193 protein-coding genes, 14 pseudogenes and 4 riboswitches (1 of these 211 only partly in view) are annotated in these 227409 nt (G+C 71.6%); of the genes and pseudogenes, 103 read left to right on the forward strand and 104 right to left on the reverse strand.

The genetic code is table 11. The annotated features are described in order from the left end of the window. Positions 1-474: 474 nt before the first annotated feature. On the forward strand, positions 475-1377 hold the full coding sequence (locus ABZS71_RS04505; protein WP_356207557.1) for an ABC transporter transmembrane domain-containing protein: 903 nt from the start codon (positions 475-477) through the stop codon (positions 1375-1377). After that, a pseudogene (locus ABZS71_RS04510) lies at positions 1362-1814 on the forward strand (ABC transporter ATP-binding protein); the annotation flags it as partial. The gene ABZS71_RS04505 and the pseudogene ABZS71_RS04510, both read left to right, overlap by 16 nt. Before the next feature lie 482 nt (positions 1815-2296). On the opposite strand, the pseudogene ABZS71_RS04515 reads toward ABZS71_RS04510, so the two are convergent. Next, positions 2297-2617 (reverse strand): annotated as a pseudogene (locus tag ABZS71_RS04515) (4-hydroxythreonine-4-phosphate dehydrogenase PdxA); the annotation flags it as partial. Positions 2618-2696: 79 nt separating this feature from the next. Here ABZS71_RS04515 and ABZS71_RS04520 point away from each other — a divergent pair. Continuing rightward, positions 2697-3365: an exo-alpha-sialidase gene (locus tag ABZS71_RS04520; protein ID WP_356207865.1), complete on the forward strand. Its 669-nt coding sequence runs from the start codon at positions 2697-2699 to the stop codon at positions 3363-3365. After that, on the forward strand, positions 3358-4041 hold the full coding sequence (locus ABZS71_RS04525; protein ID WP_356207559.1) for an SDR family oxidoreductase: 684 nt from the start codon (positions 3358-3360) through the stop codon (positions 4039-4041). The genes ABZS71_RS04520 and ABZS71_RS04525 overlap by 8 nt, the downstream gene beginning before the upstream one ends. Positions 4042-4075: 34 nt before the next feature. Here the strand turns inward: ABZS71_RS04525 and ABZS71_RS04530 are convergent, their stop codons facing one another. Beyond that, positions 4076-4729 carry a ScbR family autoregulator-binding transcription factor gene (locus tag ABZS71_RS04530; protein WP_356207560.1) on the reverse strand — a complete coding sequence of 218 codons (654 nt, stop codon included), beginning with the start codon at positions 4727-4729 and terminating at the stop codon, positions 4076-4078. Positions 4730-4818: 89 nt separating this feature from the next. Here ABZS71_RS04530 and ABZS71_RS04535 point away from each other — a divergent pair, with 89 nt between their 5' ends. Then, entirely contained in the window at positions 4819-5754 is a 936-nt protein-coding gene (locus ABZS71_RS04535) for a ScbA/BarX family gamma-butyrolactone biosynthesis protein (protein ID WP_355842477.1), read from the forward strand. A 334-nt stretch (positions 5755-6088) separates the two neighbouring features. Further along, the gene (locus ABZS71_RS04540) at positions 6089-6766 is read left to right on the forward strand and encodes an HAD family phosphatase (RefSeq protein WP_356207562.1); all 678 of its coding nucleotides are present in this window, start codon (positions 6089-6091) and stop codon (positions 6764-6766) included. 41 nt (positions 6767-6807) lie between these two features. On the opposite strand, the gene ABZS71_RS04545 is transcribed toward ABZS71_RS04540, so the two are convergent. From ABZS71_RS04545 to ABZS71_RS04560, 4 genes are all read right to left on the reverse strand, one after another. After that, positions 6808-7299: a hypothetical protein gene (locus tag ABZS71_RS04545; RefSeq protein ID WP_355842483.1), complete on the reverse strand. Its 492-nt coding sequence runs from the start codon at positions 7297-7299 to the stop codon at positions 6808-6810. A gap of 84 nt (positions 7300-7383) precedes the next feature. Continuing rightward, positions 7384-8382, reverse strand: a complete 999-nt coding sequence (locus ABZS71_RS04550; protein WP_356207564.1) for an SCO0930 family lipoprotein — start codon at positions 8380-8382, stop codon at positions 7384-7386. Between the two features lie 191 nt (positions 8383-8573). Next, positions 8574-10088, reverse strand: a complete 1515-nt coding sequence (locus ABZS71_RS04555) for an NADH-ubiquinone oxidoreductase-F iron-sulfur binding region domain-containing protein (RefSeq protein ID WP_356207566.1) — start codon at positions 10086-10088, stop codon at positions 8574-8576. Further along, positions 10085-10981 carry a hypothetical protein gene (locus ABZS71_RS04560; RefSeq protein ID WP_355842492.1) on the reverse strand — a complete coding sequence of 299 codons (897 nt, stop codon included), beginning with the start codon at positions 10979-10981 and terminating at the stop codon, positions 10085-10087. Before ABZS71_RS04560 ends, ABZS71_RS04555 begins: the two co-directional genes overlap by 4 nt. Positions 10982-11329: 348 nt before the next feature. Between ABZS71_RS04560 and ABZS71_RS04565 the strand changes: the two genes are divergently transcribed. Then, positions 11330-12496, forward strand: a complete 1167-nt coding sequence (locus ABZS71_RS04565) for a helix-turn-helix domain-containing protein (protein ID WP_356207568.1) — start codon at positions 11330-11332, stop codon at positions 12494-12496. A 95-nt stretch (positions 12497-12591) separates the two neighbouring features. On the opposite strand, the gene ABZS71_RS04570 is transcribed toward ABZS71_RS04565, so the two are convergent. The 4 genes from ABZS71_RS04570 to ABZS71_RS04585 all read right to left on the reverse strand — a co-directional run bounded on the left by ABZS71_RS04570 (position 12592) and on the right by ABZS71_RS04585 (position 19065). Next, complete coding sequence (locus tag ABZS71_RS04570) at positions 12592-13470, reverse strand: sigma-70 family RNA polymerase sigma factor (protein ID WP_356207570.1); 879 nt, start codon at positions 13468-13470, stop codon at positions 12592-12594. Positions 13471-13504: 34 nt separating this feature from the next. Next, positions 13505-15037, reverse strand: coding sequence for a DUF1996 domain-containing protein (locus ABZS71_RS04575; RefSeq protein WP_356207571.1), 1533 nt, complete (start codon positions 15035-15037; stop codon positions 13505-13507). Between the two features lie 20 nt (positions 15038-15057). After that, positions 15058-15699 (reverse strand): DUF4142 domain-containing protein, encoded by a 642-nt coding sequence (locus ABZS71_RS04580; protein WP_356207573.1) that lies wholly within the window; start codon positions 15697-15699, stop codon positions 15058-15060. 384 nt (positions 15700-16083) lie between these two features. Next, positions 16084-19065, reverse strand: coding sequence for a tetratricopeptide repeat protein (locus ABZS71_RS04585; RefSeq protein WP_356207575.1), 2982 nt, complete (start codon positions 19063-19065; stop codon positions 16084-16086). A 271-nt stretch (positions 19066-19336) separates the two neighbouring features. Between ABZS71_RS04585 and ABZS71_RS04590 the strand changes: the two genes are divergently transcribed. Further along, positions 19337-19873 carry a sigma-70 family RNA polymerase sigma factor gene (locus ABZS71_RS04590; RefSeq protein ID WP_356207576.1) on the forward strand — a complete coding sequence of 179 codons (537 nt, stop codon included), beginning with the start codon at positions 19337-19339 and terminating at the stop codon, positions 19871-19873. Positions 19874-19962: 89 nt separating this feature from the next. Next, positions 19963-20103, forward strand: coding sequence for a hypothetical protein (locus tag ABZS71_RS04595; protein ID WP_356207578.1), 141 nt, complete (start codon positions 19963-19965; stop codon positions 20101-20103). On the opposite strand, the gene ABZS71_RS04600 is transcribed toward ABZS71_RS04595, so the two are convergent. After that, entirely contained in the window at positions 20104-20607 is a 504-nt protein-coding gene (locus tag ABZS71_RS04600; RefSeq protein ID WP_356207579.1) for a hypothetical protein, read from the reverse strand. It lies immediately after the preceding gene. 321 nt (positions 20608-20928) lie between these two features. Between ABZS71_RS04600 and paaI the strand changes: the two genes are divergently transcribed. The 5 genes from paaI (at position 20929) to ABZS71_RS04625 (ending at position 24792) form a co-directional block, all read left to right on the forward strand. Beyond that, a complete protein-coding gene (gene paaI, locus ABZS71_RS04605) occupies positions 20929-21366 on the forward strand; it encodes a hydroxyphenylacetyl-CoA thioesterase PaaI (RefSeq protein WP_355842769.1) in 438 nt (145 codons plus the stop codon). Next, positions 21363-22679, forward strand: coding sequence for a phenylacetate--CoA ligase PaaK (gene paaK, locus ABZS71_RS04610; RefSeq protein ID WP_356207580.1), 1317 nt, complete (start codon positions 21363-21365; stop codon positions 22677-22679). Before paaI ends, paaK begins: the two co-directional genes overlap by 4 nt. A gap of 81 nt (positions 22680-22760) precedes the next feature. Beyond that, positions 22761-23348 carry a TetR/AcrR family transcriptional regulator gene (locus ABZS71_RS04615; RefSeq protein ID WP_356207581.1) on the forward strand — a complete coding sequence of 196 codons (588 nt, stop codon included), beginning with the start codon at positions 22761-22763 and terminating at the stop codon, positions 23346-23348. Positions 23349-23443: 95 nt separating this feature from the next. Next, the gene (locus tag ABZS71_RS04620; RefSeq protein ID WP_356207582.1) at positions 23444-24433 is read left to right on the forward strand and encodes a pirin family protein; all 990 of its coding nucleotides are present in this window, start codon (positions 23444-23446) and stop codon (positions 24431-24433) included. Then, positions 24430-24792, forward strand: coding sequence for a tetratricopeptide repeat protein (locus tag ABZS71_RS04625; protein ID WP_356207583.1), 363 nt, complete (start codon positions 24430-24432; stop codon positions 24790-24792). The genes ABZS71_RS04620 and ABZS71_RS04625 overlap by 4 nt, the downstream gene beginning before the upstream one ends. A 54-nt stretch (positions 24793-24846) precedes the next feature. On the opposite strand, the gene ABZS71_RS04630 is transcribed toward ABZS71_RS04625, so the two are convergent. From ABZS71_RS04630 to def, 3 genes are all read right to left on the reverse strand, one after another. Further along, positions 24847-25677 (reverse strand): lysophospholipid acyltransferase family protein, encoded by an 831-nt coding sequence (locus ABZS71_RS04630; RefSeq protein ID WP_356207584.1) that lies wholly within the window; start codon positions 25675-25677, stop codon positions 24847-24849. Then, on the reverse strand, positions 25674-26432 hold the full coding sequence (locus tag ABZS71_RS04635; RefSeq protein WP_356207585.1) for a GNAT family N-acyltransferase: 759 nt from the start codon (positions 26430-26432) through the stop codon (positions 25674-25676). The genes ABZS71_RS04630 and ABZS71_RS04635 overlap by 4 nt, the downstream gene beginning before the upstream one ends. Before the next feature lie 204 nt (positions 26433-26636). Beyond that, positions 26637-27308: a peptide deformylase gene (gene def, locus ABZS71_RS04640; protein ID WP_355842535.1), complete on the reverse strand. Its 672-nt coding sequence runs from the start codon at positions 27306-27308 to the stop codon at positions 26637-26639. Positions 27309-27607: 299 nt separating this feature from the next. On the opposite strand from def, the gene ABZS71_RS04645 reads away from it, so the two are divergent. Both ABZS71_RS04645 and ABZS71_RS04650 read left to right on the forward strand, forming a co-directional pair. Continuing rightward, positions 27608-28018 carry a ChaB family protein gene (locus ABZS71_RS04645; RefSeq protein WP_356207586.1) on the forward strand — a complete coding sequence of 137 codons (411 nt, stop codon included), beginning with the start codon at positions 27608-27610 and terminating at the stop codon, positions 28016-28018. Beyond that, positions 28015-28353 (forward strand): hypothetical protein, encoded by a 339-nt coding sequence (locus tag ABZS71_RS04650; RefSeq protein WP_355842539.1) that lies wholly within the window; start codon positions 28015-28017, stop codon positions 28351-28353. Before ABZS71_RS04645 ends, ABZS71_RS04650 begins: the two co-directional genes overlap by 4 nt. Before the next feature lie 52 nt (positions 28354-28405). On the opposite strand, the gene ABZS71_RS04655 is transcribed toward ABZS71_RS04650, so the two are convergent. Next, positions 28406-28879 (reverse strand): DUF2267 domain-containing protein, encoded by a 474-nt coding sequence (locus ABZS71_RS04655; RefSeq protein ID WP_355842541.1) that lies wholly within the window; start codon positions 28877-28879, stop codon positions 28406-28408. A gap of 287 nt (positions 28880-29166) precedes the next feature. Here ABZS71_RS04655 and ABZS71_RS04660 point away from each other — a divergent pair, with 287 nt between their 5' ends. Both ABZS71_RS04660 and ABZS71_RS04665 read left to right on the forward strand, forming a co-directional pair. Beyond that, complete coding sequence (locus ABZS71_RS04660; protein WP_356207587.1) at positions 29167-29646, forward strand: NUDIX domain-containing protein; 480 nt, start codon at positions 29167-29169, stop codon at positions 29644-29646. 113 nt (positions 29647-29759) lie between these two features. Next, a complete protein-coding gene (locus ABZS71_RS04665) occupies positions 29760-31472 on the forward strand; it encodes a GAF domain-containing protein (RefSeq protein WP_356207588.1) in 1713 nt (570 codons plus the stop codon). 216 nt (positions 31473-31688) lie between these two features. On the opposite strand, the gene ABZS71_RS04670 is transcribed toward ABZS71_RS04665, so the two are convergent. Together ABZS71_RS04670 and ABZS71_RS04675 are read right to left on the reverse strand one after the other, a co-directional pair. Continuing rightward, positions 31689-32690, reverse strand: coding sequence for a hypothetical protein (locus ABZS71_RS04670; protein ID WP_356207589.1), 1002 nt, complete (start codon positions 32688-32690; stop codon positions 31689-31691). Positions 32691-32824: 134 nt separating this feature from the next. Further along, complete coding sequence (locus ABZS71_RS04675; RefSeq protein ID WP_356207590.1) at positions 32825-33544, reverse strand: response regulator transcription factor; 720 nt, start codon at positions 33542-33544, stop codon at positions 32825-32827. Positions 33545-33737: 193 nt separating this feature from the next. Between ABZS71_RS04675 and ABZS71_RS04680 the strand changes: the two genes are divergently transcribed. Next, entirely contained in the window at positions 33738-34322 is a 585-nt protein-coding gene (locus ABZS71_RS04680; protein ID WP_355842555.1) for a hypothetical protein, read from the forward strand. Positions 34323-34598: 276 nt separating this feature from the next. On the opposite strand, the gene ABZS71_RS04685 is transcribed toward ABZS71_RS04680, so the two are convergent. The 9 genes from ABZS71_RS04685 to ABZS71_RS04725 form a co-directional block, all read right to left on the reverse strand. After that, positions 34599-35264 carry a CBS domain-containing protein gene (locus ABZS71_RS04685; RefSeq protein ID WP_356207592.1) on the reverse strand — a complete coding sequence of 222 codons (666 nt, stop codon included), beginning with the start codon at positions 35262-35264 and terminating at the stop codon, positions 34599-34601. A 22-nt stretch (positions 35265-35286) separates the two neighbouring features. After that, positions 35287-35745: a cyclic nucleotide-binding domain-containing protein gene (locus ABZS71_RS04690; protein ID WP_355842561.1), complete on the reverse strand. Its 459-nt coding sequence runs from the start codon at positions 35743-35745 to the stop codon at positions 35287-35289. A gap of 35 nt (positions 35746-35780) precedes the next feature. Then, positions 35781-37187, reverse strand: a complete 1407-nt coding sequence (locus ABZS71_RS04695; protein WP_356207593.1) for a nicotinate phosphoribosyltransferase — start codon at positions 37185-37187, stop codon at positions 35781-35783. A 27-nt stretch (positions 37188-37214) separates the two neighbouring features. Beyond that, a complete protein-coding gene (locus ABZS71_RS04700; RefSeq protein WP_356207595.1) occupies positions 37215-38009 on the reverse strand; it encodes a universal stress protein in 795 nt (264 codons plus the stop codon). Positions 38010-38083: 74 nt separating this feature from the next. After that, a complete protein-coding gene (locus ABZS71_RS04705) occupies positions 38084-38767 on the reverse strand; it encodes a pyridoxamine 5'-phosphate oxidase family protein (protein ID WP_355842570.1) in 684 nt (227 codons plus the stop codon). Further along, positions 38767-39840 carry an alcohol dehydrogenase catalytic domain-containing protein gene (locus ABZS71_RS04710; protein ID WP_356207596.1) on the reverse strand — a complete coding sequence of 358 codons (1074 nt, stop codon included), beginning with the start codon at positions 39838-39840 and terminating at the stop codon, positions 38767-38769. Before ABZS71_RS04710 ends, ABZS71_RS04705 begins: the two co-directional genes overlap by 1 nt. 114 nt (positions 39841-39954) lie before the next feature. Continuing rightward, positions 39955-40809 (reverse strand): universal stress protein, encoded by an 855-nt coding sequence (locus tag ABZS71_RS04715; RefSeq protein ID WP_356207598.1) that lies wholly within the window; start codon positions 40807-40809, stop codon positions 39955-39957. 262 nt (positions 40810-41071) lie between these two features. Next, the gene (locus ABZS71_RS04720; RefSeq protein ID WP_355842579.1) at positions 41072-41977 is read right to left on the reverse strand and encodes a universal stress protein; all 906 of its coding nucleotides are present in this window, start codon (positions 41975-41977) and stop codon (positions 41072-41074) included. Then, on the reverse strand, positions 41974-42576 hold the full coding sequence (locus ABZS71_RS04725; RefSeq protein ID WP_355842582.1) for a CBS domain-containing protein: 603 nt from the start codon (positions 42574-42576) through the stop codon (positions 41974-41976). The genes ABZS71_RS04720 and ABZS71_RS04725 overlap by 4 nt, the downstream gene beginning before the upstream one ends. A gap of 223 nt (positions 42577-42799) precedes the next feature. Here ABZS71_RS04725 and ABZS71_RS04730 point away from each other — a divergent pair, with 223 nt between their 5' ends. Then, positions 42800-43678, forward strand: a complete 879-nt coding sequence (locus tag ABZS71_RS04730; protein ID WP_356207600.1) for a universal stress protein — start codon at positions 42800-42802, stop codon at positions 43676-43678. A 61-nt stretch (positions 43679-43739) separates the two neighbouring features. Continuing rightward, on the forward strand, positions 43740-46124 hold the full coding sequence (locus ABZS71_RS04735) for a phosphoketolase family protein (protein WP_355842588.1): 2385 nt from the start codon (positions 43740-43742) through the stop codon (positions 46122-46124). Positions 46125-46139: 15 nt separating this feature from the next. On the opposite strand, the gene ABZS71_RS04740 is transcribed toward ABZS71_RS04735, so the two are convergent. Next, positions 46140-47411, reverse strand: a complete 1272-nt coding sequence (locus ABZS71_RS04740) for an FAD-binding protein (RefSeq protein ID WP_356207602.1) — start codon at positions 47409-47411, stop codon at positions 46140-46142. A 176-nt stretch (positions 47412-47587) separates the two neighbouring features. Here ABZS71_RS04740 and ABZS71_RS04745 point away from each other — a divergent pair, with 176 nt between their 5' ends. Further along, a complete protein-coding gene (locus ABZS71_RS04745) occupies positions 47588-48436 on the forward strand; it encodes an MIP/aquaporin family protein (protein ID WP_356207603.1) in 849 nt (282 codons plus the stop codon). Positions 48437-48469: 33 nt separating this feature from the next. Beyond that, positions 48470-49987: a glycerol kinase GlpK gene (gene glpK, locus ABZS71_RS04750; RefSeq protein WP_356207605.1), complete on the forward strand. Its 1518-nt coding sequence runs from the start codon at positions 48470-48472 to the stop codon at positions 49985-49987. 129 nt (positions 49988-50116) lie between these two features. On the opposite strand, the pseudogene ABZS71_RS04755 reads toward glpK, so the two are convergent. Beyond that, positions 50117-50343: pseudogene (locus tag ABZS71_RS04755) on the reverse strand (alcohol dehydrogenase catalytic domain-containing protein); the annotation flags it as partial. On the opposite strand from ABZS71_RS04755, the pseudogene ABZS71_RS04760 reads away from it, so the two are divergent. The 4 genes and pseudogenes from ABZS71_RS04760 to ABZS71_RS04775 form a co-directional block, all read left to right on the forward strand. Further along, a pseudogene (locus ABZS71_RS04760) lies at positions 50344-50894 on the forward strand (helix-turn-helix transcriptional regulator); the annotation flags it as partial. A 254-nt stretch (positions 50895-51148) separates the two neighbouring features. Further along, positions 51149-51703, forward strand: a complete 555-nt coding sequence (locus ABZS71_RS04765; protein ID WP_356207606.1) for a hypothetical protein — start codon at positions 51149-51151, stop codon at positions 51701-51703. After that, on the forward strand, positions 51703-52734 hold the full coding sequence (locus ABZS71_RS04770) for an SRPBCC family protein (RefSeq protein WP_356207608.1): 1032 nt from the start codon (positions 51703-51705) through the stop codon (positions 52732-52734). Before ABZS71_RS04765 ends, ABZS71_RS04770 begins: the two co-directional genes overlap by 1 nt. 36 nt (positions 52735-52770) lie before the next feature. Then, positions 52771-53097 (forward strand): DUF5937 family protein, encoded by a 327-nt coding sequence (locus ABZS71_RS04775; RefSeq protein ID WP_356207610.1) that lies wholly within the window; start codon positions 52771-52773, stop codon positions 53095-53097. Here ABZS71_RS04775 and ABZS71_RS04780 read toward each other — a convergent pair. After that, positions 53058-54659 carry a fatty acyl-CoA synthetase gene (locus ABZS71_RS04780; protein WP_356207612.1) on the reverse strand — a complete coding sequence of 534 codons (1602 nt, stop codon included), beginning with the start codon at positions 54657-54659 and terminating at the stop codon, positions 53058-53060. The two genes, ABZS71_RS04775 and ABZS71_RS04780, sit on opposite strands and share 40 nt — an antisense overlap. 559 nt (positions 54660-55218) lie before the next feature. Then, a complete protein-coding gene (locus ABZS71_RS04785; protein WP_356207613.1) occupies positions 55219-57795 on the reverse strand; it encodes a PA14 domain-containing protein in 2577 nt (858 codons plus the stop codon). 497 nt (positions 57796-58292) lie between these two features. Here ABZS71_RS04785 and ABZS71_RS04790 point away from each other — a divergent pair, with 497 nt between their 5' ends. From ABZS71_RS04790 to ABZS71_RS04800, 3 genes are all read left to right on the forward strand, one after another. Further along, positions 58293-58748 (forward strand): lamin tail domain-containing protein, encoded by a 456-nt coding sequence (locus ABZS71_RS04790; RefSeq protein WP_356207615.1) that lies wholly within the window; start codon positions 58293-58295, stop codon positions 58746-58748. A gap of 61 nt (positions 58749-58809) precedes the next feature. Continuing rightward, a complete protein-coding gene (locus ABZS71_RS04795) occupies positions 58810-58935 on the forward strand; it encodes a hypothetical protein (RefSeq protein WP_356207617.1) in 126 nt (41 codons plus the stop codon). A 306-nt stretch (positions 58936-59241) separates the two neighbouring features. Further along, positions 59242-60459, forward strand: coding sequence for a S1 family peptidase (locus ABZS71_RS04800; RefSeq protein WP_356207619.1), 1218 nt, complete (start codon positions 59242-59244; stop codon positions 60457-60459). A 65-nt stretch (positions 60460-60524) separates the two neighbouring features. On the opposite strand, the gene ABZS71_RS04805 is transcribed toward ABZS71_RS04800, so the two are convergent. After that, the gene (locus tag ABZS71_RS04805; RefSeq protein WP_356207866.1) at positions 60525-61499 is read right to left on the reverse strand and encodes a multicopper oxidase domain-containing protein; all 975 of its coding nucleotides are present in this window, start codon (positions 61497-61499) and stop codon (positions 60525-60527) included. Positions 61500-61839: 340 nt separating this feature from the next. Here ABZS71_RS04805 and ABZS71_RS04810 point away from each other — a divergent pair, with 340 nt between their 5' ends. Beyond that, a complete protein-coding gene (locus ABZS71_RS04810; RefSeq protein WP_356207867.1) occupies positions 61840-64224 on the forward strand; it encodes a ThuA domain-containing protein in 2385 nt (794 codons plus the stop codon). Continuing rightward, on the forward strand, positions 64224-66440 hold the full coding sequence (locus ABZS71_RS04815) for a family 16 glycoside hydrolase (RefSeq protein ID WP_356207620.1): 2217 nt from the start codon (positions 64224-64226) through the stop codon (positions 66438-66440). Before ABZS71_RS04810 ends, ABZS71_RS04815 begins: the two co-directional genes overlap by 1 nt. A gap of 51 nt (positions 66441-66491) precedes the next feature. On the opposite strand, the gene recQ is transcribed toward ABZS71_RS04815, so the two are convergent. The 5 genes and pseudogenes from recQ to gcvP all read right to left on the reverse strand — a co-directional run bounded on the left by recQ (position 66492) and on the right by gcvP (position 73306). Further along, positions 66492-68351, reverse strand: a complete 1860-nt coding sequence (gene recQ / locus ABZS71_RS04820; protein ID WP_356207621.1) for a DNA helicase RecQ — start codon at positions 68349-68351, stop codon at positions 66492-66494. A 313-nt stretch (positions 68352-68664) separates the two neighbouring features. Continuing rightward, positions 68665-68922, reverse strand: a pseudogene (locus ABZS71_RS04825) (serine hydroxymethyltransferase); the annotation flags it as partial. A gap of 1 nt (position 68923) precedes the next feature. Further along, positions 68924-69298 carry a glycine cleavage system protein GcvH gene (gcvH, locus tag ABZS71_RS04830; protein ID WP_355842620.1) on the reverse strand — a complete coding sequence of 125 codons (375 nt, stop codon included), beginning with the start codon at positions 69296-69298 and terminating at the stop codon, positions 68924-68926. Positions 69299-69321: 23 nt separating this feature from the next. After that, complete coding sequence (gcvT, locus tag ABZS71_RS04835) at positions 69322-70422, reverse strand: glycine cleavage system aminomethyltransferase GcvT (protein ID WP_356207622.1); 1101 nt, start codon at positions 70420-70422, stop codon at positions 69322-69324. A 31-nt stretch (positions 70423-70453) separates the two neighbouring features. Continuing rightward, positions 70454-73306, reverse strand: a complete 2853-nt coding sequence (gene gcvP, locus ABZS71_RS04840; protein ID WP_356207624.1) for an aminomethyl-transferring glycine dehydrogenase — start codon at positions 73304-73306, stop codon at positions 70454-70456. Between the two features lie 151 nt (positions 73307-73457). Next, a riboswitch (glycine riboswitch) is annotated at positions 73458-73553 on the reverse strand. Positions 73554-73884: 331 nt separating this feature from the next. Next, positions 73885-73981: riboswitch (glycine riboswitch) on the reverse strand. A gap of 376 nt (positions 73982-74357) precedes the next feature. Here gcvP and ABZS71_RS04845 point away from each other — a divergent pair. Next, positions 74358-75731: a dipeptidase gene (locus tag ABZS71_RS04845; protein ID WP_356207625.1), complete on the forward strand. Its 1374-nt coding sequence runs from the start codon at positions 74358-74360 to the stop codon at positions 75729-75731. A gap of 84 nt (positions 75732-75815) precedes the next feature. Here ABZS71_RS04845 and ABZS71_RS04850 read toward each other — a convergent pair whose 3' ends face one another. The 4 genes from ABZS71_RS04850 to ABZS71_RS04865 are packed head-to-tail and all read right to left on the reverse strand — an operon-like array spanning position 75816 to position 78981. Beyond that, entirely contained in the window at positions 75816-76529 is a 714-nt protein-coding gene (locus tag ABZS71_RS04850; RefSeq protein WP_356207626.1) for an SRPBCC family protein, read from the reverse strand. Between the two features lie 3 nt (positions 76530-76532). Further along, complete coding sequence (locus ABZS71_RS04855) at positions 76533-77669, reverse strand: XdhC/CoxI family protein (RefSeq protein WP_356207628.1); 1137 nt, start codon at positions 77667-77669, stop codon at positions 76533-76535. 42 nt (positions 77670-77711) lie between these two features. Continuing rightward, positions 77712-78023, reverse strand: coding sequence for a hypothetical protein (locus tag ABZS71_RS04860; RefSeq protein ID WP_355842635.1), 312 nt, complete (start codon positions 78021-78023; stop codon positions 77712-77714). A 13-nt stretch (positions 78024-78036) separates the two neighbouring features. Continuing rightward, positions 78037-78981, reverse strand: a complete 945-nt coding sequence (locus ABZS71_RS04865) for an LLM class flavin-dependent oxidoreductase (RefSeq protein ID WP_355842638.1) — start codon at positions 78979-78981, stop codon at positions 78037-78039. Positions 78982-79512: 531 nt separating this feature from the next. On the opposite strand from ABZS71_RS04865, the gene ABZS71_RS04870 reads away from it, so the two are divergent. From ABZS71_RS04870 to ABZS71_RS04915, 10 genes are all read left to right on the forward strand, one after another. Beyond that, a complete protein-coding gene (locus ABZS71_RS04870; protein ID WP_356207630.1) occupies positions 79513-81057 on the forward strand; it encodes a hydantoinase/oxoprolinase family protein in 1545 nt (514 codons plus the stop codon). Positions 81058-81096: 39 nt separating this feature from the next. After that, the gene (locus ABZS71_RS04875; RefSeq protein ID WP_356207631.1) at positions 81097-82197 is read left to right on the forward strand and encodes a DUF917 domain-containing protein; all 1101 of its coding nucleotides are present in this window, start codon (positions 81097-81099) and stop codon (positions 82195-82197) included. A gap of 27 nt (positions 82198-82224) precedes the next feature. Further along, positions 82225-82905 carry an NADPH-dependent F420 reductase gene (npdG, locus tag ABZS71_RS04880; RefSeq protein WP_356207632.1) on the forward strand — a complete coding sequence of 227 codons (681 nt, stop codon included), beginning with the start codon at positions 82225-82227 and terminating at the stop codon, positions 82903-82905. Between the two features lie 14 nt (positions 82906-82919). Next, positions 82920-84458: an aldehyde dehydrogenase family protein gene (locus tag ABZS71_RS04885; RefSeq protein WP_356207633.1), complete on the forward strand. Its 1539-nt coding sequence runs from the start codon at positions 82920-82922 to the stop codon at positions 84456-84458. 40 nt (positions 84459-84498) lie between these two features. Continuing rightward, positions 84499-85488: a GTP 3',8-cyclase MoaA gene (moaA, locus tag ABZS71_RS04890; protein ID WP_356207868.1), complete on the forward strand. Its 990-nt coding sequence runs from the start codon at positions 84499-84501 to the stop codon at positions 85486-85488. Positions 85489-85520: 32 nt separating this feature from the next. Next, positions 85521-86186, forward strand: a complete 666-nt coding sequence (gene moaD / locus ABZS71_RS04895) for a molybdopterin converting factor subunit 1 (RefSeq protein ID WP_355842653.1) — start codon at positions 85521-85523, stop codon at positions 86184-86186. Positions 86187-86319: 133 nt separating this feature from the next. Continuing rightward, positions 86320-87174 (forward strand): FAD binding domain-containing protein, encoded by an 855-nt coding sequence (locus ABZS71_RS04900; protein ID WP_356207634.1) that lies wholly within the window; start codon positions 86320-86322, stop codon positions 87172-87174. Between the two features lie 9 nt (positions 87175-87183). Beyond that, the gene (locus ABZS71_RS04905; RefSeq protein ID WP_356207635.1) at positions 87184-87657 is read left to right on the forward strand and encodes a (2Fe-2S)-binding protein; all 474 of its coding nucleotides are present in this window, start codon (positions 87184-87186) and stop codon (positions 87655-87657) included. After that, entirely contained in the window at positions 87654-89951 is a 2298-nt protein-coding gene (locus tag ABZS71_RS04910) for a xanthine dehydrogenase family protein molybdopterin-binding subunit (protein ID WP_356207637.1), read from the forward strand. The genes ABZS71_RS04905 and ABZS71_RS04910 overlap by 4 nt, the downstream gene beginning before the upstream one ends. An 88-nt stretch (positions 89952-90039) precedes the next feature. Further along, entirely contained in the window at positions 90040-91641 is a 1602-nt protein-coding gene (locus ABZS71_RS04915) for a helix-turn-helix domain-containing protein (RefSeq protein WP_356207639.1), read from the forward strand. 125 nt (positions 91642-91766) lie between these two features. On the opposite strand, the gene ABZS71_RS04920 is transcribed toward ABZS71_RS04915, so the two are convergent. Continuing rightward, a complete protein-coding gene (locus tag ABZS71_RS04920; RefSeq protein ID WP_355842672.1) occupies positions 91767-92762 on the reverse strand; it encodes an LLM class flavin-dependent oxidoreductase in 996 nt (331 codons plus the stop codon). A 337-nt stretch (positions 92763-93099) separates the two neighbouring features. On the opposite strand from ABZS71_RS04920, the gene ABZS71_RS04925 reads away from it, so the two are divergent. Then, positions 93100-94716: a hypothetical protein gene (locus tag ABZS71_RS04925; protein WP_355842675.1), complete on the forward strand. Its 1617-nt coding sequence runs from the start codon at positions 93100-93102 to the stop codon at positions 94714-94716. A gap of 112 nt (positions 94717-94828) precedes the next feature. On the opposite strand, the gene ABZS71_RS04930 is transcribed toward ABZS71_RS04925, so the two are convergent. Next, positions 94829-96310 carry a helix-turn-helix domain-containing protein gene (locus ABZS71_RS04930; protein ID WP_356207641.1) on the reverse strand — a complete coding sequence of 494 codons (1482 nt, stop codon included), beginning with the start codon at positions 96308-96310 and terminating at the stop codon, positions 94829-94831. Between the two features lie 94 nt (positions 96311-96404). Between ABZS71_RS04930 and ABZS71_RS04935 the strand changes: the two genes are divergently transcribed. The 10 genes from ABZS71_RS04935 (at position 96405) to ABZS71_RS04980 (ending at position 109056) form a co-directional block, all read left to right on the forward strand. Beyond that, complete coding sequence (locus tag ABZS71_RS04935; RefSeq protein WP_356207642.1) at positions 96405-97475, forward strand: DUF917 domain-containing protein; 1071 nt, start codon at positions 96405-96407, stop codon at positions 97473-97475. After that, positions 97462-99072: a hydantoinase/oxoprolinase N-terminal domain-containing protein gene (locus tag ABZS71_RS04940; protein ID WP_356207643.1), complete on the forward strand. Its 1611-nt coding sequence runs from the start codon at positions 97462-97464 to the stop codon at positions 99070-99072. Before ABZS71_RS04935 ends, ABZS71_RS04940 begins: the two co-directional genes overlap by 14 nt. Beyond that, positions 99069-101357 (forward strand): xanthine dehydrogenase family protein molybdopterin-binding subunit, encoded by a 2289-nt coding sequence (locus ABZS71_RS04945; RefSeq protein ID WP_356207645.1) that lies wholly within the window; start codon positions 99069-99071, stop codon positions 101355-101357. The genes ABZS71_RS04940 and ABZS71_RS04945 overlap by 4 nt, the downstream gene beginning before the upstream one ends. After that, the gene (locus ABZS71_RS04950; RefSeq protein ID WP_355842690.1) at positions 101354-102274 is read left to right on the forward strand and encodes an FAD binding domain-containing protein; all 921 of its coding nucleotides are present in this window, start codon (positions 101354-101356) and stop codon (positions 102272-102274) included. The genes ABZS71_RS04945 and ABZS71_RS04950 overlap by 4 nt, the downstream gene beginning before the upstream one ends. Further along, positions 102271-102762, forward strand: coding sequence for a (2Fe-2S)-binding protein (locus ABZS71_RS04955; protein ID WP_356207646.1), 492 nt, complete (start codon positions 102271-102273; stop codon positions 102760-102762). The genes ABZS71_RS04950 and ABZS71_RS04955 overlap by 4 nt, the downstream gene beginning before the upstream one ends. 303 nt (positions 102763-103065) lie before the next feature. After that, positions 103066-103947, forward strand: coding sequence for a xanthine dehydrogenase family protein subunit M (locus ABZS71_RS04960; RefSeq protein ID WP_356207648.1), 882 nt, complete (start codon positions 103066-103068; stop codon positions 103945-103947). 61 nt (positions 103948-104008) lie between these two features. Further along, complete coding sequence (locus ABZS71_RS04965) at positions 104009-104515, forward strand: (2Fe-2S)-binding protein (protein WP_355842698.1); 507 nt, start codon at positions 104009-104011, stop codon at positions 104513-104515. Between the two features lie 63 nt (positions 104516-104578). Further along, the gene (locus tag ABZS71_RS04970; RefSeq protein WP_356207649.1) at positions 104579-106981 is read left to right on the forward strand and encodes a xanthine dehydrogenase family protein molybdopterin-binding subunit; all 2403 of its coding nucleotides are present in this window, start codon (positions 104579-104581) and stop codon (positions 106979-106981) included. Positions 106982-107141: 160 nt separating this feature from the next. Continuing rightward, complete coding sequence (locus ABZS71_RS04975; RefSeq protein ID WP_356207651.1) at positions 107142-107987, forward strand: MoxR family ATPase; 846 nt, start codon at positions 107142-107144, stop codon at positions 107985-107987. After that, positions 107980-109056: a VWA domain-containing protein gene (locus ABZS71_RS04980; RefSeq protein ID WP_356207653.1), complete on the forward strand. Its 1077-nt coding sequence runs from the start codon at positions 107980-107982 to the stop codon at positions 109054-109056. Before ABZS71_RS04975 ends, ABZS71_RS04980 begins: the two co-directional genes overlap by 8 nt. A 173-nt stretch (positions 109057-109229) precedes the next feature. Here ABZS71_RS04980 and ABZS71_RS04985 read toward each other — a convergent pair whose 3' ends face one another. The 8 genes from ABZS71_RS04985 to ABZS71_RS05020 all read right to left on the reverse strand — a co-directional run bounded on the left by ABZS71_RS04985 (position 109230) and on the right by ABZS71_RS05020 (position 118122). Continuing rightward, the gene (locus ABZS71_RS04985) at positions 109230-110606 is read right to left on the reverse strand and encodes a hydroxylase (protein WP_356207655.1); all 1377 of its coding nucleotides are present in this window, start codon (positions 110604-110606) and stop codon (positions 109230-109232) included. A 125-nt stretch (positions 110607-110731) separates the two neighbouring features. Continuing rightward, on the reverse strand, positions 110732-111721 hold the full coding sequence (locus ABZS71_RS04990) for a zinc-dependent alcohol dehydrogenase family protein (RefSeq protein WP_356207657.1): 990 nt from the start codon (positions 111719-111721) through the stop codon (positions 110732-110734). Continuing rightward, entirely contained in the window at positions 111718-112596 is an 879-nt protein-coding gene (locus ABZS71_RS04995; RefSeq protein ID WP_355842717.1) for a carbohydrate ABC transporter permease, read from the reverse strand. Before ABZS71_RS04995 ends, ABZS71_RS04990 begins: the two co-directional genes overlap by 4 nt. Next, the gene (locus ABZS71_RS05000) at positions 112593-113558 is read right to left on the reverse strand and encodes a sugar ABC transporter permease (RefSeq protein ID WP_356207658.1); all 966 of its coding nucleotides are present in this window, start codon (positions 113556-113558) and stop codon (positions 112593-112595) included. Before ABZS71_RS05000 ends, ABZS71_RS04995 begins: the two co-directional genes overlap by 4 nt. Beyond that, on the reverse strand, positions 113551-114861 hold the full coding sequence (locus ABZS71_RS05005) for a sugar ABC transporter substrate-binding protein (protein ID WP_356207659.1): 1311 nt from the start codon (positions 114859-114861) through the stop codon (positions 113551-113553). Before ABZS71_RS05005 ends, ABZS71_RS05000 begins: the two co-directional genes overlap by 8 nt. A gap of 108 nt (positions 114862-114969) precedes the next feature. Continuing rightward, on the reverse strand, positions 114970-115731 hold the full coding sequence (locus ABZS71_RS05010; RefSeq protein ID WP_355842726.1) for a DeoR/GlpR family DNA-binding transcription regulator: 762 nt from the start codon (positions 115729-115731) through the stop codon (positions 114970-114972). A gap of 280 nt (positions 115732-116011) precedes the next feature. Beyond that, the gene (locus ABZS71_RS05015) at positions 116012-117364 is read right to left on the reverse strand and encodes a 6-phospho-beta-glucosidase (RefSeq protein WP_356207661.1); all 1353 of its coding nucleotides are present in this window, start codon (positions 117362-117364) and stop codon (positions 116012-116014) included. Then, a complete protein-coding gene (locus ABZS71_RS05020) occupies positions 117361-118122 on the reverse strand; it encodes a DeoR/GlpR family DNA-binding transcription regulator (RefSeq protein ID WP_356207663.1) in 762 nt (253 codons plus the stop codon). Before ABZS71_RS05020 ends, ABZS71_RS05015 begins: the two co-directional genes overlap by 4 nt. Positions 118123-118345: 223 nt before the next feature. Between ABZS71_RS05020 and ABZS71_RS05025 the strand changes: the two are divergent. The 4 genes and pseudogenes from ABZS71_RS05025 to ABZS71_RS05040 all read left to right on the forward strand — a co-directional run. Beyond that, positions 118346-118612, forward strand: a pseudogene (locus tag ABZS71_RS05025) (carbohydrate kinase family protein); the annotation flags it as partial. Between the two features lie 40 nt (positions 118613-118652). Further along, complete coding sequence (locus ABZS71_RS05030) at positions 118653-120083, forward strand: extracellular solute-binding protein (RefSeq protein ID WP_356207665.1); 1431 nt, start codon at positions 118653-118655, stop codon at positions 120081-120083. Beyond that, a complete protein-coding gene (locus tag ABZS71_RS05035) occupies positions 120080-120994 on the forward strand; it encodes a sugar ABC transporter permease (protein WP_356207666.1) in 915 nt (304 codons plus the stop codon). Before ABZS71_RS05030 ends, ABZS71_RS05035 begins: the two co-directional genes overlap by 4 nt. After that, on the forward strand, positions 120991-121815 hold the full coding sequence (locus tag ABZS71_RS05040) for a carbohydrate ABC transporter permease (protein ID WP_356207668.1): 825 nt from the start codon (positions 120991-120993) through the stop codon (positions 121813-121815). Before ABZS71_RS05035 ends, ABZS71_RS05040 begins: the two co-directional genes overlap by 4 nt. 6 nt (positions 121816-121821) lie before the next feature. Here the strand turns inward: ABZS71_RS05040 and ABZS71_RS05045 are convergent, their stop codons facing one another. After that, complete coding sequence (locus ABZS71_RS05045) at positions 121822-122580, reverse strand: DUF72 domain-containing protein (protein ID WP_356207670.1); 759 nt, start codon at positions 122578-122580, stop codon at positions 121822-121824. Further along, complete coding sequence (locus ABZS71_RS05050) at positions 122577-122816, reverse strand: hypothetical protein (RefSeq protein WP_355858917.1); 240 nt, start codon at positions 122814-122816, stop codon at positions 122577-122579. The genes ABZS71_RS05045 and ABZS71_RS05050 overlap by 4 nt, the downstream gene beginning before the upstream one ends. A gap of 152 nt (positions 122817-122968) precedes the next feature. On the opposite strand from ABZS71_RS05050, the pseudogene ABZS71_RS05055 reads away from it, so the two are divergent. Both ABZS71_RS05055 and ABZS71_RS05060 read left to right on the forward strand, forming a co-directional pair. Continuing rightward, positions 122969-123595 (forward strand): annotated as a pseudogene (locus ABZS71_RS05055) (phosphoribosyltransferase family protein); the annotation flags it as partial. A gap of 53 nt (positions 123596-123648) precedes the next feature. Beyond that, the gene (locus ABZS71_RS05060) at positions 123649-123918 is read left to right on the forward strand and encodes a DUF1876 domain-containing protein (RefSeq protein WP_355858920.1); all 270 of its coding nucleotides are present in this window, start codon (positions 123649-123651) and stop codon (positions 123916-123918) included. 71 nt (positions 123919-123989) lie between these two features. On the opposite strand, the gene ABZS71_RS05065 is transcribed toward ABZS71_RS05060, so the two are convergent. Next, complete coding sequence (locus ABZS71_RS05065) at positions 123990-125255, reverse strand: transglycosylase family protein (RefSeq protein WP_356207671.1); 1266 nt, start codon at positions 125253-125255, stop codon at positions 123990-123992. A 5-nt stretch (positions 125256-125260) separates the two neighbouring features. Next, a riboswitch (cyclic di-AMP (ydaO/yuaA leader) is annotated at positions 125261-125437 on the reverse strand. A gap of 287 nt (positions 125438-125724) precedes the next feature. On the opposite strand from ABZS71_RS05065, the gene ABZS71_RS05070 reads away from it, so the two are divergent. From ABZS71_RS05070 to ABZS71_RS05080, 3 genes are all read left to right on the forward strand, one after another. Continuing rightward, on the forward strand, positions 125725-126456 hold the full coding sequence (locus tag ABZS71_RS05070) for a DUF4232 domain-containing protein (RefSeq protein WP_356207673.1): 732 nt from the start codon (positions 125725-125727) through the stop codon (positions 126454-126456). A gap of 160 nt (positions 126457-126616) precedes the next feature. Continuing rightward, positions 126617-126790: a hypothetical protein gene (locus ABZS71_RS05075; RefSeq protein WP_356207882.1), complete on the forward strand. Its 174-nt coding sequence runs from the start codon at positions 126617-126619 to the stop codon at positions 126788-126790. Positions 126791-126861: 71 nt separating this feature from the next. Further along, positions 126862-128670: an HEXXH motif domain-containing protein gene (locus tag ABZS71_RS05080; RefSeq protein WP_356207674.1), complete on the forward strand. Its 1809-nt coding sequence runs from the start codon at positions 126862-126864 to the stop codon at positions 128668-128670. A 16-nt stretch (positions 128671-128686) separates the two neighbouring features. Here ABZS71_RS05080 and fxsT read toward each other — a convergent pair whose 3' ends face one another. The 6 genes and pseudogenes from fxsT to ABZS71_RS05110 all read right to left on the reverse strand — a co-directional run. Further along, a complete protein-coding gene (gene fxsT, locus ABZS71_RS05085; protein WP_356207676.1) occupies positions 128687-133045 on the reverse strand; it encodes an FxSxx-COOH system tetratricopeptide repeat protein in 4359 nt (1452 codons plus the stop codon). Next, positions 133042-134214 (reverse strand): MoxR family ATPase, encoded by a 1173-nt coding sequence (locus tag ABZS71_RS05090; protein ID WP_356207677.1) that lies wholly within the window; start codon positions 134212-134214, stop codon positions 133042-133044. Before ABZS71_RS05090 ends, fxsT begins: the two co-directional genes overlap by 4 nt. Continuing rightward, positions 134211-135704, reverse strand: a complete 1494-nt coding sequence (locus ABZS71_RS05095; RefSeq protein ID WP_356207679.1) for a hypothetical protein — start codon at positions 135702-135704, stop codon at positions 134211-134213. The genes ABZS71_RS05090 and ABZS71_RS05095 overlap by 4 nt, the downstream gene beginning before the upstream one ends. A gap of 172 nt (positions 135705-135876) precedes the next feature. After that, entirely contained in the window at positions 135877-137019 is a 1143-nt protein-coding gene (locus tag ABZS71_RS05100; protein ID WP_356207681.1) for a hypothetical protein, read from the reverse strand. A 34-nt stretch (positions 137020-137053) separates the two neighbouring features. After that, complete coding sequence (locus tag ABZS71_RS05105; protein ID WP_356207869.1) at positions 137054-137611, reverse strand: hypothetical protein; 558 nt, start codon at positions 137609-137611, stop codon at positions 137054-137056. A gap of 87 nt (positions 137612-137698) precedes the next feature. Then, positions 137699-137812, reverse strand: a pseudogene (locus ABZS71_RS05110) (helix-turn-helix domain-containing protein); the annotation flags it as partial. Positions 137813-138376: 564 nt separating this feature from the next. Between ABZS71_RS05110 and ABZS71_RS05115 the strand changes: the two are divergent. Then, positions 138377-139291 (forward strand): YceI family protein, encoded by a 915-nt coding sequence (locus ABZS71_RS05115; protein ID WP_356207683.1) that lies wholly within the window; start codon positions 138377-138379, stop codon positions 139289-139291. A 46-nt stretch (positions 139292-139337) separates the two neighbouring features. Further along, entirely contained in the window at positions 139338-139826 is a 489-nt protein-coding gene (locus ABZS71_RS05120) for a glutathione peroxidase (protein WP_356207685.1), read from the forward strand. 139 nt (positions 139827-139965) lie between these two features. On the opposite strand, the pseudogene ABZS71_RS05125 reads toward ABZS71_RS05120, so the two are convergent. From ABZS71_RS05125 to ABZS71_RS05150, 6 genes and pseudogenes are all read right to left on the reverse strand, one after another. Further along, positions 139966-140295: pseudogene (locus tag ABZS71_RS05125) on the reverse strand (hypothetical protein); the annotation flags it as partial. Positions 140296-140322: 27 nt separating this feature from the next. Continuing rightward, positions 140323-141387 (reverse strand): zinc-dependent alcohol dehydrogenase family protein, encoded by a 1065-nt coding sequence (locus ABZS71_RS05130; protein WP_355858950.1) that lies wholly within the window; start codon positions 141385-141387, stop codon positions 140323-140325. 64 nt (positions 141388-141451) lie between these two features. After that, positions 141452-141799, reverse strand: a complete 348-nt coding sequence (locus ABZS71_RS05135; protein ID WP_356207687.1) for a glycoside hydrolase domain-containing protein — start codon at positions 141797-141799, stop codon at positions 141452-141454. A gap of 207 nt (positions 141800-142006) precedes the next feature. After that, complete coding sequence (locus tag ABZS71_RS05140; RefSeq protein WP_356207688.1) at positions 142007-142798, reverse strand: SDR family NAD(P)-dependent oxidoreductase; 792 nt, start codon at positions 142796-142798, stop codon at positions 142007-142009. A gap of 528 nt (positions 142799-143326) precedes the next feature. Then, positions 143327-144475 (reverse strand): amidohydrolase family protein, encoded by a 1149-nt coding sequence (locus tag ABZS71_RS05145; protein ID WP_355858959.1) that lies wholly within the window; start codon positions 144473-144475, stop codon positions 143327-143329. Positions 144476-144478: 3 nt separating this feature from the next. Further along, on the reverse strand, positions 144479-145837 hold the full coding sequence (locus ABZS71_RS05150; protein WP_356207690.1) for a glutamine synthetase family protein: 1359 nt from the start codon (positions 145835-145837) through the stop codon (positions 144479-144481). 543 nt (positions 145838-146380) lie between these two features. Between ABZS71_RS05150 and ABZS71_RS05155 the strand changes: the two genes are divergently transcribed. Continuing rightward, complete coding sequence (locus ABZS71_RS05155; RefSeq protein WP_355858965.1) at positions 146381-147853, forward strand: SDR family NAD(P)-dependent oxidoreductase; 1473 nt, start codon at positions 146381-146383, stop codon at positions 147851-147853. Between the two features lie 36 nt (positions 147854-147889). Here the strand turns inward: ABZS71_RS05155 and ABZS71_RS05160 are convergent, their stop codons facing one another. Together ABZS71_RS05160 and ABZS71_RS05165 are read right to left on the reverse strand one after the other, a co-directional pair. Beyond that, positions 147890-149398 (reverse strand): hypothetical protein, encoded by a 1509-nt coding sequence (locus tag ABZS71_RS05160; protein WP_356207692.1) that lies wholly within the window; start codon positions 149396-149398, stop codon positions 147890-147892. Between the two features lie 262 nt (positions 149399-149660). Then, complete coding sequence (locus tag ABZS71_RS05165; RefSeq protein WP_356207694.1) at positions 149661-150926, reverse strand: glycosyltransferase family 4 protein; 1266 nt, start codon at positions 150924-150926, stop codon at positions 149661-149663. 175 nt (positions 150927-151101) lie between these two features. Here ABZS71_RS05165 and ABZS71_RS05170 point away from each other — a divergent pair, with 175 nt between their 5' ends. Next, complete coding sequence (locus ABZS71_RS05170; RefSeq protein ID WP_355857492.1) at positions 151102-151803, forward strand: response regulator transcription factor; 702 nt, start codon at positions 151102-151104, stop codon at positions 151801-151803. Beyond that, positions 151803-153224 carry a HAMP domain-containing sensor histidine kinase gene (locus tag ABZS71_RS05175; RefSeq protein ID WP_356207696.1) on the forward strand — a complete coding sequence of 474 codons (1422 nt, stop codon included), beginning with the start codon at positions 151803-151805 and terminating at the stop codon, positions 153222-153224. The genes ABZS71_RS05170 and ABZS71_RS05175 overlap by 1 nt, the downstream gene beginning before the upstream one ends. 190 nt (positions 153225-153414) lie before the next feature. Here the strand turns inward: ABZS71_RS05175 and ABZS71_RS05180 are convergent, their stop codons facing one another. The 3 genes from ABZS71_RS05180 to ABZS71_RS05190 are packed head-to-tail and all read right to left on the reverse strand — an operon-like array spanning position 153415 to position 155392. Beyond that, positions 153415-154233, reverse strand: a complete 819-nt coding sequence (locus tag ABZS71_RS05180; protein ID WP_356207698.1) for an SAM-dependent methyltransferase — start codon at positions 154231-154233, stop codon at positions 153415-153417. After that, positions 154230-154502, reverse strand: coding sequence for a DUF397 domain-containing protein (locus tag ABZS71_RS05185; RefSeq protein WP_356207870.1), 273 nt, complete (start codon positions 154500-154502; stop codon positions 154230-154232). Before ABZS71_RS05185 ends, ABZS71_RS05180 begins: the two co-directional genes overlap by 4 nt. A gap of 32 nt (positions 154503-154534) precedes the next feature. Next, on the reverse strand, positions 154535-155392 hold the full coding sequence (locus tag ABZS71_RS05190) for a helix-turn-helix transcriptional regulator (RefSeq protein ID WP_356207699.1): 858 nt from the start codon (positions 155390-155392) through the stop codon (positions 154535-154537). A gap of 260 nt (positions 155393-155652) precedes the next feature. On the opposite strand from ABZS71_RS05190, the gene ABZS71_RS05195 reads away from it, so the two are divergent. Further along, the gene (locus ABZS71_RS05195; protein WP_355857503.1) at positions 155653-156075 is read left to right on the forward strand and encodes an ATP-binding protein; all 423 of its coding nucleotides are present in this window, start codon (positions 155653-155655) and stop codon (positions 156073-156075) included. Positions 156076-156241: 166 nt separating this feature from the next. On the opposite strand, the gene ABZS71_RS05200 is transcribed toward ABZS71_RS05195, so the two are convergent. From ABZS71_RS05200 to ABZS71_RS05220, 5 genes are all read right to left on the reverse strand, one after another. Continuing rightward, positions 156242-156766 (reverse strand): hypothetical protein, encoded by a 525-nt coding sequence (locus tag ABZS71_RS05200; RefSeq protein ID WP_356207701.1) that lies wholly within the window; start codon positions 156764-156766, stop codon positions 156242-156244. Then, complete coding sequence (locus ABZS71_RS05205; RefSeq protein ID WP_356207703.1) at positions 156757-157428, reverse strand: response regulator transcription factor; 672 nt, start codon at positions 157426-157428, stop codon at positions 156757-156759. Before ABZS71_RS05205 ends, ABZS71_RS05200 begins: the two co-directional genes overlap by 10 nt. Before the next feature lie 30 nt (positions 157429-157458). Beyond that, complete coding sequence (locus ABZS71_RS05210; RefSeq protein ID WP_356207705.1) at positions 157459-158799, reverse strand: MFS transporter; 1341 nt, start codon at positions 158797-158799, stop codon at positions 157459-157461. Positions 158800-159292: 493 nt separating this feature from the next. Continuing rightward, positions 159293-160387 carry a DMT family transporter gene (locus ABZS71_RS05215; protein ID WP_356207706.1) on the reverse strand — a complete coding sequence of 365 codons (1095 nt, stop codon included), beginning with the start codon at positions 160385-160387 and terminating at the stop codon, positions 159293-159295. A gap of 97 nt (positions 160388-160484) precedes the next feature. Next, on the reverse strand, positions 160485-162056 hold the full coding sequence (locus ABZS71_RS05220; RefSeq protein WP_356207707.1) for a phosphatase PAP2 family protein: 1572 nt from the start codon (positions 162054-162056) through the stop codon (positions 160485-160487). Positions 162057-162506: 450 nt separating this feature from the next. Here ABZS71_RS05220 and ABZS71_RS05225 point away from each other — a divergent pair, with 450 nt between their 5' ends. The 11 genes from ABZS71_RS05225 to ABZS71_RS05275 all read left to right on the forward strand — a co-directional run bounded on the left by ABZS71_RS05225 (position 162507) and on the right by ABZS71_RS05275 (position 174532). Continuing rightward, positions 162507-162677, forward strand: a complete 171-nt coding sequence (locus ABZS71_RS05225; protein ID WP_355857519.1) for a hypothetical protein — start codon at positions 162507-162509, stop codon at positions 162675-162677. Between the two features lie 252 nt (positions 162678-162929). Next, positions 162930-163082 (forward strand): hypothetical protein, encoded by a 153-nt coding sequence (locus ABZS71_RS05230; RefSeq protein ID WP_355857522.1) that lies wholly within the window; start codon positions 162930-162932, stop codon positions 163080-163082. Positions 163083-163548: 466 nt separating this feature from the next. Next, the gene (locus ABZS71_RS05235) at positions 163549-164778 is read left to right on the forward strand and encodes a cytochrome P450 (RefSeq protein ID WP_356207709.1); all 1230 of its coding nucleotides are present in this window, start codon (positions 163549-163551) and stop codon (positions 164776-164778) included. 270 nt (positions 164779-165048) lie between these two features. Then, entirely contained in the window at positions 165049-166938 is a 1890-nt protein-coding gene (mutA, locus tag ABZS71_RS05240) for a methylmalonyl-CoA mutase small subunit (RefSeq protein WP_356207710.1), read from the forward strand. Next, positions 166938-169169, forward strand: a complete 2232-nt coding sequence (scpA, locus tag ABZS71_RS05245) for a methylmalonyl-CoA mutase (RefSeq protein ID WP_356207712.1) — start codon at positions 166938-166940, stop codon at positions 169167-169169. Before mutA ends, scpA begins: the two co-directional genes overlap by 1 nt. A 3-nt stretch (positions 169170-169172) precedes the next feature. Continuing rightward, positions 169173-170165 (forward strand): methylmalonyl Co-A mutase-associated GTPase MeaB, encoded by a 993-nt coding sequence (gene meaB, locus ABZS71_RS05250; protein WP_356207714.1) that lies wholly within the window; start codon positions 169173-169175, stop codon positions 170163-170165. Between the two features lie 5 nt (positions 170166-170170). Then, entirely contained in the window at positions 170171-170956 is a 786-nt protein-coding gene (locus ABZS71_RS05255; RefSeq protein ID WP_356207716.1) for a (2Fe-2S)-binding protein, read from the forward strand. Positions 170957-170988: 32 nt separating this feature from the next. Beyond that, positions 170989-171768 (forward strand): acyltransferase, encoded by a 780-nt coding sequence (locus tag ABZS71_RS05260; protein WP_356207717.1) that lies wholly within the window; start codon positions 170989-170991, stop codon positions 171766-171768. A 94-nt stretch (positions 171769-171862) separates the two neighbouring features. After that, complete coding sequence (gene cbiE / locus ABZS71_RS05265; RefSeq protein ID WP_356207719.1) at positions 171863-173164, forward strand: precorrin-6y C5,15-methyltransferase (decarboxylating) subunit CbiE; 1302 nt, start codon at positions 171863-171865, stop codon at positions 173162-173164. Continuing rightward, entirely contained in the window at positions 173161-173949 is a 789-nt protein-coding gene (cobM, locus tag ABZS71_RS05270; RefSeq protein ID WP_356207720.1) for a precorrin-4 C(11)-methyltransferase, read from the forward strand. Before cbiE ends, cobM begins: the two co-directional genes overlap by 4 nt. 184 nt (positions 173950-174133) lie before the next feature. Further along, on the forward strand, positions 174134-174532 hold the full coding sequence (locus tag ABZS71_RS05275; protein WP_356207722.1) for a hypothetical protein: 399 nt from the start codon (positions 174134-174136) through the stop codon (positions 174530-174532). 65 nt (positions 174533-174597) lie between these two features. On the opposite strand, the gene ABZS71_RS05280 is transcribed toward ABZS71_RS05275, so the two are convergent. Beyond that, complete coding sequence (locus ABZS71_RS05280) at positions 174598-175755, reverse strand: cobalt-precorrin-5B (C(1))-methyltransferase (RefSeq protein WP_356207723.1); 1158 nt, start codon at positions 175753-175755, stop codon at positions 174598-174600. Between the two features lie 53 nt (positions 175756-175808). Here ABZS71_RS05280 and ABZS71_RS05285 point away from each other — a divergent pair, with 53 nt between their 5' ends. Continuing rightward, the gene (locus ABZS71_RS05285) at positions 175809-176567 is read left to right on the forward strand and encodes a cobalt-precorrin-6A reductase (protein WP_356207725.1); all 759 of its coding nucleotides are present in this window, start codon (positions 175809-175811) and stop codon (positions 176565-176567) included. Between the two features lie 7 nt (positions 176568-176574). Here the strand turns inward: ABZS71_RS05285 and ABZS71_RS05290 are convergent, their stop codons facing one another. Beyond that, complete coding sequence (locus ABZS71_RS05290) at positions 176575-176997, reverse strand: PIN domain nuclease (RefSeq protein WP_355857550.1); 423 nt, start codon at positions 176995-176997, stop codon at positions 176575-176577. Next, positions 176994-177209: a type II toxin-antitoxin system VapB family antitoxin gene (locus ABZS71_RS05295; protein ID WP_356207726.1), complete on the reverse strand. Its 216-nt coding sequence runs from the start codon at positions 177207-177209 to the stop codon at positions 176994-176996. The genes ABZS71_RS05290 and ABZS71_RS05295 overlap by 4 nt, the downstream gene beginning before the upstream one ends. Positions 177210-177397: 188 nt before the next feature. Here ABZS71_RS05295 and ABZS71_RS05300 point away from each other — a divergent pair. Beyond that, positions 177398-178343, forward strand: a pseudogene (locus ABZS71_RS05300) (DUF5996 family protein). A 107-nt stretch (positions 178344-178450) separates the two neighbouring features. Here the strand turns inward: ABZS71_RS05300 and ABZS71_RS05305 are convergent. From ABZS71_RS05305 to cobG, 4 genes are all read right to left on the reverse strand, one after another. Continuing rightward, entirely contained in the window at positions 178451-178966 is a 516-nt protein-coding gene (locus ABZS71_RS05305) for a hypothetical protein (RefSeq protein ID WP_356207728.1), read from the reverse strand. 442 nt (positions 178967-179408) lie between these two features. Further along, positions 179409-180914 carry a precorrin-2 C(20)-methyltransferase gene (locus ABZS71_RS05310; protein ID WP_356207730.1) on the reverse strand — a complete coding sequence of 502 codons (1506 nt, stop codon included), beginning with the start codon at positions 180912-180914 and terminating at the stop codon, positions 179409-179411. Then, the gene (locus ABZS71_RS05315; protein WP_356207732.1) at positions 180911-181552 is read right to left on the reverse strand and encodes a precorrin-8X methylmutase; all 642 of its coding nucleotides are present in this window, start codon (positions 181550-181552) and stop codon (positions 180911-180913) included. The genes ABZS71_RS05310 and ABZS71_RS05315 overlap by 4 nt, the downstream gene beginning before the upstream one ends. Further along, on the reverse strand, positions 181549-182946 hold the full coding sequence (gene cobG, locus ABZS71_RS05320) for a precorrin-3B synthase (RefSeq protein WP_356207734.1): 1398 nt from the start codon (positions 182944-182946) through the stop codon (positions 181549-181551). Before cobG ends, ABZS71_RS05315 begins: the two co-directional genes overlap by 4 nt. A gap of 58 nt (positions 182947-183004) precedes the next feature. Next, positions 183005-183171, forward strand: a riboswitch (cobalamin riboswitch). Positions 183172-183204: 33 nt separating this feature from the next. Between cobG and cobN the strand changes: the two genes are divergently transcribed. Further along, positions 183205-186831, forward strand: coding sequence for a cobaltochelatase subunit CobN (gene cobN / locus ABZS71_RS05325; RefSeq protein WP_356207735.1), 3627 nt, complete (start codon positions 183205-183207; stop codon positions 186829-186831). Positions 186832-186868: 37 nt separating this feature from the next. Here the strand turns inward: cobN and ABZS71_RS05330 are convergent, their stop codons facing one another. After that, positions 186869-187111, reverse strand: coding sequence for a hypothetical protein (locus tag ABZS71_RS05330; protein ID WP_355845855.1), 243 nt, complete (start codon positions 187109-187111; stop codon positions 186869-186871). Between the two features lie 292 nt (positions 187112-187403). On the opposite strand from ABZS71_RS05330, the gene ABZS71_RS05335 reads away from it, so the two are divergent. Further along, positions 187404-188417: a cation diffusion facilitator family transporter gene (locus tag ABZS71_RS05335; RefSeq protein ID WP_356207737.1), complete on the forward strand. Its 1014-nt coding sequence runs from the start codon at positions 187404-187406 to the stop codon at positions 188415-188417. Between the two features lie 43 nt (positions 188418-188460). Here ABZS71_RS05335 and ABZS71_RS05340 read toward each other — a convergent pair whose 3' ends face one another. The 3 genes from ABZS71_RS05340 to ABZS71_RS05350 all read right to left on the reverse strand — a co-directional run bounded on the left by ABZS71_RS05340 (position 188461) and on the right by ABZS71_RS05350 (position 193241). Next, entirely contained in the window at positions 188461-188589 is a 129-nt protein-coding gene (locus ABZS71_RS05340; protein WP_356207739.1) for a hypothetical protein, read from the reverse strand. 149 nt (positions 188590-188738) lie between these two features. Then, entirely contained in the window at positions 188739-190193 is a 1455-nt protein-coding gene (locus ABZS71_RS05345) for a lipase maturation factor family protein (protein WP_356207741.1), read from the reverse strand. A 159-nt stretch (positions 190194-190352) separates the two neighbouring features. Beyond that, positions 190353-193241 carry a peroxidase family protein gene (locus ABZS71_RS05350; protein ID WP_356207743.1) on the reverse strand — a complete coding sequence of 963 codons (2889 nt, stop codon included), beginning with the start codon at positions 193239-193241 and terminating at the stop codon, positions 190353-190355. A 146-nt stretch (positions 193242-193387) separates the two neighbouring features. On the opposite strand from ABZS71_RS05350, the gene ABZS71_RS05355 reads away from it, so the two are divergent. The 6 genes from ABZS71_RS05355 (at position 193388) to ABZS71_RS05380 (ending at position 200497) form a co-directional block, all read left to right on the forward strand. Then, positions 193388-194263, forward strand: coding sequence for a DNA-formamidopyrimidine glycosylase family protein (locus tag ABZS71_RS05355; protein WP_356207745.1), 876 nt, complete (start codon positions 193388-193390; stop codon positions 194261-194263). Positions 194264-194382: 119 nt separating this feature from the next. Further along, on the forward strand, positions 194383-195597 hold the full coding sequence (locus ABZS71_RS05360; RefSeq protein WP_356207747.1) for an NAD(P)/FAD-dependent oxidoreductase: 1215 nt from the start codon (positions 194383-194385) through the stop codon (positions 195595-195597). Between the two features lie 121 nt (positions 195598-195718). Further along, the gene (locus ABZS71_RS05365) at positions 195719-197035 is read left to right on the forward strand and encodes an NAD(P)/FAD-dependent oxidoreductase (RefSeq protein WP_356207749.1); all 1317 of its coding nucleotides are present in this window, start codon (positions 195719-195721) and stop codon (positions 197033-197035) included. Positions 197036-197062: 27 nt separating this feature from the next. Beyond that, positions 197063-198904, forward strand: coding sequence for a transketolase (locus ABZS71_RS05370; RefSeq protein ID WP_356207750.1), 1842 nt, complete (start codon positions 197063-197065; stop codon positions 198902-198904). Between the two features lie 29 nt (positions 198905-198933). After that, the gene (locus ABZS71_RS05375; RefSeq protein WP_356207752.1) at positions 198934-200022 is read left to right on the forward strand and encodes an SDR family oxidoreductase; all 1089 of its coding nucleotides are present in this window, start codon (positions 198934-198936) and stop codon (positions 200020-200022) included. A gap of 211 nt (positions 200023-200233) precedes the next feature. After that, positions 200234-200497 carry a hypothetical protein gene (locus tag ABZS71_RS05380; protein WP_356207753.1) on the forward strand — a complete coding sequence of 88 codons (264 nt, stop codon included), beginning with the start codon at positions 200234-200236 and terminating at the stop codon, positions 200495-200497. 137 nt (positions 200498-200634) lie between these two features. Here the strand turns inward: ABZS71_RS05380 and ABZS71_RS05385 are convergent, their stop codons facing one another. Both ABZS71_RS05385 and ABZS71_RS05390 read right to left on the reverse strand, forming a co-directional pair. Beyond that, positions 200635-200871, reverse strand: coding sequence for a dodecin (locus tag ABZS71_RS05385; RefSeq protein ID WP_355845796.1), 237 nt, complete (start codon positions 200869-200871; stop codon positions 200635-200637). A gap of 105 nt (positions 200872-200976) precedes the next feature. Continuing rightward, a complete protein-coding gene (locus ABZS71_RS05390; RefSeq protein ID WP_355845791.1) occupies positions 200977-201438 on the reverse strand; it encodes a universal stress protein in 462 nt (153 codons plus the stop codon). 106 nt (positions 201439-201544) lie between these two features. On the opposite strand from ABZS71_RS05390, the gene ABZS71_RS05395 reads away from it, so the two are divergent. Next, the gene (locus ABZS71_RS05395) at positions 201545-202396 is read left to right on the forward strand and encodes a metallophosphoesterase (RefSeq protein ID WP_356207754.1); all 852 of its coding nucleotides are present in this window, start codon (positions 201545-201547) and stop codon (positions 202394-202396) included. Between the two features lie 17 nt (positions 202397-202413). Then, positions 202414-202551 (forward strand): hypothetical protein, encoded by a 138-nt coding sequence (locus tag ABZS71_RS05400; RefSeq protein ID WP_356207756.1) that lies wholly within the window; start codon positions 202414-202416, stop codon positions 202549-202551. Here ABZS71_RS05400 and ABZS71_RS05405 read toward each other — a convergent pair. The 4 genes from ABZS71_RS05405 to ABZS71_RS05420 all read right to left on the reverse strand — a co-directional run bounded on the left by ABZS71_RS05405 (position 202514) and on the right by ABZS71_RS05420 (position 206775). Next, entirely contained in the window at positions 202514-203284 is a 771-nt protein-coding gene (locus tag ABZS71_RS05405) for a hypothetical protein (RefSeq protein ID WP_356207758.1), read from the reverse strand. The genes ABZS71_RS05400 and ABZS71_RS05405 overlap by 38 nt on opposite strands. A 33-nt stretch (positions 203285-203317) precedes the next feature. Next, positions 203318-203581: a hypothetical protein gene (locus ABZS71_RS05410; RefSeq protein WP_356207760.1), complete on the reverse strand. Its 264-nt coding sequence runs from the start codon at positions 203579-203581 to the stop codon at positions 203318-203320. Positions 203582-204313: 732 nt separating this feature from the next. Continuing rightward, positions 204314-205132, reverse strand: a complete 819-nt coding sequence (locus tag ABZS71_RS05415; RefSeq protein WP_356207761.1) for a crotonase/enoyl-CoA hydratase family protein — start codon at positions 205130-205132, stop codon at positions 204314-204316. Next, positions 205129-206775, reverse strand: a complete 1647-nt coding sequence (locus tag ABZS71_RS05420) for an acyl-CoA dehydrogenase family protein (RefSeq protein ID WP_355845779.1) — start codon at positions 206773-206775, stop codon at positions 205129-205131. Before ABZS71_RS05420 ends, ABZS71_RS05415 begins: the two co-directional genes overlap by 4 nt. Positions 206776-206870: 95 nt before the next feature. On the opposite strand from ABZS71_RS05420, the gene ABZS71_RS05425 reads away from it, so the two are divergent. Next, positions 206871-207614, forward strand: coding sequence for a PaaX family transcriptional regulator C-terminal domain-containing protein (locus tag ABZS71_RS05425; protein ID WP_356207763.1), 744 nt, complete (start codon positions 206871-206873; stop codon positions 207612-207614). 29 nt (positions 207615-207643) lie between these two features. On the opposite strand, the gene ABZS71_RS05430 is transcribed toward ABZS71_RS05425, so the two are convergent. Together ABZS71_RS05430 and ABZS71_RS05435 are read right to left on the reverse strand one after the other, a co-directional pair. Further along, positions 207644-208648 (reverse strand): LacI family DNA-binding transcriptional regulator, encoded by a 1005-nt coding sequence (locus ABZS71_RS05430; protein WP_355845773.1) that lies wholly within the window; start codon positions 208646-208648, stop codon positions 207644-207646. Between the two features lie 102 nt (positions 208649-208750). After that, positions 208751-208933: pseudogene (locus ABZS71_RS05435) on the reverse strand (acyl-CoA dehydrogenase family protein); the annotation flags it as partial. Here ABZS71_RS05435 and ABZS71_RS05440 point away from each other — a divergent pair. From ABZS71_RS05440 to ABZS71_RS05455, 4 genes and pseudogenes are all read left to right on the forward strand, one after another. Beyond that, positions 208932-209304 (forward strand): annotated as a pseudogene (locus tag ABZS71_RS05440) (acetyl-CoA C-acetyltransferase); the annotation flags it as partial. The pseudogenes ABZS71_RS05435 and ABZS71_RS05440 overlap by 2 nt on opposite strands. Before the next feature lie 191 nt (positions 209305-209495). Then, positions 209496-209918, forward strand: coding sequence for a septal ring lytic transglycosylase RlpA family protein (locus ABZS71_RS05445; protein WP_355845770.1), 423 nt, complete (start codon positions 209496-209498; stop codon positions 209916-209918). 11 nt (positions 209919-209929) lie between these two features. Further along, positions 209930-210607, forward strand: a complete 678-nt coding sequence (locus ABZS71_RS05450; protein ID WP_356207765.1) for a cell wall protein — start codon at positions 209930-209932, stop codon at positions 210605-210607. Then, a complete protein-coding gene (locus ABZS71_RS05455; protein ID WP_355845764.1) occupies positions 210604-211461 on the forward strand; it encodes a MauE/DoxX family redox-associated membrane protein in 858 nt (285 codons plus the stop codon). The genes ABZS71_RS05450 and ABZS71_RS05455 overlap by 4 nt, the downstream gene beginning before the upstream one ends. Here ABZS71_RS05455 and ABZS71_RS05460 read toward each other — a convergent pair. Then, positions 211430-211636 (reverse strand): hypothetical protein, encoded by a 207-nt coding sequence (locus ABZS71_RS05460; RefSeq protein ID WP_356207766.1) that lies wholly within the window; start codon positions 211634-211636, stop codon positions 211430-211432. The two genes, ABZS71_RS05455 and ABZS71_RS05460, sit on opposite strands and share 32 nt — an antisense overlap. 140 nt (positions 211637-211776) lie before the next feature. On the opposite strand from ABZS71_RS05460, the gene ABZS71_RS05465 reads away from it, so the two are divergent. Together ABZS71_RS05465 and ABZS71_RS05470 are read left to right on the forward strand one after the other, a co-directional pair. After that, positions 211777-212340 carry a nucleoside deaminase gene (locus ABZS71_RS05465; RefSeq protein WP_356207768.1) on the forward strand — a complete coding sequence of 188 codons (564 nt, stop codon included), beginning with the start codon at positions 211777-211779 and terminating at the stop codon, positions 212338-212340. Positions 212341-212424: 84 nt separating this feature from the next. Then, positions 212425-213276: a ribonuclease BN gene (locus ABZS71_RS05470; RefSeq protein ID WP_355845758.1), complete on the forward strand. Its 852-nt coding sequence runs from the start codon at positions 212425-212427 to the stop codon at positions 213274-213276. 12 nt (positions 213277-213288) lie between these two features. On the opposite strand, the gene ABZS71_RS05475 is transcribed toward ABZS71_RS05470, so the two are convergent. Next, positions 213289-213435, reverse strand: coding sequence for a hypothetical protein (locus tag ABZS71_RS05475; protein ID WP_355845755.1), 147 nt, complete (start codon positions 213433-213435; stop codon positions 213289-213291). Positions 213436-213538: 103 nt separating this feature from the next. Between ABZS71_RS05475 and ABZS71_RS05480 the strand changes: the two genes are divergently transcribed. Next, positions 213539-214282, forward strand: coding sequence for a Mut7-C RNAse domain-containing protein (locus ABZS71_RS05480; RefSeq protein ID WP_356207770.1), 744 nt, complete (start codon positions 213539-213541; stop codon positions 214280-214282). 117 nt (positions 214283-214399) lie between these two features. Here ABZS71_RS05480 and ABZS71_RS05485 read toward each other — a convergent pair. Further along, a pseudogene (locus ABZS71_RS05485) lies at positions 214400-214615 on the reverse strand (SpoIIE family protein phosphatase); the annotation flags it as partial. Positions 214616-214652: 37 nt separating this feature from the next. Between ABZS71_RS05485 and ABZS71_RS05490 the strand changes: the two are divergent. Together ABZS71_RS05490 and ABZS71_RS05495 are read left to right on the forward strand one after the other, a co-directional pair. Then, positions 214653-215441, forward strand: coding sequence for a DNA-formamidopyrimidine glycosylase family protein (locus ABZS71_RS05490; protein ID WP_356207771.1), 789 nt, complete (start codon positions 214653-214655; stop codon positions 215439-215441). A gap of 292 nt (positions 215442-215733) precedes the next feature. Further along, a pseudogene (locus tag ABZS71_RS05495) lies at positions 215734-215829 on the forward strand (cbb3-type cytochrome c oxidase subunit I); the annotation flags it as partial. Here ABZS71_RS05495 and ABZS71_RS05500 read toward each other — a convergent pair. The 6 genes from ABZS71_RS05500 to ABZS71_RS05525 form a co-directional block, all read right to left on the reverse strand. Then, complete coding sequence (locus tag ABZS71_RS05500; RefSeq protein WP_356207772.1) at positions 215825-217762, reverse strand: transglycosylase domain-containing protein; 1938 nt, start codon at positions 217760-217762, stop codon at positions 215825-215827. The pseudogene ABZS71_RS05495 and the gene ABZS71_RS05500 sit on opposite strands and share 5 nt — an antisense overlap. Before the next feature lie 128 nt (positions 217763-217890). After that, complete coding sequence (locus ABZS71_RS05505; protein ID WP_356207773.1) at positions 217891-219150, reverse strand: HAMP domain-containing sensor histidine kinase; 1260 nt, start codon at positions 219148-219150, stop codon at positions 217891-217893. Between the two features lie 2 nt (positions 219151-219152). Further along, entirely contained in the window at positions 219153-219911 is a 759-nt protein-coding gene (cseB, locus tag ABZS71_RS05510; protein ID WP_355845741.1) for a two-component system response regulator CseB, read from the reverse strand. Beyond that, positions 219908-220564: a hypothetical protein gene (locus ABZS71_RS05515; protein ID WP_356207775.1), complete on the reverse strand. Its 657-nt coding sequence runs from the start codon at positions 220562-220564 to the stop codon at positions 219908-219910. The genes cseB and ABZS71_RS05515 overlap by 4 nt, the downstream gene beginning before the upstream one ends. A 203-nt stretch (positions 220565-220767) precedes the next feature. Next, on the reverse strand, positions 220768-221343 hold the full coding sequence (locus tag ABZS71_RS05520; protein ID WP_355845735.1) for a LuxR C-terminal-related transcriptional regulator: 576 nt from the start codon (positions 221341-221343) through the stop codon (positions 220768-220770). A gap of 427 nt (positions 221344-221770) precedes the next feature. Further along, entirely contained in the window at positions 221771-222427 is a 657-nt protein-coding gene (locus ABZS71_RS05525) for a hypothetical protein (protein WP_356207776.1), read from the reverse strand. A gap of 100 nt (positions 222428-222527) precedes the next feature. Between ABZS71_RS05525 and ABZS71_RS05530 the strand changes: the two genes are divergently transcribed. Then, positions 222528-227102: a cation-transporting P-type ATPase gene (locus ABZS71_RS05530; RefSeq protein ID WP_356207778.1), complete on the forward strand. Its 4575-nt coding sequence runs from the start codon at positions 222528-222530 to the stop codon at positions 227100-227102. Here the strand turns inward: ABZS71_RS05530 and ABZS71_RS05535 are convergent. Continuing rightward, on the reverse strand, positions 227017-227409 hold the end of the coding sequence (locus tag ABZS71_RS05535) for an FAD-binding protein (RefSeq protein ID WP_356207779.1). 1599 nt of this gene lie beyond the right edge of the window; 393 of the gene's 1992 nt are visible here — the last part of the coding sequence; its start codon lies beyond the right edge, outside the window; it ends in the stop codon at positions 227017-227019. The genes ABZS71_RS05530 and ABZS71_RS05535 overlap by 86 nt on opposite strands.

Below are 227409 nucleotides of genomic sequence, written 5' to 3' on the forward strand. Positions count from 1 at the left end.
TGATGTTGTGGCGACCCCACCCCCCCCCCGTAGTCGTTTGTGCCCCCCCGCCCCCAACGACCCCGGCCGCCCCCCCCCGGGGGGGGGGGGCCCGGGGGGGCGCGGCGCGAGGGTGGTTTCGGGGGTTACCTCAGCGGACCCGGGTCCGGGACCGGGTCGGGCCCCGGCGGGCTGGGCACCGGGTCAGGGGAGGGGCCCGGTACTGGGCCCGGCGTGGGGCTCGGCGGCTCGGGCGGGGGGCTGGGCACCGGGTCGGGCGGCGGGCCCGGCGGCGGTCCGGGCACGGGTCCCGGAGCGGGACCCGGTTCCGGGCCACCCGGACCGGGCGAGGGGGTCGGTGACTGCGGCCCGGGTTCTCGCAGCGTCGGATGAATGAGGGTCGGGTCGGTCTGCCGTGCCACGGTGTCCTCCAAAAGCTCGCGACGGTGGCCACGTCATAAGGGGAGCGGGTGCCCCGTCCCCCTTTGTCCACGCATGGTCTCCGCGCCGAACGCGGAAAAATTCACCCGCCCGGCGGATACGGCGCCGTTAGCGTCGCCGTCGCCATGCGACGCTTTCCTGATCCGGATCCCGGACATCCAGACCATCACTCACCCACATCCTATCTGTTATGGCTTGCCAATAATCAGCGCAATTCCATATTCCTGGGCGTTATATACGGAATTCTCGGTGCTGGCCCAGGCCCTGGTGCCCGCTGCGGTCGGCAGGGCCATCGACGCCGGAATCATCGCCCGTGACCAGCGGGCGCTCACGCTGTGGGGCGGTGCGGTGGTGGCCCTCGGGGTGCTCCAGGCCGCCGCCGGCAATCTGCGCGACCGCGCCGCCCTCCTCGGCGACGCACTCGCCGAGACCGCCCGGGGCAGCGGCGCGATCGTCGCCATCACCGTCGTCGCCGTGATCCGGCTGCACACCTCCTGGCAGCTCGGCATCGTCGTCCTCCTCGGCGTACCGCTCATGGCGGGGGCGATCGCCCTGCTGATCCGCCCGCTCCACCGCCGCCAGCGGCGCCTGCGCGAGCAGCAGGCCGAGCTGACCGGCCGGCCGTCGACATCGTCAGCCGGGCTGCGGGTGCTGCGCGGCATCGGCGGCGAGGACGTCTTCGCGGGGCGCTATCGCGCGGACTCCCAGCGGGTGCGCGCCGCCGGAGTGGCGGTCGCCCGCGTGGAGGCCCTGTTGGACGGCGCCAAGCTGCTGCTGCCGGGGCTGCTCACCACCGTCGTCGTCTGGCTCGGGGCGCACTACGTCGTGACCGGCCGGATCGGCGCCGGACAGCTCGTCGCCTTCTACGTCGAGAGCGCGAAGGCCGTCGCCCAGGGTGCCCACGGCGAACTCCTCACGGACGTCCGCTACCGGGCCGTCGTGGCACGCTCCGGGTGAATCTGCTCATCGCCCGGCCCGATGCCACCGATGGCGAGCTGGAGCGGGCGCTGGGCGCGGTCGGGGCCCGGGAGTGGGCGGCGGAGCTGGGACTTCAGGCACGGGTGGGGACGGGCGGCGCGGCCCTGCCGCCCGACCGCGTACAGCAGCTGTCCCTCGCCCGGCTGGTGCTGGCCGATCCGCACACCCTGGTGCTGGACGAGGCCACCTCGCTGCTCGACCCCCGCGCCGCCCGCCGCCTCGAACGCTCCCTCGCCGCCGTCCTCGAAGGGCGCACCGTCATCGCGATCGCGCACCGGCTGCACACCGCGCACGACGCCAACCGGGTGGCGGTCATGGAGGACGGGAGGATCAGCGAACTCGGCTCGCACGGGGAGCTGGTGCGGCGCGAGGGCGCGTACGCCGCGCTCTGGGAGTCCTGGCACGGCCGCTCATGACCCGGAGCGCCTACCGGGGCAGTACGCGGACCGGGCCCGGCGCCGCGAACGGCGCGCCCGCCCTTGTCAACGCCGTCGGGTGGAGCGGCTCTGCCGTCTGCGGGCTTCGTCTTGGTTGGGGTGCTTGGAGCATCGGGCGGGGTGGGGGCCACTGGCGCGCCATCGCCGGATGACGGGCCGGTGGGGCTACGGCCCGGTAGCGGCGGCGCCGGTGGGGTGGGGTGCCCCCTGCGAAGTTGCTTGACAAAGTAGTTGCGCCAGATCAAGCATTTTTCGGAGGGGGTACCGCAGCCGCGAGACGAAGGCCGCACCCGGGGGAGCCGCGTCCCGTCCCGCGGCGCTCGGCCGCACCACCCGCACTCCCACCGGCCCGTCATCCGGCGACGGCGTGGACCGCCCCCACCCCAGGCGAGACGAGACCCGCACTCGGGCGAGCCGCGTTCCGTCCCGCGGCCCCCGTCGACGACCACGACGTCGACGCCCTCGGCGCGCAGCGCCCGGATCTCCTCCGCGTCGGCGCCGCTGTCGGTCACCAGCGTCCGCCTCTCACCCGCGTGCGGGTTGATGCCGCACACCCCGATCACCGGATTCGGCGTTCCGGCACGCACCATCGCCTCATGGCCACGGCGCACGGTGCGCTCGACCAGCCCCGGCTCGATCTTCCGCACCGCGTCGATGAGGCCGATGTGGGTGGTCACGTGAATGGTGCCCGGCCGTCGAACGGGTCCGGGTGCGGTTCGTCCCCGAGGAGTCCAGTCGTGTCGTCGCCGTAAGCAGCGGTGAGCTGGACGCATCGACACCATTACCCCCGACTCCGCCGAGCAGCTCCGGGGCCTGCCGGGCGTCCGTTTCGACCGCGCCTCGGGCACCCGCGTCAACCAGCTGTTCTTCAACTTCCGCAAGCCCCGCGGCCATCCGCTCAACCAGGGGAAGAGCTGGCGCGAGCGGCCGGTGCCGGGCTCGACCGGCTGTGTGCACGTGAACGTCCACCCGCCGCCGGACACCACCCTGCTGGCCCTCTTCCGCAGCCGGTGGGCGGACGCGATCCACGCCTCGCGCTCGCACGACGGGGGAGAGACCTGGAGCGCGCCCGAGCCGATCGGGCTTCCCAACAACAACTCCTCCGTCCAGTACGTCCCGCTCGCCGACGGCCGGCTCGCGCTGGTCCACAACCACAGCAGCGCGGCGGACGCGACGGCCCGCCGCGTCTCGCGCTACGACGAGATCGACGACGGGGGCCGGCCGGACGGAACCCCGGCCCCCGCCCAGCCCGCCCCGGCCAGTGGCCGAGGCGCCTTCTGGGGCGCGCCCCGGGCGCCGATGACCCTCGCGCTCTCGGCCGGCGGCGGCCGCACCTGGCCCGAGCGGCGCGACCTCGATGTCGGCGACGGACACTGTCTGACCAACAATTCCCGCGACCGGCTCAACCGCGAGCTGTCGTACCCGACGATCCAGCAGTCCCCCGACGGTGCGCTGCATATCGCGTACACCTACCACCGGCAGGCCATCAAGTACGTCCGGGTGGCCCCGGATTGGGCGCGCGGTGGCTGAGCGGCACGCGGTGGTCACCGGTGTCAGCTCCGGTATCGGCGCCGCCATCGCCACCCGGCTGCTGGCGGAGGGATGGCGGATCACCGGGATCAGCCGCACCGCACCGCCGCACGAGTCCGGGCGGCTGCGCTGGATCCCGGCGGATCTGGCCCGGCCGGAGACGCTGTCGGCCGGGCTGGCCCCCGTGGCCGGCGGGGTCGACGCCGTCGTGCGCGCGGCGGGCGTCCAGCGCTCCGCGCGGCTGGGGGAGCTCAGCGAGGAGGACGGGTCCCTCATGTGGCGGATCCATGTCCAGACGGCGAGCGTCCTGGCCGACACACTGGTGGACCGGGTCCGGGACGGCGGCCGGGTGGTGCTGGTGGGCAGCCGGACGATGACCGGCGTCCCGGGCAAGAGCCAGTACGCGGCCACCAAGGCGGCGCTGGCCGCCCTGGCCCGGTCCTGGGCGGCGGAGCCGGCGCCCCGCGCGGTCACCGTCAATGTGGTGGCCCCGGGCCCGACGGACACCCCCATGCTGCGGGACCCCGGCCGCAGCCGCACCCCGCCCGTCGTGCCGCCGCTGGGCCGGCTCGTACGCCCGGAGGAGGTGGCCGGGCTGACGTCGTTCCTGCTGGGCCCCGAGGGCGGGTCCCTCACCGGTCAGACGCTGGTGATGTGCGGGGGCGCCTCGCTGTGACGCGGCCGTCGACGGCCACCGAGGTGATACGGGGTCAGCCCTGGGCCCGTGGCACCCGGGCCGCCGCGAGCAGTCCGGCGGTGTCGCCGGGCCGGGCGCGCAGCGAGGGCAGCAGCAGCGTCCACAGATCGGTCAGATGGTCCTCGACGAGCCGTCGTCCGTCGAGGGCCTCGGACACAGTGTGCAGACCGAAGAAGGCGCAGACGACGGTCCGGGCGGCGGGCAGGGGATCGACATGCGCGGCCAGGTCGCCCTCCGCCCGCGCCTTCTCCATCATCTGCCCCACGGCGTCCATCCACCCCACGAAGGGCGGCGGCAGCGGCGCCTCGATCAGGGTGCGCTCGGTCCACAGCCGGGCCCCCGCCCGGACCACGATGTCGTCGCGGAAGGCGCGGGCCACCGCGAAGCTGAGCCGGACGAGCTGGTCCAGGGGCGCGGCCTCGGTGGAGGCATATCGCTCGATCAGGGGCGGCCAGGTGGCGAAGTGTTCCTCCACCACAGCGAGTGCGAGTCTTTCCTTGCTCGTGTAGTGGAAATAAATGGCGCCGCTGGTGTGACCGGACCGGGCGGTGATGTCGCTGATGCTCGTACCGGCGTAGCCCCGTTCGTCGAATAGCGACGCGGCGGCCTCCAGAAGAGATCGGCGTGTCTGCTCGGCCCGCTCTTGCACGTGTTCGCCGTCCTTCATCAGCCGGTCGGAGGTGTGGGAGAGAACTTAGCGAACTTTCTTCCCACGATGGTGGTGAGGCAAGACAGGTCAAACATTATTAGTATTTTATGGTGATCGTTCGTGAGGCTCACGGCCTTTCGGAGCCGTCCGGTCCCACCGGCCGGCCGCTCAGCTGGTCCCGCACGGTGGAGCGGGAGGCGGTGCACCGGGTCTCGGTGGCCGAGGTGCTGCTCACCGACGTACGCACGCAGGGTGACGACCGCTTCGAGGCCGCCGCCCAGTGGCCCCGGTCCCATCCGACCTTCCCGCACGGCGGGGACGGCAGGCACCATCCGCTGATGATCGCCGAAACCCTGCGCGAACTGGGGATCTACATTCCCACGCGGTACTACGCCGTGTCCGCGGGGGCGCATTTCCTGATCCGTGACCTCTTCTTCCGGCTCGATCCCGAGGCCGAGCCCCGGGCGCCGCACGGCGCCACCGACATCACCTGCCGGGCGGCCGTCACGGACATCCGCACCACACCCTGCGGACGCTTTGTCTCCGGGATGCGGCTGGACGTCGGTCTGGCGGCGGGCGGCAAGCGCTTCGCGTGGGCCGGGGGGACCGCGCGGTTCCTCGACGGCACGGCGTACGCGGAGACCCGGGCCGCCGCGTCGGGGCACACCGCGCGGCGCCGGCTGCGCGCCGCCGTACGGCCGTCACCTGGGCAACTGGCCGTCCCCGCCGCCCGGGATGTGCTGGTGGTGCGGGACGGGGGAGTGGTCTACCTGGATCCCGCCGACCCCCGCCACCCCTTCTTCTTCGACCACTGGAGCGACCATGTGCCGGGTCTGGTGCTGCTGGAAGGCGCCCGTCAGGCCGCGGCGCTGGCCACCGGCGGGGCGCTGACCCGGCCCGTCGCCTGCCGGATGAAGGCCATCCGCTTCACCGAGTCCTTTCCGCCCGCCGTGGTCGAGTGCACCTCCCACGGCAGAACCTGCGTCTTCCGGCTGCGCCAGGCGGACATGTGCACGGCGGTCGGCGTGCTCCAGTACCTCTGATACCGGTCGGCGACGAACACCCGTACGGCGAACGTCTGGGCGACGAACGCACTGAACGATGAACATCCTGAGCGACGAACAAATCGCCGACGCTCGGTAGTCCCTTGCTTGCTGCGGGTCACCTGACTACCGTAGTGATCGTTATGTTTCGGGCAGGCGATTCTCCGCCTGTACGGCCCTCCCATGTCGCGTACGCGGAAAGGCGCTCGCGCATCGGAACGCAGCGGTCAGCGCATCTCGCGCACTGAGCCGCCAGGAAATTCACTGAGCTGCTCCCCGCAGGTACAGGTACCTCCTGCGCCGATTCCTCCACCTCCCATGGAACGGCAGGCAGATGACAGCCGAAAAGCTTCTCGCATGGACCCCAGCCGCCATTGTCTTCGACTGCGACGGTACCCTGATGGATTCCGAACGACACTGGGTGGAGGCGCGCGAAGTGGTGCTCAGAGCCCACGGAACCGCCCCCGACGAGGAGTTCGCCCAGCGCACCAAGGGGCTCCACTACAGCGAATGCGGCCGCATGATGGCCGAATTCGCCGGACTCCCCGAACTCGCCGAGCAGATGACCGAACAACTGCTGGACGCCTTCCGGAGTCTGGTGGCCGAGGACCCGGTCACCATGCCCGGGGCGCCCCAACTGGTCGAGAAGGCGGCGGCGTTCGCCCCGCTGGCCGTGGCCAGCAACTGCCCGCGCGACGTGGTCGAGGACGGGCTCTCCAAGGCCGGGCTGCTGCGCTACTTCAACCATGTGCTGGTCCCCGAGGGGGAGGTGCGGCCCAAACCGTACCCCGACGTCTATCTGGCGGCCGCCCGCCTGTGCGGTGCGGCCCCCGGCGACGCTCTCGCGGTGGAGGACTCCCACTGCGGTTTTCTGTCCGCCTCGCGCGCGGGGCTGAGGGTTCTCGGCGTCGGGCCACGGAAGCCGGTGGACGAGCGTCCGCCGGTGGATCTGTGGGTCTCCACCCTCGCCGACCCCGAGCTGCTCAAGTGGGCCGACTCCCGGGCGGCATGACGGGCTGAGCCCACTCACCGCCTGGTCGGCGGCGGCGGAGGTCACTTCCCGTCGTGTCCCGAGTGGTTCATGGAGTCGTCCTTACCGTCCCCCATCTCCATACCGCCGTGGGACATGGACATCCCCTTCTCCAGGGACCCGCCGATCTTGTCGCGCAGGGGCTCCAGCGAGCCCATGGACTGGCCGGTCACCGACCAGCGCTTGCCGACCAGGTAGGTGCCCCCGTAGTCCTTCGACTCCGACAGCCAGTCGTGCTGGCCCTTGTCGGTGGCGAAGGTGAGCATCGTGAACCGGTTCTTGCCGGCCCCGCACGCCCCCTGGCGCAGCTCCTCCGCCTCGGTGATGACCTTGGCCTTGCAGCCGATGGCATCGGCGATCTTCGTCAGCGGCGCGGGCTTCCCGGCCTCGCCGAACGCCTTGGCCGCGGGTGCCTTCTTCCCATGCTTGGCGTCATGCGCCGTGCTGCTTCCGCCGCAGCCGCTCAACAGCAACAAAGCCGCGCAGAGCGCGGTGGCACGGAGTGCGGGTGACACATCAACCTCCCGATAGGTCCAGCGGGCAGGCCCAGGCGCCTTCGGCCTCGGGCCTCCCGCTGGGGTGGACCATCATCTCGTCCCTTACTGGCCCGCCTTCTTGCCCTTGTCGGTGACCGCGAACCATGTCCCCTTCACGCCCTGGCCGTTGGTGTCACCGGGCTTGGTGTCCCCGGTGAAGGTGTAGAGCAGCCAGCAGTCGAACGCCGCCTGCTTGGAGCCGTCGGGGCGGGTGAAGGAGGTGACCTTCGAGGCGTTGATCCCGGCGACCTTGGTGGTGTCGACGGCCTTGACGGGCTTCCAGGTGTCCAGGCAGGCACCCAGGCAGGCGGTCTTCATCGGCCAGGCGCTGTCCTTGTTGAACCGGTAGACGGTCATGCCCTTGCCGTCCACGACGATCTTACCGAGCTTGGCGTTGTTGTTGACCATCAGCTCCAGGCTGTCGTCCGCGGCGGCCGTCTTGCCGGCCGGCTTGCCGTCGGGCGCGATGGCCTTCCAGGTGCCGCCCACGCCCTGGCCCTTGGTGTCGCCCGCCTTGGTGTCGCCCGCGTAGCGGTAGACCGGCCACCCCGCCAGCGTCAGCTGCTTGGTGCCGTCGGTGCGGGTGACCGAACCGAGCTTGTCGGCGTCGATCCCGCTGGCGGCCTTGACGTCGTCCGCGGGCACCGGCGGCCACTTGGTGGCGCACGCGTCGTTGCAGTTGGACTTGGCCGGCTTGGGCGTGTCCTCGTCGAAGCGGTACAGCGTCCAGCCCTTGCTGTCGGTCACGAAGGAGCCGAGCTTGGCGGTCTCCTTGACCGCGAGCTCCTTCGCCGGGCCCGTCCTGGCCGATTCGCTGCCCGCGGCCGCACCCGTGTCGCCGCCCGCCTCGTTCCCGCCGCTCGTACCGTAACCCGAGTCCGCCGCACCGGCACCGGCGCCCGCCGTCGCACCCGCACCGACCGTCTGACTGCCCCCCGCCGGCTGGACATTGGCGCCCTGGCCCGCGGAGTTGTCCTTGCTGGCCCCGCACGCCGCCGTCAGCATAACCATCGCTACGGACACGCCAGCGAATGCGATTTGACGCCGCTTCTCCATGACCATTCCTCTGCAATCTCAATCGGTCCGGCGGTGTTTGCGCCGACGCCATGTGCATACGGAGCCCGCACCGGCCGACGTTCAGCGGGTTCGGAATTTGTCACCAGGCGCAAAAATCTCCGGATCCTTGAACGCACAGCAGTCGACGGCCGTATCTGACGGCCGTCGCGAGAGGTGAAGCGTGATCTCGTGGTGCCTTACTCCTCGATGCGCAGCGCCAGGGCGGGGCAGCGACGGACCGCGCGGACGGCCTGCGCACGCAGATGACGAGGGACTTCCATCTTGGCCGAGGCCGGATAGCCGTCGATGCCGAGCGTCAGCACATCGGGCGGGAGGATGTCCGCGCACAGCCCGTGGCCCTGGCACAGCGACCAGTCCACGAGGAGATTCTCCATCGGCCCCCGCTGGCCGCGGTCTCCCCGCGGCGCCTCGGCCGACGGGCCGGGAGGCAGTGCCAGGGGCAGAGAATCCTCCGGCAGCGGCAGCACACCCATCGTGGGCCGCCCGCACCCGGCGCCCAGCGCATGGGCCTCGATCTCCTCCGGGAACGCGTCCAGCGCGGTGGTCACGAAACCGGCCGTGCCATCGGGGTGGCTGCAGGCCCCGCGCTTCTTCACCGAGTTGATGTAGGCGCGCACATTGTCGATCGAGGACTGGCCGCCGCCGCGCTCCACCTGGCCGATCGCGTCCGCGAGGGCGGGGAGCCCGATGAAGCAGGGTCCGCACTGGCCGGCCGTCTCGGCGGCCAGCCAGCGGGCCACCCGCGCGGTCTCGCCGAGCGGGCAGGTGTCCTCGGGAATGGGCAGCACCGCCCCGGCGCCCAGCCGCGCGCCGTACTTCTTCATCGATTCACGGGAGATCGTGGTGGCGTAGATGCTCTTCGGATCCAGCCACTTGCCGTGGTAGCCGCCGACCAGCACCCCCTGGCCGGGGGTGAGACCGCACAGCTCCAGGATGTAGGTCAGCGGCACCCCGGTCGGCGTCTCCATGACGTACTTGCCACCGACCGTCAGCAGGGTCGTGCCCGGTTCGGTGGGCAGCCCCACCGAGCGGTACGGCAGGGCGCCCATCCGCGCCGCGACGGCGAGCTGGGCGAAGGTCTCGGTGTTGGACAGCAGGGTGGGCAGACCGCTCAGCCCGCTGTCGCTGGTCCGGATCTTCCGGCCGTTGGGGATGGCCGGGGCGCCGCTGATGCCGTTGATGACCGCGCCGCCCTCACCGGCGACGAACCGGTCGGGGGTACGGCTCACCCGCACCGGGACCCCGCTGGGGCCGCGCTCGGCCACGGCGGCGTTCAGCGACTCCTGGACATCCTGCCGGTGCACCGCGATGGCGACCTCCTCGGCGCCGAGCGCCTCGGCGGCCAGGGTGGCGCCGTCGATCACCAGATGCGGGGTGTGCAGCAGCAGCGCGGTGTCCTTGAGGCAGCTCGGTTCTCCCTCACTGCCGTTGACGACGACGGCGCAGCGGCCGTCCCGCCGGCCGGCCGATTCGACGACGGCCTGGACCTTTTTGGCGAACGGGAAACCGGCTCCGCCGCGGCCTCGGAGATCGATGTTCTCCGCGAGGGCGACGAGTTCATCCGCCCGCAGAGCGGGCATCGTGCCATGCACGGTCAGATGGCCGACACGGTCGAGCCGGTACACCTCGTCGAGCCCGGCCAGCAGCCGGGGCGGGTCGACACAGGCGAGCCGGGGTTTTGTCGTGATCAACGCTCCCACCCACGGGAGGCGCCGAGCGGTGCGCTGTCACGCCGGCCGGAGTCGGCCGCGCGGGGCCGGGGCACGGTGGGAGTGGCGCGCCGGGTACGGCCTTGCTGCATGCTGCGGGCGGGCGGATTCCTGACCTCGATGCCGTCGCCGCGGCCGTCGTCCTGGCGCCGCCGGGCGACGAGCCGCAGCCACAGCGCGATGGCGACACCGGCCAGCGCCGCGATGTAGCCGTACGTCGCCCAGACCTTGGCGGCACGTCCTGCCTTCAGACCGTGGATCAGCGCGGCGCACCAGGCCGGGTAGGCCCCCACATGCAGCGCCCGCCACCAGCGGTACCGCCAGCGTGAGTTGCCCGCCGAGGCGAACGAGCTGCGCACCGCGCCGGTCACCGCCGCGATGACGAAGAGGTATCCGGCGATGGTGCCGAGCCCGATCAGCAACGGCTGATTTGCGTCAGCGAACGGTACAACGACGGCCGCTGCGCTGGTGTGGCTCTCCGCGACCTTGACCCAGATGTGGACGGCCAGGAAGAGCAGACCACCGACCGCGGCGGCCCGGTGGATGGCCTGGGCGACCAGTCGATGGTGGGTGTGGAGAATCAGCTGGTCGGTCGCGGCGAGCCCCCACAGCACCGCCGAGGTGAGACAGACCAGCGCGAGAACGCCCGCACCGAAGTCGAGGAACGCGAAGGTCTTGGTGAAAGCACCGGCGTTGTTCGCGACGATGAGGGACAGTATGACGGTTCCGGCGATAGCGTAGAGCCTGAGGTTGCGTGGCGAGCCGATGCCGGGCTGGTCGCGCTGCCGAGTCCGGCGAGCGGCTCGTCGTCCTCCACGTGCTTGGCGTCCCCCGTGGCGCCCCTGGGAGGGAGTCGGCGTTTGGGACATGGACATTGGAGCCTCCCGATCGCGCGGGATTCGCGCGGGTGACGAGATACGTCAAAGTCGTCTTGGGGGCAGCAGCTTCTCGGAAGTACACCTGATCTCCATAAGATTTGTCGTAACGTGACAACTTCTGGTGGACCAACGGTGCCCCCACCGCCTCCGGCTGATCCAGTGTCATTCCCATGGCAAAGACCTGGCAAAATACCGGGACCGGGAGGGGGCAGGGTCCTCTATGACGTAGCGGAGGACCCTCGACTCCCTCTCCCGGAGCGGACGAATCCGGAGACGGAGGCAACCTCCACGGGCCTGACCGACCCCCCAACGGCCAGGCCTCCCCCCGGCAAGAACGAGGTAATGATGGGCGAACTCGTGAACCGCATCTGGTCCCGCCCCCGTGGCGAGTGGACCCGGGTGCTGCGCAATGAACTCCCCTCCGTGGCCGATGAGGTGCTGGAGAACCTCCGGCACAGAATTCCGGGATTCGCCGACCTTCTGGAGGACTCTGAGCGTGACAAGGTCCGATGGGGAGTCGAACAGGCTCTCCTGACGGCACTGGGCTACCGCAAGCCGGGTGAGGAAGGCGTCGGCGAGCCGGCCGCCACCCCCGGCGAGGAGCTGCCCACCGAAGTACCGCCCGAGCGGGCCCGGCGCGAGCTGTTCGAGGCCCTCATCGGTGAAGTGGTGGTCTCCGAGCGGACCCTGGCCGAGCTGTCCCGGGCCGCCCGGTGGCCTCTTCCCGAGACGGTCCAGGCCATCGCCCTGCCCACCCCGGGCGAGGCACCGCAGCTGGCCGCCGTGCTGGGAGACACCCTCATCGGCGCGGTCGGCGACGAGCTGTGCCTGCTGCTCCCCGACCCGGACGCGGACACGGACCCCGCCCCGGACTCCGCCGCCGCCCAGACCCAGGACGGCGAGCGGGACCCGGACCGGGAGGTTCCGGTGGAACCCGGCACCCGCGGCGCGCTGGAAACCGCGCTGCGCGGCCGCACGGCCGCGGTCGGCCATGTGGTGCCGCTGAACGACGCGACGTCCTCCGTGCGTTGGGCGCGGCGCCTGCTGACCTTGGCGCCGGCGCGCAGCGGCCCCGAGGCCCGGGTGCTCTTCGTCGACGACCATCTGTCGATGCTGCTGCTTCTGCAGGACGAGTCCCTGGTCCGGGCGCTGGCCTCCCGGTGGCTCAAGCCGCTGGTCGGGCTGACCCCCCGGCAGAGCGAGCGCCTGCAGATGACGCTGCTGGCCTGGCTGGAGGGCGGTGGCGCGCCCGAGGCGGCGAAGGCCCTCAAAGTGCATCCGCAGACCGTGCGGTACCGACTGCGCCAGATAGAGAAGCTCTTCGGGCCCGGCCTGCGGGACCCGCGCATCCGCTTCGAGCTGGAGATGGCGCTGCGCGGCCGCCGGCTGTTGGCGCAGATGGACCGAATACGGCGCCAGGCGTCGCGGGTGGGCCGCAGGACCCGTACCGGGGCGCCCCCCGGCATCCGGCCCCTGGGAATCGCCCGGGAGGCCCGCGTCAACGGACTGTGAGCCGGGCACAGTGAACCGCCGACCGCGTGTGTCGCGGTCGGCGGTTCCTCATGAGACGGAGAAGGCGCCCGTCGGGGCGGCCGGAGCGGATCGATTCAGCTCCTGGCCCCGGCGGGCGCCGCCGTACGGGAGGCCGTGCGCATCGCGGCGTTGAGCCCCAGTAACTCGTTGTACGCACGGGCGCAGAAAGCACACTCGGCCAGATGGCGCGCGAGCGCGTGGCCGCGGCCCCCGCCGCGCCGTACGGAGGCGCCGATCATGGCGCTGAAGTGGCGGCACCGGTCATTGCGCGCGGATTCCAGATGGGCCTGCAGATACGATTCCCGCAGCCCTTCCCGGGCCCGGAAGGCCAGTGATGTCACACCGCTGGGGGAGATGCCCAGCACGGCGGCCACCCGATGCGGGGAGTCGTCCTCGACGAGGGTGAGCCACAGCACGGTCTGCCAGCGCTCGGGCAGCCTTCTGAAGCTGCGGATCAGCATCCGGCGGTCCTCTCCGGCCACCAGATGCTGCTGGGGATCGGCCGTGGGCGCGTGCTGCCGCCAGGACTCGAAGTCGGGCGTGAGCAGGATCTGACGCTCCCCGGCGCTCCATTCGACCGCGGTGTGGCGCACCACGGTCAGCAGATACGGGCGCCAGGAGCCGCGCGGACCGCCACCGGCCCGTACGGCCTGGAAGGTGCGGAAGAACGCCTCGGAGGCCAGGTCCTCGGCATCATGCGGGGCCCGGCAGCAGGTCCGGGCGTAGGCGAGCGTCGCCCGGTGGTGGCGGCGGAACAGGATGTCGCCCGCGGCCGGGCTGTTGGTGCCCGACGCGTGGCCCGCCACCAGCTGTTGGGTCAGCTCCTGGTCCGAGAGCGGGCCGCCGGTGCCGGGACGGACCGGTCGGCCGGTATGTGCCGGGTATGCGGCGCGGTCCGGATGTTCCGCGGCGGGATGGTGGGCGGCCGCGTCGTCCGCGGCCTTGTGGTGCACGGCAGCGCGGCGCGCGCCGGGTGGTTTTCCTCCATCAGCTGCACTTCTTGCCGCTGTTGATGCAGTCCACCGCCTTGTTCATCAGGTCGTCCGACATCACGTTGATGAAGTCGTCGTGGTCGGTGATGGGCTTGTGCAACTGCTCCGGGAAGCCGTCCACCGCGAACGGGGTGTTGGCCGGCACATCGTAGGTGAGGGTGTTCACCAGCTGGGGGATGGCCTGGAAGCCGTTGGGGCAGGAGCCGTCCTCATTGGCGAAGGCGACATGGTCCCGGTGGTTGGCGCTGTCGATGTTCTTGCCGTCCCAGCAGCTCTGGAAGTCGAAGGTACGCGTCACCGAGCTGCCCTGGGGGCAGAGCGGGTACTTGTCCGTCAGCTGCCGGTCCTCGAAGCCGGTGCAGCTCCAGGAGGCGTTGGCGTTCTTGTCGCCGTTGGTGAGGGCCTTGGCGTCACCGGTGATGACCCGCAGGAACTTCGGCATGGCCGTGACCTTGCTCTGCGCGTTGCCCTTGAACTCGATCGTGGAGCTCTTGGGGGTCAGGATGGTGCCGACGTTGCCCTCCTGGCCACCGCCGAGCTCATTGGCGTCCTGCTCGTCCTTGCCGTCCTGGGCGCGGACCACGGGCCAGTAGTAGGTCGACTTGTCGCCGTTGGTGCAGGAGGTGCCCGCCTGCTCGAAGGTCTGGTTGTTGGCGAAGGCGTCGTTGCTGTCGTTGCCCACGTAGTCGTGGGTGTGGTGGGCGCCGTTGCCCACACCGGGGGCGACGATGACGTTGTCGCTGTTGCGGAGGCCCGCGTCGCCGACGCCGCACTCCGAGCTGAAGGTACCGGTGGAGCCGTTGCCCTGTGCCTGCGGAGGCTGCTTGACGTTCGGCTGCACCTTGGTGATGTCGACGAAGTCGTCGGGCGAGGGTCCGTTGCCCGCCTGGCCGCCGGCGTTGCCGGGCACGTCGTTGGCGCCCTCGCCGCCTTGCTGCTGGCCGCCTTGTTGCTGGCCGCCTTGCTGGTCGCCACCTTGCTGCTGGTCGCCTTGCTGGTCACCGCCTTGCTGCTGGTCGCCTTGCTGGTCACCGCCTTGCTGCTGGCTGCCTTGCTGCTGGCCGCCCTGCTGCTGGTCGCCGCCCGCGGAGGTGGCGACCCCCTGCCACTTGCAGTCGGTCATCCCCTGCAGCTGGGAGTTGTCGCCGCCCATGGCCGTGCCGATGTCGTCGAGCGTCTGGGAGCGCTGCTCGTTGAGCTTGGAGAGCACCGCGTCGCTCGAGCCCTGCTGCTGCGAGTTCATCTGCTGGTAGGCCTTGGCCACCTGGTTGTCCAGCTCGGCCAGGCTCTTGTCGACCTCGGGCCTGGCCCTGGACGGCACGTCGCTCAGGTTCTGGCCCACATCGGGGCACTGGATCGTCCCCGCCTTCGCGGCCACGGTGTTGTTCTGGTTGGAGTCGCTCTTGTCACCATGGGCGGATGCGTTCGCGGCGATGATCGCGGCCCCGCCACCGCCGAGCGCGAGCGCGGCGACGATGGCGACGGTTTTGTTGGTGAACCGCCCGCGTTTGTGGGTCTGTTGCCTCATAAGATCACTTCACTTAGTCGTTAGAGGGCGTCGTAGTCGACAAGCCCGGTGTCCTCGAGGACCGTGATGTGGTCGAGAACGACGGCATTGGCCCTGGTGGCCAGTGATCTGACCATGGAGTTACGGCTCTCCGCCCGTACCTGTGCCACGAGATTGAACACCTTCCCGTGCGCAGCGCGCAGCCGGTTCGCGAACACGCGCTCGAAATCGGCGTTGCTCTGTGCGCTGTTCATCTCGTTGAGCCAGCCCTGCTGCTGTGCGTTGGGCTGGGTGGGCAGCTGGATCCCGAGCGCCCGGCCGACCTCCTCGGACCGCCGGTTGAGCTCGGTGTGCCCCTCGATGAGGTGCTCACCGGCGGTCTTCACGGCGTCCCGGCTGTCGCGCTCCTGAGCCATGCGCCCCGCGGGAAGCTCCCACGTTCCGGCGAGCCTCACTTTGCGGACGAAGTCCCGGTCAGTGGCTGTGAGCGGCCCGTACTGGGTGCTGACCGTCCCGCCACCGTCGTCCGTGACGCCGTTGCGCGGCGCCGCGGCGCTGCTCCCACCGAACAGTGACACGGGGATGAGGATGGCCGCGAGTGTCACGGCGAGCGCACCAATGATGAGCCCGGTGCCGATGGTACGGCTGGATGCATTGGATCTGCTGAGGATTGCTGATCGCACAGCGCCCTCCTTGGTTCGGAGTGACACCGGACGCTAGTACCTCGTGTAGCTCGGTCGTGGAGACCTCATCACTAGTGAATAAAGTCGGGACAGAGATCATTACGGGCTGGTACCCTGCCCGCCCGCACATCGGCGGCCTCTCAAAAAGTTTTTTCCTGCCCGTTGAGCAACTCGCCGCGCCCGTACGTATGGCAGGGAGAACCCGGTGTGCGGGCGGGCCGTTCGACGGCCCCCGGCCGCCGGCGACCCGCGAGACGAAAGGGCGCCCGCCATGGCGGTGAGAGCGAGGAACACCAGGTCGACGCCTGGCCTTCGGCAGGCCGGTACGGGCCGGCAGGCCGGTACGGGCCGGGGTCCTTGACCATCGACCGCGGTCCGCCGCCGTCATCCGCTGAGCGTCGGCGTCAGAGGTGACGGCTGCTCGTACCACCGCAGCTTGCCGCTGAGGACCCGGGTGTCGGGGTGGTTGAGCCCCTTGAGAATGGCCAGGGCCTGCCGCCAGACGGTGAGCGCGGTGCCGATGTCGCCCTGGGCGAGATGCGTGTCCCCTATATGGGTCAGCGTGTCGGCCTCCAGATAGCCGTCGTGGATCTCGCGGTAGATGCCGAGCGCGTGCCGGTAACAGCTGAGGGCGGGCTCGTACCGGCCGAGGTGGTGGTACGCGAACCCCAGGCTGTCCAGCGCGGCGGCCTCGCCGTTGGAATCGCCGATCCGCCGGTGCAGCTCGACCGCCTGCCCGCACTGGGCCAGGGCGTGCTCGTACTCGCCGAGAAGGACGTGGGTCCAGCCGATCTCGTTCAGCACGCTGGCCTGTCCGCTGAGGTTGGCGGAGGAGCGATAGTGCTCGAGCGCGGGCTGGTAGTGCTCCAGCGCCTGCTGGTGGTGGCCCTCGGTGTTGGCGAGAAACGCCAGGCTGCGCACGGTACGGGCATGGCCGTCGAACTCACCGAGCTCGGCGAACAGCTCCAGGGCGCGCCCCAGATGGCGGTACGCCTCCTCGTACCGGCTCAGCCGGCCCTCGGCGAAACCCAGCGTGCGGTGGGCGTGCGCCTGCCCGAGCCGGTCGGACAGACGCAGGGCCGCGTCCAGCGCGGTGCGCTGGATGGTGGTCTGCTCCTGCCAGTGGCCCCGCCGGTCCAGGAAGAGCTCCAGGGTCACGGCCAACTGCCACGCGTGGGCGGGGAATCCGGTCTGGGTGGCGTGGTCGATGACCGACAGCAGTACGGGCCGCTCGGCCGCGAGCCATGCCTCGGCCCGCTCCTGGCCGGTGAGGTGCTCGGGCGAGGCGTCGGGCCGGGGCGGGGACAGCGGGATGCGCTCGGTGCGGTGCGGGGCGAGCAGGGTGGCGGCGGTGCGCGCGGTCCGCAGATAGTGGTCGAACATGCGGTGGCGGGCGTCCCGATGGGCCTCGGCCGGGTCGTGGTCCTGGACGAGCTCCACCCCGTAGGCATGCAGCAGATCGTGGAAGGTGTAGCGGCCCGGAGCGTGCTCGATCAGCAAATGGGCACGGGCCAGACCGGCCAGCAGCGCACGGGTCCTGCGGACCGGGAGCCCGGCCAGACTCGCGGCCACCGCCGTGGAGATCTCGGGGCCCGGATGCAGAGCGAGCAGCCGGAACAGCCGTGCGGCCTCGGGGTGCAGGGCGCGGTAGGACCAGGAGAAGACGGTCCGCGCGTCGGTGCTGGGATCGGCGCCCGCGAACGCGTCGAGATTGCCGTGGCTCTCCCGCAGCTCCGCGGCGACAGAAGAGAGGGGAAAAGCCGGCCGGGTGGCGGCGCGGGCGGCCACCACGGCCAGCGCGAGCGGCAGATGTCCGCACAGCCGGACGATGGTCGCCACGGCCTCCGGCTCCGCGGCGACCCGGTCGGCCCCGAGCCGGCGGACCAGCGCCTCACGGGAATCGGCCGGGGACAGCGGGCCGAGGGTGAGCGGACGGGCCCCCTCGGTGGCGATCAGACCATGGAGCTGATTGCGGCTGGTGACGATGGTCAGACAGCCGGGGGAGCCGGGCAGCAGCGGCCGGACATGCTGGGAGTCCACCACATTGTCCAGCAGGATCAGCACCCGCCGCCCCGCCAGCAGACTGCGGTACAGCGCGGTCTGGGCGTCCAGACCGGCCGGTACCCGGCTCGGCGGAACCCCGAGCGCGTGCAGAAACGTCCGGAGCGCCTCGTCCGGGGGCATCACCGAACCGGTCGGGTCGAAGCCGCGAAGATTGGCGTAGAGCTGACCATCGGGGAAGCGGTGGGCGATCCGATGGGCCCAGTGCACGGCCAGCGTCGTCTTGCCGATCCCGGCCATCCCGTCGATCGCGCTGATCACCACGGGGGCCGGCGACCCGGCCTCGGCGCCCTCGGGAAGCAGGGCCCGGGTGCGGGCGAGCTCCACGTGCCGGCCGCTGAACGTGGGCAGATCGGGAGGAAGCTGGGCGGGCCGTACGGCCGGGGCGGGCGGCTCCTGCGGCGGCGGGGGCGGCGGGGACGGGGGCGGAGGCGGCGGGGACGGCGGACCGTGCGCGGGCTCCGCGCCCAGCGGGGCGCCCCCGGCGGAGCTCCCGGTGGGCCGGGCGCCGCCGCCCGTACGGGCCTTCGGCGTGGTGGTGGCCGGGGCCGGGGCGGGCTGGGGGAGCACCTGGAGGTGGGCGGCGCGCAGTTCGGGACCGGGGTCGATGCCCAACTGCTCCGTCAGCCGGTCCCGCACCGTGCCGTAGAGCTCCAGCGCCTCGGCCCGCCGGCCGGTGCCGGCGAGCACCAGGATCAGCCTCGCCTGCAGCGTCTCGTCCAGTGGATGGTGGGCGGCGAACTGCTGAAGGATCGTCAGCAGCCGTTCGGGGACCCCGGACTCCAGGGCCATCTCCGCGGCCACCTTGGCGGCGGCCAGCAACTCGCCGTCCACCCCGGAGAACACCGGATGCGCCCGGATGTCCGCCGGTATCCCGGCGGCGGTCGGCCCCTGCCACAGGGCGAGGGCCTGGGCGAAGAGCTCCGCGGCCTCGTCCGGCGCGTCCATCCCCGCGGCCTGGCGGGCCCGTTCGCTCAGCTGCCGGAAGCGCAGCAGATCCAGCGCCTCGGCGTCGGCGTTCAGCCGGTAGCCGCCCGAGCTGCGCACCAGCCGGCTGCCCGCCGCCTTCGCCGGCAGGCCCGGCTCCAGCAGCCGGCGCACCGCCCCGACATGCCGGTGCACCACATTCACCGCGCTGCTCGGCGGATCCTGCGCCCACAGCACGTCGACGATCTCGCTGAGCGCCACGGGCTGCCCCGCCCGCACGAGCAACAGCGCCATCAGCGCACGCTGTTTGGGCGGCCCGAGCTCCAGCTCGGCCTCGTCCCGCCACGCTCTGACCGGGCCTAACACCGTAAATCGCACAAGTGCGGAGTGTAGTCGAGCGGCCTCCGGCGGCAGCGCTCTTCCAGCCGCCGCCACCGTCAGTCTTTCGGCACTGATTCGGTGTCGGGGTCCCTCTACGCTCGCGCCACCGATTTCAGACCGCATTCGCCGCACCGGCCCGCCATGACCGCTCGCACACCCGGCGCCGGTGCGATCGCAGACCCGGGGGGACCGGACGATGCATACCTGCGCAGCAGCCGTGGTGACCGAGGTGGCCCCGAGGCCGACACGCACTCGTCTTTTACGTGCCGTGGCCGACCGGGGGGCGCCGCGGCCCGACGAGGCCGAGACCTTTCTGCGGGTGCTGTACGAACGGCACGGCTCCGCGCTGCTCCGCTACGCGGCCCGGATGCTGGGCGGGGACTGGCACCGTGCCGAGGACGTCGTGCAGGAGGTGGCGATCCGCGCCTGGCAGCACTCCGCCGACATCGACCCCGCGGACGACAGCGCGCGTCCCTGGCTGTTCACCGTGGTCCGCAATCTGGTGATCGACTGCCGTCGGGCCCAGGCGGCGCGGCCCCTGGAGCTCGGCGACGCGGATCTGACCCACCTGGCCGCGCCGGACGCGGTCGACCAGGCGCTCACCGCGCAGGTGGTGATCGAGGCGATGGCGGATCTCGCCCCCTTCCAGCGGGAGGTCCTGCTGCACGTGTACTACCTGGGCCGCAGCGTCAACCAGGCGGCGAAGGTGCTGGGGGTGCCGCCCGGAACCGTCAAGTCGCGGACGTACTACGCGATGCGCGCGCTGCGCAGGGCCCTGGCGGCGCGCGGCGTCACCGCCTGCTGATCCCGCTGATCATCACCGCGCGCGGGGCGGTCGTGGACCAGACCGCCCTGACGGAGGAAGGAGCTGCGCAACCTGAACGGCGTCGACGCATGGACGGCCGGCTGCATCCGGATGCGCGCCCTGGCGACCCCGATGTGCTCCTGGAGGGCGACGGCACCGGGCGCGCGGACGCCGGCTGGCGCCCCTGGCGCTCGTACGCCACCCACCATCTGTGGAGCGCCGCGCGCTGATCAGCGCGAACTGGGGGAGGCGCCGTACGAGGTGCCCTCCTCGATGGTGCCGCCGAACTCGCGGCGGAGGGTGTCCATGTTCTTCCTCGGCGACGACGACAGCACCCAGCGATCGCCGACCAGATAGACCCCGCCGTACATCTGCGCGGTGTCCAGCCAGTCCCGCTGGCCCTTGTCGCTGACGAAGTCGAGGAAGAGGAACTTGCCCTTGCCGGTCTTGCAGACGGCCTGCCGGTAGTCGTCGACCCTCGTGGTGAAGTCGGGCTTGCAGCCGGCGGCCGAGGCCAGTTGGTCCACCCGTGCCGGCTTGGCGCCGGGGCTCGCCCTCGCGCTCGGGCGGGCGGTGTGCCGTCCGGTCTCCGCCTTGGCGTCCGCCTTCCCGCCCCCACCGCATCCGGCGGTGACCAGCACCGCGCACACCGCCGCCACCACCGGAACCAGGCGCGGGCCGCGGCGGCGCGTGCTGAGGTCGGCGGACGGGGCCGGGTGCGGTGCGTCGTCCATGAGGGCCCTCCCGTGGCGGATCCGGCTGCGGCTGGGTACATCACACCTACGGATACGCAGTTGCGGAGCTGATCGTTCACCGCCGGCCCACCTCGGCGGCGCAGCCGCGATGCCCCGGACACCCCGTCAATGGCGCGTCGGTATCCGGGAGGTGCCGAGGACGGGGAGGGAAGGCGCGCCGACGGGCCGCGGCACGGGGAAGCGGCAGGCGTCCATACTCTTGACAGCCCAGGTCGGATGCTGGATTACTGGACCGCGTCCACAGGTAAACCGAATGTTCGGTCGGTTCTGGGAGGCGGTGGAAACCACGTGGCAGACTCCATGAACGCGGCGGCCGGCCCCGCGGAGGAGATGTTCGCCGCGGACGAGGCGTCGCGCGGTCTGGGCATCGAGCTGCTGGAGACCGGGGACGGCTCGGCGGTGCTCCGGATGGGCGTGACCGCCTCGATGGTGAACGGGCACGGCATCGCCCACGGCGGCTATGTCTTTCTGCTCGCGGACACGGCCTTCGCCTGCGCGTGCAACAGCCATGGCCCGATGACCGTCGCCGCCGGAGCCGACATCACCTTCGTCGCCCCCGCCCGGGAGGGCGATGTGCTGGTGGCGACGGCGCGGGAGCGGACCCGGTTCGGGCGCAGCGGCATCTCTGACGTGACCGTGGTCCGCGGTGACGAGGTGATAGCGGAGTTCCGCGGCCGCAGCCGGACCACGCGGGGCCCTCGCGCCGTGGAGACCGCGGTGTCCGTGGAGGCGTCATGACCACCGAGCCGACGCCCCCGCCCGCGGAGCTGCTCGACGACGCCGAGCGGATGAGCCGCGAGGAGCTGAGGGCGCTTCAGCTGATCCGGCTGCGGGCCACCTTGCGCCATGCGTACGACCATGTGGAGCTGTACCGCAAGAAGTTCCGCGAGGCCGGGGTCGGGCCCGGGGACTGCCGCACCCTGGAGGACCTGGCCCGGTTCCCCTTCACCACCAAGGCCGATCTGCGTGACACCTATCCCTTCGGGATGTTCGCGGTGGAGCAGAGCCAGGTGCGGCGCGTCCATGCCTCCAGCGGCACCACCGGCCGTCCCACCGTCGTCGGCTACACCGAGCACGACCTGTCGGTGTGGGCCGATGTGGTCGCGCGCTCGCTCCGCGCGGCGGGCGGGCGGCCCGGCCACAAGGTGCATGTCTCCTACGGATATGGCCTGTTCACCGGCGGCCTCGGCGCCCACTACGGCGCCGAGCGCCTCGGCTGCACGGTCATCCCCGCCTCCGGCGGCATGACCGCCCGGCAGGTGCAGATCATCCAGGACTTCAGGCCCGAGATCATCATGATCACGCCCTCCTATCTGCTCACGCTGCTCGATGAGTTCGAGCGCCAGGGCGTCGATCCGCGCTCCACCTCGCTCCAGGTCGGCATCTTCGGCGCCGAGCCCTGGACGGAGGAGATGCGCCGGGAGATCGAGGACCGCATGGACATCCACGCGGTGGACATATACGGGCTCTCCGAGGTGATGGGCCCGGGGGTGGCGCAGGAGTGCGTGGAGACCAAGGACGGTCTGCATGTGTGGGAGGACCACTTCTACCCGGAGATCGTCGACCCGGTCACCGACGCGGTGCTGCCCGACGGCGAGGAGGGCGAGCTGGCCTTCACCACGCTCACCAAGGAGGCGCTGCCCGTCATCCGCTATCGCACCCGCGATCTGACCCGGCTGCTGCCCGGCACCGCCCGGCCCGCCTTCCGGCGCATCCAGAAGATCACCGGCCGCTGTGACGACATGCTCATCGTGCGCGGGGTGAATGTCTTCCCCAGCCAGATCGAGGAGATCGTGCTGCGGGTCCCGGCCGTGGCCCCGCACTTCCGGCTGGAGCTGACCCGGCGCGCCCGGATGGACCATATGGCCGTACGGGTCGAGGCGCGCCCCGGGGCGACCCCCGTACAGCGCGAGGCCGCCGCGGCGGCGATCGCCAGGGGCATCAAGGACGGGGTGGGGCTGACGGTCGAGGTGGCGGTGGTGGACCCGGAGACGCTGGAGCGCTCCGTCGGCAAGATCCGCCGGGTGAGGGACCTGCGCGACGCGAAGTGAGGGGGCCGCGGGGAGCCGCGCCCGGGCCGTGCCGCGCGGTACGGTGGGAGAACGTTAGTTCTCAGGCGAGGGTGGCCCCTGATGGATCAGGAACCGATCAGGACCCGGGTGCTCGACGCGGCGGAGGAGCTGTTCTACGGCCGCGGGGTGCAGTCCGTGGGCATGGATGAGATCCGCACCGCCTCCGGGGTCTCCCTCAAACGCCTCTACCAGCTCTTTCCGTCCAAGGGTGAGCTGGTCCAGGTGTATCTGGCGCGGCGCGACACCCGCTGGCGCCAGGCGCTGGCGTGCCAAGTCGAGACCCATGAGGGCCCCGAGGAGCGGATCCTGGCCGTCTTCGACTGGCTCCACCGGTGGTTCGGCGATCCCGGCTTCCGGGGCTGCGGCTTCATCAACTCCTTCGGCGAGCTCGGGGCCACCACTCCGGCGGTGGCCGACGCCGCCCGTGCGCACAAGGAAGCGTTCCGGGCGTATCTGGGCGGTCTGGTGGCCGCCGCCGGCCGCTCCGAAGCGCTCGCCGGCCAGCTGGCGCTGCTCGCGGAGGGCGCCATGACCTCGGCCGCCATCTCCGGTTCCGCCGAGCCCGCGCGACAGGCCCAGGCCGCCGCCCGTGTGCTGCTGGGGGCGGCGGCCGGTGCGTCCGTGCCCGCCGGGGCGCCTGCGCGGTAGATCCGCGGCCGGGGCGGGAATGGAGGGAGATGGTTCACGGTTCAACCAAACGTGTGGCCGACCGACCGCCGAGCCCTCGCAAGGAGGAGAGTGCCATGCCCGCCGTGACCGTCGAGAGCACGCTGCAACTGCCCCGCGTCCCCACCCCCGATCCGCAGACCGCGCCGCCGCGGCCGGTCCGCTCGGTGACCAGCGCCCCGCAGGGATTCGAGGGCGAGGGCTTCCCGGTCTACCGGGCCTTCGCCGGTGTCTCGCTGCGCGACCTCGACCCGTTCATCCATATGGACCAGATGGGCGAGGTCGAGTACGGGCCGGGCGAACCCAAGGGCACCCCCTGGCATCCGCACCGCGGCTTCGAAACCGTCACCTACATCATCGACGGCCAGATGGAACACCAGGACTCGAACGGCGGCGGAGGGCTGATCGCCGACGGCGCCACCCAGTGGATGACCGCCGGTGGCGGCATCCTCCACATCGAGACGCCCCCGGAGCATCTGGTGGTCTCCGGCGGACTCTTCCACGGCATCCAGCTGTGGGTGAACCTGCCGCGCGCCAACAAGTGGAACCCGCCGAAGTACCAGAGCATCGAGGGCCCGCAGGCCGCGCTGCTCTCCACGCCCGACGGCGGCGCGCTGGTGCGCGTCATCGCCGGGGAGCTCGCCGGGCACCAGGGGCCCGGTGGCACCTTCACCCCGATCACCATGATCCACGCCACCGTGAGTCCGGGCGCCCGGCTGGACCTGCCCTGGCGCCCCGACTTCAACGCGCTCGTCTACGCCCTGTCCGGACGCGGCACGGTCGGCGCCGGGCAGCGTCCGCTGGACGCCCATGAGCTCGCCGTCCTCGGACAGGGCGGCGCCCTGAGCGTGGCCGCCACCGAGCGGCCGGACGCCCGGACCCCGAACCTCGATGTGCTGATCCTCGGCGGACGGCCGATCCGCGAGCCCGTCGCGCACTACGGCCCCTTCGTGATGAACACGAAGGCCGAGATCGCGCAGGCCATCGAGGACTTCCGGAGCGGCCGCCTCGGCGTCATCCCCGCCGAGCGGATCCCGCACACCGCACCCGGAGAGGAGCTGCCGTGACCGCGTACCAACCGACCGCGTCCCTCCCGGAGGAGACCACGGCGGAGCGCTGGGAGCGCGCCGGGCTCTTCTTCGAGGCGAAGGAGTACACCGAGGCCGCCCGCATCCTCACCACCGTGGTCGAGGACGTGCCCGCAAAGATCTCCCCGCGGCTGCTGCTGGCCCGCGCCTATTACCACTCGGCCCAGCTGAGGCGCGCCGAGGAGCAGCTGCGCGAAGTGCTCGACCGCGATCCGGTCGAGACGTACGCCCATCTCATGCTGGGCCGCACCCTCCAGCGCCAGGGGCGGCACGCGGAGGCGGCCAGGTCGCTGCGGATAGCGGGCGCGCTCACCGGCGACTTCTCCGCGCGGGGCTGAGCAACGCCGCGCCCACCCCGGGCCTCGGGGGCGGGCGCCGCGGTCCGCTGGCACTCAGCAGTGGGCGGACAGCCGCGCCCCGCACACGGTCGCCTGCGCCCGCGCGGCGACGGTGCGCCGGTCGTCGACGCCCGCCACGGGCAGCAGCGGCCGATGCGCGGTCACCCGCACGGTGAGCCCGCGGGCGCTGATCACCCGGCGCAGCGAGGTGCCGAAGTCGTCCTCGCCGACGAAGGCGGCCACGGTGGTCGGGGCGCCGTGCTGGACGTAGTCCAGGGTCACCGGCCGGATGGGCGCGCCCGCGTCGATCGCCGCCTGGAAGGTCGCCCGCCGGAAACTGCCTCCCGTACCGGCGCACCAGGTGACGCCCTGCGGGAAGACCATCACCGAGCGCCCGTCGCGCAGCCGGTCGGCCATCTCGCCCACGGTCCGCGGCAGTTCGCGCAGACTGCCGCGGTCGATGAACATGGTCCCCGCGCGCTTGGTCAGCGGGCCGACCATCGGCCAGCCCCCGACCTCCCGCTTGGCCAGCATGATCACCGGCTCGACGGCGAGCAGCGCGATGATGTCGAGCCAGGAGATGTGGTTCGCGACGACGAGCGTGCCGGTTCCACCCGGGGCGCTCAGCAGTCCGTCGCCTGCCGGCTCCAGCCGGATGCCCAGCGCGTCCAGCATCGCCGCGGCCCGCGAACGCAGCGTCTCGGGCTCGGCGATCCGCTCCCCGCTCCTCAGCGCGCCCACGATCGCCCGGCCGAACGACGCGTAGCGCCGGGCGATGGTGGTGGCCGGGACACGGGCGGCGGCATGGGTGACACAGCTGGGGCCGCAGGGGGACCAGGCGGCCCAGGCGTGCGCCGGCAGGTTCGCGTTCACCGGCACGGTCACCGGGATTCACCCAGGAAATAGCGGCGGTAGCGGTCGTTCATCCGCTCGGTGTCCAGCAGCACGAAGAAGTCGGCGTCGTCGAAGTCCTGGTCGTGCTGCGGGGACCCGCACATCCAGGCGCCGACTCGCAGATAGCCGCGGAGCAGCGGCGGCAGCTTCGCGTAGTTCGGCTCGGCGTCCAGCGTCCGGGTCGGTATCCAGGGGTCGTGCGGGTGGACCCGCAGCTCGGGCGGGGCGGCGTGCTTGGTGGTGCCGAGCAGCCAGGCGTTGGCCGCGGCCTGTCCGCCGTCGGCCAGCGGCACCGAGGCGCAGCCCGCGAGATAGCGGTGGCCGGAGAGCAGGACGTAGCGCGCCAGACCGGCCCACATGAGGTTGATGACCGCGCCCGAGCGGTGGTCGGCGTGCACACAGGCCCGGCCCGCCTCGACCATCGACGAGCGGACCTCCGTCGGAAGGCCGCGCAGATCGAACTCGGTGTCCGAGTAGAGCCGCTCGCTGCGCCCCGGGGGGAGCAGCCGGTAGGTGCCGACCACCGTTCCCGTCGCCGTGTCCGTGACGATCAGGTGGTCCATGACATCGTCGAACTCGTCCACGTCACGGTCGGAGACGGCCGAGGCCAGCCGGCCTCCCCGCTCCTCGCCGAACACCTGGTAGCGCAGCCGCTGCGCGGCGTGGATCTGCTCCTCGGTGTCGGCGATGGAGGTGACGTAGGAACTGGTGGACGCCGATACCGTGGACGTCGTGAGCACGGGCATTCCTGTTCTCCGTTCGGGGGAAGTCAGGAGCGGTGGGGACTGGGAACAGCGGAGGAAACGCCTCACTCGCCAAGGCGATGCGTGGAGGCGGCGCGCATGCTTGGCTTTCACCAGTCTTGCCGTGGCGACGAACGTCGCAGTGTCCGCGTGGTGATTCGGCGACTGCCAGCCGATGACGAACACATGCCGCCGGTCAGCGAGCTGTTACGGAGCGCCCGTGCCGGTGTCCGTGGCCGAGCCGGTGCCGGGGAGCGGAAAACCCAGGGACCGGGCCGCGGCGGCGGGGGTGGGCTGGGACCAGTAGTCGGTGACGGCCTGCGCGGAGGAGAGGGAGCGGGTCTCGGCCAGATCGAGATAGAGGACGCCGTCAAGATGGTCGGTCTCGTGCTGAACGATCCGGGCCGGCCACCCCGTGAACTCCTCGTCCAGCTCCCGCCCCGTCTCGTCCTGTCCGCGCAGCCGGATCCGCTCCGGGCGGCTGACCACCGCCTGCCAGCCGGGGATGCTCAGGCACCCCTCGAAGAACGCCGCCCGGTCCTCGCCGACCGGTTCGTAGGACGGGTTGACCAGCACCCGGTAGGGGAGGGGCACCCGGCCGCGCGCCTCGCGCACCTCGGCCGCCACCTCGGCCGGATCCTCGATCACGGCGAGCCGTAGCTCCACCCCGATCTGCGGGGCGGCCAGGCCCACTCCTGGGGCGGAGTGCATCGTCTCCCGCATCGCCCCCAGCAGCCGGTCCAGCTGATCCGCGGTCAGCTGACCCTCGTACGGCAGGGCCGGCCGGCGCAGGACGGGGACGCCCGCGGAGATGATCGGCAGCGGGCGGGTGCCGGAGAGCAGTTCCTCGACGAGCTCGGACAAGGTGGTGGTCGGCATGGGGACAGCGTGGCAAGTCGATCAGGCCGGGGCAATCCGCGGGGGACGGGCGGTCTGGGCGGTCCGTGCTCACGATCGGACAAATGGTGAACCGGATGCGGATGTGGTCCGTAGAGGGTGGTGAGTCGCCGGGGAATCCCACGCCCCCGTGGCTCGATCCGGGTATTCCCGACCCGGCACGCTGCCGCTCCGCGGTGCTCTCCCCGTTGGGCCCGGCGGAGCGGCAGTCTTTATCCTTCCGCCGTTTTCGTCCTATATGGGTGGGTACCCGCTCGGCTCTGACAGCGGAGGTGTCCCCTATGCCTGGACGTGAAGAGCTTCCTTCCACGCTGGAGCGTTCGCCCGAGGACGCCCAGCGCACCTGGATCAAGGCCCATGACTCGGCCGTCGACCAGTACGGCGAGGGCGAACGAGCCCACCGGGTGGCCTATGGAGCTCTCAAGCACACGTACGAGAAGGTCGGCGACCACTGGGAGCGCAAGGAGAAGGGGCGCAAAGGGCCCTCCGACCCCCGGTCGGCGCGTCCGCGGCAGCTGGGCGGCCGCACCGGCGAGGGCGTCGACGAGCAGGCGAGCAAGCAGCATCTGTACGACGTCGCGAAACGGCTGGGCGTCGAGGGCCGCTCGGGGATGAGCCGGCCGGAGCTGCTGGACGCCATCCGGAGGCACAACCGCAGACACACCCGGCGGGCCCGGGAGGAGGACGGATGAGTACACACGACGAATTGCCGCTGCCCGACTACGACCATCTTCCGCTCAGCGCACTGCAGCACCGTATCCGCCCGCTCACCGCCGATCAGCTGCGGCAGCTGCTGGAGTACGAGCGCGCGCACGCCGACCGGCTCCCGGTCATCGAGGTGCTCACGGCACGTCTGCGCCAGCTGGAGAGCGGCGCCACTCCCTCGCCGGGCGAGCCGGATGCCGGGCCGGTCCCCGAGCGGCCTCCGCCCCCGAGGGGCGGTTCGCCGGTGACGCCGCAGACATCGGCCGAGCCGAGTCCTCCTCCGCACCACGGCCATCCCGACCGCCCGGGGCAGTCGAAGTGAACCGACCCCAGGGGGCCGGGGCCCGGGCGAGCCGAGGGGGTGCCGGGCGGGTTCAGCCGGTGGCCCGGCCGCCTCTGCCGCCGCGCCCGCCCTCGCCCTGGACGGCCCGCGTCTCCGGCAGCAGCTCCCGGATGTCGCTCGGCAGCACCCCGTACACCTTCTCCATCAGCTCCGGGTCCACGGCGGAGTCCAGCACCTCGAAGAAGGCGCTCGCCTCCCGCAGCGCCTCCTCCTCGGAGCTCTCGATGCGCCAGGCGATCCGGCCCGCGAAGCCGGTGAGGTCGAACCGCTCACCGTGGTCGCGCCGGTACGCCCGCTCCTCGGGCGAGCCCTCGTGGGACGCGGCGACCCGGCGGAGGGGCTCCGCCGCCTCGGTCGGCAGCTGGGCCGCCATATGGACCGCCAGTCCGTCCGGAATCCGCTCGGCGAGGGTTTCGAGCGTCGCGCGCACGGTCCGCTCGGCGGACTGCCGGTCCGGCAGCTGTGCGAGGGCCTGGACCTGACCCGTCAGTTCTTCGTAGCGCATGATCGGCGCCCCCTTGGTTGAGTGCCCGGCTCACCGCCGGGTGCCCAGCGCCGCCGCCCCGAACCGCCGGCCCGAGTCACTGTCCGGGGGTGCGGGAAGCCGGCGGCGGCCCCAGGACCCGGGTGCCCGGACCGACGTGGCCGCCGGGGCCCGGGAGCTGCTGGGTGGTGCTGTGCACCGTGAGGGGGTCGCCGCAGGACGCCAAGCCGCGGGTCACCTCTCTCGGATACGCCCGCGGGGGTGAGCCCCGGGCGCCGGTCCGGCCGCCCCGGAGCACACTGGGCACTGTGACGGAGAAGCGCAGCGCCGGAATCCTGCTGTTCCGCGGTACGGGCCCCGACCTTGAGGTGCTGCTCGGCCATATGGGAGGCCCCTTCTGGGCCGCGAAGGACGAGCGCGCGTGGACGGTGCCGAAGGGCGAGTACGAGCCGGACGAGACCCCGGTGGCCGCGGCCCGCCGGGAGTTCCAGGAGGAGCTCGGGCTGCCGCCGCCCGACGGTGAGCTCCTTCCGCTCGGCTCCGTACGGCAGAGCGGCGGCAAGCTCGTCACCGTCTGGGCGCTAGCGGGCGACCTCGACCCCGAGCGGGTCACTCCGGGCACCTTCACGATGGAGTGGCCCAAGGGGTCCGGCCGGATCCAGGAGTTTCCCGAGCTGGACCGGGCCGCCTGGTTCGATCTCGACACCGCCCGTCGGAAGATCGTCGCGACCCAGGAGCCCTTCCTCGACGGGCTCGAGGAGCTGGTGAACGGAGCGGAGCGCTCGTAGAACGGGGCGGATCGCCCATGGCCCTCACCGCGCGCGGTGCGCGGCTACCGTGAAGAGGGGGCCGTGCGGGATGCCGCGCTGAAGGCGCTGAAGCCGACGGAGGCACGGTGGGCATGGAGAGCGCGAGGAGTTCCGAGGACCTGCCCCGGCTGCGGCTGGACGAGCTGCTGGAGGAGCTGCGGGTACGCATCGACGTGGTGCGCGGTACCCAGGACCGGGTGCACAGCCTGCTGGAAGCGGTGTTCTCGGTCGGCCGGGAGCTGGATCTGTCGCATGTGCTGCGGCGGATCGTGGAGGCCGCCGTGGTGCTCGTGGACGCCGAGTACGGGGCCCTGGGGGTCATCGGCGACGATCAGCGGCTGGCCGAGTTCCCGCCGGTGGGCGTCGGCAAGGAGCAGACCGAGGCGATCGGCTCGCTGCCGTCCGGCCACGGCATCCTCGGCGAGTTGATCCGCCGCCCCGAGCCGCTGCGCCTGGCCGAGCTCTCGGAACATCCGGCGTCCTACGGCTTTCGGCCGAACCATCCGCCGATGCACTCGTTCCTCAGGGTGCCCATCCGGGTGCGGGAAGAGGTGTTCGGCAATCTCCATCTGACCGGGAAGCGCGGCGGTAAGGAGTTCGACGGCGAGGACGAGACGGTACTGTCCACCCTGGCCGTGGCCGCCGGGGTGGCCATCGAGAACGCCCGGCTGTACGAGGAGGCCCGGCACCGCCAGCGCTGGCTGGAGGCGAATGCCGAGGTCACCAAGAGCCTGCTGTCCGGCGTGGACGAGACGAGGGTGCTCGAGCTGATCGTCGAGCACGCCCGCCGGATCCTCTCCGCCGATCTGGGCGTGCTGATGCTGCCCGTCACCGGCTCCGACGCACTGGAGGTCCGGCTTGCGGCGGGGACCGACGCCGAGGCCCACCGGGGTCTGGTGCTGCCCTGCCGGGGCACGTTCGCCGGAGCCGCCTTCACCGCCTCCGAGCCGGTCACCAGCACCGATGTCGAGAACGATCCGCGGATCACCGTCGGGCCCCCGCGCTGGGGCGGACTCGGCCCGGCCGTCGCGGTGCCGATGCGCACCAGCGACGGGGTGGGCGGGGTGCTGTCGCTGGCCCGCGCCGTGCGCAGCCCCGCCTTCACCCAGATGGAGACCGACACCCTGCTCGGCTTCGCGGGCCAGGCGGCGATCGCGATGAAGCTGGCCGAGCGGCGGCGCGACGCCGAGCAGCTCGCGCTGCTCGAGGACCGCGACCGGATCGCCCGCGATCTGCACGATCTGGCCATCCAGCGGCTCTTCGCCGCCGGGATGACGCTGCAGAGCACCGTGCGCTTCGTCCAGCATCCGGAGGGCTCCGAGCGGCTGCTGCGGGTGGTGGACGACCTGGACGACACCATCAAGATCATCCGCTCGACGATCTTCGGGCTGCGATCGCATGAGGCGGGCCCCGCCGTCCAGGGCCTGCGCGTCCGCACGGCCAAGACCATCGAGGAGGTCGTGCCCGCGCTCGGCTTCACCCCCTCGCTGCGCACCGAGGGGCTGGTCGACACCGATGTGCCACGCCCTGTCGCGGACGACATGGTCGCGGTCCTGGCGGAGGCGCTGTCGAACGTCGCCCGGCACGCCCATGCCGGCGCCGCGGAGATCTCCCTGGTCGTGGCCTCCGGCCGGCTGACGCTCACCGTCACCGACGACGGGGTGGGCATCCCGGAGGGCGGCCGGCGCAGCGGGCTGCGGAATCTGGCCGAGCGCGCCGGGAAGCTCGGCGGTGAGCTGGTGCTCGGGGCACCGGCGGGCGGCGGCACCCGTCTGGTGTGGGACGTACCGCTGCCGGAGCGGTAGCGCGCCACCGGCACCCCTGCCGCGCGCCGCGGCCAGGGCGGGCTCCCGTCGCGGCTCGCCTTGTCTGCCGGGTCACGCCGCCCCTGTCCGAGTGCCGATCGGCGCCGGGCATCTCCTGGCCCCGCCTCACCCCGTGTGCCGCGTCCGGGCCCGGTGCCGCCGCCCTCCAGCCCGGAGTGGCCCTCTGCGCCGGGTGCCGCGCGGCTGTCCGCCTCCTCAGGTGGCCGGGCCGCGCGCCGCGTCGTCCGCCAGCACCTCGTGCGCGCCGCCGCGCGGGGTGGCCGGCCCCGTGGGCCCGTAGCCGAGCCGGATCAGCATCTGCACATGGCCGGGTGCCCGGGGGCCGTCGCTCAGCGCCCACCGCAGATCGGACCACTCCAGCGCCTGGTGCAGCAGCGAGGCCCGTACCGCGTGTGAGGTGGCCAGCAGCAGCACGTGCTCCAGCGCCTGTCCGGCCCGCAGCCAGTCGGCGCGCCGGTCGTGGCTCGTGGTCAGCACGGCGATGGTCGGGCGGCTCTCGAACACCGCGGCCGGCGGATGGCCGCCGGGGCGCCCGTCCGGCCCGTGGTAGTCGCGCAGCGGCAGCTGCCCGTCGGCGTCGCGCGGGCCGAGGGCGGCGCTGGGAATCCCGTACGGACCGGTCTCGCGGATCCAGCCGCGGGTCTCCGCGACCCGGCCCGGATCGTGGGCGTTGCGCTCCTCCGCCTCGGCGGTCAGCCGCAGCAGCCGCGAGGTCTCCTCGGGGCCCGCCGGATACAGCGTCGCCCCGTCCGCCCGTGCGGCGTCGGCCAGTTCGCACATCACCCTCGGCGGCAGCCGGCGCCCCGAGAAGGGGAAGCGGTTGCTGTGCCGTCGCCAGATCACGTCGTACAGGTCCTCGTGGTGCATGGCGCCGCCGCGGGGCGCGGCGGCCAGCCGCACCGTGGCCAGCAGATCCGGCTGGGAGCGGTACGGCAGCAGCCGGACCACCGGGTCCCAGCCGAAGTGGGCCACGGCGACCCGCAGATTGAACACGGCGGCCCCGGCGGACACGCTCAGCGCCCGCCCCATGGGGTCGGCCTGCCGCAGGCCGCGCTCCGGGGCGGCCCGGACCTCCAGGGTGAGGGTGTCGGGGTTCAGCCGGTACCGCCAGGGCTGGGTGTTGTGCATCGACGGAGCGGCCACGGCCGCGGAGATCAGTTTCTCCAGGATCGCCGCGTCGAGTGCTGCGGGCTGCATGGTCTTCTCCTCGCCGGTGGGCGCGGGCGGTTCCTCGCGCACTCAGCGTGCGGCGCGGGACGCCGGGACGGGCAGGGGCCGTTGGTCCCGGGGGAGGGTCCGGACGGTACGTGCGTATGCGTGGGCGGATGCCGTCAGGGGCGCGGGGCGGGTCTCGCCACGCGCTCGTCCGCGGTGCGCGGGTCCGAGTGGGTCGCCAGCACCGCCGCCTGGATGCGGCGCTCGACGCCGAGCTTGGCCAGCAGCCGGGAGATATGGTTCTTGACCGTCTTCTCGGACAGATAGAGCCGCTTGCCGATCTCCCGGTTGGTCAGCCCCTCGCCGATCAGCGCCAGGATCTCCCGCTCGCGCGGGGACAGCCCGGCCAGCACCTCGTCCCTGGGCTCCTGCGGGATGGTGTCACCGCGCAGGGTGCTCATCAGCCGGGTGGTGGTGGCCGGGTCGAGCATCGACTGGCCGGACGCGACGGTGCGCACCGCGGAGACGAGGTCGGACCCCTTGATCTGTTTGAGGACATAGCCGGCCGCCCCGGCCATGATCGCGTCCAGCAGGGCATCGTCGTCGTCGAACGAGGTGAGCATCAGACAGGCGAGACGGGGCAGCCGGGAGCGCAGCTCGCGGCAGACCGTGATGCCGTCCCCGTCCGGCAGCCGGACGTCCAGGATGGCGACGTCGGGCCGCAGCGCGGGGCCTCGGGCCAGTGCGTGGTCGACCGTTCCGGCGTCGCCGACCACCTCGATGTCCGGTTCGGCGTCCAGGAGATCGTGCAGTCCGCGCCGGACGATCTCGTGGTCGTCGAGCAGGAACACTCTGATCGGTGTCGGTGTCGCCGGTGTTTCCCGTGTCTCGGTCATGGCGCCCCTCGCACCGTCGTCGGCTGTCCTCGCCGCCTGTCGCCCGGCCCCCGCACAGGATCGTGGCGCACCCGCCGACACCGCACCAGGGCCGAACGGGCCCCTACGGCGCGGCGAGGGGACCGAAAGACCCCCGGCACAGGGGGCTGCCCGGCCCTCGTTTCCCGGCTCCCGCACATGCGACGGTCGCGGCATGGGCACGGAAGTGCGGGGGCCGCGGATGTGGCGGTGGCGGCGCAATCCGCTCAGACGCCGCTCGGATGTGATCGAGGCGTGGGTCGTGCTGGTCACGGGCCTCGTGATGGCGGTCGGCGGCCCGGCGGCGGGGGTGGCCGCGGGCAGCGCCGTGGACGAGGCCCTGCGCCAGGAGCGCGCCGACCGGCACCGGGTGCCCGCGGTGCTGAAGGAGGACGCCCCCACCGCGACGCCCGCCGCCGACGGTACGGGCACCTCCCGGGTCCGCGCGGTCGTCCGCTGGACCGGCCCCGACGGCGCCGTCCACACCGGAACGGCGCGGGTCCACGAGGGGCGGAAGGCCGGTGACGCGACGGCGGTCTGGACCGACGGACGGGGCCGTCTCGTCCAGCAGCCGCCCACCCCGGAGCAGATCGCGACCCGGTCCGTGCTGGCCGGTGCGTCGGCGGCGGCCGGCGTGGGCGCGGTGTCGCTGGCCGGGCGCGGGGTCGTGCGGTGGCGGCTGGACCGCAACCGCACGCAGGAGTGGGGGCGGGCCTGGGCCGAGGTCGGACCGCGCTGGAGCCGCCGGCACAACACCTGAGCCGCCGTAGGGCCTGTCCGGCTTTGAGAGTGCCGATCTTCTCGGCCGCGGGCCCCGGTGCTAGTCGGATGCTGACGTCCTGGAAATCGTTCGACCCCCAGCCCTTGTCCTGGGCGCCGTACGCTATCGCCGGCCGGTCGGAGGCTGTCGCCGCGGAAGGCATCACGCTGACGTCGGCGAACGCGACAACCGTAGGCCCCTTGACGCCCCTCGATGGCGTATTCGACGCGCGGCTCGCCGAGGTCGACGGGAGCGGGGGGGACGGTGACGTGGGGGCTACGGCCGCTGCGCGGCGGGCGGCGTGGCCGTCAGCTGGTTCTCGAAGTCCACGACGCCCTCGATCGCGCGGATGAGACGGGCCGCCGCCGGGATGAGGACGGCCTCCCTGACCTGCCCGGTGAGGGTGACCACGCCCTCGTTCACGCTCACCCGGACGGTCTGCCCCGCGGCCGGGAAGAGATGGGCCACCACCTCGTCGCGCACCTCCTCCTCGATCTCCTCGTCCGGCCGCAGAAAGACCTTCAGCAGATCGGCGCGGCTGACGATGCCCTCCAGACGGCCCTCCTGGTCGACCACCGGAAGCCGCTTGACCCGCCTATGGGTCATGATGCGGGCGGCCTCGGCGAGCGTCGCGCTCGCGTGCACGGTGATGGCGGGGGAGGTCATCAGCTGATCGGCGGTCACCGCGCCCGCCTTGACGGCGTCCGGGAGTTCGCGCGGCTGGGCCACGCGCGCCGGATCGCTGTCCCGGAACTCCTCCTTGGGCAGCAGGTCCGCCTCGGAGACCACGCCGATGACCCGGCCCTCGCCCGCCAGCACCGGCAGCGCGCTCACCTTCCACTGCTCCAGCGTTCTGACGATCTCCTTGAACGGCGCTTCGCCGCCGACGGCGACGACGGTATGGGTCATCACATCGCTCACGATGTGCGAGGTCCGGTGCACGGGGTCCTCCTTGCCTTGGGTATCAGCGGGCCGAGCCGCTGCCGTAGGGCCCGTAGAGGTCCAGCAGCCGGTTACGGGTCGAGCGCAGCCGCCGCCCGACCACGCCCGCGACATAGGCGGCCAGCGCATGGCCCAGCACCGGGTCCTCGTCGCAGAGGGCACGCACCGCCGCCGCGTCGAACTCCTCGGCGCGCACCGGGGTGACGGCCTCCGCCCCCAGATGCCAGCGGCACGGCGGGACGATCCATGACCAGCCGAGCAGATCGCCGGTGCCCAGGGTGTCCACGGTCGGCGCCTGCCGGCCCGGGACATGCACATCGAGGGCGACCCCGCCGCTGCTGATGATCCAGAAGCGGTCGGCCGGACCGCCCTCCTCGAAAACGCGGGTGCCGATGGGGAAGCAGACCTCTCGGGCGAGGCGTATCAGCTGCTCGCGGTGGTCCGTCGGCACGGCGGCCACCACCCCGTTCCTGGTGATCATCGAGGCCCCTTCTCCAGATGTCCGCAGATGTTCCGTCATGACCATCGTGGAAGCGCGCCACCCCTCCCAGGCAGGGGCCGAGCGGCCCCTGAGCCGGTCCGCTCGGCCTCGCCGTCCGCGGCCAGCCGGTGCTCGATCCGATGGCGCACCTGGCCCGCCAGCCGGGCCAGCGAGGGGGAGGTCGCCGGCCGGGGCGCGACGGGATCACGGATCCGCCGGGCTTTCGGCGGCAACACCGCCAGATCGGCGGTGAACCGCTCCCGCGCGCGCTCGAGCGTGTCGGTTGCCGTGGTCCGCCGGCCGGCCCGCATCACGGTCTCCAGCAGCGGGGCGGCGCCGTGCGGCTGGGGCTCGTCCCGTTCGCCGATCACATCGGCATAGCCGGGGCGGCGCCACACCTGCTTGGCGCCCGGGGCCGTGGCCTTCGCCGAGGACAGCTTCATCACCGGCTCGCCGTCGTAGGCGACCAGCTTGTACGCGCTGTCGAGATACGGGACGTCGGCCGAGACCCCGACGCGGGTGCCGACGGCGAAGGTGTCGATCGGCGCCCCGGACCGGACCAGGTCCTTGACGGCGTACTCGTCGAGCCCGCCGCTCGCGACGATCCGGACCTCGGGCAGCCCCGCGTCGTCGAGGATCCGCCGCGCCAGCACCGCCAGCGCGCCGAGGTCGCCGCTGTCCAGCCGGACCGCACAGCCGGGGCCGAGGCCCAGATCGCGCAGCACCCGCGCGGCGGTGGCCACGCCGGTCGCGGTGTCGTACGTGTCGACCAGGAAGGTCACCGGACCGGGGTGGGTGCGCACGAACGCCCGGAACGCCGTCTCCTCGTCCGGGAACGCCTCGATGTACGAGTGGGCCATGGTGCCGATGGCGGGAATCCCGTAGGCGGTGGCCGCCGCGACATTGCTCGTGCCCGCGAACCCGGTCATGGCGCCCAGCCGGGCCGCCTGCATTCCGGCCTGCGGACCGTGGGCGCGGCGCAGCGAGAAGTCCACGACCGGGCGCCCGTCCGCCGCGAGCACGCACCGGGCCGCTTTGGAGGCGACGGTGGTCTGGTGGCTGAGCTGGTTCAGCAGATACGTCTCGACCAGCTGGGCCTGCGGCAGCGGCGCGGTCAGCTCCAGCAGCGGCTCCCCGGCGAGCACGATCCGGCCCTCGGGCACCGCCCGCACCTCGCCGTCGAAGCCGAGCCCCAGCAGGGGGGCGAGGTCTTTGTACGGACGGTGGAGCGCCGCCGCGAACGCCTCGACGTCATCCGGCCCCACCCGGAAGCGGGACAGATAGTCCAGCGCCGGTTCGAGCCCCGCCGCGACCAGGAAGCCCCGCTCGGGCGGGAGTCCACGGACGTACAGATCGAAGGTGGCCGGGGCGGTCATGCCCTCCCGCAGATACGACAGGGCCATCGTCGCCTCGTAGAGATCGGTGGTCATCGCGTCCGACATCGTGGTCTCCTCGCCGCCCGCCGCCCCTTACGGGACGACCGCCACCGGACACGGCGCGTGGTGCACGGCGGCGTGGGCCACGGGGCCCAGCCGCGGGACGGCGGTGGACTCCGACCCGTCCCGGCCGAGGACCAGCAGTCCGGAGCCCGCCGCGGCGTTCACCACGGCGCGCGGGGCGCGCTCCGAGGTGACGTCCTCGGCCACCCGGACGCCCGGGTACCTCTCGCGCCAGGGGCGCACCGCCGCGCTCAGCGCCCTGGTCTCCTCGTCCGTCCGCCGGGCGCCCGCGTGCACCGCGCGCAGCCCGCCGCCGCGCCGGGCGGCGGCGTCGAAGGCGAACTCCAGCACCGCGTCGCCCGGCCGTCGCAGGCCCAGCGCCACGGTCACATCCGGGCTCGGCTCCTGGTCGTCCGCGTGCACCAGGACCATCGGCCGGACGCCCCGCGCGAGGACATACCGGCCGGTCGAGCCGAGGAGGAACCCGCCCACGGTGCCGTGCCCGCGCGAGCCGAGCACCAGCATCTCGGCGTCCCGGGCCGCCGCCAGCAGCGCGGGAGCGGTCTCCCGCGGCACCAGCTCGGCCGTCACCCGCAGCCCAGGGTGGGCCTCGCGCAACTCGGCGACCGTGTCGGTCAGCAGCCGCCGCGCCCAGTAGTTCCGGTCGTGCTCCCGGGGGACGTCCGGGACCGCGGGCGCGAGCAGCACCCAGGCGTGGACGAGGCGCAGCGGCAGATCGCGCAGCAGCGCCTCGCGCGCGGCCCAGTGCGCGGCGTGCGGGCTTTCGGGAAAGCCGTCGATGCCGACGGTGATGGTTGGTCGCATGTCCCTCTCCGCTGGCTGTCTCCCTGCCTCTCTGTCCTCTCCGTCCGGACTCCTGCCTCCTGTGGCGGTCCGGTTCAGGTCGCCTGGATCCGGCGGCCGGTGATGCTGTGGGGATCGATGCGCAGCCACATATCGCGGCTGCCCCCGGGCCAGGGGGTGCTGTACGCCTGCTCCGTCAGCCGCTGTACGGCCGCCGGCTCGGTGATCTGCCGGGCCCGTCCGATGACGAGCACGCTCCAGCCCTGGCTGAGCGCCGGGTCGATGTGGTCCACCTCGAAGGCGATCTCGGCGCCCGCGGCCGCCGCGGGGGAGGCGTCGGGCGCGGTCCGGAAGACCACGGCGTCGTCGATCATGCTGTAGTTGACCGGGATGATGGCGGGCCCCCGCGAGGTGGTCACCGAGACCCGGCCCACCCCATGGGTGGAGAGCCGGTCCCGGCACTCCTGGGGGCTCAGCTCCACCAGTTCGGGGTGGTACCCGGCCCGGCCGAGGCTGGGCGGCAGGTCCACCCCGCCGCCGAGCAGTTCGGCCGGGGTGAGGTCCACCGCCGCGGCGATCCGCAGCAGGGATCCGGCGCTCGGTTCGGCCGGATACTCCTCCAGGTACCGCACATAGCCGGGCGAGGTGCCCGCCCGTTCCGCCACATCGTCCCGGGAGATACCGAGCTCTCCGCGCCGCAGCGCCAGCCGCCGTCCGATGTCGCCCGGGCCCCCGATGGGCCGGATGGCCGCCGTGCCGGGCCGCGACGGTGTGGTCACTACCGCTCACCTCCCCGGGTCATCAGCGGCCGGTTGGTGCCGCCGAGTGCGATCTTGATGGCGCCGGTGTCGGCCGCGCGGGAGAAGACGTCGTACGCCTCCTCCATCCGGTCCAGCTCGAAGAGATGGGTGATGAGCGTGGACGCGGGCAGCCGCCCGGCGGCCAGCATGGACAGCAGCGTGGGGATGGAGTACGTGTCGACCAGCCCGGTGGTGATCGTCACGTTCTTGTTCCACAGCTTTTCCAGATGCAGGGTCGCGGGCCTGGTGTGCACCCCGACATTGGCGAGCCGGCCGCCCGGCCGCACCATGCGGGTGCAGGTCTCGAAGCTCCGCGGGGTGCCCACGGCCTCGATCACCACATCGGCGCCGAGCCCGTCGGTGAGGTCGTCGACCAGGCGCTCCGGGTCCTCGGTGGCGTCGGCCACCGCGTCGGCGCCGACCCGCTTGGCCGCGTCCAGCCGGGCGGGCGCCAGATCGACGGCGATGATCCGGCCGGGGGAGAAGAACTCCGCCGTGGCGATCGCGGCGAGCCCGACGGGCCCGGCGCCCACCACCGCGACCGTATCGCCCGGCCCTACCCGGCCGTTGAGTACGCCCACCTCGTAGGCGGTGGGGAAGATGTCCGCCAGGAGCACGGCGTCACGGTCCTCGGCCGAGCCGGGCAGCGGATGGACCGAGAGATCGGTGAAGGGCACCCGGACGTACTCGGCCTGGGTGCCGTTGATCGAACGCCCCAGGATCCAGCCCCCGCCGCCCCGGCACTGCCCGTACGCGCGCTCCCGGCAGAACCGGCAGTGGCCGCAGGCCGAGATGCAGGAGATCAGCACCCGGTCGCCGGGGCGCACGCTCCGTACCTCGGCGCCCGTCTCGACCACCTCGCCGACGGCCTCGTGGCCGAGGACCGTACCGGGCCTGACGTCCGGCACCTCGCCGCGGAGGATATGCAGATCGGTGCCGCAGATGGTGACGGTCTCGATCCGCACGATCGCGTCGGTGGGGTTCTCCAGATCGGGGTCGGGCACCTCCTGCCAGGAGGCCGACTCCGGTCCGTGGAAGACGAGTGCTTTCATGGCCTTGCCTCTTCTCCGCTTCTTCCTCGTCTCGTCGGCTTGTCTTCTCGTCGTCTCGTCGTCTCGTCGTCTTGCTCGTCCCGCCGTCTCGTCCGCCGCCTCCGCCGGGCGGCCTCAGCGCTGGGGGACCACCGCGACCGGGCAGGCGGCGTGGTGTGCCACCGCCTGGGCGACCGGCCCGAGCCGGGGGCCGAGGCCGGAGCGGCGTGGAGCGCGGCCCACGACCAGCAGTGCCGTCCCCGCCGCCGCGCCCACCAGCCGGCGGGCCGGGCTGTCGGACGCGATCTCCGCGAAGACCCGCACGTCGGGGAAATTGTCCCGCCACGGCGCCAGCACCTCCTCCAGTGCGTGCGCCGCCTCATCGCGGGCGTCGCTCAGGCCCACATCGACGACCCAGGGCGCGGAGCCCCGGATCGCGGGGACCCGGCCGGCGTGGACGGACCGCAGCGCGGCGCCGCGCCGGGCGGCGGCGTCGAAGGCGAACTCCAGCACGTCCTCGCACGGACCCCGCGGCTCCACGCCCACCACCACATCGCCGTGCCGGGCGTCGGGCCTGTCCGCCCGCACCAGGGCCACGGGGGTGACGGCGCGGGCGGCGAGCTCCACGCCGACGGAGCCGAGGAAGAAGCCCGCCACCGGTCCGATCGAGCGCGATCCCACGACCAGCAGCTGGGCCCGCTCCGCCTCGGCCAGCAGGACGGGCGCGGGGTAGCCGGGAATCTGGGCGGTTGTGAGCTCCATGTCCGCGTGGTCCGCGCCCAGCTCGGCCAACGCCGAGCTCAGGGCCTGTTCGGCCCAGTAGCGCCAGGCCGTCTCCCGGCCCGGGGTCAGCGCCGGCTGATCGGGTCCCGGCCAGGCGTTCACCAGCCGCAGCGACGCGTCGCGCAGCAGGGCCTCATGGCCGGCCCAGCCGGCGGCGGCCAGGCTCTCGGGAGAACCGTCCAGTCCGACGGTGACGGGGCGCGCCATGGCTGCTGCCTCCTCTCCGGGCGGGGCGCCGGGCGCGGCGCCGGGGGCCGCCCGCTTCTCGCGGGCCCTGATTGCGCGGTGCGCGGTAACCCATCGGGTCCGCTTCTCCGCGTCTGCTGGACGCCCCCGGTGCCACTTCCACGGCACCACGGCGGGCGCCGTGTACGACAGGGCCGACCGGTCCCGGACGGCCCTGTCGTACGAGGTCATCCGGCCCTTTCGGGCCCAGGGGGTGTCTCGTGGATCAACCAGGGGACAACCCCTACTCGCCGACCGGGATCAGCACCACCGGGCAGTGCGCGTGGTGCAGCACCGCGTGGGTGACCGGGCCGAGCTGCATCCCGAGCCGGGCCGTGCGCCGGTGCACGGCCAGCACCAGGACGTCCGCCGCCCGCGAGGCCTCCACCAGCGCCTGGGCCGGGGCGCTGTGGACCGTGTGCTCCCGGACCCGCACCTGCTCGAACTCCTCGCGCAAGCCGGCCACCACGCGATACGTCACCGCCTGCTCGTGCTCGGCGCGCAGCGCCACGACCTCCCGTGAGGGCAGCGTGTGATCGCCGCCGAAGACCCGGGGATGCGTCCACGCGTACAGCACACGCAGCCGCGCCCCGCGCCGGATCGCCTCCTCGAACGCGAACCGGGCCGCCGACTCGTCCGCCCCGCTCTCGATCCCGACCAGGACCTTGCCATGGCCCTCGGGCCCGTACGCGGCCGGGATGTCGCCGCGCACCACCAGCAGTGGGCGGCGGGTGTGGGCGGCCAGCCGCAGCCCGACCGAGCCGAGCAGCAGCCCGGTGAAGCCGCCGAGGCCCCGGGTGCCGATGACGATGAGCGAGGCGTCCTGACCGATCCGCAGCAGCTCCGGCACCGCGTCCTGCGCGGTGAGGGTGGGCACGATCCGCAAGCCCGGGTCCTTCTCGGAGGCCCGTGCCACGGCCAGCCGCAGTACGGTCCTGGCGACCTCGACCGGGGGCCGCTGCGGCTCGGTCTCCGCGTCGAAGGCGAGCGGGTCGGCCCGGGCCCACGGCCAGGCGTGCACGATCTCCAGCGTGGCGTCGCGCCGCCGCGCCTCGGCGACCGCCCGGTCCAGCGCGTTCCACGCGCTGTCGGAGCCGTCGAGGCCCACCACGACCCGGCCGTCCTGCGCCGGCCTGCCGGGAGCCGTCATCGCACCGCACCTCCCCGGCCGGCGGAGTCGTCGACGCGGTAGGTGAGGCGGTCCACGACGGCCACCACCCCGTCCACCTGGCCAGCCATCCGGACCGCGATGGGGATCTCGCTGTGCCGGTCCAGCTCTCCCTCCAGCCGTACGACCCCGTCGGTCACCGTGACCGTGACGGTCTGCGGCACGAGCCACAGCGAGCGCACCAGCACCTCGTCGATCACCTCCTCGCGGATCTCGTCGTCCGGGCGCAGGAAGACCCGCAGCAGATCGCGGCGGGTGACGATGCCGATCAGCCGGTCCTCCTCGTCGATGACCGGAAGCCGTTCGATCCGATGGCGGGCCATGGAGCGCGCGGCGTCCACGATGGTGTCCTGGGGGCGCACGGTGACGGCGGGCCGCGACATCAGCTGTCCGGCGGTCCGGGCGGGTTCGCTCAGATCGGTCCCGGTGATCACGCCGACCACCTTGTCGTCCTCGTCCACCACGGGCAGCCCGTTGATGCGGTGCCGCGCGAGCAGCGCGCTCACCTCCTCGAACGAGGCTCCGTAGCCGACCCGGACGACATCGTCGGTCATCACGTTGCCGATCTTGCGGTGCTTCATCCATGCCTCCCCAATCCCGCTCCCAGCCTCCAATGGCGCCCCCGCCGGCCTCTTGGGCTGCCCGGGGTCCTGTCGGGGCCGTTCGGCCCGCGCCGAGCGCCCTGGGCCGAACGACCCCGGGCGGGGCCGAATCGCCCCTCGCGCCGGGACCCCGGGGGCGCGAGGGTGAAAGACACCGGAGGCACCGGACCGAGCGGACGGTGCGCGGAAGGCGGTGGGAACGGTGGAGCTCCCCCTGGTCGTGGGCGTCGACGGATCGCACTCCAGCCTCCAGGCGGTGGACTGGGCGGCGGACGAGGCGGCCCGGCACGGGTTGCCGCTGCGCCTGGTCTACGCCTCGCTGTGGGAGCGGTACGAGGGCATCAGACCCGCCACCGACCCCGAGCGCCCCTGGGAGCAGGTCATGGCCGACCGGATCGCCGCCTCCGCCGCGGAGCGCGCCGCACGGCGCCGGCCCGATGTGAGGATCTCCACCGAGGTCCTGCCCGAGGACCCCGTCTCCGCGCTCCTGAGCGCGGGCCAGGATGCCTCCGGCGTCGTCACCGGCTCGCGCGGCCGGGGCGAACTCGCCGGACTGCTCCTCGGATCGGTGAGCCTCACGGTCGCCGCCCGCGCCCCCTGCCCGGTCACCGTCGTCCGGGGCGGAGAGCCCAACCGGCGCGGCGCCTTCGGCCGGATCGTGCTCGGTGTGGGCGAGGGGGCCGGGCCGGCGGCCGCGATGCGGTTCGCCTTCCGCGAGGCCGAGGCGCGCGGCTGCGAACTCACCGCCGTACGGGCCTGGCGCTGCCCGGCGGGGGAGGTGACGGACGATCTGATGATCTACGGGGACCCCGTCCGCGCCCACTGGGACCGGGCGGAGCGGATGCTGGAGGACGCGCTGCGGGGGCCCGAACGCGACCACCCCAAAGTCACCGTCCGCCGCGAGACCGTCGAGGGATCGGCCCGCAAGGTGCTGCTCCACGCGGCGGCCACCGCCGATCTGCTGATCCTCGGTGCCCGCCGGCGGCACGGCCACGCCGTCGGCCTCCAGCTCGGCCGCGTCGCCCATACGGCGCTGCACCACGCACCCTGCCCGGTGGCCATCGTGCCGGAGCCCGGCTGATGGGACCGCTGCGCGCCACACCGGGTACGTATCCCGGAGACCCAATGAGGGAGAGAGGTCCATGCCAGACGCACCGACCACCGCGACGAGCGGGCTCGCCGACGACGAACTCCACGCCCTGGACGCCCACTGGCGCGCCGCGAACTACCTCGCGGCGGGCCAGATCTATCTGCTGGCGAACCCGCTCCTGACCGAGCCGCTGCGCCCCGACCACATCAAGCCCCGGCTGCTGGGCCACTGGGGCACCTCACCCGGACTCAACCTCGTCCACACCCATCTGAACCGCGTCATCAAGGCCCGTGACCTGGACGCGATCTGTATCTGGGGCCCCGGCCACGGCGGCCCCGCCGTGCTCGCCGGCTCCTGGCTGGACGGCAGCTACTCCGCGATCTACCCGGACGTCAGCCGGGACGCGACCGGTATGGCCCGGCTCTTCCGCCAGTTCTCCTTCCCCGGCGGCGTGCCCAGCCATGTCGCCCCCCAGATCCCCGGCTCCATCCACGAGGGCGGCGAGCTCGGCTACTCCCTCGCCCACGCCTACGGCGCGGCGCTGGACAATCCCGATCTGCTCGTCGCCTGCGTCATCGGCGACGGCGAGGCCGAGACCGGGCCGCTGGCCACCTCCTGGCACGCCAACAAGTTCCTCGACCCGGTCCACGACGGCGCCGTCCTGCCGATCCTCCATCTCAACGGTTACAAGATCGCCAATCCGACGGTGCTCGCCCGCCTCCCCGAGCCCGAACTCGACGATCTGCTGCGGGGATACGGCCATGAGCCCATCCATGTCGCGGGCGACGACCCGACCGCGGTGCACCGGGCCCTGGCGCGCGCCATGGACCAGGCCCTGGACCGGATCGCCCTGCTCCAGGGCACGGCCCGCGAGGAGGGCGTCGCCGAGCGCCCGCGCTGGCCGGTGATCGTGCTCCGTACGCCCAAGGGCTGGACCGGCCCGGCGGAGGTCGACGGGCTCCCCGTCGAGGGCACCTGGCGCGCCCACCAGGTGCCGCTGCCGGGCGTCCGGGAGAACCCGGAGCATCTGCGGCTCCTGGAGCGCTGGCTGCGCTCGTACCGGCCCGAGGAGCTCTTCGACACCGACGGCAGGCCCCGGCCGGAGGTCCTCGCCTGCGTCCCGGACGGCGACCGCCGCCTCGGCGCCAATCCGCACGCCAACGGCGGGCTGCTGCTGCGTGATCTGCCGCTTCCCGCCCTGGAGTCGTACGCGGTCCCCGTCGACAAGCCCGGCGCGACCCTCCACGAGCCGACCCGCGTCCTCGGCGATCTGCTGGAGAAGGTCATGGAGGACAGCGCCGCCCGCCGCGACTTCCGGGTCGTCGGCCCCGACGAGACCGCCTCCAACCGGCTCGATGCCCTCTTCGCGGCCACCGGCAAGGCGTGGCAGGAGCGCATGCTCCCCACCGATGAGCATCTGAGCCGGCACGGACGGGTCATGGAGATCCTCTCCGAGCATCTCTGCCAGGGGTGGCTGGAGGGCTATCTGCTGACCGGCCGGCACGGCCTGTTCTCCTGCTACGAGGCGTTCGTGCACATCGTCGACTCCATGGTCAACCAGCACATCAAATGGCTGAAGGTCGCCCGCTCACTGCCCTGGCGGCGCCCCGTCGCCTCCCTCAACTACCTGCTGACCTCGCATGTGTGGCGCCAGGACCACAACGGCTTCTCGCACCAGGACCCCGGCTTCGTCGACCATGTGCTCAACAAGAGCCCCCAGGTCGTACGGGTCTATCTGCCGCCGGACGCCAACACCCTGCTCTCCGTCACCGACCACATCCTGCGCAGCCGCGACTACGTCAACGTCGTCGTCGCGGGCAAACAGCCCTGCTTCGACTGGCTCGACCTCGACCAGGCGCGCGCCCACTGCGCCCGCGGCGCCGGGAGCTGGGACTGGGCCGGCACCGAGAGCGGCTCGGGCGAGCCCGATGTGGTGCTCGCCGCCGCGGGCGATGTGCCGACCCAGGAGGTGCTCGCGGCCGCCGGGATCCTCCGCCGCCATCTGCCGGACGTGGCCGTACGCGTCGTCAACGTCGTCGACATGACCCGGCTACTGCCCCAGGGCGTGCATCCGCACGGGATGCCGGACGCCGAGTTCGACGCCCTGTTCACCCGCGACAAGCCCGTCATCTTCGCTTACCACGGCTATCCCTGGCTGGTGCACCGGCTGGCCTACCGCCGGGCGGTCCACCCGCACCTGCATGTGCGCGGCTATGTGGAGTCGGGCACCACGACCACGCCCTTCGACATGGTCGTCCGCAACGACCTGGACCGCTACCGCCTGGTCATGGACGTCATCGACCGGACCCCGGGGCTCGCGGTGCGCGCCGCGGCCGTGCGGCAGCGGATGCAGGACGCCCGCACCCGCCACCACGCGTGGATCCGCGAACACGGCACCGATATGCCCGAGGTCGCCGAATGGTCCTGGACGGGGTAGCCCGTCCGGTGTGGCTCAGCCGGCCGGGAAGTGGCGCTCCAGATACCGGTTCCGGAACGTGCCCTTGGGGTCGTGCTCCGCCAGCAGCCGCCCGAAGTCGGCGGCCCGCTCGTACGAGGCGGTGATCCGCTCCGGCGCGGCCGCGGTCAGTTTGCCCCAGTGCGGCCGCGCCCCGAGCGGCAGCAGCAGTTCCTCCATCGCGGCCACCACACCGATCACCGCCTCGTGGTCGGGGACCCAGGTGAAGTGGAAGGCGACGCTGTCCCGGCCGTACGCGGGGCTCAGCCACAGCTCGTCCGCCGCGACCGTACGGACCTCGGAGACCTGTACGACGGGGGCGATCCGGTCGCCGAGGCCGCGCAGCGCGGCGAAGGCGTCCCGCGCCGCCTCGCGCGGCAGCAGCAGCTCCGACTGGAGCTCATCGCCGTTGCTGGGCGTGAAGTCCGGCCGGAAGTGCGGCAGCCGCTCATGCCAGGGCCCCGGCGCGCCCAGCTGCTCGGTGCAGTGCAGCGGCGGCATGGCGGGGACGGGATGGTGGTGGCGGTCGGCCGGGCGGGCGCCCAGCCACGGCTGTCCCGGCTCCGGCGGGCCGGGCCGGTCCGTACGGCATTTCAGCCACACCACCCCGTCGCCCGCCTGCCAGTCGGTGAAGACGCTGACGCTGTACGCGGCGCCGAAGATCTCCTCGAAGCTGTCGTCCAGCCGGTCCAGCGGGAGCCCGGTCCACACCCACTGGGCCACCTCGTACGCCGGCTCGATGTCCAGCGTCATCCCGGTGACGACGCCGAGCCCGCCGAGCCCCACCACCGCCCCGTTCAGGCGGTCCGCCGCGGTGTCCCGGCGCAGCTCGGTGATCTCGCCCCCCGGGCCGACGATCTCCAGCCCCGCCACCGCCGCCGCCAGACAGCGCTGGGTGTTCCCGGAGCCATGGGTGGCGGTGGCGCAGGCCCCGGCGACCGTGATGTGCGGCAGCGAGGCGAGGTTCGCCAGCGCGTAGCCCTTCGCGTGCAGGGGCGCGGCGACATGGGCGTAGCGCATGCCCGCGGCGATGGTCACCGTCGAGCCGTCGGGGGCGATCTCGATCCGGTGCGGCAGCCGGTCCAGGCTCACCAGATCGCCGTCGGTGTCGGCTATGCGGTTGAAGGAGTGCCCGGTGCCCAGGGCGCGGACCCGGTCGGCGGAGGCGACGATCCGCCGCAGCTCGGCGAGCGTTTCCGGGCGGTGCAGCCGGGCCGCTGTGAAGGTGATGTTCCCTGCCCAGTTCGTCGGGGCTCCGGTGGTCGGCATCCGCGTGGTCCTGATTCTGCTGGAGGGTCGCGGCCCTGTCCGGGGCCCTGGGCGACATGGCAATGACCTTGGTACAGGGCCGCACCCCGATCCGTACAGACCCGGGTGCCGCCCGCCGTGCCCCGGACGGTCCAGCAGAACGGGCCACCGCGCCGCCGCCCGCCCACCATGGGCCCATGACTGAGCCAAAGCGGATCCGCCCGAGGTCGGGCCTGGTCGGCGAACTCTGCGCGGAGTTCGCCGGAACCATGATCCTCATTCTCTTCGGCTGCGGTGTCGTCGCTCAGGTCGTGGCCGGCGGCGCCCTCACCAAGCCCCCGGGCGGGCTCGGCGACCACGACTCCATCGCCTGGGGCTGGGGGCTCGGCGTCACGCTCGGCGTCTATGTCGCGGCGCGGCTCAGCGGCGCGCACATCAACCCCGCGGTCACCCTCTCCCTGGCGGCCTTCAAGGGCTTCCCCTGGAGCAAGGTCCTGCCGTACACGCTGGCCCAGACGTTCGGCGCGTTCGTCGCCGCCCTGCTGGTGCGCTGGAACTACACCGAAGTCCTGGCGGGCGCCGACCCCGGGCACACCTTCAAGACCCAGTTCGTCTTCTCGACCCTGCCCGGCAACGGCGCGCTCCCGGTCAGCGAATGGGGCGCGCTGCGCGACCAGATCATCGGCACCGCGATCCTCGTGCTGCTCATCTTCGCCGTCACCGATGTGCTGAACTCGGCTCCGAAGGCCAATCTGGGGCCGTTCATCACCGGCCTCATCGTGGTCGCGATCGGCATGGCGTGGGGCGCCGACGCCGGATACGCCATCAACCCGGCCCGTGACTTCGGCCCCCGGCTCGCGAGCTTCATCACCGGCTACCACAGCGCCTGGCGCGACCAGTACGGGAATCTCTACTTCTGGGTGCCCATCGTCGGCCCGCTCGTCGGCGGGCTGGCCGGCGCCGCCCTCTACAAGGTCCTGATCAGTCGCTACCTCCCGATGCCCGCACCGCCGGAGCCGGGCCGCACCCCCGTCCCCGAGACCTGAGCCGGCCGAGAACCCGCCACGAAAGGAGGCAGCATGCCGGAATTCGTCGGTGCGGTGGATCAGGGAACCACCAGCTCCCGCTTCATGATCTTCGATCACGACGGCAACGAGGTGGCGAAGTACCAGCTCGAACACCACCAGATCCTGCCGCGCGCGGGGTGGGTCGAGCACGATCCGGTGGAGATCTGGGAGCGCACCAACTCCGTGATGCAAAACGCCCTCCGCAGCGGCGGGCTCTCACCCGACGACCTGACCACGATCGGCATCACCAACCAGCGCGAGACCACCGTCATCTGGGATCCCCGCAATGGGCAGCCGTACTACAACGCCATCGTCTGGCAGGACACCCGCACCGACACCATCGCCGCCGCTCTCGAACGCGACGGTCATGGGGAGGTCATCCGCCGCAAGGCCGGGCTGCCGCCCGCCACCTACTTCTCCGGCGGCAAGATCAAGTGGATTCTGGAGAACGTCGACGGCGTCCGCGAGGCCGCCGAGCGCGGTCACGCCCTCTTCGGCAACACCGACGCCTGGGTGCTGTGGAACCTCACCGGCGGCCCCAACGGTGGCATCCACGCCACCGACGTCACCAACGCCAGCCGCACCATGCTGATGAACCTGGAGACCCTGGACTGGGACGACGAGCTGCTGGAGATCTTCGGCATCCCGCGCGCGATGCTGCCGACGATCAACCCCTCCTCCCACCCGGAGGCCTACGGCACGGCCCGCACCTCCCGCCCGCTGCGCACCGCGACCCCCATCACCGGAGTCCTCGGCGACCAGCAGGCGGCCACCGTGGGTCAGGTGTGCTTCGCGCCCGGCGAGGCCAAGAACACCTACGGCACCGGCAACTTCCTGGTGCTCAACACCGGCGCTGAGCTGGTCCGCTCGCGCAGCGGGCTGCTCTCCACCGTGGCGTACCAGTTCGGCGACAGCCCCGTCGTCTACGCCCTGGAGGGCTCCATCGCCGTGACCGGCGCGGCCGTCCAGTGGCTGCGGGACCAGTTGAAAATCATCAACGACGCCTCCGAGAGCGAGCGGCTCGCCCGCACCGTCGAGGACAACGGCGGGGTCTACTTCGTCCCCGCCTTCTCCGGGCTGTTCGCCCCGTACTGGCGCTCCGACGCCCGCGGCGCGATCGTGGGCCTCACCCGCTACAACAACAACGGTCATCTGGCGCGGGCCACCCTGGAGGCCATCTGCTACCAGAGCCGGGACGTCGTGGAGGCCATGGAGAAGGACTCCGGCATCCACCTCGATGTGCTCAAGGCCGACGGCGGCGTCACCGACAACGAGCTGTGCATGCAGATCCAGGCGGATGTGCTGGGCGTGCCGGTCAGCCGCCCCGCCATCGCCGAGACCACGGCCCTGGGCGCCGCCTACGCCGCGGGGCTGGCCACCGGCTTCTGGCGCGACACCGATGAGCTGCGCACCCACTGGAGCGAGTCCAAGCGCTGGGAGCCCCAGTGGAGCGAGGAGGCGCGGGAGGAGGGCTACGCGGGCTGGAAGAAGGCCGTCCAGCGCACCCTGGACTGGGTGGAGGTCCGCTAGCGGGTGTCGTGCGGGTCGCGGTTGCGGCGGCAGCCGGACGGCCGTTACCTGAGAACGTACCCGTGGAGGTGATCGAGGTGAAAGCCGTCGTCTACGAGAAGCCCTATTCGGTAGCCGTGAAGAACGTCGACGATACGGGCCCATGGACACATAGCCGTAGGCGCCCCCGGCGAAGCCGGGGTTGACGGTGAGACAGAACCCGGTATGGCCCTCGATGCAGTTCTTGCAGAAGCCGCACGCCACGTTGAACGCCATGACGACGCGGTAGCCCTTGGACAGCGAGGTGACGCCGGAGCCGGTCTCCTCGATGATGCCCAGGTTCTCGTGCCCGAGACGATGCCCGGCTCGGCTGCCGTGCCCATCGCGCCCACGGCCACCTCGATCTGCACCTGGTCGGCCTGCCCGCCGGCGACAACCCGCTCGGCCTGGACGCCCCCACCGTCCTCGCCGTCAGCCCGCTGCTGCGCGAGCTGATCCTCGCCTACACCCGCGCCCCCGACGACACCGCTGCCGAACGCCGACGGCTGCTCGCCGTCCTGCGTGACCAGTCGCGCGCCTCGCCCCAGCAGCCCATCCAGCTGCCCACCCGCACCGACTCCCGGCTGGCGGCCGTTTGCGCCATCCTCCACGACAACCCGGCGGACCCCCCGCACCCTCGCCGCCCTCGGCGCCGCGACCGGAGCCGGCGAACGCACCCTCAGCCGCCTCTTCCGCTCCGAACTCGGCATGACCTTCCCCCAATGGCGCACCCAGTCGCGCCTCTACCGCGCCCTGCGCATGCCGGCCGACAACACCTCCGTCACCACTGTCGCCCACCGCTGCGGATGGTCCTCCACCAGCGCCTTCATCGACGTCATCCGCCGCTCCTTTCGGCTACACCCCCGGAACCCACAACCGCCGTCCCTGACTTACGTGAGACCATCCGACCGGCAAGCCCGGGAGCTGGAAGGATCGGCGAACTCCCGGTACACCAGGAGTTTTTGAAGCTCGCACGCGCGAATGGGCCCTCGGCCCTCACACAGGGCTCACCCTCGAACATCCTCCGTAGTCGAGTCGGCGTCCACCGCGCCGTAAAAGGTCACTGGATCGGGTGAAGTGCACCATAATTGGTGATATGCCCTGTACGGCTACCTCGCTTCGACGGCGGGAGGAGGAGCGATCATGAAGAACGGCCGGGTGGCGCTGGTCTTCACCAGCGGTTACCTCTTCGGGCGTGGCCACAAGAGGACGGCCCTCATGCTCGCCGGTCTGGCAGCGGGCAAGCAGCTCGGATCCTGCCGCGCCCCAGGGGGCGTGGGCCGGCTGAAGTCCTCCGAACTCGGCAAGCTGGGCAACAAGGTCGGACGTCAGCTGGTGTCCGCGGGACGGTCGGCGGCCATGTCGGCGGCCAGTCACCGCATCGACGCTCTCAGCGACCGGATGGAGCGCCGTGCCTCGATGCTGCGCTCCGGTTCGGAGGGGCGGGAGCGCGAGGAGCCGGCGGCAGAGGACGAAGAGCGCGAGGAGAGCGAAGAGGACGAAGAGCGCGAGGAGGAGGCCGCCTCGCGGCGGTCCGGCGGCGACGAGCGGCGCGGCGGCGAGCGGCGCGGCGGCGAACGCCGCGGTGGTGAACGGCGCGGCAGCAAGCCGCCGCAGAAGCCAGCCGACCGTCCGGCGAAGGGTCAGAAGAAGACCACCGCCGGTGGGTCCGAGCGACGAGCCAAGGGTGACGAGTGATGGCTGAGGAAACCGGCGACCGGCGTTCGGGCGGGCTTGGCGCTGTCGCCAAGCAGCTGCCGACCGGACGTCTGAAGAAGGAAGCACGAGGCCTGCTGACCGCCCTGGGCGAGAAGGCCCTGTCCTCGGTGACCAATCTGGGCAAGGGCGGGGACGGAGGCGGGCTCGACATACCGGCGAAGCCGATGGTGAAGGCCGGGTTGGAAGAGGTCAAGGAGAAGGCCGTCGACAAGGTCAAGGAGAAGGCCGTCGACAAGGTCAAGGAGAAGACCGTCGACAAGGCCAAGGAGCTCATCCCGGGCCTCGGCGGCGGCGACAAGGGCGGCAAGAGGCTCAAGGTCACCAACATCGTCGAACAGATCGATGTGGGTGCGCCCCTCTCCCTCACCTACAACCTCTGGACCGAGTGGGAGAACTTCCCCTCGTACATGAAGAAGGTCGAGGACGTCCGGAACGAGGAAGAGACGGAGTCGGAGTGGAAGGCCCAGATCTGGTGGTCGCACCGCAAGTGGCGGGCCGAGGTCATCGAGCAGGTGCCGGATAAGCGGATCATCTGGAAGTCACGGGCCGACAAAGGCCATGTGGACGGCACGGTCACCTTCCATGAGCTGGGTCCCGAGCTCACCAGGATCCTGTTCGTCCTGGAGTACTGGCCCCAAGGCTTCTTCGAGCAGACCGGCAACCTCTGGCGCGCCCAGGGCCGCCGGGTGCGGCTGGAGATCAAGCACTTCCGCCGTCACCTCATGCGCGAGGTGCTGCTGAACCCCGACGAGGTCATGGGCTGGCGCGGTGTGGTGCACGACGGCGAAGTCGTGGAGGAGGACGAGCGAGAGGGGGGTGAGCCCGAGGAGGGCGAGGAGGAAGAGCCCGAGGGTGAGGAAGAAGAGCCCGAGGAGCCCGAAGAGTACGAAGGGGACGAGGAGCCCGAGGACGAGTACGACGAGGAGGAGCCCGAGGAGCCCGAGGAGCCCGAGGAGCCCGAGGAATACGAGGAGGACGAGGAGCCGAGTCGGCGGCGCTCCCGCCGTTGAGAGACCGAACGGGAGCCTGCCGCGTAGGCTGCGTCCGTGGGGATCACGCTCGGTCTCCGGTGCGCACGGGCCGCCGACGTGCATGTCGGCCGCTCACCACTGGCTGAACTCATGTCGGTGCCGCACATCCTGGCCGAGCCGGACCACCACCCCGAGGCCCAGTGCTGGACGCGACAGCTCGGGGTCACCATCGCCCCCTCGCTCGCGGACGAGACATTGGTCATTGCGGCCCTCGTGCGGTCGTGGTCGCGGCAGGGAATGTCGCATCCTAAACATGGTGCGGATCGCGGACACCGTCGGCCGCCCGCGTGTGCCCGCGTACGTCACATCCCGCGCTCGGAGTCCTCGCCCAAGTGTGCGTAATCATCGCGGAGTTGGCGCTTGAGGATCTTGCCGCTGGGGTTCTTCGGCAGGGACTCGGCAAGCGCCACGTACTTGGGCACCTTGAACCCCGCCAGCCGCTCACGGCAGTGCGCGACGATGTCCTCGGCGCCCACCCGCCGCCCCGGCTCGACCACGACCACCGCCGTCACCGCCTCGATCCAGTACGGGTGCGGCACACCGAACACGGCCGCCTCTGTGACCGCCGGATGGGCGTGGATGACCTCCTCCACCTCGCGCCCCGACACGTTCTCCCCACCGCTGTTGACCATGTCCTTCTTGCGGTCGACGACCGTCAGATACCCCTCCTCGTCCATGACCCCCAGATCGCCGCTGTGGAACCAGCCGCCCCGGAACGCCTCCGCGGTGCGCTCGGGATCCCGCCAGTAGCCGAACAGGGTGTGCGGACCCCGGTGCGTGATCTCACCGACCGTGCCCGGCGGGACGGGGCGGTCGTCCTCGTCCACCACCCGGGTCTCCACATTGAGCGCCGCCCGCCCCGCCGACCCCGCCTTCCGCTCCTGATCGGCCGGGCCCAGCACCGTCGCGATCGGCGACATCTCGGTCTGCCCGTAGAAGTTGTACAACGCGAGCCCCTGCAGCCGCCGGCGCAACTCGGCCAGTACCGGGACCGGCATGGCGGCCGCCCCGTAATACCCCTTCCGCAGCGATGACAGATCCCGCTCGGTGAATTCCGGATGGTGGAGCAGCGAGATCCATACGGTCGGCGGCGCGAACAGCTTGGTCACCCGCTCCGCCTCGATCGTCGCCAGCAGCGCCGCCGGGTCCGGGGCCGGCAGAATGACGGAGGTCGCGCCCAGATAGATGTCCGGCGTGAGGAAGGCGTGCAACTGGGCGCAGTGGTACAGCGGCAGCGCGTGAATCTCGACGTCGTCCGCCGACATCCCGCCGTCCACGATCGCCGTCAGATACTGCGCGACGAGATTGCGGCTCGTCATGACGGCCCCCTTGGGCCGCGACTCGGTCCCCGACGTGTACAACAGCTGGACCGGGTCGTCGTCGTGGAGGGCGGGCTCGGGGACAGGGTGGCCGCGCTCCTCGCCCAGCGCGGCCAACTCCTCCCACCCTGTCTTCTGCGCGCCGCCGATCGCCGCGCGGAGCACAAGGCGCGGGGGTGCGGCCTGCGTCAGCGCGGCCTCGGTGGTGTCGAGGAGGTCGGCGCCCGCGATGACGCCGACGGCGCCCGAGTGGTCCAGGACGTAGGCCACTTCCGGTGGTGTCAGCATGAAGTTGACCGGCACCGATACCGCGCCCAGCCGGGCGAGGGCGAAGTACGCGACCACATAACCGTGCGAGTTGCGGGCGAACAGCACCACACGATCGCCCTTCGCGACACCTCGCGCCGCCAGCGCCCCCGCGGTACGGCTCACCACCGCGTCGAGCTCGGCGTACGTCTGGCGCAGACCGCCGTGGACGACCGCCGTCCTGTCGGGCAGCCGAGCCGCGGTGCGCGACAGCAGATCGGCGATGCCGTGGCGGCGGGCGCGCACGATGTCCACGGCGGGCAGGGAGGATGCGGTCACCGGAGGTCTCCCGAGGAGGCGGGGCGGGTGGGGCGGACCGCCACGCTGGCATGGCGGGCGCCGGCCTTCAAGACCGACGGCACGAGTGTGAGGTGGCACTGGGGTGCGGGTGCCGGTGGTGGGTGCCGGGCGCGGGGCCTCCGGGGGCGCCGAGTCGCGACTCCCCGCCGGTGGCCCGGTCCCCGCCCGGTCCGGGTTCGGCCCGTGGGTGATGGCGGGGGTGGGATCACCCCCGCCCCCTCCCGAGCGTCCCCAGGCGCCTGTTCGGCCGCGGGTTCGCCCGAAAAACCAGCCCGTCCGGCGCTTGAGGACACGCCCGAAGGGCGTTCCGGGGGCCGGGCCGAGCCCGGCACTCAGCCCCCTCCGGGCACCCGGCCCCTCCGGTGGGCCCCATACCCAGCCCCTCCGGCGTTTGAGGAGCGGGGTGCGGGGGCGCACCGAACGGGGTCCGGGGCGGAGCCCCGTGGTTTCGGGAAGGGGGGACATTCCCGCCGTAGCGCCCACGGCCCGCACCCGGCAGCCGGGCCCAGCCAGGACGGGAAGCCCCCCGCGGCAACACCTAGCCGGCACAGTCCAGCGTCGCCGGATCCTCCGCCGCCCGGATCAGCGACTGATGCGCCCGCCGCAGGCGGTCGACATCGGGTTTGGTCCCCTTACGGTCATACGTGAGGAGCCCGTTCAGCTCGCCCTCCACATCCGTGATCTGGGTGTAGACCGCCCCACTGCTGCCATGGCACGCGACCTGCTGCCGCACCTTGTCCAGCAGCTTCAGATACTCATCCGTGTAGTCCTTCTTGTCGACGCCGACATAGGTGTGCTGGACAGGCCACGCATGCCCCGGCATGGCAAGGCCAAGGCCGCCGTACTCGCCGGTGACACCGGCCCGGCCCGCGTCGGGGCGGGGGTCGCCCGGGCCCGGGTAGGCGTGGATGTCGGCGATGTCGCCGTTGCCGGTGTCGTTCCATCCGCTGGCGCCGTTGATGAGCCGGGTCGGGTCCCAGCCCTTGGCGAGGGCGGGGACCTTGGGGCCGCCGTACTGGCCCCAGCCCTCGTTGAAGGTGACCCACATGACGACCGACGGGCTGCTGACGTGCTGGTCGATCATGCGTTTCATCTCGTGCTCGTACTCCCGCCGCGCCTGCTCGGAGGGCGTGACGGTGTTCATGGCGGGCATGTCCTGCCACACCATCAGACCGAGCCGGTCGGCCCAGTAGTACCAGCGGTCGGGTTCGACCTTTATATGCTTGCGGACGGCGTTGAAACCCATCCGCTTGTGCATCTTCAGGTCGTACGCGAGCGCCTCGTCCGTCGGGGCGGTGTGCAGCCCGTCGGGCCAGAAGCCCTGGTCGAGGGTGGCCATGGAGAAGACGGGCTTGCCGTTGAGGACCGTGCGCCGCTTTCCGGCGACCTCCTTGACCGCGACGCTGCGCATCCCGAAGTAGCTCTCCACGCGGTCCCGCCCGACCGTGACCTTCAGCCGGTACAGATGGGGGTCGTCGGGGGACCACAGATGCGGGGAGGGCACGGGGACGGACAGCGGCGCGCCGGTGCGCCCGCTCGCCGTGCCGACCGCGCGCTTTCCGTCGTACGCGGTCGCCGTGACCGGTACGCCGTCCCGGACGCCGCGGACTTCGGCGGAGAGGGTCTGTCCGGGGACGTCGGGCGTCAGCTTGAGGGTGTCGACGTGGTCGGTGGCGACCGGCTCCATCCAGACGGTCTGCCAGATTCCGGAGGAGGCGGTATAGAAGATGCCGCTGGGGTCGAGGCGCTGCTTGCCCATGGGCGGGTTCTCACCGCTCGGGGCGTCGGTCGGGTCGTAGACGCCGACGATCAACTCCTGGGTGCGGCCGGGCCGCAGGGCGTCGGTGACATCCGCGCTGAACCGGTCGTAGCCGCCCCGGTGGTCGGCGACGCGCTTGCCGTTGACGTACACCTGGGCCTGCCAGTCCACGGCGTCGAAGTTCAGCCGCAACCGCTTTCCCTCGCCGACCTTCCAATCGGCGGGGACGGTGAAGGTCCGCCGGTACCACATGCGGTCCTCATGGCGCTCCAGCCCGGACAGCTTGGACTCCACCGGGTACGGCACCAGGATCCGTTCCGCCAGCCGCTGTCCGAACGGGGGCGACTGACCGTCCTCGGCGGCGGCGAACTGCCAGGTTCCGTTGAGGTTGCGCCACTGATCGCGGGTCAGCTGCGGGCGTGGATATTCGGGGTGGGCGTTGTCCGCGCTGACGTCATCGGCCCACGGGGTGGTCAGTTGGTAGGTCGAGTGGTTGGCGCCGATGGCCAGGTACGGGCTGATGGCGCCGTGGTCGTTCTCGAGTCCGCCCTTGCCGTCGTAGCGCACGACCGCCTCGCCGCCCCGGCCGACCACCGGCTCCTTGAGCGCGAGCAGCAGCCGGGACGGGTCGCCGGGGTCCAGCCGGGCGGGGCCCAGCGGCCAGGCGGCGCCACCGATGACGGCGGTGAGATGGGTGGGCAGATCGGCCGGGGGAGCGGTGAGGGGCCGGGCGAAGTCCATCAGGAGCGTACGTCCGTCGGGCTGGACGGCGCTGCTGAGGGGGCCGTCGTAGTCGAAGTCCGCGGGCAGCCGGAACGCCGAGGCGGGCACCGGCGCCTTCGCCGCGCCCGGCGGGGTCCAGGACAGATGGAGGTTGGAGCCGCCGTAGTGCTCGAAGTACTCGACCTTGATGTCGTAGGCGCGGCCCGCGGTGAGCTCGACCGGTGCGGAGGTCTGCTCCTTGTCCCAGTCGTCGACCCAGTGGTCGATGACGGGACGGCCGTCGATCCACAGCCGGAAGCCGTTGTCGCCGATGATCGAGAAGGTGTGCGCACCGGTGCGCTCGGGGGTGATCTGACCGGTCCACCGGACGCTGACGTCGTCGGACCGGCCGGTGGCGCTCTGCAGCCTCGGCTCAAGGTTGTCGATGTCGAGGGAGGTATCGAGGCTGGTCGCCGTGAGTTCGTGGAAGTCGAAGGCCCCCGGGGCGGATTGGAGGTAGTAGTCGCCACGGAGGCCGTGGATGACCGGATCGTCGGAGGGGGTGTCGGCCGCGGCGGGAAGTAACCCGAGGGCGCCGAGTGCCAGGGCCAGGGCTGCGATGACGGATCTGGTGAGAGCTGAACGGAATCGCACATGTCCTCCTTGCTGGAACAGCTGTTGGGACAAGTGGGGCGCCGCCATTGCGCCATCTCCAACAGAACCTGTCAATAGTGAACGCAAGGCAACAGTGCCCGTCGGGTGAATCCGGCCATTGACGCGAATGCGCTTTCTTCCTGGCGTCGGTTCATGAATGTGACTGCTTCGCGGCCAATGTGCTGACCGCCGTCCTCCTGACCGAGGCCCTGCTGCCGCGTCTGCACCGGCCCGGCGGTCGGATCGTGTTCGGCCGCTGATCGCGCCTCACTCCGCCGCACAAGGGCCGTACGGCCCTGGACCAAGGGCCGCGCAGCCCTGCCGCCACGGCGGAGTGTCGTCCACTCTGGTTCCCCACACAGGTGGGGGGGGAGAAGGACGGACGGCCGCACCGAAGGAGTCAGCTCGCTGACTCCCAACCATCTTCGTGCGCGGCCGCCCGTCCGTCTGTGTGTGCCATCGGCTCCCCACCGGTTCACGATGCAAGGGGAGACGTCATGTTCCGACCGACCGCACTGTCCGGCGTGGTCATCGCCGCGGGCTGTGCCGCCGCGCTGCTGTACCCTGCGGGGCCCGCCGGGGCCTCGGGCTCCGTCCATCTGTCGAAGATCTATTACGACTCTCCCGGCACGGACAACCGCAGCGACGCCAGCCTCAACGCCGAGTACGTACAGATCAAGAACTCCACCTCACGCGGGGTGAGCCTCAAGGGCTGGGTGCTCGTCGACGCCAGTCGCCACGCGTACACCTTTCCCGGCTACACCCTCGGCGCGGGCAAGACCGTGACCGTACGGACCGGGCCCGGCTCGGACACCTCCGCCACCAAGTACCAGGACCGCCGGGCGTACGTCTGGAACAACACCAGCGACAAGGCCACCCTGCGGAAGAGCAGTGGATCCACGGTCGACACCTGCTCGTACAACAGCAGCCGCGTCGACTACAAGATCTGCTGAGCGCACGCCGCGCGGAGGCGCGGCGCGCTGCGCGAGTCGCCGTGCGCCCTGGGCAACGGCTATGTCGCCCCCCGGGGCGCATCAGCGTGCCGGACTCGGAGTGTCGCCGATCGAGGTACGGCTCGCCGACCGCGCCCTGACCGTCGCCCCCGGCGAGTCCCTCTGGCTTCCGCTGCCGCCCGGCTGACGCGCCGACGCGCCGTGCGCCCCGGTCAGCCGAGACCGGGGACCGCCACCGTCAGCGGACGAGGGCGGGGACCGCGACCACCATGATGCCGCCGTAGACCATCAGCTGACGGAAGAACCGGTCCCGGTCGACGTCCGGCGCGGTGGCCGGCACGCGCCGCGGCCATGCGCCGCCATGTCCGTACCGTCGCCCAGGTCCGCCTGCTGAACTGGCGCCGCTGGTATGGACTTTTCCCCGTGGGTCGCTAGGCTCCTCCGCGATCAGAACCTGAGAGCGCTCTCAGACTGCGACCGAAGGGGAACTGCCATGAGACGTAAGCCCGTTGTCCGTGCCGGTCTGTCCGCACTTCTCGTTCTGGGCGCCCTGTCGGGCGCCGGCGGCGCGCTCTCGTCCGCCGCGGCGGCTCCCGGCTCCGCCGCGCCCGCATCGAAGGCCGCTGCCGAGCCCGCCTCCGCCTCCGCGTCCGCGCCGTCCGCGGGGCTCGTCCGCGCCCTTGGCGAGGAGCTCGGTCTCACCACGGACCAGACGCGGCAGCGGCTGAGCCAGGAGTCCGCGGCCATGAAGCTGGAGCCGAGGGCGACGCGCGCCGCGGGGACGTCCTTCGGCGGCTCCTGGTTCGACGCGGACAGCGGGCGGCTGGTCGTCGGGGTCACCAGCGCGAAGAAGGCCACGGCCGTACGGGCCGCCGGCGCCTCGACCCGCATGGTCGCCCACAGCGCCGCCGAGCTCGACGCGGCGAAGGCGCGCCTCGACAAGAAGGCCGCGAAGAAGGCGGCCCCGGCCGGGGTGAGCAGTTGGAGCGTCGATCCCAGAGCGGGCAGCGTCGTGATCCACGTCCGCCGGGGGACGGAACACGACGCTGCCGTACGTGCGTTCATCGACGACGTGAAGCGCTCGGGCCCGACCCCGGTCCCGGTCATCGTCGAGCAGGCCACCGCCCAGGTGCCGACCACCTTCGCGGCGGGCACGGTCGGCGGCGATCCGTACTACACCGGCAATGTCCGCTGTTCCATAGGCTTCTCGGTGCAGGGCGGCTTTGTCACCGCCGGGCACTGCGGTCAGGCCGGCGCCTCGGTCAGCGGCTGGGACGGTTCGTATATCGGCGCCTTCCAGGGCTCCTCCTTCCCCGGCAACGACTACGCGTACGTCAGCGTCGGCAGCGGCTGGTGGACCGTCCCGGTGGTACTCGGCTGGGGCACCGTCCCGGACGCGCTGGTCCGCGGCTCCGTCGAGGCGCCGATCGGCGCCTCGATCTGCCGCTCCGGCTCCACCTCGCACTGGCACTGCGGCACGGTCCTGGCCAAGAACGAGACGGTGAACTACAGCCAGGGCGCGGTGTACCAGATGACCAAGACCAATGTGTGCGCCGAGCCCGGGGACTCCGGCGGTTCGTTCATCAGCGGTGACCAGGCCCAGGGCGTGACCTCGGGCGGTTGGGGCAACTGCTCGAGCGGTGGCGAGACCTGGTACCAGCCGGTCAACGAGATTCTGTCCGTGTACGGCCTGCGGCTGCACACCGCGTAACACCGCGACACCCGCCTGGGGCAACGCCGGCGCGACAGAGGGGGCGGGGCCGATGTCCCGCCCCCTCAGCCGTGAGTTCGGCTCGCCTTCAGATGGTGCGGGTCGTAGCCCGGGATGGTGCCGTCTGCCTTGGCGACCAGGAAGAGTCCGGCCATGCCCATGTCGGAGTGGCTCTGGACATGGCAGTGGTACATCCAGGCGCCCGCGCCGACGTTCTCCCCGGCGATCACCTGGAAGCCGAAGGAGTCGGCCGGGCCGGTGATCTTGTTGTCGATGACCCGGCTCGGATCGTCCGGCCCTTCGAGGAGCCCCGTGCGGTTGTCCGCCCAGCGATGTCCGTGCATATGGAAGGTGTGGTAGTACTCACCGTGCGTGATCATGATGATCTCGACCCGGTCGCCCACCGTGGCCCGGAACTCGGGCGCCTCGTGCCCGGACGTGTTGTTGATCGTCATGTCGTTGAAGACGATGGTGAACTGCTTCTGCGGCAGGATGTCGCCCGCCCGTCGCACCACCACAGGACCGTACAGCCCCTTGCGGATGCCGCCGGTGCCGTGCGGCGTGCCGACCGCGTGGTCGTGGTAGTGCCAGTAGCCCGCGCTGCCGGGCCGCCAGGTGCCGTCCGCGCGTGTCCCCGGGGTGTGGGTGCGCCAGGTGTAGGTGCGGGTGCCGCCCGGCTCCACGGCGCTGTGGTTGAGCTGGGTGCCGTCGCTGGCGGTGTCGTAGTCGAGTCCGTGCACATGGAGGCCGGCCGTGACATCCATGGTGTTCTCGAACTCGATGTGGAGGGTGTCGCCCTCGGTCAGCTCGATCAGGGGGCCGGGGACGGACGCCTTGCCCTTCTCGAGGCCGTAGCCCATCTGGCCGTCCGGAAGCTTCTCGGCGTAGAGCTTCAGATGGCGGACCGCGCCGCCCGCCGCTGCCGTACGGACCTTGGCGGACGGCGCCTTCGCGGCGGCGGGGGAGGCGAGGGCCGAGGAGCCGATGGCCGCCGCCGCACCGCCGGCGAGCAGCCGTCGGCTGAATCCGCGTCTGGGCATGGTGCCGGGTGCGTCGCTCATTGATCTCCCAACTCGCTGTGGTTCCACTGTCATTGATGCTGCGTACATGCCCGGGGGGATGCGCCTTACGGTATCCGGAGGATCTTCGTTCATCCACACTCAGGACAAAGTTCGTTGAATCGCGGTCATAGCTATTGGCGGGTTGCGAAAAGGGGTCTAGCTTCCTTCAACGGTGTTTCCGGTACGTGAGAGGGATGGGTGACCAATGCGGGACATACCGTACCAAATGCCCTCGGAAAGGCGAGGGCTGACGGCGCGTCGGCTGCGCGGAAGACGCGCGGGGGTGGCGGCGCTGCTCTTCGGCGCCCTGACCGCGACCATGCTGGGCGGCACCCCGGCCGCCGCCCGGCCCGAGGATCGTGCGCCGCTCGCACTGCCGTCCCCGCCGGGCGGTGACAACGTACGGGTGCTGGTCTTCCACGCCTCGGCCGGGGACGAGCCGCCGACCGTGGACGCGGGCATCGAGGCCATCGAGAAGATCGGCGGTCAGGGCCCGGCGGCCGAGCGGTTCACGGTCGACGCCACCGCCGACGCCTCCGTCTTCACCGCGCCGAAGCTCGGCACCTACAACGCGGTCGTCTTTCTGACGGGCGCCGGCGATGTGCTCGACCCGGAGCAGGAAGCGGGTCTCGAAACGTACATGGAGGCGGGCGGCGGCTTCCTCGGCATCCATGACGCGGCCCGCAACGAGCCGTACTCGGACTGGTACACCGGGCTCGTCGGCGCCCGCCCCGCCGCCACCAGCCCCGCCACCGCCCAGCGGGCCGTGGTGGAGGTGGGCGACCGCGTCCACCCGGCCACCAAGGACCTGCCGCTGGAGTGGAAGCGCCCGGACAAGTGGCTCAACTGGTCGGCCAACCCGTCCGGCCAGGTCCACACCGTCGCACGGGTCCGGGAGAGGAGCTATCAGCCGGGCGCGGGCGCGAACGGCTGGGACCACCCCATCTCCTGGTGCCGTGACTACGACGGCGGCCGGTCCTTCTACACCGGCATGGGCGGGACCGCGGCAAGCTTCCAGGAGGCCGACTTCCGCGCCCATCTGCGCGGCGCGCTGCTGTGGACCACCCGGCTCGCCCCCGCCGACTGCCAGGCCACCATCACCGCCAACTACAAGGCCGAGCGCGTTACCAAGCCCAACCAGCCCGGCCAGTCCGACCAGATCGGCGAGCCGCACGGCCTGGTCACCGCCAAGGACGGCCGGGTGCTGTACATCGGGCGCGGCGGCGGCGACAACAGCGCGCCCGTGGTCACCGACTGGAACGACCCCGACATCGGCAAGGGCCAGGGCCAGATCCACGTCTACGACCCCGCCACCGGCAAGGTGACCCTCGCGGGCGCCCTCACCGTCTTCGGCAACAAGGGCGGTGGCGACGAGCTCATCAAGAACGAGGAGGGACTGCTCGGCATCGAGCTCGATCCGAACTTCCTCAGCAACGGCTGGGTCTATCTCCACTACACCCCGCACTCCCGGATCAACCGGGACACCCAGATGGCCGAGCGCCGCGTCTCCCGCTTCACCCTGAACCTGAGGACCAACAAGCTCGACCTCTCCTCGGAGAAGGTCCTGCTCTCCTGGCCGGTGCAGATCCACAGCTGCTGCCACGCGGGCGGGGGGATGGCCTGGGACTCCAAGGGCAATCTCTACATCGCCACCGGCGACAACAACTCCTCGCAGTTCAGCGGCGGTTACTCCGGCAACAACCCGCAGCCGAACCACAAGGGCGTGTCCTTCGCCGACGCCCGCCGCACCGCCGGAAACACCCACAACCTCAACGGCAAGATCCTGCGCATCCACCCCGAGGACGACGGCACCTACACCCTCCCCGAGGGCAATCTCTTCACCGGCAAGGAGCCCGACGAGGGCGGTGGCAAGACCCGTGGCGAGATCTATGTGATGGGTGTGCGCAACCCGGCCCGGATCTTCGTCGACCAGAAGACCGACATCCTCTACGCCGGCTGGGTCGGCCCCGACGCGAGCGACCCCAGCACCACCTGGGGCCCGGCCAAGTACGACACGTTCGCCGCCATCACCAAGGCGGGCAACCACGGCTGGCCGTACTGCATGGGCAACAAGCAGCCCTACCGGGACCGCAATCTGCCCGACCCCAGCAAGCCGCTGGGCTGGTACGACTGCGACCACCCCAAGAACGAGTCGCCCAACAACGACGGACTGGTGAACCTGCCGCCGATCACCGCGAACACCATCTGGTACTCGCCCCAGGGCGGCGGACCCGACTATCCGCGCGACGCCAATGGCATCCCCAGCTACAAGGTGACCGAGCAGAAGTTCCTGCTGCCGTGGCTCAAGGGCGGCGGCCAGGCCACCATGAACGGCCCGGTCTACCGGTACGACGCCACGAGCGACAGCACCACCAAATGGCCCGCGTACTGGGACGGCAAGTGGTTCGTCGGCGACTTCTACGACGGCGACCAGCCGCGCCACGCGGTGCTGACCGACCCCAGGACCGTCGGCAAGGGCGGGCTGCCAGTGCACGCCGAATCCCTCAAGAAGATCATCCCCGTGGGCGCCGACGGCATCCGCAACCTCATGGACTGGAAGTTCGCCCCGGACGGCTCCCTCTATGTCCTCGACTACGGGCGTGGCTTCTTCACCTCCGACGCCAAGTCGGCGCTGTGGCACATCACCTACCAGGGCGGCGAGCCCACTCCGCTCGCCAAGGACCTGGCCAGGAAGGCGGAGTAATGGTGAAACGAAGGCGCCAGAAACCGTACAGACCATGGACGGCACTGCTCGCCGCGCTGCTCATGATCCTCGGACTGAGCTCGGCGACGGCGACCGCGGCCTATGGACAGAACGACACCCGGCAGGCCGCACAGCAGACCCTCACCTGGACCGCCGGCGACGACATCACCACATACGCCTCGGCGCCCACCACCGCGGTCGCCGGGAAGACCACCATTGTCTTCGAGAACAGCGCCGCCACCGGTAACACCATGGGGATGCCGCACACCCTGACCTTCGACGTCTCCGACCCCGAGTACAACAACGACGTCCCGCTGAACATCCTCGCCAACCCCTCGGACGACAGCGGCGGCAAGCACACCGCCGAGGTCACCCTCACCCCGGGCCGCTACCGCTACCACTGCTCCATCCCGGGCCACGGCCAGATGCAGGGCATTCTCGTCGTCACCGACGGCGGCGGGGGCGAGGACACCACGGCGCCCGAGACCTCCGCGAAGGTCGAGGGCGAGAAGAACGCGGACGGCGCGTACATCGGCATGGCCACGGTCACGGTGTCCGCCACCGACGCGGGCTCGGGCGTGGGCACCGTCGAGTACGCGCTGGGGGACGGGGCTTTCCAGCCGTACACCGCGCCGGTGATGGTGCACGAGGTCGGCGCGCATACGGTCCGCTACCGGGCCACCGACAAGGCCGGGAACGCGTCGGAGGTGAAGTCGGTCGACTTCACGGTGGTGGCGCCGCCCACGGACGACACGACTCCGCCCGACACGTCGGCGACCGTGTCCGGAGAGAAGGACCCGTCCGGTGCGTACCTCGGCATGGCCACCGTCACCGTCACCGCCTCCGACACCGGATCCGGTGTCAACCGGATCGAATACGCCCTCGGCCAGGGGGAGTTCCAGCCGTACACCGCCCCGGTGATGGTCCATGACACGGGGGCGCACACGGTGCGGTACCGGGCATCGGACAAGGCGGGCAATGTGTCGGCGGTGGAGTCGGTGGACTTCACGGTGGTCGCCCCGCCCACCCAGGACAAGACGCCCCCGGTGACGTCGGCCAAGGTGGACGGGACGAAGAACTCCGACGGCAACTACATCGGCACCGCCAAGGTGACCGTCACCGCCACCGACGCCGAATCCGGTGTGGAGAAGACCGAGTACTCCCTCGATGGCGGCCCCTATCTCGCCTACACCACCCCCGTCGTGGTCGACCGCGTGGGCCGGCACACCCTCGCCCACCGCGCCACCGACAAGGCGGGCAACACCTCACAGGCGGGGCAGGTCTCGTTCACCGTGGCCGAGGGCGGCGGCGTGCCCGCGCCCGCGTGCCCGGAGTGGGACGAGCGGCTCACCGTGATCGTCGGTACGGTCGACACCGGCGTTCCCAACCGCATCACCCGCAGCCGCTGCACCATCAATGAGCTGATCGAGGACGAGAAGGACTGGTCCTCCCACGCCCTCTTCCTCAAGCATGTCACCGCGGTCACGGACAAGCTGCTCGCCGACGGCGTCATCGACCAGCGTGAATACGGCCTGATCAATGAGGCGGCCGAGCAGTCCGGGATCGGCAGACCCGGGCAGAGCGAGGGCTACCGCCCCCTCTTCGACGGGACGAAGAAGTCCTTCGACACGTGGCAGCATGTGGGCGGCGGGGCCTTCGGTCTCAACGACGACGGGACCATCACCAGCAGCTCCACGGTCGACGGCATGGGCATGCTGTGGTTCCCGCAGCGGACGTACGACGACTTCTCCCTGAAGTTGCAGTTCCGCGATGACGCACCGGGGACCGGCAACGCCAACAGTGGTGTCTTCGTCCGCTTCCCGAATGTGCACGACCACTCCGAGGAGTCCCGCCCCGAATGGGTCGCGATCAAGTACGGACACGAGGTGCAGATTCTCGACCGTCCCGACGGCGATATGTACAAGACGGGGTCGATCTACGGCTTCGACCGCGTCGGGCTCGGCGGTGCGGGGGTCACCCCCAAGGGGAGCTGGAACGACTACGAGATCCGGGTGGTCGGCCAGCACTACTCGGTCTACCGCAACGGTGTGCTGATCAATGAGTTCGAGAACACCGGCGGTCAGGAGTTCACCCCGCCGCGCGCCGACGACCCGGGCACGGACGGCCGCCGCTACGCCTCCGGATACATCGGCCTGCAGAACCACAGCACCAGCGATGTGATCTCGTTCCGCGATATCCGCGTCAAGGAGCTGTGAGGCGGTGCCGGACGGACCGGGTCTCCCGGCCCGTCCGGCGCACCCCTCGCGCTACTCCGCCGCCAGCGTGTCCAGGATCTGCTGCCCGTACTTCGCGAGCTTGTTCTCGCCGACACCGCTCACCGTGCCGAGCTCGTCGAGCGTGGCGGGGGCCAGGATGGCGATCTCGCGCAGTGTGGCGTCGTGGAAGATCACATACGCGGGGACCCCCTGCTCCTTCGCGGTGGCGCCACGCCAGGTCCGCAGCGCCTCGAAGACCGGTACGGCCTCCTCCGGCAGATCCACCGGGGCCTTCTTGGACTTCCCGGCCGATCCCGGCGCCCCGGACTTCCCCTTTCCGGCGCGCGCCGCCTGCTCCGGCTCGCGCCGCAGCCTGACCTCGCGCTGCCGGTTCAACACCTCGGCGCTCCCGTCGGTGAGCACCAGCGTGCCGTAGTCGCCCTCGACGCCGATCAGCCCCTGGGCCAGCAACTGCCGTACCACACCACGCCATTCGGCCTCGCGCAGCTCCGTGCCGATGCCGAAGACCGACAGCGTGTCATGGTCGAACTGGATGACCTTGGCGGTCTTCTTGCCGAGCAGGATGTCGATGATCTGCCCCGCACCGAACTTCTGGTTCCGCTCCCGCTTCAGCCGGACGATCGTCGACAGCAGCTTCTGCGCGACGATCGTGCCGTCCCAGGACTCCGGGGGCGTGAGGCACGTATCGCAGTTGCCGCACGCGGTGCTCTGCTGGTCGAAGTAGGCGAGCAGCTGGACCCGGCGGCATTCGACGGTCTCGCACAGCGACAGCATCGCGTCGAGATGGGCCCCGAGGCGGCGCCGGTGGGCGTCGTCGCCCTCGGAGGTGTCGATCATCTTCCGCTGCTGGACGACGTCCTGGAGCCCGTACGCCAGCCATGCGGTGGAGGGCAGACCGTCGCGCCCGGCGCGCCCCGTCTCCTGGTAGTAGCCCTCGACGGACTTGGGCAGATCCAGATGGGCCACAAACCGCACATCGGGCTTGTCGATGCCCATGCCGAACGCGATCGTCGCCACCACGACCAGACCGTCCTCCCGCAGGAAGCGCGCCTGGTGCTCGGCGCGGGTCCGGGCGTCGAGACCCGCGTGGTAGGGCACCGCCTCGATCCCGTTGCTCACCAGGAACTGGGCGGTCTTCTCCACCGAGGAGCGGGACAGGCAGTAGACGATGCCCGCGTCGCCCGCGTGCTCGGTGCGCAGCAGCTCCAGCAGCTGCCGCTTGGGTTCGTTCTTCGGGGCGATCCGGTACTGGATGTTCGGGCGGTCGAAGCTCGCCACGAAGTGGTGGGCGTCCTGCAGCTTCAGCCGGGACGCGATCTCCGCGTGGGTGGCCTCGGTCGCGGTCGCGGTCAGCGCGATCCGAGGCACCGTGGGCCAGCGCTCATGCAGCTCGGACAGGGCCAGATAGTCGGGCCGGAAGTCGTGCCCCCACTGCGCCACACAGTGCGCCTCGTCGATGGCGAACAGCGAGACCGTGCCCCGCTCCAGCAGCCGCAGCGTCGACTCGACCCGCAGCCGCTCGGGAGCGAGATAGAGCAGGTCCAGCTCGCCCGCGAGAAACTCGGCCTCGACCAGCCTCCGCTCGTCCAGATCCTGGGTGGAGTTGAGGAACCCGGCCCGCACCCCGAGGTTCCGCAGCGCGTCGACCTGGTCCTGCATGAGCGCGATCAGCGGCGAGACGACGACGCCGACGCCCTTCCGTACGAGCGCGGGGATCTGGTAGCACAGCGACTTGCCGCCGCCGGTCGGCATGAGGACCAGCGCGTCACCACCGGCTATGACATGCTCGATGATCTCCTGCTGGCCTCCCCTGAACGCGTCGTAGCCGAAGACGCGGTGCAGAACACGCAGGGCCTCACTGACATCGGGACCGTTTTCGGGGAAAGCCATCCGGCGATTCTAGAGGCCCGCGCGGGCCGGCGTGGGCCGGCACCGCCCCGGTCGCCCCTTACCGCCGCCGGGCTAACGGCGGGTGGAACGGGCGGTGACGCTCACCTTGGTCAGGCCGCCCATCAGGTTGGCCTTGTTCAACGACATACCGAAGTCATCACGGTCGATCTCGAGGTCGGCGGCCAGGGTGGGCCGCACCGGCGGTGGCCTCGGTGAGCCGCGCGGTGAAGGCCACCGGCCGGCTCCGGACGAGGACGGTGAGCTCGCCGCCGACCTCGACCGGCGCGCCGTCGGGGACCGCGCCGCCCACGGTGAACAATGCCTTCACCCGTTCGATGGCGAGCTGCTCGACGACATCGACGTGCTCACAACCGCCGTGGTAGCGACGCCCCGGGTAGCCCTCGGCGTACTTGTTCGTCAAGACGGAGCCCTGCGCCTCCATCACCGAGACCGGTGCGAAGTTCTCGCTCGCGATCATCTCCAGCGTGCGCTGCTGACGCTCCGACTCGGCACGTACATTGGCGTGCACCTCTGGGTCGAAGTCGGCGAGCCGACGGTCCAGCACAGACATCTCAGGCTCCTTCTGTGAGAGCCGCGTAGGCGGTGGCGTCCAGCAGATCCGGCGTACCGGTGATCCGCATCCGGAACAGCCAGCCCGCTCCGAACGGGTCGGTGTTGACCAGGCTGGGGTCGGCCACTGCGGCTTCGTTGACATCGACGACCTCGCCGTCCGCAGGAGCGAACAGGTCGCTCACGGACTTGGTCGACTCGATCTCTCCGCACGCGTCGCCGGCCTTGATCGTCGCGCCAACGGCAGGCAGGTCGAGGTAGACGACGTCGCCGAGCGCGTCTGCTGCGTGGGCGGTGACACCGACGGTCGACAGGTCCCCCTCACTGGCGATCCACTCGTGGTCGTCGGTGTACTTCAGGCCGGTGGGCAGGCTCATGATCTGTTCTCCTCGGGAAGTGGTCAGGCTGGGCGGCGGTAGAAGGGCAGCGGGACGACCTCGGCGTACTCCCGACTGTTCCGGATGTCGACGAGCACCTTCGTGCCGGGTTCGCTCCAGTCGGTCGGCAGGTAGGCCATTGCCACGGGGTGGCCGAGGGTGGGCGACAAGGCGCCCGAGGTGACCTCGCCGATGCGCTGGCCGGTATCCGGGTCGAGTACGGCGTAGCCGGTGCGCGGAGCTCGTCGACAGGTCGAGGCCAGCCCGACCAGCACGCGGGTCGGCCCCTCGTCACGGCGGGCGGCCAGGGCCGCCTCGCCGACGAACCCGCCGGGCTTCCCGAACGCCACGACTCGGCCCAGTCCCGCGTCGAACGGCGTGGTGCGGACGGTGAGCTCCTGGCCGTACAAGGGCATGCCGGCCTCGAGGCGCAGCGTGTCACGACAGGCCAGGCCGCACGGGACCAGGCCGTGCTCCGCGCCCGCTGCGCTGACGGACCGCCAGAGGGCCACCGCGTCCTCGGGGCGGCAGTAGATCTCGAACCCGTCCTCGCCGGTGTAGCCGGTGCGCGCGAGCAGCACCTCGCGGTCCGCCAGCCGCGCCCGGTCGATCGCGTAGTACTTCAGCGACGGCACGTCGACGTCGGCCAGTTGGCCGACGATCGACGGCGACTTCGGGCCCTGGACCGCGACCAGCGCCCACTCGCTGGACGCGTCCCGGATCGTGGCGACGTAGCCGTCGATCCGGTCACGCAGGCAGGAGAGCACGACCAGCGCGTTGCCGGCGTTGGCCACGACGAGGTACCTCTCCTCGGCCAGGCGGTAGACGACGAGGTCGTCGAGCACTCCGCCGGTCTCGTGGACCAGCATGGAATAGCGCGCGCGGCCGACGGCGATCTTCGACGGCTCCCCGACCAGGGCGTGGTCGAGGGCCCGGCCCACCTCGGGACCGGACAGTTCGATCTCACCCATGTGGGTGAGGTCGAAGACTCCGGCGGCGGTCCGTACGGCGTGATGCTCGGCCAGCTCGGAGGTGTAGCGCAGTGGCATGGCCCAGCCGGCGAAGTCGGTGAACGACGCACCGAGTTCCACGTGGATGTCGTGCAGGGGTGTCTTCCTCGACATGGTGGTCCCTCTCGGACAGTGACCGGTCGGGTCAGGACTCGAACGACTCGGGAGGCGGGCAAGCGCAGACCAGGTTCCGGTCGCCGTGCGCCTGGTCAATCCGGCCAACCGGCGGCCAGTACTTGTCCGGCGTGACGCCCGCCGGGAAGGCGGCCCGCTCGCGGGAGTAGGCTCGGGTCCACTCGCCGGCGATCGCGGCGGCGGTGTGCGGTGCCCGTCGCAGCGGGCTCTCCTCGAGGGTCCAGACGGCCTTGGCCACCAGGTCGATCTCCGCGCGGATCGCGATCATGGCCTCGCAGAAGCGGTCCAGCTCCTGCAGGCTCTCGCTCTCCGTCGGCTCGACCATCAGCGTCCCGGCGACCGGGAAGCTCATCGTCGGTGCGTGGAAGCCGTAGTCGATGAGCCGCTTGGCGATGTCGTCGACCGTCACACCCGTGGCGGCGGTGATCGGGCGTACGTCGAGGATGGACTCGTGCGCGACGAGGTCGTCCTCCCCGGCGTACAGGACCGGGAAGTGCGGCGCGAGCCGACGGGCGACGTAGTTGGCGCTCAGCACGGCAGTTTGGGTCGCCTCGGTCAGCCCCTCGGCGCCCATCATCCGGATGTAGGCCCACGGGATCGGCAGGATGCCGGCGCTGCCGAACGGTGCGGCGCTCACCGCCCCGATCCCGTCGCGGCGCTCCGTGTCGGGGTGCAGCGGGTGGGTGGGCAGGTACGGCGCGAGGTGCGCGCGCACGGCGACCGGGCCGACGCCCGGCCCGCCGCCGCCGTGCGGGATGCAGAACGTCTTGTGGAGGTTGAGGTGTGACACGTCGCCGCCGAATTCACCGGGCTTGGCGACCCCGAGCAGCGCGTTGAGGTTGGCGCCGTCGACGTACACCTGTCCGCCGTACTCGTGCACCAGCTCGCACAGCCGGGTGATGCTCTCCTCGTAGACGCCGTGCGTCGAGGGGTAGGTCACCATGATCGCGGCCAGGTCGTCGGCGTGCTTCGCGCACTTGGCCTCGAGGTCGTCGAGGTCGACCGTGCCGTCGGGCCGTGACGCCACCACGGCGACGCGCATGCCGGCCAGGGCGGCCGAGGCGGCGTTGGTGCCGTGCGCGCTTGCCGGGATCAGGCATACGTCGCGTCCGGCCTGGCCGTTGCTCCGGTGGTAGGCGCGGATCGCCAGCAGGCCCGCGAGCTCGCCCTGCGATCCGGCGTTGGGCTGGATGGAGACCTTGGCGTAGCCGGTGACCTCGGCCAGCCAGGTCTCGAGCTGCTCCGTCAGGGCCATGTACCCGGCCGCGTCCGTGATGGCCGCGAACGGGTGCAGGTCGGCGAACCCGGGCCAGCTGACCGGCTCCATCTCTGTGGTCGCGTTGAGCTTCATCGTGCAGGACCCGAGCGGGATCATGCCGCGGTCCAGCGCGAAGTCCCGGTCGGCGAGCTTGCGCAGGTAGCGCAGCATCGAGGTCTCGGAGCGGTGCTGGTGGAAGACCGGGTGGGTGAGGAAGGGGGAGGTGCGGCGCAGCCCCGACGGCAGCGCCGCCGGGGCGCCGGCCGCCAGCCCGTCCAGGCCGTCGCCGGCCCAGCCGAAGGCGTCGAGTACGAGGCGGACGTGGTCCTCCGTGGTGGCCTCGGAGCAGGAGACGCCGACGTGGTCGCCGTCCACCAGCCGCACCCGCAGGCCCTTGTCGTGCGCGGCCGCGACGACCTCCTCGGCACGGCCGGGGACCCGCACCAGCAGGGTGTCGAAGAACTCGCGGTGCACCACCGTGATCCCGCTCGCCCGCAGGCCCGCGGCGATGAGCGTGGCGTACCGGTGCGTCCGCCGGGCGATCTCGGTCAGACCGTCGGGGCCGTGGTAGACGGCGTACATCGACGCGACCACGGCGAGCAGCACCTGCGCCGTGCAGATGTTGGAGGTCGCCTTGTCGCGCCGGATGTGCTGCTCGCGGGTCTGCAGGGCGAGGCGGTACGCCGGCCGGCCGGCGTCGTCCACGGACACGCCCACGAGCCTGCCGGGCAGGTGACGTTCGAGCCCTGCGCGGACCGCGATGTAGCCGGCGTGCGGCCCGCCGTAGAACAGGGGGACACCGAACCGCTGGGACGATCCCACGACGATGTCGGCGCCGTACTCCCCCGGTGGCACGAGCAGGGTGAGCGCCAGCAGGTCGGCGGTCACGGTGACCAGCGCCCCGCGTGCCCGTGCCGCAGCGGTCACCTCGCGCAGGTCGCGGATCGCGCCCGAGCACCCGGGGTAGGACAGCACCATCCCGAAGAAGTCGTCCTCAGGCAGCGGCTTGGCGAGGTCGATCTCGATGATCTCGATGCCGACCGCGGCTGCACGCGTGCGCAGGACGTCGAGGGTCTGCGGCAGGGTGTCGCGGTCGACCAGGACGCGGGGGGAGCTCTTCTTGCCTGCGACGCGGCGCATGACCGTGACGGCCTCGGCGACCGCCGTACCCTCGTCCAGCAGCGATGCGTTGGCAGTCGGCAGCCCGGTGAGGTCGCCGACCATGGTCTGGAAATTGATCAGCGCCTCGAGTCGGCCCTGGCTGATCTCCGGCTGGTACGGCGTGTAGGCGGTGTACCACGCCGGGTCTTCCAGCACGTTGCGCCGGATCACTGCGGGCGTGGTGGTCGCGTGGTAGCCGAGGCCGATCATCGGGACGGCCGCAGTGTTCCTGCTCGCGATCTCCTGCAGCTCGGCGCGCACCTCGGCCTCGGTGGCGGCGGGGGGCAGGTTCAGGTCGGAGGTGCTCCGGATGCCGCTCGGAACGGCGGCGTCAATGAGCGCGGCCAGCGTCGGGTAGCCGACTTCGGCCAGCATCTTGGCGCGGTCGGCATCGCTGACGCCGATGTGACGGGTGGCGAACGCGCCGGACGCGGATGAGGTCATGGCGGGAGGCTCCCTGTTGGAGGCACCGCGGACGCGGCACCGTGGACGGGTGACCTCCCCGCTCTGTCATCGGTACCTGAGAGCTTCACCACCGGATCCGGCGGTTTGCACCGTGGGCGCAGGACGTGACGTCCTGTCTTTCCAGAGGAGCCTCGCCGAAGCGGTAGTTGGGCCTGAGAGATTCTGGGGAGAGTTGCTCCTTCGGCGCCTCGCCAAGGGTGGGCGAGGACTCTCCCGCCTCGGTTCGAACAGCTCGATGTTCAGTTGTCGGGCCTGGCCGAAAGGTCAGGTGGGCGTGATCAGGTCGAACACCACGGTGGCGGCAGCGACGCAGGTGATCTCGACGCAGTCATGGGCCGGGGCGGCGAGGTGTTCCGGGCTCCGAGAGACCATGCGCGAAGGTTGAACGTAGACGGGGTACAGCGAACCATGGAGACCTCCTCGAGTGTCGAGCACAGGCAGGAGCCCGTGCGGCCGAGTGAGCCTCCCCCTCTGTCATTGGCCTGAGAGCTTCGCCGCGGGAATCCGCGGCTTGCACCGTGGGCGAGGCGCGTGAGCGCCTGCTTTCCAGAGTTCGCCTCCTCTGCGCGGTAACGAGGCCTGAGAGTTTCCGGGGAGGATTTGCTCCTTCGGCGCCACGCCAACACAGAACGTGGACTCTCCCGCACAGAATCTTCAGCTCGGAGTCTTTGTTGTCCGATCCTTCGGACGGCAACTTACGGGCACCCCATGCGGCCGTCAAGTGCCCCGCGACGTAGCTGATGGCCGTCCGGTCGATAGCCCGACACTGCGGTGCAGACTGCATGGTTCTGCGTAATGATTTGTAGGAGTCCACGGAGATGTGCTGGGAGTGGCGGCCTATTTTCTGGATACGCGTTTTCTTTCCGGGAACAGCGTCCGCCGTCGGGGCACGGCTGTCGTGCACGCCGCCCCAATGCCGGCGGGCCCCCGATCACCAGGCCGTCCCCAAGGGCGGCCCAAAGACGCGCCGAGCTCCGGGTGATTGCGGCCGTGACCCGCGTAACCCTGTAGCACCTACGAGGAGATATCGATGACCTCCCCGCCCGCGACCGCGCTGGCCGAGACCATCGCGTCGCTCATGCCGCGCGCCAAGACTGAGCTCGCCGAACTGGTTGCATTCCAGTCCGTGGCCGACCCCGCCCAGTTCCCGAAGAGTGAGTGCGAGGCCGCCGCGAATTGGGTCGCCGACCTGCTCCGCGCGGAGGGGTTCAGGGACGTCGCACTGTTGGACACCCCGGACGGTACGCGTTCCGTATACGGATATCTTCCCGGCCCTGCGGATGCCCGGACCGTGCTGCTTTACGCCCACTACGATGTGCAGCCACCACTTGATGAATCCGCCTGGCTCTCGCCCCCGTTCGAGCTTGCCGAGCGCGACGGGCGCTGGTACGGGCGTGGTGCGGCCGACTGCAAGGGCGGCCTGATCATGCACATTCTCGCGCTGCGTGCGCTCAAGGCCAATGGCGGGATACCGGTCGGCGTCAAGGTTGTCGTAGAAGGTTCGGAGGAGCAGGGCACCGGAGGCCTGCAGCAGTACGCCGAGCAGCACCCGGAACTGCTTTCGGCCGACGCGATCGTCATCGGTGACGCCGGCAACTTCCGTGCCGGGCTGCCGACAGTCACCGCGACTCTGCGCGGCATGGCGTTGATGCGCGTGGAGGTGAACACTCTTGAGGGCAATCTCCACTCAGGCCAATTCGGTGGAGCCGCGCCCGACGCGCTCGCCGCGCTGATCCGCGTCCTCGACTCGCTGCGGGACGAGGACGGCTCGACGACCGTGGATGGACTGGCCGCGGACGGAACATGGGAGGGACTGCAGTACCAGGAGGAGGACTTCCGGCGGGACGCCGGGGTTCTCACAGGGGTGGCACTGACGGGTAGCGGAACGATCGCGGACCGTCTGTGGGCGCGGCCGTCCGTCACTGTGCTCGGCATCGACTGCCCGTCGGCGACCGGCGCCACTGCGTCGATTCAGGCGTCCGCACGCGCGCTGGTCAGCCTGCGGGTGCCACCAGGGACCGAAGTGGCTGGGGCGGCCACACTGCTGACCGCGCATCTCGATGCCAAGGTCCCCTGGGGTGCGCGGGTCGCGGTGGAGCAGGTTGGCCAGGGGCAGCCGTTCCAAGTGGACACCACCAGCCCGGCGTACACATCGATGGCGGAGGCCATGCGGATCGCCTACCCGGGGGAGGAGATGCAAGTCGCCGGTCAAGGCTTCTCGATCCCGCTTTGCAACACACTGGCCTCGATTTACCCGAAGGCGGAGATCCTATTGATCGGCCTTAGCGAGCCGGAGGCGCAGATCCACGCGGTGAACGAAAGCGTGTCGCCTCAAGAGCTGGAGCGGCTCTCGCTCACCGAGGCGCTGTTCCTGATCAGGTACGCGGATTCGAAGAGGAGCTGACGGCCGGCGGGCGGCAGTGGCCGTCGGCGGGGCCCCTCTTCGGGGCCCCGCCGACGAGCCGGTTGACCGGCCTGCGCAGACCGATCAATTGCTGGTGAAATACCAGGCCAGGAGAATCGAGAGGACGATGAGCAGTGTCGCGCCGGCAAGCCTTGGCACGATTCGCCTCGCCACGGGACCGACCGCCTCGAGCAGATCCAGGTGGTCTTCCGCGACACGGAGGCGAGTCCCCGCGGTGGCGGGAGCCGTGAGGCTGGTGGGAGCGCCGCCGCCGTTGGATGCCGCTGCGGGGAGCTGCGACACAGCGTCCTGGTGGGCGTCCTTGTCTTGTGACGGCTCAGAGGTGGCCGACTCAGAGGTGGCCAGCTCGGCAGACAGAGCCTGGGCGAACCGATCGATCAACGCCGACGAGACATCCTGAATGGCCCCGCGGCCGAACTGTGCGGGCTTCCCGGTCAACTTGAGCTGCGTGATCACGTGGACCTCGGTCTCGTTGCCGCGTTCACGCAGGGATGTCTCCACCGTCGCACTTGCGGTTCCGGCGCTCTTGCTGTCCTTACCGGTTGCTTCGATGACGACCCGGCGAGCGATCTCGTCCCTGACCACGAATCGGGCCTGGCCTCGGTAGGTCATCATGATCGGGCCGAGCTTGACGCGCATCCGCGCCGAGATGTCATCGCCGTCGACAGAGTCCAGTGTCGCCCCTGGAACGCATGCCACCACCCGCTCGACATCGAGCAGGACCGGCCACGCCTGGTCCGCGGGCAGGGGTACGGTGAAGGTGTTTTCGAGCTGCATGGATCACTCCCTGAGATCTGCCAGCAATGCGGTCGGTCGGGCACTTCCGCGGTGAATGGGGCCATCGATCCGCGACAGGCGCTCGCCGGTTCCACCCGCCCGGGATTGGACGATCTCGGCCGCGATGGATATCGCGGTTTCCTCCGGGGTGTGCGAACCGATGTCCAGACCGATTGGCGACGCGAGCCGCCGCAACTCGTCGTCGGTGACCCCCTGCTCCCGGAGCCGGTCGGTCCGGTCGCGGTGGGTCCGTCTGCTGCCCATCACACCGATGTAGGCGGCCGGCGTCCCGAGTGCGACCTGGAGCAGCGGTATGTCGAACTTGGGGTCGTGAGTAAGGACGCAGATCACCGTGCGCTCGTCGATATCCGTCCGGGCCAGATACCGGTGTGGCCACTCGCAGACCACTTCATGCGCCTCAGGAAACCTCCTGCGGGTCGCGAACACCGGTCTGGCGTCGCAGACGGTGACGTGGTAGCCGAGGAAGACTCCGACCCTGGCCACGGCGGAGGCGAAGTCGATGGCACCGAACACCAGCATCCTGGGAGCGGGCGTGTAGCACTGCACGAACACCGACACATCGTCGTGGCGTCGCTCCCCGTGCAGCCCGTAATGCCGGGTGCCGGTCTGCGCCTGGGCCAGCATGGCGCGGGCGTCCTCGGTCACCGCGTGGTCGAGCCGCTCGTCGCCGAGCGAGCCGGAGGCGCGGTCAGGCCACAGCGCGAGGTGAGCGCCGAGCCGGCCCCGGCCGTCGACCACGGTCGCCACCGCCACCGGCTCGCTCCGTTCGATCGACGCGACGACCTCGCCCAACTCCGGGAGCGTCGTCCGGTCGACCGGCTCCACGAAGACGTGGATGGTTCCACCGCAGGTGAGGCCAACAGCGAAGGCCTCGTCGTCGCTCACCCCGTACTTCTCGAGCGCCGGTTCGCCGCTGTCGATGGCGAGTTGAGCGGCTTCGTACACGGCGCCCTCGACGCAGCCGCCCGATACGCTGCCCACTGCCTCGCCCGCGGCGGAGACGGCCATGGCCGCCCCCGGGCCGCGGGGCGCACTGCGGGAGGTATGGATCACGGTGCCGAGGGCGAACCGCTCCCCGGAGTCGTACCAGCCGGTGATGGCGTGCAGGACGTCACGCATACGTCGCTTCCTTGGTACGAGGGGCCGCCGACCGGCGGAGGGTCACTCGATCACTCCACCGTGGACCGCCTCGGAGGAGGCGATGAACTCCGACCACTCGCCCAAGAGTTGCTCGAACTCCGGTGTGGCCAGCGCCTTGCGGTACTCCTCGATTCCGACGACCTCCAGCACCTCGAGGTAGTCGTAGGAGGGGGAGCCGTCGTCCAGCGTCGCCTCGAGCCTGGTGACCTCGTAGCGCTGGATCGCCGGGTGCCGGCGGGCGACGGGGTAGTCGGTGCGCCGAATCCAGCTCTCGTAGTCGGCCGGGTCGACACCTTCGCGGAGCTTGTTGAGGAAGAAGACGCGGTACGGCATGAGGGTCCTTTCGTCAGAGTCGGGGGAGCACTTCGCGGGCGGTGAGCTCGGCGACCTCGCCGGCCTGGTCCGCCGGGAACAGCCACAGCCCGATGGAGTCGGAGCCGGCGTCGAGCAGGCGGCGCAGCTTCGCAGCGCACTCGTCAGGGTCGCCGGCGACCGCCAGGTCATCGATCCAGGAGTCGGGCATGTCCCGCGCGACAGCCTCGGCTCCGCCGGCCGCCAGCAGCTCCGTGAGCTCGTCCTGGATCCCGTACACCTGCGACAGGGCGCTGTTGGGCATCGCAGCGAGGTAGAAGGCGATGGATTCGCGCACCGCGGCCCTGGCGACCTTGGAGTCGGAGTGGACCGAGAAGATGGTGTAGGTCACCAGCCGGTGCGGGTCGGTGCGCTGGGCTTTTTCGGCACCTTCGGCGATCCGGGCCTTGGCCCACTCGACGTAGGCCGGGCTGGCCAGGACCGACAGGATCGTGCCGTCGGCGACCGCGCCCGACACCCGCAGCCCCTTCTCGTTCACCACCCCGGTGTAGAGCGGCACGCGGGTGGCCGCCGGGTACGTCAGCTCGACGTTGTCGAACTTGAAGTGGCCCTCTTCGGTGAGCGATTTGCCGTCAAGCAGCTGCCTGACGCCGGTCACGCATTGGCGAAGGGTTTTCAATGGCGCCGGCGCCATGAGGCCCATCTGGTCCAGCCAGGCAGGCACACCGTGCCCAATACCGCCGTAAATGCGGCCCGGAAACAGTACGTCGAGAGTGGCGAGTTCCATGGCCAGGATCGCGGGGTGCCGAGTCACCGCGGAGACGATTCCGAGACCGAGCGGCAAGTGGTTGGTCCCCGCAAGCGCCGCGGCGGCCCCGGCAATTCCACCGGAGAAGAAACAGTCCTCGGAGAACCACATTTCTCCGAAACCGAGATCTTCGGCCTGGCGGGCCATGGCCACGATGTCCTTGGCGGGCATATGGCTTCCCAGGACCAGCCCGACCGGCATGTCAGTCGCTGCGTTCATCGCACGCCCACCCGTGGGTGCCGCACCGCAGATTGCTCAAGCATCGCTCCTCCTAAGGTGAGGGGCCGGGGACGAACGCCGAAGTGGATCAGCGGTGGCCGGGGAGACGCCCCGGCCCCATGTCCCGAAAACTATGAGCCCCGGACCTGCTGGTCTTCGGCGCTTCCCACGATTCCTCGCGAGAACTTGTGCATCTCGCAAGGGTGGCCCGGCGGGGGCGGAGCGGGACATTCCGCAGCCCGCCGAAGCAGTGCGCCGCGGCCCGAGTCGATCACTCTGCGTGACGCCGCTGGTCGTCAGGCCGTGTCGGGCGGGTTGCACAATTTCCGGCTCCATTGGTCGCAGAAAGCACAATGACCCGTCGGGTGCGCCGAATCTAAGGTCCATGCAGGCCGAAGGTAATTGCGTTCGTCCGCAGACATGCTGCGTCGCTGCGGACAAGGTACGAGGCTGAGGCCTGCCGGACACAACAATGGAGAGCCGATGCGCATTGGTATTGATGTAGGTGGGACGAATACCGACGCGGTCCTCATGGACGGCGATCGGGTGTGCGCGCACACCAAGGTCGCAACCACTGAAGACGTGACGACGGGCATCGCCGAGGCATTGAAATTCTTGCTGACGAGTACGCAATACGCAGCATCGGCGATCCAGGGCGTCATGATCGGCACGACGCATTTCATCAACGCGATCGTGGAGGGAAACCGCCTTGCCCCGACGGCTGCGATCCGGCTCGGGCTGCCGGCGACCGCAGCCCTGCCCCCGATGTCGAGTTGGCCCGAACGCCTGGTGCGGGCGATCGACGGCCGGGCCTACATGTGCCACGGCGGGCACGAGATCGACGGGCGGCGGATCGCTCCGCTGAGCCGCGACGAGCTGGCCAGGACGGCTGAGGAGATCGCTGCGCAGGGGGTGCGCAGCATCGCGATTTCCTCGGTGTACTCCCCGGTGAACGAGGAGTGCGAACGTGAGGCCGCCGAGATCCTCACAGGACTCCTCCCCGGGGTGTCGCTGAGCCTGTCTCATGAGATCGGGCGTATGGGCCTGCTGGAGCGCGAGAACGCCACCATCATCAACGCCTGCCTGAGCGATCTCGCCGACCACATCTGCCGCGGCTTGGCGGACGCCGTGAGCAGCGCGGGGATCGATGCGCCCCTGTTCCTCAGCCAGAACGACGGCACCCTCATGGACGTCGACTACGCGCGCAGCTACCCGGTCGCCACCTTCGCTTCCGGACCGACGAACTCGATGCGCGGCGCGGCCTTCCTGTCCGGCCTGCGCGACTGCGCCGTGGTGGACGTCGGCGGCACCACGACGGATGTGGGCATGCTCCGCAACGGCTTCCCGCACGAAGCCTCGACCGAGGTCAGCGTGAGCGGTATCCGCACCAACTTCCGTATGCCCGACGTCCTCTCGATCGGTATCGGCGGAGGCAGTCGCGTACGGGCCGAGCCGTTCGGCGTCGGCCCCGACAGCGTCGGCTACCGGCTGACCGAGAAGGCTCTGGTGTTCGGAGGTGACACGCTGACCTGCACCGATATAGCGGTGGCTGCCGGGATAGCCGACATCGGGGACCGGAGCCTGGTCCGCCATCTCGACCGGTCGTTCATCGACGCCGTGTTGCAGCGGATCTCCGAGGACATGACCAACGTGGTGGACCGGGTGCGCACCAGCTCCGAGCCCATCGCCGTGGTGGCCGTCGGCGGCGGCAGCATCCTTGTCCCGGAGAGCCTCCCCGGCGTCGGTGAGGTGCGGCGGCCGGAGTTCTTCGCCACCGCGAACGCGATCGGCGCGGCCATCGCGCAGGTGGGCGGTGAGATCGACCGCATGTACTCGATCCAGCCCGGCCAGCGGGACGCCGTGCTCGACGAGGCCAAGCAAGAGGCCGTCGACAAAGCGGTGTCGGCCGGTGCCAGCCGCTCGTCGGTGCAGATCGTGGATGTCGATGAAGTCCCCCTGGCCTACCTGCCGGGCAACGCGACACGCATCCGGGTCAAGGCAGTGGGAGACCTCATCCTCGCCCGGTGAGGCGGCGCGGTGTCGGGCGATCGAAAGGACAACAGGAACATGGCGTACACGATTGAACTTCACGACGTGGAAGACCTGGCGCGGGGCGCCGCCCTGCTGGGGACCGGTGGCGGCGGAGATCCCTACATCGGGACGCTGCTGGTGGCCGAGGAACTGCGGCGCGGCCGCACCATCCGGCTGATCGAGCCGGAGGAGGTCGACGACGAGGCGCTCGTCATCGCCAGCGCCTTCATGGGCGCACCGACCGTCGTCATTGAGAAGATCCCCGGCGGGGACGAGCCGGTGACGGCACTGCGCCGGCTGGAGCAGCATCTCGGCAGGAAGGCCGATGCCATCATTCCGATGGAGTGCGGCGGCCTGAACTCCATGGTCCCGCTGCTGGTCGCGGCGCGCACCGGGCTGCCGATCGTCGACGGCGACGGGATGGGACGCGCCTTCCCCGAGCTGCAGATGGAGACCTTCGGGGTGTACGGGGTCGCGGGCTCACCGATCGCGATCTGCGACGAGCGCCAGAACGTGACGATCATCGACACCGGCGATGACAACCGCAGCATGGAGTGGTTCGCGCGCGGAGTGACGATCCGGATGGGCGGCGTCTCCTACATCGCCGAATACCCCATGAGCGGCGCCGACGTGAAGCGCACCGCGATCCCGGGGACCATGACGCTGGCCCTCCGCATCGGCAGGGTGATCCGGGAGGCCAGGGAGAGCCAGCGGGATCCGTTTCAGGCGTTGATCGACTACCTGTCCGGCACCATCTACGAGCACGCACGCATCCTGCTCGAGGGCAAGGTCGTCGACATCGAGCGCCGCAGCGCCGACGGGTTCGTCCGCGGCACCGCGACCATCGCGACGTTCGACGGCGCGACGAAGGTGGAGCTCACCTTCCAGAACGAGCACTTGGTGGCCCGCAGCGACGGAAAGCTGCTCGCGATCGTCCCGGACCTCATCTCGGTGCTCGATGCCGAGACCGCGACGCCGATCACGACCGAGGCGCTGCGCTACGGGCAGCGCGTTCGGGTGGTCGCCATCTCCACGCCGGCGATCATGCGTACCCCCGAGGCGCTGGACGTCTTCGGTCCCCGGGCCTTCGGCCTGGACCACGACTGGACGCCGGTCGAGAAGCTCGCGCCGCTGTGACGCGGACCAAAACACCCAGGAGCACCCATGCAGTCGCAGACTTACTCCATCGGCGTGATCGGTGGCACGGGCCCGCAGGGCAAGGGACTGGCGTACCGGTTCGCCCGCGCCGGACACCGGGTCTTCCTCGGATCCCGTTCGCCCGAGCGGGCGCAGGAGGCGGCCCAGGAGCTGGGCGCCAGACTTCGCGTGGACCGGGCCGTCACCGGGACGTCCAATGCCACGGCCGCCGAGGTCAATGATGTCGTCGTGCTGGCCGTTCCATGGAACGGCCACGCCGAGCTCGTGGAAGGTCTGCGCGACGAGCTGGCCGGCAAGATCGTGATCAGCTGCGTCAATCCGCTGGGGTTCGACAAACGCGGCCCGTACGGCCTGCCGGTGAGCCAGGGCAGTGCCGCCGAACAGGCCGCAGCGTTGTTGCCGGGCAGCCGCGTGGTCGGGGCATTCCACCACGTGTCCGCGGTGAGCCTGCTCGGCGACGCCGAGTACCTCAAGGACGAGGACGTCCTCGTCTGCGGTGACGACGCGGCCGCGAAGGGCGTCGTTCAGGAGCTCGTCCGCACGGTCACCGGCCGGACCGGAGTGGACGCCGGGGCATTGCGTCTGGCCCGCCAGCTCGAACCGCTGACAGCGGTGCTCATCTCGATCAACAAGAAGTACACGACGCACTCCGGCCTCGCTGTCACCGGCCTGACCAGAAGTCACTGAACGCGGAGGTGCACATGTCTCTCATCGTCAAGCCCGGCACGGCCTGGACGGATGCCTACGCGCGTTGCATGGCGGTTGCGCCGGAGGCCTTCCACGACGACCGCGTCCTCAACCTGTGGGGCGGCCAGTGGCGCCGCGACGGTGCCCCGATCCCGGCGACCTCCGCGGTCGACGGAACTGAGATCGCCGGACCGCCATTTCTGAGTCCGGAGGAGGCCTCCGCCGCGGTCGCCGCCGCCGCGCAGGCGCACCGCGAGTGGCGGCAGGTGCCGCTCGCGGAGCGCAAGGCCAGGGTCACGGCCGCGCTGGACGCGCTCGAGGCCCACCGGGACCTGCTGTCCCTGCTGCTGGTGTGGGAGATCGGCAAGCCGTGGCGCTTGGCAACCGCCGACGTGGACCGCTGCATCGACGGAGTGCGGTGGTACGTCGAGGAAATCGACCGGATGCTCGTCGGCCGCACGCCACTGGCGGGACCGGTCAGCAACATCGCTAGCTGGAACTACCCGATGAGCGTGCTGATGCACGCCATGCTCGTCCAGTTGCTCGCCGGCAACGCCGTGATCGCGAAGACGCCGACCGACGGCGGACTGGCCTGCCTGACGCTGGCCTGCGCGCTCGCAGCGGGTGAGGGCCTGCCCATCACGCTGGTCAGCGGTTCCGGGAGGACGCTCGCCCCGGCCCTGGTGGCGGCACCGGAGATCAGCTGCGTCTCGTTCGTCGGCGGACGCGCGGCCGGGAGCCAGGTCGAGAGCCTCGTCGACCAGGGCAAGCGGCACATCCTGGAGCAGGAAGGTCTGAACTGCTGGGGGGTGTGGGAGTTCAGCGACTGGAAGACACTCGCCGGCCATCTGCGCAAGAGCTTCGACTACGCCAAGCAGCGGTGCACCGCCTACCCCCGCTACGTGGTGCAGCGCTCGCTGTTCGACGACTTCCTCGCGGCCTACCTGCCCGTGCTGGACGAGGTCCGGTTCGGGCACCCGCTCGCGGTCGCTGCACCGGACGACGCTCTGCCCGATCTCGACTACGGGCCACTCATCAACGCCGCCAAGGTCAAAGAGTTGAACGACGCCGTGGCGGAGACCCTCGACCGGGGCGGTGTTCCCCTGTACCGGGGAGAGGTCGGCCAAGGCCGCTTCATCGACGGCCAGGACCGCTCCGCCTACCTGGCGCCGGCCGCGATCCTGAGCCCCCCGAGCTCGTCCGCGCTCTTCCACGCCGAACCGTTCGGCCCCGTCGACACCATCGTGCTCGTCGACACCGAAGCCGAGCTGCTCGCCGCGATGAACGCCAGCAACGGAGCCCTGGTCGCGTCCCTCGCCTGCGACGACGAGGCGACGGCCCAGCGGCTGGGCAGGCAGTTGCAGGCGTTCAAGGTGGGGATCAACAAGCCGCGGTCCCGCGGCGACCGCGAGGAGGTCTTCGGCGGCAACGGAGCCTCGTGGCGCGGCGCATTCGTGGGAGGGGAGCTGCTCGTGCGGGCGGTGACCGACGGCGCGCCTGACGACCCGCTGCACGGCAACTTCCCGTCCTACACCCTGCATCCCGCGACCTGAGACGAGGCACCGCATGGGCCGGATCACCGAGCAGACACCAATGCTCGTCGACACCTACGGCCGGGTGGCGACCGACCTTCGGGTATCGCTGACGGATCGGTGCAACCTGCGCTGCACGTACTGCATGCCCGCCGAGGGTTTGGACTGGCTTCCCAAACCCGAGCTGCTGACCGCGGACGAGATCGTCCGACTGATCCGCATCGCGGTGACGCAGCTCGGCGTACGGGAGATCCGCTTCACCGGCGGCGAGCCACTGCTGCGGCGTGACCTGCTCGATGTGGTCGGCCGGGTCGCCACGCTTCAGCCACGGCCCCAGATGTCGTTGACCACCAACGGTATCGGCCTGGCCCGCCTCGCCGTGCCGCTGCGCGAGGCGGGCCTCGACCGCGTCAACGTCTCCCTGGACACGTTGGTGCCCGAGAGGTTCCGCAAGCTCGCGCGGCGGGACCGACTGGCCGATGTGGTCGCTGGGCTCGCGGCGGCTGACGCCGCGGGCCTGCGGCCGGTCAAGGTGAACGCGGTGCTCATGCGCGGCGTCAACGACGACGAGGCACCCGAGCTGCTGCGCTGGTGTCTGGAGCGGGGGTACGAGCTGCGCTTCATCGAACAGATGCCGCTGGACGCGCAGCACCGCTGGAGCCGTGACGGCATGGTGACCGCCGCGGAGATCCTCGACTCGCTGTCGGCGGTGTTCGACCTCGCCCCGGAGGGCGAGGGGCTTCGTGGCAGTGCCCCGGCGGAATCCTGGCTGGTGGACGGCGGTCCGGGGCGGGTCGGTGCCATCGCCAGCGTGACCCGGCCGTTCTGCGGCTCCTGCGACCGGACGCGGCTCACCGCGGACGGCCAGATTCGCAACTGCCTGTTCGCGCGGGAGGAGTCCGATCTGCGCACCCCGCTGCGTGCCGGAGCCACCGATGAGGAGATCGCCGAACAGTGGAGAGCCGCGATGTGGACGAAGAAGGCGGGTGCGGGCATCGACGACCTGGGATTCCTGCAGCCGAGCAGGCCGATGTCCGCCATCGGGGGCTGAGAGCTCCTTCCAGGGAGAGAAAGAGGACCTCCATGCAGATCCGCGTGCTGTATTTCGGTGCGCTGCGCGAACGGTTCGTCGGTGCCCACGAGGAGAAGGTCACCGTCGCCGACGGTACGACACTCGGCCGGCTCATCGACCAGCTGTGCCACACGCACCCTGGCCTGGCGGGTGTCCGCCGCCATGTCAAAGCGGCCGTGAACGAAGACTTCGCATCCGCGGAGCAGCCCTTGGCCGATGGTGACGTCGTCGCGATGATCCCCCCGGTGGCCGGTGGCGCCGAGCCCTACTGCCGCCTCAGCGAACAGCCCCTCAGCGTGGACGAAGTCCTGGCCGCTGTCACGGGGCCGGGGCAGGGGGGCACCGTTGTGTTCATCGGCACCGTGCGGGACCACAACCAGGGCAGGCAGGTGACGCGCCTGGAATACGAGGCCTACCCGGGCATGGTCCTCAAGACCCTGGCCGACATCGTCCACCGGTGCCAGTCCATCGCGACCGGGGTCCGTGTCGCGGTCGCTCATCGCACCGGTCCACTCGAGATCGGCGAAGCGGCCGTCGTCATCGCCGCATCCGCCCCGCATCGGGCAGAAGCGTTCGAGGCGGCTCGGATGTGCATCGAGCTGCTCAAGGAAGAAGTGCCGATCTGGAAGAAGGAGATCTCTCCGGACGGCGCCGAGTGGATTGGCATGGGTCCATGAGCCCCGGGTTCGGACCCCTCACGCAGCCCACGCCGCGGCCTGCGTTCCCGCCATGTCCGCCACGTCCGCTCCGAGCGGCAACGGACACTGATTGGCTCGAGGCTCTGAAAACACAACACCGCGAGGTGATTTGGTGAGTACGACCACGAACAGTTGCGAGGTACTACCGGCCACCTCGGTCGACGAGGCGGTGCGCGCACTGGCCGACCTCGGTGACCGCGGAGCGGCGCTGGCCGCTGGAACCTGGGTGATGCGCTCCTCCTTGCGGGGTGAGGACCAGCGTTCCTGCTACGTCTCCCTGAATGGCATCGCAGAGCTGCGCGCGATCCAGTCGGGCGAGGAGGTTTCGCTGGGCGCACTCACGACGCACACCGACCTCGCGTCCTGCGCACTGCCCGCCGCGCTCGCGGGGCTGGTCGGCGCGGCAGGTCAGTCCGCGTTCCCCCAGGTGCGGAACGTGGCGACGCTGGGCGGCAACATCGGTGCGACCGGGTTCGCGGAGGCGGATCTGGTGCCCGCCCTGCTCGCTCTCGACGCCCGGCTCGAGACGGCCTCGCCGCGGGGCCGGGCGACCGTGCCGCTCGGCGACTACCTGCGTGAGCGAGCGCAGCGGCCCGCGGACGAAATCATCGTGCGGGCGCTGGTTGCGGCGCCGGTCACCCGTCGCTCCGCGTTCGTCCGCCTGACCGTGCGCGGCGGCGGCGAGTACGCCATCGCCAATGTCTGCGTCTGTGTGGATCTCGATCCCGACGGAGTCGTCACCGCGGCGCGCGTGGCGATCGGATCCGTGGAACCTGTCGCCCGGCTGTCGCACGCCGCGGCCGACGCGCTGGTCGGCTACCGGCCGTCGGCCGCCGCCGGTGAGAAGGCGGGCCGGCTGGCCGCGGCCGACTGCACGCCGAGGGACGGTCTGGACGCCCCCGGTTGGTACCGCCGCGAGGTGCTGCCGTCGCTGGCGCGCCGCGCGTGCGCGGAACTTGTCGCCTAGGAGGATGTCGTGTCGTACGCGTTCACGCTCAACGGCCGAGGCGTCGATGTCGACGTCCCAGGGCTGACACCACTGCTGGAGGTACTGCGCGAGCGCTTGGGCCTCACCGGAGCCAAACCCGGCTGCGGTGAGGGACGGTGCGGCGCGTGCACCGTCCTGCTCGACGATCAGCCCGTCGGGTCCTGCCTGCTCCCCGTGTCCACCGTGGAAGGACGCTCGGTGCGCACCGTGGAATCGCTGGCCGGCGCGGACGGCCCGCTCAGCCCCGTCCAGGACGCGCTGCTCGACGCCGGCGGAGTGCAGTGCGGGGCCTGCATACCGGGCGTGGCGATGACCCTGACCGCGCTCGTGGAGCAGGGCCGCGACCTGACGGAGGACATCGTGCGCCAGTCCCTGACCGGTAATATCTGCCGCTGCACCGGCTACCAGAAGATCGTCGATGCGGCACTGCGCGCCGCCGGAACCGATGGAGGCCGGCGATGACAGTCGTGGGTACCAGCGTCCGCCGAGCGGACGGGGACGCGAAGGTGCGCGGAACCGCGGTGTACGGCATGGACTACACCGAACCGGGCGCACTGGTGGTCCGAGTGTTGCGCTCCTCCGTGCCGGCCGCGCGGATCACCCGGCTGGACACCGGCCGGGCGGAGAAGATCCCGGGGGTCCGGGCGGTCGCCACCGCGGCCGACACACCGGGTCTGTCCGGCATGCTCGTCCTCAAGGACCAGACGGTGTTCGCCCGCGGCGAGATCCGCTACGTCGGCGAGCCGATCGCCGCGGTCGCCGCGGACACCGCCGAGCAGGCCGACGCGGCGATCGCCGCGATCGCATTGGAGATCGACCCGCTCGAACCGGTCTACGATCTCGAATCGGCACTTGCCGACGACGCAAGGGTCATCCACCCCGACTGGGAGAGCTACGAGACCCTCCTGGAGGGGCCCCGCGGCGGGAACCTGGCCTGGGAGGCGCGGGTCGAACAGGGCGAGGTGGAGGCCGCTTTCGCCTCGGCTCATCTGGTGGTCGAGGACGAGTACCGCACCCCCCGCCAGCATCAGTGCTCGATCGAGCCGCACGCCGCCGTCGCCCGCTACGAGCAGGGCCGCTACATCGTCCACACCCCGACCCAGTTCCCCTTCCTGGTACGTGGGCGGGTCGGCGAACTGCTCGGCGTCCGCCCCTCCAGTGTGCGGGTCATGGTGCCCACCATCGGCGGCGGGTTCGGCGGCAAGCTGGACGCGATGCTCGAGCCGATTGCATGCGTCCTGGCGCGCAAGGCCGGGCGTCCGGTGCGAGTGGTGAACAGCCGGGCCGAGGAGCAGGCCACCTGCGGCCCGAGGGAGAACGCCATCGTCCGCCTGCGTACTGCGGTGGCAAAGGACGGCACCATCCTCGCCCAGGAGGGCGTGATCCTCTGCGACAACGGCGCGAACTCCAGCGGCGAGACAGTGGCGTGCTCGAACTTGGCACCGCTCGCCCTCGGCGGGACCTACCGGATCCCCAACGTCCGCTACGTCAGCAAGGTCGTCTACACCAACACCGCGCCCACCGCCGCGTTCCGGGGCGTCAACGGTAACTACTGCGTCTTCGCCCAGGAGATGCACCTGGACCACATCGCTCGTGAACTCGGCCTCGACCGGCGGGGTTTGCGACTGCGCAATGTCCTGAAGGCCGGCGAGCAGATGGTCAACGGCCAGCAACTCGACGACGCCTTCCTCGAGCAGGCACTGGCCAAGGCCGACGAGATCGCGCCGTGGGACGAGCTGACCGCCACGCGCCGGCCGCTGCGGGGCATCGCGGTGGTGCCGATGACCTGGGTCACCAACCCCGGTCCGGCCGCAGCGACGGTCAAGCTGGGCGAGGACGGTACGGTCACGGTGACCAGCGCGGCCGCCGAGATCGGCACCGGCGGGGTAGCCACCGGAATCCGTCAGATAGTCGCCGGCGAGCTGGGCGTGCCGTTCGAGGATGTGCTGGTGACGCCTGCCGACACCGACGCGGCAGGCTACGACCACGGCGCCCAGGGCAGCCGGACGACCTTCGGGGCGGGCAGCGCGGCGCTCGACGCCGCGGCGCAGGTCCGCGAGCAGGTGCTGGACGTGGCCTCCGGGATGCTCGAGGCCGCCCCGGAGGACCTGGAGCTGGTCGACGGCCACGTAGGTGTGGCGGGCGCGCCGGGACGGCGGGTCAGCTTGGCCGCGGTCGCCGCGACCGCGATGTGGGCGTCCGGCCCGATCTCGGCGGCCGGCAAGTTCGTCGCCCCGCCGGTGCCGTTCGACGCGGGCTGCATGGTGGGGGCGGCGTTCACGCACTTCAGCGCGGCCTCCTACCACGCACACCTGGCCGAGGTGGAGGTCGATCCGGACACCGGGCAGGTACGGGTCACCCGCTACGTCGTCGTACAGGACGTCGGCCGGGCCATCAACCCGCAGATGATCGAGGGCCAGATCCAGGGCGGTGTGGCGCAGGGTATTGGTTACGCCCTTTACGAGAACCTGCGGGTCAGCGACGGGGTCGTCGTGGACAGCGGCCTGGAGACCTACCGGCTGCCGACCGCACTCGACGTACCGCCGATCGAGATCGCGATTCTGGAGAACCCCTGCCCGTACGGACCCTTGGGCGCCAAGGGAGTGGCGGAGCCGCCCATCATCCCGGTCGCCGCCGTCATCGGCTGCGCCGTCGCTGACGCGATCGGCACCCCGCTGCGGTCGCTCCCGCTCACGCCGTTCGACGTGCTCGCCGCGCTGCGCCGCCGGGACGAGGAGATCGGCTCGGATGACTGACCGCTGGTGAAAGTCGTTCCGACACGAACAGGAGGCGGCGAGACGCGTGTCCGTACCCATGTCGAGGAAGAGGTCGGCCGATTCGGTGGTGCGCACCGCTAGCGCGCAGCCGAAAGACGCGATCTCCCTCGAACAGCTGCTGGCGCAGCTGGGCAGCGGCTTCCTGGAGGTCGTCCGAGCACCCGCCGGTCTCGACCGGCGGGTGCGCACCGCGGTGATCTGGGACGTCGCCAACCCGGTGCACATCGGCCGCGACGACATCATCTTCGCGGTAGGGGTCTCGGGTGATTCGCCCGGTCTGGTGCAGCTGATCGAGATGGCGGCCAAGGCGGAGGCATCCGCTGTGGTGCTGAAGGGCCTGGAACAGCACGAGTGGGCCCGAGCGGTGGCCGACCGCGCGGACGTGGCGGTTCTGGTGGCACCGCCCGACCTGGCCTGGGAACACCTGCACGCCCAGGTGCGGGCCGCGGTCGCCACCGGCCACGCGTTCCGTACCGACCACGAGGGCACGGTGTCCATCGGTGATCTCTTCGCGCTTGCCGACGCTGCGGCTGCGGACCTCGGTGGCGAGGTGGAGATCGACGACGCGAGCATGCACGTGCAGGCCTTCTCCACGCGCGGCGGCGAGATCGACGAGCTGCGGCGCGCGTCCATCCTCTGCCGCTATCCACCGCAGAGCTTCATGGAGTGGCTGCGTGGTTCGGGTGCGATGGGCAAGATCCGCGAGTCGTTGCGCCCGGTTCGGCTGGACCCGCCCGGCCAGTGCCCCCGGCTGGTGTCCGCCATCCGGGCCGGCATCGACGTGCTCGGCTATATCTGGGTGGTCCAGGGCACCCGGCCGTTCGCGCCCGATGCGGAAGCCGCACTGACCGAGATCGCGCGAATTGCGGCCGCACAGATCGTCCGGACGAAGGCAGTCGAGGACGTCGACCGCAGACTGCGGGCCCAGTGCCTGCGCGGTGTGCTGGAGGGGACCGGGTTGGCCTCGCTGCTGGCCGCCCGGCTGGGAGCGTGCGACGGGGAGCGGTTCCGCGTCCTCGCGTTCCGGCCCCGCGGCGGGTGGTCAGGTGACCGGGCGGAGCGGCTGTTCGTCCACGGTCTCGTGGCATTGCGGGCCGAGATGGGGGAACGACGGGGAACCGCAGTGGCCGCAGGCGATCATATCTACGCGCTGATCCCCGACACATCCTCCGGGGAGGCCAGCACGTCCCTGGCACAGGAGATCGTGACCCTGACGGCCAACCAGCTCGACGTCCGGCTCGTGGCCGGGATGAGCGCTTTGATCGACTCCCTCGACGCGCTGCCCGCGGCCCGCACCCAGGTCGACCGGATCGTGCGTCTGCTCGTGAGCACCGACGAGCCGGACATCGCGTCCCCGGACGAGCTTCGGCCCAGGGCGGTGCTGGCGGAAATCCGCGAGCTCGCCCATGAGCGTCCACAGCTTCTGCAGGGCAGTATCGACGTACTGCGTGAGCTGGATGAGAAACGCAACACCAATTACATTGCCACTCTGCTCGCCTACTTCGATGCGGCGTGCGACCTCACCGAGGCCGCCAAGCTGCTCTACGTCCACCGCAACACGCTGCGCTACCGGCTGCAGCGGATCCAACAGCTGTCCGGGTTGAACCTGGACGACCCGGTGGAAAGACTCGTCGCGGAACTGCAGCTGCGGCTGTCCCTCGGCGACTGACCCGGCCGATCCCGGTTCCGGCTCACTTCGCGCGGCCGGACGTTACGACGGCAGCCTGGCCGCGGCGGCATCGCCACCACCGGGAACGTATACCTCCGGTGGTGGCGACGCAGGGCACGAAGACGTCAGCGACCAAGTGCCGGCAGCACGGACTTCCCGACAAGTTCCAGCTCTTCAGCCGCGCTCTCCGGGTTGACCGGCGACAGCACGACACTCGTCGCGCCCGCCTTGAGCAGCTGCTCGATGCGGGCGCCGACCTGGTCGGGATCGCCGGCCACGGCCAGCTCGTCGATCCATTCCTCCGGCATCTCCCGCACCAGTCGGTCGGTGCCGCCCTCGCTCATCAACTCGGCCAGGTGGTCGTTGTAGCCGAAGGCCTCCGTCAGCGCGTTGTGCGGGCCGACGGCTTCGAGGTAGAAGGCCAGCAGCGGCCGGACCGCGGCGCGTGCGGCCTTGCTGTCCTTGTTGACGCTGAACAGCGCGAAGGTCGGCAACAGGTGTGAGCTGCGACCGGCCTCGGTCATCCCGGTGCGGATGTGCTGGAGTGCGGACTCGATGTACTTGGTGCCCGCCAGCACGCTCATCACGGTGCCGTCCGCGATCTTGCCCGACAGGCGCAGGGACTTGGGCCCGAGCACGCCGGTGAGCAGTGGGACCTCGGCGTCGGGCACAAAGCTCAGGGACACGTCCCGGAAGGTGAACTGCCGGCCCTCGTTGTCGACGGTCTCGCCGGACAGCAGCCGCCGGATACTGGTCACGCACTCGTCCAGGGCGGTGAGCGGCGAGCGGGGGGTGAGTCCCATCTGGTCGGTCCAGGCCGGCACGCCGTGGCCGATGCCCGGCAGAAAGCGGTCCGGGTAGACCCGCGCCAGTGTGGCAATCTCCATCGCGGTCATCGCAGGGTGACGGGTCATCGAGGAAATGATGCCGAGACCGACGGTGATGTCCGTGGTGGCCTGCAGGGCCAGCCCCGCCGCGGTGAAGCCGCCGTAGTAGAAGCAGTCCTCGGCGACCCAGACCTCGCCGAAACCGAGGTCCTCCGCTTGGCGGGCCAGCGGACCCACCTGCTCCGGCGGCGTCGTCGCCGTCGCAATGAACACACCAACCGGCACCTTGTTCATGACTCACTCCTCTGGGGTCGACGCCGACAGCACCCACGGTCCGGCGCACTTGCGACCGTCGTCGGGATGATCCGTTTCCAGGGCACCACTGTCGCTTCGGCCGCAGTTGGGGGGAACAGTCGAGCTGGGCAAAGTTCGGCCCGTCATATGTCTGATCCGGAGACGTCGTCGCGGGCAAACCGGGGGCACGATCTGCCGTGCGTCCCGCCCGATCGCTCTCGCATGCGTCCATCGAGCGGGCCGCCGACGCCTGACCGCGGCGCTCGCGGACCCCTGGCTTCGCCTTCGCAGGTGCCGCGTGAACACATGGCCCCAGCCACTCAAGGAGCGAATGCCCATGAAAGTCGACCCGACCAGATCAGCCGATCTCGAGGTGATCTACACCGACGATCCCGAGGTCGTGCGCGAGGCCGCCACCGAGGACTACACCCAGCATGTCGTGCCGCGCTCGTGGCGGATGAGTCCGCTGCCGCTGGCGAGCGCCTGGTGGGCTCTGGCCAGCGCCATGTTCTGGCTGATCCTCGGCGCGCTGGTGGCGCTCACCGTCGGCACGGTGGACGCCATCATCGGCATGGTGCTGTCCGTGATCGCCTACGGCGCCGTCAACTACGTGCTGTCGGCCTACGCAGCCCGCACGGGCACGACCGTCAACTTGTTCTCCCGCGGGTTGTTCGGCTACGCGGGCGGGGTCCTGGCCCCGCTGCTGGTCGCCGTGATCTCGATCTACTTCGCCACCTTCGAAGGCTCGGTGATCGCCGTCGCCTTCCATGAGTACTTCGGCGGCGTCGACCTGAAGATCTGGTACCTGATCGTGGTGGCCTACAGCGTGCCGCTGGTGTTCGGCGGCGTCCGGGTCTTCCTGGACAAGTTCAACGGACTGCTGTTCCCGTTCTACGTCATCGGGCTGGTCGTCGCGGTGGTCTGGACGGTCCAGGCGCACGGCACCGGCGGGGACTGGCTCACCTGGCGTCCGGACGAGATCCAGGTAAGCGGGCCCGGTTGGTTCTGGGCGTTCACCGTGTACATGGGTGACTGGGTGCTGATGATGTTCACCTGGGACTACGCGCGGTTCGGCCGGACCTCGCGCCGCGACATCCGGGTCAACGGCTGGTTGACCTTCGGTCCAGGCTTCTACATGTTCACGATCCTGGTGAACGGTCTGATCGGCATCTTCATCGCCCTGACGATCCCCTCGAAGGGGCAGCTGACCGAGCTCTCCGGCGTGCTGGGCATGGTGCAGTTGATGGGCCTGACGGCGGTCATCCTGGTATGGATTAGTCAAACAAGAATAAATACCGCAAATTTCTACGTTGCGACCACCAACCTCGAGAACGTGGCCGCCCGCGTCTTCAAACTGAAGTTGTCGCGGGTGACGTGGGCGATCATCGTGGGCGCGATCGTGTACGTGGTGATGCTCAGCGACGTCTTCTCGTTCCTGCTCGCCGCGCTGCGGTACCAGTCGGTGCTGACGGTCACCTGGACGGCGTGCGTGCTGGTCTGGATCGCCTGGGGCTGGTTCCGCGGGCCGTCCGCGGAGCACACCGAGTGGCGGCCGGGCCGCGTGACGCTGTTCAACTGGGGTGGTCTGTCCGCCTGGGCGGCAGGAACGGCCGTCGGGATGGTGATGCTCAGCGTCGGTGACGACAGCTCGTGGACCGCGACCTGGGCACTGCCGCTGTCCTTCGTGGTGTCGGCGCTGGTGGAACTGCTGGTGCTCGCCCTGTCCGGCCCGGAGCGGACGGTCATGCAGCGACCGCGGGACCCGCGCAAGGAGGTCGACGACCCGTGGGAGGCGAGGATCCGCTGCCACCGCTGCGGGAAGTTCTACCTGGCCGTCGAGATGGACCGGGACCCGAGCCACGGGCACCAGGCGATCTGCGCGGGCGACGCCCAGGCCAGTCCCACGTTCTACCGGCATGCACGCTCGGAGGCGCGCGGCTCCACCGGGCGCTGAGCACGGATGACGGGTGCCGGGTGGCGTACTCCTGCGCGCCACCCGGCACGGCACCACGGAGAAGTGCGCCGACTGGCGCTCGCTGATCGGCCGCCCGTACTGAGAGGAGATCTCAGGCGAGCCCGCGGGCTCGGCAGGCGAGCTGCAGAAGCAGCCAGTCGTCGGGGCTGTCCGGGTCGACGTCGAGTTCGGAGAAGATTCGTTCAATCCGGTAGGCAACCGAGTTGCGATGCAGGTGCAGCGCTGCCGCGGTCTTCGACAACGAGCCGTGGTTGTCGAGGTAGACCTGCAACGTCCTGATCGCCTCCTCGGCTTTGCTGTTGCTCATTCGGTCGAGTGGTGCGAGCACTGTGGCGATGGCTTTGCGCGCCGTGTGCGAGGCGTACCACTCCACGAGTGTGCGCCGCAGGCCGAGGTTGTCGAAGGCGGTGGCGACGTTGGGCCGGTTGCGGGTCCGGGAGGCGGCGACGGCCGCTCTGGCTTCGGCGGCGGAGTTGATCAGCCCGAGCGAACCCGAGTGCGCGGTGCCGACGCCGCAGTACAGCACCGCCTCGGGGAACCGGCGTACCGCCTCCTGCAACGCCCGGTTCGCCGACTTCGTGGCCTGGGCTCCGGCGGAGGGCCCGGGATCGTTGCGGCACATTCTGACGGCCAGCACTGAGCGTTCCGTCCAGGCCAGGTGCCAGGTGCCGCCGGTGGACCGGACGGCGTCCAGGACTGTCCGGCCGAGCAGTTGGCGTGCCTCGAACCCGGCGACCTCCTCCCGCCACAGCTCCTCGGCGTTGTCGTGCTCGATCCGCACCACGACGTGCCAGCCGTCGATGGGCAGGCCCATGGCTCGGGCTCGCCGCAATAGCTCCGAGCGGCCTTGTTCCGAACTGTCCAGGATCTCGGACAGCAGCTCGGCACGGGACCGGATCGGCAGTTCCTCGGCACGGCGGGCGGCGTCCGCCGCGAGCGCCAGAGTGTCCGCGAGCAGCCTGCCGACCAGGACAAGCTCGGGGCGAGACCGGGCCGAGGAGTCTCGGACGACGACCCACCGGTCCGGTTCGCCGTCCACCTGGACCGGAAACGAGAGTTCGCCATCCGGTTCCGATCTGACGTCTATGTCCGCAGATGCGGCTTTGGCGACGTCTTGGACCATTGCCGCGGGATCCGGGGCCATGGCAGTGGTCCGCTGGAAGGCCTCGACCGCCCGGCGCAGCGCCAGCTCCGCCGACCCGCGCAGTCCCGCGTCGAGAGTGGTGACAAGGTCCGCCAGGTTCACCGGATCCGTCTGGCGAAGAATGGTGATCCCGAACCGGCGTGCGGTCTCCACGGAGGTGGAGGTCAACGGGGATGTATTGGGCTCAGCGAGGACGAGAGCGGCCACACCCCGAGCCACGGCCATACGCAACGCGATGTCAAACTGGTAGCCGTCCACGGCCGCGCAGACGTGTGAGCCAAGGACTGCGATGGACTGCGAAGGCGCGTTCTGCAGGTCCAGCAGCCGCTCGGCCACGAAGACGCATTCAATCTCCGGATCGTCGGCGCCACGGGCCACGCATTCGAGCCGCAGCCCGGGCGCGTCCTTCAGGTCGGCGAGCATCGTCATACGAGTCCCTCTCGGCGAAGTGCACGAAAACATAGAAGCCTTTTGTGCCCAACGTCAATGAACCCCGGGAGGTCGGAGCCCTAGGTTCGATGCCGTGCGGTTGGACACGGCAAACATCGAGGCGTTCGCGCTGGGGTGCGCGATCCTGAGCGCCGGCGGCGGCGGAGACCCCGGCATCGGGCTCGTCATGGCCCGCCACGCCATCGCCGAGAGCGGGCCGGTCGAGATCGTCGATCCCGGAAGCCTGGATCCCGGGGCCCTGATCATGCCCTGCGGCCTGATCGGCTCGCCCACGGTCGCCCAGGAGCGCGTGTGGAACGGCCAGGAGGGCGCGCAGCTGGTGCGGGCCGTCGAAGAGTGCACCCACTCCTCGGTCAGCGCGATGATGTGCTACGAGATCGCGGGAGTGAACGGCCTGCTGCCGGTGATGTGGGCGTCCCGGCTGGGGAAGCCACTGCTCGACGCTGACGGCATGGGACGGGCGTTCCCCGAGATGCAGCAGCAGGCGATGCATATCGCCGGCATTGCCGCGAGTCCGGCCCTGCTGACCGATGGCCGGGGCAATGTCATCGTCGTCAAGGCGGCTGGGAACCTGGATGCCGAACGCCTCGTCCGCAGCTGTGCCGCCACGTTGGGCGGGACCTGCGCCGGAGCCCTGTACACCATGACCGCCCGCTCCGCCGGGGCGGCCGCGATCCGCGGATCTGTCTCCAAGTCCCTCCGGATCGGCGAGATGATGAGAAACCGCCGGAGCGGATGGCCGGAGGCCCTGGCCGACGAAACCGCCGGCCGTGTCCTCATCGAGGGACGGGTCACCGAGATCCAGCGGCGGACAGGCGTCGGATTCAGCCACGGTCATGCGGTCGTCGACGGCACCGGCGCTTACGCGGGACGGCGACTCCGCCTGGAGTTGCAGAACGAGCTGCTGGTCGCTCTCGAGGACGGCGAGGTGCTCGTCACGGTCCCGGACATCATCACCATGCTCACCCTCGCGGACGGCCACCCGGTGGGTACCGAGCGGTTGCACCACGGGCAGCGGGTCGGAGTCGTGGCCCTCCCCGGACCAGACGTGTGGCGAACCGAACAGGGCCTGCGAGTAGTCGGTCCGAGGTCGTTCGGATACGACGTGGACTACGTACGGGGAGTCACCGGTGCCGACCACTGAAGAGCTGCGACTGGGCGTCGACGTAGGCGGCACCAACACCGACGCGGTGATCGTCGATTGGGCGGGGACGCTGGTCGCCAAGGTCAAAGTCCCGACCACGGACGACTTGAGCACCAGCGTCGAACAGGGGATCGCGCGGCTGCTCGAGGATCCGGCCGTCGATCCCAAGCGGGTACGCTGCGCCACGCTCGGTGCCAGGCGCGCCACGAACGCGATCCGGACCGCCTCGGGCCTGCGCCATGTCGCCGTCCTGCGCATCGGCGCCCCGCTCACTTTCGCGATACCGCCGCTGGTGGCCTGGCCGCCCGAGCTGCGTCACGCAGTTCACGCCGGCAGCGCGACCGTCGCCGGCGGATGCGAGTTCGACGGCGAACCGCTCGCGGCCCTCGACGAGGCGGCGATTGTCGCATTCGCGTCCGCGGTCGGCACCGCTGCCGCTGCAGTCGCCATCACATCCGTGTTCTCCCTGGTGAACCCGGCGGACGAGCTGCGGGCAGCCGAGATCATGCGGCGGGAACTGGGTGACATCCCCATCTCGATGAGCCACGAGATCGGCGTCATGGGGCTGGTGGAGCGGGAGAACGCCACCATTCTCAACGCTGCCCTCTCCGGCGTTGCGGTCGACGTCGGGCGGTCGTTCCACACCGCGGTCGAGCGGAACGGCCTTGACGCCGAGTGCTACATCACCCAGAACGACGGCACCCTCATGGCGCTGGAGTACTCACTGCGGTTCCCGATGCTGACCATCAGCAGCGGCCCGGCGAACAGCATGCGTGGTGGTGCGCACAGCAGCGGAGTCACCGACGCCATCGTCGCCGACATCGGCGGCGCGACGACCGCGGTCGGACGGCTCGTCAACGGCTTTCCCTGGGAATCGCTGCCGCCCAATTCGATTGGCGGTGTCGACACCAACTTCCGGCTGCCGGACGTGCTCAGCATCCCGGTCGGCGGTGGCTCCGTGGTACTGGGCGCGGCAGAGCAGTGGGCGAACGGCCGGATGAACGTCGGCAGCTCGCTGGTTGCCGAAGCACTCTGTTTCGGCGGATCGACACCCACGATCACGGATGCGGCCGTCGCCGCCGGGCGCGCCGCGACGGGCACCTGCCCCGTCCCGGCCAAGTGGCACACCGGATTGGCTCAGCACTTGGAGCTGTGGGACGGGTTGCTCGCCGAGGCCGTCGACCGGGTCCGGCTGGGGGCCGACGATCTCCCCCTGATCGTGGTCGGCGGGGGCGGCGACATCGCACCGGACAGCTTTTCCGGCGTCCGCGAAGTCATCCGGCCACCGCACTTCGAGGTCGCCAACGCACTCGGGGCCGCCACCGCCCCCGTCAGCGGGCACGCCGAGCGGATCTGCGCGAGCCGTCCCGACCGCCTCCGGGCGGCCGTGGACGAGGTCTCGGCAGAAGCCGTGGGGCGGGCCATCCAAGCCGGCGCCGACCCGGCAGGTGTACGGGTCGTCGACGTCGAGGAGATCCCGCTGACCTACCTCCGCGACCCCGCGGTCCGGATCAAGGCTCGGGCGGTCGGTCCTCCCGTGACCTTCAACCCGCAGCAATCAGAAAGTGCACAACGAGCCAGGAGGCACTCGGCATGACCTCGCTCATCGGCCAGGAGTTCGTCCGAAGGGACGGGCTGGAGAAAGTGACCGGTCAAGCCCGGTACACCGCTGACTTGGCGTTCACCGGCCTGCTGCACGCCAAGTTCGTGTACGCCGAACGGGCGCACGCCCGGATCGTGAGCATCGACACCGCTGCGGCGCGCGCCATGCGCGGGGTGCACGCCGTGGTCACCCAGGCCGATGCCCCAATGGTGCGGTATGGCATGTTCGTCAAGGACCGGACGCTGTTCGCCCATGAGGTGGTCCGGTTCGAGGGCGAGATCGTGGCCGCCGTCGCGGCCGAGACCCCAGAGCAGGCCGAGGCCGCCTGCGCTGCGATCCGCGTGGTCTACGAGGACCTCGACCCGATCCTTGACGTGGAGGAGGCGCTGGGGAGCTCCTCGCCGCTGGTGCATCCGGACTGGAAGAGCTACCAGGCGCAGGAAGGCATGAACCGGGGCCCGAACGACTGCGGCCACATGACATCGGTCAAGGGGGACGTCGACGCGGGATTCGCCGAGGCCGACCACATTCTCACCGAGACCTACCGCACCGACATGTCACACGCCGTCCCGATCGAGCCGCATGCCGTCGTCGCGCAGTGGCAAGGTGACAAGGTCACGATCTGGAGCACGAGCCAGGTGCCGTTCCCGGCCCGCGCCGGCGTGGCGGAGACGCTGCAGATCCCGCAGAGCAACGTGCGGCTCGTCGTTCCGCACCTCGGCGGAGGATTCGGAGGGAAGTGTGACTTCCACTTCGAGGCCCATGTGGCACTGCTGGCCAGGCGGGCCCGGCGACCGGTCCGGCTCGTCTTCACTCGCCGTGAGGAGTTCGTCGCCACGGACAAGGTGCGGCACGCGGCCCAGATCGAGTTGACGACCGGGGTCAAGGCGGACGGGACCATCACCGCGCGGCGAGCACGAATACTGCTCAACTCTGGCGCCTACTGCGGGGACGCACTGTTCGCGACAGAGATCGGCCTGATGATGGTGGCCGGGCCCTACCGAGTGCCGAACCTGCACGCCGAGGTACACACCGTCTACACCAACCGCACCCCTGCCGGCAGCGTCCGAGCCCCCGGCGGGCCGCAGGCCTGCTGGGCAGTGGAGCAGCACACCGACGAACTCGCCAGGCGCGTGGGGTTGGATCCGCTCGAGTTCCGCCGCCGCAACCTCGTCCGGGCCGGAGACACCGGTCAGACCGGTCAGCGGTTCATCAGCTCGAGTGCGGAGGAGTGCCTGCGGCGCGCGGCCGAGATCGCGGGATGGCCCGGCAAGGACCTCGCTCCCGGCGAGGCCCTGGGGATCGCGGTGGGCTGGTGGTTCAGCCTGCCCGCAAGCTCCGGTGCGTACGTGAAGCTCAACGCCGATGGGACCGGAACGATCGTCACCGGAGCGCAGGAGAACGGCAGTGGCTCGGTGATGGGCCTGACCACGCTCGCCGCCGAGGAACTCGGCATGCGGCCGGACCAGTTCTCCATCGTGTACCAGGACACCGAGGCCGGGCCGTTCGATCTGGGCAGTGCCGGCAGCCAGACCACGTTCAACAACGGACGGGCGGTGATCGAGGCATCCAGGGAAGTCCGTACGAAGCTCCTGCGGCAGGCGGCTGAGATGCTGGAGGTCGCCGAGGAGGACCTCGAACTCGTCGATGGGGCTGCCCGGGTCCGCGGCGTTCCGTCCAGGGCGCTGCCGATCGCGAGGGTCGCGGCACAATCGCACCAGTCCTCCCTGCTGATCGGCAGTGGTTCGGGCAACCCGCCATCACTGCCGGAGCACGACCTGCGCGGCTGTGGGGGCCGGCTCGGGTACTCCGCCTTCCTTGCGCCCTCCTTCTTCTGCCACATCGCCAGGGTCCGCGTCGACCCGGACACCGGCACCGTCACGGTGCCCGAAGTGACCGCCGTGCACGAGTTCGGCCGCGTCCTTAATCCACTCGGCGCTCAGGGCCAGGTCGAGGGCGGTGTGATCCACTCGGTCGGCATGGCGGTGCTGGAGGGAAGCCAGTACGACGGCGGGCACCAGCTCAACCCCGGCCTGCTGGGCTACAAACTGCTCACCGCCGCTGACGCTCCCCGCGTCAACGTCGAGCTGCTCGAGGACCCGGTCGAACAAGGGGGACCACACGGCGCCAAGGCGGTGGGCGAGCCGCCGGTCGTGGGCACCGCCGCGGCCATCGGCAACGCGATCGCTGCGGCGGCCGGCACACGGGTCCGTGCCCTGCCCATGACAGCTGAACGCGTGTGGACGGCACTGCACGAGCAAGAAGGAGAGCCGGCATGAGCCGCTATTTCGCGCCAACCACCGCGGCGGAGGCCGCCGCGCTGCTGGCAGAGAACGAGGGCGCGCGCGTGGTCGCGGGCGGGACCGACCTGGTAGTGGCCGCCAGGGGCGGCAAACACCCCATGCCAGAGGCGCTGATCGCCATCCACGGCGCGACCGACCTGACTTCCCGGGTGCAGACCGAAGAAGGGTTGCGTCTGGGAGCTCTGACATCCCATGCGTGGCTCGAACGATCGCCTCTGGTCGGTGACAACTGGTCCGCGTTGGCCGATGCGTCCGCCTTGGTCGGCTCACCCGCCACCAGGAACATGGGCACGCTGGGCGGCAACCTGATGAACGCCTCGCCGGCGATGGACACCGGTGCCCCGCTCCTGGTCTTCGAGGCCGATGTGGAGCTGCTGAGCCATCGCGGGGCTCGCACCGTGCCGGTCGCGGATCTGCTCGTCGGCCCCGGCCGCACCACCGCCGAGTCCGACGAACTGCTCACCTCGGTGCGCCTGCCGGATCTGCCCCCCGCGACAGGGAGTGCGTACGTCCGTCTGGAGCACCGGCGCGCGATGGAGATCGCGGTCGTCGGGGCGGCCGTACTGGTCACGCTCGGGGACGACGGCCGGGTGGCCGACTCCCGGATCGCACTGAGCGCGGCAGCACCCACGTGCGTACGGGCGCGGGAGGCCGAAACCCTTCTGCCCGGACTCCAGCCGGACGCCGCGGCCTTCCGCGACGCGGCGGCCCTCGCGGCCGAGGCCGTACAGCCGATCACCGACGTCAGGGCGAGCGCCCGGTACCGCCGGGCCATGATCTCGGTCGTCGTGCGCCGGGCGCTGACGGTCGCCGCCGCGCGCGCCGCGGGAACCGATATCGCCGTCCCCGCCAATCGCAATCTGCCCACGGTCAACGCCGGGAGTACAGGATGAGGTATCCGCTCAACGTGAGGGTCAACGGCGTCGAGACGTCCGTGGACGTCGAGCCGCACCGATCGCTGCTGAACATGTTGCGGGAGGACATCGGCCTGACCGGGCCGAAGGAGGGGTGCGACGACTCCGAGTGCGGCGCATGCATGGTGCTTGTGGACGGGCGGCCGGTGAACTCCTGCTCCTATCTCGCCCTGCAGACCGGTGGGCGGGAGATCACCACGATCGAAGGCGTGTCGGAGCCCTCGCGACCGCACCCGATCCAGCAGGCGCTGCTGGAGGAGGGCGGTGTGCAGTGCGGCTTCTGCACACCAGGCATCGTGATGTCCGCCAAGGCCCTGCTGGACACCAACCCGTCGTGCGACGAGGACGAGGTCCGGCTGGCACTGGGTGGAAACCTGTGCCGCTGCACGGGCTATCAGAAGATCGTCCGGGCTGTGGTGAGGGCGGCGGCCGAACAGCTGCCGGACCAGGCCGGTACGGCTGGATAGCCGGAGGCACCGCAGCGTCCTCCGCAGTCCCCCGAGCGCGTCTCGGGGGACTGTTCCTCGAGGTGCCACCGCCCGGCGGCGACAGTGCCCAAACATCACGGCCATCGGACGGAAACACCTTGTGCAGAATAAACAAGTGGCCTTCCAAGCTTCGGCCGAACGCCTAAAGATGCAATGCCACGGGGCCACTAGCCTCGCAGATCATCAGCTCGATCGGGTCCGCCGCCGCCACTTCGACGATGTACGTGGGCTCGCCCGAAAGCCTCCGATTCCGAGCGCTCTCAACCTGGGAGACGACCAGCCATGAAGCCACCTCCGTTCAAGTACCACGCCTGCCGAACGATCGATGAGGCGGTCGGCATCCTTGATTCCGACCCGGACGACTCGAAGGTGCTGGCCGGCGGCCAGAGCCTTGTTCCCGTACTGAATCTCCGGCTGGCCGCCCCTGAGAACCTCGTGGACATCAACTCCATCGCGGGCCTTGACCACATGCGGGTCCAACCGGATCACGTGGCGATCGGGGCGGCGACGCGGCAGTTCGCCGTGGAGCGCTCCGACCAAATCCACTCGGTGCTGCCCGTGGTACGGGAGGCGCTATCCCATGTCGGCCACTCGCAAATCCGCAACCGTGGCACCATCGTTGGGAGCATCTGCCACGCGGATCCGGCTGCCGAAATGCCGGCGGTGTTCCTGACCGTCGGTGGTGAGATCACCGCCCGCAGTGCCACAGGAACGCGCACCATCGGCTCGGACGACTTCTTCGAGTCGTACCTCACCACCCTGCTCGAGCCAAACGAGATCGTCACGGAGGTGAAATTCGACGTACCGAGCGGGCGAACCGGCTGGTACTTCGAGGAAGTCGCCCGTCGGCACGGCGACTTCGCCATTCTCGGTGTGGTGGCGCTCATCTCGCTCGAGGCCGACACCGTGAGCAGGGCGCGGATCACTATCTTCGGCGGCGCTCCCACTCCCCTGCGGATGACCGCCGTCGAGCAGCTGATCACCGGTGTCAAGGCCAGCGAAATAGGCGGTGACCTCCTCGAACGTGCGGCGGACGAAGCCTCCGCCGCGGTGCGGCCGACCGACGACATCCACGGCAGTGCGGACTACCGGCGCCACGTTGCGGGCCTGCTGACGAAGCGGGCCATCACCCGGTCACTCGACCGTGCGGGATCTCCCGCGTGACCACCCCGCGCAGCGCGCACTGCCCGCTCGCGATGTCCGACCAAGGCGAAGGAGATTCGGCATGACAACGAGCTCGAAGCAGATTGTGGAGCTGAATGTCAACGGCATTCCGCATCAGCTACTGGTCGAGCCGCGGAGGACGCTCGCTGACGTTCTCCGTGACGATCTCGACCTCACCGGAACCAAGCTCGGTTGCGAACACGGTGTCTGCGGGGCGTGCACCGTCCTGGTCGACGGCCGTGCCGTCCGGGCCTGCCTGATGTTCGCCGTCCAGGCTCAGGGATCAGAAATCACCACCGTCGAGGGACTCGCCTCGGACGGCGAACTCGACCACATCCAGAAGGCTTTCGCCGAGAATCACGGCCTGCAGTGCGGATACTGCACACCCGGAATGCTGATAACCGCGCATGCTTTCCTCGCCGAGAACCCCGAGCCCACGCGGGAGCAGATCTGCGAGGGGATGAACGGGAACCTCTGCCGGTGCACCGGCTACCAGAACATCATCAAGTCGACCGCGGCCGCTGCCGAAGCAGCGAAGACAGCGGAGAAGGACGTCCGAGTTTCATGACGGCCATTCCCCCGGTGCAGAGCAGCAGGACGGCAACACCTTCCGGCGAGAGGAAGAGCTCACATGTCTGAAACGTTGGACCTCAGGGAACAGGCGATCCGGAAGTGGGGAGGCGACAACCGCGCGATCCGCAAGGGAAAGTGGATCGGAAAGCCGGCCAGGCGTCTTGAGGACGCGCGGTATCTGACCGGTGCGGCCCGCTACGTGGCGGATCTCGATCTGCCCCGGATGCTGCACGCCGTGTACGTCCGCTCCCCCCACCCGCACGCCCGCATCGTCTCCATCGACAAGTCCGTGTTGCCAGGGCTTGGCAAGACCGTGTTCGCCTTCACGGGCGAGGACCTGCGCGATGTGCCGCCGCTGATCGACCACGTCGCGCTCGACAACCTCCTGAGGACGCCCCAGCAGGTCGTCGCGATCGACAAGGTCCGGTTCGTCGGGGACGCGGTGGCGATCGTCCTCGCAGCGGACCGCTACGCCGCCGAAGACGCGGCCGAGGCACTCGGTGCTGCCGTCGAGTACGAGGAGCTGCCGCCGGTGCCGCATGTGGCGGCTGCCGGTGCGTCGGACGCCGCGCTGCTGTTCGAGGAACTGGGCACGAACGAGATCTACCGCCAGGCGGAAACGCACGGCGAGGTCGACGAGGCGTTCGCCAGGGCCGACCGCGTGTTCAGCACGGAGTTCCACCACAACCGCTACATGGCGGCACCCATGGAGACCAGGGGGGTGCTGGCCAACTTCGACCGCGCCGACCAGCAGCTGACCGTCTGGTCGTCGACCCAGATGCCGCACTTCCTGCGCTCGGTGATCGCCGGCCAGCTCAGCCTGCCCGAGAACAAGGTCCGGGTGATCGCACCCGAGGTCGGCGGCGGGTTCGGCCAGAAGATGTGCACGGTGCCCGAAGAGATCGCCATTCCCTACATCGCGACCCAGCTCGGGCGTCCGGTCAAGTGGATCGAGGACCGGCACGAGCACCTCATCGCGGCCACCCACTCCAAGCAGCAGTCGATCAGCCTCGAGGTCGCCGTCACCAACGACGGCAAGGTACTCGGTGTCCGCGGGGAGTTCGTCGGTGATGGCGGAGGCTACTCCTTCAACACCGAGAGCGCGCTGATCGAGCCGGCGCTCGCGGCGAAGGCGCTGCCCGGCCCGTACCGGATCGAGAACTACCGTGAGGAGGTCGGGGCCTTCCTGACCAACAAGAGCCCCGTGGCGGCGTACCGCGGAGTGGGCTGGACCGCCGCGAACACCGCGCGGGAACTCCTCTTCGACGAGATCGCACGCGGCCTCGGCATCGATCCGGCGGAGTTCCGCCGCCGCAACATGCTCCACTCCGACGAGCTTCCGTACCTCTCGTGCACCGGTCAGGTCTACGACAGCGGTAGCTACCTGGAGTCGCTTGACAAGGCGCTCGAGGCCGTCGACTACTCGGGGTTCCGCGAGAAGCAGGAGGAACTGCGCAAGCAGGGCCGCTACATCGGTCTGGGCATCAGTTCCTACGTGGAGCAGACCGCGTGGGGCAGCGAATCGTCGGCCCAGGCCGGAACGCCGCTGCCGTCGCACGACAACGCCACCGTCACTGTCGATCCGTCGGGCAAGGTGACCGTCGCGGTCAGCGTGTCCAGCCACGGCCAGGGGCACGAGACCTCGCTCGCCCAGGTCGCCGCCGACGGCCTCGGGGTGGACATCGAGGACATCGTGGTCCTGCACGGCGACACCTCGAACACGCCGTACGGACTGGGCACCTACGCCAGCCGCAGCGCCGTTATCGGCGGTGCCACCGTGGCCAGGGCCGCCGCGGACGTCCGCGAGCAGATCCTGCAGGTGGCCGGGAAGATGCTCGAGGCCAGCCCGGAGGACCTGATGATCGAAGACGGGAAGGTCTCCGTCGCGGGCACCCCGTCGCGGTTCAAGGCCCTGGCCGACGTGGCCTACGCAGCGCACTGGGACTCGGACGTGCGCAACAGCGAACCGCTGCTGTCGGCAACCCGGTTCTACGACCCGCCCGCCAACTACGCCAACGGCTGCATCGTCTCGCTGTGCGAGGTGGACGCCGACACCGGCGTGGTCACCCTGGACCGCATCGTCGCGGTCGAGGACTGCGGCATGGTGATCAACCCGATGATCGTGGAAGCGCAGGTGCACGGCGCGATCGTCCAGGGACTCGGCGGCGCGATGCTCGAGCACCTGATCTACAGCGACGAGGGCCAGCCGCTCACCACGACGTACATGGATTACCTGGTGCCCACGTTCTGCGACGTGCCGCCGATCGAGGTGATCAGTATCGAGACGCCGTCTCCCTTCACCGTGGGCGGCATCAAGGGCATGGGCGAGGGTGGTCAGATCGCCGCCCCCGCCAGCCTGGCCAACGCGGTGGCGGACGCTCTCACCCCGTTCGGAGCCCGCATCGAGAAGCTGCCGCTCACGCCCGACTACGTGCTGCGGCTGATGGGCAAGATCGGCTAGCCGGAGAACGCGGCGAGTGCACAGCAATCGAGCAGAGTCGGTGCCGGGTTGCCGCGCCCGAGGTCGCGGCAACCCGGCACCAGCTGGAAGGGCAGCGATGAACAACGAGCAGCATCGAAGCGGCGGGCCGTCCGGTCTTCCGTTCGATACCGTCGATGAAGTGCAGGACGTCCTGCGCGATCGCAACTACCTGGCCGGGCGTGGATTGGCCACCGCCATCCTGCTCTCCCTCAAGATGGGTCGGCCACTGCTGCTCGAGGGTGAAGCCGGGGTCGGCAAGACGGAGATCGCCAAGACACTGGCCGGTGTCCTGGACACCGAGCTCATACGCCTGCAGTGCTACGAGGGCATCGACGCCTCGCAGGCGCTCTACGAGTGGGACTACGGACGCCAGTTGCTGTTCGCCCGCGCCCTGCAGGACGGGGAGATCAATGCCCAGGACCGGGTACGACAGCTGTACGGCCCGGACTTCCTGCTCGCCAGGCCGTTGCTCCAGGCGATTCGGGCCGAGAAGCGGGCCGTGCTGTTGATCGACGAGATCGACAGGGCCGATGACGAGTTCGAGGCCTTCCTGCTGGAGGTGCTCTCCGAATTCACCGTGACCGTCCCCGAACTCGGCACGATCCGGGCGGTGTCGCCGCCCGCGGTGATCCTCACGTCCAACCGCACCAGGGAGCTGCACGACGCGCTGAAGCGGCGGTGCATGTACCAGTGGATCGAGTTCCCCGAGCTCGAGCGGGAGGTGGAGATCGTGCGGCTGCGGGCCCCGAACGTGTCGGAGCCGCTGGCCCGTTCGGTCGTCACCGCCGTGGCGCGTCTGCGCGAGCTCGACCTGATCAAGCGGCCGGGCAGCGCGGAGACGATCGACTGGGCCAACGCGCTCGCGCTGCTGGGAGCCGAGGCCGTCACCGGTGAGGCAGGGCGCTTGACGCTCGGCTGGGCGATCAAGAACCAGGACGACATGCGCCTGGTCGAACCGCGGCTGCATGAGCTCGTCGGTGAGTGACCCGGTAGAGCTCGCCACCCGTTTCTGCCGGGTGCTGCGTGCGGAGGGCCTGGCCGTGGGCAGCGGCCAGATCATCGACTTCTGCCGCGCCGCGGCCGAACTCGAGGAACTCTACTGGGCGGGCCTGGCCACCCTGGTCAGCGACCGGGATGAGATCGCGGTCTACGACCGCGTCTTCCGGGCCTTCTTCCGCGGCCACGATTCGGTGTCCATGCCGGAGCCGCAGCCGGACGCGCCGTCCCTGACGCGGACTGCGGACACCGCGGGGCTGGCCGACCCGTCCGACGAGGACGCCGACCAGCAGGTCGCCATGGCCGGCTACGTCGAGCTGCTGCGGAAGAAGTCCTTCGCCGACTGCACCGAGGACGAGCTCCACGCGTTGTCCGCGGCCGGCGCGCACCTGCCGGTGGCTACCCGGCGTTCCCGGCGGTACCGGGCCGCCCGCAAGGGATCGCCCGACTTCCAGCGCACTCTGCGGGCCTCCTTCCGTACGGGAGCCGAGCCGGTGCAGCGTACTTGGCGGGTCCGCAAGCGCCGCCCGCGCAGGGTGATCCTCCTCCTCGACGTCTCCGGTTCGATGGCGGCCTACTCGCGTGCGCTGCTCTTCTTCGCCCATGCCGGAGTGCGGGCCCGGCGGGGGTGGGAGGTGTTCTGCTTCGCCACCCGGCTGACGAGAGTGACCCGCGAGCTGGCGCAGGGCACGCCGGACGAAGCACTGCGACGGGCCGCCGACGAGGTCGTCGACTGGGACGGCGGCACGCGTATCGGCGAATCCCTCAAGCGCTTCCTCGACGAATACGGCCATGGTGGGCTCGCCCGAGGGGCATGGGTGGTCATCTGCTCGGACGGGCTTGAGTTCGGTGACCCGCAGCTGCTCGGACAGCAGATGCTGCGGTTGTCCCGCCTCGCTCACCGAGTGGTGTGGCTCAACCCCCTCAAGGAGGATCCGGCGTACGAACCGCTGGTACGCGGAATGCAGGCCGCACTGCCCCACATCGATGTCTTCTCCGGCGGACACAACCTCGCCGGCCTGGCCGAGGGACTGGCCGGAGCCCTTGGCCCACGATGAGCCGTCCCGGGGCCCGGTGCCCGAGCGCCGGCGGGGCCCAGCCCCGGGGCGAGAACTCCCGGTCCGGCCCCGGCGCATCAAGACCGACAGCGGGCGCGGTTTTCAGCCCGTCCGGCGCTTGAGGACACGCCCGGAGTGAGGCCGGGGCCGGGGGCGGAGCCCCCCGGGTGGGATCAGCCCGTCGCGCTCTCCGCCCGCAGCGGCATCGCCGCCAGGCCCGCACCGCGCGGCAGCAGGATCGTGCGCAGCGCTACGACGGGGGAGAGCAGCCGGGAGGGGCCGGCGGCCAGGTGGGTGATGTCGCGGAAGGCCGCGCCGACCACCGGGTCGATCGCCGCCCGGTCGACCAGGCGCCCGAAGTACCACGTCTGCATCCGCTCGGCGAGGCCCGGCGGCGTCGCGTCCGTGTCCTGGGCGTACGGGCGGTCCGCGCCGACCGCTGTCAGCCAGGCGGTGTCGCTCGCCCGTGCCACCGCGCGCTGCGCCGTGGGCGCGAAGCCCGGCCGCAGGCCGCCGTCGGCGAGCGCCTCGCGCAGGGCCAGGCCGCTCAGCGCGGCGACCGACATGCCCTGCCCGTAGATCGGGTTGAACGTGCAGGCGGCGTCCGAGACCGCGAGGTACCCCTCGGGGACGCCGCCCGGAGCGTCATAGTGCCGGCGGCGGTTGAAGGTGTCGCGGAATCCGTGCGGGGGCGACACGGCGTCCGAGGTTCTGAGGTTGTCGACCAGATGCGGTTCGCCGAGGGACTCCACGAAGGCGAGTACGGCGGACCCGTCGGTGGGCGGATGCTGGCCGCGCGCACCGGACAGCGTCAGCAGCCAGTTGCCGCCCTCGACGGGTGCCCACGCGGCGCCGCGCGGGCAGTCGGGCCGCGGCTGGACGACCACGGCCATGTCGAAGGGCTCGGTGGGCCGCAACATCTGCGTGGAGTAGCCGATTCCGGCATCGACGACCTCCTCGCGCGGGGCCGGACGGCCGAGTTCGGCCAGCCACTGGGGGGCGCGCGAGGCGCGTCCGGAGGCATCGACGACCAGATCGGCGTTGAGGTCGCGCTCGGCGTGCCCCGCATCGCGCGAGCGCACCCGTACGCCGGTCACCCGCTCCGCGCTGCCGAGCAGCCTGATGGCCTCGCTCGCCTCCAGCACCTCCACCCGGGTCCCGGAGCCGGCGGCCTCGGCGAGCACCCGCTCCCGTACGGTGGCGTCGAAGAGCGGACGGGTGCAGCTGACCACGGCGTGTTTGCCCTCGTGATAGCGGCGCTGCCAGCCGTTCGCCCCCTTGGTGATCACATCGCGGGGCGCCTCCATCCGGCGCGCGCCCGCCGCCTCCAGGTCCGCGGTGGTCCCGGGCAGCAGCTTCTCCAGGGCCAGTTGTCCGCCGCTGAGGAAGACATGCAGATGGCGGCCCTGGGGGACGCCCTTGCGGAAGACGGGCCGGTCGGGGTAGCGGTCGCGCTCGACGACCGTGACGGTGTCCACGTGCCCGATCAGCGCGCCCACCGCCAGCGTTCCCGCCAGCCCGCCGCCCACCACTACCGCGCTGCCGCTCATCCCCAGCCCCTCCCGGCCCATGATCGATACGGCCCAAGCCTGGGGCTCCGGGCAGGGCCCGTCAACCTGGCCCGGTGAGGAGGGCACACGGCCCTCCTCACCGGGCCCACGATCAGGACTCGGGCCTACGGCACGACCACGATCTTGCGCCCCTGGCCCGACCGGAACTGCTCCAGCGCCTTGGGGTACTCCGCCAGCGGCAGCCGGTGGCTGATGAAGATCTGCGGATCGAGCACCCCGGCCGCGAACAGCCCGGCGGCCCGCTCATAGCTGTGCAGCACGGCCATGGAGCCGGTGATGGTGATCTCCTGGTTGTAGATCTTGTACGGCTCGATGGTGGCCCGCGTCGCATAGTCCGCGACACCGAACTGCAGGAACGTTCCGGCTTTGGCCACCCGGCCCAAGCCGTCCTGGATGGCGGCCTGGTTGCCCGTGGCGTCGATGACCACGTCCCAGCCGCGCGGCTGCTCCAGCTCGTCCGCCGAGCCGCCGGCCCGGGTGCAGCCGAGCGTACGGGCGGTGGCCAGCCGCTCCGGGTTGACGTCGAGGACGTCGACGCTGGTGGCACCGGTCCGCTTGGCCAGCTCCAGCATCATCAGCCCCATGGTGCCGGAGCCGTAGATCAGCACCTCGGCGCCCAGATTGCCGCTCAGCACGTCATAGCCGCGCACCGCACAGGACAGCGGCTCGATCAGGGCCGCGTCCGCCACGTCCACATGCTCCGGCAGCCGTACGCAGTTGGCCACCGGCGCGACCGCGAACTCGGCGGCGCCGCCGGGAACGCTGACGCCGATGGCGTTCCAGTTGTCGCACAGATTGCCCCGGCCGATCCGGCAGTAGCGGCACTCATGGCAGTGCAGGGAGGGGTCCACGGCCACCCGGTCGCCCACCGCCACCTCGGTGACCTCGCTGCCGATGCCCACGACCTCCCCGGCGAACTCATGCCCGGGGACGATCGGCAGCGTCGGCGCGAACTCCCCCTGCAGAATGTGCAGATCGGTGCCGCACAGACCGCAGGCCGCCACATCGACCACTACCTCCCGGGGCCCCGGGGTGGGGTCCGGGACGGTGGTGACGGTGACCTTGCCGGGGGCTTCGATGACGGCGGCCCTCATTTGACTGCTCCTAGCGACAGGCCCTGGACCAGCTTGTCCTGGGCGGCGAAGCCGGCGGCGAGCACCGGCAGGGAAATGACGATCGACGCGGCACACACCTGGGCGAGGAACAGGCCCTGGCTGGTGACGAAGCCGGTCAGGAACGCCGGGGCGGTCTGGGCGACCACACCGGTGAGCACTTGGGCGAAGAGCATCTCGTTCCAGCTGAAGATGAAACAGATCAGCGAGGTGGCCGCGATGCCCGGCCCCGCGATCGGGGCGATGACCCGCGCCAGAATGGTGGGCAGCCGGGCCCCGTCCATCTGGGCGGCCTCGATGATGGACACGGGGATGTCGGCGAGGAAGGACTGCATCATCCACACGGCGATCGGCAGATTCATCGAGGTGTAGAGGATGACGAGCAGCCAGATGTTGTCCAGGAAGCCGGTGTTCTTCGCGAACAGATACACCGGCAGCAGCCCGGCCACCACCGGCAGCATCTTGGTGGACAGGAAGAAGAACATCACGTCGGTCCACTTGCGCACCCGCCGGATCGACAGCGCGTACGCCGCCGGAAGCGCCAGCAGGAGAACGAAGCAGGTCGAGAAGATGCTCGCGCCCATCGAGTTGAGCAGCGCGGGCCAGGGGCTGGCTCCGCCGCCCGCCCCGAAGAACTCGCGGTAGCCGTCCAGGGTGAGCGGGGCGGCCAGGGACGGCGGATTGGTGGCGGCGTCGGGCTCGGAGTGGAATGAGGTGAGCGCCATCCACAGCACCGGCAGCACGAACACGATGCCGGTGAACCAGGCCAGCAGGCCGAGCGCCGCACCACGGCGCCTGGCCCGGCGGGCGGCCGGCGGAACCGCGGTGACGGCCGCGGTCGCGGTCAAGGAGGTCATGGGCGGGATCCCTCCTCACGGAAGAGGGACGACACCACGCGCAGCGCGAAGGTGGCAATGATGATCGTGCCGATCACCACCAGCACACCGGCGGCCGATGCCAGCCCGTACTCGTGGGCGTTGTAGAAGGTTTCGTAGATGGTGTAAGGGAGGTTGGCGGTGTCGAGCCCGCCCCGGGTGATGGTGAAGACGGCGTCGAAGTTCTGCACGATGTATACAGACCCCAGCAGGGTGCCGAGCTCCAGATAGCGGCGCAGATGCGGCAGGGTCAGAAAACGGAAGACCTGCCAGTTGCCGGCCCCGTCCAGCCGGGCCGCCTCGATCATGTCCAGCGGGCGGCTCTGCAGTCCGGCCAGCAGGATGAGCATCATGAACGGCGTCCACTGCCAGATCAGCGACGCCTCCACCGCCATCAGCGGCATATCGGAGATCCAGTCGGGCTGCGGCCCGCCCAGCCAGTTGAGCACACCGTTGAACAGCCCGTACTCCGGATTGTACAGCGCATGCTTCCACAACAGCGCGGACGCCACCGGGACCAGCAGGAACGGTGCGATGAGCATCGTCCGCACGACCCCCCGGCCGCGGAATTTACGGTCCAGCAGCAGCGCCAGCGCCAGTCCCAGCACCACGCTGACGATCACCACGGTCGCGGTCAGCAACACGGTGGTCAGGATCGAGTCGCGCAGCGCCGCGTCGCTCGCCACCGTCGTGTAGTTGTCCAGACCGGCGAATGCGCGCTGATCGGGACGGAAGGAGTTCCAGTCGAAGAAGGAGATCACCAGCGTTGCCACAAACGGAAGCTGGGTGACCACGATCAGGAAGATCAGCGCGGGCATCAGAGGCGCCCGGGTGGCCCATTCGCGTGCGCGGTTCCTGGCCGGTCCAGGCGTGCGCTGCGGGGCGGTGGCCACGGTCGGTGGCCGTCCGCCGGGTACGGGGACCGCCGTCGTCGGATTACTCATCTCGGTACTCCTCGCCGACCTTCTCGGCCAGCTTCTGCGACTTCTTCAATGCCGAATCGACGGACTGTTTTCCGGCGATGGCGGCGCTGATCTCCTGGGCGACCTTGGTGCCGAGATCAGCGAACTCGGGGATGTCGACGAACTGGATGCCGATGGTCGGCCGCTTCTGCACGCCGGGGTCGCGCGGCTTGGCGTTGCTGATGGCCTCACGGGTGACCTCGGAGAAGGTGCCGGCGGAGTCGCGGTAGTCCGGGTTGGCGTAGGTGGACGCCCGCTTGCCCGCGGGGACGTTGGCCCAGCCGAATGTCTTGCCGACCAGGGCCTCGTACTTCTTGCTGGAGGCCCAGGAGACGAACTTCCACGCGTTGTCGGTGTTGCGCGAGGCCTTCTGGATGCCCCAGGCCCAGGTGTAGAGCCAGCCGGAGCTCTTGGTCTTCACCACCGGCGCCTGGACATACCCGATCTTGCCCTTGACCGGGGACTTGGCAGCCTCCAGCGAACCGGCGGCCGAGGTGGCGTCGTACCACATGGCGCTCTTGCCCTGGGTGAGGTTGTTGAGGCACTCGGCGAACCCGGACTGGGCCGCGCCCGCCTCGCCGTGCTTGCGGACCAAGTCGACATAGAACTTGGTCGCCTTGGTGAACTCGGGCGAGGTGAGCTGCGCCTTCCAGTCCTTGGTGAACCAGGTCCCGCCGAAGGTGTTGACGACCGTGGTGAGCGGGGCCATCAGCTCCCCCCAGCCGGGCAGCCCGCGCAGACAGATGCCGTTCATCCCCTTGCGGGCGCCATCGGCCTTGGCCGCGAGATCCGCGACCTGGTTCCAGGTGGGCCGCTCGGGCATCTTCAGATGCTTCTCGGCGAAGATGTCCTTGCGGTACATCAGGAAGGACGACTCGCCGTAGAAGGGCTCGGCGTACAGCTGGCCGTCACCCGCGGTCAGCGACTCCCGCATCGGGGGCAGGATGTCCTTCTGGTCGAAGGCCTTGTCCTTGGCAACGTGATCGTCCAGCGGCAGCAGCCAGCTGTTCTCGGCGTAGAAGGGCACCTCGAAGTTGCTGATGGTGGCGACGTCGTACTGCCCGGCCTGGTTGGAGAAGTCCTGGCTGATCTTGTCGCGGACGTCGTTCTCCGGCAGCACCGTGAAATTCACCTTGATGCCGGTTTCCTTGGTGAAATGCTTGGCGGTGAGCTTCTGCAACTCCATCATCTGCGGGTTGTTCACCATAAGAACATTGATGGTCTTGCCACCGGAGCTGCCGCCCCCCATACCGGCGCACCCCGCGAGGAGCGCTCCCGCGGTCATGGCCACCACCGGTATCCGGGCAGCACGAAGAGTCAGGACTGGCATAACGAGTCCAATCGAAGGGACGTGGGGAAAGAAATACAGAGCGGAAAGGCGGCGTGAGACCCGTCAGACACGGATGATCTGCGGACCCAGCAGTGAGTAGCGATGCGCCTCGGTCAGCGGGAGTCCGGTATCGGTCACGATCGTTTCGAAGTCGGACACATCCGCGAACCGGCAGAAGCTGACGGCCCCGAATTTGGTGTGCACCCCGGAGAAGATCTTCCGCCGGGACACCCGCACGACCTGCTTCTTGACCTCGCTGACCGCCGGATCCGGGGTGGTGAGGCCGTACTGGCGGGAGATGCCGTTGGCACCGATGAAGGCCAGGTCGATGACGAAGCCGGAGAGCATATGCGTCGCCCAGTGGTCGACGGTGGCCATGGTGCCGCCGCGGACCCGGCCGCCGAGGAGCAGCACGGTGGTGTTCTCACGGGTGGCGAGACCGCCCGCGGTCGTGAGGGAGGCGGTGATCACGGTGAGCGGCCGGTCCCGGGGCAGGGCCTCCGCGATCAGCTGGGGGGTGAATCCCTCGTCGATGAAGACCGTCTCGGCGTCGCCCAGGAGATCGGCCGTCGCGGTGGCGATCCGCGACTTCTCCGGGACATGCATGGTGGTGCGGAAGGCGAGGGTGGTCTCGAAGCCGGCGCTCTCCACCGGATACGCGCCGCCGTGGGTACGCCGTACCAGACCGTGCTGCTCCAGCACCCGCAGATCGCGGCGCACCGTCTCCTTGGACACCCCGAGGTCGGCGGCGAGTTTGCCGACGTCGACGACGCCGGCCCGGCGAGCCATGTCAAGGATCTCCCGACGGCGTTCCTCCGCGTCCACACCGCACCTCCTGCCACCTCGGTCTTCGGGCTTGCGTGGAAGTTTTACAAGCACGCAACCTCAAGGCCAGGCTTGGCACAGAGGAGATCGTGACCGTATGCGCCCGTTTCGCGAACGTTATCTCGGCAGGTCAGTGCGGGTAAAGACCCAAGGGGTGAGAATGGCGGATGGCTGATTGCGCACCCGGTGGGCCCGTTTCCCGCCCGTTTTCGTCAAGAGGGCGTAAGCGGGGCCCGACCGGGCGCGTCCAGGGGCTGGTGAATGCCCGTTCGGACATGGGTCAAAGACGCGCCAGCGCCCCCGAGGCGTCGAGAATCCGGCCCGCGACGTTGACCGAATCCACCAGCGGATGGAGTGCGAGCGCCCGCAGGGCCGCGCCGCGGGCGCTGCCCGTACGGGTGCCCGCCTCGGTCATGGCCGCCTCGATGGTCGAGCGCTCCACGGCCTTCAGCGACAGCATCAGCCCGAGCTGGTCCGGTGCCACCGCGCCGACGGCCAGCGGGCGCGCCCCGCCCGCGTCCACCAGAGCGGGCACCTCCACCACGGCGTCGGCGTCGAGACCGGGGACGGCCGTGCGGTTGCGGACATTGAGGATCAGCGTGGCGCGCTCATCGCGGGCGATGGCCCGCATGATGGCCAGCGCGATCCGGTCGTAGCCGCCGCCGTCCAGATCGCAGGAGTCGCGCTCCCAGCCGCCGGTGGCCTCACGGCTCTCGGCCATGTACGTCGCCTCGCGCTCCAGCCGGGTCCGCTCCCAGGCGGTGAGCGCCCCGGTGGCGCCTGAGCGCGCCGTCTCGTAGAAGTGGGCCTGCTGTTCGCGGAGGAACTCGCCACGGGTGGCCGGCGCCTGCCGGATGGAGGCCACCGCCTCGCGGTTGAAGTAGTAGTAGTGCAGATACTCGTTGGGCAGCGCGCCGAGCGCCTGGAGCCACTCCGCCCCGAACAGCTTGCCCTCCTCGAAGGACTCCAGCGCGGCGGCGTCGCCGAGCAGTTCGGGCATCCGGTCCCGCCCGTCCACGATCAACCCGCGCAGCCAGCCGAGGTGGTTGAGGCCGACATAGTCGTAAGAGGCCCGGCCCGGATCGGCGCCGAGCGCCCGCGCGGCGCGGCGGCACAGCCCGACCGGTGAGTCGCAGATGCCGATCACCCGGTCGCCGAGGACCCGCTGCATCGCCTCGGTGACCATGCCCGCCGGGTTGGTGAAGTTGATGACCCAGGCGTCCGGGGCCACGGCGGCGATCCGCTCGGCGATCCGTACGGCCACCGGCAGGGTGCGCAGCCCGTAGAGCACCCCGCCCGCGCCGACGGTCTCCTGCCCGAGCACGCCCTCGCCCAGCGGAACGCGCTCGTCGTTCGCCCGGCCCTCCAGACCGCCGACGCGGATGGCGGAGAAGATGAAGTCGGCGCCGCGCAGCGCGTCATCGAGGTCGGTGGTGGCCCGGACCGCGGGGGCGGCGGGATGGCCCTCCGCCTGCTCGGCCAGGACCGCGCCGATCGCGTCGAGCCGGCGCCGGTCGGTGTCGTACAGCACCAGCTCGATGCGGCGCCCGGCGTCGTCCCCGGTGTCGTCGAGCAGGGCCCGGTACACCAGGGGCATACGGAACCCGCCGCCGCCCAGCACAGTCAGCCTCATACGGTCACTACCTCCACATCGGCCTCCCGGAACACGGCGAGCGTCGCCGGGTCGGATGTCTTGTTGGTGATCAGGGTGTCGATCTGCTGCGGTCCGCAGATCCGGGCGAGGCCGGTGTCCCCGGGAAACTTGCCCGCGGTGACCAGCAGCACCACCTCCCGGGACGAGCCGAGCATGGCCCGCTTCACCGGCACCTCCACATGCGTGCTGTCCAGCACGCTGCCGTCGGGCAGCACACCGCTCGCACCCAGGAACAGCCGGCCGACGTGCAGCTGCCGGATGTTGGACTCGGTGAGAAACCCGACCACCGACCGGTAGTTGGCGCGCACCTGGCCGCCGAGCAGGATCAGCGTCACCTGGGGGTCGTCGCGCAGCTCGTCGTAGATCGCGAGATTGCTGGTCACGACGGTGACCGGACGGCCGCGCAGCAGCTTGGCGAGCTGAAGGGTGGTGGTGCCGATGTCCAGCAGCAGCACGTCGCCGTCCGCGACCAGCTCGGCGGCGCGGTGGGCGACGGCCTCCTTCTCGGCCAGGTCGTCGACCTCCACCTCGCTGAACGGGCGCTCCTCGTCCGGGTTGGGGGCGGCCACCGCGCCGCCGTAGACCCGGGTGAGCCGGCCGGCCCGGCCCAGCTCGGTGATGTCCCGGCGGGCCGTGGCCGCGCTGATCCCCAGGCGCTTGGCGATCTCCCCGATCGGCAGCACGCCCTCTTCACCGAGGATGCTCAGCAGCTTCTCGTGGCGGGTCTCTCGCAGCATGGTGGCAACGTACTCCAGGTGAGCGAGTTTGCGCGACTCTGACCGATCTCTTGCATAAGGCGTGCGTGAGGTGCATGGTGTCGCTCACTCCACGCCATGGCGAACAAGGAAAGGCACGTCGGTGAGCACCACGGCCGCACCACCCGATCCGGTCCAACCGATCGACCCGCTCGCGGCGCCGCGCGCCCCCGCGGACCCCGAGCACGACGTCTATCTCACCGGCCTCGCCGGGTGGCCGCCGGCCGACCGGCTCGCCTTCGCCAACCTCACCGCCGCCCTCTCGGTACAGCGTTTCGGCGGCTCGCCGGCCGCGCCCGGCTGGGCGGAGGCGGCCGCGTGGTGGAACCGTACGGAGCGGTCGGCCGGCGGCGGGGCGGACGCCGCCGCGCTCGCCCGCCGCCACCACTTCCCGACCGGGCTGATACCGGCCACAGTGCGCGACTGGCCGCGGCCGCGCGCCCTGCCCACCATCGGCTTCCGGGGCGAATGACGTGCCCGCCGGTGCCGATCACCGACTGGAGGAGAACTCCATGGGATTCCCCTGTATCCGGGCGCGCCGGCCGCATGGCAGAGCCGTACCGGCCGCGCTCGCCATCGGGCTCGCCCTGCTCGCCGCGGGCTGCGTCCCCGGCACCGACGGCTCGGGGGCCGCCGGTCCCGGGACCGGCGCGGCCACCGCCGTACCGGATCCGGCGAAAGCCGGGAAGACCACGCTGACCGTATGGGACCAGGAGATCCGCGGCGGGACCAACGGCGAAATACAGCAGCTGAACAAGGAGTTCGAGAAGAAGTACCCCCATGTGCGGATCAAGCGGGTCGCGCGCAGCTTCACCGATCTCAAGACCACGCTGAAGCTCGCCGTCTCCGGCAACAACCCACCGGACGTCATCCAGGCCAACCAGGGCTATCCGGACATGGTCGCCTTCGTCCAGGCCGGGCTGCTCGCCCCGCTCGACAACTACGCCGGGATATACGACTGGAACACCCGCTACCCGAACACCCTGCTCAATCTGAACCGGGTCTCCGCCGACGGCACCGACTTCGGCAGGGGGCGGCTCTACGGCATCTCCCAGACCGGTGAGTACATCGGGCTCTTCTACAACAAGGACCTGCTGAAGAAGGCGGGCCTGACGCCCCCGAAGACCTGGGGCGAGTTCACCGAGGGCCTGGCCCGCCTCAAGGACCGCGGCGAGCTGCCCATCCAGTTCGGCAACCTCGACAAGTACCCGGCCATCCACACCTTCGGGGTGCTCCAGGACCAGCTTGCCGCCGCCCGCACCCGCGACACCGTGCTCGGCCGCGGTGACGGCTTCGACAACGCCGCCACCCAGGACGCCGCGGCGACCCTCACTGACTGGACGCGGCGCGGCTATCTCCCCAAGGGCGCCAACGGGCTCGGCTACGACGACGCGGCCAAGAGGTTCGCCTCCGGCGACGGCGCGTATCTGATGACCGGCATCTGGGAGCTGACCGACCTCAAGAAGTCCATGGGCGACAAGCTGGGGATCATGCCCCCGCCGCCCGCGAAGGCCGGCGGCGACCCCGTAACCACCGGCGGCCAGGGCCTCGCCTGGTCCGTCACCTCCCGCTCCACCCACCCCGAGGTGGCCGCCGCCTATCTGGACTTCCTCACAGGCGCGCACGCGGCGGACGTCATGACCGAGCACGGGGTGCTCCCCGCGGTGCCCGGAGCGGCCGCGGCGCGGGTGAAGCCGGACACCGTCGACGGCCAGATGATCGCGGGCTGGAGGCGGCTGAGCGCCGCCGATGGACTCGTCCCGTATCTGGACTACTCCACCCCCACCTTCTACGACACGCTCTCGGCCGCGCTCCAGGGCGTCGTCAGCGGCAAGACCCCGCCCAAGAAGCTGGCCGCGACCCTGCAGAAGGACTACGGCGCCTTCATGGCGCGACAGCGTGAGCGCCACGCGGCGAAGACCGCACCGGCGGGGGCGAAATGAAGCGCTCCCTGACCGCGCTGACGAGCGGCTATCGGCGGCAGGCGCCCGGTGAGCCCCGCGCCGTCGGCTATCTCTACATCCTGCCCGCCCTTGTCCTCTATGCCGTCTTCCTGCTGTACCCCTTCGGCCAGTCGGTGTGGCTGTCCTTCGTCCACTGGGACGGGTTGACGGTCGCCACCCCCGCCGGATTCGACAACTACCGCGATCTGTTCAGCGACCCCACCCTGCGCGCCCCCTTCGCGCACGCGCTGGTGCTGCTCGTCTTCTACTCGGCCCTGCCGGTGGCCATCGGTCTGCTGCTGGCCGCCGTGATGTCCCGGGTCCGGGTGCGCGGGATGACGTTCTTCCGTACGGTGCTGTTTCTGCCGCAGGTCCTCGCGCTGATCGTGGTCGGCGTGGCCTGGCGAGCCATCCTCGCCCCCGACGGGCTGCTCAACGACACCCTCCGCGCCGTCGGCCTCGGCCGGCTCGCCCGCCCCTGGCTCGGCGACTACACCTGGGCACTGCCCGCCGTCGGCGTCGTCGGCACCTGGGTCGGCACCGGACTGTGCATGATCCTCTTCCTCGCCGGGGCCCAGCGCATCCCGCGCGAGCTGTACGAGGCGGCGCGGATGGACGGCGCGGGGGCGGTGAGGGAGTTCCTCACCATCACCCTGCCGGGCCTGCGGCCGCAGATCGCGGTGGCGCTGACCCTGACGATCGTCGCGGGGCTGCGCAACTTCGACCTCATCTACATCACGACCAGCGGCGGCCCCGGAAACTCCACCTCCGTGCCCGCCTACGAGGTCTACCACCGGGCCTTCGAGACCAACCAGGTCGGCTCGGCCGCCGCCGTTGGCGTGGCCCTCACGGCCTTGATCTTCGTCCTGACTGTCACGGTCTCCCGGCTCGTGGAAGGGCGGCGGGCATGACCACACGCCTCGAACGCACGGTCACCTACGCCATCCTGGCCCTGTTCTCGGTCATCGCGCTCACCCCGGTCATCGGCATCCTCTCCACCGCCTTCGGCTCGCAGAACTCCCTGGACACCGGGTTTTCGCTGCCCCAGGGCGGTCTGCACTGGAGCAACTTCGCCGACGCCTGGAGCCGCGGCCACTTCGGCACGTATCTCGGCAACTCGGCGCTGGTCACGGCGGTTGTGGTCGCCGCCACCACCGTCCTGGCCATCCTGGCCGCCTATGCCTTCGGCGTGATGCGCTTCCCCGGCTCCACGGTGCTGTTCTACCTCTTCGTGATCGGACTGACCCTGCCCCAGGAGGCCCTGGTTGTCCCGCTCTACTTCGATCTGCGGTACGCCGGACTCACCGACACCTACTGGGCGTTGATCCTCCCGCAGACCGCGCAGTCCCTCGCCTTCGGCGTCTTCTGGATGCGTACGTACTTCCGGGGCAGCGCACGGGCGATGATCGAGGCGGCCCGCCTCGACGGCGCGAACACCTGGACCACGCTGTGGCGCGTCCTGGTCCCGATGGGCCGCCCGGCGATCTCCACCATGGTCGTCATCACCTTCATGTGGACCTGGAACGAGTTCCTGATGGCCCTGGTCATGGTCAGCGACGAGGCCCACCGCACGGTCCCCCTCGGCCTCGCCTTCTTCCAGGGCCGGCACAGCTCGGACGCGGCCTTGCTCGCGGCGGCGTCGGTGCTGATCGCGCTGCCGGTGGTGGTCGTCTATGTGGCCCTCCAGCGCCGGTTCATCGAGGGCATGCTGGGCGGAGCGGTGAAGGAGTGAGATTCCCTAGAGGGACGGTGTGCGGCTGACCGGGCGGCCGAGGCGGGAGATGGAGCGGGCGAGGGCGACCGCGTCGTGGACGGCCGCCCCGCCCGTGTCGTTGTTGAAGTACGCGTAGACATCGGCGTCGGCCGGCCAGGTGTCATCGACGCGGCGGGCCCAGGTGGCGAGCGCCTGTCGGCCGTAGCGCGGCGCGGGCTGGGCGCGGCCGCCGTGGAAGCGGAGGTAGCCCCACTCGGCGGTCCGCCACAGCGGCGTGACCGGGCGGGAGTCCCGGTCCGCCCAGCAGAGCGCGGCGGCGCGGCGCTCCAGCACCGCGCGGATCTCATCGGTCCACCACGAGGCGTGGCGCGGTTCGACGGCCACCCGGGTCTCGGAGGGGAAGCAGCGCAGACAGGCGTCCAGCAGCTCGCCGTCGGCCCGCAGGGTCGGCGGCAGCTGCAGGAGTACGGGGCCCAGCCGGTCGCCGAGGCCCTCTGCGTGGGACATCAGCCGCGCCACCGGCTCGCTCGGGTCGCGGAGCCGCTTGATATGGGTGAGATAGCGGCTGGCCTTGAGCGCCATCACGAAGTCGTCGGGGGTGCGCTTGCGCCAGGCGGCGAACTGATCGCGGTCGGGCAGCCGGTAGAAGGCGTTGTTGCTCTCGACGGTGGCGAAGGCACGGGCGTATTCCTCCAGCCACAGCCGCTGCGGGCAGCCGGCCGGGTAGAGGTCGCCACGCCAGTCCTTGTACTGCCACCCCGACGTGCCGACCAGGACGGTCATGCTTCGCCCGGATGCCAGGGCGGCCACTGCCCCGGCCGGTCGGCCCAGTGGACCTGTGCCGGGTCGTCCAGGTCGATACCGGGGAAGGCCTGCCGGACGCGCGGTTCGAACTCCTCCCGCTCGAGCGGCTCACAGCCGAGGCCCCGCAGCCGCACCCGTCGGTACCGGCTGTCGGATTCGAATGATTCGACGAAGACGGGGTATCCGGATGCGCCCGGGCTGGTGGCGTGCTCCATACCTCCAGGGTGCCGCAGCCGTCCGCATCCGCGCGTCGGGAGCGCCGGCCGGGGCCCGCCTGATTGCGGACGGGGACATTCTCGGATTGATTCGGATGGGTCCGTAGGGGACCCGATGGATTCGGCAGAGAGCCTTGTGCCGGGGGTGAGCGATGATCTTCACCGACCGTGTGGACGCCGGGCGGCGCCTCGCCGGGCGGCTGCGGCCCCTGGGCGAGGAGAAACCCGTGGTGCTCGGGCTGCCACGGGGCGGGGTGCCGGTGGCCTTTGAGGTGGCCCGGGCGCTGGAGGCGCCGCTGGATGTGATCATCGTCCGTAAGCTCGGTGTCCCCTTCCACCGGGAGCTGGGCTTCGGCGCCATCGGGGAGGGCGGTGTCCGTGTCGTCCACGAGGCGATCATCCGGATGAGCCGGGCCGACGCGGAGGACCTCGCGGAGGTGGAACGGACCGAGCAGGTGGAGCTGGACCGCCAGGCGCGGCGGTTCCGCCGGGGCCGGTCGCGGATCGCGGTCGAGGGCCGCACGGTGATCGTCGTGGACGACGGGATCGCGACCGGCGCTACGGCACGCGCCGCCTGCCGGGTCGCGCGGGCCCAGGGGGCGGCCCGGGTGGTTCTGGCCGTCCCGGTGGCGCCGCCGGACGCGGCCGCGTCGCTGCGCGAGGACGCGGACGAGGTGGTGTGCCTGTCCAGGCCCACGGACTTCTCGGCGGTGGGGGAGTGGTACGAGGACTTCTCCCAGACGGGAGACGCCGAGGTGGTGGAGTTGCTGTCCCGGTCGACTGGAGAGACGGGAGAGGCGCATCCTGGAAGGTAACGCAGGAGGTGATCGCGATGGAGACGATCGTGGGATGCGACATACAGATGGAATTCCGTGAGATCGGTCCGCTGACCGAGGCGGTCGTTCGGCTCAGGATGCATGACGGCACGGAAATGCTGGCCCAGGGCCGCGCGAACCGGAATCCGGACGACCCGGCACAGCCGAGAGTCGGTGAGGAGATCGCGGCAGCGAGGGCGCTGACCAATCTGGCCCACCGGCTGATCGGCAAGGCGGGTGGCGACATCGAGGAAGTCACCCACGCCAAGGCACATCTGGCGATGTAGGAAGAGGGAGCGTCTGCCGCGGTGGCCCCACCGCGGCAAACGCTGCTGCGCGGACGCCGGTCAGCCGCCGCTCAGATGTGGACGCCCTTCGACCGGAGGTAGGCGAGCGGATTGACATCCGAGCCGTAGTCGGGGTCGGTGCGCACCTCGAAGTGCACATGCGGACCGGTGCTGTTGCCGGTCGAACCGGACCGGCCTATCTGCCGGCCGCCGGCGACCGTCTGGCCCACCTGGACGGACAGCGACGACATATGGGCGTACTGGGTGTACATGCCGTCGGAGTGCCGGAGCACCACCTGATAGCCGTATGCCCCGCCCCAGCCCGCCGCGACCACCTCCGCCGGGCCCACGGCCCGCACCTGGGTGCCGACGGGGACGGGGAAGTCGGTGCCGGTGTGATGACCGCTCGACCAGCTGCTGCCGGATACGCCGTACGGGGTGCCCACCAGGGTGCTGCCGACCGGGGTGGTGAAGGACGAGGACGAGGACGAGCGGGTGGCGGTGTCCGTCTGCCGCTTCGGCGGCGTGCTCGTGTGCGCCTGCTCCCGGTCACCGCGCTGCTGGGGGCGCTGGGTGAGGGTGGTGCGGGGCGCGTCGGCGTGGGTGTCGAGGGCGAGCCGCTGACCGGGCAGGATCAGATTCGGATCGCTGCCGATGACCCGGCGGTTGGTCTCGTAGAGCCCCTCCCAGCCGCCCGCGACGTTCTGCGCGTCGGCGATCCTGGAGAGCGTGTCACCGCGGGCGACGGTGTATGAGGGGGACTGCGGAAGAGCCTTCGCCGTGGCCTTGGGGGTGGCCTTCGGCGCCGCCTCGGTGGTGGCTCTCGGGGCGGCCTTGGGGGCCGCCTCGGTGGCGGCCTTCGGGGTCTGTGTGCCGGATCCCTGGCCGCCGGATCCCTGGCCGCCGGATCCCGGGGTGCCGGATCCCGGGGTGCCCGGGGAGGTGTCCGGGGCGGGGCCGCCGCGCGTCAGGCCGGCCTTCACCGAGCAGATGGGCCAGGCGGTTGGCCCCTGGCTCGCGAGCACCTTCTCCGCGACCGCGATCTGCTGAGCCTTGGAGGCCAGGTCGGCCCGTGCGGCGTGAGCGGTGCCGCCGTACGCCTGCCAGGTGCTCTGGGTGAACTGGAGCCCACCGTAGAAGCCGTTCCCGGTGTTGATGCTCCAGTTGTTGGCGGACTCGCACTCCGCGACGTTGTCCCAGGTGCCGACGGAGGCCGCGTTCGCCTGGCCGACGCCGATGAGCGGCAGGGCGACCCCGGCGCCGCCCGCGGTGACCGCGAGCGAGGCGCGGGAGACGCGACGAGGCCGGGGCCGGCGGTGACGTCCGCGTGCAGCCATTGAGCTCTTCCTCTCCTACGCCTGCGAGGTGAGCTGTCGGGTTCGGGCTGGAGTTGCCCGGCCACCCGCACACGGTGCTTTCCACCGCGGCGTGCGTCTTCACCCCAAGCCGTGCCGCGCGGATCGCGGTACGGCGCCTACCTGGTTCCCCCGCTCCCGCCGTGACAGGTCGTCGTCACACCCCCTCGGCCGACGGCGGGACTCGGCGCTCCGGCGAAGGAGACCCGTGCAGCGAAAGCGACGGGTGCCGAACAGTAATCACATCGATTTGGTCACGACAAGACATCGAGACTGTTTGCGGTGAACAATCCGGAATGGGAAGTGGCTCAATAATGTGATCAATGTACCGGGAGACATAAGGCCGTCGACGCGGGGAAGGGAGACCCGAAGGGGGAATGGACGGGAGGCATCGGGGCACTCGCCCTCGCGGCCGGTGACCCGGCAGATGGCTGACCTCGGGAGGTCGCTCATGGTGCAACGGAACGGCACGACGACTCCACGGTCCCGGCCGCCTCGGCCACTGGCCTTATGCGCGCTGCTCGTCGGCGCGCTGGCCACGGCCACGGCCTGCGGCAGCGACACCGGGGACGGGGCGTCCTCGCCTCCCGCCTCATCCGTCGCGGCCGCCTCGTCCGCCGCGACCACCTCCTCCGACACGGCCACATCGTCCGTAAGCACCACTCCGCGGAGCGAACGGCCCGTGTCGCACAGCGCGAAGCCCCCCACGGCCTCGGCGCACACCTCCCCCTCGCATGCCTCCTCGTCGGCGCCCGCCGCCGCCTCCGGCGCGCGCCGGATCTGCTCCAAGGAGCAGTTGACGCTGACGGTCGGGCGGATGGATGTGGGCGCCGGGAATGTGTATCTGCCCCTGGTCCTCACCAACAAGGGCACCTCGACCTGCACCCTCACCGGGTTCCCCGGCGTCTCGCTGCTCGACTCCGCCGGCTCCGCGATCGGCGACCCCGCCACCCGGCGCGGCCCCACGCACTCGACGGTCTCCCTGCCGCCGGGCGGCAGCGCCTCCACGAGCCTGCATACGCTCAACGAGGGCATGACCGACACCCCGTGCCGGCGCACCCCCGCCGAGATCCGCGCCTATCCGCCGGATTCCTTCGGGGCGATGAAGGCGCCGGCGCGGTCCTTCCGGGTGTGCGGAGGCGTCTTCGAGGTCGAGGCGGTCCAATCCGGAACGGGCACCTGACACCGGCATCCAAGGCGCCCTCTCCCTCGCGCTGAAGTGTCCGAAAATCTTGACAAGGCAGGCGCTGACTGGCCGTGTTCACCCTTTCGCAATCAATAGGGGTAGGTCACCATGGGGATGCCTCACATGAGCCGGTGTGTAGCGTCCGGAGGGGGACGGTGTGATGGAGCGAGTCGCGGCCGAGGTCGAGACGGAACTGCTGGACCTTTCGGGAGCGACGCTTGAGGAACTGGACGGCAATCAGGAGTTCGCCCTCGCGATCCAGCGCTTACTCAACCTCGTACAGTCCCCGCCGACGCGCGCGACCTCGGCCGATACCAAATCGGGCTGTTGAGGGATTCCCGGCATGGCGGCGGTGCGGCATTCACGTCCCGTCCGCAGCCGCCAAGCACCCCCCTCTCCCCGGTGGTCCCCCATCACCGGCTGTCCGCGGCCTGCTTCGACCAACTGGCGCACGGCACCGGGGACGCGGCGGCGGTCGCCGAGCTCAGGGCGGGCCAGCGCAGCCGACTCATGCTGCTGTTACGCGCGTTGACCGAGATCGCCTCGGCCCATCCGCGGATTCCCGGGCCGCTGCCCGCGCCGCGTGAGGCGTGGAATCTGCTGATACGGGCCGAGCGGCACAGCCCCTCGAGCGTGGAGCGCCTGCTGCTGCACCCCCAGGTCGGCGCATGGCTCAGCCGCTGTCTGCGCAGGCTGCGGGGGATCGCGGAAGAGGCCGAAGAGGTCCCGCTGTGGCTGGAGACGGGCCATCTGCACACCGTGGCCGCCTCGGCGGCCCTGCTCGCGGAGATCGACTTCCGTATCCGGGTCGCGGTGCGCGACGGCGGGATCATGCTCCCCGCGCTGGGCTTCCTCGACCTGGCGGGATGCGATTCCCGTATCGCGGAAATCTCCACGGACGGCGAAGAGGACCGCGCCGTGCTGGCCGGCTCGCACACGGTGCCGCTGCCCTCCGACCTCACCCAGGACGCCCAGGGCTGGTATGCGCTGAGACGCCTGCACGGGCCGCACCCGGAGCACCCCTGCGCGCCCTACCTGGACGACATCGACCCGTACCGGGACTTCCTGCGCCCCTCCCCTCCGGAGCGGCTGAGCGAACCGGAGGCGCAACAGTGGCAGGAGTACTTCCGGAGTGCCTGGCGGCTCGTCGCGGAGCAGACGACCGTGGATCCCGCCGGTGTCGCCGACTGCCTGATCTCCGTCGTCCCGGTCCGCTACCCCGCTCGGGCGGAACCTTTCAGCGCATCGTCGCCCGAGGCCTATGGCTGTGTTCTGCTGAACTCCCCGGCCGACTCCGCCACTCTCGCGGCTTCGCTGGTCCATGAAGCCCAGCACATCAAACTCAGCGCGCTGCTGGACTTGGTCCCTTTGCTCCGCGGAGGCATGGAGGAGGTCCACTACGCGCCGTGGCGGGCGGATCCACGCCCGCTGCGCGGGCTGCTGCACGGGGTGTACGCCTTTTTGGGCGTCGCGGCTTTCTGGCAGGCCCGCCGGCACGCCGTACCGTCCGAACCCATCGGCCGTGCCGCGGACTTCGAGTTCGCCCTGCGGCGTGCACAGATCTCCCGCGGGTTGCGGACGCTGCGCGCCCACGCGGAGCTGACCCCGATGGGGGACCGATTTCTGCGGGGGCTGGAGAACAGCCTGGCCGACTGGCTCGCCGAACCCGTGCCGGAGGGTCCGCTGCGCACCGCCGACGGCGTCAACCTCGATCACCGGCTGCTCTACCGTATGCACCACCTGCGCCCGGACCGCGACCGGATCGGCCAGTGGGCCCACGCCTGGCGACTGGGCCAACCACCCCCGGGCGCCCTGCCCACGACGGTGCTGCGCGCGGCCCGCACGGCGGTGGCCACCCGCCCGGCCCTGATCCGGCTGCGGCTTCGGGACCCGGCCGGCTTCGCCCGGCTGCGCGAGGAGCCGAAAGCGCATCCCCTCGGCGGCGCCGGGACCCCGATCCAGGCGGACGTGGACTGGGCCGCCGGGCACACCGAGGACGCGCTGCGCGGCTACCGCGACCAGCTGGCGGCGCACCCCGACGACCTCCCCGCATGGGCGGGGCTCGCCCTGACGCTGCCCGTGGGCCCGGCCAGGGAGGCGCTGCTCGGCTGTCCGGAAGTCGTCCTCAGCGTCCACCGGGCGCTGCGCGCCGAGGACGGCGGTGGCCCCGACCCGGTGGCTCTCGCCCACTGGATCGGGAGCCGTCCCTGAGCGCCGGGGCGCTCCGTCAGTGGGTGTACGCCTCCAGGTCGCAGTCCGCGCGGATGCCCCGAGCGGCCGCGATGGTGGCGGGGTGCCGGGCGGTCAGCACCTGGCGGAAGCGCCGCAGAGCGTCGCTGTGCAGCTCCTCGGCCGGCCGGGTCTCGCCCAGGGCGCGCAGGTCCGACGACAGATTGACGGCGCACGCGAGCGTCGTGGGATGGTCCTCGCCCAGCTTCTCCCGGCACGCGGCCAGGCTTTTGGTGTCCAGCCGGCTCGCCTCTTCGTAGTCCGCCAGCGTGTACAGATCGCTGGCCAGGTTGATGGCACAGGAAAGGGTCGAGGGGTGGTCCTCGCCGAGCGTGTCGACGAACACCGGCAGCGTCTCCTTGTTGAGCGCCAGCGCCGTCTCGGTCTCCCCCAGCAGCCGGAGTGTGACGGCCAGATTGGTCGCCGCACCCGAGGTGTAGGGGTGCCGGGCGCCGAGGATGGTCCGCAGGTCGTCCAGGGACTTCTGGCCGAGCTCCCGGGCAGCGGCCAGATCCGCGTTCTGACGCAGGTCCATGGAGAGGTTCATCTCCGCCGTCGTGATGTCGAGGTTGGGCTCGAGATAGCGCAGCCGGTACCGGTCAAGGACCTGCCGGGTGAGGTCGATCGCCCCCTCGTGGTCGCCCGCCTTGCGACGGGCGACGGCCAGGGCGCGGATGGCCGTCACGAACACGGGCGCGTTCTGCGGCACGTTGCGGCGGGCGCGCGTGACGGTGTCCTCCTGCATGGCGCACGCGCTGATGTAGTGGCCGTTGCCGCGGATGTCGCTGGACAGATGAGTGGACAGCGCGATCGTGGTCAGTGAGTCCTCGCCGAGGACGATGGCGGAGGTGTCGCGGGCGGCCTGGTGGATCTCCTGGGCGCGGGCGAACTCCCCGACCGCGCGCAGCGCCAGTCCGTAGTCGATGGCGGCGCCCAGGGTGTACGGGTCCTCGTCGCCGAAGACGCGGACGGCTCTGGTCCACCGGTCCCGCTCCAGCTCGACGGAGCCCGCGTAGTCCCCCCGGAGCCGGGCGCTGTTGGCGACCGCTCCCATGGTCGCGATGGTGTCCTCGTGGTTCTCACCCGCCTGGGGGTGGTGGCGCAGCAGCTCCAGGGTGCGGGCGTTGAGCTGCCGGGCCTCCTCGTAGTTGCCGAGCACGTTCAGGGCGTGGCCGAGGGTCCGGGAGGCCGACAGCGTCTCCAGGCTGTCCTCGCCCAGCGACTCCCGCCACTTCTCCACCACCTGGCCGCCGAACTCGCGGGCGCCCTGGTGGTCTCCCCAGACGAAGAGGAAGCTGATCAGATTCCGCACCATCTGCCGGACCCATTTGTCGTCGCACTCCAGCGCGCGTGACGCACGGACGTGCGAGAGCAGATCGGCGTAGCGCGGCCAGTTGGCGGGGGTGACGTCATTGGGGTCGCCGTAGGCGAGCAGCACATGGGCGCTGTGCCGCATGTCCGCCTGCTGCTGCGGGGACATCTGGCCGATCAGCACCGCCTGCACCAGCCGGTGCATTTCGATCGTGTTGTTCCGGTGATTGATTTTGATCAGCGCATAGCGGTTGATCTCCCGGATCGCATGACCGAGCTTGATCGGGTCCTGCAGTACCTCGGAGAGCTCGGGGGAGAGGGAGACGCCCCGCACCCCGGAGAACAGCCGGCGGGAAATCGGCTCCGGGGCGAAGAAGGAGCACACCTGGAGCAGTTGCAGAGCCCCCGGATGGTGCTCCGCGAGCCGGCGCAGTGACATGTTCCAGGCCGCCGCGACCGGCTCGGGGTAGTCGACCGGCACGCCCTGCGCGAGCAATTCGGCGCGCCGGGTGCTGACATCGGCCCGCTCGTCCTCGAAGACATGCAGATACTCGTCGACCGGCATACCGGTCTCGGTGAGCCACGCCGCCGCCTGCTCGAGGGCCAGCGGCAGATCGCCCAGGGCCTCGGCCACCCGGTCCGCCTGGTCGTGCGGCAGCTCCGGCCCCCGGCGCCGCAGCAGCTCGATGCTCTCCTCCCGCTCGAAGACGTCCACTTCGACGGTGCGGGCGGCGCGCGACCACTGGGCGTTCCGCGAGGTGACCAGGATGCGGCCCGGTCCGCCCGCGGGGAAGAACGGCCGTACCGTCTCCAGTTCCTCGGCGTTGTCGAAGATCAGAAGCCAGTTACGGCAGGGGCGGCCGGTGCGCAGCGCGTCCAGCACACTCGGCACGGCGACATTCGACTCCATGCCCGCCTGCAGGCCCAACCGGTCGGCCAGCTGCACCAGCGCCTGGCGGATCTGCTCCGGGCGCTCCGCCGGGATCCACCACACCGCGTCGTAGTCGGAGGCGTGCTGATGCACGTACTCCAGGGCGATCTGTGACTTGCCCACCCCGCCGAGCCCGTGCAGGGCCTCGGGGAGTACGGCGGCCGTGCCCTCGCTGCTCAGTCGCTCGTGCAGAGTGTCGAGCAACGCTTGCCGTCCGGTGAAGTTGTTGTTCCGGGGCGGCACGTTGCCCCAGATGGCCGGGGGATCCCCGGCCCGGCGCTCCTCCACGGCGGGCAGGGACCGGGCAGCGGTCACGGACACGAAGGTTCCTCTCGGATGCTCTCCCGCCGAGCCCGGCGTGCCGTGCGCCGGCGGGGATGGTGAATCGTCGGCTGGGGACAGCGGGTCGGTACGGGGAGTCATGGAGTCAGTCACGGCAACCGCCTCAGAGACCTCATATTTTCCCCTGTGTGATGCGTCTTCAACTGGATCGGCTGGGCTTTCCCCCGAGCGGGCGAGCGCCTGATGCGCGAGGACAAGGGCGCGAAAGGAGCGCGCGCCTTCGAGATACGGGCCCGACAGCGCCTGGTAGACCTGCTCCTGAAGCCGGATGTACGGCATCAGCCGCTCGGTCCTCGGCAGATCCCGCACCGACCCCGTGGGGTGGTTGAGCAGATCCCGCAGCATCAGCAGGGGTTTCCAGCGGCGGCCCAGCCGGTCGAGGACGCTGCCCAGGATGTACAGCGACTCGTCCCGCATCCCGGCGGACAGCAGCAGTTCCCGCACCCCGCTGTGGAACTCGTAGCCGATGCCCGTCTCGTCCATGGGGTCGGCGGTCCCGACCTTGCGCAGCAGCCCGCCCAGCAGGATTTCGGCCAGATCGCCGGGGCTGCCCGCCGGCTGGTGGATGCCCTGCACGAACTCCATCACGGGAATGTTCAACGGGGCCGCCGCGAGCCGGGAGGCGAGCCGGAAGGCGCTCGGCGAGGCGGTGGCGCGGAACCGGAAGACGCGGTCCCAGGCGCTGGGTTCCGGTTCGGGGTCCCAGCGCTCGGCCGGCATGCCGGGCAGCAGCGCCAGCGTGTCCTGGCCCCGCACCGGCGGCCGGGCCACCAGCTGCGCCCAGTTGGCCATCCACCGCGCGTCGAGCTTCAGCACCGGAACCGGCGGTTCGCCGCCGGGCCACGCGCCGCCGTCGGCCCGCCGCCAGGTGCCATTGGGGGCACCCGGCTCGGGGACCCGTACCCGCACCCGCTCCGGCACCAGACCGGTGTGGTGCCAGCGTCCCTGGCGTAACACATGGAGCACGGCGACCGACGCGTGCCGGGCCCAGCGGGCCAGGGCGCGCTGGGCGCTCTCGTCGCCCCACGCCGCGCCGATGCCGTCGGTCAGCACCAGGACGACCCGTTTGCCGCGCGGCGCCATGCCGGCCACCGGCGACCGGTCGTCGCCTAACGGATGGTCGGTGTTCAGCCGGTGCGTCCGCACATCCCGGAAGGCGCCCGTGCGTTGCAACACGGTGACCAGCTGCGCCGCCGTCCGCCGCCACACCACCATCGAACTGCCGCAGTCCACCACCAGGACGGCGTCCATCCAGCGCTCCCGTACGGGCACGCACGCGGGCATCCACAGCCCCTCGCGCGCCGCCCGCTCGGCCGTGGCCTCCTCGTCGACCTCCAGCTCCACCGGCGAGGGCGAGGTGCGCTTGAGAGGCCGCAGCGCCCGGGACAGGGCGCGCTCGCGGAGCAGCGGGCCCGCGACGGGCTGCCGCGGCGCGAGCGCGACGACCTCGGCGGCGCCGGCCGGCTCCGCCTCGCCGGGCTGGCCCACCACGCCGACCAGCTGCGCGGGCCGAAGCGCCGTGACGGTGCGCTCGGGGGCGGGCGCCCGCTCCTGGTGGTCGTCGCTCTCCGGCGGCGGTTCGTCGGACGGGACGTTGCCGGGCGGCGGTGCGTCCGCCTCCGGTGTCGCGGGGAGGGGGCCGGGATCCGGCCGACGGGGTCCGCGGTCCGTCTCGGCCTTGCAGACGGCCAGCCATAAGGCATCGGCGATCTGCTGCCAGTCGAGGTCCCGAGGGCCGCGCCCGGGGGACCTGCCGCCTGGGTCCTGTGTCATGTCGAGCCTGCTGCGTCCAGCCGGTGCCAGACGGCCTGCAGTAGCTCCTCCCACTCGGGCCCCGGAACATGGGAGAGGGACGTCACCAGATACACCGCGTTGAGCAACTGGTCGGCGGCGAGCCCTCCTTCGAGCTCGCTGCGCTCGAGGAACATCTGGATGAGCTCCTGGGCGCGCGGATCGTCGGCCCGCCCCAGATGGGCGGCCACGATCGCGGCGAGCCGGTCCGCGTCCGGGTCGGGCAGCCGGAGCTGGAGACAGCGGCGCAGGAAGGCGGGCGGGAACTCCCGTTCGCCGTTGCTGGTGATGACGACGACCGGGAAGGCACGACAGCGCACCCGGCCCGAGGCGATGACGGTACTGCGGTCGGGGTCGTCGGTGAGGACCGATACGGCCGGGCGGCGCCTGCGGATGCGCACCAGCTCGGGGATGGAGTACTCGCCGGCCTCGAAGATGTCGAGGAGGTCATTGGGCAGATCGATATCGCTTTTGTCGAATTCGTCGATGAGCAGGACGCGGGGCAGACGGTGCGGCAGCATCGCCGTTCCCAGCGCTCCGAGTTGGAGGAAGTCGCCGATGTCCTCCGGTCCGGGATCGCGTGAGTCCCCCTCCGACGCCTGGTCGGCCGCGGCTGCGTGCACCCGGCCGACGGCATCGTAGCTGTAAAGCCCGGACTGCAGGGTCGAACGCGTGGTGATCGGCCAGCGCAGCACCCGGCCGAGCCCCAACTCGCGGCTGATCCGGTACGCCAGCGTCGACTTGCCGGTCCCGGGGCGCCCTGTCACCAGAAGGGGGCGCCTCAGGATGAGCGCGGCGTTGACGACATCGGCCTCCTCGGCCTCGGACCGCATGCCCAGCGGGGTGGCGCCCAGCCGCCGGGCGGCGTCCTGCTCGTCCTCCGGCGGCGCCGGGGGCTCGGCCGGCGTGTCGCCCCCGTCCGGTAACGCGCCGGCGGCGCCGTCCACGGGGGAGGCCGAGACCCCGCCGAAGGTGCGCCAGGGCGGCGGTGGCGGAAGGATTTCCTCCAGGCTCACATCGTGGAGCGGGCGGCCGGTGCCCTGGTAGATCCACCAGGGGCGCGGTATCCCGGACGGCAGGGGACTGGACGCGGACCCCGAGTCGTTGTGGACCCGTCCGTTGTGCCGTCGTGCAGGCTCTGCGTCGCTCACCGACCACCCACCCCCTCGTCCGGCCCCGCCAAGCGCCCTTGCGGCTCCACGGGACGAGTCGGGTCGTCCCAGACGAGCACCACATGCTGCCCCGGGTGATGCTCCCGCTCCGCGGAGTCGATCGTATGGGCGTCCAGACGCAACTCTGTCACGGCTTCACGGAGCCGTGCCAGGTCCCCGCTGGCCTCGGCCGGTTTTTGTCTCAGGTGCTGGACGAACGCCGGGTCCCGGGCCGGCCGGCCGTCCCAGGCGACCAGCGGAACCCCCGCTCTCCAGGCGGCCAGGGCCTCGGAGGTGCCCTCGGGGGTGGTGCCCGGGGGCGAGTTCAGGATCAGCGCGACCACATACGGATCCGCCTTGAGCCGGGCCAGCAGGGCGGCGGGGTCGCCGGAGCGCGGACTGTCCGCATCCAGGCCGTCGACGACCAGCTGTTTGGAGCGTCCGGGCTGGCCGTCGAAGATCTGCCAGCGCTGCTTCCACGAGCGGTGCCACCGTCTGGTCTGGCTTCTCTCCAGGCTCCGTACGACCACCGGATGGTCCATGCACAGCGGGGTGGGCAGCTCGCTGTCGAGCTCCAGACGCCACAGATGCACCGGCAGGTTCAGGTCGTCCTGGCCCAGCATGAACTCCACATAGATGCACCGGGCGTCGTCCCACTCCTCCGCCGCCGCGTACACCAGTTCCTGGACGGCCCGTTCCGCGGTGGCCGAGGTGACCTGGGTGACCGGGCCGCGGACCGGATGCCAGCCGGTCGGGTCGTACTGACGCCAGGACGAGAGCTCATAGCGCCCCGGCTCCTCCTGCGGCAGCAGCCGTATGACCAGGTAGGCGTCGAGGGGCCCGGCCGGGGCGGCGTGGCCCACCTGCTGCCGCAGCGACCGTAACTGCGAGGTCAGGCCCAGCTCCCGGGCCCGGTCATCGGCCCACACGCGCAGCGCGTCCGCCTTCCGCAGCGGCTGTGCCGAGGCCGCGAGGTACTCCACGAGGGCGAGCGCCGGCGGCAACCCGCCGGGCGGCGCGTTCATCCGGCTCAGCTCCTCGAAGGCGTGCCAGGGGCCGTTGACCGGGGGGACGTCCCGCAGCGGGCCCGCCGCCGCGCGGCACAGCTGTGCCAACTGCCCGATCTCCAGCTCCTCCAGCAGCGCCCGCAGCTCGGCGGTGGCGGTCACGGGCAGCGCCGGACGGGCCGTCATCTGCTCCATGACCGAATCGAGCCGCTTGATGGCCTCCGCGTCCGCCTGCATCACCGCCAGCGACGCGCGTAGCGCGTGCATGACCCGCACATTGTCCAGACACTCCCGGGCCAGCTCCACCAGGAAGTGGTCGGTCACCCGGTGGACGCGCACCGGGACGGCCGTCATCTCCAGCTCCCTGGCGACCAGATCCAGACACAGCGTACGGGGTTCCGGATCCGTCAGACAGCGGAACTCCTTCAACGCCGTCACCAGGGTGCTGAGCGATGTCAGGCCGCCTTCCCCCATGGGCGCCATGCCGTGCCCTCCCCCGAGGCCGCATCACCGGTCCCCGCCGCCGATGATCCCGCCGGAGACCCTGCCACATACGGGCGCCACCCCGCGTGGACTCCGGACAACTGGTATGCCCCGCACGCCTCCCACGACACCCCGATGGCCGACACCTGCCGCACCGGGCGGGTGAGGGCCGTCACTCCAGCCCCAGATCCCTGACGCGCCGGGCGAGTTCGGCCGCCGCCGGATCGCCCGGTGCGATGACCGCGACCACGTCCGCCAGCTCGGCCAGCGCACGGTGCGCCTCGCAGGTACGCAAGAGGGCCAGCGCCTCCGCGCGGCTCGCCGACTGGCGGTTCACCGCGGTGCCCACGGTGGGCAGCTCATCGAGGAGTTGCTGCCAGCGGGTGGGGGAGGTCAGCCCCGGGACGGCCAGCAGCGCGTCCGCCAGACCGCCGAGCTCATGGATCGTCAGCTTGCGACGGGCCGGTACGGAGGCGGCGGGCGGCCTGCGGGCCGACAACTGCCGACCCGCGGCGGGATGGGGCGCCGACGCAGGGGCCGCCACCGGAATCCGCCCGACCAACTCGAACGCGAAGGCGGCCGCGTGCCGCGACGCGACGGGCTGCCAGCGCTCGTCGTGCGCCTCGCCCTTGTCCCCGAGCAGATCCGAGATACCGCGGATCACCAGCGCGTCGAGATGCTGATTGACATACGCGCCCGCGAGAAAGCCGAACCCCTCCATGTCCACCGCGAGGGCATCGCCCGCGCTCGCCGCGAGCCTGAGCCCGACATCCGACCGGTGGTGCGCCACCACCCGTCCGCCCGCCGCGATGGGTTTCACATGGGCGCGGGGGCGCGGCGCCTCGTCCGCGGGGCGGATGCGCCGCTGCCACTGGTCGCCCGCCGCCACGAACCGGGCCAGCTGCACCAGGCCGTACGCCGACTGATAAGTCTTCTGCCGGGGCAGGAACCCCGTCTCGGTGTCCTTGCCGGTCTCGTAGTCGTACACCGCGTCCGCGGCCACGACATCCCCCAGCACGACATCCTTACGGCCGCCCGCGACCCCCACGAAAAGCACGGCCCGGGGCTCGAAGAGCGCCGCGGCCCGCTCGACCGAGGCCGCGGCGCCCGGATTCCCCGGGCCCGTCATATGGATCGCGACCAGCCGCTGGAGGGGCCCGTCGCGAAACGTGCCCACCTCGAACAGCGCCCCCCGCTCCGCCTGGACCGGGCGCGGATCCTCCAGATGGGCTCGCACCGCCCGGTACTCGACCTCCAGCGCGGTGAGGACGACCACATCCGCCCGCTCCGTACCCCCGTTGTCACCGGACCCCACGGTTCCCCCCTTGGACTGTGTCGTCGTGAGCACCTTATGGCCGGTGCAAATCGGCGTACAGCACGATCTGCACCGCCAGTACGGCGATCAGCGCCACTTCGGCCACGGACACCGCCAGCAGCACCGCCCGTACCGGCTCCGAGACCCAGTACACGACGAGTGCGGCGATCGGCGCCACGGAGAACAGCAGCAGATCGGCCGCGAGCTGCAGCCGCTTCCGGGAGATCCGGCGGTGGTCGTCGCGATGGGCCCTCTCCCATCCGAAGACCGCCGGCCGGCCGGGCGTGAGCAGCGCCAGCCGCGGGCCCAGATCCTCGCGGACATAGCGCCCGATGGCCGATATCTTCTCGTCATTGACCAGATACGCCCAGCCCAGCAGGACCGATGCCGGGGGCAGCAGCAGAAGCAGCTCCGGCTGCCCGTGGTTCTGGAAGGAGAAGGTGATGATGGCGGCCATGGAGGCGAGCGTGGCGTAGAGCAGATTGTCGCGGAACCCGATCCGCGCCCGCTGCTCCTCCTTCACCTGCTCGTACTCCACGAGGAGCAGCCTGCCCGCGACCGCCTCGCCCTCGGTGTTCTCGTCTCCCGCCACCGTTCCCCCCTCTGTGACTGGCCTCTGTGACTGGTCCGGCCCCTGTGCGGGGTCCGGCTGGAACTGGTCCACTCCGTACGCCCGCAGCTTCCGGTACAAGGTGGCCCGGCCGATCCCCAAGGACTGCGCCGCCGAGCCTTGTTGTCCCCGTGCCGGCGCAGCGCCTCCAGGATCGCGGTGCGCTCGGCCGCTCCAGGCCACTGAGCCGGCGGGCGGCGGGCGGCACCCGCAGCCCGGTCAGTGTGGGCGCGACCCGGTCGAGCGCCGGCCGCGCCGCGGTGAGCAGCGGTGAGTCCGCGGGCACCGCCGCCGACGGCGCCGCCGGCAGATCATGGGGCACCCCGAGGAACCGCGCCCGCCGCCAGGCGGCGGCCACGCCGTCGGGGACCCCGACGCCCGGTGGCCGCCCGCTGAAGAACCGCTCGAGCGCCCGTCGTATCGGCGCGAGAGCCCTGGCAGCCGGGGTGTCGTCGATGCTCGTCACAGCTTCTCCACCGTATATGCCACCGCTGTCTCATATGGAGACACCTTCCCGGCCCGGTCCTGGCACAAGATCCTTGTCGGCCGCCCGGTACGGCGTCACCGCGCCCTTCCGCCATGCGCGGTTCGACCAGGTGCTCGACCGGGCCGCCTTATGAGCCGTATAAGCCGCCCGAGCGAGGTCGCTGGCCTACACACTGACCCCCCGGTGATCGGCGTTCACCACAGCCCTCCATCATGGAGAGACCCGAAGTTACCGAGAGAAACCTTAGAGAGATGACTGCAATGCCCCTCGCACTGCTCCGGCGCATGCGGACCAAACGCCCCGACCGCGGATCAGGAGTCCGCATCCCTATACCTGTGGGCGCCGGTGCCTTCAGCTGCGAGGTCCTGGACCCCGTAGGCCAGCCGCTGGGCGGCGTCGACGTCACCGTCACCGAGACGCGCGGCGCCGGCCGTACAGCGGCCAAGGCCACCACCGACCCCCATGGGCTGTTCGTCGCAACCCTGGAGCCCGGCCAGTACTCCGTGCTGCTCACCGGGAGTGGCCTGACACCCAACCGCCTTACCGTCGACATCGCCGCGGCCGAAAGCGCCCCGGTCCAGCGCGTCCAGATGCAGCCGACGGAGCAGCTGGAGCTCCCGCCGCCCGGCACCTGGCTGTTCGATCCGCCGCACACCGCGATCCGGTTCATCGCGCGCCACGTCGGCATGGCCAATGTGCACGGCCGCTTCACCCGCTTCAGGGGAGGCATCCACATCGCCGAGCGCATGGAGGACTCCCGGGTCGAGGTCCTCATCGACGCCTCCTCCATCACCACCGGCAACAACACCCGGGACAACCATCTGCGCTCGGCCGACTTCCTCGACGTCGAGCACTATCCGGACATCCACTTCGCCAGCAGCCGGTTCACCTGGCGCAGTGGCCAGAAGTGGACGGTCCAGGGCCCCCTCACCATGCACGGCGTCAGCCGCTCGGTGTCGCTGGACACCACCTACCTCGGCGCGGTGAACGGCGGCTACGAACAGGAGCTGCGCTGCGCGGCCCTCGCCACCGCCGAGCTGCACCGCGAGGACTACACGCTGAACTGGAGGAACATGCTGGCCCGGGGCATCGCCGTCGTCGGCCCCACGATCAAGCTCGAACTCGACCTTCAGGCGATGTACCGCAACCAGGACACGCCGACCCCGCCCGACTAGCGCATAGATTGTCCGTACCGGCGCTACGACGAAAGTGGTGTACTCCATGAGCCTGTACGACATCCCCCTGCGCACCCTCTCCGGCGAGCCGACCACCCTCGGCGCGCACCGGGACACCGCCGTGCTGGTGGTCAATGTGGCCTCCAAGTGCGGTCTCACCCCGCAGTACGAGGGGCTCGAACGGCTGCAGCAGCGCTACGCCGGGCGCGGGTTCACCGTGCTGGGCGTTCCGTGCAACCAGTTCGCGGGGCAGGAGCCGGGGACGGGCGAGGAGATCCAGACGTTCTGCTCGACGACCTACGGTGTGTCCTTCCCGCTGCTGGAGAAGACCGACGTCAACGGCGAGCAGCGGCATCCGCTCTACGCCGAGCTGACGCGGACGCCGGACACGGAGGGCGAGGCCGGGGATGTGCGGTGGAACTTCGAGAAGTTCCTGATCTCGCCGAGCGGTGAGGTCGTCGGCCGGTTCCGGCCGCGCACCGAGCCGGAGGCCGCGGAGCTCGTCGCGGCGATCGAGACGCGGCTGCCCCGGTAGGACCGGGGACATCGAGGGGCCCGCGGTCATGGACCGCGGGCCCCTTGTCGGCTGTTCGGCTCCGCTCGGCGGCGAAGGCGGTCGGCCAGGCCAGTGGCGCGTTCCAGTTGTCCGCCACTTCATTGGTGGAGTACGAGCCGATGTCGTCGATGTAGCACCTCGTGGGCGCACCGGCTACGGCGACCGCGCCTCGCACCACCAGCACCACCGCTGCTGGGCACACCAGTACGACGCCTCGCTCCCCAACCCGCCGGCGGCGCGTACGTCCTCGGCAGCACGGACCTTGGGCAGCACGATGCCGTAAAGCCCCGGGCGGGCACGTGACCTGATGCCCGCCAACGTTCCTGGGATCGCGGCCGATCCGGCTGTGTATGTGGGGGGCGGATTCGGATCGTCGCGGATACGGTGCGGGCGCCGTGAGCGAGGTCCCGGCCCCGGGGCGAAGCCCCGCCGCGCGGCGGAGCCGCATATCGATGTGGACCTGGTCAGGTCCTCGTCAGCGCCCGGCCAGGGGCGGGCGGCGCGGTTCGATGACCGTGACGCCGCCCTTGGCCGCCGCGGCCATCGCGGACAGCGCCTCTGGGACCTCGTCCAGTCCGATCACATCGGTGACCAGCAGATCCGGCCGCAGCGACCCGGCCTCGACCATCTCCATCATCGGGCCGTACGCGTGCGCGGCCATCCCATGGCTGCCCAGCAGCTGGAGTTCGAGCGCGATGACCCGGTCCATCGGGAGCATCGGGTTTCCGGCGGCGGGCGGCAGCAGCCCGACCTGGACATGGCGGCCGTGCCGCCGCAGGCTCTTGACGGACGCCGCGCAGGTGCGCGGCGACCCCAGCGCGTCGAGCGAGACATGCGCGCCGCCGCCCGTCGCGTCCGCGACCGCCTCCGCCACCGACCCCAGCGTGGACGCCGCGTCCACGCATACCGCCGCCCCGAACCGCGAGGCCAGGGCGAGGGCCCGCGGGGAGACGTCCACCGCCACCACCCGTGCTCCGGCCGCGGCGGCGATCATGATCGCGGACAGTCCCACCCCACCGCATCCGTGCACCGCGACCCACTCGCCCGGCTCGACCCGGCCCTGGGCCACCACGGCCCGGAAGGCGGTCGCGAAGCGGCAGCCGAGACCGGCGGCCGTGGTGAAGGACAGCTCGTTGCGTATGCCGACCAGATTCACATCGGCGTTCTCGATCGCGACGAACTCGGCGAACGAACCCCAGTGGGTGAACCCCGGCTGCGTCTGCCGCTCGCACACCTGCTGGGCGCCGTCCGCGCAGGCGGGACAGCGCCCGCAGGCGCAGACGAAGGGGACCGTGACCCGCTGCCCCGCACGCCAGTTGAGGACGTCGGGGCCGACCTCCTCGACCACCCCCGCCAGCTCATGGCCGGGGACATGCGGCAGCCGGATCTCCGGGTCGTGTCCCATCCAGCCGTGCCAGTCGCTGCGGCACAGCCCGGTCGCCTCGACCCGGATCACCGCGCCGCGCCGGGAGGGAGTGGGGTCCTCGACGGCCCGGACCTCGGGCCTGCGCCCGAAGGCATCGAACACCACAGCACGCATGGACCCGCTCCCTCGCTCGAACACCCGGTGGGGGCGCTCGAACCTACACCACAACCCGTCGGTATCAGTGTGCGTGGGCCCCGCCCACCGACGGCGGCTCCGCTCCCGGGCTCGTGCCCCACGACGACGGCTCCGTGGACAGCCGGTGGGCGATCACCCTGCCATGGGCGATCCGGCCCCGGCCCAGCCAGGTCCGCGCCACGTCCCGGCCGTTCAGCGAGACGCCCCGTCGGGTGCCGTAGTGGCCGATCCGGACGACCGCCGACGCGAACCGCGGGCTGGAGAGGGCGAGGAAGTCGCCACCGCTCATCGTCGGACAGAGGCCGAGCGAGGAGAAGACGTACCAGGCCGACATCGTGCCCAGGTCGTCATGGCCGGTCATACCGTCCGGCCCGGGGGTGCACAGGGTCATCGCCTCGAACCGAAGGTCGCCCGCGATGTCGCCTTGTCCATCGTGGCCATCGGGCGGCCATCGGACGGGACAGCGGCCGGCTGCCGCGGTGGGCGCCGCCGACATCACGCCCGCGAGCGTTCCCGCCGCGCGCGTACGGAATCTCCCGATCAGCGGGTGCGGAACGGTGTCGATGGATCGCGCGGAGGCGGCCGTTCACCCCTGCGGTCAGCGCTTGTCGCGCTGCCCTTCGGAGAGCTGACGCGCCGTCTTGTCGGCCCCCGCCCCGCGCTGTGCCCGCTCGGCCAGGCTCGGGAAGAGGCCGCCGAGGGCGCTGCCGAAACGCAGCTCCAGCGGGGCCACGTTCACCTCGGCCCGGTTCCGCTCGATCGCGCGGGTGGTCGCGGCCGCCACCTGCCGGGTGGAGACCGTACGGACCCCGGCGGGCGTGGCCGCGCCGGAGTCGGCGAACATCCCGGCGTCGCCCACGAATCCGGGCTGCACCAGCGACACGCCCACACCGGTGCCGTGCAGATCCTGCCGCAGGCCGAGGGTGAAGCCGCGCAGCCCGAACTTGGCGGCGTTGTAGAGCGCGGCGCCGGGGGAGGCGGTACGGCCCGACAGCGAGCCGATCATGACGAGGTGGCCGGAGCCCGACTCCACCATCCGCGGAGCCATCAGCCGGGACAGCAGCAGCGGGGCGCGCAGATTGACGTCGAGCGCGCGGTCGAGCTCCTCGGGGTGGTAGTCGAGGACCTCTCCGCTGGAGGGCAGCGCGGCGTTGGCGATGAGGATACGGGCGTCCGCGGCCTCGTCGACCAGACGTTCCAGATCGGCCCGGTCGGCCAGATCGGCCACCAGCGGCCGGGCCCCCAACTGCTCGGCCAGCGGCCGCAGCACCTCCTCACGGCGCCCGGTGAGCAGCAACTTGGCACCCTTGGCCGCGAGCGCGCGGGCCAGTGTCTGCCCGATGCCGCCGGTGGCTCCGGTGAGCAGGACGGTCGTGCCGCTGATCCGCATGCGATCTCCTCCGGGGTTACGGTCCAGTACGTTCCGGGAACCGTACTGCGCTTGCGCTGCGCGCTCGTCACGGGGCCCGGGGCAGTGGCCCCGCACGAACCGGCTCCCGCGCCCGCGCCCGCGCCGGGCGATGGCCGCGCCCGCGCGCCGGTCGCGCGCCCGGGTCGTTCGCCTCCCCGCGCTGGTCGGGTCCCCGGCCCGGCTGCGCTCCCGCGAGCGGCGTGGGCGCGGGAAGCGTGCGCGGGGATGGGGAGTGCTGTCCGCGCCGAGGAGGGCCACCGCACGCCGGTCGCGCACCCGCGGCCATCGTGCTCCCGTGCCACTCGCGCGCCTGCGGGCGGTGCGGGCGCACGGGAAGCGGGTGAGGGGACGGGGGCGTTGTCCGCCCCGAGGAGGGTTGCCGCGCGGTGGACGTCGTAGCGGTCGGGTCGGCCCGTCCCCTCGGGACTCCCGCCGGGCGCGTCCCCGCGGGGTGTGCCGCGCGGGCCGTGGGCAGGGCCGGGGGCCGTGTCGGGGGAGCGGCGCAGCCTAGTGGTCGCGGGGCGTCGTGCTGCCCAGGCCGTAGACCCGGCGGGCGTTGTCGGCGCCGAGGAGGGCCGCCACGCGGCGGGCGTCGCGGCGGGACCAGGCGCCCTCCGCGACCCAGTGGGTCAGCAGAGCGGTCAGGGCTTCCCGGAAGAGCCGCGCCCCCACCACATACAGCTCGGGCAGCCCGTAGGCGTCGGTCGAGAAGAGCACCTTGCCGAAGGGGGCGAGCTCCAGCATCTCGGCGAGCACGGCCCCGGCCCGTGCCCCGGTGTGGGAGAGGGCCAGGCCCACATCGGCGTAGACATGCGGGAAGACGGCGGCCAGATAGGCGGCGCCGCGGTGGTAGGGATAGCCGTGCAGCAGGATCAGCGAGCAGCCGGTGGGGCGTACGGCGCGGACGAAGTCGGTGAGCAGGAGTGGATCGCAGCGGTCCAGCCGCAGATCGGGGTCGCCGAATCCGGTGTGCAGTTGCAGCGGCAGCCCGGTGTGCGCGGCGGACCACAGCAGATGGCGCAGGAGTACGGGGTCGGTGACCCGGGCGGCGGCCGTGCCGCCCTCGCCGCGGCGGGCGAGCCAGCGCTCGGCGGCGGCGTGGGCGGCGGCGGGGGCCGGCGGGTCGGGCTCGAAGTCGAGCCCGTACCGGTACGCGGCCACCGACTTGAAGCCCGCGGCCGTACGCGCGGCCTCCCGCACCCCGTCGGCGACCCCGGCCAGGAAGTCGTCGGCGGTCAGCGAGGTGTCGGCGATCCGCTCCGCCAGATGCTCAAGCCGGACGATCTCATGGGCCGTGCCGCCGGCGGCCACGGCCAGTTCCTGGGGGGTGGTCAGGTTTCCGGGAAGCCCGGTGTCCACCAGGAATTCGGTGATACCGGCGGCGCCCAGCAGCCGCCGGGTCACCTCCCGCACGCCCAGCTCGCGCCGCCGGGCGAGATAGTGGGCGGGCGGGCAGTGCGGTTCGAGGCCGAGCAGCGGCGGGCACCAGCGGCGCACCGCGAACCCCAACTGGCTGTCGAAGAAGGTGGTGCCGAGCGCGGCGGGCGCGTCGGATTCGGTCAGAAACGCCTCGAACGCGGCGGAGCTCAGCTCCGAGCGGACCACTCCATGGCAGTGGTGGTCCACCAGGGGCGGCAGCGGCGGCTCGGCGTCCATGGTTCAGTACCGCCCACGGGTCGCGGCCGCGATCTCCTGGGGGGTCGCCTTCTCGAACAGCGCGGCCTCCGCCCGACGCACCGCAGCGATGGACTCGAAGAGTGGACCGCCGAGCGCCTCACGGAGCACCGCCGAGTCCTCGAAGCGCTCCAGCGCGGTGAGCAACGAGGTGGGCAGCCGCCGCTCCCGCCCCTTGACCGCGGGGTCGCCGGAGACCGGCGGGGGCAAGGTGAGCCCGGAGTCGAGCCCGGCGAGCCCGGCGGTGATGACCGCGCCCACCACCAGATAGGGGTTGGCCGCCGGATCGAAGCACTTGATCTCGGCGTTGGCGGCCCCGGGATCGTCCGGCGCGCCCGGGATGAAGCGCAGCGCGGCCTCGCGGTTCTCCACGCCCCAGCACTGGTACGCCCCGGCCCAGCGGGAGGGTTCGAGCCGTAGGTAGCTCGCGGGGGAGGGGGCGCCGATGGCGAGGAGGGCGGGCAGTTCGCGCAGCACTCCGGCGAGAAACGCCTCGCTCGTCGCGGTCATGCCGTGCGGCCCGTCGCCGTCCCGGCACAGATTGCGGTCGTCCTGCCACAGGCTCAGATGGAGATGGCCCCCGTTGCCGACCCCGCCCGCCTCCACGACCGGGCCGAAGAGCGGGTTCAGCCCGGTCCGCGTGGAGTGCGCCCGGATCGTCTCCCGTACCAGGACGGCGAGATCGGCGGCGCCGACCGGGTCCGCCGGTGCCACGGACACCTCGAACTGCCCTGGGGAATACTCCGGGTGAAGCTGGAACACCTCGACGCGCTGGGCACGCAGCGCGCCGAGCAGATCCGCGAGGTAGTCGGTCAGGTCGACCACGCGCGCCATCCCGTACGCGGGGCCCGCGGTGGGGTAGCGCGGCTTGTCCTGCGTCGGCTCGCCCTCGGTGACGACCCACTCCGTCTCGAACCCCATGCGCAGCGTGAGCCCCCGCTCCCGCGCGCGCTCGGTCATCCGCCGGGCGAACAGCCGCTGGCAGGCGGGGTGAGCCAGGCCCGTCTGGTCGTACCGGTCGGCCGGGGCCCAGGCCCAGCCGGGCTGGGCGGCCAGCGGGGTGAGCCGGTCGAGGTCGGGGAAGAGCCGCAGATCGCCGTCGGGCCCGCCGATATGGCGGCTGGTGGTCATCGAGTCGTCCACGAGGTACACATCGAAGACGGGGGACATCCCGACGCCCCGCCGCGCGGCGTGTGGCAGCCGCGCGGTGGGCACGGACTTGACCCGGGTGAGGCCCGCGTTGTCCACCCAGGTCAACGCGATGCCCTGGACCCCGTCCGCGGTGAGCCGCTCGGCTTCCTGCCGCGCCCGTGTATATGCCTGTTCGCGATCGCCCGTCCCCATGCGTACCTCCTCAGCCTCGGCCTACATGCCGAGACTATTGCCTGAGGACGCTCTTGCGGTGACGGAATGTCCCGATCATATACGGGGTGTGACGGTGGCTTATGCCACCCCGGCCGCCCAGACGCCGGCGGATCCGGATTCAGGCCGATCTCGAACACCTTGTCCGCGCCGTCCGGCTCCCCGCCGTTGCTGTCGGCGTTCGTCGTGGACAGCCACAGGGCATTGCGGCCCGGCACCGTCTCGACGGTGCGCTGCCGCCCGTGCTCACTGACGTAGTACGCCTTAGGGGTGCCCGTCGAGGTGCCGTACACCGGGATCCGCCACAGCCGCTCGCCGCGCGGCGCCGCCATGGAGAGCGCGCCGTCGGCGTAGGTGACCCCGCTGGGGGGAGGCCGACGCGGCGGCCGGGCCCCGGTCCGCCGGCTATACGTACCGCACGCCCGGGCGGGGGTGAGGCCACCCGGGTTTGGCGCATGCGCCCCCGCTTCCGTAAAGTTTCGCCGTTATCCAGGGGAACAGGCGAACCAGAAAGCGGCAGCGGCGATGACGGTGACAGACGACGGCCGGGCCGAGCGGACGGGTATCGACCCCGAGCGGCTGGCGACCTGCCTGAGCGTCCTGGAGGAGCTCGACCGGCTGCCGGTCGACCACCCCGACGCGATCACGGTCCGCCGGGCCACCTCCGGTGTCTACCGGACCGTGAAGCAGCGCAGGCGCCAGGAGCGGCGGGCCGCGAAGACCGCCAACGACAAGGCCGTGACCGAGGCCACGGCCACCGGCGCGGCCGACCGGATCGACGACGAGACGCTGGGCCGCGCGCTCACCAGCTCCGTCACGACGGAGATCGCGGGCATCCTGGACCGTCCCCGGTCCTGCTATGTCTGCAAGACCCGCTATGTCGAGGTAGACGCCTTCTACCACCAGCTCTGCCGCGACTGCGCCGCCGAGAACCGGGCCCGCCGCGACGCGCGCACCGACCTCACCGGGCGCCGGGCGCTGCTCACCGGCGGCCGGGCGAAGATCGGCATGTATATCGCGCTGCGGCTGCTGCGCGACGGCGCGCACACCACCGTCACGACCCGCTTCCCGAGCGACGCGATACGCCGCTTCACCGCGATGCCGGACAGCGGTGAATGGCTGCACCGGCTCAAGATCGTCGGCATTGATCTCCGTGACCCCGCCCAGGTGATCGAGCTGGCCGACTCCGTGAGCGCCGCGGGCCCGCTCGACATCCTGATCAACAACGCCGCGCAGACCGTCCGCCGTACGCCTCAGGCGTACGCGGAGCTCATAGCCGGCGAGTCGGCGCCGCTGCCGGCCGGAGAGCTCCCCGAGTCCGTCGTCCTCGGCTCCTTCGGCAGCGGCTCCCAGACGGCCCTGCCGGGCCCGCGCGCGGCCGAGGGGGCCGTCGACGGGGCACTGACCGCGCGGGACCTCACCGCCCTCGCCCTCACCAGCGGCTCCGCCTCACCCGCCCGGATCGAGGCCGGGACCGCGATCGACGCGGGCGGGCTCGTACCGGATCTGGACCCGACCAACACCTGGATCCAGCGGGTCCACGAGGTGGATCCGGTCGAGATGCTCGAAGTGCAGCTCTGCAATGAGACGGCGCCCTTCATCCTGGTGAGCCGGCTGCGCCCGGCGATGGCCGCCTCGCCCGCCCGCCGGAAGTACGTGGTGAACGTCTCCGCGATGGAGGGCAAGTTCGGCCGCGGCTACAAGGGCGCGGGCCATCCGCACACCAATATGGCCAAGGCCGCGCTCAATATGCTCACCCGCACCAGCGCGCGCGAGATGTTCGAGTCCGACGCCATCCTGATGACGAGCGTCGACACCGGATGGATCACCGACGAGCGCCCGCACCCGGACAAGATGCGGCTCGCGGCCGAGGGCTTCCACGCCCCGCTCGACCTCGTGGACGGCGCGGCCCGCGTGTATGACCCGATCGTCCGGGGTGAGCAGGGCGAGGACCTCTTCGGGTGCTTCCTGAAGGACTACGAGCCGACGACCTGGTAGCCCCCGGGCCCGGCGGCCCGGGCCCGGCGGCGTCGCTCAGCGGCGCGGCGCCAGATACGCGGCCCAGCCGGTGCCGGGCAGCGGATGCCGGATCCACCCGTGGGCGTAGCGCGGGGGAGTGCCGTGGGCGCGGCCGAGGGCGGCGGTGGGCATCCGGGCTGCGCGGTCGAGTACACCGTCCACGTTCGTGGACCGGTTGTTGCCCTTGACCTGCGCCGAGGCGCAGCCCGCGGCGTAGCCGACCGGCAGCGCGCGCGGGCCGGTGACCAGGCACGGCGGGCGCACCCCGAGCCGGTGCAGACCGGTGGCCGCCGCCTGGTACCGGGCGGCGGTCCTGGCTTCCCCGGAGGTGTTGTGCACGAGCACGGCGTACTGGCTCCCCAGGTGCAGGGCGAGGGCCACCCCGAGCGCGGCGACCGGCACCGGTGAGCGGGCGGCCCGTATCGCGCGGACCGCGAGGCCCGCTACGGGGAGGGCCAGCAGGGCGTAGGCGGGGAGCAGGAAGCGGGGCGCCGCGTAGGTGATGAGCAGAAGATAGGGGACGGACAGGGACGCGGCGCAGACGAGCGGGAGCACGGTCGCCGCGAGCCGGTCGGGACCGTCCCGGTGGAGACGGTGGTCCCGCAGCGCGAACGCGAGCGCCGCCGCGGCCAGCAGTGGCAGCGCGAGCCACCACACGGTCAGCTCGGGGTGGCGCAGCGGGACGTGGCACGGGCGGCACAGCAGCGGACCGTTGAGGGCGCGCAGCGCGGGGCCGGCGTTGAGGTGGGGCGCCATCCCGCCCTCGGTGGCGCTGGAGAGCCGCAGCCGCGCGCCGATGCCGCCGAAGCGGGCGTACGCCTCGATCACCCACTGCGCGGCGCCGAGCCCGAGCCCGGCGAACAGCGCGGGCAGCGCGGGCCGCCACCGCCGTACCCCTGTGGCGCCGAGCAGCAGCGGCAGCGCGAGCCAGCCCCCGTCCGGGGCGCGCAGCAGGGTGACGCCCGCGGTGAGGGCGGCCAGCCACCAGTTGGCGGGCCGCTCGGCCGGGGCGCGCAGAAACCAGCCCACGGCGGCCACCGCGCCGAGCGCCACCCACAGGTTCGGCATCGCCTGCGATCCGCTGATCTCCGTGATCCACAGCCCCGAGAAGAGCAGCGCGGCGAGCGCCGCCGTCCGCTGGCCCACCAGCGGCCCCCACACCCGGAACGCCCCGTACAGCGCCGCCGCCGACAACAGGGCGAGCGCCACCCGGAGCGCCGGTACGGAGGAGGTCACGGCGAGGAGGGGCGCCACGAGCACGCTGATGCCGCGCGAGCGCGGCGCGCTGAAGAACGCGGCGGGGTGGCGCGGATCGACCTGCGAGACATAGACGCTCTCGTCCCACAGCAGCCCGCCGCCCATGTGCGGGACGACCAGTGCCAGCTGCGCCACGGCATACACCGCGGCGACAACCGCGAGCCACGGCACCTCGCGCGGGCGGGGCGCGGGCGGCCCCCCGACCCCCGGCCGTACGGCCGCCGCGGACGCGGTCACGCCCACGCCCTTGCCCGCAGCGTCGCGCACGGCCCCGCCGCGGCGTGTGCGGCGCGTCGGTCGCGGGAGTGCGGCGGGAGCGCGGCGGCTCGCCCCGCGCCCGGCGGGAGCGTGGGGCGATGGCCCCGCCCGGGCGCGACCGGGCGCCCGCGAGGGCACCGCTCGTCGCGGGCCGCTCGCGGCGCCCCGGGCCTCGGGCACCGGCCGGCAGGGCGGTGGCTCGGGGCGGGCCATGGGGCGGTGGGCGCGGCCCGCCGCGGCGCGCAGGGGGCCGCCGCGGCGCCGCGCGGGGTCATGCGCCGGCCTTCCCGCCCGCCGCCGGGGTCCGGCGGCGGCGGAGGGCGGCGGTGCAGCGGCGGACCAGCCGGCCGGCGCGGGCCCGCGCCAGGCTCCGGGTGCGCTCCCAGGCGCGGGCTTGCCGGCTCGACGCCAGCTCCTCGAAGAGCCGCTCATAGCGCCAGGCGATCGGCGCCGGGTCGTAGGTCCGGGCGCTCTCCAGCGCCGCCGCGCCCATCGCCCGCCGGCCCGGCTCGTCGTCGATGAGCTCCAGCAGCGCGGTGGCCAGGGCCTGCTTGTCACCGGTGGGGACGAGCCGTCCGGTGACCCCGTCCTGGATGATCTCGCCGGGGCCGAGCGGGCAGTCCGTGCTCACCACCGGCACCCCGCAGCGCATCGCCTCCACGATCGTCATCCCGAAGGACTCGGCGTCCGAGGCGACCGCGACGAGCGACGCCTTCGCGAACTCCTCCTCGATGGGGGAGTAGGACCCCATCAGGGCGGCGCTCCCGGACAGGCCGAGCCGTTCGATGCGCTCCTGCAGCCGCTCCTTCTCGGCGCCTCCGCCGTAGATCCGCAGCCGCCAGTCGGGGTGCTTGGGCGCGATCTCCGAGAAGGCGTCTATCAGCAGTTCGAAGCGTTTGCCGCGGACCAGACGGCCGGCTGCCGCGATGACGGGCGCGGTGCCCTCGGAGGGCTCGACGGCCGGTTCGGGGACGCTGTTGGGTATCGCGAGGGTCCGTACGCCCGGCAGCGGCATCTTCGCCCGGTAGACCGCGGCGTCGGCCTCCGTCGTCGTGACGACGGCGTCGAGCGTGCGGTAGTACGGCGCGAGCTCGGCCAGCAGCTTCTTGCTGTGCGCGTCGTGCCGCAGATGTTCCTGGGCGATGCGCAGCGCGCGGCGCGGGCCGAAGCGCGCCAGATACACATTGACGCCCGGCCGTGTGCCAATGATCACATCGGCGTCGGAGCCGCGCAGATACTCCGCGGCTCGTACGTCGATCAGCCTGCTGTACTGATGGTGCCGCTTCTCGGCGGACGGAAAGTCCCGGGAGTCCTCCTCGAACAGCGGGTCCTTCGCGTCGGGGCCGTCCGAACGCGTGTCGACCAGCGGGACAAGCCTCACCCGGGGGTCCAGGGTGAAGCGCGGCGTCTCGCGATGCCGCATCATCGAGACGATCTCCACCTCGTGACGGTCGGCGAGCGCCGTGGCGAGGTTCATCGTGGTCCGGATCGTTCCGCCGATCCCGTAGGCGTTGTGCAGCAGCAATGCGATCTTCATGCGGTGTCTCTCCGGCCGGGGGTATTCACCGGGGCGCGTTCCCCCCGGAACATTGCGGACACCTTTGCGTGACACGGTAAGTCCGTCGCGTGAACAAGGTGAGAGCCGGGTAAGAAGCGCAGCCCGGGGCCTATGCGCGCGGCCCGCACCTCGGCGACCTTGGCACACTCGGGATGTGACCTACACCGTGCTGCTCGCCGAGGACGACCGTGCCATCCGCCAAGCGCTGGAGCGCGCCCTGACGCTGGAGGGGTACCGCGTCACCGCCGCTCCCGACGGCATCGAGGCGCTGGCGGCGATCCACCGCGAGCACCCGGATGTCGTGGTGCTGGATGTGATGATGCCGGGCGTGGACGGGCTCCAGGTGTGCCGGGTGCTGCGTGCCGAGGGGGACCGTACGCCGATCCTCATGCTCACCGCGCGGGTGGAGACCGCCGACCGGATCGAGGGGCTGGACGCGGGCGCGGACGACTATGTGGCCAAGCCGTTCGAGGTCGATGAGGTCTTCGCCCGGCTGCGGGCGCTGCTGCGCCGCGCCGCCCCCGCCGAACCGGCGGCGGACGAAGCCGTCTTCGACGGCGTCCTGGAGGTCGCGGACCTGCGGCTGGACCCGTCGGCGCGGCGGGTGTGGCGCGGCGGTACGGAGCTGGAGCTGACCCGGACCGAGTTCGACCTGCTGGAGCTGCTGGCGCGCAACGCGGGCATCGTGCTGGACCACGCCACGATCTATGCCCGCATCTGGGGCTACGACTTCGGCCCGGGGTCGAAGAACCTCGCCGTCTACATCGGCTATCTGCGCCGCAAGGTGGATCTGGAGGGGTGCACTCCGCTCATCCACACGGTGCGCGGCGTCGGCTACACCCTGCGGGAGGAGTGATGGTGCGGCTCCCACTCCTGCGCCGGTTCCGCAATCCGCGGCCCAGCCTGCGCACCACCTTCGCGCTCTCCTTCGCCGCGGCGGCGTCCGTGGTCACGCTGCTCGTCGGCGGCCTCAGCTATGACGCCGCGGCCGGGCTGGTGCGGGTGGACCAGCAGTCGGCGTTCGACGATGTGATCCGCGATCTGCGGACCCAGGTCCAGGGGGCCAAGGTGGTCCTGCGCAAATACCCCCCCGACGCCGCCGTCCCCGTCCCGTACGACCTCCGGGACGATCTGCGCCGGATCAGCCGGATGGATGTCCAGGTGATCAACGGGAGGGGCAGGGTCTACGACGCCGGGAAGCCCCCGCTGCCGGTCGGCGACGAGGACCGGACCACCGCCGCCGCCCCGACGCCGGGCACCGTCGTACGGCGCAGCGTCGGCATCGGCGGTGAGCAGTACCGGATGGCCACGGTGGCCGTGGGCGACGGCTCCGGCGCGGTCCAGGTGGCCCAGCAGATCAGCGACACCGAGGATCTGCTGCAGGAGCTCCAGAAGCGCACCGCGCTGTTCGTCGTCGCCGTCATCCTGGCCGCCGGTCTGGCCGGCTGGTGGCTGGCCGGGCGCATCACCCGGCGGCTGGTGCGGCTGACCCGGCTCGCCGAGAGCGTGGCGGCGACGGGCCGGATGGAGGTGGCGGTGCCCGTCACCGGAGAGGACGAGGTGGGCCGCCTCGGGCGGGCCTTCGACGGCATGCTCGGACGGCTCGCGCGCTCGAAGGACGACCAGCGGCGGCTGGTCCAGGACGCCGGACACGAGCTGCGCACCCCGCTCACCTCGCTGCGCACCAATATCTCGCTGCTGCGTCGCTTCGAGGAGCTGCCGGGGCCCGCGCGCGAGGATCTGCTGGCCGATCTGGCGGGGGAGACCCGGGAGCTGACCGATCTCGTCAACGAGCTGGTGGACCTGGCGGCCGATCAGCGGGACGACGAACCACGCACCGAGGTGTCCCTGGAAGCGGTGGCCACGACGGCCGCGGCCCTCGCCCGGCGCCGGACCGGCCGGGAGATCACCGTACGGGCCGAGGGCGACCCCCGGGTCGAGGGGCGCCCGGCCGCCCTGCAGCGGGCGATCTCCAACCTGGTGGAGAACGCCGCCAAGTTCGACCGGGACGGCACCGAGCCCGTCGAGGTGGTGGTCATCGGCCGCCGGGTGGAGGTCCGCGACCGGGGACCGGGCATCGCCGAGGAGGACCGCGAGCGGGTCTTCGACCGCTTCTACCGCGCGCCCCCGGCGCGCAGCCTGCCCGGCTCCGGGCTGGGCCTCGCCATCGTGCGCGAGGTCGCCCTCGCGCACGGCGGTACGGTCTTCGCCCGGCCGCGGCCGGGCGGCGGCGCGGTGCTGGGCTTCACGGTCGGCGCGGACCCCGGGCTGCCGTAGGAGGTATCCGCACAGTCCCCCGGCCCGCGACGCCTGGCACCTCCCGGCTGCCGCTGGGAGGTGCCTCCGGCTCGCTGCGTTGTCGGGACCACCCACGTACGCCCCGTACGGCGACCCTCCGCCTTGCGATCGCACGCCCCCGGAGGCCGTGGGCTGATCCGACGCGCACGGTGCCGCACCGCGATGGGCGTCACGGCTTGCGCGCGACCCCGGCCCACATGTTGATGTCCGCGCTGCGGATGTCCTCGGGGCGGTCATCGGCGTCGGGCTTCCAGTGCTGCGGCTCCGAGACGCCCGGCTCGACCAGCTCCAGGCCCTCGAAGAAGCCCGCGACCTCGCTCTGGGAGCGCGTCGTGAAGGGTATGCCGCTCTCCTTGTAGATCTCGATGACCTTCACCCAGGTCTCCGCCGAGAAGTCGTGGGTCGAGTGCGTCAGCATCAGATAGCTGCCCGAGGGCAGGGCGTCCATCAGCTCACGGACGATCTCGTACGGCTTCGCCTCCTCCGGGATGAAGTGGAAGAGAGCGTTCACCGACATCGCCACCGGCTTGCTCAGATCGAGCGTCTCCTGCAGCTCGCCGGCGTTGATGATCCGCCGGGGCTCGCGCACATCCGCCTGGACGTAGGCGGTACGGCCCTCGGGGGTGCCGTTCAGCAGGGCCTGGGCGTAGGCCAGGACGATGGGGTCGTTGTCGGTGTAGACGACCCGCGCGTCCGGCGCGACGCCCTGCGCGACCTGGTGGAGGTTGGGCTCGGTGGGGATGCCGGTGCCGATGTCGAGGAACTGCCGGACCCCGGCCTCGCCCGCCAGCCAGCGGGTCGCCCGGTGGATGAAGCCCCGGTTGACACGGGCGTTGAGCTTGACGGTCGGGTAGACCCCCAGCACCTTGGCGGCGGCTTGTGCGTCGACCTCGTAGTGGTCCTTGCCGTTGAGGTAGTAGTCGTACATCCGCGCCGAGTGCGGCTTGGTGGTGTCGATCTGGTCTGGGGCGAGGCCGTAGTCGGTCACGCGGCCCTCCGTTCCGGTGCGGTTGCCGCCGAGGTGGTCAGGTTCGGATCTGGATGGGTGAGAAGGAAGTCCGCCGCGCCCGCCTTGGCGCCCTGGATGAACGTCTCGATCTCGTGGTGGGTGTAGATCAGGGCAGGCCCGTCGGGGTCGGTCGACTGACGCAGGGCGACCCGCCCGTCGCTGAGCTTGAGGGCCTCCACGCACGCACCGCCGTTGGGGCCGCTCCAGGGCTTGCGCCAGCCTTCCGCCCCCAGATGGTTGGCCGGCATTCCGTTGTACACATCTTTTACCTGATCCACGGTCAGAGCTCCTTGCGAATCTCACGGAGAAAGCTCTCGGTGCGCCGCGCCGGGGTGGCCTGGGTGCCCATACGGTCCAGGGCCTCCAGATAGGCGGCCACATCGGCGCGTTGGTCGAGATAGCCGGCGCCGGTCAGGCCCTCGGCGTAGACGATGTCCGGCAGTTCCGGGATCTGGAACCGGAAGAGCTGGAAGGGGCCGCCCATGCCCGGGTGCGGACCGGCGGCGAACGGCACCACCTGAAGGGTGATGTTCTTCATCTGAACGGCCTCGATGAGGCGGTCGAGCTGAGCGCGCATGACATCGCGCCCGCCGATGGTCATACGGAGCACCGTCTCGTCCATGACGGCCCACAAGTGCGGTCCGCCCGGGCGGGTGAGCAGCTCCTGACGCTCCATCCGCAGCGCGACCCGGCGGTCCAGCTCCCGGTCGGTGCCGTTCGGGAAGCCGACGGACAGCAGCGCGCGGGCGTAACTCTCGGTCTGCAGCAGACCGGGGACGAAGTGCGGCTCGTACGCGCGGATGCGGCTGGCCGCGCCCTCCAGGCTCACATAGAGGCTGAACCAGTCCGGCAGAACATCCCGGAACCGCTGCCACCAGCCGGGCCGGTTGGCCTCCTCGGCGAGCGCGAGGAAGGACTCGATCTCCTCCTGCCCGGCCCCGTAGGTCTGCAGCAGCTTCTCGGCATACGGGAGTTTCAGGCCGACCTCGGCCTTCTCCATCCTGCGCACGGTGGTCTGGTTGACGTGCAGCGCCTTGGCGGCCTGGTCGTAGCTGAGGCCGGCTTTCTCGCGCAGGTCCCGCAACCGCATGCCGAGGACCATCTGCCCGACGGTCGGGGCAGACCGCGCTTCACCCACGTCGTACCTCCTCGGACGGTGTTGGCCACCTTCAGTGTGTCATCTGCGAGGTGTGCGGAACAGAGTGCTCTGGCTATTCTGCATTTTGCAGACCGCGTCTTGCCAACTGGGCCTTGCAGCAAGGATAGTGACGATGTGACCGGTCCCAACGTGGCTGCCGTGTCGCGGACTTGCGGCATGCACATGCGGCATTCACGCCCCACAGATTGACGGACGGAAGGCACATGGCTGTGGCATTGCGTCAACGCTCGACCCCCCTTGTGAGCTCCGACAGCATTGACGCGGCCCTTCGCCAGGAGAGCTTCCACCTGCCCGCCCGGAGCGCCTCGGTCGCCGCCGCCCGCCACCGGGTCCGCTCCCGGCTGCCTGAATGGGGCTTCCACGAGGACATCTGCGACGCCGCCGAGCTGGTGATGTCCGAGCTGTTCACCAACGCCCTCGTGCACACCCGAAGCGAACAGATCGGCTGTGTCCTGCGCGCCCACGAGCGGCGCTCCCTGTATATCGAGGTCGCCGACGAGGGCGGCGGCCCCTCCGGCCCCACCCTGCGGGACGCGGGCGTGGAGGACGAGAGCGGACGCGGGCTCGCGCTGGTCCGCGCCCTGGTCGACGCGTGGGGGGACCGGCCGGGCGACAACGGCGGCCGCGTGGTCTGGGCCCAGCTGAGCGCCACCGTCCACTGACCGCCCGGCGGGGTCGCTAGGCTCTTCGGGTGCACGCCGTCCCACGCCGTCTGTTCCCCGCCCTCGTGGCGGCGGCCGGGCTCGCCGGATGCGAGGACCCCGGGCCGCCCGGCCGGGTCCGGCCGGCCACCGGTCCGCGCGGCGGTCCGTACGCCACCACCCCCAGCTATCTGCTCTGCCGCCTCCGGGACCGGGAGGCGGTCGCGTCGTGCGAAGAGTACGGCGGTGACCGCGTGGGCGGTGGCGGCCGGAAGCGGGCGGTGGGCACGCGCATGACCACGACGCCGAAGACCTGGGCGTCCCTGCCGACCGGCTCGGCTACCACGGCCGACCCCGGGCCGAAGGGGGTGACCAGCGGCAGGCTGCCCGTCGTACGGCCGGACAGGGCCCGCTCGGCGGGGCCTGAAGCCCAGGCCCCGCCGCCCGCCACCCGTGCGCCGTCCCGGTCGCGGATCTCCACGGCGGTGCCGTGCAGCGCGTGGTAGCGGGACACCTCCAGGACCAGGCCGGAGGTGTCGCCGTCCCGGATCGCCTGATCGGCGAGTTCGGCGAACCGGGTGGCGTCCGCACGCCGCTCCAGCAGCAGCTTCCCGGTGCGGTGCGAGGAGTACGCCGGCGCGAAGGGCACGGCGAGCGCGGTCACCAGACAGGCGATCAACACCGTACAGACGGTGAGGATCCTCAGGTGCATCCGCCGGTTCCCAGCCGGTACCCGGTGCCGCGCAGCGTCTCCACGAGCCCCGGGCAGCCGGTCTTGGAGCGGATCCCGGCGATATGCACATCGAGGGACCGGGACGCCGACAGCAGCAGATCGCCCCACACCGCGTCCAGGATCTCCTCACGGCTGCGGACGATCCCTGGCTCGCGGGCGAGCAGGGCCAGGACATCGAACTCGCGCCGGGTGAGCGTGACCGGCCTGCCGTCCACCTCCAGCCGCCGGGCGGCCAGATCGATACGGACGCCGCCCGTCGCCACCACGGGGCCGGCGGCCGCGAGCGGGCGCGTGCCGCGCCGTACGACGGCCTCCATCCGGGCGATCAGCTCCGCCGTACGGAACGGCTTGACCAGATAGTCGTCGGCACCGCCGCGCAAGCCCCGCAGAATGTCCCGCTCCGCGGCGCGCGCGGTGACCACGATGATCGGAACGGCGGAGACGCGACGCAGCCGGCGCAGCGCCTCGAGGCCGTCCATATCGGGCAGCCCCAGGTCGAGCAGGACGAAGTCGGCGCCGTCCTTGAGCCGCAGCGCGTCGTCCGCGCGCCCGGCGCGGACGACCTGGTGCCCCAGCCGGGCGAGCGCGGCGGTAAGGGCGGCTGCCAGCCGGTCGTCGTCTTCGACCAGGAGAACGTGCATGGCCCACAGGATAAGCGGCGCGCCGCCGGGTCATACAGAGGTCTTCTGCGGCTCCCCGGAGGCGGTCGTGTCGCCGGTGTGCCCCCGGGTGAGGGCGGCGTCCCGGGTCTCGCGCATGGTCAGATAGACGATCAGGGAGACAGCGGCACAGCCCGAGACGTACCAGTAGAATCCGGACTCCGCACCGGTTTTCTTGAACCACAGCGCCACATACTCCGCGGTGCCGCCGAACAGGGCGTTGGCCAACGCGTACGGCAGGGCGACCCCGAGCGCCCGCACATGCGTCGGGAAGAGCTCGGCTTTCACCACGGCGTTGATGGAGGTGTAGCCGGTGACGATGACCAGCGCCGCGAGCGAGAGCAGCAGTGCCCCGAGGAAGGTGTCGGTGTGCGACAGCGCGGTCATGACGGGAACGGTGCCGAGCATCGAGCCGATCCCGAAGGTGATCAGCAGCGGACGGCGGCCGATCCGGTCCGACAGCGACCCGGCCGCCGGCTGGAGCAGCATGAACAGGAACAGCGCGCAGAAGCTCACCAGCGAGGCGTCGGACTTGCTCAGCCCGGCCGTGTTCGACAGATACTTGGTCAGATAGGTCGTGTAGGTGTAATACGCGACCGTGCCGCCCATGGTCAGCGCGATGACCAGGGCCGCCTCCTTGCGGTGGCGCAGCAGCTCGCCGATGGTCCCGCGCTCGCTCCCCTGGTGAGCGTCCTCCTCGGCGTACACCTCGGTCTCCAGCAGATTGCGCCGCAGCCAGAAGATGACGGCGGCGCCCACGCTGCCGACGATGAACGGGATGCGCCAGCCGTAGGAGTGCAGCGCGTCGTCGGACATGGTGTGCTGCAGCACGATCTGCAGGCCCAGGCCGATCAGCTGGCCTAGGGTCATGGATACGTACTGGAAGCTGGAGACGAAGCCGCGGCGGCCGGGCTGGGACGCCTCGGTGAGATAGGTGGCGCTGGCCGCGTACTCGCCGCCGACCGACAGGCCCTGCAGCAGTCGCGCCACCAGGAGGACGAGCGCGCCGAAGTAGCCGACCTGGTCGTAGGTGGGCGCGATGGCGATGAGCAGCGCGCTGGCCGACATCAGCGTCACGGTGAGGGTGAGCGCCGCCTTGCGGCCGCGCCGGTCGGCGTACCGGCCCAGCAGCCAGCCGCCGACGGGGCGCATGAAGAAGCCGACGGCGAAGATGCCGGCGGTGTTGAGCAGTTGCGCGGTGTCATTGCCTTTGGGGAAGAACGCTCCGGCGAAGTAGGTGGCGAAGCTGGCGTAGACGAACCAGTCGAACCATTCGACGAGATTGCCGATCGAGCCGCCGATCACGGCTCGCCAGGGTGTACGAGGGGGATGAGCTGGGGCGCTGTCGGTCACGGGGCCTCCTTGAGCGAGCGGGTCCGGCGACGCCTGGGGAGGGGCGCCGCCGCGGGTCGTAGCCTCGGTGCGGGCGGCTGCCGCGTACAGGCCCCGCGCAGAGAGCTAACGTCCGGTTAACAGTCCTACCCCGTGCGGAGCGGGCCGGAAAAGACGGTCAGCGGAGGCCGCTGACGCCGTAGGTGGTGACCGACCGGTTCCCCGAGTATGAGGTCAAGGGCGAATTCCCAACGTCCAGCGGCGCGGGGGCCTGGCCCGCCTTCCGGCTGACCGGGGTCAACGGTGGAGCACCCCGACATGGGCAACGCACCCGCGACGGCCCTCGGCCTGGGCGCCATGGGCACCGCACCGGCCCGCGCCTGAGTCCGCCCGGGACGGGGGCATCAGCCCCGAGCTGCTCGCCCCGATCGGCGGCCTCATGGCCCGGCGCGTGGCCGACGGCCATGGCCATGAGGACCTCTCGGGGCTGGTCGAACTGCTCACCGAGTGACGCCTAGCCAGGCCTGGTGCTGCAGTCCGGCATCGCCGCGATGGGGAGGCGGGGTGTGGTGGATCCCTCCCCGGTGGACTGACGGGGGATCTGACGGGTGAGATGGAGCGGGGCGCCGGCCGTGGCCTCCGCGTCCGCCGGCTCGGCTACCGCGTCCGCCGGCTCGGCTACCGCGTCCGCCGGCTCGGCTACCGCGTCCGCCGCGCCGGTGTCCGCCGGGTCCGCCTCCGCCCGGTCCGCTTCCGCCGGGTCGGACTCCGCCCGCTGGGACTCCGCCTCCGCGCCGTCCACCGTCAGCATGACCAGGCCGGTGCTCGCGACCAGGGCCGCCACCAGGGCCAGCAGGGCCCCCGGGGTGCCGTGCCGGAAGTGCTCGCCCAGCGCGGCGATGCCCACGGCCGTCGCGACCACCGGGTTGACGACGGTCGCCGTCGCCAGCGGCGAGGCCAGCCCGGCGCCCCGGTAGGACGCCTGGGACAGCAGCATCCCGCCCGAGGCCAGCAGCCCGATCATGACCAGGCTGGGCAGGGCGTCCTCCCAGGAGTCCCAGGTCCACGCCACGGCCACGTTCTTGGTGAACACCGAGGAGACACCGAAGGCGGTGCCCGCGGCGGCGGCCAGCAGCCCACTGCGGACGCCGGGCCGCCGCAGCCAGCGCGCGGAGGTGGCCAGCGCGACAATGGTGCCGACCGTGACCACGGTCAGGATGATCCGCTCCTGGTCGGCCAGCGCCTCGGCCTGCGAGGAGCCGGCCAGCGAGAGCAGCCCGGCCAGCCCGGCGGTGGCCAGCACCGCGCCCCGCCAGCCGGCCGCGCCGACCCGGCGCCGCACGAACACCGCCGCCATCGGCAGCGCGAAGACGATCGTCAGAGCCCCTAGGGGTTGCACCACGCTCAGCGGACCGTAGGCCAGGGCGAGCACATGGAGGACCGCACCCGTCCCGTTAAGGGTCACCGCGGCCCACCAACTCCCGCGCCGCAGGGGCGCGGACGTGTGGCGCGGCGTCGTTGCCGCGACATGCTCCTGGAGGATGGCTCCGGCGGCGTAGCAGACCGCCGAGACCAGTGCCAGCAGCACAGACAGCGCGAGGGAGGTCACGTCGCGGCCCCCTGGGCCGATTGGTCGTCGTCCATGCCCTCATCTTTGACGGTGAGACACCCTCCCGTCGTCGTCCTTGAGCACAGGCTTGTGCGTACTACTTGCGTAGTACGGCGCGCCACCAGTGGGGGGCCTTGGCGGCGGCCGTGCGGGCCCGCTGCAGCAGTTCGTTCTGCGGTTCGGCCGGGCGGTAGACGGTGAGTGCCCCGGGCTGCTTGTCGAGCAGCAGCGAGTCCTCCGGGGTGGAGGCGACCTCGCCGTCGTAGGCGCGGGTGTCCACCCCGTCCAGGCCGGACAGACGCAGTTGGCGCATCCGCCGCGTCGTATAGACATGGGAGCGCCCCAGCGTGCCGGTGAGCGCCGAGACGATCAGCCGGGTACGGGCCAGCCGCTCTTCCCCGTCGATCGCCCGGACGTCCAGCAGCCCGTCGTCGAGCTGCTGGCGGTAGGCGGGCGCGAAACCCTCGGGGGAGTAGCGGCCGTTGCCCACGAACAGCACCCACAGTCGCCGCCGCCGGCCGTTGACCTCCATCTCCATGGGGGTCGCGGTACGCAGCACCCGGGTGAGCGCGACCGCGGCCGCGGGCCATTTGCCGAGCCGGCCCTCCAGGTTTTCGCGGATCCGCACCAGCTCGGGGTAGAAGCCGATGCTGAAGGTGTTGACGAAGTGGTGGGGCTCGCCGTCCGGGGCCCCGTCAGCGGTGACCGGGGTCGCCCGGGCCAGGTCCACGGCGATGGCGTCGCCCTCGGTCACGGCGTGCGCGGTGTCCTCGAAGGCCGGTACGCCGAGGTCCAGGGCGAAGTGGTCGAGGGTGCCGCCGGGGAACACGGCGAGCGGCAGCCCGCGTTCGGCGGCGAGCGTGGCCGCCGCGTTGACGCTGCCGTCCCCGCCGCAGATGCCCAGGGCCCCGGCGCGTTCGGCGGCGCGGCGGGCGGCCTGGGTGAGCATCGTCATGAAGTCGTCGTCGGGCCCGCACTCCAGGATCTCGGCGGCCGGCAGCAGCACGCGCAGCTGCTCGGCGACCGTGAATCCGCCCGCCGGGCCGCCGGCGCCCGCCCGCCGGTTGACCAGCACGACCAGTCCCTCGCCCTTGGGCAGGGCGGGCGCCGAGACCCGCGGCCGGGCCTGCGCCGGGACCTCGGGCCGCGGCGGCCAGTAGCGGCAGGTGAGTGCGGCGGCCCCGACGCCCAGGGCGACGCCCGCCAGGACATCGCTGGGGTAGTGGACGCCCACATAGACCCGGGAGGCGGCGACCGCGGCGGCGAGCGGCGCGACCATGGCGCCGTACCGGGAGGACTCGATGGCGACCCCGGTGGCGAACGCGGCGGCCGAGGCCGCGTGCCCGGAGGGGAAGGAGCTCGTCCACGGTTGCCGGCGCAGCCGCCGGACCAGAGGAACGCCGTCGAGGACGGGACGCCTGCGGTCCACGGTCCACTTGACCACGATGTTCGACGCGAGCGAGGCGGCGGCCAGCGAGCCGACGCCCCGCAGCGCGGCCCGCCGCGCGGTGCGCCCGCCGACCGTCGCGAGCACACCGGCCGTGCCGAACCACAGCCGGCCGTGGTTGGCGGCCTGGCTGAGCCGGGGCAGCAGGGGGTGAGCGCCGCGGACCCGGCCGGCCGCGACCCGTGCGAACACCCGACGGTCGAAGTCACTGATGCGTCTCATGGCCGATGGGTATCCCGGAACGGCCAGGGGCACGCGTCATCGGTCCCTCGGTGTGATCAATCCCCCGGGCAGCCTCCCGTTCTCCGGGGCGCGGTAGTCAGCGTTGGTGCAGGTGGTGCCGCCCATAGCGCGAGGAGCGCGGCGAGCAGCGCGGCCACGGACAGCGCGGAAGTCCGTGGCCGCGCTGCCCGCCGCTTCCCCGCGCGGGCCGTCCCGGCGCACGCCCCCGTAGCCCCCGAGCGCCCCACCCCTTCTGCAGTCATCTGCCCCGCTCCCTTCCTGTCCAGCTCACCACGGGTGGCGCCGCATGGCCACCTGGCGCGGGAACATCCCCGGATTCCGGCCCCGCCGTCCATTCCTTGTCCACACCATGAGAATCGACGCGCGGAGCGGTGAACGGCTGGTTAACCTGACGACAGATCCGGTTCAGCCGACACGAGGGAGTGTGCGGTGACCCCCGAACAGACACAGAGCGACGAGTCGCACGCGGACAGCGGCGGGCGGTGCGCGGAACCCACGGAAGTGGGCAGTCTGGAGGTGTGGGCACGCTCCGCGCCGATCCGCCTCGCGGGTTATGAGGACGACCTGGCCGAGCCGCATATCCTCCAGAGCGTGGACTGACGGAGCGGCGTATTCGCTCGCCGGGTTCGCCGCCGCCGGGCCCGGCGATCCGCCGTTTCCTGGCAACAAGCGGACATCACGGCCGCCGCCCGGCTGCTCGTCCCGCTGTACGTTCGCCCGGCCGTCGATCCGCACCCCTGGCGGGTGCGGGAACAGGCCGCCGGTTGGGGCTGCGTGGGGTGCTCCTCAACATGGCCGACGGACCGCGCAACCGCCCAGGTCCCCGGTTCGCCGCGGCCGCTGTACAGCTGCGTGCCGCGGCCCACGCCGCGCTGCTGCCCGGCTGCCCGCCGGCCCGGATACGCCGCCCTCGCCGATCTGCGGGTGACCTTCGAGGGCCGCTCGGACACCTACCGGCACACCGGGGTGCCGGACATCGACTCCGCCGTGATCAAGGCGCCCTGACGCCGGGCCAGTTCCGCACGGTGCGGCGAAGCGGCTCGCGCTCGGCTCGGTGCGGGGGCGGCTGACGCCGGACGCCGCCTCCGCGGACCACACCACTATTCGGCCATTTTCGACAACGGGGTGGGCCGGGCTCACACTTCAGTGTCCCTGTCACGCCGTCGGCCGACGACGCCCCCGAGATCGCGTGTGTCAAGGGTCGCGCCCCACGACGCGGCGATTGGCAACTTGCTGCCGTAAGGGAAGCAGTGGCGCTCAGAAGCGGTTTGCTGAGTCAAGCAGACCAAGCAGACGGGCTTGGGCGGGAGTCAGGGGAGGGGGCACCGCTCGGCGCCGGTGCGGCAGGGGGGATCCAAGACGAGGTGGCCCTGGACGGGGGTCAGGGCCGCCCGTGGCGCAGGCGGCGCCGGGGAGATTCAGCCCCGGCGCCGCCTCCCGGCCACCGTATGACGGCCTAGAGTCACGAACCATGCAGAACTCCGCGAACATCGCCGGAACGGACCGTCCGGACCTGGTCGACACCGCAGCGCTGATCGAGGACCCGTACCGGGTCCTGGCGAAGCTCCGGGAGGCCGGTCCGGTCCACCGGATCGCCGGCACCGACGGACGGCCCGCCTGGCTGGTCACCCGCTACGACGATGTGCGGCAGGCGTTCGCCGACCCACGCCTCTCCCTGGACAGGCGCAACGCCGCTCCGGGCAACTACGGCGGCTTCTCCCTGCCGCCCGCCCTGGACACCAATCTGCTCAACATGGACCCGCCGGACCACACGCGCGTCCGCCGGCTGGTGGTCAAGGCGTTCACCCCCGGCCGGGTCGAGAAGATGCGCGAACCGGTCAGGCGGGTCGCCGACGAACTGCTCGACGCCATCGAGCCCGACGGCCACGCGGATCTGCTCGCCACCTACGCCGGGCAGCTGCCCATCATCGTCATCTGCGATCTGCTCGGCGTCCCGCAGCGCGACCGGCGCGACTTCCGCGCCTGGAGCGACGCGCTGATCACCCCCGACCCGGCGCGGCCGCAGGCGGCCAAGGAGGCGGTCGGCAGCATGCTGCGCTTCTACACCGGCCTCATGGCGCACAAGCGCGCCGAGCCCGGTGACGATCTGCTCTCGGACCTGATCAAGGTCCGGGACGACGAGATGGGCGACGGCGGCGACCGGCTCACCGAGGACGAGCTGACCTCGCTTGCCTTCCTCATCCTCCTCGCGGGCTACGAGAACACCGTCCATCTCATCGCCAATTCCGTGCTCGCCCTGCTCGACCACCCCGAGCTGCTCCACGAGCTGCGCGCGGACCCCGGCGGGCTCCCGGCCGCCTTCGACGAGCTGGCGCGCTTCGAGAGCCCGGCGCCGCTCGCGATCCGCCGCTTTCCCCTGGAGGACATCGAGATCGGCGGGGTGACCATCCCCGCCGGGGAGACCGTTCTGCTCTCGGCCGCCTCCGCGCACCGGGATCCGGCGCAGTTCCCGGACCCGGATCAACTCAATCCGCATCGTGGCCGGTCCGGCCACCTTGCGCTCGGTCACGGCATCCATTACTGCCTCGGCGCCCCGCTGGCCCGGCTGGAGACGGAGACCGCGCTGGCCGCGCTGCTGAGCCGCTTCCCGGGGCTGCGGCTGGACGTTCCCAGGCAGGAGGTGCGGTGGCGGCCCTCGATCCGCGCACGTGGCCTGATCTCGCTCCCTGTCGCATGGTGAGCGGGGAAGCGAACAGATTTTTGATGCATAACCCCCTGCCGATGCGGTAAAAAGGTCCTCGAGCCCGTCCGGTGTGCATCCCCCGTCGCACCGGGCGGGCCGCTGTGGTTCCGCCGTTACGCCGCCCCTCCTGGCGGCCACGGGGCGTACCGGCCGGTAATCCGGCGCGACCAGGGGGGCGGCCGAGCGGACCAGGGGGGCGGCGGCGAGAGCAAGCTCACAGCCGATTCCTCTGCTGCGACTTAAGAAGATCGCACTAGCCTCCGCCTCATGACGGTCCTGCCCGACGGGCTTTCCCTAGCCGACGAATTCCCAGAAGTGACGCGAGACACATGGCGCCACCTCGTCGAAGGCGTGCTGCGTAAAACCGGCACATCGGACGCCGTGGGCGTACAGGCCGAAGCGGCCCTCGCGACCGAACTCGAGGACGGAATCTCCGTCCGCCCCCTCTACACCGCCGAGGACGCCCCCGAGGACCCCGGATACCCCGGTTTCGCCCCGTTCGTCCGCGGCGGCCGGGCCGAGGGCTCCGCCGTCTCCGGCTGGGACGTACGGCAGCGCCACGCCCAGCCCGACCCGGCCCGCGCCAACCAGGCCGTCCTCACCGACCTGGAGAACGGCGCCGGCTCGGTGTGGCTCGCGGTCGGCGCGGCCGGAGTGCCCGTCGACGCCCTCCCCGAGGCCCTCCAGGGCGTCTATCTCGACCTCGCCCCCGTCGTCCTCGACGCGGGCGCCGACTTCGAGGCCGCCGCCCGCGCGCTGCTGCGGCTGTACGACGACCGGCAGGTGCCGCCGCACGCGGCGCTCGGCAACCTCGGCGCGGACCCGCTGGGCCTGGTGGCCCGCACCGGCCGGGACGAGGAGCTGGCCGCCCATCTGGCCGCCGCCGCCGACTTGGCGGTGACCTGCTACCGCGACCACCCCGGGGTGCGGGCCCTCACCGTGGACGCGCTGCCGTACCACGAGGCCGGTGGCAGCGTGGCCCAGGAGCTCGGCTGCTCGCTCGCCGCCGGCGTGGCCTACCTGCGCACCCTGACCGAGGCCGGGCTGAGCGTCGAAGCGGCCTGCGCCGAGCTGGAGTTCCGCTACGCGGCCACCGCCGACCAGTTCCTGACCATCGCCAAGCTGCGCGCCGCCCGCCGCCTTTGGGCGCGCGTGGCGCAGGCGTGCGGCGCGGCCACGGCCTCGTTGGAATGTGCCCAGCGCCAGCACGCGGTGACGTCGCCGGTGATGATGACCCGGCGCGACCCCTGGGTGAACATGCTCCGCACCACCGTCGCGAGCCTGGCCGCGGGCGTCGGCGGCGCCGACGCGGTCACCGTGCTGCCCTTCGACAGCGCGATCGGCCTCCCCGACGACTTCGCCCGGCGCATCGCCCGCAACACCTCCACGATCCTGCTGGAGGAGTCCCAGCTGGCCCGGGTGATCGACCCGGCCGGCGGCTCCTGGTACGTCGAGCGGCTCACCGATGACGTCTCCCGCGCCGCCTGGGCCTGGTTCCAGGAGATCGAGCGCGCCGGAGGCCTGGCCGCAGCCCTCGCCTCCGGGCTGGTGCGCGACCGGCTGGCGGACACCTGGGCGCGCCGCTCGCGCGACCTCGCCCGCCGTAAGGAGCCGATCACCGGCGTCAGCGAGTTCCCGAACCTCGCCGAGCAGCCCGTCGAGCGCGAGCCCGCGCCCGAGCGGCCCGGCGGCGGGCTGCCGCGGGTGCGCCGCGACGAGGCGTACGAGGCCCTGCGGACCCGCGCCGACGCGTACCGGGCGGCACAGGGCGCGCGGCCCAGGGTCTTCCTGGCGGCGCTGGGCCCCGCCGCCGCGCACAGCGCCCGCGCCTCCTTCGCCGCCAATCTCTTCCAGGCGGGCGGCATCGAGGCGGTCCACGAGCCGGTCACCGTGACGGCCGAGACCGTCGCCGACGCGTTCACCGCGAGCGGCGCCCGCGTGGCGTGCCTGTGCTCCAGCGACACGCTGTACGCGCAGGAGGCCGCGGCCGTCGCCGAGCGGCTGAAGGCCGCCGGGGCGGTACGGGTCCATCTGGCCGGACGGCCGGGCGAACGACAGGATGAGTACGAGCGGGCCGGGGTGGACGGATTCGTCTTCGCGGGCTGCGACGCGGTCGAGGTCCTCTCCTCGGCCCTGGACATCATGGGGGTGGCGTGATGGCGGGCGGTCCGGTGGAACCCGGGAAGATCCCGGACTTCTCGACGGTCGATCTCGAAGGACCGGCCGCGGCGGCGACGACGGCCGGATCCGGCGCCTGGGCCGCCGCGGTGCAGGACAGCGTCGGCAAGGGCGTCGAGGACCTGGTGTGGGACACCCCCGAGGGCATCGGGGTCAAGCCGCTCTACACCGCCGAGGACCTGGAGGGGCTCGACTTCCTGGGCACCTACCCCGGCGCCGCGCCCTATCTGCGCGGCCCGTACCCGACGATGTACGTCAACCAGCCGTGGACCATCCGGCAGTACGCGGGCTTCTCCACCGCCGAGGAGTCCAACGCCTTCTACCGCCGCAATCTCGCGGCCGGCCAGAAGGGCCTGTCGGTCGCCTTCGACCTGCCCACCCACCGCGGCTACGACAGCGACCATCCGAGGGTCACCGGCGACGTCGGCATGGCGGGCGTGGCCATCGACTCCATCTACGACATGCGGCAGCTCTTCGACGGCATCCCGCTGGACAAGATGAGCGTGTCGATGACGATGAACGGCGCGGTGCTGCCGGTGCTCGCGCTCTACATCGTCGCCGCCGAGGAACAGGGCGTGGCGCCCGAGAAACTGGCCGGGACCATCCAGAACGACATCCTTAAGGAGTTCATGGTCCGCAACACCTACATCTATCCGCCGCAGCCGTCGATGCGGATCATCTCCGACATCTTCGCCTTCACCTCGCAGCGGATGCCGCGGTACAACTCCATCTCCATCTCCGGCTACCACATCCAGGAAGCCGGGGCCACGGCCGATCTGGAGCTGGCCTACACCCTCGCCGACGGGGTGGAGTATCTGCGGGCCGGCCTCGAGGCCGGGATGGACGTGGACGCCTTCGCGCCCCGGCTGTCCTTCTTCTGGGCGATCGGCATGAACTTCTTCATGGAGATCGCCAAGCTGCGGGCGGCGCGGCTGCTGTGGGCCAAGCTGGTCAAGCAGTTCGACCCGAAGAACCCCAAGTCGCTCAGCCTGCGCACCCATTCGCAGACCTCCGGCTGGTCGCTGACCGCCCAGGACGTCTTCAACAACGTGGCGCGCACGTGTGTCGAGGCCATGGCCGCGACCCAGGGCCACACCCAGTCGCTGCACACCAACGCGCTGGACGAGGCGCTCGCGCTGCCCACCGACTTCTCGGCGCGCATCGCCCGTAACACCCAGATCCTGCTTCAGCAGGAGTCGGGCACCTGCCGGGTGATCGACCCGTGGGGCGGCAGCGCGTACGTCGAGAAGCTCACCCACGACCTCGCACGGCGGGCCTGGCAGCACATCGAGGAGGTCGAGGCGGCCGGCGGCATGGCCAAGGCCATCGACGCGGGCATCCCCAAGCTGCGCGTCGAGGAGGCCGCGGCCCGCACCCAGGCGCGGATCGACTCCGGGCGCCAGCCGGTGATCGGCGTCAACAAGTACCGCGTGGACAGCGATGAGCAGATCGACGTCCTCAAGGTCGACAACTCGTCGGTGCGCGCCCAGCAGATCGACAAGCTGCGGCGGCTGCGCGCCGAGCGCGACGAGGCCGTCTGCCAGGACGCGCTGCGTGCCCTCACCGCCGCCGCCGAGTCCGGCCCCGGCACCGGTCTGGAGGGCAATCTGCTGGCGCTCGCCGTCGACGCCGCCCGCGCCAAGGCGACCGTCGGTGAGATCTCCGACGCACTGGAGAAGGTCTACGGGCGCCACTCCGGCCAGATCCGTACGATCTCCGGTGTGTACCGAGACGAGGCCGGACCGTCGTCCGGTGTGGACCGCACCCGGACCCTGGTCGAGAAGTTCGAGGAGGCGGAGGGCCGCCGCCCCCGCATCCTGGTCGCCAAGATGGGCCAGGACGGTCATGACCGCGGCCAGAAGGTGATCGCCACCGCCTTCGCCGACCTGGGCTTCGACGTCGACGTCGGCCCGCTCTTCCAGACCCCGGAGGAGGTCGCGCGGCAGGCGGTCGAGGCCGATGTGCACATCGTCGGCGTCTCCTCGCTCGCGGCCGGCCACCTCACCCTGGTGCCCGCGCTGCGCGAGCAGCTGGCCGAGGCGGGGCGCGAGGACATCACCATCGTGGTCGGCGGGGTCATCCCGCCGCAGGACGTCCAGACCCTGCACGAGGCCGGCGCCGCCGCCGTGTTCCTGCCGGGCACGGTCATCCCCGACGCCGCCCACGACCTGGTGAACAAGCTGGCAGCCGACCTCGGCCACGAGCTGTAGGCCATGCCGCGGACCATCGACATCGATGAGTACGCCAAGGGTGTGCTCGACGGCACGCGCGCGTACATCGCCCGCGCGATCACCCTCGTCGAGTCCACCCGGCCCGACCACCGCGCCCTCGCACAGCGGCTGCTGATCGAGCTGCTGCCGCACACCGGCGGGGCGCGGCGGGTCGGCATCAGCGGGGTGCCGGGGGTGGGCAAGTCCACCTTCATCGACGCCCTGGGCACGATGCTCACCGGGCTCGGCCACCGGGTCGCGGTGCTCGCCGTCGACCCGTCCTCCAGCCGTACCGGCGGCTCCATCCTGGGCGACAAGACCCGGATGGAGCGGCTGGCGGTCGACCCCAACGCCTTCGTACGGCCCTCGCCGAGCGCGGGGACACTGGGCGGGGTCGCGCGCGCCACCCGTGAGTCCATGATCGTCATGGAGGCCGCGGGCTATGACGTGCTGCTCGTGGAGACGGTCGGCGTGGGCCAGTCGGAGACCGCGGTGGCCAATATGGCCGACTCCTTTCTGCTGCTCTCCCTGGCCCGCACCGGGGACCAGCTCCAGGGCATCAAGAAGGGCGTCCTGGAACTGGCCGACGTCGTCACCATCAACAAGGCCGACGGCCCCCATGAGCGGGACGCGAAGTCCGCGGCCCGCGAACTGGCGGGCGCGCTCCGGCTGTTGCAGCCCCCGGACGCGCCCTGGAACCCGCCGGTGCTCACCTGCAGCGCCCGTGAAAACACCGGCCTGGACGTGGTGTGGGAGCGGCTGGAACAGCACCGCCGGGTGCTGGAGGCCACCGGCGCGCTGGACGCCAAGCGGCGCGACCAGCAGGTCGACTGGACCTGGTCGATGGTGCGCGACCAGCTCCTGTCGCGGCTGCGTGCGCACCCGGAGGTACGGCGGCTCGGCCCCGACCTCGAACAGCAGGTCCGCGACGGCACGCTGACGGCGACGCTGGCGGCGGACCGGCTGCTGGAGGCGTTCCGGACGACGGACGGCTGACGCCCGTGGACGACACACCGGCGGCGGCGGCGCTGCGCGAGGCCGCCGCCGTGGGGCCGTTCTTCGCCCTGCGGACCGGTGCCGCGCCCGGCTCCGGCGGGCCGCGCGACGAGGGCTACGTACCGCTCGGCGCGACGTACACCGTGACGGGCGGGGCGGCGGCGCCCGCGCTGCTCACCCGCATCGACGCCGTCGCCACCAGGCTGGGCACCGGCGAGCGGCGGGTCGCGGCGTCCCTGGTCTTCCAGGGGCTCGCCGCCCGGCTGTGGTCCCTCGCCCTCGGCCCGGCCGCCCTGTCCGGCCACGTGCCCGATCTGCGCCCGGACGGGCTGTGGTGGAACCCCGCCCGCATCGCGCCCGACGACCTGTGGCACCCCGGCCCCTGGCGGGTGCTCGGCGAGCCCGGCGGACTCGCCGGATCGGTGGGCCAGGCCGTGTACGGCCATCTGCTGCCGCTGCACCTCGCCACCCGGGCCGCCTGCCGGGTCTCCGAGCGGCTGCTGTGGGGCAACGCGGCCTCGGCGCTCGCCGGTTCGCTGCGCGTGCTGCACGACTGGTGCCGCGCACAGGGCCGAGGGGAAGCGGCGGACCGGGCCACCGCGCTCGTCCGCGCCCTGCTGGAGACCCCGCCGCTGCGCGACACCGGCACTCCGGCCTCCTCGCCGCTCGCCTTCCGGCGCCGCACCTGCTGTCTCTACTACCGCGTGCCGGGCGGCGGGCTGTGCGGCGACTGCGTGCTGCGCCGACCCCCGTCGGCAGAACGCGGCACAGGTCACAGCGGTCGGACCTGATCCCCGCGGCCGGCGCTCGATACGGTGAGCGGGTGCCGATGAACGAGAACCTGTTCTCATCCTGGGCGGCTTGGCGCCGCCGTACCGCGTCACGTCTCGTCCACCGCGGATGGGACGCCGTCCGGCGCGCCGGCTCCGTGACGCGGGACCGCCCCGGCCGGTATCGCTTCGGCCGCATGGGCATTGGCACCCGGCTGGCGTTTCCCCAGGGCACCATCTTCGGCGAGCCGTGGATCCAGCTCGGCGACCACTGCGTCATCGGCGAGCAGGTGACGCTCACCGCCGGCATGATGCCCGGCCTCGACCTCGGCCCCGACCCCATCCTGCGCCTGGGCAACGGCGTGGTCCTGGGCCGGGGAAGCCATGTGATCGCCTCCCAGTCCGTGGAGTTCGGCGACGATGTCTTCTGCGGTCCGTACGTCTATGTGACCAGCGACAACCACTCCTACGACGACCCGGACCAGCCCATCGGCAGACAGTGGCCGCGCTCCGCCCCCGTCGCGATCGGCTCCGGCAGCTGGCTGGGCGCGGGGGCGGTGATCCTGCCGGGCGCGCGGCTCGGCCGCAATGTGGTGGTCGCCGCGGGCGCGGTCGTACGGGGTGAGGTGCCCGATCACGCGGTGGTCGCCGGAGCGCCGGCCCGGATCATACGGCGCTGGGTCCCCGAAGACGGCGGCTGGCAGCCCCCGCTGCGCACCCCCGCCCCGGTGCCGATACCCGAGGGCATGACGGCGGAACAGCTGATGGGGCTGGCCGAGCTGGCCGAGCTGGCCGAGCCGGACCCGACGGTCCCGGGTGACGGGGCGTCGTAGCAGGTCAGTAGAGTTTCGGATGGGCCGCCCCAGCCGCCTGGTGAGCCGTTGGCTGACCCTCCCCGACGTTCCCCCGACCGACGAGGTAACCCCCGTGAGCCCGCCACCCTCCGCAGTGACTGTCATCGGCATCGGCGCCGACGGATGGGACGGGCTCGCCGCCGCCGGCCGGGAGGCGCTGCGTACGGCCGAGGTCGTGATCGGCGGACCCCGGCAGCTCGATCTGCTGCCGGCTGGCTGCCCCGCCGAGCGGGTGCCGTGGCCGTCGCCGCTGCGCCCCGCGGTCCCCGGGCTGTTCGCCGCGCACGCGGGGCGGCGGGTGTCCGTACTGGCCAGCGGCGACCCCATGTTCTTCGGCATCGGCCGCACCCTGGCCGAGGTGCTGGGCGCCGAACGGCTGCGGGTGCTGCCGCATCCGTCGTCCGTCTCCTACGCCTGTGCGCGGCTCGGCTGGCCGCTGGAGAAGACCGAGGTGATCAGCCTCGTCGGCCGTCCCCTCGCCACCCTGGCCCGCGCCCTGTACGCGGGGCACCGGCTGCTGGTGCTCAGCGCGGGCGCCGACACCCCGGCCGAGGTCGCCGGCCTGCTGCGGGACCGCGGCTTCGGCCCCAGCCGGATGCGGGTGCTGGAACAGCTCGGCGGCGAGCGTGAGCGCCGTATCGAGGCGACGGCCGACGCCTGGGCCCACCCCCCGGGCGATTCCCTGAACGTCATCGCCGTCGACTGCGCTCCCGCGCCGGACGTCCGGCCACTGTCGGTGGCCCCAGGCCTCCCGGATGAGGCGTACGAGCACGACGGCCAGCTGACGAAGCGTCATGTCCGGGCCGCGACCCTGGCCGCGCTCGCCCCCGCCCCCGGCGAGCTGCTGTGGGACGTCGGCGGCGGCTCCGGCTCCATCGCCGTGGAGTGGATGCGCGCACACCGCACCTGCCGGGCGATCTCCGTCGAACGCGACCCCGTACGCGCCGAACGCATCGGCCGGAACGCCGCCGCGCTCGGCGTGCCGGGCCTGAACGTCGTCACCGGCGCCGCGCCCGCGGCCTTGACCGGTCTGCCCGTCCCCGACGCGGTCTTCATCGGCGGCGGCGCGACCGTCCCCGGGTTGCTGGAGGCGTGCTGGGCGGCGCTGCCACCGGGCGGCCGGCTCGTCGCCAACACCGTGACCCTGGAGTCCGAGGCGCTGCTCGCCGACTGGTACCGCCGCCACGGCGGCGAACTGATCCGCATAGCCGTCGCGCACGCGACCCCGGTAGGCGGCTTCACCGGATGGCGCCAGGCGATGCCGGTCACCCAGTGGTCCGCGGTCAAACCACCCGAATCCGCCGAACCGGCGGGGCCCACCAAGCCCGCAGGACCCGCTGAACCCGCTTCACCCGCTCAAGGAGAGACGCGATGACGGTGTACTTCATCGGCGCGGGCCCCGGCGCCGCCGACCTGATCACGGTGCGCGGCGCCCGTACGCTGGCGCGCTGCCAGGTGTGTCTGTACGCGGGCAGCCTGGTGCCACGTGAACTGCTCGACGAATGCCCGCCGGACGCCCGCCTCGTCGACACCGCCCGGCTTGACCTCGACCAGATCACCGCCGAGCTCGTCGCCGCCCACGAGGCGGGCCGCGACGTGGCGCGGCTCCACTCCGGCGATCCGTCGGTCTTCAGTGCCGTCGCCGAGCAGATGCGCCGCCTCGACGCGGCCGGGGTTCCGTACGACGTGGTCCCGGGCGTCCCCGCCTTCGCCGCCGCTGCCGCCGCGTTGAAGCGGGAGCTGACCGTGCCGACCGTCGGCCAGACCGTCATCCTCACCCGCATCGCCCAGCAGGCCACCCCCATGCCGGACGGGGAGGACCTCGCCACCCTCGGCCGCAGCGGCGCCCTGCTCGTCCTGCACCTGGCCGCCCGTTACGTGGACCGCGTGGTCGCCGAACTCCTCCCGCACTACGGCGCCGACTGCCCGGCGGCGGTGGTCGCCATGGCCAGCCGCCCGGACGAACTCGTCCTGCGCGGCACGCTGGACGGCATCGCGGCCCAGGTGAAGGCGGCGGGCGTGGTCCGGACGGCGGTCATCATGGTCGGCCGCACCCTGGGCGCGGAACAGTTCCGCGACAGCCATCTCTACTCCCCGGACCGCGAGCGCCCGCACGAGCCGTGCGACGCCCCCTCCGGCGGCGCCGACACCGCACGGTGACGCGCTGTTAGCCTTTAGCCCGAGCCTCAGCGTCAGGCTCAGGCCGGACGACCGTCCGGGGCGCGGGGAGCGCGGTGGGGCGAGGCGATGGGGGGCGGCTGTGCCGGGGTGGCTGGTGTTCGTGGCGTTGGGTGTCGTTCTCACGCTGGGCACGTGCCTGTGCGCGTCGATCAGCACCCGATCCATGAAGGGCTCGGTGTGGACCGACAGCGCGCGGCTGTGGGGTGACGGGGCGCTGGTGTTCCTGATGGTCGCTTCCGTGAGCTACCTCCTCGGCGCATTCGCGAGCTTGACCTGGGACAACGACGATCACACCCAGTGCGCGATGGAACGGCGGCAGCCCGGCGGCGCCTCGCTGTTGTCCCGTGACGTCACGTTGTTCCCGGTACGGGCCGTGTGCCGGTGGACGGACGGGGCCTACGACGCCGTACCGTCCTGGGTCAATCCGAGCATCTACGCGTCCCTGGCCGCGGCGGCGGTGTGTGCGATCCTCGCGATGTTCCGCCACGAGATGGCGGAGCGGGCCAGGTACCGGTCCGCCACCGGCGGATCCCCGGACGGAGACGCCCGCGGCACCGGATGAGCGGTCGCCGCGCGTACGCGACGCCCGGCCCGTCCAACGGCGCCCGTCCCGCCCCCCATCGGTCGTCAGCTCGCCCGCGGGCCCACCGGCGCGGCCCGCCCCACGATCGTGCCCGCGCGGTCGATGCAGATGACGTCCACCGCGACCGGCGCCCCGCGCAACACCCCGAGGGCCGTCTCGCGGGCCGCCGCGGCCACCAGATCGCCGAGCGGCACCCTGCGGGCCGTGCACAACTGGACCGTCTCCAGGCCGGTGTTGGCGGTCGCGACCGCCGTCGCCAGCTCCTCGTCCGCACCGCCGCGGCGGGCCAGCTCCGCGAGGAAGCCCTTGTCCACCTGGGAGCGCGAGGAATGCAGATCCAGGTGGCCCGCCGCCAGCTTGGACAGCTTCGCGAAGCCCCCGGCCACCGTCAGCCGGTCCACCGGATGGCGGCGCAGATACTTGAGCACCGCCCCCGCGAAGTCGCCCATGTCCAGCAGCGCGTCCTCCGGCAGCCCGTGCACGGCCACCGCGACCTTCTCCGACGTCGACCCCGTACAGCCCGCCACATGCGTACGCCCCGCCGCCCGTGCGACGTCCACCCCGCGCCGGATGCTGTCGATCCACGCCGAGCAGGAGTACGGCACCACGATGCCCGTCGTCCCCAGGATGGACAGCCCGCCGAGGATGCCCAGCCGCGGATTCCACGTGCTGCGGGCGATCTCCTCGCCGTGGTCCACCGAGATCTCTATCTCGACGTCACCGGCCCCGCCGTGCCGGGCGGCGACCGACGCGATGTGATCGCACATCATCTGACGCGGCACCGGGTTGATGGCCGGTTCGCCCACCGCGAGCGGCAGACCGGGACGGGTCACGGTGCCGACCCCGGGGCCGGCCCGGAAGACCACCCCGCTGCCGGGCGGCAGGGCCCGTACCGTGGCCCGGACCAGCGCGCCGTGTGTCACGTCCGGATCGTCCCCCGCGTCCTTGACGACCGCGGCCATGGCCCGGCCCGCGGCCACCTCCTCCGCCGCGAGCGCGAAGGCGGGCCGCTGCCCCTTGGGCAGCTCGATCGTCACCGGGTCCGGGAACTCCCCGCTCAGCAGCGCGGTGTACGCGGCCGTGGTGGCGGCGGTCGCACACGCCCCGGTGGTCCAGCCGTGCCGCAGCCCCGTCCGCTCCAGCTGCGCCCCGCGCCCGCCGGTCGCCTTGGTCTCCGTCTCCGCCGTCTCCGCCTCAGCCACGGGTCACCCGCCGCGCATACGATGACGGGCGCACGGACGACGAAAGGCACCCGATGAACAGCGCTCCGGCGCGCCATGTGCTCATCCTCGGCGGCACCACCGAGGCGCGCCGCCTCGCCGCCGAGCTGGACGGCGACCCCGCCCTGCGCGTCACCAGCTCCCTCGCGGGCCGCGTCGCCGAGCCGCGGCTGCCCGAGGGGCAGGTGCGGATCGGCGGGTTCGGGGGTGCCGAGGGCATGGCCCGCTGGCTCCGTGAGCACCAGGTGGACGCGCTCATCGACGCCACCCATCCTTTCGCCGGCACGATCAGTCTCCACGCGGCCCAGGCGGCCGCGTCCGTCCATGTTCCCCTGCTCGCCCTGCGCCGCCCCGGCTGGGTGGCCGGTCCGGGGGACCGCTGGCATCCGGCGGGGTCGCTGGCCGAGGCCGCGCGGCTGCTGCCCGCCCTGGGGGAGCGGGTGTTCCTCACGACGGGCCGGATGGGTCTCGCCGCCTTCGCCCACCTGACCGACCCGTGGTTTCTGGTCCGTTCGGTCGACGCCCCCGAGCCGCCGGTCCCACCGCGCATGGCGGTGATCCTGGACCGCGGCCCGTTCACCCTGGAAGGCGAGGCGGAGCTGCTCGCCCGCCACCGCATCGACGTCCTGGTCACCAAGGACAGCGGCGGCCAGGCCACCGCCCCCAAGCTCACGGCGGCCCGCGAGGCCGGCGTCCCGGTCATCGTGATCCGCCGCCCACCGGCCCCGCGGAACATCCCGGTGGCCGAGGACCCGGCCGAGGCCGTCGCCTGGCTCCACACCACTCTCGACTGACCCGAGTTCACTTGCCGGCTTCGGGGCCGTACCACTGGAGGGCCTGACCAGTTAGGGAAGCGATGCATTCGAAGTCGCGGTCGCGGTGCAGGAGGGTCAGCCCCTGCAACTCGGCAGTGGCGGCAACGACGAGGTCAACGGCTCCGGCGCTGCGGTGCTGACCTGCCCTGGTCAGCAGTTCCTGGACGTGCCAGGCGCGGTCGTAGGCGCGGTCGTCCACGGGCACCCAGCCGAACAGCAGCCGCAGGTCCTCGATGCCCCTCGCGCGGTCCTCGGCCGAGCGGGCGCTGTAAAAGAACTCAAGCTCGGTGATCGGGCAGGTCGCGATGAGCCCAGCCGCCGCAGCCTGGTCCCACCCGTACTGCTCGGCGTCCCTGCGCATGAACCGCGCGAGCGCGCTGGTGTCGATCAAGAACTGTGCGGCGCTCACCGACGGTAGTTCCTCTTGTCCTCCAAGAGCTCCAGATCGAACGCGCCCTCGTCCGCCGCAGCGCGCAGGCGGGTGAGCGCGAGCGCCCTCCGCCGATTCTCCAGCACCTCGCGGAGTGCGGTGTTGACCGTCTCCTTCTTGGTGCTCGTACCGAGTGCTTGGGCCACGTCGGCCAGCAGCTCGTCATCGAGATCGATAACGGTTCGGCTCATGAGGGGACCTCCATTGATATCAACCAAAGCATAACTTGTATCTCGCAGGTGCTCGGTCCTCGGTGATCCGGGGTTTTCCGTGGCGACATAGGGGTACTCAAACGGGTCGGAAGCGACTAAAAGGCACTGAAGTCACCGAAAGCCAACGAATGGCAGTTGCCGGAGCGGCGAGGCCCGCGGGAGGCACCATGGCCGAGCAGAAGACGCAGCAGGTCGGGATCTGGCCACGGCTCCCGGTGGCGGACTGGGCCGAGACCCGGGACACACTGCACATGTGGACCCAGATCGTCGGCAAGATCCGGCTGGCCCACGCACCCATGGTCAACCAGTGGTGGCAGGTCACCTTGTATGTCACCCCGCGGGGGTTGACGACGTCCTCGATCCCGTATCGGACGGGAGCATTCGATATCGAGTTCGACTTCGTCGACCACCGGCTTCGCATGCGTGTCAGCGACGGAAGCCGGCGCGAGCTGGCGTTGGAGTCCAAACCGGTGTCCCGGTTCTACGCCGAGACCATGGGCGCGCTGGGAGAGCTGGGCATCCGGACCCGCATAGACCCCCGGCCGAACGAGGTGGACCGGCCATCCCGTTCGCGGAGGACGACCGGCACGCCTCCTACGACCCGCACGCCGCGCGGCTGTTCTGGGGCCAGCTGCTGCGGGCGAACCAGGCGTTCGGGGAGTTCCGGTCCCAATTCGTCGGCAAGGTCAGCCCCGTGCACTTCTTCTGGGGGGGGCGATGGACCTGGCCTGCACCCGCTTCTCGGGCCGCCCCGCGCCGCCGCATCCCCCCGGTGGCGTCCCCAACTTGCCGGACTGGGTGACGAGGGAGGCCTACTCCGTCGAGTTGGCCAGCTGCGGGTTCTGGCCCGGCGGTGGTGAGGAGGGCGGGTTCTACGCCTACGCCTATCCCGAACCAGCCGGCTTCGCCGACCATCCGGTCCGCCCCGCGGAGGCGTCATACCAGCGGGAGGTCGGTGAGTTCGTGCTGCCCTATGAGGCGGTTGCCGCCGCTGCTGATCCGGACCGGGCGCTGAGCGAATTCCTGCACAGCACGTATGAGGCGACGGCCGAGCTGGGCGGCTGGGACCGGGAGGCGTTGGAGGCCGACCCACACCGCTGGGAACACCGCTGAAACCACGCCTGACAAGCCCGGCGTTACCCTTGCGCCGCCGCAGAACGGCGACACGGTATCCATATGCCCCGCCGCCTGAGCACGACGGGGCCTGACCTCCCGGCCCGTCAGAGCCAATTGACGATTGCGAGGGCGATCAGCGCGGCGAGTGCGCCGAGCCCGCCGAGGATTCCGACGCCTGCGGCGATCTTCACGCTGGCGGGCTGGGCCTCCCGCCAGCCCAGCTCCCCGGCCGCTTTCCGGATCAGACGGTGGCCCTCGGCGGACGAGAAGGTGTACTGCTCGGAGCCGTCCAAGGTCCGGTGCGAAGTGACGGACACGCTCCGGCCGACTGACACCGTCTTCCCCAGCCGCACTGCGCCCAGGCCCGCCTCGTACTCGACGGTGCGGACGACATCCGTCAGCGTGAAGATCTTCTCTTCCGGGCGCAGCGCGACGCGGTAGGTGTGCACCTGGGTGACCCGGCGACGGGTCAGCAGCTCCCGCCACTGCGGGACGTCGACGTCCACGGTCAGGTCGAATCCCCGCTCCGTCCGGCACATCCGATACGGCGTGCCCGCGGCGGCGGCCTCGATGCGGGCGTACAACTCATCGACAGCACCTGCGCTGTTGGCTCCCATCACGGACACGCAGAGTAACAGCACGTCAGTGGCCTGCCAAGGCATGCGGTGCCCCGGCCACACACCACCGGCCCGCGTCCGCACTGGCGCCTCCCGGTGGGGCCCGACCGATAACTCCCGACCGATAACTCACCGACGCGCCAACCAGTCGTGGCCGCGATCGAGCACTCGGCGAGCGGCGGTGGCCGTACCGTCTGCGCCTGCCCGGCAAGTGTGCCGCCGGCTTCCCGCCGCAGCGCGACACCTTTCACGGGAGGACCGTCGCCGGCGACCGCCCGGAGCGGGGCACATGAACGGCTGCGAGGACGGACACCAGGGCCCCGCAGACCCCAACCGGGACGGAAACCGAGACGGAAGATCACGAAGGGCCCGACCGCTGTGTGGTCGGGCCTTTCGTACACCCTGCTGGGCTGAGGCCGTCCGCTATTCGCGCTGGGAGCGCGGCCTAGCCCCGGTGGGGCTCGGGGTAGCGGCGTGGCGTCCAGACGATCTCGGTGCCGTCGCCGCGCCGCACCGTGCGGGTCTGGGACGAGCCCACCAGGAGGATGGTGCGCATGTCGACCTGGGCCGGGTCGAGGTCGGCCAGTCGGACGATGCGTACCCGCTCCTCCGGGCCGCCGATGTCCCGGCCGAGGACCACCGGTGTGTCGGGGGCGCGGTGCTCCAGGAGTAGTTCGCGTGCCTTGCCGACCTGCCAGACGCGGCTGCGCGAGCCGGGGTTGTAGAGGGCGAGCACCAAGTCGGCCGCTGCCGCGGCGCCCAGGCGTTCGGCGATGACCTCCCAGGGCTTGAGCCGGTCGGAGAGGGAGACCACCGCGTAGTCGTGGCCGAGCGGGGCGCCCGCGCGGGCGGCGGCCGCATGGGCTGCCGTCATGCCGGGCAGCACCCGCACCGGCACCTCGCGGTACGGGTCCTCGGACGCGGCCTCCAGGACGGCGGTCGCCATCGCGAAGACGCCCGGATCGCCCGAGGACACCACGGCGACGCGCCGTCCGCGGCGGGCCAGGTCGAGGGCGAACTCGGCGCGCTCCGCCTCCACCTTGTTGTCGGAGGCGTGGCGCCGCTGACCCGGCCGCACCGGCACCCGGTTCAGATAGGTGGTGTAGCCGACCAGGTCTTCGGCGGCGGCCAGTTCGCCCCGCGCCTCGGGGGTGAGCCACAGCGGGCCGGCCGGGCCGAGGCCGACCACCACGACCTCGCCCTGCCCGGCGGGGGTCCGCGCGTCGATCCGGCTCGGCAGCACCGCCACCGAGAAGTACGGCACCGACGCCGGGTCGACCTCCGCCAGCGGGGCCGTCCGCTCCGCGTCCATCGTGGCGCGCTCCACATACCGCGCGTCCGCCAGCCGTCCCGACCGCTCCAGGGCCCGCCGCACCGTGGGGAAGGTCCGGCCGAGCTTCATCACGGCCGCCGCGTCGGTCGTCGCGAGCCGTGCCGTCAGCTCCTCCTCGGGCAGTGTGCCCGGGAGGATCGTCAGCACCTCCTCGCCCTCCACCAGCGGCGCGCCGAGCCGGGCGGCCGCGGCGCTCACCGAGGTGACGCCGGGGATGACCTCGGTGGGGTAGCGGTTGGCCAGCCGCTTGTGCATGTGCATGTACGAGCCGTAGAAGAGCGGATCGCCCTCCGCGAGCACCGCGACCGTACGCCCCGCGTCCAGATGCGCGGCGAGCCGGGCGGATGCCTGCGCGTAGAACTCCTCCATCGCGCCCCGGTAGCCCCCCGGATGGTCGGTGCCTTCCGTCGTCACCGGATAGACCAGGCGCTCCTCGATGTGGTCGGGCCGCAGATGCCGCTCGGCGATGGATCGCGCGATGCTGCGGCCGTGCCGGGCGCTGTGATACGCGATGACATCGGCCTCGGCGATGACCTCCACGGCCCGTACGGTCATCAGGGAGGGGTCGCCGGGGCCGAGCCCCACCCCGTAGAGCCGGCCGGTCTGCTGCTCGCTCACTCTTCCTCGCTCGCTATCGCGTTGATCGCGGCCGCGGCCATGGCGCTGCCGCCGCGTCGGCCGCGCACCACCAGATGGTCAAGCGCCGCCGGGTGTCCGGCCAGCGCCTCCTTGGACTCGGCCGCGCCGATGAAGCCGACCGGCACACCGATGACGGCCGCCGGGCGCGGCGCGCCCTCCTCGACCATCTCCAGCAGCCGGAAGAGCGCGGTGGGCGCGTTGCCGACGGCGACGACCGAGCCCTCGAGCCGGTCCCGCCACAGCTCCAGCGCGGCGGCGCTGCGCGTCGTGCCCATCCGCCGCGCCAACTCCGGTACGTCAGGGTCGGAGAGCGTGCACACCACCTCGTTGCCGGCGGGAAGCCGCTTGCGGGTGACACCGCTGGCGACCATCTGCGCGTCGCACAGCACGGGGGCGCCGGCGCGCAGCGCGGCGCGGGCGCGGGAGACCACCTCGGGGGAGTACCCGAGGTCCTTGACCAGGTCGACCATGCCGCAGGCGTGAATCATCCGCACCGCGACCCGGCTGACGTCGGCGGGAAGGCCGCCGAGGTCCGCCTCGGCGCGGATGGTGGCAAAGGAGGCGCGGTAGATGGCCGCGCCGTCCTTCTCGTAGTCGAACACTGTGCCCTCGATCATCTCGTTCCCCGGGCCGCCGCCACGGCGTCGGCCACCTGCTCTGCTGTCACATCCACGCGCAGGTCCGCGCTGTCCGCCTCCGGCGTGTCCCGTACGGTGACCCGGTAGCCCGCGCCGGTCGCCAGCGCGTCCACCCAGCGGCCGCCGGGGTGGCCGCAGCGCCGCTCACAGCCGGAGAAGTACACCGGCAGCGAACCCGGACGACGGTCACCCGCCACCGCGCGCTCCGCGTCGGCACGCACATTGGCAAGGGACTTGGCGCAGCCGGGACGTCCGGTGCACGCACCGACGCCGAGCCACGGGGAGTCCGGCTCGGTCACGAGCCCGGCGTCGGACAGCTCGTGCGACGCGGCCCGGCCGCCGTCCGGGGAGAACCCCGGGAGCACCACGCCGCGCCAGGGTGTCACACGCAGCTCGCCCGACCCGCCCCGGGAGGCGAGCGTGGCGAGCAGCCGCCACTGGGCCGCGCTCACCCGGCCGAGCGGGACGGCGACGGACACGGCGCGGCGCCCGTCCGGCCCGGCCACCAGCCCCGGCGCGGGGCGCGGCCCCGAAGCGTCCGAGCCCTTGGGCTCGGGGCCCTTATGTGCGGTACGTACCGTTTCGATGCCCGCGTTGGCGAGTCGCGCCGCCAACCGGTCGGCCGTCACGGCGTGTTGCGCCGGGAGCTCCCGTACACGCCACGCCCGGCTGCCGCTCTCGCGCATTCCCGCCAGGAACTCCACGGCGGCCAGCGCGGCCGCGCGCGGCGCATCGCCGGCCCGCACTCTCAGCTCGGCGTCGCCGCCCGGCGTGTTGTGACCGTCCGCCCCGCCACCGCGACACGCCGGAGCGGGCATCCGCAGCACGGCCCCGCCGTCCGGCGTTGCGATCAATGTCACATCCGCGCCCAAGGCGGCCACATCGCCGCGCCCGTCGTCCAGCGCGAACAGGAAACGGCCCGACAAGGCGGACAACTCGCCCGACGTCTCGTCGCACAGCGCCGCGTCCAACTCCCGTGCCCACGCCGCCGCATCCGCATGCCCCGCGCCGTCCAGCCCGCACAGCGGCGACGCCACGATGTTGCGCACCCGGTCGTGCCGGTCCGACGGAAGCAGTCCGGCCGCCCGCAGCCGGGCCGCCAGCTCCGTGCCGCACCCCGCGTCCAGGCCGCGTACCTGCAGGTTGCCCCGGGAGGTGATGTCCAGCCGGCCGTCCCCCAGCTCCTCGGCCACTCCTGTCAGCGCGTCCGCCTGACGGGCCGTCAGCAAGCCTGCCGGCACTCGGATACGGGCCAGCGCGCCATCGTCCGCCGTGTGCAGCCGCAACGCCCCCGGGCAGGCGTCATCGGGCCCGCTCCGGCGGCCGGAGGGCGCTTCATTCCCAGGTGGGACGGTGGTCGGGGGAAGGGGCATGGCGGCGAGCATACCGACGATCGACCAGCCCTCTCCGTCCCCTGCCAGGTCAGCAACGCTTACTATGCTCAGCGGTGGGTCGTCCCGGCCCGCCGGACGCACAAGACGGCGTCAAGGGGAGGAAGCCGGTGCGAATCCGGCGCGGTCCCGCCACTGTGAGCACGGTGGCTGTCGGTACGGCAGCGGCCGGGCGAGCCAGGAACTCCCGCCGTCTTCCAACCCGCCCGGGGCGCGGACCCCGAGGAAGGCGCGCTGCGCATGATCCTGCTGCTGTCGACGTCCGACACCGACCTGCTCAGTGCGCGTGCCGCCACGGGCCCGGTGCCGTACCGCCTCGCCAACCCGGCCCGGCTCGCACTCGATGACCTCCCCGGCCTCCTCGACGGCGTCCAACTCGTCGTCGTCCGGCTTCTCGGCGGCGTCCGCGCCTGGCAGGAGGGGCTCGACACGCTGCTCGCCGGGGACCGCCCGGTTGTCGTCCTCACCGGTGAACAGGCCCCTGACGCCCAGCTCATGGAGGCGTCCACGGTCCCGGTCGGGATCGCCGCCGAGGCCCACGCCTATCTCGCCCACGGCGGGCCCGCCAACCTGGCCCAGCTGGCCCGGTTCCTCTCCGACACCGTGCTGCTCACCGGCCATGGCTTCGATCCGCCCGCGCCCGCCCCCACCTGGGGTCCGCTGGAGCGCACCGCGCGGACGACGACCGGCCCGACCATCGCCGTGCTCTATTACCGCGCCCACCACATGAGCGGCAACACCGCTTTCGTCGAGGCCCTGTGCCAGGCCGTGGAGGACGCGGGGGGCCGACCGCTGCCGCTGTTCGTCGCCTCCCTGCGCGCCCCCGAGCCCGAGTTGATCGAGGCCCTCGGCCCGGCCGACGCGGTCGTCACCACCGTCCTCGCGGCCGGCGGCACCCGGCCCGCCGAGGCGTCCGCGGGCGGCGACGACGAGGCGTGGGACGCGGGCGCGCTCGCCGCGCTCGACGTACCCGTCCTCCAGGCGCTGTGCCTGACCAGCTCGCGCGCCGTATGGGAGGAGAACGACGAGGGCCTGTCGCCGCTGGACGCCGCCACCCAGGTGGCCGTCCCGGAGTTCGACGGACGGCTCATCACCGTGCCGTTCTCCTTCAAGGAGGTCGACGCGGACGGTCTGCCGGTCTATGCCGCCGACCCCGAGCGCGCCGCGCGCGTCGCGGGCATCGCGATACGACACGCCCGGCTGCGCCACATCCCCGCGGCCGACAAGCGCCTCGCGCTCGTCCTCTCCGCCTACCCCACCAAGCACTCCCGGATCGGCAACGCCGTCGGCCTCGACACCCCGGCGAGCGCCGTCGCCCTGCTGCGCCGGCTGCGCGCCGAGGGCTACGATTTCGGCCCCGAGGACGGGCCAAACGCGGTCCCGGGCCTGGCCTCCGGCAATGGCGACGAGCTGATCTATGCCCTCATCGAGGCGGGCGGCCATGACCAGGACTGGCTCACCGAGGAGCAGCTGGCCGCCAACCCGGTCCGCATCCCGGCCGCCGACTACCGCCGCTGGTACGCCACGCTGCCGCGGGAGCTGCGCGACGCGGTCGAGGAGCACTGGGGTCCGCCGCCCGGCGCGATGTTCGTGGACAGCAGCCGCGACCCCGAGGGCGAGATCGTCCTCGCCGCGCTGCGCCGTGCCAACCTCCTGGTCGTCATCCAGCCGCCGCGCGGCTTCGGCGAGAACCCCATCGCCATCTACCACGACCCCGATCTGCCGCCCTCGCACCACTATCTGGCCGCCTACCGCTGGATGGCCACGCCCCGGGCGGACGGCGGCTTCGGCGCCGACGCCATGGTGCACCTGGGCAAGCACGGCAATCTGGAGTGGCTGCCGGGCAAGAACGCGGCCCTGTCCGCCGCCTGCGGCCCCGACGCCGCGCTCGGCGATCTGCCGCTGATCTACCCGTTCCTGGTCAACGACCCGGGCGAGGGCACCCAGGCCAAGCGCCGCGCCCACGCCACCCTGGTCGACCACCTCGTACCGCCGATGGCCCGCGCCGAGTCCTACGGTGACATCGCGCGGCTGGAGCAGCTGCTCGACGAGTACGCCGCCATCTCCGCGATGGACCCGGCCAAACTCCCCGCCATCCGCGCCCAGATCTGGACCCTGATCCAGGCCGCCAGGCTCGACCACGACCTGGGCCTGGAGGCCCGGCCGGACGACGACGGCTTCGACGACTTCCTCCTGCATGTCGACGGCTGGCTGTGCGAGGTCAAGGACGCCCAGATACGCGACGGACTGCATGTCCTCGGCGCCGCCCCGACCGGGCCCGGGCGCGTCAACCTCGTCCTGGCCATTCTGCGCGCCCGTCAGATCTGGGGCGGTACGACGGCCCTTCCCGGGCTGCGCGAGGCGCTCGGCCTCGACGAGTCGGCCGCCACCCGCACCGGCGCCGACGCGGCCGAGGAGCGCGCCCGCGCGCTCGTCCAGGCGATGGAGGACGCCGAGTGGGCCCCGGAGGCCGCCCGGAAGGCCGCCCTCGGGCTGCCCGAGGAGCAGCGCGCCCCGGTCACCGCGATCCTGGACTTCGCCGCCCGCGAGGTCGTACCGCGCCTCGCCGCCACCACGGACGAGATCGACCACGCCGTCCACGCGCTCAGCGGCGGCTTCGTCCCCGCCGGCCCGTCCGGCTCGCCGCTGCGCGGACTGGTCAACGTCCTGCCGACGGGCCGTAACTTCTACTCGGTCGACCCCAAGGCGGTGCCCAGCCGGCTGGCCTGGGAGACCGGCCAGGCGCTCGCCGACTCGCTCCTGGAGCGCTACCGCGCCGACAACGACGGCCAGTGGCCGAAGTCCGTCGGCCTGTCGCTGTGGGGCACGAGCGCGATGCGCACCTCCGGCGACGATGTGGCCGAGGCGCTCGCGCTGCTGGGCATCCGCCCGGTGTGGGACGACGCCTCGCGGCGGGTGACCGGGCTCGAACCCGTGCCGACCGACCAGTTGGGCCGCCCGCGGGTCGATGTCACGCTGCGCATCAGCGGCTTCTTCCGTGACGCCTTCCCGCATGTCGTCGCGCTGCTGGACGACGCCGTACGGCTCGCCGCGTCCCTGGACGAGGCCGACGAGGACAACTACGTACGGGCGCACACCCGGGCCGACCTCGCCGAACACGGCGACGAGCGCCGCGCCACCACCCGTATCTTCGGCTCCCGCCCGGGCACCTACGGGGCCGGGCTGCTCCAGCTCATCGACAGCCGCGACTGGCGCACCGACGCCGACCTCGCCGAGGTCTACACGGTCTGGGGCGGCTATGCCTACGGCCGTGAGCTGGACGGACGTCCGGCCCGCGAGGAGATGGAGAGCGCCTACCGCCGGATCGCGGTCGCGGCGAAGAACACCGACACCCGCGAGCACGACATCGCCGACTCGGACGACTACTTCCAGTACCACGGCGGCATGGTCGCCACCGTGCGCGCGCTGAAGGGCGCCGCCCCCGCCGCGTACATCGGCGACTCCACCCGCCCCGAGACGGTCCGCACCCGCACCCTGCACGAGGAGACCTCACGGGTCTTCCGTGCCCGGGTGGTCAATCCGCGCTGGATCGAGGCGATGCGCCGGCACGGCTACAAGGGCGCCTTCGAACTCGCCGCGACCGTCGACTATCTCTTCGGCTACGACGCCACCACGGGCGTGGTCGCCGACTGGATGTACGACAAGCTCGCCCAGACCTATCTGCTCGACCCGGAGAACCGCTCGTTCCTGGAGGAGGCCAACCCCTGGGCGCTGCACGGCATGGCCGAGCGGCTGCTGGAGGCCGAGAGCCGCGGCCTGTGGGCGGAGCCCGACCCGGAGGTGCTGGAGCGGGTACGGGAGCTGTATCTGGAGACGGAGGGCGGCCTGGAGGGCGGGGAGGACTGAGCCTTCCCGGGGTTGCGGGATCCCGGCCGTCCGCCCGCTAGCCGGCGGATGGCCGGGCGGCCTGCCGGACCCGGTCGGGCCAGGGCGGACAGTTCACCAGTTCGGCCCACTCACGGTCGTAAGCCCCGGGCACCGCCCGCCCCGCGGAGGCCCAGCGCTCGACCAGCGCCGCGTAGATCGGTACGGATGTTGACTGGTGAACGGTCTGATGAACCGTTCCGCCGCCTTCGGTGCTCCGGTCCAGCGCTCTGCTCGGCTGCGAGAGAGAACGGCGTCGCATCGTCGTCGTCATAGTCGGCCAACGCGCCACGCCCCGTCAGGTCACCCTCTGTGCGCCTGTCTCACCCGCATCGGCGTGGCTTCGCACACGTCAGCGACTCCCGCCGGACACCCGGGCGGCCCCGCTCCATGAACCCGTTCCCGCCCGGCAATGAAAAGCGTTGCCGAAACCATAAAGCGCATTTCACCAGGGCCCGGAAGTCTCCTGATAACCGTGTCCATTACCGCCTTTGGAGATTTTCCCCGGTGCTGTTTCAATTGCGCTGTCCCGACGGCGAGCCGAGGAGGAGCGGGTGGGAGCTCATGCGCACGGACACGGCGAGGACCATGGCAAACACGCCCACGCGGTGGCGGAGAACGCCGACCGCCGCTGGCTGACCTGCGCACTCGCGCTGATCACCGGCTTTATGGCGGTCGAGGTCGTGGTCGGGGTGCTCGCGCGCTCGGTGGCGCTGATGTCCGACGCCGCCCATATGCTCACCGACGCCGCCTCGATCGTGCTGGGGCTGATCGCGATCCGGCTCTCGGCGCGGCCCGCGCGGGGCGGATATACCTATGGGCTCAAGCGGTCGGAAATCCTTTCCGCCCAGGCCAATGGCCTTTCACTGCTGCTGCTCGGCGCCTGGCTGGGTTATGAGTCGGTGGAGCGGCTGATCGATCCGCCCGAGGTGACCGGCGGTCTGGTGCTGGCCACCGCGCTCGTCGGGGTCGCGGTCAACATCGCGGCGGCGTGGTGCATGTCGAAGGCGAATCGCTCCTCGCTCAATGTCGAGGGCGCCTTCCAGCATGTGCTCAATGACCTCTACGCCTTTATCGCCACCGCCGTCGCAGGCCTGGTGGTGGTGGTGACCGGCTTCGCACGGGCCGACGTGATCGCCGGTCTCGTCGTGGTGGTCCTCATGGTCAAGGCGGGTGTGGAGCTACTGCGGGCCTCCGGGCGCATTCTGCTGGAGGCGGCGCCCGCCGGGGTGGAGCCCGATGAGGTGGGGAACCGGCTGGTCTCCCATGCGGAGGTGGCCGAAGTGCACGATCTGCATGTCTGGCAGATCACCTCGGGCGAGGTGTCGCTCTCCGCGCATGTCCTGGTCGCGGCGCTCGGCGACTGCCACGCGGTCCGGGAGGATCTGGAGGGGGTGCTGCACCGGGAGTACGGGATCACCCACACCACGCTCCAGGTCGACCACATCGGCGACCACGCCTCGCTGCCACGGCGGGACGGTGAACATCAGCGCGCCGATGCCGTGTCCGTCGACCACTGTCTGACCGCCCACGGCCCGGTGCACCGAGCGGCGCCGCACGACCACTGAGAGCTACGGCCCGCCCCGGATTCCGCGCCGGCGCCCGGCCGTATCAGGCGGCGGCCGGGACGTTGTGCGGGGCGAAGACGGCGGTCACGAGCTTCCTCGCGACGTGGGCAGCCAGCGCTTCCACCGCGATGCGGGCCAGCTTTGCCAGGACGGTCGTCAGGATTTCGGCCATGGGGGTTACCTCACTGGGTGAACATGATGCGGAAGCGAGGCATCCGCTTCCATCACCGAGGTTCGCCGAGGCGGGGAAGCGCGCGGAGGCCTGCGGGTAAGCATTCGGTGAACGGACGGCAAGACCTCGGTGTCGGACGTTGCACGGGGTCAGGGGTGCGCGCGCTCGGGGTGCTCCGGGTCCTCGAGCCGGACCGGCGGCAGGAACTCGCCGAGCAGCGTGCGATGCCACCAGGCCCCGGTGGCACGCCGCTCCCGCCGGGTGGTGAAGCGGTAAAGATACAGCCGGGCGCGGATATGGGTGGGCGGCGTCTCGGGGAAGGGGGACACCCGCAGCAGCCTCAGCGTCGCCCGGTCGTTCGTCAGCAGCTTGGTGACCAGCGGGGTGAACCACGATCCGGCGTAGGCCGAGGAGATCCCGGCGAACCACATCATCCAGTCCAGCCGCAGATGGTACGGCGCGTACTGACGCGGCATCCTGCGCACATCGCCCGGCTTGCCCCGGAACTCGTACTCCTTCCAGACCGTGTCCGGGGTGATCGCCGGCTCGTCGGTGCCCTCGATCATCACCTCCTGCCGGCTGCGGTTGACGCTGCCGAAGGCGCCGTAGGTGTTGACCAGGTGGAGCGGGTTGAAGGAGTAGTTCATCAGCTGGCGGCCCGACAGCAGATTGCGGGCCGGCCAGTAGCTGAGCGTCAGCACCAGCGCGGTGGCGGCCAGCACCAGAACCTCGTACCAGACCGGGGGAGCGGCGAGCGGAGGCGGCTGGGGCAGCCCCAGCACCTCGGCCGCGCGCCGCCCGTCGACCGCGGAGAGCGCCAGCAGGATCGTCAGCCAGTTCAGCCATGCGAAGTTGCCGGAGGCGACCAGCCACAGCTGGGTGACGACGATGATGCCCGCGGCCACGCTCGCGACCGGCTGCGGGGTGAACAGCGCCAGCGGCACGACGAGCTGGGACACATGGTTGGCCGCCACCTCCGCCCGGTGCAGCGGCTTGGGCAGATGGTGGAAGTACCAGCTCAGCGGCCCCGGCATCGGCTGGGTCTCATGGTGGTAGTACAGACAGGTCAGATCGCGCCAGCAGCGGTCCCCGCGGATCTTGATCAGCCCGGCGCCGAACTCGACCCGGAACAGGAGCCAGCGCAGCAGCCACAGGATGAGAACGGACGGCGCGGTGTGCTCGTTGCCGAGGAAGATCGCGAGAAACCCCGTCTCCAGCAGCAGTGACTCCCAGCCGAAGCCGTACCACACCTGCCCCACGTTGACGATCGACAGGTAGAGCAGCCACAGCACGAGCCACGCCGCCATCGCGGCCCACAGCGGCACCTGATCCGCGGCCCCCACCAGCAGGGCGGCCGACAGCGCGGTGCCCAGCCAGGCGCAGACGGAGAAGAAGCGATCGGAGTAGTGCAGATGGAACAGGCTGGGCGACCGGCGGAACGGCACCCGCGCGACGAAGCGCGGCACCGGTGTCAGCCCATGCTCGCCGAGCAGGGCCCGGCCCTGGTCGACCGCCGTCAGAAACGCGATCAGGTAGATCGCGGCCAGCCCCCGCTGGAAGACGAGCCGGCTCAGCCAGTAGTCGGATGAGGTGAACCACTCCATGGCGGCCGCTCCCTGAGCCTGTCGCTGCCTCGGCCTGCGTGTATCCGTACCACCTCCGACGGGTGCCCGTGGCGCGCCGGGTCATACGGCGGGCCGAGTTCATTCGGTAGGGGGCTTCCGCCGACGGGACTGAACCGGTTCAATCCGCCGACGCGACCCCTACGACAGCGACGGCACCACCGGCCGCCAGGGCGCGAACGGGCTCTCGCCGCGCGGCAGCAGGCCCGCGAGCTCCGGACAGTGGCGCAGGATCACCGAGGCCATGCCGCCCTTCTCCACCCAGTCCAGACCCAGCGGCGTGTACACCTCGGGGCGGAAGTCCACGGTGAGGAAGCGGTCGCTCTGGATCCGCCGGGTGGCCATGAGCAGAAAGACCCGGAACGCCGTATCGCTGAAGCCGAAGCCCTCGGGCGGGTTCTCCGCGAACAGCCCGATCATGGTGTCGATCTCGTCGACCGAGGCATAGACGTCCTCGAGCCGTGCGACCGTGTCCGGGTCGCCGGACAGCTCCTCGAAGGAGCGGATGCGCGGCTTGTGCAACCCGGCGCGGAAGTCGTTGTACCGTGGCACGCCCCGCCGCCGGGTGCGCACCAGATCCACCACCGACAGATCGATGATCTCGCCGTCCCGTTCGAAGCGCTGCAGCGCGCGCGGGAAGTTGTTGAGGGCGATCGCGCCCGGGTGGGCGATGCCGAAGGAGTAGAGGGTGTCGGCGAGCCCCGTCTTGCGCAGCACGCCCTCCGCCGCCGCGCCCCGCACCTCGGGGAAGCCGAGCGACTGGAGCCGCTGCCCGAAGCGGTGGTCGCGCAGCTCGAAGTCGTCCGGGATCAGCGGATGCATCCGGTAGACGGCCACGAAGTCCTCGGTGAGGGCGAAGGGCACCTCGTGGTGGTCCGGCACGGTGCGGGGGATGCCCGTGAGCGCGTTCGCCTCGAACAGCCACAGGCCGAGCTTGGACAGCCAATGGTCCGGCGGTCCCTGCCAGTTGGTCTTCAGCGCGATGTCGATCACCTTGGTGGCGAGGATGGCCGGAGTCCACTCCACCGTATGGATCTTGGCGATGAGCGCGGAGACCACCAGGCGCGCCGTGTGGTACACCGACTCCTCACTCATGGAGGGGTAGGCGCGGCGCAGCGCGTCGCAGACCGCGTTGTGCTCGCGGGCGAAGAGCGTGTGCATCACGCTCAGGCCCAGCCACCAGTTGTCGGCGAAGCCGGTCAGCGGCACCCCGCCCGGGCCCAGCGGCAGATGGCCGTCCTCCAGGCGCAGTCCGGCGCCACCGCCCGCCTCGCGCAGCGAGGCCGCGGTCCGCTCGTCCCCGCCGTACACCTCCGAGCCGTCCCACCAGTGGGAGGCGGCGTTGGGGAAGAGGATCGGGGGCCGGCCGGGCAGCTCGATGCCCTCGTTGTCCGCGAAGCGCATCACCTTCTCCACGGGTCCGCCCGCGGCGTTGCGCCAGGTGCCGCCGGGTGGCATGGGGACCTCGACGGTCCTGCCGCCCGCCGGGCAGCGGCGGTGGTCGACCCAGTCATGGACCTGGAACTGGATCCAGGCGGCGGCCAGGATGTTGAGCGAGGTGGCCGGCAGGAAGCGCTCCCGGTACAGCAGCTGTCTGCTGACGGTGACCGGGTTCGGCACATCGAAGAGATCCGGCCGGTGGACCGGCGGGAGATTGCGGCCGAAGGGGGCGCCGACCGCACCCATCCGCGGCGCGGACAGATCGTTGCCCGAGCCGTCGTACGAGCGGGCGACGCGCAGCTTCTCATCGGCCGGCGCGGGCGCCGGCTCGGGCCGCGGCGGCGCCTCCTTGACGTCGGGGTCGATGAGATTGAGGCGGCGCAGCGTCTGCCGCAGTGCGACCAGGTTGAGCAGCCCCAGCGGAGCCGGCAGCCGGTGCCAGGGCACATAGCGGTTGACCAGGGCGAAGGCCGCCCGCATCGGGAGCCCGAGGAGTGCGTTGCGGCGCGGCTCGGCGGCGGCGAAGCGAAGCCCGAGGCGGTGTGCGGCGGCGGCGTCGTAGGCGGCCTTGCGGGCCCGGTTGAGATTGCCGAGCGGACGGAACTCCTCGGTGGTGTGCCAGGGGTTGAACGCGAGCTGCTCGACCCGGCGGGCCGCCGACCGGGCCTCGGCGGTGTCGAGATCCTGGCGCGGCACGGTCAGCAGCGCCACCGGGACGACCGGTGCGTCGCTCTCCCGCCACTCCACCGAGCCGTCCTCCACCGGGGTGCGGCCCCCGTCCAGATAGCGCTGTACGCACAGCTCGAAGGCGATGTCGCCGGTGGCGAGCCGCATCGCCAGCTCATGGTGGAGATAGTCGGGGTCGTCGCGGTCGGGCGGGGGAGCGGGGATGCCGCCGGGGGCCGGGCGCAGCTGATAGCGGACCGGCCCGGCCGCGCCCCACAGGATCGCGCCACAGCTCCAGAAGGTCTCCCGGGCCAGCGAGCCGACGGTGTGGCGGGTGGCGGTCCGCACATTGCGGCGCATCCGGTCGGCGGTGGCCCAGCCGACGGTCAGCGGCAGCCGTACGAAGAGCCCGAACGCCTTCTCGACGGTGCTGCCCGCCCCCGCCGTGGCCTTGGCGAAGGCGACGAACTCACGCGCGTCGGCCGCGTGGGACACCGGGAAGCTGGTGGCCAGCAGATCGTGGGTCTCCTCGGGCTCGGCCTGGATCCGTACGGCGACGCCGCGCAGATCGGGCGAGGCGTCGTGATGCTCGGCGCCGCTCGCGTTGGACAGCCGCACCACGGCCGGATACTCGGCGCCCGGCCGGGCGTACCCCACGCACAGCTCGGGCGGCAGATCGTCATGGAAGCGCAGCCGGGCGTTCTCGACGCCGAGCGCCGCCTTGGCGTGGAAGGTGCGCAGCAGATGCGGGGCGCCCGAGCCGTCCTTGTTCGCCACCTGCACCCGCATCAGCTCGCGCGCCAGCTCGTCGAAGAGCAGCCGCTCGGCCTCGGGGCTGCCGCCTTCGTATGCCTCGTAGCCCTCGTACGCCGCGCGTGATGCGTACTCCTGTACGGACTGCTCTTGCTGTCCGGTGTCGACCATGGGGAACGCTCCGTGCGGGACAGACGGGACGAGGGGGAACAAAGAAGACAGTAGGGGAGGGGTGGCCGAGCCGCAGCCCGGAGCCGGTGCGGGGGTGGTGTCCGGGCGTCCGGGCAGGCGGATGCGGCCTGCGGCACACTGGGGGCATGCCGGAGCTGCCCGAGGTGGAGCCCCTCGCCGGAATGCTGGCCGAGCGCGCCGTCGGCCGGGAGATCGCCCGTGTCCTCCCCGTGGCGGTGAGCGTGCTGAAGACCTACGATCCGCCGCTGACCGCCCTGGAGGGCCGTACCGTCACGGCGGCGGGCCGCCACGGCAAGTTCCTCGACCTGGCCACTGACGGCCCGGACGGCCCCCATCTGGTCGTCCATCTCGCCAAGGCGGGCTGGCTGCGCTGGCGGGACGGGCTGCCGGAGGCGCCGCCGCGCCCCGGCCGGGGCCCGCTGGCGCTGCGGCTGCTCCTGGCCGGCCCGGAACGCTCCGGCTTCGACCTCACCGAGGCCGGTACGCGCAAGGGGCTCGCGGTCTACTCCGTACGGGATCCGCGGGAGGTGCCGGGCATCGCCCGGCTGGGCCCCGACCCGCTCGACGAGACCTTCACCCTGGAGGCGTTCGCCGGGCTGCTGCACGGCGTACGCCACCGGATCAAGGGGGTGCTCCGCGACCAGAGCGTCATCGCCGGCATCGGGAACGCCTATTCGGACGAGATCCTGCACGCCGCGCGGATGTCGCCCTACCGGCTCGCCTCGGATCTGACCGAGGAGGAGATCGCCGTGGTGTACGAGGCGATCGGCGCCACCCTGCGCTCCGCCGTCGAGCGGTCGCGCGGGCTCGCCGCCGGGGACCTCAAGGCGGAGAAGCGCAGCGGTATGCGGGTCCACGGCCGCACCGGCGAGCCGTGCCCGGTGTGCGGCGACACCGTCCGCGAGGTGTCCTTCCGGGACACCTCCCTGCAGTACTGCCCCACCTGCCAGACCGGCGGCAGACCGCTCGCCGACCGGCGGATGTCCCGCCTGCTCAAATAGCGCTGCCGACCTGCCAGTTGACCCCGCCGACTTGACCCGCGGGCGCCGGATCCGCCATATGGTGCTGTCGCATCTCCCCGCTTCACCTCATGTCACTTCACTCCACGTCACGGAGCACCATGACCAAAGCCCTGATCATCGGTGGCGGCATCGCCGGCACGGTGACCGCGATGGCCCTGCACAAAGCCGGGATCGACGCGGTCGTCCACGAGGCGTACCCCCCGGACGCCACCGACACGGGTGCGTTCCTCGTCGTCGCGGCCAACGGCCTGGAGGCGCTGCGCACGATCGACGCCCACGGACCCGTCCTGGAGAACTCCTTTCCGGCCGGCCGCGCCGACTTCATCAGCAACACCGGCAAGCGCCTCGGCCAGAAGCCGATCGCCGGCTCGGAGGAAGGGGGCCTCGGGGCCCGTACGATCAAACGCGCCACCCTGGCCCGGGTGCTGCGCGAGGAGGCGGCGAGCCGCGGGGTGCGCATCGAGCACGGCAAGCGGCTGCTCGCCGCCCACACCGCCCCCGACGGCCGGATCGTGGGCTCCTTCGCGGACGGCGGCCGGGCGGTGGGGGACGTGCTGATCGGCGCCGACGGCATCCACTCGCTCATCCGCCGGGTCATCGACGCGGGCGCGCCCCGGCCGCGCTACACCGGGCAGCACACGGTGTGCGGCTACACCCGCGACGCCGCCTCGCCCCCGGACCACGGCGCCTACACCATGATCTTCGGCAAGCAGGCGTTCTTCGGCTGCACCACCGCCCCCGACGGCGAGGTCTGGTGGTTCTGCAACGCCCCGGCCGAGGAGCTGTCCAAGGCGGAGCTCGCCGCCGTCACCCCGGAGCAGTGGCGGGAGCGGCTGCTGGCGCTCTTCGCGGAGGACAACACCCCCGCCGCCGATATCGTCCGCGCCACCGGCGACTCCCTCGTGGCCACCGGCGCCTATGACCTCATCTCCACCCCCACCTGGTCCGACGAGGGGATGGTCATCGTGGGGGACGCGGCGCACGCCTGCGCGCCCAACGCCGCACAGGGCGCCTCGATGGCCATCGAGGACGGCGTCGTGCTCGCCACATGCCTGCGCGATCTGCGCGGGCCGCGGTCGGCGTTCGCCGCGTACGAGGCGCTGCGCCGCGAGCGGGTCGAGCGGGTGGCCACGACCAGCGCGGGCATGGTCCGCCGCACGGCCCCCGGACCCGTGGGGCGGGCCCTGCGCGACGCCACCCTGCCGCGCAAGCTCGACCGGGCGGCGGGCAACGGCGGGTCGGACTGGCTGACCGGCTACCGCATCGACTGGGACGAGCCGGTCGACGGCGCGACGGCGCGCAAGCGGCGCTGACCGGCCCACCCGGGACCTTCGGCGCACGGGCTCCGGGACCGAGGCCGGCCGCCACGCCGGTTTGGCCTCGGTCCGCACGGGCACTCGGAACCCTCTGGTTCCGTACGCCCGGGAGTCTCTTGTGAGCGCACTCCGTATCGTGATCGTCGGTGCCGGATTCGCCGGCTACCAGGCCGCCCGTACGCTCTCCCGCACCCTGCGCGGTGCCGCGGAGATCGTCGTGATCAATCCCAACGACTATTTCCTGTATCTGCCGCTGCTGCCCGAAGTGGCCGCCGGGGTCCTGGAGCCCCGACGGGTCTCGGTCTCCCTGACGGGCACCCTTTCGCACGTCCGGCTGGTGCTGGGCGAGGTCGACTCGGTCGACCTCGCCGCCCGCCGGGTCGCCTGGAGGGACCCCGAGGGCGGGCGCGGCGAGATGGGCTACGACCGGCTCGTCCTCTCGGTCGGCAGCGTCAACAAGCTGCTGCCGATCCCGGGCGTGGCCGAGCACGCCCATGGCTTCCGTGGCATGCCGGAGGCCCTCTATCTGCGGGACCATGTGACCCGCCAGATCGAGATGGCCGCGGCTGCGGAGAACCCCCGGGAGCGGGCCGCCCGCTGCACCTTCGTGGTGGTCGGCGCCGGCTACACCGGGACCGAGGTGGCCGCCCACGGCGTGCTGTTCACCGACGAGCTGCACCGCCAGAACGCGGCGCTGCGCGGCGAGCCGCGCCCCCGCTGGCTGCTGCTCGACATCGCCCCGCGGGTCCTGCCCGAGCTGGACAAACGGCTCTCCCGCACGGCGGACCGGGTCCTGCGCAATCGCGGTGCGGAGATCCGTACCCGCACCTCGGTCAAGGAGGCCACCTCGGACGGGGTGCTGCTCGACGACGGCGAGTTCGTCGAGACCCGCTCGCTGATCTGGTGCGTCGGAGTACGCCCCGACCCGCTGGTGGAGGACATCGGGCTGCCGACCGAGCGCGGACGGCTGCGGGTCGACCAGTATCTGGCCGTGCCCGGCCATCCGGAGGTGCTGGCCTGCGGGGACGCCGCCGCGGTGCCCGACCTGACCCGCCCCGGGCAGTTCACCCCGATGACCGCGCAGCACGCGCAGCGCCAGGGCAAGGTCGCGGGCCACAACATCCTCGCCTCCCTCGGCCGCGGCACGCCGAGGCCGTACAAACACCACGACCTGGGGTTCACGGTCGACCTCGGCGGGGTGCAGGCGGCTGCCGACCCGCTGCACATACCGCTGTCCGGACCGATCGCCAACGCGGTCACCCGCGGCTACCACCTGGCGGCGATGCCCGGCAATCGCGTCCGGGTGGCCGCCGACTGGCTGCTCGACGCGATGCTGCCACGCCAGGCGGTGCAACTCGGAGTGGTGCCGGCCTGGGCGGTGCCGCTGGACACCGAGTCGCCCGAGATCGCGCACTCGGCGCGGGACCGCGGCTGACCGCCGGAAGACCCTGGAAGGAGAACAATGCAACACGAACAGCTCAGCGAGCTCGGGCAGCAGCTCCGGGTGGACTCGGTGCGCGCCTCCGCGGCCGCCGGGTCCGGCCATCCGACGTCCTCGATGTCGGCCGCGGACCTGATGGCCGTCCTGATGGGAAACCATCTGCGTTACGACTTCGAACAGCCCGACCACCCGGGCAACGACCACCTGATCTTCTCCAAGGGCCATGCCTCACCGCTGCTGTACTCGCTCTTCAAGGCGGCCGGGGCGATCAGCGACGAGGAATTCCTCACCTTCCGTAAGCGCGGCAGCAGGCTGGAGGGCCACCCCACGCCCCGGCTGCCCTGGGTGGACGTGGCCACCGGCTCCCTGGGCCAGGGGCTGCCCTTCGGCGTCGGCATCGCGCTGAGCGCGAAGAAGCTCGACCATGTGCCCAGCCGGGTCTGGGTGCTGTGCGGGGACAGCGAGATGGCCGAGGGGTCGATGTGGGAGGCGTTCGAGCACGCGGGCTACGAGCGGCTCGACAATCTCACCGCCATCATCGATGTGAACCGACTGGGCCAGCGCGGCCCGACCCGCCATGAGTGGGACCTGGACGCCTACGCCCGGCGCGTCCGCGCCTTCGACTGGCACACCATCGAGATCGACGGCCACGACATCGCCGCGATCGACCGCGCGTACGGCGAGGCGGCGTCCACCGTCGGCCGCCCCACCGCCATCATCGCCCGCACCCTCAAGGGCCGGGGCGTCGCCTCGGTGGAGAACCGGGAGGGCATGCACGGCAAGCCGCTGAAGAACGCGGAGGAGGCGATCGCCGAACTGGGCGGCGTACGGAACATGGCGGTGCCGGTGCTCGGCCCGCCCGCCGTCGCCCCCACCCGGCCCGCCTCGGAGGGGCCGCTGAGCCTGCCGCGCTTCAACATCGGCGACACCGTCCCCACCCGCGACGCGTTCGGGGAGGCGGTCGCCGCCGTCGGCACGGCCCGCGGCGATGTGGTGGCGCTCGACGGCGAGGTGGGCGACTCGACCCGGCTCGAGTACTTCCACAAGGAGCACCCCGAGCGGTACTTCGAGTTCTTCATCGCCGAACAGCAGATGGTGGCCGCCGCGGTCGGCATGCAGGCGCGCGGCTGGAACCCGTACGTCGCCACCTTCGCGGCTTTCTACACCCGTGCCTACGACTTCATCCGGATGGCCTCCATCAGCCGCGCCGACCTCAATCTGGTCGGCTCCCACGCCGGAGTGGCCATCGGCGAGGACGGCCCCTCGCAGATGGGCCTGGAGGATCTGGCGGCCCTGCGGGCGGTGCACGGCTCCACCGTGCTCTACCCGTGCGACGCCAACCAGACCGCCCAGCTCATCGCCGCCATGGCCGAGGAGTCGGGCATCCGCTATCTGCGCACCACCCGCGGCGGAACCCCCGTCATCTATCCGCCCTCCGAGCGCTTCCCCATCGGCGGCAGCAAGCTCATCCGTGCCACCGAGCACGACCAGGTCACCCTGGTCGGGGCCGGGGTGACCGTCCACGAGGCCATCGAGGCCGCCGACCGGCTCGCCCAGGACGGCATCGCCGCCCGGGTCATCGACCTGTACTCGGTCAAGCCGGTGGACACCGTGACGCTGCGCGCAGCCGCCGACGTGACGGGCCGTCTGATCACCGTCGAGGATCACCACCCCGAGGGCGGGCTGGGCGACGCCGTCCAGAGCGCCTTCGCCGACGGCGGCACGGCGCCCCGGATGGTCCGCCTCGGAGTGCGCATCATGCCGGCCTCCGCCACCCCCGCCGAGCAGCTCAGCGAGGCCGGGATCGACGCGGAGGCCATCGCGACGGCCGCCCGCGAACTCATCGGCAAGGCGCCCATCTGAGGGGAGCGGGGGGTCGGAAGGAGCGGACCATGGGCGTCAAGCAGGGCAAACGTGTGGTGGTGGTCGGGGCCACCGGCAACGTCGGTACGAGTGTCGTGCGCGCGCTCGGCGAGGATCCGGACATCGAGTCGATCGTAGGCATCGCCCGCCGGATCCCGGCGTGGTCGCCGCCGAAGACGAGCTGGGCGGAGGCGGACATCGGCCGGGCGGATTCCGGCCTGGAGGACGACCTGGTACGCCACTTCGAGGGCGCGGACGCGGTCATCCACCTCGCCTGGCTCATCCAGCCCAGCCACCGGCCCGCGATCACCTGGCGCACCAACGTCCTCGGCGGCGTCCGAGTCTTCGAGGCGATGGCGCGGGCCCAGGTGCCGGTGCTGGTGTACGCCTCCTCGGTGGGCGCCTACTCGCCCGGCCCCCCGGACCATCACCCGGTGGACGAGTCCTGGCCCACCCACGGCTGGCCGGAGGCCGCGTACTGCCGTGAGAAGGCGTACATGGAGCGGGTGCTCGACGCCTTCGAGCCGCGGCATCCCCGGATCCGGGTGGTGCGGATGCGCCCCGCCTTCCTCTTCAAGGAGCAGTCGGCGGCCGAGCAGCGCCGGCTGTTCATGGGTCCGTTCCTGCCCCGGCGGCTGATCCGCTCCGCCTTTCTGCCCGTCGTCTTCGACATACCCGGTCTGCGGCTCCAGGTCCTGCACACCGACGACGCGGCCCAGGCCTACCGGCTCGCGCTCGGCCGGCAGGTGCGCGGCGCCTTCAACCTCGCGGCCGAACCCCCGGTCGACGGCCAGGTGCTGGCCGACATCCTCGGCGCGCGGGGCGTGCGGATACCGCGCGGCGCCGCCCGCTCGGCCATGACCACGGCCTGGCGTCTGCATCTGGTCCCGCCCTCGCCCCAGCTGTTCGACGCCGCCCTGCGGCTGCCGCTGATGGACACCACCCGGGCCCATGACGAACTGGGCTGGCAGCCACGGCACAGCGCCGTCGAGACGCTCGAGGAGTTCCTCAGCGGCCTCAGACACGGCACCGGCATGGAGACCGCCCCGCTGGCTCCGAAGCTGCCCGGCGGACGGCTCCGCGAGGTCATGACGACCGGCGTGGGGCAACGTCCCTGACTGACCACCGAACAGACCACCGACCACAGGAGACGGGCCCAGCGGCCTCATCCGCCGCTGGGCCCTCCGCTGTGACCAAGTCCCCCTCGTCACCCATGAGTCGGCTCCCGTACGCTGCTGCCCAGTCGTATCAGCAGTCGACAAGGGCGGGGGCAGATGGGCAACTCGGGGAGTCCGGCGGGCAAGCAAGAGGGCCCGGCGTACGGGAACGGTGGCGGTCGCCGCGGCGGCCGCCACACTGTGTCCTACGGCACTGGCGGACGCACAGCCCGCCGCCGATGATCCGTCCTACTCCGCCACCACATCGGTGGGGGTGCACAACGCCTGCGAGAAGGCCAAGTATCCGTACTTCGCCGACGCGCTCGACTCCGGCGCCTCGCTCCTCGAACTCGACGGTTCTTCGACGGTGACGCCGCCACCTACGTCAACAACGGCATCGACACCGCCTGGTACGACAGCCGCCACTACCTTCTGATCATGACGGACGCGCAGAACGTGGCGCCCGCCATCGACGGCACCCACGCCACCGAGGCCCAGGCGCGGGCGCGGGTGACCGAACTCGCCGCCCGGCACGCCGGCTTCGCGACCGCCGACTACGGGGCTCAGCCGCGGTCAGCCCGGCACATCGCCGGAGCCCGTGTCGGGGTCCTCCAGCCGGAAGCCGACCTTCATCCCCACCTGGTAGTGCGCGATCCGGCCGTTCTCGATATGCCCGCGGACCTGGCCGACCTCGAACCAGTCCAGGTTCCGCAGGGTCTTCGACGCGCGGCTGATGCCGCAGCGGATCGCGTCGTCGACGCTCTCGGTGGACGAGCCGACGATCTCGGTCACGCTGTAGATATGGGACATGGCAGTCTCCCCGGTCCGTGGCGTGGTCCGATTGCTCCTCCCACCGTGCCTCACCGCGCCGGGCTCCGCGAGCCGGACGCCCCGGGCAGCCCGCCCGGCCGGCTCCTACGGCACCACGGTCACCGGCCAGCGCCCCGCCTTGACCAGCCGGACCGCCACCGAGCCGATGAAACGGTGCCCCGCCTGCTCGGACGCCCCGACCACCACCGCGTCCGCCATGAGTTCGTCGGCCGCCTGCACCAGACCGTTGTACGGATCGCCGCGGAAGGTATGGAACTCCCAGCGCACCTCGAAGACCCCGCGCAGCCGCTCGGTGGCCGCGCGCATCTCCCGCATCAGCTCCTCGGCGACCTCACCCGTGGTGTCGGCCACGGGCGCCCCCAGCGCCGCGCCCGCGGCCAGCACCGGCTGTACGTACACGACGGCGAGCAGCGCGTTCTGCCGCCGGGCCAGCCCGGCGGCGTACGCGGCGGCGCGCCAGGAGGATTCGGAGCCGTCCAATCCGACCAGGATGACCTTCGGGCCGTCGGTGCCGCGTTCAAAAGACGCGGGGAGTTTGTCCACCACATCTGCGAGGCTAGCGCCAGGGACGGTCCGGTGATCAACCGGCCCGTGCCGCGGCGCGACCACACCGCGACCGCACCATGACCGCCACCGTACGACAGGAGACACAATGGGCGGCACGCACCAGGGCGAACTACTCGCCATCAGCGACCTGCACGTGGCCTATCCGGAGAACCGGGCGATCGCGGAGCGGCTGCGGCCGGGCTCCGAGGACGACTGGCTGATCGTCGCCGGCGACGTCGGCGAGGTGTTCTCCGAGATCGAGGAGACCCTGGGCCTGCTGAGCGAGCGCTTCGCCAAGGTCATCTGGTCGCCGGGCAACCACGAGCTGTGGACCCACCCCAAGGACCCGCTGGAGGCCCGTGGTGTGGCGCGCTACGAGGCGCTGGTGGAGATGTGCCGGGCCAAGGGCATCGTCACCCCCGAGGACCCGTACCCCGTATGGGAGGGCGTCGGCGGACCGCTGATCATCGCCCCGCTGTTCCTGCTCTACGACTACTCCTTCCGCCTCGACGGCCTGGCCACCAAGGAGGCCGCGCTGGCCCACGCCCATGACGTGGGGGTGGTCTGCACCGACGAGCACTTCCTGCACCCCGACCCGTACCCCACGCGCGACGCGTGGTGCCGGGCCCGGGTCGCCGGGACCGAGGCGCGGCTGGCCGCCTGCGACCCCGAGCTGCAGACCGTGCTCATCAACCACTGGCCGATGACCCGGCTGCCCACCCGGGTGCTGCGCTACCCCGACTTCGCGCTGTGGTGCGGCACCGAGCTGACCGCCGACTGGCATGTGCGGTTCCGGGCCGCGACCGTCGTCTACGGCCATTTGCACATCCCCCGGACGACGGTGGAGGACGGGGTGAAGTTCCAGGAGGTCTCGGTCGGCTACCCGAGGGAGTGGAAGGCGCACGGCCGGCTCCCCGAGGACCCGCTGCGCCGGGTGCTCCCCGTACCGGTGGCGTAGGGCATCGCCTGGCCCGGGTGCAGATGCGGGCCATGCTGCGCGCCGCCCTGGACCGGCTGCCCGGACTGCGCCGGGCGGGCGAGCCGGTGCGGCTCACCTCCGCCTTCCGGAACGGGCTCAAGACCCTCCCCGTGCGCTGGGAAACAGGTCGGTGAAGGGCGCGGTCGCGTCGCCGACCGACCGTCCGAAGGGGTCGTCGAAGTCCCAGACCAGGAAGAGCAGAAAGACGATGAGGGCGGTGAACATCACCGACAGCATCAGCTCCCGCGGCGAACGGCGGATCTGCAGGGTGAAGACCAGCCCGATCACCAGCGCCGCCCCGAGCACCAGACCGAACCAGACCACCCGGGGCATCGTCGGCCCCGCGCTCTGCTGCCGCGCGCCGCGCGCGTCATCGACGGCGGTCACCTGGTCCAGCATCGGCTGGTACGCCTGCGACTGGAGATCGGAGTGCGGCGTGGCGAGGGTGACGTCGCGCCGCAGCGTGGCCAGCAGATCGGTGCCGCGGTCGGTGAGCTCGCCCTGGTCGACCATCACCTTCCACTCGGTGGTCACCACATGGCGCACATACGCGTCCACGTCATCGCGGACCCGGTCGCGCACCGGCCGGGGGTAGACGCTCACCCGCTCGCTCACCTCGTGCAGCGCCTGCGCCTCCGGCCGGACCCCGTCCTGGGCGGCGCCGCGCGCCTCCCAGACCCCGGCGATGGCCAGGCCCAGCACGATGGCGTAGACCACGCCGATCATCATGATCATGTAGTCGAGGACATCGGGGGTCTCGCTCGGATCGTCGTCCTCGCCGAGCCGGCGGGCGTTGAGGATCGCCGCGACGATGACGACCGAGCAGGTCCCGGCCATCACACAAGTCAGAATCAGCCATTCGGGCATGGGCAACCTCCAAAGCGGGTCGGCGGTGCGCCGTCAGCCGCGCCGCCCGCCGCGCGCGGCAGAGCGCGAACGCGGGCGGAGGGCGGCGGCGGCGAGGACCGCGGGCGCGGTGAGCAGCAGGGTGAAGGTGACCAAGGACGTCCCGGTGTCGGGCTCTGGGCGCGTGGTCGGGTGATACGCGCGCATCGCGACGCGACGGGCCCCGGTGGGTGAGGGAGCCGGCTCGGGGGGCGGTGCCGGAGGCGTCTTGACGACGGGCGCGGGCGGCAGCGGCAGCGGAAGCGCGGGCGCGGGCACGGGCGTGGACTTGGGCTTCGGCTGGGACGCCGGGCGCTTTGGAGGTGGCGTGGGAGCCGGTGCCTGCGGTGTCCGCGTGGGGCTGGGGCTGGGCGTCGGCGTGGGAGTGGGAGTGGGAGTGGGGGTCGGAGTAGGCGTGGGAGTGGGCGTCGGCGTGGGCGTCGGGGTGGGCGTCGGCGTCGGGGTGGGGGTATCGGACGGCGTGGGCGTCGGCGTGGGCGTGGGAGTGGGCGTGGGAGTGGGCGTCGGGGTGGGCGTCGGCGTCGGGGTGGGGGTATCGGACGGCGTGGGGGTCGGTGTCGGGGTGGGGGTCGGCGTGGGGCACCATCCGTACCGTGCGATGACCGCGGACCTGCCGGCCGAGGCGTCGACGCAGACACACAGGCCCGGACGGATCTCGACCCGTACGGAGGCGTGCGGCCCGTCGTCCGAGATCCCGGCCCTGACCCGGACGTCGATCCCCCGGGGGGTGGGGGCGACGGCCGCCGAGCCGTCCCCGTCCCCGTCACCGTCCCCGTCGGCTACGGCTGTCGCCCCCGCCGAGGCGAGGACAAGGGCCGTGGTGAGGACCCCCGCAGGCCATGCGCGATGCCATCGTTTCACGAGGAAGATGTTCGGCCGGACGGGCCGCCGCCAGCCGTAGGAGGGCAGGGTTTCGCCCGAATAGGGGAAAATGAGCGGAAGTTGCGGCGTGTCAGGTTTACCCGGCCGGGCGGTGGTCCCCGCCCGTTCTCACAGATCGCCGAAGCTGCCGTGCCGTCCCGCGCCCGCCGCGAAGCGCGCCGCCCCGTCAAGCCCTTCGGCCAGCGTCGCCTGCCCATGGCGCAGTTCTCCCGCCATGGCCCGCTCCTCCGGCAGCCCATCTCCTTCCAGCAGCGAGGCCCGGTCGCCGCGCAGACAGGTCTGCGGGAAGCGGGCGATCCCGGCGGCCAGCCGCTCCGCCTCCACGCGTGCCTGTCCGGGCGGTACGAGGCGGTTGGCGAGCCCGATGGTGTACGCCTCGGCGGCCGGTACCGGACGTCCCGTCAGCACCAGGTCCATCGCCCGGCTCGCCCCGATCAGCCGCGGCAGCCGCACCGTACCGCCGTCGATCAGCGGTACGCCCCAGCGGCGGCAGAACACCCCGAAGACCGCGTCCTCCTCCGCGACGCGCAGATCGCACCACAGCGCCAGCTCCAGACCGCCCGCGACCGCGTGGCCGCTGACCGCCGCGATGACGGGTTTGGACAGCCGCAGCCGGGTGGGCCCCATCGGCCCGTCGCCGTCCTCGGCCACGCGATTGCCGCGCTCCGTGCCGACCGCCTTCAGATCGGCGCCGGAGCAGAAGGTGCCGCCCTCGCCCCACAGCACCGCCACCCGCGCCTCGGGATCGGCGTCGAAGGCGCGGAAGGCGTCGGCGAGGGCCGTGGCCGTCGTGCCGTCCACGGCATTGCGGACCTCGGGGCGGGAGAGCACGACCGTGGTGACCGGGCCCTCCCGTTCCGTACGGACCGCAGGAGCGGCATCGGCCGTCTCGCCGGAGGACGCGGCCGTGTCCCGGGGGGAGGTCATCGCGCGTCCTTCGGGCGGGCGCGCTCCAGGATCGGGCCGGTGTCCGTACCGGGCGGCAGAGTGCCGAAGGCGTGCCCCCAGTCCCCGTCGAGCCGTGAGGCGCAGAACGCGTCGGCGACCGCCGGATCGCTGTGCCGCACCAGCAGACTGCCCTGCAGCACCAGCGTCATCTGCTCGGCGAGGCGGCGGGCGAGCAGCTGCGCCCGCTCGGGGTCGGCGAGCTGCGGCAGCAGTGCGCGCAGCCGGGCCACGGCCGCGTCCAGCCGCGCGTCGGCCCCGGCGGCGGTGTCGACCTCGGCGAGGAAGGCGTCGAGCGCGCCGTTCTCGCGGCCGAGCGCGCGCAGCACATCGAGCGCCGCGACATTGCCCGAGCCCTCCCAGATCGACAGCAGCGGCGCCTCGCGGTACAGGCGCGGCATCCCGGAGTCCTCCACATAGCCGTTGCCGCCCAGGCACTCCAGCGCCTCGGCCGCATGGGCGGATCCGCGCTTGCACACCCAGTACTTGCTGACCGCGAGCCCCAGCCTGCGCAGCGCCGCCTCGCCCTCGTCCCCGGCCTCCGCCCGGTCCAGGGCCGTCGCGAGCCGCAGCGCGAGCGTGGTGGCCGCCTCCGACTCGACCGCCAGATCGGCGAGCACATGGCGCATCAGCGGCTGGTCGATCAGCTCGGCGCCGAAGGCCCGGCGATGCTCGGTGTGGTGCAGCGCCTGCCGCAGCCCGGCGCGCATGCCCGCCGCCGAGCCGATCACGCAGTCGAGCCGGGTCACATTGACCATCTCGACGATGGTCCGCACCCCGCGGCCCGGCTCGCCGACCCGCCAGGCCACGGCGGACTCGTACTCGATCTCGGCGGAGGCGTTCGAGCGGTTGCCCAGCTTGTTCTTGAGCCGCATCAGCCGCATCGGGTTGCGGGTGCCGTCCGGCAGGACGCGCGGCACCAGGAAGCAGGTCAGGCCCTCCTCCGCCTGGGCCAGGGTCAGGAAGACATCGCTCATCGGCGCGGAGGTGAACCACTTGTGGCCGGTGAGCAGGTAGGTGCCGTCGCCGGCCGGCACGGCGCGGGTGGTGTTGGCGCGGACGTCCGAGCCGCCCTGCTTCTCCGTCATCGACATGCCCGCGATCAGGCCCCGCTTGGTGAGCGGCGGACGCAGTCCGAAGTCGTACGTACGCGCGGTCAGCAGCGGTTCGTACGCGGCGTCCAGCTCCGGCTCGGCGCGCAGCGCCGGGACCGCGGCGTACGTCATGGAGATGGGGCAGCCATGGCCGGGCTCGGCCTGCGCGAAGGCGTAGAACCTGGCCGCGCGCACCAGATGCGCGCCGGGGCGGCTCTCGCCCCACGCGGCCGCGTGCTGGCCGCTCTCCACGGCGACGGTCATCAGCTGGTGGTAGGCGGGGTGGTACTCGACCTCGTCGACGCGATGGCCGTAGCGGTCGTGGGTGTGCAGCACCGGAGGGTGTTCCTCGGCCATCCGCGCCCACTCCTGGACCTCGGCGGAACCGGCCCGCGCGCCCAGCTCCCGGACCTCCTCCTCGCCCCAGCCGCCGCCGTCCCGCCGCAGCGCCTCCAGCAGGGCGGGGTCGTCCGCCGTGCTGAAGCCGACGAGCGGCGGGGCCTGGTTGAGGACGTCGTGCGTAGCGCTCATGGCAGGCATCTCCTCGTTCGCCGCGGTCTCACACCCGGTCTTACACTTCCATCATGCGCGATGAGGAACTGTAATGGATAGGGTTCCGCGTAGCCATGGATGACACCGGAACGCTCGCGCTGCGGCCGTTGACCGCGCGCTCGATCGTGCTCAGCACCCTGCTGGGTCATCACCCGCCCCAGCTCTCCGCCCGCGCCCTGGTCCGCGTCGGCGCGCTCTTCGGCACCGCCGAGGGCACCATCCGGGTCGCGCTGACCCGCATGGTGGCCGCAGGCGACCTCGAACAGCGCGGCGGCGCCTACCGGCTCACCGACCGGCTGCTGGCCCGCCAGGCGCGGCAGGACGACAGCCGCGCCCCGCGCACCCGGCGCTGGGACGGCACCTGGGAGATCGCCGTCGTCACCTCCGACCGGCGCGTGGCGGCCGAGCGCGCGGCGCTGCGCCAGGCGATGGCCACCCTGCGGCTGGCCGAGCTCCGCGAGGGCACCTGGCTGCGCCCCGCCAATCTCGTCCGCCCGCGCCCGGACGTCGTCGCCGAGCAGTGCGGCTGGTTCACGGGGGCGCCGGAGGGCGACCCGGTCGAGCTCGCGGCGCGCCTGTGGGACCTGGACGGCTGGGCCCGCCGGGCCAGGCTGCTCGGCGCGGCGCTGGACCGCGCGGCGGGCCCGGCCGAGCGGTTCACCGTCGCCGCGGCCGCGCTCCGGCATCTCCTCGCCGACCCCGTTCTCCCGGCCCGGCTGCTGCCCGAGGACTGGCCGGGCGCCGAGCTGCGGCGCCGCTACGACGCGTTCGAACGGGAGTTCCGCGCGCTGCTGCCGCGCTTCGCGAACGGGGGCTGAGCGCGGCCGAGAGTGTGGCGGACCAGGTCCTACGCCGACTCGCGGACCACCAGCTCGGTCGGCAGCACGAGTGCCGGTTCGATGTCCTCCCCGGCGGCCAGCCGCAGCAGTTGGCGGGCCAGCCGGCGGCCGATCTCGGCGATCGGCTGGCGCACGGTGGTCAGCGGCGGGTCGGTGTAGCGGGCGGTCTCCATGTCGTCGAAGCCGACCACCGCCACATCGTCCGGAACCCGCCGGCCGGCCTGGCGCAGGGCCCGCAGCACCCCGACGGCCATCAGGTCCGAGGCCACGAAGACGGCGTCCAGGCGCGGCTCCCGGTCCAGCAGATCCCGCATCGCGACCGCGCCCGACTCCTGGGTGAAGTCCCCGACGGCCACGGCCGCCTCCAGCCGCGCCTCGCCGAGCGCCGCCCGGTAGCCCGCGAGCCGGTCGATTCCGGCCACCATGTCCTGCGGGCCCGCGACGGTGACGATCCGGGTGTGTCCGGCGCGGACCAGATGCTCCACGGCCAGCGCCGCACCCACCGCGTTGTCGACGCCCACGTACGGCAGCGACGCGGGGCCCGGCACCCGCTCGTTGCAGACCACCGGAATGCCCATCCCGGCCAGGGCGGGCGGCAGCGGATCTGCGCCGTGCATCGAGGCGACCATGACCCCGTCGACATGGCGGGCCAGGGCGAAGCGCTCGATCCGCTCCCGGCTGGCGGGGGAGCGGGCCATCATCAGCACCAGCTGCTTGTCGGCCGCCTCCAGTTCCTGGCTCACCCCGCGCACCACGCCCGGGAAGAACTGGTCGTCGGAGAAGACCCGGCCCGGCTCCTCGGGGAGGACGAGGGCGAAGGAGTCGGTGCGCTGGGTGACCAGGCTGCGGGCCGCCTGGTTGGGGATGTAGCCCAGCTCATGGATGGCCCGTCGCACCGCCTCGCGGCTCTCCTCGCCGACCTTGGTGGAGCCGTTGACGACGCGGGACACCGTGGCGCGCGAGACGCCGGCGTGCCGTGCCACGTTCTCCAGGGTGGGCCGGGGCCGGTGCATGACGGGTACCTCGCTGTTCGCTCGCTGTCGATCGGTACAGCATGGATCAAGAACCGGAGCTGAGGACACACTTCGGCGCTGTTCGACTCGGCAGAGGCCCGTTCAGGGCGCGAGGACGCGGGCGCGGCAGGCCGAGGGCGAGCCCCAGGCGGTGCGCAGGGCGCGGCGGATCCACAGGGACAGCTCGTACGCGTCCGTGTAGCCGGTCGCGCCGTGCAGCTGGAGGGCGGTCCGCGCCGCCGCGTACGCGGCCTCGCCCGCAGCCACCTTGGCGGCGGCGACCTCCCCGCGCGCCCGCCTCCACCATCTGTCGGCGCGCGGCGAGGACCCCATCCGGATGCTGTCCGCGCCGATCCCGGCGACCGCGCACGCGCTGAAGAAGACCGGCATGACCATCGGCGACATCGACCTGGTGGAGATCAACGAGGCGTTCGCCCCCGTCGTCCTGGCCTGGCAGCGGGAGACCGGCGCCGACCCCGACCGGGTCAACGTCAACGGCGGGGCCATCGCGCTCGGCCACCCGCTCGGCGCGACCGGCGCCAAGCTCATGACGACCCTGCTGCACGAACTGGAGCGCACCGGGGGCCGCTTCGGCCTGCAGACCATGTTGTGAGGGCGGTGGGCAGGCCAACGTCACTGTTGTCGAGCGGTTGTGAGTGGCCCGCGACCACACGCTCGACGGACGGAGTCCGGCGCAGGCGCCCGAAACCGTCGTCGAGCGGCTCTGACGCATGCCCCCGGGACAGTCGCCCCTCCCCGGGACGGCCGCGCTCGCGTGGCGGCCGGTGCCCGGCCGTACGCATGATGGTGCTGCTCCGGGGCCGAGGAGAGCCGGAAGGACACCGACATGGCGTGCGGATCGACCAGCCTGTGGAACGGCGAAGCCACCTGGTTCTGTTGCGGCAACGCCTGGGGCCCGTGCGCCAGCGCGGGCGGCGGCGCCTGCGGAACCTGCCGGTCCAGCGCCCTGCAGGCCGCCTGGCCCAACGCCTCCAAGGCGTGCTGGGACATCACCCGGCCGGACCTGTGCGGCGAGGACATACCCCGGCGCGGCTGCGGCTCCACCATGAAGGTGCGCCACCAGTGCTCCGGCGCGAGCGTCTGCGTGACCGTCAGCGACTGCGGGCCACGGACCCGCAGTTTCTGCTCCGAGTCCACCTGTTGTGACGGCACCTGCCGCTCCAACCGGGTCATCGACCTCACGCCCGCCGCGTTCTCCGCCATCGGCAGCCTGAGCTCCGGCACCCTGCCGGTCACCATCTACGAGTGAGGCGGCGGACCATGAGCGGGTACGAAACCGGCGGCACCGTCGACCGCCGGCGCTTTCTCGCCACGGCCGCCCTGCGCGGCGCCACCGTCGTCGGCACGGTCGTCGGGACCGGCGCCGGCACCGGCCTCATCGGAGCGACCGCCCTCGGCGCCGTCGACGCCGACGCCGCCTTCGCCCCACCCCCGCACCGCCCCCTCGACCCCGCGATCGCGGCGAGCTCCTTCGTGGAGGGGCGGATCACCGGGATCGACGGCGGTGTGCTGGCGGTCGCGGGCTCCTACGGCGACCATTCCCGGGTCCGGGTCACCAACGCCACCAGCGTCTGGAAGGTCCGGGCCACCACGGCGGCGGCCATCGAGACCGGCGACGGGCTCTATGCCCGCGGTGTGGCGATGCCCGACGGCACCCTCGCCGCCGACGCCGTGTGGGTCAACATCGTGAACCTCCACACCACCATCCGCGGCATCGAGAAGACCCGGCTGTATCTCGCCCACGGGCAGCACGAGATCGTCGGCAACCTCGTCGCGGACACCACCAACGCCACGTACTCGGGCGCCTCGCCCACCGCCGATCTCTCCCGGCTGCACATCGGACAGGACGCTCAAGTGCTGGGCGCGTGGCGGCCGTCCGACGACTCGGTGGACATCGTGCGGGTCTCGGTCGGTCCCGGTGCGGGGAGCCGGCGATGAGCCCGTCGGCCACCGCCGCCACGGCCTTCGCCCCGCTGCTGCTCGCCGGGCTGCTCGGCCCGGCCGGAGCGGCCAAGCTGTTCGGACGCGGCATCGCACGGCAGGCGGCCGGGACCGCGCTCGCGCGGCTGCTGCGCGGCGGCGGCCGGGCGGCAGCCGCGCTGCGCGTCCTCGGCGCCGTCGAACTCCTCCTCGCCGCCGCGCTGATGGGGCTGCCCGTCATCTGGGCCCCGGGCGCGGCGGCCGCCGTCCTCGGCGCGGGCTTCCTCGGCTATCTCGGCTACGCCCGCGCCGCCGCCCCCGGATCCTCCTGCGGCTGTACGGCGCACGACACCGCCCCGATCACCTGGCGGGCCTTCGTACGCGCCGCCGCGGTCCTGGCCGGCGGCGTCGCGGCGGCCCTGGCCGAGCAGCCATGGTGGACCGTGGCCGCGCGGCAACCGGGCGCCGCACTGTGCTGGGCCCTGGCCACGGCGGCGGGCCTCGCGGCCCTGTCCGCCGGCCCCGGCCGCCGATGGCTGATCCCGCTGCGCCGGCTGCGGCTGCGGCTCGCCGGCCATCCGCTCGCCGGAACCCGCGCCCCCGCGGCGGTCCCGGTCGCCGCGACCGTCGAACTGCTGGAGAACTCGCGGGCCTGGCAGCACGCGTCGCCCGTCGTACGGTCCGCACTGCTGGACCACTGGGACGACGGCGGCTGGCGCATCCTCCAGTTCGCCGGGGTGCACGGGGGCGGCGAGGCCGCCCGGCCGGTCGTGGTCCTCTTCGCGGTGGACGCGGCGGCCAGCCTGAACGTCGTACGGGAACCGGCGGTGCGGGTCAGCGTCATCGACGCGGAGAGCGGGGCGGCGGTCTGACGGCCCGCTCCTGACGGCTCCTCGATTGCAGCCAGGTGGTCAACTGGTCGATCCGGGAGAAGCGATAGATCACCACCCACTCGTTCTCCTGGTCGGAGCCCGGCGGATACAGCTCTGTTCCCTCGAAGCCGGCGAAGTCGCGCGCGGCCCGGTTCGTCTTCTCCTGCCAGCGCACGGTGGCTCAGGCTCCGCTGGAGCCGTGGGTTGCACGGGCATCCATGCCGAGTAGTCTAGGTCAAACGGTATTTATTGGATAAATCGAACGTTTCGCAAGGCGCTCAGCGCAGGCACGGCAGAGCCGAGCGGAGGTTTGACATGGCGAAGCAGGAATTCCTCGCTGAAGCGGTGCGGCTGGCAACCGAGCCCGTGGAGAACGGCTGGGGCGGACCGTTCGGCGCGGTGATCAGCCGTAATGGCGACATCATCGCGCGCGGGCAGAACCAGGTGCTGCTCACGGGCGACCCCGCCGCGCACGCCGAGGGGACCATTCGCAAGGCGATTCAGGTGCTCAACCCCGAAGCGCCGACGATAGCCGAGGAACACCGGAACGAGAGCACTCTCGAACTCGTGCCACGGCCCAAGGGATCCCCCGATCCGTTGCCGGAGCGCGCCCGGATGCTCCAAGGATGCTCGATCTACATCAGCGGCGCTCCGTGCCCGATGTGCGTGAGCGCGATTTACTGGTCGAGGATCGACGCCGTGTACTACAGCTGCGACTTGGCCGCCACCGCGAAGATCGGTTTCGATGACGCCTTTCAGTACGAGGACTTCCGGAAGCCGATGGACCAGCGCAGGATCCTGATCGAGCAGATCCACCCGGAGCTGGGTGCCGAGGCGTACAAGGCATGGACGGACAAGGCCGACCGACACCCGTACTGAGGGGGGGCTCGTGGCGCGCGCGCCGGAAGGCGCGCGTTCCCGCGTGCCCGGGTCCGGGCCGGTGGCGCGGGTAGGGGAGTGGGTATGTCCGAGAAGTCTTCCGGCTCCCCGGGGCACGGGTCGTGGTACAGGCGGCTGTACCGGGCGTTCCATCTGTCCGCGATCGGCCGGGGTTGGCGGCGGGGCAGTGAATTCGAACTGCTGCACAGGGCGTTGGGCTTCGCCGCGCTGGGTTTCCTCACACTGGTGCCGCTGCTGATCGTGGTCGCCGCGGCCGACCCGGTGAACCGGCACGGGTTCGCCCAGTGGCTGGCCGAGGGGCTCGGGGTGTCCGACGGCTCGCGGGACGAGGTGGAGCGGCTGTTCGCTCCGCCCAAGCGGGCGCTGGAGACGACCACGGCGTTCGGTCTGGCGACGCTCGCCATCTTCGGACTGCGCTTCGGCGCGGCGGTGCAGGTCGGCTACGAGAAGGTGTGGGAGCTGCCCGCCGGCCGCTGGCACAACGTGTGGCGCCATCTGGTCTGGCTCGTGGTGTTCACCTGCTATCTGCTGCTCTCGGCGCATCTGGGCCGCGGATACACCCGGCTGCTGGTCGCCGTGGTGGGCACCGTGCTCTTCTTCTGGTGGTCGCAGCGGCTGCTGCTCGGCGGGCGGATCAGCTGGGGCGCCCTGCTGCCCGGCGCCCTGGCCACGGGCGTCGGACTGCTGGGGCTGCGGGTCTTCTCCCAGCTGGTGTTCTCGCCGCTGATCGCTTCCAGCGCGGTCTCCTACGGATCGGTCGGCACGGTGCTGGTCGTCCAGTCCTGGCTGGTCGGCGTCGGCTATGTGGTCTTCGGCGGGGCACTGCTCGGCCGGGTTTTGCACGAGGAGTGGCTCCGGGTGCTGGCCTGGCGCCGGAGAAGACGGCGCGCCCGCCGGTCCCGCCCGCCCACCTGACGCCGGCCCCCGTTATCCGCCCGCCGGCCGCCCGCTCGTCGTCGCGGCGAGCCGGCGCAGTACGAGCGGACCACCGGCGCACGGGATGAGCGCGAGCAGCTTCAGCCGACCCGTCGCCCCGGGCCGGCGCGCGATCATGAGGAGTGGCAGGATTGCCATAGATCAACGGTTTCCCGCCAGGTCTCGTTTTCATGATCACCAAGCCCCGGACGGGCGGGCGAACCGCATCGCCTCCGACCCGGCAGCCTGGCATGCTGGCGGTGTGAACGGACCGGAGATCCATCTCAGCCTCGCCCCGGAACTGCGGTTTTTCGCCGTCCCCGAACGGCGCCGCGGACGGACGGCCGTCGTCACCGACGGCGCCTCCACCCTCGGCCATGTCGTCGAGTCGCTCGGGGTCCCGCTCACCGAGGTCGGCCGGCTGCTCGTGAACGGCCGGGAGACCGCGGTCTCACATGTGCCGGGTGCGGGGGAGACGGTGGAGGTGTTCCCGGTCGTACGGCCCCAGCGGGTCCCCGGCGCGCCGCTGCGCTTTCTGCTCGATGTGCACCTCGGGACGCTCGCGCGGCGGCTGCGGCTGCTGGGCGTCGACGCCGCGTACGAGAGCGAGGACATCGGCGACCCCGAGCTGGCCGCCCGCTCCGCCGCCCAGCGCCGGGTGCTGCTCTCCCGCGACCGCGGGCTGCTGCGGCGGCGCGAGCTGTGGGCCGGGGCGTATGTCTACAGCGACCGGCCCGATGAGCAACTCCGCGACGTCCTGGGCCGGTTCACCCCGCGCCTCGCCCCGTGGACCCGCTGCACCGCCTGCAACGGGCCGCTGGAGGACGCCGACAAGGACGCCGTACGCGAGCATCTTGAGCACGGTACGCGGCGTACGTACGACGTCTTCGCCCGCTGCACGGTCTGTGAGCGCGTCTACTGGCGCGGCGCCCACCACGCCCGCCTTGAGGCCATCGTCGCCGATGCGATGGGTGAGTTCGGCGACGCCCCGGCCGCCGTGTCCTAGGCCGGACCGGCCTCCCCTCCGGAACGGGAGGGATGAGCCGCCGCCTGGAGGAGAGGCCGCCCCGCCCCCCGATGGCCCGCTCGATGAGGATCATCGCCGCGTCGTCAGCAGCTCGTACTCGCGCTCCAGGGCAGCCGTGCGGCGGCGCATCACCTCGGTCAGGTCCCGCTCGTAGTGCACGGCCTCCCGGAAGGCGCCCAGGACGGCCGCGGCGGAGCGCACCGCCGCCAGCCCCTTGCCCCGTACATCCCCGACGATCAGCCGGACCCCGTAGCGGGTGCCCATCGCCTCGTAGAGATCGCCGCCGATCCGCGCTTTGCGCTCGGCCGCCATACATGCACACCGTGCGAATGGGTCGTAATCTGGCGCTATGCCCGAGCTACCGGACGTCGAGGGCTTCCGGCACACGCTGGCCTCCTGCGCGCGGGGCCGTCGCGTCGAGCGCGTCGAGGTGGCCGACCCGGGGGTGCTGCACGGGGTGACCCCGCAGCGGCTGAACCGGGACCTGAAGGGCCGCCGCTTCGCGGAGCCGCGGCGGCACGGCAAGTGGCTGATCGCCCCCACCGACGGCCCCACGGTCCTGCTGCACTTCGGCATGACCGGCCGACTGGTCTGCGGCGCGGCGACCGATCCGCCCGGCCGGTTCGAGCGCGTCGCCCTCGCCCTCGACGACGGACACCGGCTCGGCTACGAGGACCAGCGCAAGCTGCGGGGCATCTGGCTCGCGGCCACCGAAGCCGACACCGACCGGATCCTCGGCGAGCAGGGCCCGGATGCCCTGACCCTGAGCCGGGCCGACTTCGACAAGCGCCTCGAGGGGCGGCGCGGCGGCATCAAGTCCACGCTGACCGATCAGTCCGTGGTCGCCGGGCTTGGCAATCTGCTCAGCGACGAGATCCTGTGGCGGGCCCGGATCCATCCGCGACGCCCCACGAGCGCGCTGACCACCGACGAACGCCGGCGGCTGCACACCGCGATGCGCGAGGTGCTGCGCACCTCGGTGCGGGCGGAGGAGATACCCGCCCGCCCGAGCTGGCTCACCGGCCACCGTGACGACCCGGACCCGCACTGCCCGCGCTGTGGCCACCCGCTGCGGCGCACCCGGATCGCGGGGCGGACCAGCGTCTGGTGCCCGCACTGCCAGCCGGAGGCCTCCTGACCCGCCTCCCGTGACCCGTCCGGCCCTCACATCCAGGCCGAGTAGGACATCACCTCGCCCGCCTTGATCCGGTATGCGGGACCGTCCCGGGTGACCGTCTCCTCGATGTCCAGCACCTCCCGTCGTCCGGATCGAGGACGACCAGATACCGGGCCCCGTGGCCGGGGGTGAACCCGAACGGCGTCGTCGGTGCTCATGATCCGTAGGTGTCCGGCACGTCCCCGATCGTCACACCCGGGAGAAGGCGATACGCCAGGGGCCGTCCCGGTGACGATCCGAACGGTGCCGGACCGCGGCCAATGGTGGCGCCTTGCTCTGGCAGCACCTCTTCTGGTTCTTCGGCCATCCCGAGGTGAACATCATCGCGCTGCCGTTCTTCGGCATCATTCTGCCTTCTCGGCGGCGCGGTCCTCAGCGGCGGGGCCGCCGCGCTGGCCCTGCGGTAGCCCGGAGGGCAACTCCGGGGACGGCACCTCCCCCGTCCCCGGCTCCACGTCCAGGTTGAACGAGGACCCGGGCGTACCGCGCAGCGCCGCGTCGGTGTAGGCGGTCCAGATCCCCGCGACGCGCTTCGTGCCGGTGTCCTTCAGCCGGATCTGTTTCTGGTTCCTGGCGTCCTCGCCGAACAGGGCGACGGCGGTGACCAGATCCGGGGTGTAGCCGATGAACCAGGACGCCTTCTTGTCGTCGGAGACACCGGTCTTGCCCGCGACCGGCCGTTTGGCGGCGCGTGCCGCGGACGGCCCGTCGCCTTCGATCAGACCAAAGGTGACGACGGAGGCCGTCGTGCGGTGGACCGCCTGATCGCCCAGGGCCTTCGGCGGTCCGGCCCTCTCGTCACCGCGCTGCGCGGACCTCACGATGGTCGGGGTGACCCGCCGGCCCTGGTTGTCGAAGGAGGCATAGACCCCGGCCATCCTGAGGGGGCTCGACCCCATCAGCCCCAGCGCCACCGACTGCTGGGTGTCGAAGCCGCCGCCGTCCGGGTCCATGCCCAGGGCCACGGCGGTCCGTTTCACCTCCGCCGTTCCGTCGCCGCTCTGGCTGTTCCGCAGTTTGAGCTCTGCCGCCGTGGCGTTGTTGACCGGTTGGAAGACGGCGCCGACCTGGTAGTCGCCGCGGGTCGCGTTGGAGAGATAGTGCTTGGTGTAGTCCCGGCCGCCGTAGAGCGCCAGCACCCGGCCGGTCTTCGGGTCCACCGAGACCGCGCCGCCCTGGGTGTCGGCGGCGTCCTTACGCGCCTGCTTGCCCGTGGCCGAGGCGTCGAGCCCCTTGCGCATCGAGTCCTCCAGTGCCTGCTGCTTGGCCGGGTCGACGTTGAGGGTGACGGTCCAGCCGCCGGCGGCGAGTTCCTGCTCGCTGACGCCCGCGGCGATGAGCTCGTTCCCGGCGGCGTCGACGAGATACCCGGCCTGGCCGCCGAGACCGGGGGCGGGGTCAGGGGCGATCGGCACGGGGAAGCGCATCCGCTGCCGCGCGGCCGGGTCCAGCCAGTGCATGTCGACCATATTGTTCAGCACATAGTTCCAGCGCTGGGTGACCAGCCGCTTCCCCTGGGGGCTCGCGACCGCCCAGTCGTACTGGCTGGGGGCCTGCACCAGCGCCGCCAGATACGCGCCCTCTTCGACGCTGAGGTCCTCGACGTCCTTGTCGTAGTACGCACGGGCCGCGGCCTGGATGCCATAGGCGATCCGCCCGAAGTAGCTGGTGTTCAGATACCCGGCGAGGATGTCGTCCTTGGAGTTGCGCTGGTCGACCTTGAGCGAGATCACCAGCTCCTTGATCTTGCGGGTGGCCGTCTGCTCCTGGCTGAGGTAGTAGTTCTTGACGTACTGCTGGGTGATGGTCGAACCGCCCTGGGCGCCCTTTCCCGCCACCGTGTTGACCAGTCCGCGCAGGACGCCCATCGGGTCGACGCCGGAGTCCTGGTAGAAGGACTTGTTCTCGGCCGCGACGAACGCCCGCTGCACGACCTTGGGCACCCGGCTGATCGGGACCATCTCACGGTTGATCTCGCCGGTGCGGGCGAGGATCGTTCCGTCGGCGTACTTGTAGACGTTGCTCTGCGCCTTCGCCTGGGCGTTGGCCTTGGGTATGTCGATGGAGTAGTAGAGCACGGTGAACGCCCCGATCAGCAGGGCGCACAGGGCGATGATGTACGCCAGCACCCTGCGCCAGGTGAAGAAGCGCCGTATGCCCGTGCGTTGCTTCTTCCCCCTGGTCCCCTGCCTCCGACGCCGGCCCGGGGGCCTGGCGTCCTCCGCCGTCTCCGCCCGGTCCGGCTTACGCCGGGTGCGCAGGGCTGTCAGCGGACTTGTCATACCGGGAGCACCTCCGTCGATCCCTGCCGCGAGTGGTTCGCAGGGGCCGCCGTCATCCTCGGCAGTGAATATCTTCGGAACCGCAAAGGCGGGTCTCGACCCTGCCTCGACTACCGCTCAACTGTGTATCAGCCGTGTATCGGCCCGGGCCCCGGGCCCTCGGGAAGGCGCAACGTGGCGATCGCGCCGCCGTCGGATGCGTTGCCGAACTCCAGCGTGGCGCCGATGACCTGGGCCTGCCCCGCCGCGATGGTCAGCCCGAGGCCATGGCCCCGGCCGCGTTCCCGGACGCCGGTACGGAACCGCTGCGGGCCCTTCTCCAGCAGATCGTCCGGGTAGCCGGAGCCGTGGTCGCGCACGGTCACCGTGCTGCCATCCGCCGCCACCGTCACCTCGACCGGTTCCCGGCCATGACGGTGGCCGTTGGCCACGAGGTTGGCCACGATGCGCTCCAGGCGGCGGGGGTCCGTCCACACCTTCGGGCCCTCCCCGTCCCGTACGCCCTCCTCCTCGCCGGTCCGCAGCCGTACGGCGAGCCCTGTACGCGCGATGACCTCATCGAGGACGGGCCCGAGCGGGCAGGGGGACAGATCCGCCTCCTCCGCCCCCGCGTCCAGCCGAGAGATCTCCAGCAGATCCTCGACCAGGGTGCTCAGCACCCGCACCCGGTCGCGCACGTATCCCGCCGCCTCACCGGGTGGGAGCAGCTCGGCGGCGGTGACCAGGCCCATCAGCGGGGTGCGCAGCTCATGCGCCACATCGGCGGTGAACCGCTGCTCGCTCAGCAGCCGCTCCTGCAGCGCGGCGGCCATCGAGTCCACGGCGCCGGAGATCTCGGCGATCTCGTCGTGCGGGCGCGTAGCGGCGGAGATCCGGGCGTCCAGATCGCCGGCCGCGATCCGGCGCGCGGTGGCGGCCGCGGTCCGCAGCCGCCGGCTCATCCGCTCGGCGGTCAGCACGCCCAGCGGCAGTACCACGGTGGTGGTCACCAGACCGGCCAGAATGATGTTGGTGTCGAGTGCGCCGATGTTCCGCATCGAGGTGCTCATATCGATGCGTACGGAGAGGGTCTGGCCGCCCGCGGGCCGGGCCGCCCACATCGCGGGCCCACCCGGACCGTTGACAAACTCGGTGCCCTGGTGCCCCTTGCCCACCAGGCGCCGCAGGCCCCCCGGGAGCGCCGGGGCCTCCAGGACCGCGCCCGAGCCCTGGACCCCGCCGGTGCGGGCATAGGTGAGCGCGGCCCGGTCGAGTGTGGTGCGAGCGGCGTCACGCGCCCGCGAGAGCTCGCGCTCGCGCGAGGCGTTGTGCACCAGAACCCCGACCGCCGCCGCGGCGGCGCAGGTCGCCGCGGCCACCAGCGCCACGATCCGCCATCTGAGCGTCATCGTCAGCGCCGCAGCTTGTAGCCGAAGCCGCGGACCGTCTCGATCCGTTCGGCGCCTATCTTCGCCCGCAGCCGCTGCACATGGAGGTCGACCACGCGGGTGTCGCCCTGCCACGCATGGTCCCAGACCCGGCTCAGCAGCGTACGGCGTTCGAGCACCACACCGGGCGAGGCGGCGAACTCCAGCAGCATCCGCAGCTCGGTCGGGGTCAGGGCCAGCGGCTGCCCGGCGCGGCACACCTCCATACCGCGGGTGTCGATGGTCAGATCGCCGAAGACGAGCGTGTCCGTCCCCTCCGCCGGGTCCGTCCCGTCCGCCCCGGCGTCGCGCGCGCCGCGGGCGGCGGGGGCGAAGGAGACCCGGCGCAGCAGCGAGCGGATCCGGGCGACCAGGACCGCGCTCTCGCACGGCTTGACCACATAGTCGTCGGCGCCCGCCTCCAGACCGGAGACGACGTCCAGGGCGTCGCCGCGCGCGGACATCATCAGAATCGGCGCCAGGCTGAACTCCCGGACCCTGCGGCACAGTCCGATGCCGTCCAGCTCCGGCAGCATGATGTCCAGAAGCAGCAGATCGGGCTGTTCCTCGCGGAAGACCTCCAGACCGGTGAGCCCGTCGCCCGCGGTGAACACCGTGAAGCCGTACCGCTCCAGGGACATCCGCACCGTGTTACGGATCACCTCGTCGTCCTCGACCAGCAGCAGACGCGCCTCGGTCGCGGAGCCGGGGGCGGGACCGTGCGGGGTGAACGCGGGGGTCATGGTGTCGTCCTCGTATCCGTACTCGGGCCCGTACCTGGTGTGATGCCGCCGTCCGCGGGCCGCGGGGGATCGGCGGCACCCTCGGGAGTGACGGCCGCCATGACATCACCGTTCCAGCGGAAGCGGGTGGTGAACCGGCCATCGTTGCCGGTGGCGGTGATGAGCAGATCGCGGCCGAAGGTGTCGCCCGTGAGCCCCAGCGGGCCCCAGTAGATCAGCACCAGGCGGACCGTGCGGCCCGGGGCCGCGGAGTAGACCTGGAGCAGCGTCCGCTCGAACTCCGGCAGATCGACCGCCACCACCATCTCGGCCCGGCCGTCGCCGGTCAGATCACGGCGGACGGCGTCGCGCAGCGGGCAGCCGCCGGCCGTGCACGTGGAGACCACCTTGTGCACGGCCTCCGGCACATTGGGGTCGTGCTCCAGCAGCGTCTTCGCGGACAGGGCGGCCAGCCCGCGCGCGGGCACCTGGACGTTCTTGACGGGCAGATAGCGCTTGGAGGAGGGCGGCTTGGTGGCCGCGGGCAGGAACGGCGGGGTGTAGCCGGGCCACAGCGGTACGGCGCTGCTGGGCGCCGACAGCGTGGGCGCGGTGCCGTCGTCCCGCACCCCGCCCTGGGGCGCGCAGCCGGCGGCCCCCACGGCAGCGCTCACGGCGAGCAGAGTGGAGACAACGCCGCGTGGAAGCCGGTGGCCAGGGCGCGGCCGCGGCGGGCGCCGCTCGGAGGGGAAGGAGTGCATGGCCGTCCCAGCCTACTGAGCGCCGGACGCGCCCTGGCGCGATGACCGCGGAACTCAGGCCGCCCGGACGCGGGACGGCGCGGCGCGACCGCCGTCGCGTGGATGGTGGAACGGGGCTACTTCACAAAGTCCGGGAGCACCCGGGCCGGCCAGGTGCCCACGGTCAGCATGCCCGCCGCGTAGGCGCGCGCGACCAGGGCGGCGCGGTTGGGCGCCTTCATCTTCCGCAGCATCGACCCCACGTGGTACTCGACGCCCTGCCGGCTGAGATAGAGCTTGGCGGCCATCTGCACGGTCGAGGCGCCCGTGGCCACCCCTTCGAGTATCCGGGCCTCCAGCGGCGACAGCAGCTTCCCGCAATGGGGGGTGAGCTCGTCATCGGCCCGTTCGTCATCCGGCTTCACCAGGACGACGATGGCCGACAGCCGGTCGGACCGGCCCTGGATGGCCGTACCGGTCAGCTTGCCCGAGAACACCCCGCCCCGTGAGCGGTATCCGACGACGCGCTCGGTGAAGCGGGTGCGCCGCCCGTCGTGCAGCCGCGAGAAGTGCTCCCGTAGTACGGAGGGCGCGCTGGGGTGCAGCAACTCGAAGAGATTGCGACCGCACAGATCGGCCGAGGAGCCGCCGAAGTGCCGGAAGAAGTCGTCGTCTCCGGCCAGCACATGGAGATCCGGGGCGAGGGTGGCCATTCCAGTGGCGTGCCGCGCGGTGGGCGGCACCGCTTGTCCGGGCGCTCCGGGCGCTCCGGGGGCTGCCTGAGCGCTGTGGGGGAGGGCCAAGGGGTGTCACCGCTTCCTGTCGTTTCACCAACGAAGTGGACGCCGTCATCGTGCGAACATCGTGCGAATCCCCCAGGTCGCGGCCGTCCGGCTCGCCTCGGAACCGGCAAGGGAACGGTCCCCGGGGGGAGTTCATGGCACGGGTGTGAAGTCCGCTTCTTGGTGTATACCAACACTCTGGGCCTTTTCCGCTGCCCGTATCGAGAAGAGTCGTGCCCGTTTGCTGCCCGAACGGGCAGGACGGCCGGGCCGTGCGAGAAGGCGCCTGTGGCGGAGGGCCGAGGTGCGCCTGCCGCCCGCCGGGGTGGCGGTGCGGCGGCGCTCGCGGCGGCAGCTCCTATGCCGCCTGACGGGTCTCGGACGGCGGGGCCATGATCCCGCCCTTGCGCAGCACCGCGTAGCCGACGCCGATCCCCACGGCCACCGGCCATTCGAGCACCTCCGCGGCGCCCAGCGCGCCGAGCCCCACGTACAGGGGCAGTCCGCCCTTGGCGGGCAGCACCCGGCGGGCCATCGCGATCGGCGCCATCGCCGCGTTCACGGCGCCGCTCGCCGCGCGGCCCGTGACATGGCCGACGTTTCCGAGCGTGCCCTTGGTGACCTCCCCGACGCTGCCGAGGGTGTCCTTCGTGGCGTGCCCGACCGTGTCCAGTGTGGGCACGGTGAAGGTGACGCTGCGCTTGCCGTCGCTCCGGGTGGTCTTCACCGCCGCGGCGGCCTTCGCCGTCGTCCCCTTCCTGGCCGTCGTCGCCCTGTCGCCCGTCGTCGGCTTCTTGGCCTCTGGCGACTTCTTGCCCTCTTCTGGCGACTTCTTGCCCTGTGGCGACTTCTTCGCCGGAGTCGACTTCCCGGCCGTCTTCCTGGCCGTCTTCGCTGGTGTGGTGGTCTTCTTGGCCTGCGCGGACTGGGGCTTCGCCGTCCTGCCGCCGGTGCGCGCCGATGCCTTCGCGGTCCCCGAGGAGCCGCGCTTGCGAGAAGTGGTGGGAGTGGTCACTGGTCTCACGTCCACACGTACTTGGCGTCGGAATCTTCTGCCTCTTTCAGGGTAATCGGGATGAACCGGGCAAGCTGCCCGGGGAGCGGAGGTCTCGCCGATGTCATGGCTGTCAGTGCTGCGTATGCCGACGCCCTCGCTGGTGAGGCCCCTCTCCGGCGGGCTGGCTGAGGGGGTACGCGGCGCGGTCGACGCCTTCGGCCGGCTGATCCGGCCGGACAGACGCGGGGTCTGGGGTTACCCGGGGCGCTACTACATCGAGGTCCGTGGCGTGCACGGCATCGGCGGCGAGCAGGTGGCGCGCCGCGTGGAACAAGCCCTCGAAGAGCACCCCCGGGTGCAGTGGGCACGGGTCAACGCGCCCTCCGAGCGGGTCGTGGTGGCCGTGACGAGCCCGCCCCCGCGTGAGTCGGAACTGATCGCCCGGGTCGAGCGCGCGGAGGCGCACGGCGCCGCCGCGCACGCCGAGGAGTTCGACGAGTGGTCCCCCGAGCCGCGCCACCCCTCCGGCGGGCCGAGGACGGCCCAGTCCCTCTCCGTGCTGGCCGCCGACGTCGTGGGCCTGAGCGTCGCCACCGCCCTGCGGCTGGCCCCGTGGCTCAAGCTGCCGACCGAGGTGGCCGCGGGCATGTCCGTCGTCCAGCACCACCCGCGACTGCGGCGGCTGGCCCTCGCCATCACCGGCGGGGAGGCGACCGACGCGGGCCTGCCCGTGCTCAGCGCGCTGACCCAGGGCGTGGCCACCCAGGGCGGGGGCCTCGCGCTGGACATCTTCCAGCGCACGGCCCTGTGGCGGGAGGCCGGCGCGGAGGGCGAGGCATGGGCGGCGATGGAGCCCCAGCTGGTCCACGGACCGCAGGACGTGGAGGCCGATCCGATCGTCGTCGAGCGGCCCGGACCGCCCCCGAGAGACCGCGTGGAGCGCTTCGCGGAGCGCTCCATGGCTGCCGGGGCGGTGGCCGGCGCCCTCGCCGTCCCCTTCGCCGGCCCGCGCCGCGGCCTGGCTGTGGCGTTCTCGTCGGTGCCGAAGGCCCCCGGGGCCGGGCGGGAGGGGTTCGCGACCAGCCTCGGCCAGTTCCTGGCGCTGCGCGGCGTACTGGCCATGGACCGCAGCGCCCTGCGGCGGCTGGGACAGGTCGACACCGTGGTGCTGGACGAGGCGGCGCTGCGCAGCGACCAGTACGAACCCGTCGACCTGGAACTCCTCGGCGGCGCGGACCCCGAGCGGACCACCGAGCGGCTCTTCGGCCTCTTCGACCCCGACGAGCCCCTGGAGGTCCACCGCGACAACGGATGGGTGCTCGGCCCGCTGGACCGGCTCGACCTCACGGGCCGCACGGGCCGGCACACCGCGGCGAGGCTCCGCCGGAGGGGCAGCGAGCGGGTGCTCGGCCTGGCCCGGGGGCGGCGGCTCCAGGCGGTGGTGGGGCTGGCCGCGCAGACCGTTCCCGGCGCGGAGGCCGTGGCGGCCGCCGCCCGCCGGGCGGGGGCCCGGATCGTCCTGGCCACCGACCGGCCGGACCCCGCCGTCACCTTCGCCGACGCGGTGGCGCCCGCCGGAGGCCGGCTGGTGGCCACCGTACGCGGCCTGCAGGCCGACGGAGCGGTCGTCCTGCTCCTCTCCGGCAACCGCCGGGCGCTGGGAGCGGCCGACTGCGGCGTCGGAGTGCACCGCGAGGGCGAGCCCCCGGCCTGGGGCGCCCATCTGCTCGTCAGCGCGGACCTGGAGTCGGCCGGGCTCATCGTGGACGCCGTGGGCGTGGCCGCGCGGGTCGACCGGGAGAGCACCCTGCTGTCGGCGGGCGGCAGCGCCGTCGGCGCCGTCGCCGCGCTCCAGGCTCCGCCGGACCAGGCGGCGGCACGCGGCACAGGGGCCGGCAACGCCGCCGGGACCGTGGCCTTCTTCCTCGGCACCTGGCGCGTACGCCAGCTCCTCGCCCGCCCCATGGACCCGCCGGTGACCACCGTCCCCTGGCATCTGATGCCCGTCCCCCGGGTGCTGGAGCGCCTGGGCACCCGGCCCGACGGCCTGACCCCCGAGGAGGCCGCCGCCCGGTCCGGGGAGGGGCCGAGCAGAGGCGAGCCGGCCCGCACCAGCCTGCCCGCGGCGTTCATCGAGGAGCTGGCCAACCCGCTGACCCCCGTCCTCGCCGCCGGGGCCGCCCTGGCCGCCGCCGTGGGGTCGCGCACCGACGCCGCCCTCGTGGCCGCCATCACCGCCACCTCCGCGCTCGTCGGCGGCTTCCAGCGGGTCAGGACCGAACGGGCCCTGTCCGAGCTGTTCGCCCGGTCCGCGATCGGCGCCCGGGTGCGCCGCGGCGGTACGGAACGCCTGGTCACCGCCGGAGACCTGGTCCCCGGCGACATCATCGTGCTGCGCCCCGAGGACGTGGTGCCCGCCGACTGCCGGCTGCTGGAAGCCGACGGCCTCGAGGTCGACGAGTCCTCGCTGACCGGCGAATCCCTCCCCGTCCGCAAGGACCCGGCGCCGGTCGTGGCCGCGCACATCACCCAGCGTTGCTCGATGCTCTTCGAGGGCACCACCGTCTCCGCCGGCCGGGCTCTGGCCGTCGTCGTGGCGACCGGACCCTCCACCGAGGTCGGCCGGAGCCTGGCCACCGCCCGCCAGGCCGCCCCTGTGACCGGTGTCGAGGCCCGTCTGACCAAGCTCACCCGGGCCAGCCTGCCCATCGCGATCGGATCCGCCGCCGCCGTCTCCGGAGCGGGGCTGCTGCACGGGCTTCCGCTCACCGAGAACCTCGCCTCGGCGGTCAACCTCGCCGTCGCCTCCGTACCCGAAGGGCTTCCGTTCCTCGTCAACGCGGCCCAACTCGCCGCCGCCCGCCGCCTGGCCGACCTCAGCGCCCTGGTCCGCAACCCCCGCACCATCGAGGCGCTCGGCCGCGCCGACGTCCTGTGCTTCGACAAGACCGGAACCCTCACCGAAGGCAATCTCCAGCTCGCGGCGGTCAGCCACGGTGTGGACGCGCTGCCCGCCGACCGGCTCGACGCCTCCCGCAAGGCGGTGCTCGCCGCCGCCCTGCGCGCCACCCCGCCCGCCCGGCAGTCCGAGCCCATGGCGCACCAGACCGACCGAGCGGTCACCGCCGGGGCGCGCCGGGCCGGAGTCGCCGCACGCCGCGGCGCGCCCCGCTGGCGGCGCACCGACGCCCTGCCCTTCGAACCCTCCCGCGCCTACCACGCCACCGGGGGGCGCACCGCACACGGCGCCCTGCTCAGTGTGAAGGGCGCGCCGGAAGCGGTGCTGGGCCGCTGCACCGGGCGGCGGATAGCGGGCACGACCGGCACCACCGCCCTGGACGCCGCCGGGATCAAGGAGTTGACCAAGGCCGCCGAGGAGCTGGCCGGCGCCGGACGGCGGGTCCTGGCGGTGGCCGAGCGCCCCATGCGGGACGACGAGGAGCTCACCGACGAGGCCGTACGGGACCTGGTCTTCCTCGGTTTCATCGCCCTCGCCGACCCCGTCCGTACCAGCGCCGCCCCCGCCACCGCGCGGCTGCGCGAGGCGGGGGTGCACACCGTGATGCTCACCGGCGACCACCCGGCCACCGCGGACGCCATCGCGGCCACCGTCATGGACGTCGCCGAGCCGAAGGTGTGCACCGGGCCGGAGCTGGACGAGATGGACGACGAGGAGCTCGACGAGCTGCTGCCGACGGTGGATGTCATCGCCCGGTGCAGCCCGCACCACAAGGTCCGTATCGTCCAGGCGTATCAGCGGCTCGGCCGGGTCGTGGCGATGACCGGCGACGGCGCAAACGACGCCCCCGCCATCCGGCTCGCGGACGTCGGCATCGCCCTGGGGCGGCGCGGCACCCCCGCCGCGACCGCCGCCGCCGACCTGGTCGTCACCGACGACCGGCTGGAGACGATCGTCTCGGCCCTGATGGAGGGGCGCGCCATGTGGGCCTCGGTCAGGGCCGCGCTCGCCATCCTCATCGGCGGCAACTTCGGCGAGGTCACCTTCAGCGTGCTCACCTCCGCGCTCACCGGCAGTACACCGCTGAGCGCCCGGCAGATCATGCTGGTCAATCTGCTCACCGACCTCGCGCCCGCGCTCGCCATCGCGGTGCGCGAACCCACCGGGCACACCGGCGAACGGCTGTTGCGGGAAGGCCCCAGCCGCTCCCTGGGCCGCGCGCTCACCAAGGAGATGCTGCTGCGCGGCGTCATCACGGCCGCCGGCGCCGGTCTGGCCTGGACGGGCGCGCGGCTGACCGGCACCAGACGCCGGGCCGGTACGGTCGCGCTCGCCGCCCTGGTCGGCACCCAGCTGGCGCAGACCCTGGCCACCGGCGGCCTGGACCGGCATGTGCTGATCGCGGGCCTCGGCTCCGCCGCGGTCCTCGCCGCCATCATCCAGACGCCGGGCGTCAGCCAGTTCTTCGACTGCACCCCGCTCGGCCCGCTCGCCTGGGCCATCACCCTGGGCTCGATCGCCACGGCCACGCTGTTCGGCCCGGTGCTCGCGCCGCTGGTCCGCGAGCGTGGTCCGCGAGCCGGAGGAGTCACGGTCCGGGGCATCCTGAGCGGAACGGAGCGCGGAGCGCGGAGCGCAACGGCTCGGGTCAGCGGGGCAGATACGAGGGGAAGACGCCCTCGGGGTCATAGCGCGCCCGCAGCGCCTCCAGCCGCTCCCAATCGGCCGGTGTGAAGGACCGCTCGGCCCGGGACAGACCCGCCGTGAGATCGGCCTCGGCGATGTAGTGCCCCGTGCCCAGCGGCTCCAGCGTGTCCATCGTCCGGCGCAGCCAGCGGAGATTGGCCCCGTCCTGGTCGGGGTCGTCCCAGACCGCGTACGGAATCACGTAGTTCTCGCCCAGTACCGAGAACACCATGTTCCGCACGTGCGCCGGATTCCGGGAGGCGGGTGCGAGCGGCGCCAGGACAAGGGACTTCTCGGACGGCGCCATGGCCACCGCGTCGCCGCAGAGCGCCAGCAGGGTGCCCAGGTCCTCGTT

Source organism: Streptomyces sp. NPDC005393 (assembly GCF_040606675.1).
Taxonomy (GTDB): Bacteria; Actinomycetota; Actinomycetes; order Streptomycetales; family Streptomycetaceae; genus Streptomyces.

Excerpts from the sequence above, each read along its gene's own strand:
- ABZS71_RS04505 (WP_356207557.1), top strand. The coding sequence starts at position 475 with ATGGTCTCCGCGCCGAACGCGGAAAAATTCACCCGCCCGGCGGATACG.
- ABZS71_RS04530 (WP_356207560.1), bottom strand. The coding sequence starts at position 4,729 with ATGAAGGACGGCGAACACGTGCAAGAGCGGGCCGAGCAGACACGCCGA.
- ABZS71_RS04535 (WP_355842477.1), top strand. The coding sequence starts at position 4,819 with ATGGTGATCGTTCGTGAGGCTCACGGCCTTTCGGAGCCGTCCGGTCCC.
- ABZS71_RS04540 (WP_356207562.1), top strand. The coding sequence starts at position 6,089 with ATGACAGCCGAAAAGCTTCTCGCATGGACCCCAGCCGCCATTGTCTTC.
- ABZS71_RS04550 (WP_356207564.1), bottom strand. The coding sequence starts at position 8,382 with ATGGTCATGGAGAAGCGGCGTCAAATCGCATTCGCTGGCGTGTCCGTA.
- ABZS71_RS04560 (WP_355842492.1), bottom strand. The coding sequence starts at position 10,981 with ATGTCCATGTCCCAAACGCCGACTCCCTCCCAGGGGCGCCACGGGGGA.
- ABZS71_RS04565 (WP_356207568.1), top strand. The coding sequence starts at position 11,330 with ATGGGCGAACTCGTGAACCGCATCTGGTCCCGCCCCCGTGGCGAGTGG.
- ABZS71_RS04575 (WP_356207571.1), bottom strand. The coding sequence starts at position 15,037 with ATGAGGCAACAGACCCACAAACGCGGGCGGTTCACCAACAAAACCGTC.
- ABZS71_RS04595 (WP_356207578.1), top strand. The coding sequence starts at position 19,963 with ATGGACGGCCGGCTGCATCCGGATGCGCGCCCTGGCGACCCCGATGTG.
- ABZS71_RS04600 (WP_356207579.1), bottom strand. The coding sequence starts at position 20,607 with ATGGACGACGCACCGCACCCGGCCCCGTCCGCCGACCTCAGCACGCGC.
- paaI (WP_355842769.1), top strand. The coding sequence starts at position 20,929 with ATGAACGCGGCGGCCGGCCCCGCGGAGGAGATGTTCGCCGCGGACGAG.
- paaK (WP_356207580.1), top strand. The coding sequence starts at position 21,363 with ATGACCACCGAGCCGACGCCCCCGCCCGCGGAGCTGCTCGACGACGCC.
- ABZS71_RS04615 (WP_356207581.1), top strand. The coding sequence starts at position 22,761 with ATGGATCAGGAACCGATCAGGACCCGGGTGCTCGACGCGGCGGAGGAG.
- ABZS71_RS04620 (WP_356207582.1), top strand. The coding sequence starts at position 23,444 with ATGCCCGCCGTGACCGTCGAGAGCACGCTGCAACTGCCCCGCGTCCCC.
- ABZS71_RS04635 (WP_356207585.1), bottom strand. The coding sequence starts at position 26,432 with ATGCCCGTGCTCACGACGTCCACGGTATCGGCGTCCACCAGTTCCTAC.
- def (WP_355842535.1), bottom strand. The coding sequence starts at position 27,308 with ATGCCGACCACCACCTTGTCCGAGCTCGTCGAGGAACTGCTCTCCGGC.
- ABZS71_RS04645 (WP_356207586.1), top strand. The coding sequence starts at position 27,608 with ATGCCTGGACGTGAAGAGCTTCCTTCCACGCTGGAGCGTTCGCCCGAG.
- ABZS71_RS04650 (WP_355842539.1), top strand. The coding sequence starts at position 28,015 with ATGAGTACACACGACGAATTGCCGCTGCCCGACTACGACCATCTTCCG.
- ABZS71_RS04655 (WP_355842541.1), bottom strand. The coding sequence starts at position 28,879 with ATGCGCTACGAAGAACTGACGGGTCAGGTCCAGGCCCTCGCACAGCTG.
- ABZS71_RS04665 (WP_356207588.1), top strand. The coding sequence starts at position 29,760 with ATGGAGAGCGCGAGGAGTTCCGAGGACCTGCCCCGGCTGCGGCTGGAC.
- ABZS71_RS04670 (WP_356207589.1), bottom strand. The coding sequence starts at position 32,690 with ATGCAGCCCGCAGCACTCGACGCGGCGATCCTGGAGAAACTGATCTCC.
- ABZS71_RS04675 (WP_356207590.1), bottom strand. The coding sequence starts at position 33,544 with ATGACCGAGACACGGGAAACACCGGCGACACCGACACCGATCAGAGTG.
- ABZS71_RS04680 (WP_355842555.1), top strand. The coding sequence starts at position 33,738 with ATGGGCACGGAAGTGCGGGGGCCGCGGATGTGGCGGTGGCGGCGCAAT.
- ABZS71_RS04690 (WP_355842561.1), bottom strand. The coding sequence starts at position 35,745 with ATGATCACCAGGAACGGGGTGGTGGCCGCCGTGCCGACGGACCACCGC.
- ABZS71_RS04695 (WP_356207593.1), bottom strand. The coding sequence starts at position 37,187 with ATGTCGGACGCGATGACCACCGATCTCTACGAGGCGACGATGGCCCTG.
- ABZS71_RS04700 (WP_356207595.1), bottom strand. The coding sequence starts at position 38,009 with ATGCGACCAACCATCACCGTCGGCATCGACGGCTTTCCCGAAAGCCCG.
- ABZS71_RS04710 (WP_356207596.1), bottom strand. The coding sequence starts at position 39,840 with ATGAAAGCACTCGTCTTCCACGGACCGGAGTCGGCCTCCTGGCAGGAG.
- ABZS71_RS04715 (WP_356207598.1), bottom strand. The coding sequence starts at position 40,809 with ATGGCGCGCCCCGTCACCGTCGGACTGGACGGTTCTCCCGAGAGCCTG.
- ABZS71_RS04720 (WP_355842579.1), bottom strand. The coding sequence starts at position 41,977 with ATGACGGCTCCCGGCAGGCCGGCGCAGGACGGCCGGGTCGTGGTGGGC.
- ABZS71_RS04725 (WP_355842582.1), bottom strand. The coding sequence starts at position 42,576 with ATGAAGCACCGCAAGATCGGCAACGTGATGACCGACGATGTCGTCCGG.
- ABZS71_RS04735 (WP_355842588.1), top strand. The coding sequence starts at position 43,740 with ATGCCAGACGCACCGACCACCGCGACGAGCGGGCTCGCCGACGACGAA.
- ABZS71_RS04740 (WP_356207602.1), bottom strand. The coding sequence starts at position 47,411 with ATGCCGACCACCGGAGCCCCGACGAACTGGGCAGGGAACATCACCTTC.
- ABZS71_RS04745 (WP_356207603.1), top strand. The coding sequence starts at position 47,588 with ATGACTGAGCCAAAGCGGATCCGCCCGAGGTCGGGCCTGGTCGGCGAA.
- glpK (WP_356207605.1), top strand. The coding sequence starts at position 48,470 with ATGCCGGAATTCGTCGGTGCGGTGGATCAGGGAACCACCAGCTCCCGC.
- ABZS71_RS04765 (WP_356207606.1), top strand. The coding sequence starts at position 51,149 with ATGAAGAACGGCCGGGTGGCGCTGGTCTTCACCAGCGGTTACCTCTTC.
- ABZS71_RS04770 (WP_356207608.1), top strand. The coding sequence starts at position 51,703 with ATGGCTGAGGAAACCGGCGACCGGCGTTCGGGCGGGCTTGGCGCTGTC.
- ABZS71_RS04790 (WP_356207615.1), top strand. The coding sequence starts at position 58,293 with ATGTTCCGACCGACCGCACTGTCCGGCGTGGTCATCGCCGCGGGCTGT.
- ABZS71_RS04795 (WP_356207617.1), top strand. The coding sequence starts at position 58,810 with ATGTCGCCCCCCGGGGCGCATCAGCGTGCCGGACTCGGAGTGTCGCCG.
- ABZS71_RS04800 (WP_356207619.1), top strand. The coding sequence starts at position 59,242 with ATGAGACGTAAGCCCGTTGTCCGTGCCGGTCTGTCCGCACTTCTCGTT.
- ABZS71_RS04805 (WP_356207866.1), bottom strand. The coding sequence starts at position 61,499 with ATGCCCAGACGCGGATTCAGCCGACGGCTGCTCGCCGGCGGTGCGGCG.
- ABZS71_RS04810 (WP_356207867.1), top strand. The coding sequence starts at position 61,840 with ATGCTGGGCGGCACCCCGGCCGCCGCCCGGCCCGAGGATCGTGCGCCG.
- ABZS71_RS04815 (WP_356207620.1), top strand. The coding sequence starts at position 64,224 with ATGGTGAAACGAAGGCGCCAGAAACCGTACAGACCATGGACGGCACTG.
- recQ (WP_356207621.1), bottom strand. The coding sequence starts at position 68,351 with ATGGCTTTCCCCGAAAACGGTCCCGATGTCAGTGAGGCCCTGCGTGTT.
- gcvH (WP_355842620.1), bottom strand. The coding sequence starts at position 69,298 with ATGAGCCTGCCCACCGGCCTGAAGTACACCGACGACCACGAGTGGATC.
- gcvT (WP_356207622.1), bottom strand. The coding sequence starts at position 70,422 with ATGTCGAGGAAGACACCCCTGCACGACATCCACGTGGAACTCGGTGCG.
- gcvP (WP_356207624.1), bottom strand. The coding sequence starts at position 73,306 with ATGACCTCATCCGCGTCCGGCGCGTTCGCCACCCGTCACATCGGCGTC.
- ABZS71_RS04845 (WP_356207625.1), top strand. The coding sequence starts at position 74,358 with ATGACCTCCCCGCCCGCGACCGCGCTGGCCGAGACCATCGCGTCGCTC.
- ABZS71_RS04850 (WP_356207626.1), bottom strand. The coding sequence starts at position 76,529 with ATGCAGCTCGAAAACACCTTCACCGTACCCCTGCCCGCGGACCAGGCG.
- ABZS71_RS04855 (WP_356207628.1), bottom strand. The coding sequence starts at position 77,669 with ATGCGTGACGTCCTGCACGCCATCACCGGCTGGTACGACTCCGGGGAG.
- ABZS71_RS04860 (WP_355842635.1), bottom strand. The coding sequence starts at position 78,023 with ATGCCGTACCGCGTCTTCTTCCTCAACAAGCTCCGCGAAGGTGTCGAC.
- ABZS71_RS04865 (WP_355842638.1), bottom strand. The coding sequence starts at position 78,981 with ATGCCCGCCAAGGACATCGTGGCCATGGCCCGCCAGGCCGAAGATCTC.
- ABZS71_RS04870 (WP_356207630.1), top strand. The coding sequence starts at position 79,513 with ATGCGCATTGGTATTGATGTAGGTGGGACGAATACCGACGCGGTCCTC.
- ABZS71_RS04875 (WP_356207631.1), top strand. The coding sequence starts at position 81,097 with ATGGCGTACACGATTGAACTTCACGACGTGGAAGACCTGGCGCGGGGC.
- npdG (WP_356207632.1), top strand. The coding sequence starts at position 82,225 with ATGCAGTCGCAGACTTACTCCATCGGCGTGATCGGTGGCACGGGCCCG.
- ABZS71_RS04885 (WP_356207633.1), top strand. The coding sequence starts at position 82,920 with ATGTCTCTCATCGTCAAGCCCGGCACGGCCTGGACGGATGCCTACGCG.
- moaA (WP_356207868.1), top strand. The coding sequence starts at position 84,499 with ATGCTCGTCGACACCTACGGCCGGGTGGCGACCGACCTTCGGGTATCG.
- moaD (WP_355842653.1), top strand. The coding sequence starts at position 85,521 with ATGCAGATCCGCGTGCTGTATTTCGGTGCGCTGCGCGAACGGTTCGTC.
- ABZS71_RS04910 (WP_356207637.1), top strand. The coding sequence starts at position 87,654 with ATGACAGTCGTGGGTACCAGCGTCCGCCGAGCGGACGGGGACGCGAAG.
- ABZS71_RS04920 (WP_355842672.1), bottom strand. The coding sequence starts at position 92,762 with ATGAACAAGGTGCCGGTTGGTGTGTTCATTGCGACGGCGACGACGCCG.
- ABZS71_RS04925 (WP_355842675.1), top strand. The coding sequence starts at position 93,100 with ATGAAAGTCGACCCGACCAGATCAGCCGATCTCGAGGTGATCTACACC.
- ABZS71_RS04930 (WP_356207641.1), bottom strand. The coding sequence starts at position 96,310 with ATGACGATGCTCGCCGACCTGAAGGACGCGCCCGGGCTGCGGCTCGAA.
- ABZS71_RS04945 (WP_356207645.1), top strand. The coding sequence starts at position 99,069 with ATGACCTCGCTCATCGGCCAGGAGTTCGTCCGAAGGGACGGGCTGGAG.
- ABZS71_RS04950 (WP_355842690.1), top strand. The coding sequence starts at position 101,354 with ATGAGCCGCTATTTCGCGCCAACCACCGCGGCGGAGGCCGCCGCGCTG.
- ABZS71_RS04955 (WP_356207646.1), top strand. The coding sequence starts at position 102,271 with ATGAGGTATCCGCTCAACGTGAGGGTCAACGGCGTCGAGACGTCCGTG.
- ABZS71_RS04960 (WP_356207648.1), top strand. The coding sequence starts at position 103,066 with ATGAAGCCACCTCCGTTCAAGTACCACGCCTGCCGAACGATCGATGAG.
- ABZS71_RS04965 (WP_355842698.1), top strand. The coding sequence starts at position 104,009 with ATGACAACGAGCTCGAAGCAGATTGTGGAGCTGAATGTCAACGGCATT.
- ABZS71_RS04970 (WP_356207649.1), top strand. The coding sequence starts at position 104,579 with ATGTCTGAAACGTTGGACCTCAGGGAACAGGCGATCCGGAAGTGGGGA.
- ABZS71_RS04985 (WP_356207655.1), bottom strand. The coding sequence starts at position 110,606 with ATGAGCGGCAGCGCGGTAGTGGTGGGCGGCGGGCTGGCGGGAACGCTG.
- ABZS71_RS04990 (WP_356207657.1), bottom strand. The coding sequence starts at position 111,721 with ATGAGGGCCGCCGTCATCGAAGCCCCCGGCAAGGTCACCGTCACCACC.
- ABZS71_RS04995 (WP_355842717.1), bottom strand. The coding sequence starts at position 112,596 with ATGACCTCCTTGACCGCGACCGCGGCCGTCACCGCGGTTCCGCCGGCC.
- ABZS71_RS05000 (WP_356207658.1), bottom strand. The coding sequence starts at position 113,558 with ATGAGTAATCCGACGACGGCGGTCCCCGTACCCGGCGGACGGCCACCG.
- ABZS71_RS05005 (WP_356207659.1), bottom strand. The coding sequence starts at position 114,861 with ATGACCGCGGGAGCGCTCCTCGCGGGGTGCGCCGGTATGGGGGGCGGC.
- ABZS71_RS05015 (WP_356207661.1), bottom strand. The coding sequence starts at position 117,364 with ATGAGGCTGACTGTGCTGGGCGGCGGCGGGTTCCGTATGCCCCTGGTG.
- ABZS71_RS05020 (WP_356207663.1), bottom strand. The coding sequence starts at position 118,122 with ATGCTGCGAGAGACCCGCCACGAGAAGCTGCTGAGCATCCTCGGTGAA.
- ABZS71_RS05030 (WP_356207665.1), top strand. The coding sequence starts at position 118,653 with ATGGGATTCCCCTGTATCCGGGCGCGCCGGCCGCATGGCAGAGCCGTA.
- ABZS71_RS05035 (WP_356207666.1), top strand. The coding sequence starts at position 120,080 with ATGAAGCGCTCCCTGACCGCGCTGACGAGCGGCTATCGGCGGCAGGCG.
- ABZS71_RS05040 (WP_356207668.1), top strand. The coding sequence starts at position 120,991 with ATGACCACACGCCTCGAACGCACGGTCACCTACGCCATCCTGGCCCTG.
- ABZS71_RS05045 (WP_356207670.1), bottom strand. The coding sequence starts at position 122,580 with ATGACCGTCCTGGTCGGCACGTCGGGGTGGCAGTACAAGGACTGGCGT.
- ABZS71_RS05050 (WP_355858917.1), bottom strand. The coding sequence starts at position 122,816 with ATGGAGCACGCCACCAGCCCGGGCGCATCCGGATACCCCGTCTTCGTC.
- ABZS71_RS05060 (WP_355858920.1), top strand. The coding sequence starts at position 123,649 with ATGGAGACGATCGTGGGATGCGACATACAGATGGAATTCCGTGAGATC.
- ABZS71_RS05065 (WP_356207671.1), bottom strand. The coding sequence starts at position 125,255 with ATGGCTGCACGCGGACGTCACCGCCGGCCCCGGCCTCGTCGCGTCTCC.
- ABZS71_RS05070 (WP_356207673.1), top strand. The coding sequence starts at position 125,725 with ATGGTGCAACGGAACGGCACGACGACTCCACGGTCCCGGCCGCCTCGG.
- fxsT (WP_356207676.1), bottom strand. The coding sequence starts at position 133,045 with ATGACACAGGACCCAGGCGGCAGGTCCCCCGGGCGCGGCCCTCGGGAC.
- ABZS71_RS05095 (WP_356207679.1), bottom strand. The coding sequence starts at position 135,704 with ATGGCGCCCATGGGGGAAGGCGGCCTGACATCGCTCAGCACCCTGGTG.
- ABZS71_RS05115 (WP_356207683.1), top strand. The coding sequence starts at position 138,377 with ATGCCCCTCGCACTGCTCCGGCGCATGCGGACCAAACGCCCCGACCGC.
- ABZS71_RS05120 (WP_356207685.1), top strand. The coding sequence starts at position 139,338 with ATGAGCCTGTACGACATCCCCCTGCGCACCCTCTCCGGCGAGCCGACC.
- ABZS71_RS05130 (WP_355858950.1), bottom strand. The coding sequence starts at position 141,387 with ATGCGTGCTGTGGTGTTCGATGCCTTCGGGCGCAGGCCCGAGGTCCGG.
- ABZS71_RS05135 (WP_356207687.1), bottom strand. The coding sequence starts at position 141,799 with ATGACCCTGTGCACCCCCGGGCCGGACGGTATGACCGGCCATGACGAC.
- ABZS71_RS05140 (WP_356207688.1), bottom strand. The coding sequence starts at position 142,798 with ATGCGGATCAGCGGCACGACCGTCCTGCTCACCGGAGCCACCGGCGGC.
- ABZS71_RS05145 (WP_355858959.1), bottom strand. The coding sequence starts at position 144,475 with ATGGACGCCGAGCCGCCGCTGCCGCCCCTGGTGGACCACCACTGCCAT.
- ABZS71_RS05150 (WP_356207690.1), bottom strand. The coding sequence starts at position 145,837 with ATGGGGACGGGCGATCGCGAACAGGCATATACACGGGCGCGGCAGGAA.
- ABZS71_RS05155 (WP_355858965.1), top strand. The coding sequence starts at position 146,381 with ATGACGGTGACAGACGACGGCCGGGCCGAGCGGACGGGTATCGACCCC.
- ABZS71_RS05165 (WP_356207694.1), bottom strand. The coding sequence starts at position 150,926 with ATGAAGATCGCATTGCTGCTGCACAACGCCTACGGGATCGGCGGAACG.
- ABZS71_RS05175 (WP_356207696.1), top strand. The coding sequence starts at position 151,803 with ATGGTGCGGCTCCCACTCCTGCGCCGGTTCCGCAATCCGCGGCCCAGC.
- ABZS71_RS05185 (WP_356207870.1), bottom strand. The coding sequence starts at position 154,502 with ATGCCGGCCAACCATCTGGGGGCGGAAGGCTGGCGCAAGCCCTGGAGC.
- ABZS71_RS05200 (WP_356207701.1), bottom strand. The coding sequence starts at position 156,766 with ATGCACCTGAGGATCCTCACCGTCTGTACGGTGTTGATCGCCTGTCTG.
- ABZS71_RS05205 (WP_356207703.1), bottom strand. The coding sequence starts at position 157,428 with ATGCACGTTCTCCTGGTCGAAGACGACGACCGGCTGGCAGCCGCCCTT.
- ABZS71_RS05220 (WP_356207707.1), bottom strand. The coding sequence starts at position 162,056 with ATGAGACGCATCAGTGACTTCGACCGTCGGGTGTTCGCACGGGTCGCG.
- ABZS71_RS05235 (WP_356207709.1), top strand. The coding sequence starts at position 163,549 with ATGCAGAACTCCGCGAACATCGCCGGAACGGACCGTCCGGACCTGGTC.
- mutA (WP_356207710.1), top strand. The coding sequence starts at position 165,049 with ATGACGGTCCTGCCCGACGGGCTTTCCCTAGCCGACGAATTCCCAGAA.
- scpA (WP_356207712.1), top strand. The coding sequence starts at position 166,938 with ATGGCGGGCGGTCCGGTGGAACCCGGGAAGATCCCGGACTTCTCGACG.
- meaB (WP_356207714.1), top strand. The coding sequence starts at position 169,173 with ATGCCGCGGACCATCGACATCGATGAGTACGCCAAGGGTGTGCTCGAC.
- cobM (WP_356207720.1), top strand. The coding sequence starts at position 173,161 with ATGACGGTGTACTTCATCGGCGCGGGCCCCGGCGCCGCCGACCTGATC.
- ABZS71_RS05275 (WP_356207722.1), top strand. The coding sequence starts at position 174,134 with ATGAAGGGCTCGGTGTGGACCGACAGCGCGCGGCTGTGGGGTGACGGG.
- ABZS71_RS05285 (WP_356207725.1), top strand. The coding sequence starts at position 175,809 with ATGAACAGCGCTCCGGCGCGCCATGTGCTCATCCTCGGCGGCACCACC.
- ABZS71_RS05295 (WP_356207726.1), bottom strand. The coding sequence starts at position 177,209 with ATGAGCCGAACCGTTATCGATCTCGATGACGAGCTGCTGGCCGACGTG.
- ABZS71_RS05315 (WP_356207732.1), bottom strand. The coding sequence starts at position 181,552 with ATGATCGAGGGCACAGTGTTCGACTACGAGAAGGACGGCGCGGCCATC.
- cobG (WP_356207734.1), bottom strand. The coding sequence starts at position 182,946 with ATGCCCCTTCCCCCGACCACCGTCCCACCTGGGAATGAAGCGCCCTCC.
- cobN (WP_356207735.1), top strand. The coding sequence starts at position 183,205 with ATGATCCTGCTGCTGTCGACGTCCGACACCGACCTGCTCAGTGCGCGT.
- ABZS71_RS05330 (WP_355845855.1), bottom strand. The coding sequence starts at position 187,111 with ATGCGACGCCGTTCTCTCTCGCAGCCGAGCAGAGCGCTGGACCGGAGC.
- ABZS71_RS05340 (WP_356207739.1), bottom strand. The coding sequence starts at position 188,589 with ATGGCCGAAATCCTGACGACCGTCCTGGCAAAGCTGGCCCGCATCGCG.
- ABZS71_RS05345 (WP_356207741.1), bottom strand. The coding sequence starts at position 190,193 with ATGGAGTGGTTCACCTCATCCGACTACTGGCTGAGCCGGCTCGTCTTC.
- ABZS71_RS05350 (WP_356207743.1), bottom strand. The coding sequence starts at position 193,241 with ATGGTCGACACCGGACAGCAAGAGCAGTCCGTACAGGAGTACGCATCA.
- ABZS71_RS05355 (WP_356207745.1), top strand. The coding sequence starts at position 193,388 with ATGCCGGAGCTGCCCGAGGTGGAGCCCCTCGCCGGAATGCTGGCCGAG.
- ABZS71_RS05360 (WP_356207747.1), top strand. The coding sequence starts at position 194,383 with ATGACCAAAGCCCTGATCATCGGTGGCGGCATCGCCGGCACGGTGACC.
- ABZS71_RS05370 (WP_356207750.1), top strand. The coding sequence starts at position 197,063 with ATGCAACACGAACAGCTCAGCGAGCTCGGGCAGCAGCTCCGGGTGGAC.
- ABZS71_RS05375 (WP_356207752.1), top strand. The coding sequence starts at position 198,934 with ATGGGCGTCAAGCAGGGCAAACGTGTGGTGGTGGTCGGGGCCACCGGC.
- ABZS71_RS05385 (WP_355845796.1), bottom strand. The coding sequence starts at position 200,871 with ATGTCCCATATCTACAGCGTGACCGAGATCGTCGGCTCGTCCACCGAG.
- ABZS71_RS05395 (WP_356207754.1), top strand. The coding sequence starts at position 201,545 with ATGGGCGGCACGCACCAGGGCGAACTACTCGCCATCAGCGACCTGCAC.
- ABZS71_RS05405 (WP_356207758.1), bottom strand. The coding sequence starts at position 203,284 with ATGCCCGAATGGCTGATTCTGACTTGTGTGATGGCCGGGACCTGCTCG.
- ABZS71_RS05415 (WP_356207761.1), bottom strand. The coding sequence starts at position 205,132 with ATGACCTCCCCCCGGGACACGGCCGCGTCCTCCGGCGAGACGGCCGAT.
- ABZS71_RS05420 (WP_355845779.1), bottom strand. The coding sequence starts at position 206,775 with ATGAGCGCTACGCACGACGTCCTCAACCAGGCCCCGCCGCTCGTCGGC.
- ABZS71_RS05425 (WP_356207763.1), top strand. The coding sequence starts at position 206,871 with ATGGATGACACCGGAACGCTCGCGCTGCGGCCGTTGACCGCGCGCTCG.
- ABZS71_RS05430 (WP_355845773.1), bottom strand. The coding sequence starts at position 208,648 with ATGCACCGGCCCCGGCCCACCCTGGAGAACGTGGCACGGCACGCCGGC.
- ABZS71_RS05445 (WP_355845770.1), top strand. The coding sequence starts at position 209,496 with ATGGCGTGCGGATCGACCAGCCTGTGGAACGGCGAAGCCACCTGGTTC.
- ABZS71_RS05450 (WP_356207765.1), top strand. The coding sequence starts at position 209,930 with ATGAGCGGGTACGAAACCGGCGGCACCGTCGACCGCCGGCGCTTTCTC.
- ABZS71_RS05455 (WP_355845764.1), top strand. The coding sequence starts at position 210,604 with ATGAGCCCGTCGGCCACCGCCGCCACGGCCTTCGCCCCGCTGCTGCTC.
- ABZS71_RS05465 (WP_356207768.1), top strand. The coding sequence starts at position 211,777 with ATGGCGAAGCAGGAATTCCTCGCTGAAGCGGTGCGGCTGGCAACCGAG.
- ABZS71_RS05470 (WP_355845758.1), top strand. The coding sequence starts at position 212,425 with ATGTCCGAGAAGTCTTCCGGCTCCCCGGGGCACGGGTCGTGGTACAGG.
- ABZS71_RS05475 (WP_355845755.1), bottom strand. The coding sequence starts at position 213,435 with ATGGCAATCCTGCCACTCCTCATGATCGCGCGCCGGCCCGGGGCGACG.
- ABZS71_RS05490 (WP_356207771.1), top strand. The coding sequence starts at position 214,653 with ATGCCCGAGCTACCGGACGTCGAGGGCTTCCGGCACACGCTGGCCTCC.
- ABZS71_RS05500 (WP_356207772.1), bottom strand. The coding sequence starts at position 217,762 with ATGACAAGTCCGCTGACAGCCCTGCGCACCCGGCGTAAGCCGGACCGG.
- ABZS71_RS05505 (WP_356207773.1), bottom strand. The coding sequence starts at position 219,150 with ATGACGCTCAGATGGCGGATCGTGGCGCTGGTGGCCGCGGCGACCTGC.
- cseB (WP_355845741.1), bottom strand. The coding sequence starts at position 219,911 with ATGACCCCCGCGTTCACCCCGCACGGTCCCGCCCCCGGCTCCGCGACC.
- ABZS71_RS05520 (WP_355845735.1), bottom strand. The coding sequence starts at position 221,343 with ATGGCCACCCTCGCCCCGGATCTCCATGTGCTGGCCGGAGACGACGAC.
- ABZS71_RS05530 (WP_356207778.1), top strand. The coding sequence starts at position 222,528 with ATGTCATGGCTGTCAGTGCTGCGTATGCCGACGCCCTCGCTGGTGAGG.